The organism is Burkholderia sp. MSh2 (genome assembly GCF_000731655.1).
Classification (GTDB): Bacteria; Pseudomonadota; Gammaproteobacteria; order Burkholderiales; family Burkholderiaceae; genus Burkholderia; species Burkholderia paludis.
Map to the genome: position 1 here is coordinate 1 of NZ_JPGM01000007.1, position 221,845 is coordinate 221,845.

Below are 221,845 nucleotides of genomic sequence, written 5' to 3' on the forward strand. Positions count from 1 at the left end.
CTGCTCGGCCTGGCGCGCGTGCTCGCGAAGGAAGGCGCGAAGCACAACGTGCGCTCGCACGTCGTGTGTCCGGGGTTCGTGCGCACGCCGCTGGTGGACAAGCAGATTCCGGAGCAGGCGAAGGAGCTCGGAATCAGCGAAGAGGAAGTGGTGAAGAAGGTGATGCTGGGCAACACGGTCGACGGCGTGTTCACGACGGTGCAGGACGTCGCGCAGACGGTGCTGTTCCTGTCGGCATTCCCGAGCGCCGCGCTCACGGGCCAGTCGTTCGTCGTCAGCCACGGCTGGTTCATGCAATGAAGCCGCACGCCCGCACCGAAAGACAGGCCGTCGACGCGGCGGACCTGCATCACGAGGCCGGCGCACCGGCCGCCGCGCGCACGCTGCCGTACGAGACGATCGCGCTCGTCCTGCAGGGCGGCGGCGCGCTCGGCGCGTACCAGGCCGGCGTGTTCGAAGGGCTGCACGAGGCGGGCATTCCGCTCGACTGGATCGCGGGCATCTCGATCGGCGCGCTCAACACCGCGCTGATCGCGGGCAATGCGCCCGAGCATCGCGTCGAGCGGCTGCGCGAATTCTGGGAAACGATCTGCAAGCCGGCGTTCTTCCCGACGATTCCGGCCGCGTTCGAGTTCGCGCTGTTCAACAGCATCGACCAGGTCCGCACCTTCTTCACCGCGTCGCAGGCCGCGAGCGCGATGATGCAGGGCCAGCAAGGCTTCTTCGTGCCGCGCTTCCCGCCGCCGCTGCCGGGCGTGTCCGATCATCCGGAAAAGATCAGCTGGTACGACACGTCGCAGCTGCGCGCGACGCTGCTGAAGCTGTGCGATTTCGACCGGATCAATTCGGGCGAGACGCGCGTGTCGGTCGGCGCGGTCAACGTCGGTACCGGCAACTTCGTGTACTTCGACAACTCGCGCATCCGCCTCGCGCCCGAGCACTTCATGGCGTCGGGCGCGCTGCCGCCCGCGTTTCCGCCGGTCGAGATCGACGGCGACTACTACTGGGACGGCGGCGTCGTGTCGAACACGCCGCTGATGGAAGTGCTGCGCGCCCGGCCGCGCCGCGACACGCTCGCGTTCCAGGTCGACCTGTGGAGCGCGCGCGGGCCGCTGCCGCGCACGATGGCCGACGTCGCCGAACGCACGAAGGACGTGCAGTATTCGAGCCGCACGCGTTTCGTCACCGACACGCTGCAGCGCGAACAGCGCTACCGCAACGTGCTGCGCCACGTGCTCGACCAGGTGCCGGAAGAGCAGCGCAAGTCGGATCCGTGGTGCGTCGAAGCCGAGGCGATGTCAGGCAGCAAGAAGTACAACATCCAGCACCTGATCTACCAGCAGAAGGCGTACGAGCATCACTACAAGGACTATCAGTTCGGTCTGTCGACGATGCGCGACCACTGGTCCGCGGGTCTCGACGACATCCGCAAGACACTCGCGGTCAAGGACGGCCTCGCGCTGCCCAACAACGACGCGGGCTTCGTGACGCACGACATTCACCGCAAGCGGTAAGCCGTGCGCGACGGATCGGCGCGACGCATGCGCCGGTCCGTCCTCTTCTCCGATCCGACATGCCGATTTTCATTGCACTGTTTGCGCTCATCGCCGCGGGATGGGGCGCGGTTCACCTGTTTCACGTCATCGCCGCGCAGTTCGGCCAGCCGGTCGCGATCGCGGCCGCCGTGCTCGCCGCCGCGATCCTGCTCGCGCTGGTCGCCTGGTGGATCAAGCGCCGCCGCGACATCGCACCGAACACGAAGGAAGAAGGCTGGACCCACGTCGTGCATCGCGCCTGGGGCGAGCTGCGCGTATCCGCTACGCAGGGGCTGCTGTGGCTGTCGCACGACGGCGCGGACGGCCGTTATACGCTGTCGCAGCTCGACGGCTGCCAGGCCGCGCCGATCGGCGGCCGCTGGCATCTCGTCGTACGCGTGCGCGACGCGGCGCGCGGCGAATGGAAGCTGCCGATGACGGACAAGCGCGACGCACAGCGCTGGGCGCGCGTGCTCACGCTGGCGAAGGACAACCGGCTCTGAACCTTCGAGCGCGCGCCCGGCCTGCACGCGCACTCGCACCGCGATCCGCTAGCGTGCGCCGAGCACCCACAGCGCATCGAGCACGTGCTGCGTCGCCCGTTCGACGCAACCGGCCCGATGGGCAATCCCCAGCTCGCGCCACAACGCCGGGCGCAGCGGCCGCATGACGATGCGCGAATCCGGCAACGGGGCGCCCGCCTCGTGCGGCAGCAGCGTCGCGCCGTAACCGGCGGCGACCAGGCTCTTGATCGCATCGTTGTAGTTGAGTTCGATCCGCGGCTCGGGCCGGTGGCCACCGAGTGCGAACCATTCGGTCGTGAGCCGCGACAGGCGTGTCGTCGCATCGTTGAGGATCAGCGGACGCGCGGCCAGATACGCCGGCGTCACACGGGCCGGAAGCGGCCAGTCCGCCGGCAGGAACGCCATCACCGGATCGCGTCGCCACGGGCGGATCGCCAGCCCCGCGACCGGCGCCTGCGGCAGCGCAACCAGCCCGACATCGAGCGTGCCTTGCGCAAGGCGCGCCAGCGTGTCGTGCGACGTGAGCACCGCGATCTGGACATCGATATCCGGATGCTGCGCGCGCAACCCGGCCACCGCCTGCGGCAACAGGTGCGCGATCGCCCCGGTCGATGCGCCCAGACGCACGCGGCCGGTCAATCCCTGCACCTGCCGCTGCACGTCGTCGAGCGTGGATTCGACCTCGGCCAGCAGACGCCGCGCCCGCTCCACCAGCACTTCGCCGATCGCCGACGGCCGCACGTTGCCGCGCGTGCGGGACAGCAGCGGCGCGCCGACGCGGCTTTCCAGCTCGGCGACATGGAGACTGACGGTCGGCGGGGCGAGGTGCAGCCATTGCGCCGCCGCCACGAAGGATCCCTGGTCCGCGATCGCGACCAGCGTACGCAGGCGGTCAAGACTGATCTCGCGCATCGAACACCTCTCGTTCAGAAAAGCTGAAGCAGACAGTCAGCAAATTCAACTTTTCATATTCTAGGCGTTCGGCGGACGATACGGCTTCCCCCGACCACCGAACGCGAGGAACACGACCGCCATGAGCCTCCCCACTGTCTTCATCGACGGCGACCAGGGTACGACCGGACTGCAGATTCACGCGCGCCTGCGCGACCGCACCGACGTGCGGCTGCTCACGCTTCCGGCTGCCGAACGCAAGGACGCCGCGCGGCGCGCCGACGCACTCAACGCATGCGACATCGCGATCCTGTGCCTGCCCGATGCGGCCGCGCGCGAAGCGGTCGGCTTCATCCGGAACCCGGCGGTACGCGTGATCGATGCGAGTTCGGCCCATCGCACGCAGCCCGAATGGGTCTACGGCTTTCCCGAGATGGCCGACGGGCACGCGCAGCGCATCGCGCACGCGAAGCGCGTCACCAATCCGGGCTGCTACCCCACGGGCGCGGTCGGCCTGCTCCGCCCCCTGCTGCAGGCCGGCCTGCTGCCGCGCGACTACCCGGTGAGCATTCACGCGATCTCGGGTTACTCGGGCGGCGGACGGGCCGCCGTCGAAGCGTTCGAATCGGGCGACGCCGCCGCGCGCGCGCCATCGCTGCAGGTCTACGGCCTCGCACTCGACCACAAGCACGCCCCCGAGATCCTGCTGCATGCCGGGCTCGCACACCGCCCGTTCTTCGTGCCGGCCTACGGTGCCTATCGACAAGGCATCGTGCTCACCGTTCCGATCGAGCTGCGCCTGCTTCCGGCCGGGGTGACCGGCGAGCGGTTGCACGCGTGTCTCGCGGCGCACTACGCGATTGCGCGTCACGTCGACGTGACGCCGCTGGCGGACACCCGCGCGGCAACGCATCTCGATCCGCAAGCGCTGAACGGGTCCAACGATCTGCGGCTCGGTGTGTTCGTCAACGAGGATCGCGGTCAGGTGCTCCTGTCCGCCGTGTTCGACAATCTCGGCAAAGGGGCATCCGGCGCCGCCGTGCAGAATCTCGACCTGATGCTCGGTGCGTCAGGTGCGGCGTGAATCTTCCGTGGGCGCCGTCGCCGGCCCGCGCGGTACGTGGGCGGGCGTCGCGACCCGCGATGCGACGGTGCCTGCACAGCCCCCCCGTAAAAGCTCACCTTTAGCCGGTTTCAGGGTGCTTCGTCGCCCGCTGCGGCATTCGGCGCGGCCAGCGTCTGCGCCAGATAATCCACGCACACGCGCACCTTCGCGGACGCCGCGACGCGTTCCGGATACACGGCCCAGATGTTCGCGGGCTGGGTCGCGTCCGGCAGCACGCGACACAGCGCGCCGCGTTCGATCAGCGGCCCGGCTTCCCAGATCGAGCGCAGCACGATGCCGCGCCCGGCCAGCGCCCATTGCACGGCCACCTCGCCGTGGTTCGTCGACAGCGCGCCGCCGACCTTCACCGTGACCGTTTCGCCGCGCACGGTCAGCCGCCACACGCCGAACGGATGATCGCGCTCCTTGATCGCGAGACAGTCGTGCGACGCGAGATCCGCGAGCGAGCGCGGGGTGCCGCGTCGCGCGAGATAGTCGGGCGACGCGCACAGCACCCGGTGGTTCGCGGCGAGGCGGCGCGCGATCAGGTGATCGGCGATCTCGTCGCCGATGCGCACGTCGAGGTCGTAGCCTTCGCCCGCGACGTCGACGAGCCGGTCGAACAGATCGAGCCGCACGTTCAGTTGCGGATAGCGCGCGGTGAAATCGAGCAGCGCCGGCGCGACGACGTGCCGGCCGAAGCCGAAGCTGCTCGAGATGCGCAGCGTGCCGCGCGGCACCGTGCGCGTGGTCGACACGTCCTCGACGAGATGATCGACGTCGTCGAGGATCTTCTCGGCGCGCGCGAACACCCGCTCGCCGGCCTCCGTGACCGTCACGCGGCGCGTCGAGCGATGCAGCAGGCGCGTGCCGAGTTGCGCCTCGAGCAACGCGATGCGCTTGCTGACATACGCGGGCGACACCGCGAGCTGTTCGGCAGCCGCGCTGAAGCTCGTCAGACGGACGACCAGGCTGAACACGCGGAGGTCGTCGAGGTTCGGCGATTTGTTCACGATTCGTGGAAAGTCGATTAACCTTTCGCACGATTTTAATCCGGATGGAAATAAATAGAATGGCGTCATGATCCGCTGCGCGCCTCGCCGGCAGCGGCCCGATCCACGATGAAGGAGGAGCACCCGCATGAACGACAGGACTTACCGGATTGCCGTCATTCCCGGCGACGGCATCGGCCGCGAAGTGATGCCCGAGGGCCTGCGCGCCCTCGACGCCGTGACCGCGCGCTTCGGCCTCCGCTTCGACTTCGTCCACATCGACTGGGCAAGCTGCGACTACTACGCGCAACACGGCAAGATGATGCCGGACGACTGGAAGGCGCAGTTGTCGGGCATGGACGCGATCCTTTTCGGCGCGGTCGGCTGGCCCGCGACGGTGCCCGATCACATCTCGCTGTGGGGCTCGCTGCTGAAATTCCGCCGCGAGTTCGACCAGTACATCAACCTGCGTCCGGCACGCCTGTTCGACGGCGTGCCGTCGCCGCTCGCCGGCCGCCGCGCGGGCGACATCGATTTCATGATCGTGCGCGAGAACACGGAAGGCGAGTACTCGTCGGTCGGCGGCACGATGTTCGAAGGCACCGAGCGCGAAATCGTGATGCAGCAGTCGATCTTCACGCGCCACGGCACCGAACGCGTGCTGAAGTTCGCGTTCGAACTCGCACGGCGCCGCGCGAAGCGCCTCACCGTCGCGACCAAGAGCAACGGCATCGCGATCAGCATGCCGTGGTGGGACGCGCGCACGGCCGAGATGGCCGAACGCTATCCCGACATCGCCGTCGACAAGCAGCACATCGACATCCTGTGCGCGCGCTTCGTGCTGCAGCCGGACCGCTTCGACGTGGTGGTCGCATCGAACCTGTTCGGCGACATCCTGTCGGATCTCGGGCCGGCCTGCACGGGCACGATCGGCATCGCGCCGTCGGCGAACCTGAACCCCGACCGTACGTTTCCTTCGCTGTTCGAGCCCGTGCACGGCTCCGCGCCCGATATCGCGGGGCAGTACATCGCCAATCCGGTCGCGATGATCTGGTCGGCGGCCCTGATGCTCGACTTCCTCGGCAACGGCGCGGGCCGCGAACGCGACGCGCACGATGCGATCGTCGCCGCGATCGAGGACGTGCTGCGCACGGGGCCGCATACGCGCGACCTGGGCGGCCGCGCGGGAACCCAGGAAGTCGGCGAGGCGATCGCCGCGCGAATCGCGGGCTGACGGTCACGCCCGGCGCGATCGCACCGCCGGGCCCCCCCTGCACGAATCGGCCGGCGGTGAGCGACACGCGATGCGTTCGCGCACCCGTGCCGATTCCGCTGCGTGCAAGGTGAAGTCGAACGGTGAACCGTTTCGCACCGGAGCCCGCACGGCTCGCATCGCGCGTTGTCGAAACCGGTTCGGACACGCGATGCGTTCGCGCACCCGTGCCGATTCCGCTGCGCGCAAGGTGAAGTCGAACGGTGAACCGTTTCGCACCGGAGCCCGCACGGCTCGCATCGCGCGTTGTCGAAACCAGTTCGATCGGTGAGTTGCACATCACGTGCGCGCACACCGATCGTCGATGCACCGTCGACCTCGCCTGACTGGTGAGATACGTCACGCGATGAAGCACAGCGTGGCACGCCGGTGCGCGCGTCGGGATGCAATGCCGGCGTGAGCGGCACGCCCGCGTTGCCGCGCGCGACACCGCATCGAACGGTGCGCGGCACACGCGCCGGCACGGCATTTCACCGCGTCCCGAAAAATCTCACCTTCAGACGATCAGCTCCCGCATTTCCTCACCATTGAACCTGCGTGCAGCCTTCTGCCGATCCGTTGAACCGGCCCGCGTCTCATAGCCCGAGATCGGACAGCCCCGGATGATCGTCCGGACGACGGCCGAGCGCCCAGCGATACAGGCGGTCTTCCTCGCGAATCGGCAGGTCGTTGATACTCGCGTGACGATGCGCCATCAGGCCGTTTTCGTCGAACTCCCAGTTTTCGTTGCCGTACGAGCGGAACCAGTTGCCGGCATCGTCATGCCACTCGTATGCAAAGCGCACCGCGATGCGATTGCCGCCGAACGCCCACAGCTCCTTGATCAGCCGGTAATCGAGCTCGCGCGTCCACTTGCGCTGCAGCAGCCCGACGATCTCGTCGCGGCCGGTCACGAATTCCGCGCGGTTGCGCCATCGGCTGTGCGGCGTATAGGCGAGCGACACGCGGTGCGGGTCGCGCGTGTTCCACGCGTCCTCGGCGGCGCGCACTTTCTGGCGCGCCGTTTCGAGCGTGAAGGGCGGAACGGGCGGACGGACTTCGGGGGATGCGGACATGGGTTGCTCCTGTTCAGGTGATGGCCACGGACCGCCGCGGCCGGTTCGAATACGCTGCGTCGACTACCGCGACACGGCGTCGAGCAGCAGTTCAGCCGTGGCGCGCGCGTCGCGCGCGGCGTTGGCATCGCCGGTCACGAGCGCCACGCCGATCGCACCGTCGATCAACACGAGCCACTGGCGTGCGAGGCGCGCGAGCCCGCGGCGCTCGATGCCGGTTTCGTCGGCATACGCATCGAACCGCTCGCGCACGAATGCCAGCAGGCGCGCCTTGTGCATGCGTGCGACGACCCGCACGGGATCGTCGGCGTCGGGGATCTCGCCCGATGCGTTCAGGAATGCGCAGCCGTGAAAGTCCGGCTGCCCGAACCAGTCGCGCAGCACCTCGAACATGCCGAGCAACTGCGCGCGCGGGGCCTTGCCGCGCGCCTGCGTGGCGTCGACGAACCAGCGCATCCAGCGCGCGTCGCGACGTTCGAGCGCAGCCACGACCAGCGCCTCCTTCGATTCGAAATGCGAATAAAAACTCTTCCGTGCCGCACCCGATCGCTTGACGATCGCGTCGACGCCGGTCGCATGGATGCCGCCCGAATAGATCAGGGCTTCGGCCGCATCGAGCAGCCGGTCGCGAACGCCCGGTTCGCCGGAAAGGTCGGGAAGTGTGTTCATGGGTTTACGGTAGAACGATCGTTCTCCCTCGTCAACACCCGTGTGAAAAAGCCCTGTCGCCTGCAGGGCTGAACCGCGGCCCTGCCGCACGACGCGAGCCGCCGCGTTTACGACATTTTTTCTTGAAGCGGATACGCGACGCTCACTACACTTCGGTCACCCTGTCTGGGCGAAAGGACATCATGCAGCGACCGGAATCCGCGCGCCCCGCGCGCGCCTATGCGGCTTATGCGAAGCGGCTCGACGGCCGCGTCGTCGTGCGGCGCTTCGACCCGCGCAGCGATTCGTACGACACGTTGAACGCGCTGCTGCGTCGCGCGTTCGCGCCGCTGGGTGCATTGGGATTCAACTGCCCGTGCGTCGACCAGCCGGCGTCGGCCACGCGCGAGCACGTGCTCGCGGGCGAATGCTTCGTCGCGCTCGGCAACGCGCATCTGGTCGCGACGCTGACGATGCGTTCGCACGATCCCGATTCCCGTTGCGATCCGTACCGCAGCCGGCACGTCGCGACGCTCGGCCAGTTGGCCGTCGATCCCGTCTGGCAGGATCGCGGCATCGGCCGTTCGCTGCTCGCGTTCGCGCAGCAGCGGGCCGCCGCACGCGGCGCGACGCACCTTGCGCTCGACGCGCCGTACGCGGCCGTCCGGCTCGTCGACTTCTACCGCCGCGACGGTTTTCACCCGGTCGACGTGATGCGCTTTCCGGAGCACAACTACGACAGCGTGATCCTGTGCAAATCCGTCGGCGTCGCGGACGGTCGCCTTCCGGCCGGCAACACGCTGCAGGTCGACGTCGCGCGGCACGCGGGTGCGGCGTCATGAAGCGCGAACTTCCCGAACGCGATGACGGCGACGATCGCTCGCGGCTCGCCGTCCGGCAGGCACGCGTTCGCGCGGCACTGCGGCTGCGCGGAGTGGTGAAGCTGACGGTCGTCACGATCGCGGTCGCGCAAGCGCTGGCGTTCGCGTTCGAAAGCCTGCTGGTCGCGACCGGTTTCGCGCCGGACGCCGCGACGGTGCTGCTGTTCCGCTTCGTCACCTGCGCGCTCGTCAGCTTCTGGCTGCAGGCGGATGCATTGCGCGCGTATCAATACGCGGCGCAACACGGGTTCGTGACCGCGCATGGCGCCCCCGGCGATCCGATCGACGTCGCGCCGCAGTGCCCGAAGCGCTGGCTCGTCGTGTTGAGCCTTCAGCTCGACCCGCGCGGGCCAAATGGTGAGCGGATCAAGTAACGGGCTGCGCACCGGTCGACGTCGATCTCGACCCGCGCATGCGTGAGCCGCGACGATGCGCGCGGACTCACGGTTGACGTTCCGGTTCGTTGGGGCATCCCGTGCGGCGCGCAGCGAGCAATCGCACGGCGGGACGCGGCTGGGCAATACGTGGAGGGGGAAGGAAGGGCGTCGGACCGCGTGGCGAAGCGAAGCAAGACCGCGCTCGACAGGTGAAGCAAACGTGCTTTCGCAGGTCACCGGTGAGCAATCGCGTCACGGATTCCGCACGCAGGCACAGCTCCCGAATAATCTCACCTTGATCCCGGTTTCGCGCGTTTCGTCACGGACCACGCAACGCGGACACCGGCGAAAGCGGGGCAGGCGGCGAACGCGCCGCGCTGCCCCCGCGACGGCGCTCAGGCCGTCCAGTCGAGGATCACCTTGCCGCTTTCGCCGGACAGCATCGCGGCGAAGCCCTGCTCGTAATCGTCGGCCGCGAAGCGATGCGTGATGATCGGCGACAGGTCGAGGCCGCTCTGCAGCATCGCGACCATCTTGTACCAGGTCTCGAACATCTCGCGGCCGTAGATGCCCTTGATCTCGAGCCCCTTGAAGATCACCTGGTTCCAGTCGATCGCCGTCTGCGCGGGCGGAATGCCGAGCAGCGCGACCTTGCCGCCGTGGTTCATCGCCTCGAGCATGCTCGTGAATGCACTCGGCACGCCCGACATTTCGAGCCCGACGTCGAAGCCTTCCGTCATGTGCAGGTCGGACATCACGTCGCGCAGCGACTCGCGCGCGACGTTGACCGCACGGGTCGCGCCCATCTTGCGCGCAAGCTCGAGCCGATAGTCGTTGATGTCGGTGATGACGACGTTGCGCGCGCCGACGTGCTTCGCGATCGCGACGGCCATGATGCCGATCGGGCCGGCGCCGGTGATCAGCACGTCTTCGCCGACGAGATTGAACGACAGCGCCGTGTGCGTCGCGTTGCCGAACGGATCGAAGATCGACGCGAGATCGTCGGAGATCTCCGGCGGAATCTTGAACGCATTGAACGCCGGAATCGCCAGATACTCGGCGAACGCGCCCTCGCGGTTCACGCCGACGCCGACCGTATTGCGGCACAGATGCCGGCGCCCCGCGCGACAGTTGCGACAGAAACCGCACGTGATGTGGCCTTCGCCGGACACGCGATCGCCGATCGCGAAGCCGCGCACTTCCTGCCCCATCTCGACGATCTCGCCGACGTATTCGTGACCGACGTGCATCGGCACGGGAATCGTCTTCTGCGCCCAGTCGTCCCACTTCCAGATATGGATGTCGGTGCCGCAGATCGCCGTGCGGCGGATCTTGATCAGCACGTCGTTGTGGCCGACTTCGGGACGCTTCACGCGCGTGAGCGTCAGGCCGGGGCCGCGTTCGAGTTTTGCCAGTGCTTTCATGGTCGCGCCTCCGTCAGATGATGCCGAGCGACTTGCCGACGCGCACGAACGCGGCGACCGTCCGGTCGATCTGTTCGGGCGTATGCGCGGCGCTCATCTGCGTACGGATACGCGCGCGGCCGCGCGGCACGACGGGGAACGAGAAGCCGATCACGTACACGCCTTCGTCGAGCAGCTTGTCGGCCATGTCGGTCGCGAGCTGCGCGTCGCCGAGCATCACCGGGATGATCGGATGCGCGCCGGGCACGAGCGTGAAGCCGGCCTCGGTCATCTGCTCGCGGAACCGCGCGCCGTTCTCGCGCACGCGCTCGCGCAGCTTCGCGCCTTCGTCGCTGCCGAGCAGTTCCAGCACTTTCAGCGAAGCCGCGGCGATGCTCGGCGTGAGCGTGTTCGAGAACAGGTACGGACGCGAGCGCTGGCGCAGCAGTTCGACGACTTCGCGGCGCGCGGCGACGTAGCCGCCCGATGCGCCGCCGAGCGCCTTGCCGAGCGTGCCGGTGATGATGTCGACCCGGCCTTCGACGCCGCAGTGCTCGGGCGTGCCGCGGCCGTGCGTGCCGATGAAGCCGACCGCATGCGAATCGTCGACCATGACGATCGCGCCGTAGCGGTCGGCGAGGTCGCAGATGCCTTTCAGGTCGGCGATGATGCCGTCCATCGAGAACACGCCGTCGGTCGCGATCAGCTTGTGGCGTGCACCGGCTGCCTCGGCCTCCTTGAGCTTCGCCTCGAGGTCGGCCAGGTCGTTGTTCCGGTAGCGGAAGCGCTTCGCCTTGCACAGGCGGATGCCGTCGATGATGCTCGCATGGTTCAGCTCGTCGCTGATCACCGCGTCGTTTTCGTCGAGCAGCGTCTCGAACAACCCGCCGTTCGCGTCGAAGCAGCTTGAATACAAGATGCTGTCCTCGGTGCCGAGAAACGCGGCCAGCGCGCTTTCCAGCTGCTTGTGCACCGTCTGCGTGCCGCAGATGAAGCGCACCGATGCCATGCCGAAGCCGTCCTGGTCGAGGCCGGCCTTCGCCGCATCGACCAGGCGCGGATCGTTCGCCAGGCCCAGATAGTTGTTCGCGCAGAAATTGAGCACGCCGGCGCCGCCGGCGAGTCGCACGGCTGCCGCCTGGGGACTCGCGATCTCGCGCTCGGTCTTGTAAAAACCGTCCGCGCGGATCTGGTCGAGTGTCCCGCGCACCTGGGCGAGAAAGGCATCACGCATCGCAAAGCTCCTGACAGGGATTCGCATGCCGCGACGCACCGCTCGTGGCGGCGGCGCAGCGGCCTGCTACTGTTATAGTCGGTCGTTCGGTTGACCGCATTTATCCGATATTCCGAACTAGAATTCGAAATACCGAACAACTCTAAGCGAACGGAATCCAAATGGCAAGTTCCTCCGGCTCGCGGCGCACGCCTGCCAGCGCCGCCTCGCAACCGCCGGCCGTCACGCCGCCGCGCGTCGGCGAACAGATCCAGCGGCTGCGCAACGAACGCAAGCTGACGCTCGACGACCTGTCGCGCGCGGCCGGCGTCTCGAAATCGATGCTCTCCGAGATCGAGCGCGACAAGGCCAATCCGACGATCGCCGTCGCGTGGCGACTGACGAACGCGCTCGGCATCACGCTCGACGAGCTGTTCTCGCAGCCGAAGGCGCCCGAGACGATCCGGGTAGATGGCCCGCACGACATCCCGACGCTCGCCGGCCACGACGGCCGGTACCAGTTGCGTGTATGGGGCCCGATCGACCTCGCCGGCAAGTTCGAATGGTACGAACTGACGCTGCCGGGCGGCGGCGCGCTGATATCGAACGCGCACGAACCCGGCACGCGCGAGCACCTCACGGTGCTGCAGGGCGCGATGGAAATCGAAGCCGCGGCGGCCAGCCGGCGGCTGAAGGCCGGCGACACCGCACGCTACCCGGCCGACGAGCCGCACGCGATCCGCAATCCCGGCAAGGCCGAGGCGCGGGCGCTGCTGGTGGTGATACACCGCTGACGGCGGTGCGGATAGCCGGCCAAGGGATCGAGGGCAGGCCTGTTGCGGAAAACACTGTATGTTTGTACAGTATACGGACATTCCGCCATGCATGGGCCGGAGCCGGCGCACCGAGGCGCCCGCCCGGTCGACAGGAGCCTGCGATGACAGAAGAACAGGATTTGGCCGCGCTCGGCTTCAAGGCTGCCGCGCACGACCTCGAATTGATCGTTCGCCATATTGCCGGGCGCTACATCCGTCAGCGCGTCCCGCTGACGTGGCGCCTGCTGCACGCGATCGAAGCCGAGGCGCTTGCCGATCTCGGCTTTGCCAGCCGGCACGAGGCCGGCATGCGTCAATTGTTCGAACGCCCGTCGGACATGACGTTTCCGGAAACGGACGATCCGACCGACTTCGGGCGCTCGAATGCGCTGCCCGCCGCCTTCTCGTTCGCGGTTCTCGCGTACGAGGCGGCAGCCGCGTCTCAGAACGCGGCGCCTCCCGAGCGTGCTCACCGTCCGTCCAAGGCGTGGGGCGACTGATGTCAGCCCGGGCCGCCGTCCGTGGCGGCCCGTCCGGCCTCCTGCTGCCCGGGACATTGCGGAAAAGGCTAACATATACGCAACTAACGGAATAAATGACATGTCCCTTCCCAGCTCTCCCGACACACCGGTACGCCCGGAAGAAAAGGATCTGTTCGACCGCGGCGCGTCCGACTGGATCGCCTCGCCCGAAGCCGCTTTCGACGCGTGGCTTGCCATGCAGGACTATCGCCGCTCGTCGGCCGACGTCTATCGCGCGCAATGGGGCGCGTTTCTCACCTGGCTGCGGGCACACCAGAAAAATCTGGCGACGGTCGACACCCCGACCATCGCGAACTTCGTCGGCGAACTGCCGATCCGGAAAACCCAGCGCATGCGCTATCTGCGGCTGATCGAACGTGTGCTCGATCATATCCGGCGCACCGAGTACGCATCGACCAACCCGGCCCGGTTCATTGCTCAGGATGGCGAAGCGAACTGGCGCCAGGCACGCGACAACGAACCCACCGGTTTCCTGGCGCCGGCCGAACGCGCGACACTGCTCGCCTACCTGTTTTCGCCCATCGGCGTATCCGGCTCCGCGTACTGGAAGGAACGGCGCGACCGCGCGCTCGTCGCCGCGTTTCTCGGCGCCGGCATCAAGACCGGCGAAGCACGCGCACTTACGATTAGTTGCATCAATACGAGTGGAACGTCGTTGCAGATCCAGTCCACCCATCCGGATTTCGCGCGCGAAACCCATCTGGCCTCGTTCGCGATTGCACTGCTCGAGGCCTGGCTCACCGAACGCAAGCGTCAGGACATTCCGGGAGAACTCGTGTTCCCCGCATCGCACGCCGGGCGGCCGATGCACAAGGCCACGATGCTGCGTGCGATCGACGCGATCGTGGAGTCGGCCGGGCTCACGTCGTCGCGCACCGCGCGCGCGAGCCCGCAAACGCTGCGCAATACCTATGCGGCCGAACTGTTCGAACACGACGTGCCGCCCGAGCGGGTCGGCAAATGGCTGGGCTTCATGCGGCCGATCTCGTCGAACCGCCTGCATCGTGCCTGGAAAAACTGGCGCGACGGCCTGGCCGACGGTGATGCGTCAGGCCGCGACGAAACTCACTGATCGGAAAACGGCTGCTCGCGCAACGCGAACCGTGAGCAGCCTTGTACGGCGCAGCCTCACCGTTTCCAGGCTCCCGAAAAACCTCACCTCACGCTCCCCGGATCGTCTCACCTGTGCGGTGTCGCCGATCCTTTTGTCACGTGTGCGCGAAGCGCGCGACGGCTTCGAAGCGGGACGGCCATGCGCCCGAAGCGTGCTCGCACTCCGGGCACGCCACTTCAAAACCCGCTTCGCCATGTGACAGTTCCGGCTCGCCGTCGCAATGCGGGCACCGGGCCGGTACCGGAATTTCCGGATCGAGCGAGGTGCCGATCGCGGCAAACGCGTCCGCATCCAGTTGCCCGGTATCGGCCAGGCGCCGAATCAGCGTGGCGATTTCCGGATTCATTCCGCGGCTCGCACGCAGCGAATTCACCTCGCGCGTCGCGCGGTCCAGTTCATCGCCCTGGGTACGCAACTGTTCTTCGAGCCGGTCGGCGCGGGCCTTGGCCGAACTCAGCTGCTGCAGGAAATCGAATTCCTTGCGCTGAACGTCGCGCAAACCGCTCTGGTAGGTCGATGCCATGCTCCGCAACGAATCCAGCTCGACCAGCATCGGCTTGACCCGGCGTTCGGCTTCGGCCACCGCATCCTTGATTTGTTGCGCGTAGTGCTCGGTGCGCTGCTGCAGTTCGGCTTGCAACGCGTCGATCCGGTCGCGCAGCGCGGCGTTCTGCGCCTGTTCGGCATCCACACGGCCGGCGGCCGCGGCCAGTTCCTTCTCCAGTCGGGCGACTGTGGTGAGCAACGTCGCCTCGCTTGCCGAACCGTGCGTGGCCTGCGAAGCCAGTTGCACCTCGAGCTCGGTCACGCGAGCCTGCAATTGCTCGTTTCTCGTTTCGCCGCGCGCCAGCGCGCCTTCGAGCGTTTCCTGCCGCACGGTTGCGTCGCGCAAGCGTTGTTCAGCATCGGCGACGCCGGCGCGAACCTGCTCGCGGTCGCCGTCGAGACTGTCTCGCGCTGCTTTCAATGCTTCTTCATAGAGCGCGCCGAGCAACGCACCGGCTTTTTCCTCCACGGACTTCGGGATCGCCGCACCGTCGAGCCGGATTCTGGACGCGGAACGGATGCGCTCCCAGAAATGGTCGATGTCTTTCGGGATATCGCTGGCGCTGCCGGTCTGGGTGAGGTCGCGGACGTTGGCTGCCGACGGCCGGATGCCGAGATCGAAGAACAACCGCTTGCATGCGTGCAGCGACAGTTCCTGGCGCCGCGCACCGCTCGCGCGGAGCGATTCCAGCTCGTCCCGAATGGCTTGGCGTATTTCATCCAGTGTCATGACTGTGCTCGTAGGCATTGAAGTGTTGCAATCATAACGAAATACGTATCTCTCAATACTTATTTTGCGCCGACGTTGTGAATTTACGTCGAGCTGCACAGAAATCGGAGCTGTGAGCCGATCCGAGCGAACGTCGTCCGGCATTCCGTGAAACAAAGCGAAGAAAGTTGGCCAAGCCTTTGTTATGCCAGCGTTTTCCAGCGAGCCCCGAATTTCGGCAGTTGTTTCACATGATGGCGGATCCGGTTGCTTGTTGGTGTTCAGGGGTTGGGGTGTCTGTGGAAAACTCTTCAGCCCATGTCTTGAGAGTATTAGAAGTAAACACCCTTGAACCCTTAGTTAAAAACGTTAACGCCACGGCACAGCCTTATGTAGCAAGGCTGTGCGGCCGACAAGGTGAAGTTTTACGGGAGCCAAGGTGATCTTCTGCGGGAGCTGACGTGATGGGGTTCAGGGAGCAGCGTGAGCCGTTGCAGGAAAGGTCGTGAGCGGATTCGGGATCACAGTGAAACACGAGATTTCCCAAAGGTGAGGTTTTTCGGGGCCTCACAGCCGCGGAACCCCCGCTGTGCCTGAGTGCACAGTTTTCTGCCTGTGCAGACAGAGGTGAGCGCTTGCGGGATCTTCTTCGCGCCCCGATTCTGCCCATCTTTTAGGCAATTTTGACGAAAGGTGAGGTTTCACGGGACTTCACAGGGATTTGATGTGAGGGTTTCCGGGAAGCGGACGCCATTTTGCACAGCAAAAGCCCGGTTGGGGGCCTGTGATTCACTAAAGGTGAGGCTTTTCGGGAGGAAAATCGGGGTTTTCCTGCCCCGATCCCGTCAAGGTGAGCTTTTTCGGGGCATAAATCACAGGCTGTGATCCGGGTGACAGGTGAGCCTTTTCGGGAACGGGATTTGCTCGAAAAATGGTCAAAGGTGAGGATTTTCGGGATCTCCGAGTGGCCTAATTCGCCGAAAACCCCGCCAGGACTGGGAGAAATCTCGTTTTTGCTGTGCCACTTTTTGGCACAGGTGAGATTTTTCGGGGGCTGGCACGCGGTTGTCGTATGAAGGATTCTCACCGAAAGGTGAGGTTTTTCGGGGGCGGCTGGTGGCGCACAGCCAAATGCCTTCTGTGCATAAGTATCGGAAGGCATTGAGATTTTTGATACCGACCTGGTTACGGTGAGATTATTCGGGAGCCTTGTTCGTGCCGGGAGGCGCACAGCGTTTTTTCGCTAAGGTGAGGTTTTTCGGGAGATTGCGGTAGCCAGTCCCGCACCTGCCGGGCATTCGTCGACCTCCAAACGAATCGGCGCACTGTGCTCAAGGTGAGTATTTTCGGGACATGAGACGGTTCGTGCACTGTACAATGCGCGCCCGGCCCTGCAAAACGGGCCTGCTCGGGTCGCGCCAGCCGGTTTTGTACGTGTGTTCCGGAGGACGGGACTCGCTGACGATCTCCCGGTGAGCCGCGCCTGTACATGCATACAGGCCGATGCGAGGCGATCGGTGGGCCGCGATCCGGGCCCGCTGCCGATGCATGGCCGCGCAGTCGCAAAATTACGACAAATCGAAAGGTGAGCCGATACGGGAGCGAATTTCGCACGTGTCCCGCACAGGTGAAATTCTGTGAATCGGCGCATCCCGCGACACGTCTGGACGAGTCCGAAACGCCGTGATTACGGACCGGTGAGCCTTTTCGGGAGCGCTTGGGGTGAGTGCCGTTTTGCACGCGCGCTTCACCCGCTATGGTGAGCATGTCGTTCTGGACGCACTTCACCGCAGGCGCTATCCTTCCGGAAAACTTCTCCTCCGACCCGACGTATGGCCACGACGAAGCGCGCCAAGAAAACCGATGTGGATGTGGTGAGTGCCAGTTCAGCCGAGTTGCGCAAGGCCGTCGAGGCGATCGCGATTCAGCCGAAGAGCGGCAAGATCACGCTCCTCACTCGCAAGCTGTTCAATGTTCTGCTGGCCGTGGCGCAGCAGGCCGACGATTCGGGCGATACGTATCGCGCGCTGCTGTCGGATATCGTCGCCAACTCCGCTTTCGATTCGAACGACACCGCACTGGTGAAGGAACACCTGCGCCGCATGGTGTCGGTGCAGGTCGAATGGAGCACGGGAACCTCGAGCCAGAAGCCGGGCCGCAAGTGGGGGATCTCTACGCTGATCGCCGACGCGGAAATTCTCGAGGATCCGGCGACCCGCCGCGTGTGGGTCGAATTCTCGTTCGCGCCGAAGATCAAGAAGAAGCTGCTCGACCCGGTCCAGTATGCGCGCCTGAGCCTGCAGTTCCAGAGCCAGCTGCGCAGCAGCGCCGGTCTCGCGCTGTACGAGATCTGCGTGCGCTACCTGACGAACCCGAGCCACCTGACGATGCGCGAGCCGTGGGAATGGTGGCGGCCGATCCTGTCGGGCACGCCCGACACGGAAGCCGGGGACGAGGCGAAGCGCGAGTACAAGTACTTCAAGCGGGACTACCTGCGTCCCGCGATCGCGGAAGTCAACGCGGTCACCAACATCTTCGTCGAACTGATCGAGCACCGCGAGGGGCGCCGGGTCGCGGAGATCCAGTTCCGCGTGACCGAGCGCAAGCAGCCGATGCTCGCGCTCGACGAACATCCGAACGTGTTCGACAGTACGCTGGTCGACCGGATGGTGAAGCTCGGCATCCCGCTGAAGGAAGCGCAGACGCTCTATGCGGACAGCGAGGAAAATCGCATCCGCGCCGCACTGCAGATGACCGAGCAGCGGATGCGCAGCACGACGCTGCCGCCGGTGCGCAGCGCGCCGGCGCTGTTCAAGGATGCGCTGAAGAAGGGTTATGCGCCGCCGGTCGAGTCGGTCGACGCGCTGCCTGCCGGTACGCCGTCCGCGAAGGTCGCAGCGGCCCAGCCGGACGATCTGAAGGCTCGCCTGCTGAGCGAGTTCGCGGCGTTCCGCCGCAAGGAAGCGAAGGTGCTGTACGAGGAGCAGGGCGACGCCGAGCGCGAAGTGGCGCGCGAATCGTTCGAATCGGAAGCGCTGCCGACGATGGGCACGCATCTGCGCGACGACTGGCGCAAGCGCGGCCTCGATTCCAAACTGGCCGAGACGGCCTTTTTCGACTGGCTGGCCCAGAAGACCTGGGGCGAGCCGACGGACGGCGATCTGCTGTCGTTCACGCTGAACCAGTCGCGGGCCGCCTGAGGCCCGCTCAGGCCCGCTGACGGGCCGCCGCCGGCCCTGCCCCGTCAGCGGGCGGGCCCGGCGTCCTCACCGGGCCCGGCAGGCCGTTTCCATCACTCCGACAACAGCATCCGCTCGAGCTGCTCGAGGATCGCGTCGCGCTTGTCCTTCGGGAGGCCGCGCAGGCGCAATTCGATGCGATCTTCGCCGTACGATTTCAGGTCGCCGACCGACTTGCCGCCGAGCTTGATCTCGAGACGCTGCGCATAGCGCTGGCGGCCCGCGGCCTTCGGCGTTTCCTGCGCCGCGACGCGGCCCTTCACGATGTCCGACACCTGGCGCGTGCTGAGATCGTCCGACACGATCTTGTTGATCAGCCGCAGCGTGGCCTCGGTGCCGCGTGCATTGTGATAGCGGCCGACCTGATACGCCATGTTCGAACCGAAGCGGTCGGGACGCGCGACCATCTCCTGCATGATCGCTTCCGGCAACTTGCCGATCGAGAGCGCGACGGCCACCGTCGACTCGTCGAGGCCCAGATGCTCGGAGAGTTCCTTCTGGCTCTGGAAATGCTTGTCGTCGAGGAAGCGGCGCCACACGACCGCGTTGTCGAACACCGTCTGCGAATCGCGCTGGACGTTGAGGTCGTAGCCGAGCTTGTAGCTCTGGATGCCGATCGGCACATCGATCACGATCGCCTTGACCGATTCCTTGTTCGCTTCCTTCAGCGCCCGTACACGGCGACCACCGTCGCTGACGAAATACGTGCCCGGGTTGTCGTAATCCGGAATCACGTGGATCGCCTGCTGCTGCCCCTGCTTGGCGAGGTTGACCGCGAGTTCGGCAATCGAGGACTTCAGATAGAAGTGCCGCGGGTTGAACGGGCTATGCTTGATCGCCTTCAGCGACAACTCGATTACCTGGCCCGGCGCGTAGCGATTCTCGAGACGCCACGCGCGATATTGCGGCGATTCGTCGATCGACGGATCGATCGTGAGTTCCGGAGCCGGCGGCGGTGCGATGTCTTTCTTCGCGGACCGGGCCGGAGCCGGGGTGGGCGTGTCGGACTTGACGATGCCGTCGATCGCATTGAGCCGATCGAGCGCCGTGCGCTTTTCGCTCGTCGTGATATCCGGGCGCGCTTGGAATCCTTTTGCAAATTGGGAGGGTTTCATGTGACTCCTTTGTGCGCATAAAGTCAGGGCAGCATGGCGACGATTTCGTCGGCGCATGCGCGGATTTCGGCGGCGGCCAGCTTGCCGCCGCGATCGTTCATCTGCAGCACGGTCTGACCGAGCGCCATCGCCTGCTTGTACGCTTCCCGGGTCGGGATCTGCGTTTTCAGCAACGGGAAGCCGAGTTCCTCGAGCGCGCGCTTGAGCTCGCGGGTCAGCATGCGCTTCTCTTCGGTCTTGTTCAGCAGGAAGACGGCACGGAGGTCTTCATTCATGACCTGCGCCTGCTGGATCAGTTTGACCAGCCCGACGCTCGACCAGTAATCGGCGGGCGACGACGACGTCGGAATCACGGCGATCGACGCGGCCAGCAGGACGACGCCGGATACCTTTTCAGTGATTGACGGCGGGCAGTCCACGACGATGATGTCGTAGTCGTTGATGAACTTCTTGATCTCGCGATGGATCTGGCCATCGGCTTCGGCAAGGTTGACGACCGGAAACGGGATGCCGGTTTCGCTGTCACCGGATGCGCTCGACCAGTGAACCAGTGTGTTTTGACGGTCTGCGTCGATGACGAGGACGCGCTTCCCTTTTTCATGGAACGCGGCACCGAGGTGCATGGCAATCGTGCTTTTGCCGACGCCACCTTTTTGTTGAGTGACTGCAATGATTTCCGCGGCCAATTTTCACTCCTATTTTGGTCGTTGGAATTCTACAGGACGATATTTGGATTTCAATGAAATTGTCGTTCAGCAACTACGCATTGGCCATTCGGCTAGCGGTTTATGCGCATAAACGAACCGGTGTCGGGCGATGGCTCGATCGGAAGGCGTGGACGACGGCTGGAATGTTCGACGAGCGACGCGAAGGTTGCGTCGTCACGCGGGGCGATTTCGTCGAGCGCAGGGAATCGCTGCGGTATCGGAGCGGAGCATGCCGCCCTCTCGCAGGAGCGAATCGGCTGTCCGTGATGAGGCGGAGTTTGTGCGCATAAACTCCGCAGAGGCCGAGGCGATTCACTGCGCGGCAGTACAGCCTGCACGCTTTGGGATCGGGTTGCGAGCCGTACTTGCTGGCTGGGCATGCGCTGACTCGACGTGCGCCGTTGAACCCAAGTGCCTCGACACCAAGATGCCGGATGGGCGCCACGTTTATGCGCATAAACCAATGGGTGTCGGGCTGCGAGTGACGAAGCGGCACGCGCCAGCCTCGCCTGAATCTTGCGGCCAGCGGCGAAGCAACACGGCAGCATATTCAAGCGGCCATTGTGCCGGTGCGGTGGAGTTTCGGCACTCGCCTGGCCACGAAGCGCGCGGGACTTCCCCCAGTCGCTGCGGGCTTTATGCGCATAAACCAACCGACGTTCAACGCGACCGTCGACCTGGTCCAGACCGGGAAGGCTGTCGTGACGAGCCGGTATCCAGCGCTCCTTGTCGCCCTTGCCGAGATAGATGGCCAACGGACTTTATGCGCATAAACACATCGACTCGCTAGCGTTCATCCCGGTCGGCCCTTCCCTTTTGCGGCCCGCCACACCGCCCCCTCTCGTCCGAGACGCATCGACTCGGCGCCCGATCTCCAAAGGGCCGCCCCACCGAAACCCCCGAAGCAGACTGGCTACAATACGGGGCTCTACCCTTCAGGCCAGAACCATGATCACGATTTACCACAACCCCCGATGCTCGAAGTCGCGCGAGACGCTTGCATTGGTCGAGTCGCTGAACACCACCGGTGCGCCGTTGAACGTCATCGAGTATCTGAAGACGCCGCCGACGGTCGAGGCACTCGAAGCGCTGCACCGGCAGCTTGGCCGCCCGGTTCGCGACATGCTGCGTGACGGCGAGGAGCCGTACAAGACGCTGGATCTGGCCCGCGCGGATCTGACCGATGCGGACGCATACGCAGCGATTGTCGCTCATCCGATTCTGCTGCAGCGGCCCATCGTCGTTTATCGTGGCAAGGCTGCGATCGGCCGGCCGCCCGAATCGGTGCGGTCGCTGTTCGAATAATTCTTGTTCGCCGTATTTTTCTTGTCGCGTCAGCCCGGCGCCGCCGCCGCCACGCGAGGTCGGCAGGATCGCCGGGCACCCGGACAATAGTGGGCAGGCCGCCAGGGCCTGTTCACGCGAATAGCGGGCTTGCGCTGGCCCCGGAGGGGCCGAAGCGCAAGGAATGCGACGAAGCGAATACTCGATGTATTCGCGAGGAGCATGACGCGGCGATCGGCCCTTCCGAGGGCCAGCCCCACGAACGATTTTTTCCAGACAAGGGGAACGTGCCTTCGCGCCCGTATTGCGGCGTCGTTCGTCGTTGCAATAACGACGGCTATTGCGCCTCTTCTCTCCTTGCCCTGCCGGCGCAAAGGCACGTTCGCCAGCCCGTTGTTGGCGTGACCAGGCTCTAGACCGAGCCGGACGACTCGCCGTCGCCGCCGGGCCCCTGCCCCGCCGCCGCCTTCGCGGCCGTCCGCAGCAGGCCGATCTGCCCGCGATAGGCTCTGCAGCCGCTGCAAGTCGGCAGGTGCACGCGCACCTGCAGTCGCTCGTGCAGGGTCAGTTTCCTGTCGAGTGCATCCGACAGCAGTCGCGTCACGTCAGTACATTTCCCCGGCAGCATCTTCGGTCGTCAGTCCTTGTTCGCTCAGGCAGGTTCGCAGGCGCGTGCGCGCCCGATACAGCAGCACGCTGCAGTGATTCGTCGTCAGCGTCAATTCGCTGCAGATGTCGGCAATTTCGACGTCGAGAAATTCGCGCATCATGAATACGCGTCCGATCTGCTCCGGCAGGTGATCGAGGCAGGCCTGGAACAGCGTCCAGAACTGCTGCTGCTGCAACAGCGTTTCGGGGCGCGGCCACGGTCGCGGCTTCGCATGCGCGGCCCAGTGGCCGTTCTCCTTGAACAGTTCTCGATCGAGCACGGATTCCCCGTCGAGTTCGGCGTCGAGCGCGGACAGGCTCACCATCCGCTGCCGCGCACGCAGCACGTCGATCAGTTTGTTGCGCAGGATGCCGAACACCCACGTCTTGTGCGCCGACAGCCCCGCGAAATCATTCGCGTGCGACCACGCGGCGGCAAGCGCTTCCTGCACGGCATCTTCCGCCGCGTCGGCATCGCGGAGCTGGAGTCGCGCGAAGCGCAGCAGGTCGCGCCGCAGTTGCGCGAGGTAGGCCGGATCGTCGTAGGCGGACGGCATGTCTGGGTCGGATGTCTCGAGGCAGTCGCACGCGCGCCACCGAGCGGGCGCGTCGCGGTGCGAGCAGCTTACTGGGCGCAGTGCCGGCCTGCAATGCGTGTTCCGTCGCGAATTCACGAAGCCGGCCGGCGCGCTGCGCTATGCTTGCCGAAACCTGTGCCGCGTGCCGAAATCGGCCGCGCGGGAGGCAAGTCGGTCACGCTGGAAAGTCATGGCCGAGTTATCCACAATTTCTGTGGAAAACCTTGTGGAAAGTCGGCCGGCCGGCCCCGTGGGGCGGTTCGCGGGCTGGCTTGCCTATAAACAGACCTTTGTCGCCAGATCGGAAGCAATCGATCCGATTCCTCACTCATCGGAAGGAGAATGCCATGTCCTATCGCATTGCTGTGGTCGTCGGAAGCCTGCGGCGCGCTTCATGGAACCGCGCGCTTGCGCATGCCGTGATCTCGCTCGCCCCCGCCGATTTCTCGTTCGAGTTCGTCGAGATCGGCGAACTGCCGCTGTATTGCCAGGACCACGACGCGGATTTTCCGGAGGTCGCGAAGCGCTTCAAGCAGTCGATCGAAGCCGCCGATGCGCTGCTGTTCGTCACGCCCGAGTACAACCGCTCGATTCCGGGCGTCCTGAAGAATGCGCTCGACTGGGGCTCGCGCCCGTGGGGTTCCAATTCGTGGTCGGGCAAGCCGGGCGCGGTGCTCGGCACGTCGCCGGGCGCGACGGGCACGGCGCTCGCGCAGCAGCACCTGCGCAACGTGCTTGCGTACCTCGACGTCAAGACGCTGGGGCAGCCCGAAATGTTCATCAAGCACGATCCGGCGCGCATCGACGATCAGGGCCAGATCATCAGCGAGGACACCCGCAAGTTCCTGCAAGGCTTCGTCGATCGTTATGCGGGCTGGGTGCGCCTGCTGAAGTCGGCGTGACGATGCTGGCGTGAGCGCCGCACCCGCGCCTGCTCACGCCGGCGCAATGCCGCCCGCCGTGCGGGTCATGCGCCGGCGTGGCGTGCGTCGCGCGCTTCGCGGATGCCGAGCAGGATCTCGTCGAGCAGCGCGATGTCGAACGGCTTCGACAGTACGCGGACGTTGACGGTGCGCGTGCGGTCGAGCTCCTCCGCGTAACCCGTGACGAGAATCACGGGGAGCTTCACCGGCCGCTGCTCGACCGCTTCGGCGAGGTCGATGCCGTTCAGGCGGCCCGGCATGTGGATATCCGAAATCACGAGGTCGAACGCGTCGTTCGCGGCCGCGCCCTCGATCAGGCGCAATGCGTCGTCGGCGCTGGGGGCATAGGTCACGCGGTGCCCGAGCAGCGACAACAGCGCTTCGGTGCCGGCCGCGACCTCGCTGTTGTCCTCGACGAGCAGCACGTGCAGGCCGGCGAGCGCGCCCGCGTCGTGCGCGACGGCCTGCGGCCGCGCGACCACATCCTCGGCGCGCGCGCGCGGCAGGTAGAGGCGCACCGACGTGCCGGCGCCCACCGCGCTGTCGATCGTCGCGAGGCCGCCCGAACGCTCGCAGAACGCGAACACTTGCGGCAGGCCGAGCCCCGTACCCATCCCCTGCGCCTTGGTCGTGAACAGCGGCTCGAACGCGCGCGCGAGCACGTCGGGCGCCATGCCCGAACCCGTATCGTCGAGCGAGATCTGCACGAAGTCGCCGATCAGCGGAAAGCCGTCCTCGCGGCGCAGCGTCACGTTGCGCGCGCCGACCGTGAAGCGGCCGCCCGCCGCCATCGCGTCGCGTGCGTTGACCGCGAGGTTGATCACCGCGAGCTCGAGCTCCGCCACGTCGACGCGGATCGGCCAGACGCCGGGCTCGATCGCGACGACCAGCGACGATTTCGAGCCGAGCGACGTCTTCAGCAGTTCGCGGCACGTGCCGACCCACTGCCCGACGTCGATCGTCTCGTTGTGCAGCGGCTGCTTGCGCGCGACGCCGAGCAGCTGGCGCGTGAGCGACTGGCCGTTCTTCAGCGCGCGTTCGATCGCGCCGAGTTCCTTGTCGAGATGCTCGACCCCGCGCCGCCGCGCGATCTGCACGTTGCTCGAGATGATCATCAGCAGGTTGTTGAAGTCGTGCGCGACGCTGCCGACGAGGTTGCCGAGCGCCTGCATCTTGCGCGACTGCCGGTACGCCGATTCGATCGAGCGGCGCATCGAGGCCTCGGCCTGCCAGCGGTCCCACGCCTCCTCTTCCGCCTTCAGCCGCTTGAGCGACAGCCAGATCACGGACCACAGCGCGACCGACGGCGCGAACATCGAGATGAACAGTACGCTCAGGTGCTCGTACCACTCGTGCCAGATTGCCGACGTGCGGTACGCGCACGTCACGTAGACGGGATAGCTGCCGACCTGGCGATACGCGACGATCTCGCTGCTACTCGCGCCGTCGTGGCGCACGCGCACGACCCCGGCGCGCGGATCGTTGCGCGCATCGCCGAACGTGACCGCGCGATCGGTGTGCGCGAGCGCCGGCGGCGGCGGATACGACGCGATCACGGCGCCGTCCGAGCGCGAGAGCGCCATCGTCATCGGCGTGTTCGCGCCGCCGAGCAGGTCGCGATAGAACGCGTTGAAATACGACGACTTCAGTGCGATCGACACCATCCCGGCGAACGAACCGTCGCTATGGCGCCGCGCGACGCCGGTGTTGAACACGGGAATGTTCTCGAGCTTGAGCGGCCCCATCATCAGCCGCGAGACGTGTTCGATGACCTTGCCGTCGCGGATGCCGGCGAAGTCGTCGCGGTTCGCGATCGACGCATACGGCGCCGGATAGTAGAGGCTGTTGGCGAGCAGCATCCCGCTCGCGCCGAAGATCGACACGGCCGCCACCTGCGGATAGCCGCCGCCGATCGTGTTCAGCGCCTCGTGGATGTCGGATTCCCGGCCGCGCACGGTCGCGTCGTCCATGTCCTGCACGAGATCGACGATGCGCGCATCGAGCGTTTCGCTCAGGTCGAAGACCTTGAGCGCGTGCTCCTCGGCCACGCGCACGGTGCGCATCGTCACGTCGCTCGCGGCGGCCTCGCGCGCCTTCAGGTCGTTGTAAGCCATGACCGCCACGTAGATGCAGGGCAGCACGATCGCGGCGACGAGCAGCACGATCAGCGTCACGCGGCGCACCGCGAAATCGTGCTCGGGCGCACCGGACGCGTAGCTGCTGTCGTCCTGCCAGTCGTCGGCGGGCGTGGAGGCGGGGGCGTGGGAGTCGGCGGGCCGGTCGGACGTCATCGGGGAGGCTGGTGAGGCGGAGCTGCCTGTCATCATAAACGAGTTGCGACGGCCCGCCGCGCGGCCCCGGATGCACGCCGGATGCGCGCAATCCTGTCGATTCAGACAGGAGAAGTTTGTCAGATTGAAAACGCGACGAATCCGGCAGCGCAAACGTACACAAGGAAAAATTTTGCGTGCTTATCTCGAAAATGGTCGCGCCTGTTTTCGGAATGAACCGCGATCGGACCAAATCTGTCCGAAATGGTGAAAATGGCGAGTTGCATCGCCTCCCGTTTACTCCGAGAATCGCGCCTTGCTTTCCCTATGACAGATAGATGCGCCCGCCGGCGTTCGCCGTGCGGTGCGTCGCGCGCACCCGCGTCGCGTCGCCCGCGCGCGGTCGCAAGAGGGCTGCCCGCACCCGAACGCATGGCGCCTCAAGAAGCGCGCCGCGCGGTCGTTAACGCGAGAGAGACCATTCCGTATACCGCTTCGCTCCATGCCTTTGCCGATTGTAATTGCTGACGATTCGCTGCTCGCTCGCAAACTTCTGACAAAGGCGCTGCCGGGAGGCTGGGACGTCGATGTCGCGTATGCCGCGAACGGTCGAGAGGCCTTGGCGCTCTATCGTGACGGCAAAGCTTCCGTAATGTTTCTGGACCTGACGATGCCCGACATGAGCGGATATCAGGTCCTTGAGACACTGCGCCACGAAGATCTGAACACGTTCGTGATCGTGGTATCCGCCGATATCCAGCCGCAGGCGCAAGCACGCGTGCGCGAATTGGGCGCGATCGCATTCGTAGCCAAACCCGTGACGTCGGAGGCATTGCTGCCCATTCTCAAGGAGTATGGGTTGTATGCCTGAATCGGTGTTCACGGCGGAGCAACGCGACGCGTTGCAGGAAATCGCCAATCTCGCCATGGGCCGCGCCGCCGCGCGGCTTGCGTTGCTGCTCGGGCGCTTCATCGAGCTGTCGGTGCCGCGCGTGCGCGTCGTGAAATCGGCCGACGCGGGCGACACCTTGCGCGAGATGACGGGCATTCACGACAACGTGACCGCCGTGCGCCAGGGCTTCCGCTCCGACATCAAGGGCGAGGCGATCGTGCTGTGCCGCACCTCGGGCATCGCGCGGCTCATGTCGGTCGTCGACCGGACGTTCGGCGACGGCGTCTACGGCGGGATGGCGACGCCCGACGAAGTCGTGTTCGACGTCGCGAACGTGTTGATGGGCGCGTGCGTCGCGTCGATCCTCGACGAACTCGGCCGCAAGCCCGTGTTCTTTCCGCCGGGGCTGCTCGGCGCGAACGTGTCGTTCGACGACGTATTCCAGCCGGCCGAGCTCGCATGGAGCGTGGCATTGCTGCTCGAGGTGAACTTCGGGCTCGAGGATCATGCGTTCCGCGCCCACTTCGTGATGTTGATGGCCGAGGATTCGATCCGCCTGATGGGCGACGCGCTCGACGCGTTGCTGTCCGCGCTATGACGGCCGCCGCTCCGTCGCTGAGCGACCTCGTGATCGAGCGGGTGGGCTTCGGCCTGTTCGTGCTCGACCGTTCGATGACCGTGCTGATGTGGAATCGCTTCATGCAGGACCACAGCGGCATCGCGGCTGCCGACGTCATCGGCCGCAACCTGTTCGACTGTTTCCCGGACCTGCCGCGCGCTTGGCTCGCGCGCAAGCTCGAAAGCGTGTTCCAGCTCGGCAGCTTCGCGTTCAGCTCGTGGGAGCAGCGGCCCTACCTGTTCCGCTTCGAGCACGACCGGCCGATCACGGGCGGCGTCGACTTCATGCAGCAGGACTGCACGTTCATGCCGCTCACGCGCGGGCGCGACGTCGAGGCCGTGTGCGTGACGATCTCGGACGTCACGCATGTAAGCGTGATGCAGCGCGAGCGCGAGGAAGCGGTCGCGAAGCTGCGCGAGCACGCGAATCGCGACGGCCTGACCGGCATCGCGAACCGGCGCTTCTTCGAGGCGCGGCTCGGCGACGAGTTCTCGCGCTGGCAACGCTACGGCGGCGACCTGTCGGTGCTGCTGTTCGACCTCGACCATTTCAAGACGATCAACGACCGCCACGGCCATACGGTGGGCGACGCCGTGCTGCGGGAGACGGCGCGCCGCGTCGCGTCGATCGTGCGCGCGCAGGATACGTTCGGCCGCTTCGGCGGCGAGGAATTCGCGCTGCTGCTGCCGTGCACGAATCTCGACGAGGCGATGCGGGTGGCCGACAAGGTGCGCGATGCGATCGGCAGCGTGCCGGTCGACGCCGAGGGCGTCAGCGTGCCGGTGACGGCGAGCGTCGGCGGCACGTGCGCGAGCGAGGGCGCGTTGACCTGCGACGTGCTCGTCAACGAGGCCGACGCCGCGCTCTATCGCGCGAAACGGCTGGGCCGCGACCGCTCGGTCGCCTACGGATAGGCGGGCCTGCCCCGCATCGCGCGGAGCGGGCCCGCCCCGCGCGCGCCGTGCTCAGCTTTTCGCGATGTCGGCCAGCACGCCTGCCAGCACGGCCGGCTGCGACATGAACGGCGAATGGCTGCTGTCGAGCTGGTGGACGTGGGTCGGGTTGCCGGGAGCGAATGCATCGGCTTCGTCGATGAAGCGCTGCTGCAGCGCGGGCAGGATCACGCGATCCTGCAGGCACTTGATGTAGTGGCGGTCGATCGCGCCCCAGCGCGCGGCGGTCGTCGGGATCGCGGTCGCGAACGGCGCGGCCGGCACGTCGCAGGTCATCAGGTTCGCGACGGCTTCGAAGTCGGCCTGCGGCACGTCTTCGTACAGCGCGCGTTTCGTCATCTCGCGGTACGCGGCGTCGCCGTTGCGAGGATCGATGCGCAGCGCGCCCGCGACGCGCGGGCTTGCGAGCATCAGCGGGCCGAGCATCTCGCCCTTGTTCTCGGGCGCGCGCACGTAGTCGAGGCCCGGCACGCCGGTCGCGGGCATGAAGGCCGCCAGATAAACAATCCTGGCGATCTTCTCCGGCGCACGTTCGGCGACCGCCGTGATCGCGAGGCCGCCCATGCTGTGCCCGACGAGCACGACCTTGCCGCGGCCGAGCGCATACGCATCGTCCACGGCCTGCATCACCTGCGTGGCGTAGTCGTCGAGCGTCGTGTTCGCCACCGGCGACGGCTCGGCGCCGAATGCCTCCTTGTCGAGCGGCCGTGCGAGGTAGGACGCGGGAAAGCGGGCGTGGATGCCGTGCGCGGGCAGGTCGCGCGCGATCGACAGGTAGCCGCGCGCGGCCAGCGCCGCCGCGACGTGCGCGTAGCACCACGCGCCATGCCAGGCGCCGTGCACGAGCACGAAAACCGGATGATCGGACTGCGAGGGGGCGATTGCGTGGGTCTCCATGATGTCCGTATATTTTGAGAAAGCTGTCATCTTAGACGAACCCGACCGCATCCAGATGCGGCCGCGCGGCGCGGTCGCGGCGCCGCGCGCGTGTCGTCCCGCTTGTCTCGTGCCGGCCACATTTCGTCCGGAACCGATTTGAATTTTTCGCGAAGCGCGCTAATTTGTTGCTTTGCCTGCGATTGCGCCCCATGAACGTCGACTATCTCTTCTACCGGAAGCCGGACAAGCCCGGCCCCTACTCGCTCGACGACCTGGGCGACGTCGCGCCGCCGATCGGCCCGGGCGACCTCGTGCGCGCGGGCATCGCGCGCGTGTTCGAGCAGATCGACTGGCGCGAATCGCCCGACGTGCCGGGCGCATGGTTCGGCACCGGCGGCGCGGTGTTCCAGTTCACCGCGGAGCCCGACGGCGGCGTCACGAGCTTCATGGGCTCGCGCCTCGAACGCCGCTCGATGCTGCAGCTCACCCGCGAAATGGGGCTCATTGCGCTCGACCTGCAACGCGACATCGTGTACGGCTGACGCGCGGCCGGCGTCCGTTTCCGCGCATGCAGGGCGCGCCGGCCCGCCGACGGCGTCCGGCAGGCCGCCGGACGCGGCGCGCGCCCGCCATCGAACTTCAAAGATTGCTATACTTCCGCCCAATTCCGGCTTCCAGCCGGTAATTTGCGCCTGTCTGCGTCGATCGTTCGACTATCCCGCACGCATTTGACACCCTGGCCATCCCGGCCGGGCATGGCTTCTTCAATCGCCCCGCGTGGGTGTCTCCGTGGAGCTCGTCTTGGCCGTTTCCCATTCCGTCGTGGACGAACAAGAAACCGATGCCGCTGCCGTCACTTCGGGCAGCTCCTTCTATCTTGCGATGCGCATCCTGCCTGCGACGCAGCGCGATGCGATGTTCCAGGTCTACGCGTTCTGCCGCGCGGTGGACGATATCGCCGACAGCGACCTGCCGCGCGCCGAGCGCAATGCGGGCCTCGATCGCTGGCGCGCGGACATCGACGCGTGCTTCGCCGGCCGGCCGCCGCGCCACCTGGCGGCGCTCGACCGCGAGATCCGCGCATTCAACCTGCAGCGCGACGATTTCCACGCAATGATCGACGGTATGGCGATGGACGCGGCCGAGGACATCTGCGCGCCCGACGAGCCGACGCTCGACCTCTTCTGCGATCGCGTGGCGAGCGCGGCCGGCCGGCTGTCGGTGAGGATTTTCGGGATGCCGGAAGCCGAAGGGATCAAGCTGTCGCACCATCTCGGCCGCGCGCTGCAACTGACCAACATCCTGCGCGACATCGACGACGATGCGGCGATCAACCGTTGTTATCTGCCGCGCGAGCTGCTCGCGCGCGAGGGCATCGCGATCGCCGATCCGGCGACGATCGTGCGCGATCCGGCGCTGCCGCGCGTGTGCGCGACGCTCGTCGAGCGTGCGCTCGAGCATTTCCGCCAGGCCGACGCGGTGATGGATACCTGCGCGCGTGCACAGGTGAAGGCGCCGCGCATCATGTCGGGCGCGTATCGCTGCATTCTCGACGCCGCGGTTGCACGCGGCTTCGCCGCGCCGCGCGCGCCGCTGCGCAAGCCGAAAGCGCGCATGCTGATGATCGCCGCGCGCTACGCGCTGTTCTGAGCCGACCGAGTCGATGCCCAGGACCGTCCACGTGATCGGCGCCGGCCTTGCCGGCCTGTCGGCCGCGGTCGAGCTGCAACGCCGCGGGCGGCGCATCGTGCTGCACGACGCCCACGCGCATGCGGGCGGCCGCTGCCGCTCATGGTTCGACGGGACGCTGAACACGACGCTCGACAGCGGGCTGCACACGGTGTTCGCGGGACAGACCGCGACGCAGCGCTACCTGCGCGGGATCGGCGCGGCCGGCCAGCTCGCGGGGCCCGCGCTGCCTGAATTTCCGGTCGTCGACGTCGCGTCGCAGCAGCGCTGGACGCTGCGCTTCGGCGCCGGGCGCTGTCCGTCGTGGCTGTTCGACGCCGCATCGCGCGCGCCGGGCACGACGCCGCTCGACTACCTCGCGCTCGCCCCGCTCGCGTGTGCGCGGATGGGCCGCTCGCTCGCACAGACGATGCGATGCGACGGCGTGCTGTGGGAACGCTGGCTGCGGCCGTATTGGCTCGGCGTGCTGAATGTCGAGCCGCGCCACGCGAGCGCCGAGCTTGCACGCGCGGCGCTGTGCGGTGCATTTGCCGCGGGCGGCGCCGGTTGCCGTCCGCTCGTCGCGCGTCACGGGCTCGGCAGTGCGTTCGTCGATCCCGCGCTGCGGATGCTGCAGCACGGCGGCGCGCAGATCCGGCTGAACTCGCGGCTCGACGCGCTCGAATTCGGCGCGCACGGCAATGCGGTCGACGCGGTGGCGATCGGCGGCGAGCGCATCGATCTCGCGCCGGGCGACGCGGTCGTGCTGGCCGTGCCGCCCGAGGTTGCGCAGCCGCTCGTGCCCGAACTCACCGCGCCCGATACGTTCAGCGCGGTCGTCACCGCGTATTTCGCGCTCGAGGCGCCGGCCGGCGGCCCGCTGCAGACGGCCGTCGTCAACGGCGTGGTCGATGCGGTGCGCACCGGCGGCGGCCCGCTCGCGGCGACGATTCGCGACGCCGGCCGCTGGCTCGACACACCGCGCGATACGCTCGCGCGGCGCATCTGGGACGACGTCGCGCGCGTGACGGGCGCGAACCCGGAAACCATCCCCGCGTGGCAGCTCGTGGTCGAGCCGCGCGCGGGTTTTGCGGCGGTGCCGTCGCAGGAAATGAAACGTCCGGCCGTGCGTACGCGCTGGACCAATCTCGTGCTGGCAGGCGACTGGATTGCCACCGGCTTGCCCGCCACGATCGAGGGCGCGATCCGCTCCGGCCAACTGGCCGCGGACGTGCTCCAGACACACTAGAGGGACCGATGAACGATCTCACCGAAATGGCTACCCTGTCCGCCGGCACCGCGCCGGCCGGCGTCGACGCGGCCGTCGCGCGCGCGACCGACGCGCTCCTGGCCGCGCAGAAGGCGGATGGGCACTGGGTCTACGAACTCGAAGCCGATTCGACGATTCCCGCCGAATACGTGCTGCTTGTCCACTATCTCGGCGAAACGCCGAACCTCGAGCTCGAACGGAAGATCGGCCGGTATCTGCGCCGCATCCAGCAGGCGGACGGCGGCTGGCCGCTGTTCACCGACGGCGCGCCGAACATCAGCGCGAGCGTGAAGGCGTATTTCGCGCTGAAGGTGATCGGCGACGACGAGAACGCCGAGCACATGCAGCGCGCGCGTCGCGCGATCCACGCGATGGGCGGCGCCGAGATGTCGAACGTGTTCACGCGCATCCAGCTCGCGCTGTACGGTGCGATTCCGTGGCGCGCGGTGCCGATGATGCCGGTCGAGATCATGCTGCTGCCGCAGTGGTTCCCGTTCCATCTGTCGAAGGTGTCGTACTGGGCGCGCACCGTGATCGTGCCGCTGCTCGTGCTGAACGCGAAGCGCCCGCTCGCGAAGAATCCGCGCGGCGTGCGCATCGACGAGCTGTTCATCGACCCGCCCGTCAATGCGGGGCTGCTGCCGCGCCAGGGTCACCAGAGCGCCGGCTGGTTCGCGTTCTTCCGCGTGGTCGATCATGCGCTGCGCGCGGTCGACGGGCTGTTCCCGAGCTACACGCGCGAACGCGCGGTCCGTCAGGCCGTGGCGTTCGTCGACGAGCGCCTGAACGGCGAGGACGGCCTCGGTGCGATCTACCCGGCGATGGCCAACGCGGTGATGATGTACGACGTGCTCGGCTATGCGGAAGATCATCCGAACCGGGCGCTCGCGCGCAAGTCGGTCGAGAAGCTGCTCGTCGTGCACGAGGACGAAGCGTATTGCCAGCCGTGCCTGTCGCCGGTGTGGGACACGTCGCTCGCGGCGCACGCGCTGCTGGAAACGGGCGACGCGCGCGCGCAGGAAGCCGTGCTGCGCGGCCTCGAATGGCTGCGCCCGCTGCAGATCCTCGACGTGCGCGGCGACTGGATCTCGCGCCGGCCGCACGTGCGGCCCGGCGGCTGGGCGTTCCAGTACGCGAACGCGCACTACCCGGACGTCGACGACACGGCCGTGGTCGTGATGGCGATGGACCGTGCGCAGAAGCTCGAGCAGTCCGATACCTATCGCGAATCGATGGCGCGGGCGCGCGAATGGGTCGTCGGCATGCAGAGCAGCGACGGCGGATGGGGCGCGTTCGAACCGGAAAACACGCAGTACTACCTGAACAACATCCCGTTCTCGGATCATGGCGCGCTGCTCGATCCGCCGACGTCCGACGTGTCGGGCCGCTGCCTGTCGATGCTGTCGCAGCTCGGCGAGACGCCGCTGAACAGCGAGCCGGCGCGCCGCGCGCTCGACTACATGCTGAAGGAGCAGGAGCCGGACGGCAGCTGGTACGGCCGCTGGGGGATGAACTACGTGTACGGCACGTGGACCGCGCTGTGCTCGCTGAATGCGGCCGGCCTGACGCCGGACGATCCGCGCATGAAGCGCGGCGCGCAGTGGCTGTTGTCGGTCCAGAACAAGGACGGCGGCTGGGGCGAGGACGGCGACAGCTACAAGCTGAACTATCGCGGCTTCGAACAGGCGCCGAGCACGGCGTCGCAGACGGCCTGGGCGCTGCTCGGCCTGATGGCGGCCGGCGAGGTGAACCACCCGGCGGTGGCGCGCGGTGTCGACTACCTGATCGCCAGCCAGAACGACGAGGGCCTGTGGGACGAGACGCGCTTCACGGCGACGGGCTTCCCGCGCGTGTTCTATCTGCGCTACCACGGCTATCGCAAGTTCTTCCCGTTGTGGGCGCTCGCACGCTACCGCAACCTGAAGCGCGACAACGCGACGCGCGTCACGGTCGGGATGTAACGCGTGGCGACGCAACAGCACACCGGCGCGTTGCCCGTCATCGCCGTGACGGGGATGGCGTTCGAGGCGCGCATCGCGCGCGGCGACGGCGTCGAGGCCGTGTTCGCCGCGCGGGCCGACCGGCTCGAGCGTGCGCTGGCCGATGCGACCGCGCGCGGTTGCGCGGGCATCGTCAGCTTCGGCACGGCGGGCGGGCTCGCCCCCGATCTGGCGCCCGGCGCGCTCGTGATCGCGAACGCGATCGACGGGCCGTTCGGCCGGGTGGAGACCGACCCGGGCTGGAGCACGCGGCTCGTCGCCGCGCTGCACGACACGCCGGTCTGGGCGCGCGTCACGCGCGGCACGATCGCGGCCGTCGGTGCGCCGGTCGTCAGCGAACAGGAGAAGACGGCGCTGCACCGCGCGAAGCGCGCGCTCGCCGTCGACATGGAGTCGCACATCGCGGCGGCGTTCGCGGCGTCGCGCGGCGTGCCGTTCGCGGTGTGCCGCGCGATCGTCGATCCGGCGTGGCGCACGTTGCCGCGCGCGGCGACGGCCGGCCTGCGCGACGACGGCAGCACGGCGATCCTGCCGATCCTGCGCGAGCTGCTGAAGCAGCCGTCGCAGCTCGGGCCGCTGCTGCAGGTTGCAGGCGATGCGCGCGCGGCGCGCACGACGCTGATCCAGGCGCGGCACGCGTTCGAGCGTGCGGGCGCGATGCGGATCGTCTGAGCGGCGCGCGCCGCTTTTCCCGCCCTTCCCTTTCCTTCCCGGTTCCCCGTTTCTCGCGGACAAAAAAAGCGCGCTGCGTAATGCAGCGCGCTGTGTCTTTGCGGCGGTCGCCGTTGCGGCGCTACTGCGCGGCCGGGCTGCTCGCAGGCGTTGCCGGTGCGGCCGGTGCAGCCACCGGCGCGCTCGCCGGCGCCGCATGGTCGGCACCCGGATCGTCATACTGCGGCAATCCCGGCGCGGCCGGTGCGTTGTTCGGTTCGCCCGGATCCTCGTAGTTCGGCAGCCCCGGCGCGGCCGGCGCGGATGCGGGCGCGCCGCCCGATGCACCCGGTTCGCTGTAGTTCGGGAGTGCAGCCGACGACGACTGGCTGCGATAGGTCAGCGACTTGCGCTGCTGCAGGTACGCGTCGCGCACGAACGAATACGGATCGAGCGCGGCCTGCTTCAGCAGGTCGGTCGCGCCGAGCAGGTCGGAGCGCGCGCTGATGAACTGCGCGATGTACATCGGGTTGCGCGCGGCCGGCTCGATGTAGTTGAGCAGGTTGAAGCGCACGTCGACCGCGCGGCCCACGCCGTCGCGGAACGTGCTCGGCCCGAACACCGGCAGCACGAGGTACGGGCCCGACGGCATGCCCCAGCGCGCCATCGTCAGGCCGAAATCCTGGTGATGCTTCGGCAGCCCGGCCGGCGTCGCGATGTCGATCAGGCCGGCGACGCCGAACAGCGAGTTCATCGTGATCCGCATCAGATCCTGCGTCGCATCGGTAATGCGCAGCTGCAACAGGTTGTTCGCCATGTTGCCGAGATCGCCGAGGTTCGAGAAGAAGTTGCTGATCGCGGTGCGTACCGGTGTCGGCGTGACCTTCTGGTAACCCTTTGCGATCGGCTGGGCGATGTTCGAATCGACGGTGTCGTTGAACTTGTACATCGCCCGGTTCATCGGTTCGAGCGGGTCGTCGGGATTGCGGTTCGGTCCCGTCGCGCAGCCGGTCAGCATCGCGCTGGCGGCAACGGACGCCGCAATGATTCGCACCTTATTCATTGATTCCTTGCGATTGGTTCTTGGCGCGTTTGACGCGCGGTTTGCCCATCAGGACGGGCTGGAACACCACGGCGCCGATCAGCGTGCAGGTCAGGGCCAGCGCGAGCAGCTTGCCCATGCTCGACGTGCCCGGGTGGTGCGACAGCCACAGGCTGCCGAAAGCGGTCGCCGTCGTCGCGGCGCTGAACAGCACGGCATGCGTGAGACTGGAGTGCAGCAGCCCCGTCTGCCCCGCGCGCCATGCCATCACGAAATACACCTTGAACGCGACGCCGACGCCGAGCATCAGCGGCAGCGCGATGATGTTCGCGAAGTTGAGCGACATGCCGAGCACGACGCACATCTCGAGCGTCACGACACCCGACACGAGCAGCGGCACCAGCGTGCGCAGCACGTCGCCGAAGCGACGCAGCGTGATCCAGAGCAGGATCGTGATCGAGATGATCGACCACAGCGCCGCGTGCAGGAACGCGTTGATGATCGTGTCGGCCGAGTGCAGGATCGAGATCGGCCCGCCGATCGCGCCCGGCTCCGCGGCTTTCACGGCCTTGGCGAAACGGCGCAGCATCGTGTCGTCGTTCGGGTCGACGCCCTTCGGCACCTTCGGCGAGATCTGCACGAGCGCGTGGCCGTCCGGCGCGACCCAGTCGCGCACGAGCTGCGGCGGCAGCGATTCGCGCGCGATGTCCTGCGGCTGCAGCAGCGAGGCGAGCTGGTCGAGCGCGATGCGCAGCGTGTCGGAGAACGCACGCTCGGCGCGGTCGCGCGTCGCGGCGTCCGCGGCGGCGAGCTTCGCGAGCGACGCCGACAGATGCTGCGCGGCCGCCGCGCCCGGGCCCGGGTGATCCTCTGCCGCATAGCCCAGCAGGTCCGACACGCGCTTGAGCGCGGCGACGCGCTGCGCGTCGGTCGCGGCCGGCGCGGCCGGCTGCGTCAGCGCGGGCAGCAGATCGCTCGCGGCCGCGGCGATCGCCGCGCGCTTGGCCGGCTGGTCGGCGGGGATGAAGGTCGACAGCGTGGTCGTGCGGCCGACTTCGGGCAGCGCTTCGAGGCGCTTCGCGGCCGCGTCGGCGCCGGCGAGCGACGGGGCGAGCAGCGTGACGTCGTTGACGGCCGCTTCGGGCGAATCCTTCAGCGCGAGCAGCGTCGCCATCGATTCGCTGTTCGGGTCCTTCAGGTGCAGCGGGTTGAAGTCGAAGTGCAGGAACGCGAGCAGCGGCAGCGCGCCGATCACGACCAGGAGCGTGCCGATCAGGATCGGCTTGCGGTGGCGATCGAGGTAATCGTCGACCGGCGCGAGCCACGGGAAGCCCGGCGTCTTCGATTCGCCCGGCGGCGCGAACAGGCGCAGCAGCGCGGGCAGCAGCGTGAGCGTGGTCAGCAGGGCGACGAACATCCCGACGCCCGCGATCAGGCCGAGCTCGGACACGCCGCGATAGGCCGTGGGGATGAACGAGAAGAAGCTCGCCGCGACGGCCGCGGTGGCCAGCGCGAGCGGCATGCCCATCGAGTGCGCGGCGCCGATCAGCGCGTGATCGATGCGCGGATCGCGGAAGCGTTCCTCGCGGTACTTCACGCCGTACTGGATCGAGAAATCGACGCCGAGGCCGACGAACAGCACCATGAACGCGACCGAGATCATGTTCAGCGAGCCGACCATCGCGAGGCCGAGCGCGGCGGTCACGACGAGGCCGACGAACAGCGTGACCAGCACCGAGCCGATCATCCGCTTCGAGCGCAGCGCCAGCCACAGGATGACGAGCACGGCGACCAGCGTGAGGGCGCCGTTGAGCGCGGCGCCGTCCTCGACCGACGCGAATTCGTCATCGGCGAGCGGCTGTTCGCCGGTGAGGCGCACGGCCGCGCCGTAGCGTTTCTCGAGGTCGAGCGAACGGGCCGCGTCGCGGATCACCTGGCTGGTTTCCGCGCCGGCCTTCAGCGCACCGTAGTTGACCACGGGCTGCACGGTGACGAACGCGCGCGCGGGCTGCCGCGCCGCGTCGCTGTCGACCAGCGCGCGCCACGAGAACGCGGCCGGCTTGCCGGCCAGCACGTCGTCGACCGTCGCGGCGCTGCGCGCGAGCAGCTTCGCCATCGCGGGCAGTTTCACCTGGCCGGTCAGCAGCGGCTGGCCGAGCGTGGTGGACAGCGTCGTGGCGAGCCCGGTCAGGCTCGGGTTCTTCGCGAGTTCGTTGACGAGCGGGCGCGCGCTCGCGAGCTGCGAGGTGGTATCGGCGACTTCCTGCGGCGACAGGAACAGCAGCCCATTATGTTCGAAGAACGGCCCGCCGCCGGGCTCGGCGACCTGGCCGATGCGGCCGGCGTCGGCATCCTTCTGCAATGCAGCGGTCAGCGCGTGGGCGGCGGCGTTCGCGAATTCGGGCGCGGGCGCCTCGACGACCGCGAGGATCGTGCCGTCGCGCTGCGGGAAGGCCCGATCGACGGCCTGGCCGAGCGCGGCCCATTGCGGTTCCGCATCGACGAGCTTGCTGATGTCGGTGTTGATCTTGAAATGCTGCGCGACGTACACGCCGCTGAGCGCGGCGATGACGAGCGACAGGACGACGACCCAGACAGGGCGGCGCACCGACCACGCAACGAGTCGGACAATGAGAGAAGTCACCATGTGGCGGTGGGATGGGGCTGGCAAGGGCAAAGTAGCCAAGTATACCGGCGCGGCGTGGCGGCGGTCGTGACGTTGCGGGATTCGGGGCGGGAAGGATATTTGTTCGTGGCGGCGGAATCGGCGCGGGCGCCGATTCATTTGTATGAGGATATTGGCATAATCGGCGCGGTCCTGCTTTGCCGAGGCCGTAACGGGCCGAGTCGAAAGGTAACAGTCGGTCACGGCGCGGCGACCGGGCGTCAGGCCCGGTATACTTTGCGGCGTCGACGGGCACAAGGAGCCGGTCGTTTTTTCTTATCGAGTGCGATATCCGTATGAAACGTCATCTGTTTGCTTTCGTCGCGGCGGCCGCCGTGTCGGTTTCCGCTTTCGCGCAGAGCGCACCGGTCGATATCGTCCGCACCGCGGTCGAGGGCACCGTCACCGCGATGAAGGCCGATCCGGCCGCGCGCGGCGGTGACATGGCGAAGGTCACGCAGGTCGTCGAGCAGCGCTTCCTGCCCGCGACCAACTTCGAGCGCACGACCCGCATCGCGGTCGGCGACGCATGGAAGCAGGCCACGCCGCAACAGCAGCAGGAGCTCTACAAGCAGTTCAAGCTGTTGATGACGCGCACCTATGCCGCGTCGCTCGCGCAGCTCGGCAGCCAGGACGCGAAGTTCTCGTTCAAGGCCGGCGGCGCGTCGGGCGCCGACGCGCTCGTGCAGTCGACGGTCACGACGCCGGGCGACAGCCAGTCGGTCGGCTATCGCCTCGGCAAGGTCGGCAACGACTGGAAGATCTACGACATCGACATGTCGGGCGCGTGGCTGATCCAGGTCTACCAGGGCCAGTTCAAGAGCCAGCTCGCATCGGGCGGGATTGATGGCCTGATCGCGTATCTGCAGAAGCACAACTCGCGCACGAACTGACCGGCCGCTGCGCGGTTCGGAATCCGGATGCATGAGGGGCGCCCTCCGGGCGCCCTTGTCTGTTACCCGGGGCGGGCGCCTGGTGAGCAGCCGAACGACCGATGCGACCGCGCGCCCGGTCGCGCACGCTCAAGTCCAGGCCACCTTCGCGCACATCAAGGCTCGCTGTGCGTGGCCTACTGATACGTCATGGTGAAGGTCAGCACCGCGTTCGCGCTGCCGGGCGTCACGGTGGCGGCCGTCTGGTAGTACCTGGCCGTGAGCGGGATCGTGTAGGAGCCGCCCGTCGATTGGTTGTAGCTCGTCAGCGTGTACTGCGTGTTGTATGTCAGCGCATTGCCGTTGCCGTCCTTCAGTTGCAGTCCGATACCGGTGGCCGTCGAACCGCTCGACAGCGCCAGCACGCCGTTGGTGCTGTCGAGTACGGCATTGACCGGGATGAACTGGTACTGGATCGAGTTCAGGCCTGTCGGGCAGGCGTTGACCGCGACGTTGAACGAGACGGCCTGCTTGTTGGTCGAGCCGATGCCCGTGAATTCCGACTGCAGGGGTGAACCCATGTTGACCGTCACGTTCGGCGTGGTGCAAGCCGCCACGTTGACGATGGTCGAGGTCAGCGCATACGACACATGGTTCGAAGCGGAGACCGTAAACGGGCCGTTGATGTTTGCGCCCCCTGTCGAGGGCGCTCCCTCGAACAGCACGCCGCCCGTCACCGTGCCCGCCGTGATGGCGCCGGTCTTGACCAGCGCCACCTGAGCCTGGCCACCGTTGGTGACCAGACTGCTCGTACCGTTTTGGTTACAGGCCCACCCGGCCCAGGGGCTGGGTAGCGGCGGCCTCGGCGTGCCGAGATCGTCCCATGGCTGCCATCCACAACCGTTCGCATAGGAACGCACGCCGATCGCGACACCGACGCCCGGCACATTGGTATTCCAGACCGTATAGGCCACACCGTTCGGCCCGGCCACCGTCATGCCGGTCTTGGTCAACGACAACGCTTCGAAGGCCATACCCGAGAATGCAGAACCCGACACGGTGCAACTATAGAAGTTGGTGACGGCCGGAGTACTGGCCCAGGCAGTCAGCACCGTACCGATCGCGGCGTCGCGCGGGATCGTCACCGAAGCCGGCATCGAGATCGTCACCGTCTGCGCCGTGCCCGTGCAAACGGCGCTCTGCGCGAACGCGGCGCGCGAACCCGGACCAAGCATCAACGCTACCAGCGCGAGCAGCCAGAACACCGCGCGGCCCCAGCCGCGCGCCGATTTCGCCTGCCGGCGCGTCGCGGTCGAATATTCGTTTCGTTTCATGACCTCTCCCAGTTTCATCGCACCCGCATCGCTCATTTCGTGCATACCGCCTCCGCCTCGGTCCAGCTTTGCCGGCTCGTCTTGCTCGCCGGCGCAAGCGTGTAGGACAGCGAACAGCCCTCGGCCGCCGTGTCGCCCCACTTCACGTTCAGCGTGCCGGTATCCGTCTTCACGCCGCGCAGGACGACGCGGCCATCCTGTGCCACGGTGCCGACGTTCTGCCCCGCCGCGTCGCTCACCTCCGCGCCGAACGGAACCGGCTCGCCGTCCGTCGTGCGCGCGCGCATGATCACCGCGCGCCCGCCGCCTTCGGTCTCGAACTTCAGCCGCACCACCGCGCCCGCGGTTGGCGCGACGTGCTGCGCGCTCGACTTCAGCTCGACACTCATCGGCACGCCCTTGGGATCGATCTCGACCTCATTGGTCGAGAATGGCGTGAGGTTCGCCGCCAGCGCATGGCCGAACGGATCGATGCGCAGGCCGCTGCCGGTCGTCACGCGCGCTCCGCTCGCATCCTTGGCCTCGACGATCGCCAACGTTTCGCCCATGGTCGGCGTCAGGACCAGGCCGCCGGCGTAGCCCACCATGCCGCCCGAGATACCGCCGCCGTACTGCGTGAATCCGGTGCCCTTCGACGCATTGCCCGCGAAGGTCGCATAGGGCGACAGGTAGGACGCGCTGCCGCCCACGCTGGTGGCTGTAGCCGCGCCATTGCCGCTGGTGTGGCCGATGGTCATGCCGTAGCTGAGTGCGTTGTCGACGCCGAGCGAACCCGCCATCGACTCCTGGGCCACGGTCGCGCCGTTGCTGTCGTGCTGCAGGCTGGTCGACGCGTACACCGAGTGCGAACCGAGGTTCAACGGTATCGATACATTCAGCAGGAAGCGGTTGTCCCAGCGGTTTTGCGTCACGTCGAACTGGCGCGCGGCCGATATGCCGTAGTTGACGCGCCCGAAATTGTTGTTGTAGCCGGCCTGGAACTGCGTGTCGTTGCCGCCGCGATTCCAGTAGGTGACGGTCGAGCCCGACAGGTAGAACGATCCCCAGCCTTCCGGCAGGCGCTGGTTGAGCATCACCTGGAACTGGCCACGGAGCCTGTTGCTCGACGTCTGGCCGTTCACGCTACTCGCCGGTTGTTCACGGAACTGCATTGCATCCTGCAGGCCCAGGTAGCCGCTGCTCGAATAGCGATAGGCAGCCACCGCGATATTGGTGTCGGTCCGACTGATCAGCTTGCTGTACGAGAGCTTCACGCTCTGGCCGTGACGCGTATCCATCGCCGGCAGATCGGTGTTGGCCTGCGTGATGTCGAGGGCGAACGCGCCCAGCCCGGTATTGAGCGCGGCGCCGACCACGCTGGCCAGATAGCCGGGGGCGACCGTCACGCCGCCGTAACCCGTGATCAGGTTGGTGAAACCATGTTGCGCGGTTGCCTGAAACAGCGCCGGCTTGCCCGGCAGCAACGGATTGCGATACTCGCCGGCCGTCACGCTGAAATGCGTGATGCCGGGCCGCAGCGAATTGACGGCCGTCGCATACGGCACCTTGAAGGTATGGACGCTGCCGTCGGCCTCGGTCACGACGACGTCGAGATCGCCGCCGTAACCGGTCGGATAGAGATCGTCGATCACGAACGGGCCGGTTGCGACGTTCCCGCTGTAGATGATGTTGCCGTTCTGGCGCACCTGCACCAGCGCATTGCTGTTGGCGATGCCGTGGATGGTCGGTGCGTAGCCGCGTTGGGATTCCGGATACATGCGCTCGTCGCTGGCGATCCGCACGCCGCGAAAGCCCACGCTGTCGAACATCGTGCCGTCGGTGAACGCGTCGCCGATCACGAGTTGCGCCTTCAGGCGCGCGATCGAGCGCTGCAGGCTGGTCTGCACGCTTTGATAGTGCGAACCGCCATGCGTGTCGTACGTATAGTTGCCGTTGTGGCGGAAGCGCCAGGGGCCGGCATTCAAGCCGGCGGTCAGGCCGAGGAAGGCCTGGGTCGACGACGAGCCCGGATTGTCGGAATGGTACAGGTTGCCGCTGTACGACAGCAGCGCGGCCGGCACGCCCTCGTCCCAGTAGCGCGGGTCCACGTAGCCGCGCGCGTCTCGGCTGAGCGACGCCTGCGGGATGCTGACATCGAGCCTCTGCTCGCCATTGTCGAAGCTCGCGAAGGCGTCCGGTACCAGCATGCCGATCGTTGTGCAGGCCTGGCGATCGTCCGTCAGCATGCGCGTCGCTTCCTGCGACAGCTTCGCGATATCGACCCCGACCTGTTGCAGCAGTTCGCGATCGAAGCAGGGCTGGACGTTGTTCCGGTCGGTGCCGATCTGGCGCAGCGTGATCCCCGTGCGACCGATCCAGTTCGTGTTGACGAACAGGTCGACGCGATATGAACCCGGCTCTGCCACATTGCCCTTTTCGAAGCGGCTGACATCCACCCGCGTGCTGCCCGGGCGTTGCAGGAACTGGTCGTCGAACTGGACCTCCGCCACTTGCGTGGCGCCGGCTCCGGCGTCGACGGTTGCCGCCAGCGCGTCCACCGACGCGAACACCGACAGCGCAAGCATGAAGCACGGGCGCAGACGCCAGCGCATGGACAAAGGCAAGCTGGAAATGCGTTGAATCACGATAGTCAGCCGAGCGTGAGCAAGCCTGCACCCTGCCCGGGGCGAGCATGCTCGATCTTGCGTTTGGAGGGGCGTGGCGCGCTACCCGCGCCTTGCGCGACGGAGGGGATCGGCCGTGCGTTACGGCGCCGGCGCGGCAGCGCCGGACTGCAACGGCGCCGTGCCGTTGACCGCACCGCCGTAGTCGTTCAGCGTCGTGTAGTGCACGCTGGCGCCGGCCGCTTCGGGCACATCGCCCTTCAGCGGGAACGCGCGCGTTTCGCCGGGGCCGACCATGCCGCCGTCGTCGAAGACCGCGCTGCGCTCGCCCGCCTGGACGCTGATCATGGTCAGCGACACATGGAACGGCGTCGGGTTATTCGCCTCGATGGCCGGCTTGCCGCCGGCCCGCGTGAGGCGCCAGGTGAGCTGTGCCGGCGCGTCGGCCGACGATCCCTTGAGCTTGCCCGGGCGATAGAACAGCTTGATGCGCGAGCGGAACGCGAGCTGGATCCGGTTCAGGTCCGCGTCCTCCGCTTTCGGTTTGGGCGGCACTTCGAGCACGTTGAGCCAGAACACCGACTCGCGATCCGCCGGCATCGGTTCGCCCGTATAGACGATGCGCAGCGTCTGCGCCTTGGACGGATCGATTCGCGCGATCGGCGGCGTGACGATGAACGGCACCTTGATACCGGTCGGTGCGCCGTGCACGTCGCCTGAATCGATCCACGACTGCACGAGTGCAGGCGTCTGCCCTGCATTCGACAGCTTGAGCGTGACCTCGGATTCGCCTGCATCGTAGATCACGCGCGTGCCGCCGATGACCACCGACGCGTCGGCGGGCGTTGCGAGATAACTGAACCATGCGATGCCCGCGGCGGCGAACGCGAATCGGAGTGATTTTTTCAAATTCATGGCTGAAATGATTCAGGTACCTTGCATGAGGTGGGGAGCGAATTCACGCCGCCCCACCTGTTACTTGTATGGACAACTAATCAGTTGGTCACTGATAAATGAGCGAGTACATGACGCTCGACGTCGCCGCGCCGGCCGTTGCAGCGCCGGTCGCAACGTATTGCGCGTAGTAGTTCAGCGTTGCCGCGCCGGCGGCACTGATGGCGGCCGACTTCGAGTTCTGCGATGCGTCCGGTGCGCCGAGCTGGATTCGCGAGTAGTCGCTGTTCAGCAGGCCGATCTCGACGTTGGTCGCGCCACCCGTGGCCACGATCAGGTTGCCGGTGGCGGAGTCGACCGTCGGGCCCGGTTCGAAGTAGGTGTGGACGTTGCCCGACGCGGGCGTACAGGCCGTGAGCGCAATCGAGAAGCCCTGGCGGCCGGCATACTGGCCGGCGGTGGCCAGCGCGCTGGTCGATACCGGCAGCAGCGTGACACTGAAGTTGTTCGAGCCGCTGCCGTTGCCGTTGATCGTGCAGGTTTGTGCGGTCACGCTGCCGTTGAACGTAATCGTGCCGTCTGCCGCGGACGCGATCGAGGAAACAGTGGCAGCAGCCACGAGCAGCAGGGTGGAGATGAGCTTGGTTTGCATGGTTGTCGGTTTCGGAAATGATCTGGATGGACTGACGACGCCGAGGCGCTTTTCACTCGATAACGCCACGCGACATCCAACGGCAACCCGGTGAGGCGTTGTGCAGTCGAAAATTATGTTCTCGACTGGGTTACATTTGGACAGGGCTGGATCTTACCGACCGCGACACGCTGCTGTATGAACAATTGTGACTTGGCGATGCACAACGAATGTGCGCTGCGGTGTTCGACCGAACGGCACGGGCGCCGGCGGGCCGTTGCTCGTTGCCGCGCGTCGCCAACCGGCGTCGGCGGGACCGCGCGCCGCTCGACGACGTCACGCGCCCGACGGCGCGGTTCGCCCGGATGCCGCCTGCCGAGTGAGGCGCAAGGATCCCGCCGCCCCGGAGGGAGCGCGATCCGGCGAATATGAAACGGGACGAAGAATCGTGACCGCGGCGCAGCCGATGCGCCGGACTACCGCCGCCGATGCTCGACCGCGAACTTGATCAGCTCGGCCTGCCCTTCGATCTCCAGCTTGCGCTTCAGATTGAGCCGGTGCGTCTCGACCGTGCGCACCGACAGCGCCGTCTGCTGCGCGATCTGCTTGCTCGACAAACCCTCGGCCAGCATGTCGAGGATGTCGCGCTCGCGCGGCGTCAGCCGGTCGAGCGGCGACGTGGTGGCGCGTGCGTGGATCATCCGCGCGGCGAGCCCTTCGCTGAAGAACGTCTGGCCGGCCAGCACCGCGCCGATCGCACGGACGATCTCGCTCGCGGGCGAATCCTTCAGCAGGTAGCCGCTCGCGCCGGCGCGCACGGCCTGCGTCACGTATTCGAGGTTGTCGTGCATCGACAGCATCAGCACGCGGATGCCCGGAAAGCGCTCGTGGAACACGCCCGCGAGCGTGATGCCGTTCATCCCGTTCATGCCGACGTCCATCAGCGCGAGATCGGGTTCGAGCGACGCGGCAAGCGCGAGCGCCTCGTCGGCGTTGCCGGCCTCGCCGATCACGGACAGGTCGGCCGCTTCGAGCCGCATCCGCAAGCCGTCGCGCACGAGCGGGTGATCGTCGACGAGCAGCAGTCGGGCGGCGGGCCGGGCGGTGTCGGGGGCGCTCATGGGCAAATGGTCTCCGGTGATGGGGGCGTCAGGCGGCGCCGGGCAGCGGCACGCGCGCGGCGACGATCGTGTGGCCGACCTGCGACGTGATCGTCAGCATCCCGCCGAGCGCGTCGAGGCGCTCGCGCATGTTGCGCAGGCCGATGCCGCGGCGGACGTCGGCCTGCGAGCGCTCGGCGTCGAAGCCGCAGCCGTTGTCGGCGATCGTCAGCGTGACGGATTGCGCGCCGACGTCGAGCGTGACGGCCGCGCGCGACGCCCGCGCATGATGCACGATGTTGCTGAGCGCTTCCTGTGCGATCCGGAACAGCGCGGTATTGACCGCCGCGGGCAGCGGGCGCGCGCCGCCGTGCGCGACCTGCGTATAGCCGATGTCGACGCCGCTTTCGGCGCCGAGCTCGCGGACGAGTTGCTCGAGCGCGGCCGCGAGGCCCAGATCGTCGAGCATCGTGGGACGCAGCGCGTGCGAGATGCGCCGCACCTCGCGCAGCGTGTCGCCGAGCCGCACGACGCCGGACGCCAGCGCCTGCTCGGCCTCGGGCACGCGCGCGGCGCCGCGTTCGAAGCGCGCGAGCGCGGATTCGAGCATCAGCTTCGCGGACACCATCATCTGGCTGATCCCGTCGTGCAGTTCGCGCGACAGCCGCGCCCGCTCCTGCTCCTGCGATTCGACCACGCGCTGCGCGAGCAGCTTGAGCTTCGCGTCGGCGCTGCGCGACTCGCTGACGTTCAGCACCAGCGCGCACACGGCGATCGCCGCCGCGCCCGTGAGCGCGATCGCGGTGAGCCAGCTCATCGTGCGCTCGATGTTCGCCGACGCGCGCGCGTCGATGCGCTGGAGCGCGGTGTCGACGTCGTCGAGATAGATGCCGGTGCCGACCATCCAGCCCCAGCGCTCGAGCGCGACGACGTAGCCGAGCTTCGGCGCGATGCGGCCGGTCGACGGTCGCTGCCAGGTGTAGCGCACGTAGCCGCCGCCGTGCGCGGCCGCGCCGATCAGCTCCTGGATCGTCAGCGCGCCCTGCGGGTCGCGCATCGACCAGAAGTTGTGGCCGACGCGCTCGGGTTCGCGCGGATGCATCAGCGAGTTGCCGTGCAGGTCGTAGACGAAGAAATAGCCGTCGGGGCCGAAATCCATCTTCCGCAGCATCTCGAGCGCCTGCATGCGCAGCATCGCGTCGTCGCGCGCGTTGCGGCCGCTCGCGTCGTAGAGCGGCATGATCGCGCTCGTCGCGAGCTCCACGTAGTGCTTCAGCTCGACTTCCTTGCTCGACAGGTACGCGGCCTGGATCGTCGCGTGCTGCGTGCGCGCGAGCGACGTGGCCTGCTGGCGCACGCCGAAGCCGATGCCGGCGATCGCGAGCAGGAACGGCACGATGGCCAGAAGGAAGATCTTTGCCTTGAGTCTCATGGTGGTGCGAAGCGGCCGCGCAGCCGCGCGGGCGGCTCGTCGAGGCGACATTGTCGGCGATTTTGCCGGCGGGCGGCGACGGCGGCGCGGCGGCCGCCCTGTCGTTCCGCTCAGGCCTGCCGCGTGGCGAGACCGCCGGGCGCGACCGTCTGCACGACGATGCGGTTGCGCCCGCCTTCCTTCGCGCGATACAGCGCGTCGTCGGCGAGCTTCAGCGCGGCCTGCATGTCGTCGTCGTGCTCGGGGTAGCTTGTCGTCACGCCGATGCTGACCGTCAGGCGGCCGGACGCGCACGCGTCGTGCCGGATGCCGAGATCGAGGATGCCGGTGCGGATCGCCTCGGCGATCGACACCGCGCCGTCGGTGTCGACGTCGGGCAGCACCACGACGAACTCCTCGCCGCCGTAGCGCGCCGCATAGTCGGCCGGGCGGCGCAGGCAGCCGGCGATGCAGTGGCCGACCGCGGCAAGCGCGTCGTCGCCGGCCTGGTGCCCCTGCGTATCGTTGTAGCGCTTGAAGAAGTCGACGTCGATGAACAGCAGCGACAGCGCGAGCTGCGAGCGTGCGGCGCGGCGCCATTCGCGCGCGAGCGTGACGTCGAGCATCCGGCGGTTGTCGAGGCCGGTCAGGCCGTCGGTGCGCGCGAGCGCCTGCAGCTCGGTTTCCGCGCGGTGACGCTTGCGCAACTGGACGTCGAGCAGCAGCGACAGGCAGACGAAGCCGATCGCGAGCACGGCCATTGCGGAGCCGATCGGAATCGCACGGTCGTACCATGCGGCATAGGTATCGGCTTCCGAGCGCGCGACCATGATGATGAGCGGCAGGTGGTCGAGGTGCCGGAACACGTACAGGCGGCGCACGCCGTCGATCGACGCAGTATCGGCGAAGCTGCCCTCGCTGGCGGTCATGAAATGCCGGAACGTGCTGGCGTGGCTGATGTCGCGGCCGATGATCGCCGGATCGTACGGCTCGCGCGCGAGCATCCTGCCGTCGGTGTTGATCAGCGCGACCGAGCCGCGATCGCCGAGCGACAGGCGCGAGAACAGGTTCTGGAAATATTCGAGCCGGATCGACATCACGGCGACGCCCGCGAACGACCCGTCGGGTTTCGAGATCCGCCGGCTGAGCGCGATGCTCGGCGAGCCGGCCCGCATGCGGGAGTGGTACGGATCGCTGACGTGCAGGCCCACGTCGGGGTGGTCGCGGTGCACGACGAAATAGGACGCATTGCCGAAGTTGGCCTTGCGCGGCACGTCGCTCTTGCCGTCGACCTCGATGTCGCCCTTGGCGTCGAGCACGTAGATGCCGCCGAGGTACTTGGCCGTCGTCGCGCGGTCGAACAGCACCTGGCGGCGCAGCGACATCGGCAGCGCGGCGACCGCGGGGTCGTTCATGCCTTCGACGACGGCCTGCAGCGACAGCGAATAGATCTCGATGTTGCGCTCGATGTCCCACGATGCCATCAGCGCGAGGTTCTGCTGCGTGGCGATCGCGCGCTCGCGCGCGTCGATGCGGCCCTGATACAGCACGATCGCGCACAGCATCAGCAGCAGCAGCGCGATCAGCAGCCCGGCATGGAAGATCAGGTGCGGCAGCAGGAACCGGCGCAGATGTGCGGCGACACGGCGCATCAGGCCGGATTCGCTGGGCATTGCGTAGTCGGTTTCTGCCATGATTCGTGGATCGATGGGCATTGCCGCCGGAAGGCAGGCCGATGCAATTGTTCGTATGACGTGTCGGCGGCGATCCGGTACGCAGCCATCCCGACGCCTTCCTGCCGGTCAGCGGAGAAAATGAACGCCGATTGTCGATAATCGCGGCCGGATATACCGGTAAATCACGCGTTTATTAGCGACATCTGCGGAGATTCGGCGATCCGGCGAATCGGGCAGTGCTCATTCGACGGAGTATAGCGCGCGCGTCCGCATGCGCGGAATATGTTGCGACCCGTTGATCCCGGTCAAATTACGGTGTAATCCCGGGCTTGCGAAATGCGGTCAGGGGGTTGCGGCGTATGGTTTTGCCGCCTGAAGGGTCGTGGCGTGCGGCGTGTGGCCGCCGATTCCATCAGGTTAACGGCAGGCGGACGGAGAAAATGAAGGCAACCGAAATGCGCGGATTATCCGTTTCAACGGTGAAACGAACGCGAAAATGAAAAACGGGCGGCCGCGGCCGCCCGTTTCGTGACACCGGTTTCAAGACATCCGGCAATTCCGCCATGCGGGACGCGCCCGCATGCGCCGGCTCAGCCGCCGTGCTGCCCTGCCTTGAACGCGAGCCGGAACCGGTGCAGCAGCGGCTCGGTATAGCCGCTCGGCTGCGACGTGCCCTGCAGCGCCAGCGCGCACGCGGCCTTGAACGCGGTCGACTGGTCGTAGTCGGGCGCCATCGGGCGATAGTTCGGGTCGCCGGCGTTCTGCTGGTCGACGACGCGCGCCATGCGCCTGAACACGTCGAGCACGAACGCTTCGGTGATCACGCCGTGGCGCAGCCAGTTCGCGATGTGCTGGCTCGAAATGCGCAGCGTCGCGCGGTCTTCCATCAGGCCGACGTCGTGGATGTCGGGCACCTTCGAGCAGCCGACGCCCTGTTCGACCCAGCGCACGACGTAGCCGAGGATGCCCTGCGCGTTGTTCTCGACCTCGCTCAGGATCTCGCTCTCGCTCCATGCGGCGCGCTCGACGACCGGCACGGTCAGCAGGCCTTCGAGCAGCGTGTCGCGTTCGCTCGCGTACGGCGTCTTCTCGAGCGCCTGCTGGACGGCCTGCACGTCGACGAGATGGTAGTGCAGCGCGTGCAGCGTCGCGGCGGTCGGCGACGGCACCCATGCGGTGTTGGCGCCGGCGCGCGGATGCGCGATCTTCTGCTCGAGCATCGCGTGCATCAGGTCCGGCATCGCCCACATGCCCTTGCCGATCTGCGCGCGCCCGCGCAAGCCGGCCGACAGGCCCGCGAGCACGTTGTTGCGCTCGTACGCGGTGATCCACGCCGACGATTTCATGTCGCCCTTGCGGATCATCGGGCCCGCTTCCATCGCGGTGTGCATCTCGTCGCCGGTGCGGTCGAGGAATCCGGTGTTGATGAACGCAACGCGCGCGGCGGCCGCGGCGATGCAGGCGGCGAGGTTCACGCTGGTGCGGCGTTCCTCGTCCATGATGCCCATCTTCAGCGTGTTGCGCGGCAGGCCGTACAGATCCTCGATGCGCGCGAACAGCGTATCGGCGAACGCGACTTCGACCGGGCCGTGCATCTTCGGCTTCACGATGTAGATCGAGCCCGTGCGCGAGTTGCGCTTCGCCTTCAGGTCGTGCAGCGCGCACAGCGTCGTGACGACGCCGTCGAGGATCCCTTCCGGAATCTCGTTGCCGTCGCGGTCGAGCACCGCGCCGTTGGTCATCAGGTGGCCGACGTTGCGCACGAACAGCAGCGAACGGCCGTGCAGCGACAGCGTGCCGCCGGCGGGCGCCGTGTATTCGCGGTCGTCGTTCAGGCGGCGGGTGAAGGTCTTGCCGCCCTTCGCGACTTCCTCGACCAGCGTGCCCTGCATCAGGCCGAGCCAGTTGCGGTAGAGCTGGACCTTGTCGTCCGCGTCGACCGCCGCGACCGAATCCTCGCAGTCGATGATCGTGCTGACCGCGGCTTCGAGCACGACGTCCTTCACGTTGGCGAGATCGGCGCGGCCGATCGGCGTGGACGCGTCGACCTGGATCTCGAGGTGCAGGCCGTTGTGCTTCAGCAGGATCGCGGACGGCGCGTCGGCCGCGCCCTGGTAGCCGACGAATTGCGCCGGCTGCGCGAGGCCCACGCTGCCCTGCGCGGTTTCGACGGCGAGCTGGCCGTCCTGCACGCGGTAGCGCAGCGCGTCGCGGTGCGAGCCGCTCGCGAGCGGCGCCGCGTTGTCGAGCACGTTGCGCGCGTAGTCGATCACGCGCTGGCCGCGCGTCGGGTTGTAGGTCGCGGTACGTTCGGCGCCGCCGTCCTCGGGCAGCGCATCGGTGCCGTACAGCGCGTCGTACAGGCTGCCCCAGCGGGCGTTCGCGGCGTTCAGCGCATAGCGTGCGTTCGACAGCGGCACGACGAGCTGCGGGCCGGCCTGCGTCGCGATCTCGCTGTCGACGTTCGCGGTGGCTGCCGCGACGTTCGACGGGGCCGGCACGAGGTAGCCGATCCGTTCGAGGAACGCGCGATACGCGGCGTGGTCGCGCACGGGGCCGGGGTGCGCGCGGTGCCAGGCGTCGAGTTCCTGCTGCAGGCGGTCGCGTTCCGCGAGCAGCTCGCGGTTGCGCGGCGCGAGGTCGTGCACCAGGGCCGAGAAACCGCTCCAGAACGCGGCCTTGTCGATGCCGGTGCCCGGCAGCGCTTCGTTTTCAATGAACTGGCTCAGCGCTGGCGCGACTTGCAGTCCTGCTTGGTCGATCATCGTTAATCCTCCCGGGGAAAAAATCGCGCGCGGCTCAGGCCGAGACGCTTTGTGTGCCGGCGCGGGCAATCTGCGCGTCCTGCTCCGACTTTACGCCAGACACGCCGATCGCGCCCGCCGCCCGGCCGCCGACCATGACCGGCACGCCGCCTTCGAGCAATCCCGTCAGCGGCGCGCTGAGAAACGCGGTACGGCCACCGTTGATCATATCCTCATACGCCTTCGTCTCGCGCCGGCCGAGGGCGGCCGCGCGCGCCTTGTCCTGCGCGATGCTCGCGCTGGCCGGCGATGCGCCGTCCAGCCGCGCGAACGCGAGCAGATGGCCGCCGTCGTCCACGACGGCGATCGACACGGCCCAGCCGTGGCGTTGCGCTTCCGCGCGCGCGGCGGCCAGCATGCGGTCGGCGTCGGCGAGTTCGAGTTCGGGTTTCGTCTGCATGGCTTTCCTCCGGCATCCGGTCAGTTGACGAGGCGGTTGTCGACCAGCTCGATCCAGTGGCGCACGGGCGTGCGGCCCGCGCCGTTCAGGTGAGTCTGGCAGCCGACGTTGGCCGTGACAATCAGGTCCGGCCGCGCGGCCTCGAGCGCATCGAGCCGGTTGTCGCGCAGGGTCGTCGCGAGTTCCGGCTGGGTCAGCGAATACGTGCCGGCCGAGCCGCAGCACAGATGGCCGTCGGCGACATTCGTCAGATCGAAGCCGAGCCGCGTCAGGATGCCCTCGACCGCGCCGCCGAGCCGCTGCGCGTGCTGCAGCGTGCACGGGCAGTGGACCGCGACGCGGCGCGGCGTCGCGTCGGCCAGCGCATCGAGCGGCTCCGCCGCGATCACCTCGGCGAGATCGCGCGCCAGCGCGCTGACGCGCCGCGCCTTCTCCGCATAGGCGGGGTCGGAACGCAGCAGGTCGCCGTATTCCTTGACGAACGCGCCGCAGCCGCTCGCCGTCAGCACGATCGCCTCCGCGCCGGCCTCGATCGCGGGCCACCATGCGTCGATATTGCGGCGTGCGCGGGCGAGGCCGGCGTCCTGCGCGTTCAGGTGGTATTCGGTCGCGCCGCAGCAGCCGGCCTCGCGCGCCGGGGTCACGCCGATGCCGAGCCGGTCGAGCACGCGCGCGGCGGCCGCGTTGGTGTTCGGCGACAGCGACGGCTGCACGCAGCCCTCGAGCATCAGCACCCGCCGTGCGTGGCGGACGGCCGGACGCGGCGCGGCCGCCGGGGTGGCGGCCGGGATCTTGTCCCGCAGCGTGCCGGGCAGCAGCGGGCGCAGCGCGCGGCCGGCCTTCAGCAACGCGGCGAACGTGGCCGGGCGCGGCACGACGTGACGCAGCCCCGCGCGCAGCAGGCGTTCGCGCGCGGGCCGCCGTGCATGCTTCTCGGCTTCGGCGCGGCCGATGTCGAGCAGCGTGTGGTAGCGCACGCCGGACGGGCACGTCGTCTCGCAGTTGCGGCACGTCAGGCAGCGGTCGAGATGCTGCTGCGTGCGCTCGCTGCACGGCTCGCCTTCGAGCAGCTGCTTGATCAGGTAGATGCGGCCGCGCGGCCCGTCGAGCTCGTTGCCGAGCACCTGGTAGGTCGGGCAGGTCGCGTTGCAGAAGCCGCAGTGCACGCACGCGCGCAGGATCGCTTCCGCTTCGTCGGCCCGGGCAAGGGCCTTGCTTGCTTCGCTGAGGGTGGTTTGCATCGGCGGGTCGTTTCGAGGGTCAGAGATCGGCGTACAGGCGGCCGGGATTGAAGATCGCGTGCGGGTCGAGCCGCGCCTTGAGCTGCCGGTGCACGCGCAGCAGCGCGGGCGGCAGCGGCTGGAACGGCTCGTGCGTCGCGCCCGCCGTGAAGCAGGTCGCGTGGCCGCCCCATTGCGCGGCGAGCCGCTGCACGTCGGCCGGCGCGGCGTCGCTTTTCAGCCAGCGCTGCGCGCCGCCCCAGTCGGCGAGTTGCGCGCCGGGCAGCGCGTCGAGCGGCGCGGCGGCCGGCGCCGAGACGCGCCACAGCGGGCGCGGATCGTCGAAGAACGGCAGCGCGAGGTCGCGCAGCCGCGACCAGAATGCGTCGTCGCGGCCGTCCATGCGGTCGCCGCCGATCGTGGCGACCGCCGCCTTCACCGAGCCCTCGCCGCCCTCGATCCGCACGCGCAGCACGCCGTCGGCGTGGCACGCGCCCGCGAGCGGCAGCCCCGCGCGCCGCCAGGCGGCGACGCGCCGTACGGCGTCGCCCGCAGTGAGCGGCAGCGCGAGGTCGGCCGTCGCGCGCGGCTTCGGCAGCACCTTCAGCGATACCTCGGTCACGACGCCGAGACAGCCGAAGCTGCCCGCGAGCAGCCGCGACACGTCGTAGCCCGCGACGTTCTTCATCACCTCGCCGCCGAAGCGCAGGTGCTTCGCGCGGCCGGTGATCACGCGGCAGCCGAGCACGAAATCGCGCACCGCGCCGGCCCACGGGCGGCGCGGCCCCGACAGCGCCGCCGCGAACATGCCGCCGACCGTGGCCGCGCCGCCGAACGACGGCGGCTCGCACGGCAGCATCTGGCCGGCCGAGTCGAGCATCGCCTCGAGTTCGGCGAGCGGCGTGCCCGCGCGCGCGGTGACGACGAGTTCGGTCGGGTCGTACGACACGACGCCGCGATGCGCGCGCAGGTCGAGCGTGCGGCCTTCGACGGGGCGGCCGAGGAAGGCCTTCGTGCCGGCGCCGCGGATGTGCAGCGGCTGGCGGTCGCGGATCGCCGCGTCGACCTGCGCGACGAGCGCCGCGCCGGCATCGGTCGATTCGATTTCGCGTCGCATCAGAAGCGCTCCAGTTCGGGAAACGGCAGCTTGCCGTGATGGACGTGCATCGCGCCGAATTCGGCGCAGCGGTGCAGCGTCGGGATGTTCTTGCCGGGATTGAGCAGGCCCTGCGGATCGAACGCGGCCTTCACCGCGTGGAAGAACGCGATTTCGTCGGTGTTGAACTGCACGCACATCTGGTTGATCTTCTCGCGCCCGACGCCGTGCTCGCCGGTGATGCTGCCGCCCGCCGCGACGCACAGCTCGAGGATCCTGCCGCCGAGCGCTTCCGCGCGGTCGAGCTCGCCGGGCCGGTTCGCATCGAACAGGATCAGCGGGTGCATGTTGCCGTCGCCGGCGTGGAACACGTTCGCGACCGGCAGCCCGTATTCGGCGGACAGCGCGGCGATGCCTTCGAGCACGCGCGGCAGTTCGCGGCGCGGGATCGTGCCGTCCATGCAGTAGTAGTCGGGCGACATGCGGCCCACCGCGGGAAACGCGTTCTTGCGGCCGGCCCAGAAGCGCTGGCGCTCGGCTTCGTCGCGCGCGACGCGGATGTCGGTCGCGCCCGCGTCGCGCAGCAGCGCGGCGACGCGCTCGGCGTCCTCGTCGACGTCGGTCGGCGCGCCGTCGAGCTCGCACAGCAGGATCGCCTGCGCGTCGACCGGGTAGCCCGCATGGATGAAATCCTCGGCCGCGCGGATCGCGAGGTTGTCCATCATCTCGAGACCGCCGGGAATCACGCCCGCGCCGATGATCCGCGCGACCGCGGCGCCGGCTTCGGCGACGTCGTCGAAGCTGGCCATCAGCACCTTCACGTTCGGCGGCTTCGGCAGCAGCTTCACGGTCACTTCCGTGACGATGCCGAGCATTCCTTCGGAGCCGGTGAACAGCGCGAGCAGGTCGAAGCCCGGCGCGTCGAGCGCATCGGCGCCGAGCGTGAGCGTGTCGCCGTCGATCGTCAGGATCTCGACCTTCAGGATGTTGTGCACCGTGAGGCCGTATTTCAGGCAGTGCACGCCGCCCGCGTTTTCGGCGACGTTGCCGCCGATCGAGCATGCGATCTGCGACGACGGATCGGGCGCGTAGTACAGGCCGTACGGCGCGGCGGCCTGCGAGATCGCGAGGTTGCGCACGCCGGGCTGCACGCGCGCGGTGCCGGCGTCGGGGTCGATGTCGAGAATCCGGTTGAACTTCGCCATCACGAGCAGGAGGCCTTTTTCGAGCGGCATCGCGCCGCCCGACAGCCCCGTGCCCGCGCCGCGCGCGACCACCGGCACGCCGAGCGCGGCCGCGACGCGCAGCACCGCGCGCACCTGCTCGACCGTGTCGGGCAGCACGACCGCGAGCGGCACCGTGCGGTAGGCGGCGAGGCCGTCGCATTCGAACGGCTTGAGCGCCTCGCGTTCGTGCAGCACGTCGAGGCCGGGCGCCGCCGCGTGCAGCGCGGCGACGAGCGTGTCGCGGCCGACGGTCGCCAGCGGGCCGTCGATCCGTTCGTCGTAGATGAAACTCATCGGTCTGTCTCCACCATGCATGGCGGCCGCGCAAGGCGCGACACGCCGGATGGACGCGATTCTTGGCGGGCCGGGCGTGCATGTCCAGACGTCTTTCTTGTGGTCATACCAGTTTTTCGGACGGGGTTCCGGCAGGCGCCGTGGAATGAGCCATGAAATCCAGCACGGATAAGGCTTTGTGAGAAAATCGACGAACTCATTCCAAAGTGGTCATACCAGTATGGAAATCCAGGATCGGGAAAGGCCGGCGCGGCGCGTGGCCGACGTCGTCGCCGAACGGATCGAGCAGCTGATCGTCGACGGCGTGCTGAAGGCCGGGCAGGCGCTGCCGTCGGAACGGCGGTTGACCGAGAAGCTCGGCGTATCGCGCACGGCCGTGCGCGAAGGGATGAAGTTGCTGCACGCGCGCGGGATCATCGACACGGCGCACGGCAAGGGGTCGTTCGTCGCGAGCCTGACCCCGCAGCGCGAAATCACGCCGATGATGCACCTGCTCGGTTCGCAGCCGCGCACGCTGTACGACCTGTTCGAGGTGCGCGGGATGCTCGAGGCCGAGGCCGCGCGGCTCGCCGCGCTGCGCGGCACGCCGGCGGATTTCATCCTGATCCGGCGCCGCTACGAGGAGATGACCGCGGCCGATGCGCAGGACCTCGATCCCGCTGCGCGCGCGAAGCTCGACCACGCGTTCCATCTCGCGATCAGCGAGGCGTCGCACAACCCCGTGCTCGTCAACACGCTGCAGTCGCTGACCGACCTGCTGCTCAGTTCGGTGTTCGCATCGGTGAACAACCTCTATCACCGCGAACCGCTGAAGAAGCAGATCGACCGCCAGCATGCGCGGCTCTACAACGCGGTGACGGGGCGGCTGCCCGACCAGGCGCGCAAGGCGGCGAGCGAGCATATCCGGCAGTGCGTCGATTATTTGAGGGAGATCGAGCAGGAGGAGCAACGGCTCGTGCGGTCGACGTTGCGGCTCGAAGGGTGGGCGTGAGCCGGGCGGGGCCGCCGGCCGTGCGCCGGCGTTGACGGGTATCACGCACAGCGAACCGTCTGACGACGCGTGTCACACGGGCATGTCACACTGTGTTCCATTTTTCGTGTGGTCGCCGCCGTCCGCCCGATGCACGGGCCGGTCGCGTGCGCCGTGTCTCGCCGCCGTGCATGACGGAGTCGCGTCGGGCCCGTCGGACGGTGCGCCACCCATCCCGAAACGGAGCACATCGCATGTCGAACCGGACCCGCGACGACGGCCCCGCCCGAACGTCAGATCCCCCCGACGGCGCGCAGCGCGACGCGCTGCTCGCGTTGCTGAACGAACTGCTGGAAGCCGAGCGGGCTGGCGCGCGCATCGCGTCGGAGACGGCGGCGGCAATCGACGATGCCGAACTTCATCGTCTTGTGGTCGGTATCCGCCAGGATGACGCGCATTGGTGCACGGTGCTGGACGATGCGATCCGCTCGCTCGACGCGACGCCGACGCTTGCCACCGGCGCGTTCCATGAAACCGCGATGGCGATCGACGACGTGCGGGAACGGCTCGCATTCCTGAACCGGGGGCAGCGCTGGGTCGTGCGCAAGCTGCAGGCGATGCTGCCGACGCTCGACGTGCCCGATCTGCACCACGCGCTCACGCTGATGCTCGTGTCGCATGAGAAGAACATCGGGTCGGTCGACGCGCTGCTGCGGGTCAAGGACGGGGCCGGCGGCGCGGTGACGCCGTGACGTGAAGAACGCCCTTCGTGGGGGCGTGTCGATGTGCGATTCGCGCCGACGCCGCGGCGCGCTTCATCACTTCGGCGGTTGCTTGCGATGTACCGGCAGTCGGCCGTGCGCCCGTTCCGTGACGGTTCCGGTCACAGGCCGGCCGGCGCCGGTTGCAGGCGCCAACTAGCAGCGTTCGTCGCGCGACATGAACCGATCGATCAGCTGATAGTAGCCCGGCAACACGCGGTTCAAGCGATTGCGGCCGGCGCGCGTCAGGCTGACGAGCTTCGCCCGGCTGTCTTCGTCGCTCGCCTCGCAGGTGAGCATGCCGTCCTCGACCAGACCTTGGATCGTGCGTGTCATGACGGGGCGCGACACGTCGACACGATCGGCCAGTTCGCTCACTTTCAGGCCGTCCGGATGGTTTTCGCGATCCAGCACGACGAGAATCAGATATCGCAAGGTCGAGAGCCCGTTTTCCGCAAAGTAGGTGTCGAGCTCCCGCATCAGCGAGCTGGCACGTCGCAGCATGTGGAGTGCGGCCTGAACGTTGTCCACGTTCATGGAGGGAAAGCGCTCATGGTAGGTTTCCAGCGTTTCCCGGCTGGGTAATTCCTTCAGGAAGAACACGGGGCAAGGTCTCCTTTCAAATGACGTGCGAGCGTCGCCGTATCGATTCCGGCGCCGAAATGATGCAGCACGTGTTCGACGACATGATCGTGTTGCCCTTTCGTGAACGCGGCGCACCCGTCCGTCACGATCCAGCAGTCGAGGCCGATGTCGTGCGCTTCCCGAAGCGTGGATTCCACGCAGACATGGGTGGCGAAGCCCATCAGCACAATCGTGTCGATACGGTTGTTTCGCAGGAACGGATCCAGCGTCGAATTTCTCAGCACGCTCGCTCCGGAGCGGCCCTGCGTGACGAATTCGTTTCGCTCGGGCAGGAAAGGCGGCGAGAACGCGGCGCCTTGCCCGATCCACGTGCCGGCGCCCGGAATCGCGGAGCGCAACCCGAGGACGTCGTGGCCGCCGGCGAACAGGCGGTAGTGCGGATCGTGTCGCAGATCCAGTCCGGCATGGGCAATGGTCCAGCCTTCCTCCCGGGCAGTCGCGAGGATGTGTGCCGCGTTGGAGGCCGCCTCCCGAAACGGCGCCTCGTCGCGAACAAGACGCTTGAAGAGGATGCTGTCTTCACCGAGCCATTCATTCTGGAATTCGATGAAGACAAGCGCGGTGCGATGTTTTTCGATGGAAACCGGATTCGTCACGGGATGTGCTCCATATAATTATCATGGTAACTATATGGTCGCGAGCGAAGAAGTGCAAGTCCCGCGGAAAAGGCGCGGGCGGGGCCACGATCGAATCGCTGCTTGTCGTTGCCGGGTCGACGGCTGGGCGTGTTAAAGAAATCGCGCGGAAGGTCTCTTCGTAGCCGCCGCCGGCCTCATGCTCAACCGGCGAGAACGGGATCGATCTCGTTGTGTGTCAGGCCGAAGCTCGCCATGCGGGCGCGATGATCGGGTGAGCCCAGATACCGGCGAAGTTGCTCGTTGACGGCATCGAGCAGGTCACGGTTCGTCCTGTTGAACGAGAATGCCCCGAGCGGGCGTTCCTGCCGCTCGCCATGTGCGTCGGGCCGGTGCTCCACGGCCTGAAGCACCGCGCCGCCGATGCGATCCGCAAGGATGCGGTTTCCCAGCGCCGTGCTCGCATACGCATCGATCGCCCCCGCGCGAACCGCTTCGATCGCATCGGCCTGGTGCTCGAAGATGACTATCTGGTCGTCGCTTACGCCCGCCGTTCTCGCCGAATCGTGTTGCACTTGTCCGGCGATGATGCCCAGCCGCGCATCGTGGCGTTCGGCGAGCGACGCGTAGCTGTCCAGTGTTTTCGGATTGCCGGCCCGAACCAGGAAGCCGTCCCCGATTGCCCAGACGGGCACGCTGAACGCGACCCGCTCGGCGCGCCCGGGCGTCACGAACAGCGGGACGTTCATATCCCAGCGGCCGGCTTCGACGCCGGGCAGCAGTTCACTGAACGTCGTCAAGTGATGTTCGATCCGGGTGACCCCCATTGCGCGAAGAACCGCATCGGCCAGATCGAGGTCGGCGCCGGCGGCGGTTCGATCCGCGTTCGTCCAGCCGAACGGGGGTTCTTCGATATAAGCAATCGTTACCTTCATCGTCGTGTCTCGCGAAATGGGGGCGTCGAATCGTCGAAGCCATTGTCCGGGATCGATGAAGCGGTGTCGAATGTCCAGAAATGGCGGTTCCGATCAGACGCAGTCACCCGTATTCAACCCGAAGCCGCCGCGCGCCATGCCGGTGCCGGACGGCGGATCGCCTCGCCGTGCGGAACGGTGAAATCCACCTCGACCGGTTGAGCAAGCGCGCCGACGCTCGCGGCGTGGGCGGCGCGCAACGCAGCGTCGCTCTCAACCGCCTTCGACGAGCCGCATCACGATGCGTCTGGCCGATTCGAGATGCGCGACCGTCATCGAGCGTGCCGCACGCGCATTGCGCTCGCGGCACGCCTGCAGGATGTCCTCGTGCTCGACCTGGAACGACGGCGTATCCGCGAGCAGCGTGGCCTGCAGGCGCTCGTAGCGTTCGACCTGGCTGCGCAGTTCCGCAATCGTCTTCAATTGCCGCGCGTTGTCGCAGCACGAATACAGCAACGCGTGGAATTCGCGATTCAGCTCGCCTTGCCGGCGCGGCGCGGTTGCGTCGCCGAGCAGGCGGTGGACGAGTTCGGCGCGCGCCAGTGTTTCATCGTCGAGCCGCTTCACGCTCTGGTAGATCGCATCGCCTTCCAGCAGCACGCGCAGGTCGTAGATCTCCCGCACATCCGACGCGCCCAGCATGCGCACGACGGCGCCGCGATTCCGGAAAATATCCAGCAATCCTTCGCGTTCCAGCCGCTGGATCGCCTCGCGCATCGGAATCCGGCTGATGCCGAACCGCTCGGCCAGATCGCGCTCGACGAGCCGTTCGCCGGCCGCCAGCTCGCCGTTGATGATCATGTCGCGCAGCGATGCGGCGATCGCGTCCGCCGTGGAGTCGAGTCTGGCTTCCATGCCTGCCTGTTTCGTCAATTTGGAATAATGGTATACCAAACGACGATCCGATGCCAGAATGAAGGCTTCCGGCGGGCGTCGGTCGAACGCATGTCCGCCCCGGTCGAGGCAACCCACATTCATGGAGATCGAGATGGCATCCGGTGAGCACAAGTATCGCGTCGCGGTGGAGTGGACAGGCAATCGCGGCACCGGTACGTCGGGGTATCGCGAATACGGCCGCGAGCATGTGATCCGGGCCGGCGGCAAGCCGGACATCCCCGGGTCGGCCGACCCGGCGTTCCGCGGCGACGCGTCGCGCTGGAATCCCGAAGACCTGCTGCTCGCGTCGGCATCGGCGTGTCACAAGCTCTGGTACCTGCATCTGTGTTCGGACGCGGGCATCCGCGTGATGGCTTATGTCGACGATGCGGAAGGCACGATGCTCGACAGCGCCGAGCAGGGCCGCTTCACGGAAATCGTGCTGCGCCCGCACGTGACGATCCGGGCCGGCGACGATCGTGAGCGGGCGGAACGCCTGCATCACGATGCGCATGCGCAATGCTATGTCGCGAACTCGGTCAATTTCCCGATCCGCTGCGAACCGGTGATCGTGTTCGCGGCGGCCTGACGGCGCAGCACGTCGACGCGGAGCATCGCGGGCGCGGCAACGCATCGGCTACAGCGGGGAATCGACGAGCCGTTCGAATGCGTCGGGTGCGGGCAGGGGCGGCGGCGAGTTGCCGGACGCCGCCGCGCCGAACCTGCATGGGCGCGTTCCGGTGTCGGCCTGCGTGTGGATCGTCGGCGAGGTGCGGGGCGCGAGCGTGCCGACGTCGTACCAATATCTGATACGCGGTGGAATTCTGTTGCTCGCGGTGTTGTTCGGCCCGTATCGTCGCAACCAGCGGTGCGCGACGAGGAGCCGACCGGCCATGCGACCGCCTGCAAATGCGACAGATATCGGGAGACGCCATGCAACAGGATCATCCGGCCGCGTCGGCGACGCTGCTGGCCGACAGCCGCAACCTGCTCGGCGAAGGAGCGACGTGGTGCGACAGGACGCACGCGGTGTACTGGGTGGACATCGAGGGCGCGCAGCTGTGGCGCTGTCGCGCGGACGGTTCGGCGCCGACGTCATGGGCGATCCCCGAACGGCTCGCGTGCTTTGCGCTGACGCACGATCCGGACGTGCTGCTCGTCGGGCTGGCGACGCATCTCGCGTTTTTCGACCTGCGTAGCCGCACGTTCACGCGAATCGTCGACGTCGAACCCGGGCTGCCGACGCGGCTGAACGACGGGCGCTGCGATCCATTTGGCGCGTTCGTGTTCGGGATGAAGGACGAGGGCAGTGAGCCGCCGCAAGCGGTCGGCGGGTTCTATCGGCTCAGTGCCGACCTCACGCTGGAGCGGCTGGCGTTGCCGCCGGCGGCGATCGCGAACAGCATCGCGTTCTCGCCGGACGGGTCGAAGATGTATTTCTGCGATTCGCTGATACGCGAAATTTTCGTCTGCGATTACCGCGCGGGCGGCGACGTGGCTAACGTGCGGCCGTTCGCACGGCTGACCGATCCGGACGGCGATCCGGACGGCTCCACGATGGATTGCAACGGCGGGCTGTGGAACGCGCAGTGGGGCGGCAGGCGCGTCGTGCGCTACGGGCCGGACGGCGTCGAGACGGATCGCGTGACCGTGCCGACCGCGCAGCCGAGCTGCGTGGCGCTCGATGGCGAAGGCCGGTTGTACGTGACGAGTGCGCGGGTCGGGTTGAGCGACGATGGGTTGGCGATCGATGCTGACGCCGGCTGCGTGTTCGTCGCCCGAACACGCTACGCCGGGTTGCCGACCGCACGGTTTGCGGGGAAGCGGGCTGGATGAGCAAGCGGGGACGGCAGGTTCATATCGGCTGGCTGGCAAGAACGCGATTTGTCGGGACGATATGTATCGAACGCGCAATGGACGATTGGCCTCGCCCTTCTGGTTCATGCCTCGTCAGGATTCCGGATCGTCGCGCATCCACCATACCGGATGGTCGTGTGGCTCTCTCAACCACATCCACTGGCCTGCTACGCGCTCGGTAACTCGCCGCTGCTCGTGTTCCTCCTGAGGCGTCAAAGTGCGGACCGTGGGAAATTTTCGCCCCTTGTAGATGACCAATTCATCCGAACTGGAAATCGTGGTGAATCCCTGCCACAACCCTGTCTCGGGGCATGGCATCCCCGTGCACAGGTTCATTTCCCCGTATTTCTGGCGCTTCGCTTGCCGTTCTTCGAGGCGGCGTTGCTTGCGTTCTTCGGGTGTCAAGATTTTGTATGCGCGACGCATTTCGACCATCCATAAACTCTGTGGGTGTGATCCATCCTCCGGATTGAAATATCCAAGCTCGATATCGACTGGATACTTGCTTCCAGGAATATCTTTTGACCGGTAACGGAATGACTGTAAATTGGGAGAGTCTGGGGTGCGCCCTCTCATTTCATTTCCGTAATTGAGATTGCCGTCAGAGTCAACCCAGTAGTCCTCCAGCTGGAGAAGCGATTTAATTTCACTGTCAGGCAGATTGGCAATTCTTGAATCAAGGACGATTCTTACACCGGCTGGAACAATTTTTACCTTGTCGCGATCATCACTGTAGTCTTCGGGATCGTCGCCAGTGGAAAGCTCAATCTTCGTTCCGTGTAATGAACGATTTTTATATTTATAAAGAAACCCCTTTGCAGGTGGATGCGTCCACGTTGTGTAGTTTGTTCCAAAGGAAATATGCTCAGGATTGTATGGAGCATCATCACGTAGTATTGCCATTGCTGCTTTGAGGATGCTCCGCAGCATGGTGCGTTGCTCTTCGTCGGTCGTTTTCATTTCAAACCCCTCCTCCAATGGCGTGAAGTGAAGTGCTGTATTCTCCTGTGCATGTGCCGGGATTCCGCACGAAAGTGCGATCAGGACGGTTCCAATAGGCTTGCACCACTTCCGCACACGCATAGGCATCTTCTTCATGTAACTGACTCCGGTAGCCTTCTTCGAAACTCGCCATCTTGGCCGCCGTCTCTGACGGTACCCTCAACAGCTTGCACACCTCGGCCTGTGCAATTGGTACATCCGGCTTGACATAAGATCCGCCCGCTTGATTTTGCATATACAAAATCATCCAGTAATAGTGAAAAACCAACATGCGATGAAGTCCCGCGGCAACCCGTGCGTCATCAGGGACATTTATTTTCTTTGCGGCCAAAAAAGCCGCCTTTGAAAAGCTGGATTCGTATACTTGCGTCGCTTGTGAGAACATCGAATAGTCATTCGGGTGTTGTTGAAGCAGGGCCATCATCCAGAATGCCTGCTGGCAATGTCGTGCTTCGTGGTAAAGCATGTCCGCGAATGCCTTCAGAGTTCCATCCAGGGAGGTCGGATTATTCGATGATTTAACTATCTTCGTGATTTCCGTCTCTTGTATGGCTATTGTCCAGTACCTCCCGATAAATGATGCGCTCACATCCGATCGCATGTTGTACCTGGTTAGGCCTTCCTTTGTGTTCACAATATCTATCTTGGGGCTTGCCGCCTTTGACATCATCGGGTCGCCTGGCGCACCTTTGGATAATCCATATGGCCCCTCGGCAAGGGCTGAACTCAATATATTTTCAACTGCGAGCGCGATACTCTCTTTTAATTCTTCCGATATCGAACCGCTCAGCGTATTGAACTTGCCCCATTCAATCCCTTTGAGTGCCGTCTTGACCGCCGCCGTATAGCTCTTCGTCACCGGATACTCGACGTCGCGACGTACGGGCATGTCGAGCCTCACATCGTCTTGTTTGGCCCCGTCCAGGAAGTGATGGAAACGCAACCCGAAATTGAGCGGATCGCATGTCGCGAACGCGGCCGGTTGACTCTCGGACGTCGCCCCCTGTTCCGGGGTGCCGACCTTCTTGCCTTTGATTGTTGCGGTACGCTTGTCGGCGTTCGGTGCCTTGGCGGTGTAGGGAGTCGTGTTGTCGCGCACGACTGCGGCTCGGTTGATGGCAATCACCTTGTCCGGATCGCTCGCCGCCAACAGCTCCACCGTGCCGAACGCGATGTCATGACTCGTCACCACATCCGTTTCGCCCAGTTCATTACTCACCCCCTCGATCACGCGTCCGTTGTCGAGTGTGACCCGGTAAGGCTGGTTCGGTAGCGCAAAGCCACTGTCGTGCTCCAGCAGCACGAAGTGCGCGGCATACTGCCCCGGGTGTTCGGGCGTGACCGGCAGGCTCATCGGCCGCACCTGTGCGGCGTCTGTCTGATGACTGCCTGCATGGATCGTGTGCTCGCCGGGCGTTCGCACCACGTACCCCTGCTCGCTGATACGCACTTCGGTGCTGCCGGCATGCAGCACGATCTCCTTTGCCGCATGCAGGTGGATGCTGTCGGTCGTACTTGTGATGTCGACCGTCTTCTTCGCGGTGACGTCGATACCATTGGCTTGCGCTTCGATACGCACTTTCCCCGCCGCGGCGACGAGCGCCATGCCCGCCTTGTGCACGAACAGCGAGAACGCGTTCGACACGCTCGCGAACAGCGAACGCCCGACGGCAATCCCGACATGCCGGCCACTCGTCACCGCGACATCCTCGCCGCTCGCGATATGGGCGGTGCGCGCCGCTGCCAGACTGATCCCTGCCGATGCCGACATGGCCATGTCGCGCTCCGTCAGCTCCTGGAATTCGTCCGCCGTGCCGGTCGGGGTGCCCCGAATCGCATCGTTGCGCGCCTTGATCCCCCGAATGACGTCGCTCTGATCGGCGTCATGCTGTTGCGCCTGATGCCGCTGCGCCAGGCCCGCGAGGCTTTCCTGTAACTCACGTGCCCGCGTGAGCCGGCCGATGGCTTCCCCGGCGTCTTTCGCATGGCCGGGGCCGCCCGGTTGACCGTCCGTCGACACAAGCAAACCCTTCAACGCCCGAACCACACCCCAATCGTCGGTTCTCAGGTCAAAGCCCTTGCCGCGCGCATCGGCGCGTCCCTTCTTTCGGGTGATGCGTCGGAGATTGCCGAGACTCAATTGAGACGTGCCCGCATCGCTCGCAAGCTGTGTCTGGATTTGTTCCCGCGTATCGTCGATCGCCAGATGGCCGGATGCCGTGCCGTGGAGTTCCCTGCCGCGAATGAACGATACCGCGTGGTTGTACGGCTGATCCAGCGCAGGTTGGCGGAACGCGTTGACGGCACTGCCGATAATCACCGGCAAATCCGGGTCGCCACGGTAGTGCGACACCGCTACTTCATGGCCGATGCGCGGGATGAACGTCGCACCCATGTCGACGCCTTGCCACGGAGACAACACGCGGAGCCATATGCCCGAATGCTCGTCGTGCTTGCCCTGGCGATCCCATTCGAACTGCACCTTCACTCGACCGTATTGGTCCGTCCAGATTTCCTGTCCGGCGGGACCCACGACGACAGCTTTCTCGGGCCCGCTCATGACGGGCTTGCCGACACTGCGCTCCAACTGGAACGGCTCGTTAGTCGGCAGCAGTTCGAACTGTGCGTCGGCCCGATAGGTTGGCGCGTCGCCGGCCCGCCCTGCGATCTCCTCGATATCGAGCGCGCAGGACACGACGAGGTATTCACGATTCGCCGCCCGTTGCGGATGACCGACGAGCGTAAAGGTGCGGCCGACCGTGAGGCCGCGCAGATTCCCGCTGCCGTTTGCGCGCCGTCCCTTGCAACGCTCGGCCTCAAGCCGGACGCGCGCGAAATGATGGGCTTCGCGATCCACGTCGTTCGGGGTGCCTGCCAGCCCCTGAGCGCCCGCCAGCGGTTGACTGTAGTCCCCCCAGCCGTAAATCTCCCCGTCGGCATTGGCTGTCGGGCGCGGGTTCTCCACGGTCGCGCCCAGTCTCGCACTCGGGCGCGCGTAGTCGTAATCCGTCACGCTCACACGACCCGGCGTGAGGCGGCTCGTTACGGACAGCGTGCGAATGTGTTCTTCGTCGATGCGTTGACCGCCGGGAGGCAGATAGCGCAACGTCTCGTAGGCTTCGCCATGCGGCCGGTGACCGCCCATCGCGTCGGACAAGACCAGACGTTGGCGACCGTCATCGTGCTCGAACCACCACCAGATTCCCCATTCCTCCCACAGACGTTGCAGGAAGGCCCAATCCGTCTCGGATGCTTGCCGCTGCACGTCGCGTTTCGGATAGACACCCAGGAATGCGCCGAGGCGCTTGTCGACGGGGTACGGATATTTCGAGAGCACCGCGTCGGTGATGTCGACGACGGTCATATCCTGAAACAGGCGGCAGTCCTGCGTCAGCGTCGCGCGGTAGAGCCATGGGCGCAACTCGAGTTCGTACAGGATCGCATCGCGATCCTGACCGGCAAACCGTGCCGCCTCGACCAACCCGGTGATTTCACGCGTACCCGCGCCGACATTGCCGAGCCCGGCATTTCCCGCCAGCCCGGGAATGAAAGACCCTTTGCCTTCGAGCTGGATCGATACGGTCACTTCGGTGCCGACCATCCTGTCGAGATCGAGATCGGCCGTGCGACTGGGGGAAACCGCATAGGCGCCGTCGGTCCGCAACGTGACGAGATAGCGGCATTCGTCGAGACGGCCGATGGTTTCGGTGCCTCGCAATCGCACGGGAATGAAGACCGGCAGCGCATCCATGCCATAGGTCGGCAGCGCTGCGCCGGCGAGTGACAGCGTGCGAGCTTGAGAAGACATCGTCATTTACGTTGCCCCCGTTGTTCGCGGACCGATGACGGTCGCACCGCAACCGGTCTTGTCGCCGTGATAGCCGACGCGCTGGCCGCTTGCAAGTAACGGGGAAACGCCGCCGCATGTCGGACAACGAACACCGTGGCCTTCAAGCGCCGCGTCGATTCCGTGCTGTCTCAGGTCATTCGTGCATTCGATGACTTCGCCGCCGTGGTCGGTTGGGTCATCCAGGCGGATCATTTCAATGCCGTGCTCGTTTTTCATCGACGACTCATGCGAAGGATGAAGTCGCTCTTTTACCTCGCATCGAAACGCCGCACAATTTTCAAGATGAAGGCAGATCGCTTTTGAGAATTTATTCAGTCATTTGAACGATAAAGTCGTACAGATACGAGTCCATGTCTAACAGGATGCCCGTTGAGATTGATGTCGCGACGATGCGATTCGCCCCCCCGACCTGCTGGTAAGATGGCCCGCACCCCCATCCTGCCCGCGCCATGAGCTCCACCCCGACCAAGCCCGCGAATCCGAAAAACGCCGCGAAAAACGCCGCCCGTGCGACGGGCGACAAGCCGAAGGCCCGCATACCGCAGCGCCTGACCTACGTGATCGGCGGCCTCGACCGGCTGCTGCGCCGCCACATGACCGACGCGCTCGCGCCGCTCGGCATCACGCTCGCGCAGTACACCGCGCTGTCGGTGCTCGAGGCGCGCGGCGCATCGTCGAACGCGCAACTGGCCGAGCGCTCGTTCATCACGCCGCAATCGGCGAACGAGGTGATGAGCGTGATGGCCGCGCGCGGCTTCGTCACGCGCGAAGCCGACCCGTCGCACGGCCGCATCATCCTGTTGACGCTGACCGACGCAGGCGCGGCGATGCTGCGCGAATGCGAAGCCGTGCTGCGTCCGCTCGAGACGCAGATGCTCGGCGACTTCTCCGCCGACGACGCCGCGCACGTGCAGCGCGCGCTCGAACTGTTCGCGCGCAACCTGCGCGGCTGATCCTTCCACGATCTTCGCGACGCAGGCCCGTCGGGCCCGCGTTCGCTTTGCCGGTCACCTGACCGTTCCCTGATTCCTCGATCGTCGTCCCGCTTTCCAATCCGGGTTTACACCGGCGCTCGTGTCGCTTGCAATATCAGGTAGCCTGATATTAAATGAAGCCGTCCGCAGCAGGAATGCTGCGCACCGAATCGCACAGGAACGAACGACAGGAACCGACATGAGCAAGTACGACAACCGCTGGCAGACCGTTGAAGTGAAGGTGGAGGCCGGCATCGCGTGGGTCACGCTGAACCGCCCTGACAAGCGCAATGCGATGAGCCCGACGCTGAACCAGGAGATGCTGCAGGTCCTCGACGCGGTCGAGTTCGACGACGAGGCGAAGGTGCTCGTCCTCACGGGCGCGGGCGCCGCGTGGACGGCCGGCATGGATCTGAAGGAATACTTCCGCGAGATCGACGGCGGCGCCGACGCGCTGCAGGAAAAGGTGCGGCGCGACGCGTCGGAATGGCAGTGGCGCCGCCTGCGGATGTACAACAAGCCGACCATCGCGATGGTGAACGGCTGGTGTTTCGGCGGCGGATTCTCGCCGCTCGTCGCGTGCGACCTCGCGATCGCGGCGGACGAAGCCGTGTTCGGGCTGTCGGAGATCAACTGGGGCATCCCGCCGGGCAACCTCGTCAGCAAGGCGATGGCCGACACGGTCGGGCACCGCCGCGCGCTGCACTACATCATGACCGGCGACACGTTCACCGGCGTGGAAGCGGCGGACATGGGCCTCGTGAACAGCAGCGTGCCGCTGGCCGGCCTGCGCGATGCGACGATCGCGCTCGCCGCGCGGCTGATGGACAAGAACCCGGTCGTGCTGCGCGCGGCGAAGCACGGCTTCAAGCGCTCGCGCGAATTCACGTGGGAGCAGTGCGAAGACTACCTGTATGCGAAGCTCGACCAGGCGCAGTTGCGCGATCCGGAACACGGCCGCGAACAGGGGTTGAAGCAGTTCCTCGACGACAAGACGATCAAGCCGGGCCTGCAGGCATACAAGCGCTGATACGAGCGCCGACGCAACCGCCAACGCAACCGCAAGAGACAGGCAAGGCAGGAGACGACATGACCGACAGACGGATGCTGATCGCCGGCGAGTGGTGCACCGCCCGCGACGGGCGAACCTTCGACCGATTCAACCCCGCAACGGGCGCGCTCGCGTCGCGCGCGCCGGCGGCCGGCGTTGCCGACGCCGACGCGGCGATCGACGCCGCGCACCGCGCGTTCCCTGCATGGGCGGCGCTCGCACCGACCGAGCGCCGCCGGCTGCTGCTGAAGGCCGCTGACCTGATGGATGCGCGCATCGACGCGTTCGTTGCAGCGGGCGTGGCCGAAACCGGCGCGACACCCGGCTGGATCGGCTTCAACGTGACGCTCGCGGCGAACATGCTGCGCGAGGCCGCGTCGATGACGACGCAGATCGCCGGCGACGTGATCCCGTCCGACGTGCCCGGCAATCTCGCGCTCGCGATGCGCGTGCCGTGCGGCGTCGTGCTCGGCATCGCGCCGTGGAACGCACCCGTGATCCTCGGCACGCGTGCCCTTGCGATGCCGCTCGCGTGCGGCAACACGGTCGTGCTGAAGGCGTCCGAAGCGTGTCCGGGCGTGCACGCGCTGATCGGCGCGGTGCTGGACGAAGCGGGGCTCGGCGCGGGCGTCGTCAACGTGATCACGCACGCAGCGGCCGATGCGCCCGAACTCGTCGAGCGGCTGATCGCGCATCCGCACGTGAAGCGCATCAACTTCACCGGCTCGACGCATGTCGGGCGCATCATCGCGCGTCACGCGGCCGCGCACCTGAAACCCGTGCTGCTCGAGCTCGGCGGCAAGGCGCCCGTGCTCGTGCTGGACGATGCCGATCTCGACGCGGCCGTCGCGGCGATCGCGTTCGGCGCGTTCTTCAACCAGGGGCAGATCTGCATGTCGACCGAGCGCGTGATCGCCGAGAGGCCGATCGCCGACGCGCTCGTCGAGCGTCTCGCCGCGAAGGCCCGCACGCTGGCGGCGGGCGATCCGCTGGCCGGCCATCCGCTCGGTACGATGGTCGATGCGGCGGCTGCCGCGCGCGCGATGTCGCTCGTCGAGGATGCGCGCGCGCATGGCGCGCGTCTGCCGCTCGGCTGCCGCGTCGAAGGCGCGACGATGCAGCCGGCGATCGTCGATGGCGTCACGCGCGACATGCGGCTGTATCGCGAGGAATCGTTCGCGCCGGTCGTGGCGATCCTGCGCGCGGACAGCGACGACGAAGCGGTCGCGCTCGCGAACGACAGCGAGTTCGGGCTGTCGGCGAGCGTGTTCAGCCGCGACGTCGCACGCGCGATGGCGGTCGCGCGGCGGATCGAATCGGGGATCTGCCACATCAACGGCCCGACCGTGCACGACGAGGCGCAGATGCCGTTCGGCGGCACGAAGGCGAGCGGCTACGGCCGCTTCGGCAGCCGCACGTCGATCGCCGAATTCACCGAGCTGCGCTGGATCACCGTGCAGACCACGCCGCGTCACTATCCGATATGAGCGAGCCGACGATGAATGGTGCGACGCCCGCGAGCGGGCCGGTGAACGACACGGGCGGCGTGCGCTATCGCGCGGCGGCCGTCGCGGTCGGTGCGGTGGAGGTTCGTCGCGCGGAAAACGGCGCGTGGTACCTGCGCTCGCGCGAACCGCTCGGCGACTACCCGACGCGCCTGACCGACTGCCTCGTGCGCGGCGCGCAAGCGCATCCCGACCGCGTGCTGGCCGCGCGGCGCGGCGAAGACGGCCGCTGGATCGAGATCACCTACGCGCAGATGCTCGATCGCGCCCGCGCGCTCGGCCAGGGCCTCGTCGATCTCGGGCTGTCGGCCGAGCGTCCGCTCGCGGTGCTGTCCGGCAACGATCTCGAGCATCTGCAGTTGATGTTCGCGGCGATGCTGGCGGGCGTGCCGTACTCGCCGATCTCGCCCGCGTATTCGCTGGTGTCGACCGACTTCGGCAAGCTGCGTCACACGCTCGGCACGCTGCGGCCGGGCGCGGTGTTCGTTGCTGAACGCGGGCCGTTCACGCGCGCGCTCGACGCGACGTTGCCGGCCGATGCGGCGTTGATCGTCGCGCACGATGCCGACGTCGATGCTGGGGGGCGCGCCGTGCCGCTGTCACGCCTGCTCGCCACCGTCCCCCGCACGATCGATACGATCCACGCGGCAATCGGCCCCGACCATCTCGCGAAGATCCTGTTCACGTCCGGTTCGACGAAACAGCCGAAGGCCGTGCCGACCACGCACAGGATGCTGTGCAGCAACCAGCAGATGCTGCGCCAGACGATGCCCGAACTGACGCGCGAACCGCCGGTGCTGGTCGACTGGCTGCCGTGGAATCACACGTTCGGCGGCAGCCACAACCTCGGCATCGCGCTGTACAACGGCGGCACGCTGTACATCGACGACGGCCGCCCGGTGCCCGGCCGCTTCGACGAAACCGTGCGCAACCTGCGCGAGATCGCACCGACGATCTACTTCAACGTGCCGAAAGGCTGGGAAGAACTGGCCGCCGCGCTCGAACGCGACGCCGCGTTGCGCGATACCTTTTTCTCGCGCGTGAAGCTGTATTTCTTCGGCGGCGCGGGGCTGTCGCAGGCCGCATGGGACCGGCTCGACCGCGTGACCGACGCGCATTGCGGCGAGCGCATCCGGATCATGGCCGGGCTCGGGATGACGGAAACGTCGCCGTCGTGCCTCTTCACGACGGGGCCGCTGATGCGTGCCGGCTATATCGGCCTGCCGGCGCCCGGCTGCGACGTGAAGCTGGCGCCATGCGGCGGCAAGCTCGAACTGCGTTTCAAGGGGCCGAACGTGATGCGCGGCTACTGGCACGCGGATGTCGATCCGCGCGACGTGTTCGACGACGAAGGCTACTACCGCAGCGGCGACGCAGCCGTGTTCGCCGATCCGGAGCGGCCGGAATTCGGGCTGCTGTTCGACGGGCGGCTGACCGAGGATTTCAAGCTGAGCAGCGGCACCTTCGTCAGCGTCGGGCCGTTGCGCGCGAATGCGGTGTCGAGCGGTGCGCCGTACGTGCAGGACGTGGTCGTCACCGGGATCAATCGCGACGACATCGGCTTGCTGGTGTTTCCGCGCATCGATGCGTGCCGTGCGCTGTCGGCGCTCGCAGTCGATGCACCGGTGGCCGACGTGCTGCGCGCGCCGGCCGTGCGGGCGGTGTTCGAGGCCTGGCTCGCCGCGCTGAACCGGCATGCGAGCGGCGGGTCGACGTTCGTCGCGCGCATCCGGTTGATCGACACGCCGCCGTCGCTCGACCTCGGCGAAGTGACCGACAAGGGCTCGCTGAACCAGGCGGCCGTGCAGCAGCATCGCGCGGCGACGATCGACGCGCTGTACGACCCGGCGCGGCGCGATCCCGACGTGATTTACGCGTAAGCACCAGGCAGGGACAAGCAGCAAAACGCAGACACGACGACCGGCCGGCCACGGGATCGGCAGGCATGCTTGCGGCCAGTGAATCAGGCTGCCTGATAAAGAAGGCCCTTCAGACGACCCTTCGCGCGCCGCTTTGCCACTGGCCGGCGGCGGCGCACGGCGGCCGTCGCAGGGCCGGCCGACTACAAGACATGGGACAGGAGACAGGATGAACACTTACGTTGCCGAAAAACCCACGGTCGCGACCACGCTCGCACTGTGCTTTGCGATCGCGCTGCTCGAAGGGCTCGACCTGCAGTCGGTCGGGGTCGCCGCGCCGCGCATGGCGCGCGAATTCGGGCTGACCGTGTCGCAGATGGGCATCGCGTTCAGCGCGGGCACCTTCGGGCTGCTGCCGGGCGCCATGCTCGGCGGGCGGCTCGCCGACCGAATCGGCCGCAAGCGCGTGCTGATCGCGTCGGTCGCGCTGTTCGGGCTGCTGTCGATCGCCACCGCGCAGGTATCGAGCTTCGCGATGCTCGTCGTCGTGCGCGCGCTGACGGGCCTCGGCCTCGGCGGCGCGATGCCGAACCTGATCGCGCTGTCGTCCGAGGCGGTCGAGCCGCGTTCGCGCAGCAGCGCGGTCGCCGCGATGTATTGCGGCATTCCGTTCGGCGGCGTGATCGCATCGCTGATCGGCGTGCTGCTCGCGGGCGACACCGAGTGGCGGCACATCTTTTATGTCGGCGGCGTGGGGCCGCTGCTGCTCGTGCCGCTGCTGGCGCTGCTGCTGCCGGAATCGCGGGCGTATCTCGACATCGCCGGCACGACGGCCGCGCGCACGAGCGTCGCACGCACGCTGTTCGGGAGCGGGCGCACGGTGTCGACGCTCGCACTGTGGATCAGCTATTTCTGCACGCTGATCGTCCTGTATTTCCTGCTGAACTGGCTGCCGTCGCTGATGGCCGCACGCGGGCTCGATCGCGCGCATGTCGGGCTCGTGCAGATCGCGTTCAACATCGGCGGCGGGCTCGGCGCGCTCGGCATCGGCGCGGCGCTCGACCGGATGCGCGCGGCGCGCGTGGTCGGCGGCATGTACGTCGGGATCGTGCTGTCGCTCGCCGCGCTGGCGGCGGCGCCAGGCTTCGCGTCGCTCGCGGCGGCCGCGTTCGCGGCCGGCATGTTCGTGATCGGCGGGCAGTCGGTGCTGTACGCGCTCGCGGCGATCTACTACCCGACCGCGATGCGCGGCACGGGCGTCGGCGCGGCGGTGGCCGTCGGCCGGCTCGGTTCCGTCGTCGGGCCGCTCGCGGCCGCGACGCTGCTGGCCGCGGGCCGCAGCGCACCGGTCGTGATCGGCGCGAGCATCCCCGTCACGCTCGTCGCGGCCGTCGCCGCGCTGCTGCTGGTCCGCCGCCCGCCGGCCGGCGACTGACATTCCCCCGGTTTTTCAACGCGCGCCGTCAGAGCGCGCTCATTCAAGGTCTGGAGACGCAACGACATGAAGAAGAACACCAGGAACGGCCTGTTGGCCGCCGGCGCGTGCTGCGCGCTCGCCGCGCCGGGCGCGCATGCGCAGTCGAGCGTGACGCTGTACGGGATCATCGATACGGGCGTCGAATTCGTGTCGCACGCGAACGCGGCCGGCGACCATGTGGTGCGCATGCCCGCCGTGACGGGCGAGCTGCCGTCGCGCTGGGGGCTGCGCGGCGCGGAGGATCTCGGCGGCGGCTATCAGGCCGTGTTCACGCTGGAAAGCGGCTTCAACGTGCGCGGCGGCGATCTCGGGCAGGGCGGCAGGCTGTTCGGACGGCAGGCGTTCATCGGGCTGAAGGGCGGCTTCGGCACGCTCGCGTTCGGCCGCCAGTACACGATGACCTACCTCGCGCTGCAGGGGGCGGACATCATCGGCCCCGACATCTACGGGCTCGGCTCGCTCGACGCGTATGTGCCGAACGGCCGCGCGGACAACGCGGTGACCTACATCGGCACGTATCGCGGCGTGACGCTCGGCGCCGCGTATTCGTTCGGCCGCGACGGCGCGGGCACCGGCAACTCGCCGGGGCAGGGCACGTGCGCGGGGCAGGTGCCGGGCGACGCCGTGCAGTGCCGCGACTGGTCGGTGATGCTCAAGTACGACAGCGCGTATTTCGGCGCGGCGGCGTCGTACGAGGAGCAGCGCGGCGGCACCGGCGCGGCAGCGAATTTCTTCGACGGCGTCGAGCCGGTCGCATTCACGAGCAGCGCTGGCAAGGACGCGCGCGTGCACGTGAGCGCGTATGCGCAGGCGTCGGGCGTACGGCTCGGCGCGGGCTGGATCGGGCGGCGCGTGTCGACCGGCTCGCCGGCCGAGGCCGGCGCGCATTCCGACCTGTTCTTCGTCGGCGCGTCGTATGCGGTCAAGCCCGATTTCGTCGTCGACGGCGAAGGCTACCGGATCGTCAACAGCGCGCACGACACACGCGCGACGATGGCGACCTTGCGTGCGACCTGGCTGCTGACGAAGCGTACGTCGGTCTATGCGCAAAGCGCGTATCTGTGGAACAGCGCGCAGGCGCGCTATGCGGTCAGCGGCGGCGGAGCCGGCACGACGCCCGGCGAGGGCATGGGGCAGCTCGGCGCGATGGTCGGCATCAAGCACATGTTCTGAACCGGCCACTTCACGAACGGAAGATATCTTGAATAAAAAATCTGCAATCCTCTGTATTGCGCCGCTGTCGGCGCTCGTGCTCGCCGGTTGCGGCGGCGACGACCCGGTGAGTGCCGCGCCGACGCACCTGAGCGCCGCGACGCCGGCCGCGATGGCGCAGAGCTGCGACGCGCTCGCCGCGAAGCTCGCGTATCCGGGCACGTCGTTCACCTCGGTGACGACCGCGGCCGCCGGTGCGCTGACGGTGGCCGGCCAACCGATCGCCGAGCACTGCGTGATCGAAGGGAAGATGAACGAGCGCGTGAGCGCGGTCGACGGCAATACTTATGCGATCGGCTTCGAGATGCGCTTGCCCAAGGCCTGGAACGGCCGCTTCTTCTACCAGGCGAACGGCGGGCTCGACGGCAGCGTCGTGACCGCGACCGGGGAGATCGGCGGCGGCGGGCCGCTGAACGATGCGCTGAACATGGGTTTTGCCGTGATCAGTTCAGATTCCGGGCACAGTGCCGCGCAGAATCCGCTGTTCGGCATCGATCCGCAGGCTCGCATCGACTACGGCTACGGCGCGGTCGACGCGCTCACGCCGATGGCGAAGCAGGTGATCCGGCTCGCGTACGGCAAGGCGCCCGACCGCAGCTATTTCGACGGCTGCTCGAACGGCGGCCGCCACGCGATGGTCACGGCCGTGCGCAATGCGGCCGACTACGACGGCATCATCGCGGGCGATCCGGGCTTTCATCTGCCGAAGGCGGCGATCGGCGAGATGTATGGCGCGCAGCAGTTCGCGAAGATCGCATCGGCGACGGGCGCGAACGGGCTGCCCGATATCCGCAGCGGCTTCACCGATGCGGAGCGGCAGTTCGTCGGCGCGAAGATCCTCGAGAAGTGCGATGCGCTCGACGGCGCGGCCGACGGGATGGTGCAGGATGTCGCCGCGTGCCAGGCGCATTTCAGCGTCGATGCGGACATCCCGACCTGCGCGAACGGCACGCGCACGGGCGCTTGCCTGACGACGGCCCAGAAGACGGCGCTCGAGAACGTGTTCGCGGGGGCGCGCAACAGCGCGGGCACGGCGCTCTACGCGAGTTTTCCGTACGATCCGGGCATGGCCGGCAGCGGCTGGGCCGCGTGGAAGCAGTCGAATTCGATCACGCTCGATCCGGCCGCGATGGCGTTCACGTTCATGACGCCGCCGAAAAGCGCCGCGACGCTCGCGAACCTGCCCGGTTTCGCGCTCGGCTTCGACATGGACAACGATGCGCCGGCGATCTTCGCGACCGGCGGCGCGTACACGCAATCCGCGTGGACGTTCATGACGCCGCCCGACGAAACGAACCTGTCCGCGCTGAAGGCGCGCGGCGCGAAGCTGATCGTCTATCACGGCACGGGCGATCCGGTGTTCTCGTTCAACGACACGCGCGACTGGTACGTACGGGTCGCGCAGGCGAACGGCGGCGATGCGACGGATTTCGCGCGCTTCTATCCGGTGCCGGGGATGAACCACTGCTCGGGCGGGCCGGCGGCCGACCAGTTCGACCTGCTGACGCCGCTTGTCGCGTGGGTCGAGCAGGGGCAGGCGCCCGCGGCGATCGTGGCCGCCGCGCGCGACGCAACGAACGCGGCGCCGAATGCGGACGTGCCCGCATCGTGGGGCGCGGGACGCACGCGGCCGCTGTGCCCGTATCCGCAGGTGGCGCGCTACAACGGCTCGGGCGATGTGAATTCGGCGGCGAGCTTCAGTTGTCGTTGAGGTAGCCGTCGATGGGAAGCGGCCGGTGCGCGCCATCGCGTACCGGCCGCTTCATGTTTGCTGGCGCCCACTCACTCGCCCGGCTCGACCGGCACCTCGAGCCCCACCTTCACGCGGCTCATGCTGACCAGCGTCTTGAAGCGCTTCACGTTGTTGTTCGCGAAGAACAGCTCGCGCGTGAGCGCGGTGTACTGATCCATGTTGCGCACGGAGAGGATCAGCACGAAATCCCATTCCCCCGTCACGTAGTAGCACTGCTGGATCTGCGGGCAGCGCTCGAAGGTCCGCTTCATCGCGTCGAGCTGGTCGATCTGCTCGCTTTCGACCTCGACGTTTACGACGATCGTCAGCGGATGATCGACCTTGTCCGGCGCGACGACGGCCGTGTAGCGCTCGATCACGCCTTCTTCCGCGAGACGCTTCAGGCGCCGGTTCACGGCGGCGGTCGACAGGTTGACGCGCGCGCCGAGTTCGCTTTGCGGCGTCTGTGCGTCGCGCTGGAGTTCCGTCAGCAGCTTGCGGTCGAACGCGTCGAGTGGGGTCGTCATGATGGCGCGTGAAGCCTCGAAAGAATGAGAAATTTTTGCGTGTGAGTGGCCGATTTGGCGATTTTTTTGATCCGCATGCGCAATATTATTTTTCAGACCGGCGGCGCGCGCAACCCGTGCGCGCCCGCCCCGGAACCGACTCACGGAGTGCCGCCGTCATGCTGATCGCCAACCCTCGCGCATCGCGCGCCGTCTATCCCCATGCGCTGCGCCGCGTGATGAACATCGCGTCGGCCGACGAAAGCGGCGCGTGGCTCGCGCACTGGCCGCTCGTCGGCAACGCGCGCACGCCGTTGCGCACGTTGCCGGATCTCGCGGCGCGGCTCGGCGTCGCGCGCATCAGCGTGAAGGACGAGTCGTGCCGGTCGCCGCTCGGCAGCTTCAAGGCGCTCGGCGCGCCGATCGCGCTGGTGCGGCTCGTGAAGCGCCTGCGGCGCGCGCAGGATCTGGATCCGCAGGGGCTCGTCACCGGCCGCTACGCGGCGGAGCTGGCCGACCTGACGGTGATCAGCGCGACCGACGGCAATCACGGCCGCGCGCTGGCCGCCGCGGCGCGCGCGATCGGCTGCGGGTGCGTGATCGTGCTGCACGCGAACGTCGACGCCGAGCGCGAACACGCGATCTCCGCGTACGGCGCGCGGATCGTGCGCATCGCGGGGAACTACGACGAATCGGTCGTCTGCGCGGCGCAGCTCGCGCAGGCGAACGGCTGGTACGTCGTGTCGGATACGTCGTACGACGGCTACGAGGCGATTCCGCGCGACGTGATGCAGGGTTACGGCGTGATCGCCGCAGAAGCCGTGGCGCAGGCGGAGCAGGATGACGGGCGGCCGTTCACGCACGTGCTGCTGCAGGGCGGCGTGGGGGGCCTCGCCGCGGGCGTCGCGAGTTACCTGTGGGAGCGCGACGGCATGCAGCGGCCGCATTTCATCGTGGTCGAGCCGCGCCAGGCCGACTGCCTGTACCAGAGCGCGCTGGCCGGGCGGGCGACCAAGGCCACCGGCACCGTGGATTCGGTGATGGCCGGGCTCGCGTGCGGCGAGGCGTCGCCGCTCGCGTGGGATTTCCTCGAGCTGTGCATCGACCAGTTCATGCTGATCGACGACGAAGACGCGGTGCACGCGATGCGCGGCCTGGCGGCCGGCAGCGACCGCGACGTGCCGCTCGTCGCCGGCGAATCGGGGGCGGCCGGCATCGCGGGGCTCGCCGTGCTGATGCGCGACCCCGCGCTTGCGCGGCAGGCGGGGCTCGATGCGGGCTCGCGCGTGCTCGCGATCAATACGGAAGGCGCGACGGCGCCGTCCCTGTACCGGAGCTGTGTCGGCGAGACGGCCGACGCGGTGCTCGCGCGCCAGCGCGACTGGCTGGCCCGCGCGGCGGTGGCGGCCTGAACGACATGACGACCTGACGACCGGGGAGGCAAGCGCAATGGATGCAATCGACGAAAGCACGCTGCAGGGGCAGCTGAAGGCCTGGCGCCGGCATCTGCACCGGCATCCGGAGACGGGTTTCGAGGAAGTGAACACGTCGGACTACGTCGCCCGCATCCTGACGACGCTCGGGCTCGACGTGCACCGCGGGATCGGCGGCACGGGCCTCGTCGCGAACCTGACGGCCGGCGCGGGGAAGCGCGCGATCGGCATCCGCGCGGATATGGATGCGCTGAACATCGCCGAGCACGCGCCGGATCGCGAACATGCGTCGCGCACGCCCGGCAAGATGCATGCGTGCGGACACGACGGCCACATGTCGATGGTGCTCGGCGCCGCGCGGCTGCTGGCCGAGCGCAAGGATTTCGACGGCACGGTGCGCTTCATTTTCCAGCCGGCCGAGGAGCATGGCCGCGGCGCGAAGGCGATGATGGCCGACGGGTTGTTCGAGCGCTTCCCGGTCGACGCGATCTTCGGCGCGCACAACATGCCGGGCATGCGCGCGGGCACGTTCGCGACGCGCGCGGGCGGCATCATGGCGAGCGAGGACAATTTCGTGATCCGAATCGACGGGCGCGGCACGCATGCGGCGCGCCCGCACATGGGCGTCGATCCGATCGTGATCGGCGCGCAGATCGTGCTCGCGCTGCAGACGATCGTGTCGCGCAATCTCGATCCGGGCCAGCAGGCCGTGATCTCGTGCACGGAATTCATCACCGACGGGCTGCGCAACGTGCTGCCGTCAACCGTGACGATCAGGGGCGACACGCGCAGCTATTCGCGCGACGTCCAGGCGCTGCTGGAAACGCGCATGCGCGAGATCGCCGAAGGCATCTGCCGCACGCACGGCGCGACCTGCACGTTCGACTACACGCACGAATTCGCGCCGACGGTGAATACGCCGGAATGGGTCGGCACGGCCGTGCAGGCCGCCGCGCAGGTCGCGGGCGCCGACGCGGTGAACGCCGACGTGCAGCCGATGATGATCTCGGAGGATTTCGGCGCGTTCCTGCAGGCCGTGCCCGGCAACTTCGTGTTCATCGGCAACGGCGAGGCCGGCGCGCGCGGCGGTGTGCCGCTGCACAACGCGACGTACGACTTCAACGACGAGATCCTGCCGGTCGGCGCACGCTATTTCGCGGAAGTGGCGCGGCGCGCGTTGCGGGCGGCGTAGGGCGTGTTCACGCTGATGACGGGCCAGCCCCACGAACGATTTTTTCTAAACAGGGGAACGTGCCTTTGCGCCCACATTGCGGCGTCGTTCGTCGTTGCAAGAGCGACGGCTATTGCGCCTCCCCTCTCCTTGCCCTGCGGGCGCAAAGGCGCGTTCACAAGCCCGTTATCAGCGTGAACATGCACGGGCGCCGATGGCGGCCGGTGCGGTGCCAGCGCCCGCGCGCCCCGCACCGCCGGTTGCTCCGTCACGCCAGTTCGCCCAGGCACGCGTCGAATTGCGCGACGAGCCGGTCGACATCGTCGGCCGTCGTGTGCGGGCAGACGAGCATCATGTTGTGGAACGGCGTGATCAGCACGCCGCGATTCAGCAGGTACAGGTGCACGATGTGTTCGAGTTCGCTGTCGAGCTGTGCGCCCGCCAGCGTGCCGTTGCGCGGCGGCACGGGCGCGAACTGGAACTCGGTGCGCGCGCCGATGCGCGTCACGCACCACGGCAGCCCGCGTTGCGCGATCGCCTGCTCGAGCCCGGCGGCGAGTCGCGCGGCAAGTTCGAACATGTGCGCATAGGCGGCGTCGGTCGCGACTTCGGCGAGCGTCGCGCGCATCGCATGCATCGCGAGCATGTTCGCGGTGAGCGTCGTGCCGATCCCGGAATGGCCGGGCGGCGCGTTCAGCTTCGCCTGCTTCGCGCGCTCCGCGAATTCGGCGCTGAACCCGTATACCGCGCACGGCACGCCGCCTGCGATCGGCTTGCCGACCACCAGCATGTCCGGTTCGAGTGCGTGCGCGGCCGCGTAGCCGCCGGGGCCGCTGCTGATCGTGTGCGTCTCGTCGATCACGAGCAGTGTGCCGTAGCGTCGCGTCAGTGCGCGCGCGGCCTCCCAGAAGCCCGGATCGGGCAGCACCATCCCGATGTTCGTCATCGCGGGCTCGGCGAGCACGCAGGCGACGTCACCATCCTTCAGCGCGGCTTCGAGCGCGGCGAGGTCGTTGAATTCGACCACGCGCGTGTTGGCGAGCAGGTCGTGGGATTGCCCGAGCAGGCTGTCGCGCTGCACCGGGCGGCCGTCGACGAGATCGACGAACACGTCGTCCACCGTGCCGTGATAGCAGCCGTTGAACACGACGATCGTGTTGCGGCCGGTGGCCGCGCGCGCCCAGCGCAGCACGAAGCGGTTCGCGTCGCTCGCGCTCAGCGCGAACTGCCAGACCGGCAACCCGAAGCGGCGGGCGAGTTCGCGCGCCACCCACACGGCGTCCTCGCTCGGCAGCATCGTCGTGTAGCCGCGCGTGGCCTGTTCGACGAGCGCACGGGCGACCGGCTCGGGCGCATGGCCGAACATCGCGCCCGTATCGCCGAGGCAGAAATCGACGTAGCGATGACCATCGACGTCGGTAAAGGTCGCGCCGCGTGCCTCCTTCACGTACAGCGAGAACGGCGTCGACCAGTCCTGCATCCAGTGCAACGGCACGCCGAACAGCAGATGCTCGGATGCTTCCGCGGACAGTGCGCGCGAGACCGGCATGGCTTCGGTGAATGCACGGCGCTCGCGATCGAACAGCGCGCGGGCGCGGATGAGGTCGACTCCGTGGCGGGAAGGCAAAGGCGGCTCCTGGCTGTGAAGGTGACGGCAACGATAGCGCGGGCGGCGGGGGGCTGAACAGGGGCGGAATTACGGAGGCGGCCCGCGTTGGCGCGAGCCTGTCGGTCAGGGCCGGGGCCGGGGCGCGGGACGTTTTTTAAAAGTTTTTGCGCATAAACCGGCGAGGAACGGCCCGATTCTCGCTAATGTATGGAAAGTAAGTGTGCGCTCACATTCATTGCGCCGGATCCGGTGCGGGTGAAGGGCGGACAGGGACGCTTTCGGTCGCGTGCCCCGTTCGCCGCCGCCGTGCGTTACGCCAGCGTCTTCACCATGTGGTGTTCGTCGTAGAACCGCCCGTCGACGAACATCGAGCGCGGTTCCGTGCCGAACCGGACGAAGCCCTGCGACGCATACAGTCGCTCGGCGGTGGCATTGACTTCGTTCACGCACAGCATCAGTTGCTTGCATGCCCACGTCTGCGCCGCATGTTCGGTCGCGCTCTGGAGCAGCGCCTGCGCAATGCCCCGGCCGCGATACGCGGGATCGACGAACACGCCCCAGATCGTCGCCTTGTGCGCGATCTTCACGCGCGCATCGCGGCGCACGCCGGTGATGCCGACCAGCGTGTCGCCGTCGAATGCGCCGAACACGGCCCGCTCCTGCGTCGGCGTGATGCGCGCCGCGAATTCGTCGACGGGCACCTGCGATTCTTCGTCGAGCGTCGGCAGGAAGGAGGTGGGTGCGGTATCGACCGCACGCAGGCGGACGGTCTGGAAACGGGCGGCGTCGGCCGCGTCGAGCAGGCGGGTCGTGATCGTCATCAGGGGGATTCCGGTGGAGGGCAACAGGACGATGCGTGCCGCATCGGGCACACGGCATCACGCCTATGCTAATCGGATTCGCGCAGCCGCGTGGGCGGGTTCGACGTGTCGCGTGTGCCGGCGGCGGCGAGCGGTGAGCACGGCGCGACGGGCGACGTTGGAACGATCGAGCGTGGGGATATCGTGTCGGCCCCGCGCGTGATGCTTTGCGCGCAACCGATGCGATGGGCGACGATGGTTGCCGACGAGGAAGAAGGGCGCCCCGGAGAGAAGCACAATGCGCCCGACGCGATGCACCGGGCCCGGCAAGCGTGCCGCGAGCGCGGCACGCGCGATCAGTACCGTGACAGCTGGTTGCCGTTGATCTGCACGCGGTCGCCCGGACGCAGGCTGCCCGGCGACTGCACGTCGAACGAGCGCATCGAGCCGTCGCTGACCTGCACGTCGATCCGGTAGCTGCTCGGGCCTTGCGCGGCGCCCATCTGCTGACCGATCTGGTTGCCCGCCACCGCGCCGCCGAGCGCGCCGATCACGGTCGCCGCGTCGCGGCCGTGACCGCGTCCGACCTGGTTGCCGAGCACGCCGCCGATCAGCGCGCCGACGACGGTGCCGGCGACACCCGACGGGCCGACGGAGCCGTTGACCGGCTGGATGTTCGCGACCGTGCCGTACTGCGTGCCGTACGGGTTGGCGTACTGCTGTTGTTGCGGTTGCTGCTGCTGATTGGCGTACGGGTCATACGGCTGCGATCCGTATTGCGGCGCGTTGCCGTACGGGTCGTACGGTTGCGGCGCCTGGCTCGGATAGGCCGGTTGCTGCTGCACGTAGCCCGGCTGCGAATACGCGGGCTGCGCATAGCCGGGCGTCGCGTATTGCTGTTGCGGATAGCCCGGCTGCGCGCCGTAGTAGCCGGGCGCGACGCACGCGGTGAGCGGAAGCGCCGCCACGGCGACGAGCGAGGCGAACAGAACGGTCTTCGTGGAGGGCATGCGCATCATGGTGTTTCCTGCATCGGCAACGTGTTCGCCGACGGATTCCCGGACGGGGAGGCGAACTCGGCGTGAGTATAAGGAATGGCCGGGGGCGCGTCCGGTGCGGCCGGGTAACAACGTGTAAAGTCTGTTGCCGCGTAAATCGCCCGCCGCGCGGGGCGCTGAAGCCACGGCCGGCAAGGGCGCGAGGCGGACTCCCGGCCCCCGCCCGCGACGATGCGGACGATGCGCCGCCGCGGGCGTCTGCGCCGTTTCCGGAGCGATCGAACCCTGTCGCGGCGCCGGGCCCGGCGGGCGGGCGCACCACGTATCGCGAAATCGAATGCGCGGCATCGCGACATTTAATTGGCTTCGGGTCGCGGCGTCCGATATCGTGGCCGGATTCCCTGCCGACGGTCGCGCCGCACCGGCTGCGGTGTCTCCGTTGTCCGCGCCGGTGTCGCGCCGCGACCGCCCCACATTCCGAGCCATGACCGATCGCCTCTTCATCAACGCCGTCGACGCCGGCGGCCAGCCCATCCATTTCGTCGTCCGCGACGGCCGCTTTGCCGCGATCGGCGCCGATCGCCCCGCCGCGCCCGCTGTGGACACGATCGACCTCGGCGGCCGCGTCGTGCTGCCCGGTTTCGTCGACGGCCACATTCACCTCGACAAGAGCTTCGTCGGCGCTCGCTGGGCGCCGCACGAACCGGCCGGCACGCTGCGCGAGCGGCTCGCGGTCGAGAAGCGCCAGCTTGCGGCCGCGCCGCCGATCGTCGAGCGCGCCAACGCGCTGATCGCGCAGGCCGCCGCATTCGGCACGGTCGCGATGCGCAGCCACGTCGACGTCGATGCGACGACGGGCCTGTCGAACCTGCAGGCGGTGCTGGCCGCGCGCGAGCAATGGCGCGGAATCGTCGATATCGAACTGGTCGCGTTTCCGCAGGCCGGCGTCGTGACGTGTCCGGGTACCGCGGCAATCCTCGACGCGGCCGTGCGCGAAGGCGCGGACGTGGTCGGCGGGATCGACCCGACGACCCTCGACGGCGACGCGGACGGCCAGCTCGACATCGTGTTCGGCATCGCCGAGAAGCGCGGCGCGAAGATCGACATCCACCTGCACGAACCGGGCGAAACGGGCATCGCGCAACTGCTGCGCATCGCGGCGCGCACGCGCGCGGCGGGGCTCGGGGGGCGCGTGAACGTGAGCCATGCGTACGCGCTCGGCCAGGTCGGCGACGACGACCTGCGGCGCACCGCGGCGGCGCTGGCCGAGGCCGGCGTGTCGATCCTGACGAATGCGCCGGGCGACTGCGCGTTTCCGCCGGTGCAGGCGCTTCGCGATGCGGGCGTGCACGTGTTCGCGGGCAACGACAACATCCGCGACGCATGGTGGCCGTACGGCAACGGCGACATGCTGCAGCGCGCGATGATGGTCGGCTATCGCTCGGGCTTCTACACCGACGAGGCGCTCGGCGTCGCGCTCGACATGGCGACGCACGCCGGGGCGCGCGTCGTCGGTCGGGAGCGCTACGGCATCGCGGTCGGCTGCGATGCGACGTTCGTCGCGGTGCGCGCGCCGAACGCGGCGGCGGCCGTCGCGGGCGTGCCGGCCGAGCGCTGGGTGTTCCGCCGCGGCGCAAGCGACACGGACGCGCCGATCGCGCCCGCGCTGCACTTCACGCGCTGACCGAACCGGCGGGCAGGCGCCGCACGTGCGCCGGCCCGCCATGCACCGACCGAACCGGAACCGACATGACGACCCTGCTGATCCGAAACGTCCGCACGAGCGCCGACACCGCGCTCGATCTCCTGATCGAAGGCGATCGCATCGCCCGCGTCGGGCCGTCGCTCGACGCGCCGGCCGGCTGCGCGATCGAGGACGGCGCGGGCGCGCTCGCGCTGCCCGGCCTCGTCGAAGGCCACACGCACCTCGACAAGACGCACTGGGGAATGCCGTGGTATCGCAATCAGGTCGGGCCGCGCCTCGTCGACCGGATCGAGAACGAGCGGCACTATCGCGCGACGAGCGGCCACGACGCCGGCGCAGCGTCGCTCGGGCTCGCGCGGGCCTTCCTCGCGGCCGGCACGACGCGCATCCGCACGCATGTCGACATCGACACCGAAGCCGGGCTGCGGCACCTGCACGGCGTGCTCGCGACGCGCGAGACGCTGCGCGGGCAGGTCGAGATCCAGATCGTCGCGTTTCCGCAATCGGGCGTGCTCAAGCGGCCGGGCACCGACGCGCTGCTGTCCGACGCGCTGGCCGCGGGCGCCGACCTGCTCGGCGGGCTCGATCCGTGCGCGATCGAAGGCGATCCGGTCGAGGCGCTGGACGTGCTGTTCGCGATCGCCGGGCGACATGGCCGCGGGATCGATCTCCACCTGCACGAACGCGGGTCGATGGGCGCGTACTCGCTCGACCTGATCCTGCAGCGCACGGCGACACACGGCATGCAGGGCAAGGTGACGATCAGCCACGGCTTCTGTCTCGGCGATGTCGCCGAACGCGAGCGCGACGCGCTGCTCGCGCGGATGGCCAAGCTTCGCGTCGGGCTTGTCACGACCGCGCCGGCGGCGGTGCCCGTGCCGCCGCTGGCCGCGTGCCGCGCGGCGGGCGTGACCGTCATCGGCGGCAACGACGGCGTGCGAGACACGTGGACGCCGTACGGGTCGCCCGACATGCTGGAGCGCGCGATGCTGATCGCCATGCGCAACGACTTCCGCCGCGACGATGCGCTCGAAGACGCGCTCGACTGCGTGACGCACGGCGCGGCGCGCGGTTGCGGTTTCGCCGATTACGGGCTGCAGCCGGGCGGCCGGGCGGATGTCGTGCTCGTCGACGCGCTGACGTTCGCCGAGGCCGTGGTGGCGCGGCCGGTGCGGCGGCTCGTCGTGTCGTCGGGGAAGGTCGTCGCGCGCGACGGCGCGCTGGTCTGAGTCGGGCCCGGGCGACGCGTCGGCCGGTATGATCCGGTTTTCAGCCGGAATTCCGGGGAGATGACGATGCGATGCACGACAGCGGCACGGGCCGCACGATGGATGGCGGCGGCCCTGTTCGCCGTGACCGCCGCGCATGCGGTGGCGGCCGGCCCGACCGACGCGCGGCAGGAAGCGAACCGGCAAACGGTGCTCGCGTTCTATGAAAAAGGCCTGAACGAGAAAGACGCGGACGCCGCGCTCGCGTACGTCGGCGACCGCTACGTGCAGCACAACCCGAATGCGGCAGACGGGCGCGACGGCTTCCGCAAGTTCGTCGCGTTCCTGCGCGACAAGTACCCGCAGTCGCACAGCGAGATCAGGCGTTCGTTCGTCGACGGCGATTACGTGATCCTGCACGTGCACGCGGTGCGCGAACCCGGCACGCGCGGCAGCGCGATCATGGACATCTTCCGGCTCGAGAACGGCAAGATCGTCGAGCACTGGGACGTCAACCAGCCGGTGCCCGAGCAGGCCGCGAACGGGAACACGATGTTCTGACGCGGGTCGGGCGCGGCGGCGAGTGCGCCGCATCGACCGTGGCGCGGCATGACGCGCGGCGGCGGCGTCCGTCCGGTTGCCACGGCCGGCTCGTTACTTCCCCTCGAGTTCCAGCATGGCCGCGAGCGCGCTCGTCAGCTCGCCGACCATCGGGTCGGCCGTCGGCCGATGCAGGATCGCGATGTCCATGTGCTCGATCGGCGCGAAACCGTGCTTCTCGGTCAGCACGACGTGCTCGTCCGTCACCACGCGCGCGGGCAGCACGCTGATGCCGAGGCCGTCCGCGACGGCGGCCTGGATGCCGCTCAGGCTCGACGTCGTGAAGCTGATCCGCCAGCGCCGGCCGCGTTCCTCGATCGCCTTGATCATGTCGTCGCGATAGAGCCCGCGCGGCGGAAACACGACGATCGGCACCGGGTCGAGATCGATCGACGGATGCCTTGCGCTGTCGATCCAGCGCAGCTTCTCGGGCCAGCGCACGACGGCCTCGCGGCTGTCGCGCCGCTGCTTGATCAGCGCGAGGTCGAGGTCGCCGCGATCGTACGCCGCGCTGATGTCGCGGCTCAGCCCGCACATCACTTCGAGCTTCACCTGCGGATGCGCGCGCTTGAATGCCGCGAGCGCGTGCGTGGTGCGGCCCGCCGCGAAATCGTCGGGTACGCCGAGCCGGATCGTCAGCGCGACCGTGGCGCCCGACAGCGCCTCCAGCATCTCGTCGTTCAGCGCGAGCATGCGCCGCGCATAGCTGAGCGCCGTCACGCCGGCGTCGGTCGGCCGCACGTCGCGCGTGCCGCGATCGAGCAGGCGATGCCCGGCGATTTCCTCGAGCCGGCGCACCTTCTGGCTGACCGTCGACTGCGTCGAATGCAGGCGCGCGGACGCCGTCGTGAAGCTGCCGCAATCGGCGACCATCACCAGCGCGCGCAGCAGGTCGAGGTCGAACAGGGGTCTATTCATTTCTGCACTTCTGGGTATCCGGGCATTTCATTCTCAAATGCGAGCGACGATTTTTAACATGGCCGGACAGGGGGGGCAATCGCGGTTTCGCCGGACCCGGCGCGGCGTCGCGCGGCGGCGCGGCAGGGCTCAGCGGCGGCGTGACTGCCGTTCCGGCGTGCCGCCGGGAAGTTTCCGCAGGAAGGCGTCGGCCAGTTCGACGCAATAGTCGAACGACGGCGTGTAGCCGAGCGTCTGGATGTCGTCGAAACGCGGCTTGACGAAGGCGCGATGCTCGTTGAGCAGGCGCAAGAACGTATCGCGATGCCGAACGAGAAAGGGCCCGGCTTCCATCAGGCTCGCCGGTTCCCGCTCGATGACCAGACACAGATCGAACAGGTCCCGCGCGGCCGGGCGATCGCCGCGGTGCCACATTTTCTTCGCGATGATTTCCGCGGAAGTCTCGACCTTGACGACGCGATCCATCAGCGTCCATTCGTCGTAGCCGGGAGACGTCAGATTTCGGGAGACCACGAAGTCGATCTCGCCGTCGGGCAGCAGCAGTTTCACGAAACCGGCATGTTCTTCGTAGTCCGTCGTGATGTCGGAGGCGGCGTCGCTGATGCGGGGATTCACGTACCCGAGATACTGTGGATCGGGTACGAAGATGTCGACGTCCTGGCTGACGCGATGGCCGTGGCGCAGCATGAGCACCGTGCCGCCGCCGAACGTCCAGAACGGATTCGACGTGCCGTGCTTGCGTATCTCGTCGACCAGCGTTACCGCGTGACGAAACAGGCCCTGCCAGGGGCCGTCGGGCAACGTGGCGGGTGCGGTCATGCCCATACCTCCCGATACAGGTGAAGATCCTTCGACCATGTCGCGAGGTTTTTCCAGATGGTGCGAAGCGGGGTGCCCGACCGTTCGGCGGCTTCCTCCGCCGCTTTCACCACGACAGGTAGCGGCACCTCGTCGAGGATGACGGAGAACTGCGATTCGTATCCTTCCGGAATGTGTCCGGTGGCCAGCGCGTCGGCCAGCAAGCGTTCGGTCAGTTCGCCCTTGTAGCTGACGTTCGCGCTCACGACGGCCTTGTAGAGGCCGTTATGGGGCTGCCGCGGCATGGCCAGGAGTTCGATGCCGAGCACGCCGAGCAACGGGATCAGCTTGTTGATTCCGAGATCCCTGACCTTGCCGGCTTCGAGCTGGTTGACGGTGAACCGGGACAGCCCGGCGAGCCTGGCAAGCTGGGCCTGTGTGAGATCGAGTTCCGCCCGCCGTTTCGCAACGGCCTGGCCGATTTCATGGAGTTGCACGTTGACCTCCCGGCGCAGATTCAATGCACCTGAATGTAAAGTATATCTTACATGCCCGGGTGGCCTGCCGTCTCCGGGGAATCTCGGGTGCGGTATAGGACGCATCGCCAATGCCGCCGGAGCTGGATCGGACGACACCTGTATAGACATCGCCATTCCGCGGATATCCGGAAAAACACGCTCTGTGGCGGGCGTGCGTCTCGCAGGGTAAACACCCGAAAGCCGCGAAAATACCCGCTATTCTGGCTTGTTTCGCACGTCATTCTTTTCCTTTCGCTCCCGCCCGGCCTTGATCCGCTCATCCCGTATTCCCCCGCTTGCGCTCGAAAATTGAGCAGTCTAGACTGCACCGCAGTTTCACCGAAGTCCCAGCCGTTCGCGCACCGCCCCCCACCGGACGCTGGCGTTCGCCCGCCGCGTCGAGACTTTCAAGGACACGCCATGAACCGCACTGCAAGGCTCCTCGTTACCGCGCTGGCGTTCGCGCCGCTCGTGTCGTTCGCGCAGGATGCGTCGACGATCCGCTGGGGCATCGATCCCACGTATCCGCCGTTCGAGGCGAAGCAGCCCGACGGCTCGCTCGCCGGCTTCGACATCGACCTGCGCAATGCGATCTGCGAGCAACTGCGTGCGAAGTGCGTATGGGTCGAGCAGGGCTTCGACGGGATGATTCCGGCGCTGCGCGCGCGCAAGTTCGACGTGATCATGTCCGCGATGACGGCCACCGACGAGCGGCTCAAGCAGATCGACTTCTCGAACAAGCTGTACGCATCGCCGGCCGCGCTCGTCGCGCCGGCCGGCTCGAAGCTGCTGCCGACCGCCGCGTCGCTGGCGGGCAAGCGCATCGGGATCGACCAGGGCACGACGCAGGAGGCCTACGCGAAGGCCGAATGGGCGACCAGGGGCGTGACGATCGTCTCGTACCAGAACCAGGACCAGGTGTACCAGGATCTCGTCAACGGCCGCCTCGACGCGACCTTCCAGGACAAGACGCAGGCCGGCTACTCGTTCCTGAAGACGCCGCGCGGCAAGGGTTACGCGTTCGCCGGCCCCGACGTGACCGACGTGCGGATCACCGGCTACGGCGTCGCGATGGGCGTGCGCAAGGGCGACGACGCGATGAAGAAGCGGCTGAACGACGCGATCGCCGCGATCCGCGCGAACGGTACGTACCAGAAGATCGCCGCGAAATACTTCGACTTCGACATCTACGGTGCGAAGCAGCAGCTGACTTCGGCACCGTGACTCCGTGACTCCGTGATTCATTCAATCGACAGGCACCCCATGACGAGTATCCAGGAACGCGTCGCGCAAGCCGTGACGCCCGAACTGATCGCCGCGTTCCGCGAGGAAGGCGCGGTCTGCATCAAGGGCATCTTTTCGCCCGACGAAGTGGCCGCGCTGCGGGCCGGCATCGACGCGAATCTCGCGCAGCCGAGCGAACGCGCGAAAGTCGCGAGCCGGCCCGACGATCCGGGCTGGTTCTTCGAGGATTTCTGCAACTGGCAGCACAACGACGCGTATCGCGACTTCATCGTGCGCTCGCCTGCGCCGTCGGTGGCCGCCGCGCTGATGGGCACCGGCCACGTGCGGCTGCATCACGACCACCTGCTCGTGAAGGAGCCCGGCACGCGGCAGCGCACGCCGTGGCATCAGGACCAGCCGTACTACAACATCGAGGGCGACGACAACGTCAGCATGTGGATTCCGGTCGACCCGGTGCCGCTCGAATCGACGCTGGAATTCGTCGCGGGCTCGCATCGCGGGCCGTGGCTGATGCCGCGCACGTTCATGGACAAGGAGGCGAAGTGGTTCCCGGAAGGCAGCCTCGCGGATCTGCCGGACATCGAAGGCGACCGCGCGGCGTTTCCGATCCGCCGCTGGGCGCTCGAGCCCGGCGACATGGTGTGCTTCCGGATGCTCACGCTGCATGCGTCGGGCGGGACGCAGAACCGGCGGCGCGCGTTCTCGATCCGCTTCGTCGGCGACGATGTCCGTCACGCGCCGCGCCGCTGGAAGACGTCGCCCGAATTCCCCGGGCTCGCGGCGCAACTGCCCGACGGCGCGCCGCTCGATCATCCGCTGTTTCCGGTCGTGTGGTCGCGCGGCGCGGGGCAGGCCGGCGCGATCTGACGCGGGCCGGCAGCCGCGCGCGACGCGGCCGCCGTGTCCCGGCGCAGCGTCCGCCGCGCGCGCCGCCGCGCGGCGGACGGATCAGGTCGGGTGGCGTGCGGCGCCCGGCTTGAAACGCGAGCCGAGCCGGTAGCGGTTGCCGGGATGCAGGAAGTGCACGAACGTGACGGGCAGCCCGTTCGTCCAGGTGCGGCGCGTGAGCGTGAGGCACGGCTCGTCGGCGCGCATGTCGAGCAGCCGGGCCTGTTCGCCGCTCGGCAGCGCGGCGTCGACGACGTGCTCGATCTCCAGTTCGTCGTGCGACACGTTGTTGAACAGGTACTCGGACGGCGGCTCGACCTGGAAATCCTGGTCGATGAAACCGGGCGCGGCGGCCGGGTTCACGTAACGATCCTCGAGCTGGATCGGGCGGCCGTTTTCCTCGTGCACGCACACCACATGAAACACCGGCGTGTTGACCGGCAGGCCGAACGCGGCCGCGACGTCGAACGACGCGGGCTCGCTCGCCCGGCTCAGCACGCGGCAGCGGTATTCATGCCCGCGCGCGCGGATTTCGTCGCGGATGTGCGCGATCATCAGCAGGTTCGACTGCGGCTTGACCTCCGCGACGAAGGTCCCGACGCCCGCGATGCGCTTCAGCACGCCTTCCTCGGTCAGCTCGCGCAGCGCGCGGTTGACCGTCATGCGTGCGACGCGGAATTGCGCGGCGAGATCCAGTTCGGACGGAATGCGATCTCCGGGGCGCCAGTCGCCCGACTCGACGTTCTGGCGCACGAGCGTCTTGATCTGCTGGAACGGTGCGGTGGCCTTCGTGACCATCGGGGATCCTTGCGCGAAGAAGTGACGATGCTAGTCGTCGTGACTGACGACGACCAGGATCTCCGCCTGCGCGGCGCCGAGGCTGCGCGTGCGGTGCGGAATGAGAGCGTTGAAATAGACTGAATCGCCGGTCCTGAGTTGCACCGTCTCGTTCGGAAACTCGATTTCGACGCGCCCCTTGTGCACGAACAGGAATTCCTCGCCTTCGTGCTCGCGGAACGTCGATGCGACGAACTCGTGCGGCGGGTACACGACGAACGGCAGCATCTTCTTCGGCGCGACGCCGGCCGCGATGCTTTCGAAACGGTGCGCGTGGCTGTCGGCCGCCGCGCCCAGCGCCGTGCGCTCGCCGGCGCGCGTGACCGTGATCAGCTCACGGTTGTGACTTTCCGAAAACAACTGCTCGACGTCGACACTCAGCGCCTTCGACAGCTTCAGCGCGACCGCGATCGAGGGCACGCTCAGGCCGCGCTCCACTTTCGACAGGTAGCTCTTGGTGAGGCCGGTCTCGTCGGCCAGCACGTCGAGCGTCCAGCCCTTCTGTTTTCTGAGCAGCTTCAGGCGAATCGTCATGGGGCGCCGGGTGTCCTTCGAAAAACCGATTGTAACGCATGACACCTAGTGTCATATAATGTATCGAGTGTCACGAAGCCAGGCAGCCGGCATCCGGTTGCGGACGACGCGATGCATCCGATCCATTCTGGAGGTGAACATGGCGGAAACGCTGAATTTGACGAAGGAGGCGCTGGTCGCGCTGGCGGAGCGGCGTCTCGACACCGCAGTGGGCGACAGCGGCTGGTCGGCGCGGCAGAAGCTCGCGCTCACGTGCCGGATCCTGTTCGACGCCGGTCACGATTCGGGCCTGGCCGGCCAGATCACCTGCCGCGCCGGCGACGCCGGCACGTACTACACGCAGCGGCTCGGGCTCGGTTTCGACGAGATCTCGGCCGCGAACCTGCTGCGCGTCGACGAGGATCTCGAGGTGGTCGACGGCGAGGGCATCCCGAACCCGGCCAACCGGTTCCATACGTGGATCTACCGCGAACGCCCGGACGTGAACTGCATCATCCATACGCATCCGGCGCATGTCGCGGCGCTGTCGATGCTCGAGCAGCCGCTCGTCGTGTCGCACATGGACACCTGCCCGCTGTACGACGATTGCGCGTTCCTGAAAGACTGGCCCGGCGTGCCGGTCGGCAACGAAGAGGGCGAGATCATCTCGAAGGCGCTCGGCAGCAAGCGCGCGATCCTGCTGTCGCACCACGGCCAGCTCGTGGTCGGCAAGACGATCGAGGAAGCGTGCATCCTCGCGCTGCTGATCGAGCGGGCCGCGAAGCTGCAGCTGCTCGCGATGTCGGCCGGCGCGATCAGGCCGGTGCCGCCGGCGCTGGCGCGCGAGGCGCACGACTGGATCTCGAAGCCGAAGCGCGATGCGGTGACCTTCGAATACTACGCGCGGCGCGCATTGCGCACGCACCGGGACTGCGTCGAATGAACCGGCGGTTTTCCGCCTTTGCGTCCAACCATCATTGAGGAATCCATATCGTGTCCATCCTGCTGAAAGGCATCGTTGCCTACCCGGTCACGCCGTTTTCCGCCGACGGCGCCCCCGACCTGACGGCGCTCGATGCGCTGATCGGTCGGCTGATCGCCGACGGCGTCCACGCGATCGCGCCGCTCGGCAGCACCGGCGAAAGCGCGTATCTGTCCGATGCCGAATGGGAGGCGGTCGCCGCCGCGTCGATTCGCTCGGTGCGCCGGCGCGCGCCGACCGTCGTCGGCATTTCCGATCTCACCACGGCGGGCGCGGTGCGCCGCGCCCGCTTCGCCGAGCAGGCCGGCGCCGATGCGGTCATGGTGCTGCCCGTGTCGTACTGGAAGCTCGCCAACGACGAGATCGTCGCGCACTATCGCGCGATCGGGGCCGCCATCGGCATTCCGATCATGCTGTACAACAACCCGGCGACGAGCGGCGTCGACATGTCGCCCGAGCTGATCGCGACGATCTGCCGGGCCGTCGACAACGTGACGATGGTGAAGGAGAGCACGGGCGACATCGGGCGGATGCACCGGCTCGCGCAGTTGAGCGACGGCGCGATCCCGTTCTACAACGGCAGCAATCCGATGGCGCTCGCCGCGCTGGCCGCGGGCGCGGCCGGTTGGTGCACGGCCGCGCCAAACCTGAACGCCGCGTTGCCGCTGGCGCTGTTCGACGCGATGCGCGCGGGCGACCTGGCGCGCGCCAGGACGGTTTTTCATGCGCAGTTGCCGCTGCTGCGGTTCATCGTCGACGGCGGATTGCCGGTGACCGTAAAGGCCGGGTTGCGCCTGCGCGGCTTCGATGCCGGCGAGCCCAGAAGGCCGCTGATGCCGCTCGGCGACGCCCGCACGCGCGAACTCGAACGCCTGCTCGCGACCCTGCCGGACGGTGTCGCGGCATGAGCGACGCGGCACGACCGGCGATCGCGGTCGCCATCGGCGCGGTGCGGGTCGGCGTGTGCCGCCCGCTGGCCGGCACCGCGCACGTCAGCGCGATCGACAAGCAGCCGGCCGATACGCGCCTGTGGCTGGGCGAGTCGGGCTTTGCCGGCGACGAGCAGGCCGATGCGCGGCACCACGGCGGCCCGGACAAGGCGGTCCACCACTATGCGCACGATCACTATGCATGGTGGGCCGCGCAGGTCGGCGCGCGCGACGTGCTCGCGCGGCCGGGCGCGTTTGGCGAGAACCTGTCGACGCACGGCGTGACCGAGCACGACGTGTGTCTCGGCGACGTGTTCACGCTCGGCGGCGCGGTGCTGCAGGTGTCGCAGTCGCGGCAGCCGTGCTGGAAGCTGAACGCGCGTTTCACGCATCCGCGGATGGCCGCGCTCGTGCAGCAGAGCGGCCGGACCGGCTGGTACTACCGTGTGCTGCAGGCGGGCTGGGTGGCCGGGGGCGACGTGCTGGCGCTGCACGCGCGCCCTTATCCGCAATGGCCGCTGTCGACGGTGCTCGACGTGCTGTACCGGCGCACGCTCGACATGGCCGCGCTCGATGCGCTGCGGGACGTTCCGATACTGCCGCCCGGCTGGCGCAAGATGCTCGACCGGCGCCGGACGGAGCGGCAGGTCGAAGACTGGACGAAGCGGCTCGAAGGACGATGACGGGCCGCGTGTCCGCTTGACCTAGCGGCCCGGCAGTTCCCGCACGTCGGCAGTCGGCACCGAGCCGAACGCATCGCTCAGTGCATAGCCGATCAGCTGCCGCGCGGCGGCCTCGGGCGTCGCGAGCGCGCCGCTCGACTTCAGCTGGTCGAATTTCTCGCGCATCGGGAAATCGTCTTCGCGGGTCGAGCGGATCGTCGCCTGCATGCCCGTGTCGACCACACCCGGCGCGACGCTGCAGATCCGCAGCGCGCCGTTCGCGTCGAGCGCCACCGCGCGGGCGTGGTGATCGAGCGCGGCCTTGGTCGCGCAATAGACGCTCCAGCCCGCGTAGGCGTTGCGCGCCGCACCGCTCGACACGTGCAGGATCCGGCATTCGGTCCCGGCGGCAGCCGCCTGCACGAGTGCGGCCGACAGCATCAGCGGCGCCGCGACGTTCAGGCCGACCGCGCGCGCGACGATCGCCGGATCCTGCACGGCGAGCGGGCCGATCGGCTCGACGATGCCCGCGTTGTTGAACAGCAGCACGATCGACGCGCCGTCGACGAAACGGCGCAGCGTGTCGCCGGCCAGCCAGGCCGCGACGGCCGACGGGTCCGACAGGTCGAGTTCGGTTTCGGTGAAGCGGTCGCCGGCTTGCGAGGCGAGCGACGGATGACGGCTGCGCGATACCCCGAGCACGGCGACGCCTTCCTGCAGCAGTTGTTCGGCAAGCGACGCACCGACGCCGCGGGTGTGTCCGGTGACGATGGCGCGCACGTGCGGTGCGGAAGAGGAGGCGGTCATGGCGGTGAACGGGTCGAAAGGGTGAACGGGTGACGCGCGGCGCGCATGCATGGCGGCATGGCGTGCGGGACGGGCACTGCGCGGTGTGGCGTGCGAGGGCGCTCGCGCGGCGCCGCGGGCGTCAGGGTGACGCATATCGTAGCGCCGGCCAGCGCGACGCGCAAACGCCGCCGCGCGCGCGACGGCGGAGCCGGCGGTGCGCAGCCGCCGATGCACGGCGCCGGCCGGCCGATACACCGGACGAAAGCCGGCTGCGCCATGCGCGCGCGTGGAGGCGGCGGGCCGCGCCGTGCGTCGCGAGCTATCATATGGCTCGCCCGTGCGCGATGCCGGACGGGCCGCGACCGTTTCCCTTCACTTGCTGCACGCTGCGACGCCACTCATGAACACCACGCCGGATACGCCCACGCCACGCGCCCTTCGCGAACTCACGCCCCTCGAGGCCCGCATTCTCGGCGTGCTCGTCGAGAAACAGCACACGGTGCCGGACACCTATCCGTTGTCGCTCAACGCGCTGACCGCCGGCTGCAACCAGAAAACCGCGCGCGCGCCGGTGATGAACGTCAGCGAGGACGAAGTCACGACCGCGCTCGACGGCCTGAAGCACCTGAGCATCGTGATGGAAGGCAGCAGCAGCCGCGTGCCGCGTTTCGAGCACAACATGAACCGCGTGCTCGGCATTCCGAGCCAGGCGATCGCGTTGCTGACGATCCTGCTGCTGCGCGGCCCGCAGACGGCTGCCGAGCTGCGCCTGAACAGCGCGCGCCTGCACGGCTTCGCGGATATCTCGTCGGTCGAGGCGTTTCTCGACGAGCTCGCGACGCGTGCGCAACCGCTCGTCGTCCGGCTGCCGCGTGCGCCGGGCGCACGCGAGAACCGCTGGATGCACCTGATGTGCGGCGAAGTGAACGTGGCTGACTTCGCGGGCGCGGATGCCGGCGGGGCGGATTCCGTGCCGCCTTCGGAATTCGAGGCGCTGAAGGCCGAACAGAAGCGCCTCGCGGATGAAGTGGCGCGGCTGAATGCGCTGGTTCAGCGGATGGCCACCGAACTGGGCATCGACGTCGACGCGCAAGGCGACGCGTCCTGACAAACGCGGCTGCGGCGCGAGCGCGTCGCCCGGCCCGGTCGCCACGCAGGCGGGCCGGGGCGCGAGGCGGATACCGCCCGCACCGTCGCGTTACTTCAGCCTGACGCCCGGTACGAGATAACGCGCGCCGCCCGGCCTCAGGATCGGCGCGAGCGCCGCAAACGGCGCATCGAGTTGCGGCCCGAGACAGGCGCCCGCCGCGTGGCCGATCCCGGAAACGGCGAACGACAGCTTGCCGGGTGCGTCGAGTTCGAACGCCAGATACTCGGGGAACACATCCGCGCACGAGAGCGAAGTGTCTTTGCCGTCCGTCACGCGTTTGCCCCCCGCCGCCGTTGTGCGCAATCGGTCAATGAAACCTGCCAGCGCGGGGCTCGTTGCCGGATCCCCGTCCTTGTTCGTCGCAGCGGCGTCGATTACGCGATTCCAGTCGAGGTACGCGCCGCGCAGCAGGTCGAACGTGACCGGATCGTAGTGATTGTCCGGGTACGCGCCGCCGCAGAACAGGCTGCCCGATTCCACGATGCCCAACGCCGCGCGCGACAGCCATGTGACCGTCACTTGCTCGTCGTCGTAGCTGCCGAGCGTCCCGGCTGCCGGCCCGTCGTCGGTATAGCGCGTCGACGCGCATTCGAGCGCCGCGAGACTCATCTGCCAGTGCCGTTGTTCCAGCAGATGGTTGACCCGCGCCATCACGGCCGGATCGGGATGGCGGCTCAGCCGCGGATACGCGAACACCGTGCGCGGGTCGCTCCACATCCGGTACGCAATCGAGCCGTCGCCGATCTCGGGCCCCACCGGCCGAGCGTGCCCGGCAAGCTTCAGCGTCGCATACGGCGCGTGCTGCATGTCGATGTCCGCGCTGCGCGCGATGCCGCTGCCGACACCTCCCGCGGACACCGCGGTGATCGCTTCGACAGAGCCGGGCGCAACCGCGTCGGGATCGTATGCGGCGACGCGGCGCAGCGCGAAGGCGCGCGTGTTGCCGGAGCGCGCATCGGTCCAGCGGCCGCGATAGCCGGCCTTGTCCCGCGTGCCTTGCCAGGTGGCCGCGGCATGGTCGAAATCGGCTTGCGCGCGATAATCCGCCGCATCGCGCGCGTCCTCCGGCAACTGCGTTCGCACGAGCGGTTCGGCCAGTTGCGCGGGCGTGCCGTGCAGCGGAATATCGACGCCGTGCTGCGCATAGAAGTAGCGGCCCGAGATCGAACCGTCCGCGGCCGGGCGATCGTCGAGTTCCATGACGACGGTGCCGGCACCTTGTAGCGTGCCTTCGTAGACCGTGCGCGGCGCGGCATGCGCGAAGCCTGTGTGCAGTGCGGCCAGCATGCACGCGATCCGGATCAGCGGGCGCCTCACCAGCGGCACCCGGTCTGCTCGGATGCGTCGACATCCAGCGCGCGGCTGAACGCGGTTTGCTTGCCGGTGCGTGCGTTGGTGTAGGTCATCGAATAGACCATCGCGCCCTGGGTCATCATTTCGTAGCGGCCGTTGATCCTGCCGCCGACCATTTCGTCCCAGGTGGTCGTGTACTGGTGCGGACGGCTTTCGTCGAGCACTTCTTCCTCCTCGTGCTCGATCACCAGCGGCAGGGCCGTTTTCGATTGCGCATAGCGCACCGCGCCGCCCGACCATTTGACCGCATTGTCATAGTAGGTGCGCATCTCGAAGCGCACGGGTTTGTCGCCATCCGACCGGAAGCAGAACACTTCGGTGGACACCTTGGCGAGTGCCGGCAGCGACACGCAGAGCAGCACGGCTGCGAGGATTTTTTTCATGATGGCGTGAGAGAAATGGAGCGGCAAATCAACCGACGCTGATCCGCGAAGCGCCCGCATCGACGAGCCGGAACAGCAGATCCTCGACGGCCGCCTCGGGCGCGGAGCCGAGATCCGCATTGACGCGCCAGCCCTGTTCCGTGCGAACCGGTTCCGACAGGTAATGAACGATCCCGTGCAGGCCGTCTTCGCCCGGCAGGTTTTCGTCGTCGCCGTCGAACCACACGAAGAACCATGTCTTGAACGCTTCGACTACCGCGCTTTCGTCGAGACCGTCGGCCTCGATCGCGGCCCAGTCCCACACGAACGGGCGGATCGACACGGCCGCCGTTTCGAGGTCGAACGCGAACGGCTCGAAATCCAGCTGCGTGGCGGAATCGACCATCGCCGGCTGGCCGGCCGATTCGCCTTCGGTCGCGATGATGTCGGCCCGGCACGGCAGCGCGAGCGGCCCTTCGGTGGCGAGCGTGCCGTCGGCGCGCCGGTAGGCCGGTTCGGCGATCACGGCCGGTTGCGTGGCCGCTTTCGCGAGCAGGGCGGCATACGGTTGGCGGATGGCGCGGAGCAGTTCGGAGACGGTCATCGTGGCGGGTCGGTTGGGCAGGGAACGATCGGTCACAGGCAGACAGGCGGTGCGCCGTGCGGCCGGCGTCGTACGACGCGGCCGCTTCGGTACCCGACAGCCGTGATCGTACGGCACTTCGGTGAAACGCGGACAGTCGGCCGAACGGCCGGCGCGCCCGCGTCGCGCGGCGACGGATTTAGGCGTTTACCTTCAAACAACGGAAAACGCCCGTCGAACGCGCCGTCGTTGTGCTTCAATTCATCCGGTTTGTACTCCTACTAAAAAACGGATTCGGTACAGGCAGGATCACTCATTCACAGGAGACAGTCGATGGATCGGAAACGGTATTGAAGCGGCACGCGCAATGGTCTGCAGCACCGCCGGACTTCCTTCGATGAAAGCAGCATATTCCAGGGGCCCCACCCATGTCCTCCAGACGCTTCATGATGGCCGCGGCCGCCGTGTCGGCCGCGCTTGCCGTCGTCGCCCAGCCGGCCAGCGCCAGCGCGGCGACCGTATCCGACCCGTTCTATGCGTACACCGGCGCCACGCCGCTGGCATCGATTCCACCGGGCACGGTGCTCAAGACCCGCAACGTGGTCTATCACGTGGCAGGCATTCCGACCGCGCTGACCGCCCAGCAGTTGCTGTATCGCACCAATAATGCGCTGAATCAGCCTGTCGTCAACGTGACGTCCGTGATCCGCAGCCAGGTCAGCAACGGCCAGGCCATCTCGTACCAGTCGGCCTACGATTCGCTGAACCCGTACGACGAGCCGTCGCAGGTGATCGCCGGCGACCGCGACGTCACGAAGGTCGTCAACGTCGGCACGTTGCTCTACAGCGCGGAGTCGATTCCGCTGTCGACGCTGCTGCTGCTGGGCTACAACATCATCGTGCCCGACACCGAAGGCCAGACGGCCGACTTCGCCGCCGGCCCCGAATACGGGATGACGACGCTCGATTCGATCCGCGCGGCGCTCAATACGCCGTCGACCGGCCTGAATCCGTCGAGCAAGGTCGCGATGATCGGCTATTCGGGCGGCGCGATCGCGACGAACTGGGCCGCGCAGCTCGCGCCGAGCTATGCGCCCGAGATCAACCGGCAGCTCGTCGGCGCGGCGGAAGGCGGCGTGCTGGTCGACCCCGCGCACAACCTGCGCTATGTCGACGGCAGCATCGTGTGGGGCGGCGTGGCCGCGGCCGCGCTGGCCGGGCTGTCGCGCGGCTACGGCTTCGACCTGACGCCGTATCTCAGCGATACCGGCGTCGCCGTGTTCAACGACATCCAGAGCCAGTCGCTCGCATACATCCTGCCGAAATACACGGGGCTGCATTGGGGCACGCTGTTCAAGCCGCAATACGCGAACGACATCAACAGCATTCCGGCCTACGTGACCTATGCGAACAAGGTGAACGCCGGGCTGGCCGCATCGCCGACGATCCCGATGTTCATCGGCCAGGGCACGGCCGGCGCGCTGGACGGCACCTTCAGCAGCCAGGTGGGCGACGGCGTGATGCTGGCGTACGACGTGCGCGCGCTTGCGCAGAAGTTCTGCGCGAGCGGCACGCCGGTCACGTACAGCGAATATCCGCTCGAACACGTGGGCGCGATCGTGCCCTGGGTCGCCGGAATGCTGCCGTGGCTCTACGACCGCTTCGGCGGCAAGGCCGCGCCGAGCAATTGCTGGCTGACGTCGCTGCTGCCCAGCAATTCGCTCGCGCCCGAGACGCTGCACTAGGCGCGCCGCGCGCAACATGGCCGGGCGACCCTCCACGGGTCGCCCGTTTTTTTGCCGGGTGTTGACCTCCGTCGTCCTGCCGCGGCGGCGGCGCGCCCGTTCCCCCGCCGCAACCCTCCGCCGTCCCGCCCGGGTGCCATAATCGAGCCTGCTCACCATGACAGACGTCCCCCGGAGAATCACCATGCAGAACCTCGACAATCCTTCCCATGATCGCGAGGTAGGCAGCGCCGACGCGACGCAGGACACCACGCGCATCGACGACGTCCGCATCGGCGCCGTGCGCCCGCTGATCTCGCCGGCGCTGCTGCTGGACGAACTGCCGGTGCCGGCCGCCACGCAGACGCTCGTCGAGGACACGCGCCGCGCGATCGGCGACATCCTGCACGGCCGCGACGACCGGCTGCTGCTCGTCGTCGGCCCGTGCTCGATCCACGATCACGACCAGGCGCTCGACTACGCACGCCGCCTGAAGGCCGCCGCCGATGCGCTGCAGGACGACCTGCTGATCACGATGCGCGTGTACTTCGAGAAGCCGCGCACGACGGTCGGCTGGAAGGGCTACATCAACGATCCGCGCCTCGACGGCAGCTTCCGCATCAACGAAGGGCTGCGCGCCGCGCGGCAACTGCTGCTCGACATCAACGCGCTCGGGCTGCCCGCGTCGACCGAATTCCTCGACCTGCTGAGCCCGCAGTACATCGCCGACCTGATCGCGTGGGGCGCGATCGGCGCGCGCACGACCGAGAGCCAGAGCCATCGCCAGCTCGCGTCGGGCCTGAGCTGCCCGATCGGCTTCAAGAACGGCACCGACGGCGGCGTGCAGGTCGCGTCGGATGCGATCGTCGCCGCGGCCGCGAGCCATGCGTTCATGGGGATGACGAAGATGGGGATGGCCGCGATCTTCGAGACGCGCGGCAACGACGATGCACACGTGATCCTGCGCGGCGGCAAGAACGGCCCGAACTACGACGCCGAACATGTCGAGGCGAGCTGCGCGGTGCTGCGCAAGGCCGGCTTGCGCGAGCAGGTGATGGTCGACTGCTCGCACGCGAACTCGAACAAGTCGCACGAACGCCAGATCGACGTCGCGCAGGATCTCGCGCGGCAGTTGGGGCAGGGCGAGCACCGGATCGTCGGCGTGATGGTCGAGAGCCATCTCGAGGCCGGGCGGCAGGATCTGAAGCCCGGCGTGCCGCTCGAGTACGGCGTGTCGATCACCGACGCGTGCCTGAGCTGGGCGCAGACGGAGCCGGTGCTGGACGTGCTGGCCGAAGCGGTGCGGCATCGCCGGGTGTATTCGCGCAACGCGTGAAGTCACGGCGGCGGGTGATGCCCGCCGCCGCCACCGGCGGCGCGCCGGCGAGCACGGGCGCCGCCCGGGTCGTTTCATCCTCCCCGGTGCGCGCTGCGTCGCGCGCCCGGCCTCACTTCGCGCGCCGGCGTCCTGCCCGCGCGTCATTCCCCATCGATCGATCTCCCGGTGGCCGCCCTCGGCGGCCCGCCGCGCCGCGCCGTTCGGAAACCCGTCCGGCGTGGTCGACCGCTGCCCTGCGCCGCGTTCCGTTTCGCCATGTGGATCGCGGGCATTTGGCATCTTATGGGCGAACTAGTCCTAGTGATTGGTGCAGAAGTCTGCAAATTTAGGACAAGTCTTATATCTGGCGCCTGGTTGAATCGTCAAAATCCTAATCAAGCAATGCGTTCCGATAGCCGATGCGCCCGACGCGGCACCTGAGAGGCCGGGGCGCCGCAGGCCCCCGCCGCTGACCGAACGACCGGGCTGCCGCTTGCTGCCCGAATCGAAGAAGGGCGGCGTGCGCAGCATCGAGCCGCCGGCGGCCGAAACGACCGGCCGGGACATGTCAGGCATGGCATGCCGTCGATCGAAAGCCGGCCGGCGTTTGCATCGAGCGAAGGCCGGCTGCCGGCGAACGCGTGAAATGGATGGGAAATCGATAAGTTATGCAAATCATCATTGACAGGAAATACCGTGTTCACCGGAGGCTGCTTGCCGCAGCCGCGCTGTCGTTTGCGTCGTCGATCGCCGGCGCGAACATGCTGGTCTATCCGATGGCCGCGTCGATCGGGGCCGGCAGCGAGTCGGCCGCGGAGCTGCGCATCTATTCGAAATCCGATGCGACGCAATACGTGAAGGCGATCGCGAAGCGCGTGATCGATCCGGCGACGGATCACGAGCGTGAGGAGACCGGCATGAATTCCGGCGACGACGCGATCGTGATCTCGCCGGCCAAGTTCGCGCTGCCGGCCGGCGGCACGCGGCTCGTCCGCGTGATTCCGCTCGGCGCGCCGCAGAAGGAGGTGCTGTATCGCATCTACCTGCAGCCGGCGGCGGCGCCGTCCGACGATACCTCCGCGGCGCAGGACGACGTGTCCGGCAAGGTCGACTTCAGTCTCGTCTGGGCGCCGCTGATCCGTGTGCTGCCGAAGACGGTCGTGCCCGACTTCGACGTGGCGAACGGCACGCTGACCAATACCGGCAACGTCCGGATCGGCCTGATCGACGCGGGCGCATGCCAGTCCGAAAAGGACGAGTCGTCGTGCCGGTGGACGAAATTCGAACGCAGCGTCTATCCGGACCAGGAGTTCAGGCTGGACGGGCTGCATGCCGCACCTTATGTGCGAATCCGATATCGAGTGGGGGGAGTGGCGGATGTACAGCAGAAGGTCGTGCCCGCGCATTCCGTCGACGCGATGAACGCGCCGAGCGCGAATCACGAGACCCGGACGGGTCACACCATTGTTTCAACCAACCAGAAGGACTAACCCATGCTGAAATACGTTCCCATCGCTGCCGCCGCCCTGATGTCGATGTCGGCTCACGCCGTGCAGAAGGACATCACCGTCACCGCCAACGTCGACACCACGCTCGAAATGCTGTCGGCGGACGGCTCGGCGCTGCCGACGACCATGCAGATGCAATACCTGCCGGGTTCGGGTCTTCAGGCCGCCACGGTGAATACGAAGATCTTCACGAACGACAAGGCGAAGGATCTGCAGATCCGCCTCGCGGCCGATCCGACGCTGAAGAACCAGACGAGCCCGGGCGCGAAGGCCATTCCGCTGACGGTCACGCTCGGCAACACCGCGCTGACCACCACGGCGACGACGCTGAAGACCGCGGAACTGTTCCCCGGCGAACTGGCCCAGGGCTCGAACGTGCTGCCGCTGTCGATCGGCCAGAAGACCGTCGAAGCCGTCACGGAGTCCGGCAGCTACCAGGGTCTCGTCAGCGTGATCGTCACGCAGAGCGCGGCATCGGGTTCGGGTAGCTAAGCTTCTCCGCGTTGTCGACGGGCGCGCCTGCACGGCGCGCCCTGTTTTTTGTAGTACTCCTGCAAAATTTCCCCCCTGTTCCCGCATGATTCCATTCGATCTCAAGAAGACCGTTGTCGCATGCCTGAGCGCGCTGTGTGTGATGGACGCCGCGTCCGTCGCGCAGGCCGCTTCGGCCGTGCCGCCGGGCTTCGAGGACATCATGACGGGGCACGACGAGCGCATCAACGTCAATTTTCTCGGCAAGCCGCTCGGCTTGTTTCGCGTGTTCGTGACGCCCGACACCGTGCGTTTCGAGGATCCCGCGCGCGTGTTGCAGGCGCTCGCCTCGCAGCTCGACCCGGCGGCCGACGTCTCGGCGATCGGCGCGGCATTGTCGAAGTCGATGGCGCGCAACGGCAACCTCGCCTGCGCGGGGCAGGCGGGCCTGAACGGCTGCGGTTATGTCGACACCGACAGCGCGGCCGTGATCTACGACGAAAGCGACGGCAACATCGAATTGTTCCTGTCGCACGCCTGGCTGAGCACCGAGCAGCGCGACCGGCGCTATCGCGAGCCGTCGCCGATGACGGAAAACGCGCTGATCCATCAGCAGACGGTCAACCTGTCGGGCGGCCGGGGCTACCGGAGCCTGTCCGTGTCGGGCACGGGCGCGCTCGGCATCACGCCGCAGAGTTTCATCGGCGGGAACTGGAGCTTCACGCATTCGGGCTATTCGCGCGGCTCGGAGAGCCGCGTCCGGCTGCAGGATCTCTATTACCGCCACGACATTGGCCACGCGCATTACGCGCAGGCCGGCCGAATGGACAACCGGAACCTCGCGAGCGCGCTCGGCGGCAACTTCGGGTTCACGATGCTGCCGGTCGGCACGCTCGACGGCGTGCGCGTCGGCACGACGCTCGCCTACGTGAACCCGGAGGTCGCGGAGCAGGGCACGCCGGTCACGCTGCTGCTGCCGCGCGATTCGCGTATCGACGCGTACCGCGGGCAGGAACTGCTGGGCACGTTCTACATGAAGGCCGGCGTCAACGCGCTCGACACGTCCCGCTTTCCGGAAGGCACGTATCCGCTGACGCTGCGCGTGTTCGAGAACGGCGTGCAGGTGCGCACGCAGATGTCGCCGTTCACGAAGACGGGCGGCGGCGCCAATTCGCGCACGCGGCAATGGTTCGTGCAGGCCGGCCGCCCGTCCGACCGCGACGCGCCGGACGGCGTGGCCGCGGCAGCCGGGGTGCGGATTCCGCTGCTGCGTGAAATGGCGCTGACGAGCGGCGTCGCGAGCGTCGGCGGGAACCTCTACAACGAGACGGCGCTGGAGTGGCGTCACGCGTTTGCGCTGGGCGTGCTCTCCGCCGGCGGTTCGTTCTTCGTCGGGAACGACGGCTCGCGCGGCAACACGCAGCAGATTTCGTTCGCCGATGGCGTGTCGTGGAGCGTGTACCGCTACCAGATGCGCGGCGCGGCATGCGGCGGCGCGGCGATGTCGTATCGCGACATCGGCTGCTACGACATGCTGAACGCGACCGTGTCGTTTCCGATCGGCAACTGGTCGGCGATGCTCGGCTATACGTACAACAAAAGCGTCGGACGCTCGGAAAGCTGGCAACCCGACATGCTGGACCGTCCATGGGCAACGCCCGTTTTGCGTCAGGGAGACCAGGTGTCGCGCGCGCTGCAGGCGTCGCTGTCGCGCTCCGTCACGTGGCGCAAGGTCAGCGCGAACCTGCGCATCGGTGCCTACGCGAACCGCAGCGCCGGCGCACGCAATGAGTATGGCGGCTACGTCGGCGTGACGCTGTCGATGGCCGAACCCGCGATGCAGCCCGGGCGCGCGTCAGCTTACACGTCGGCGGGCGTCGACGTTCGCACGGACCGCAGCAGCACGACGACGAACTACACGCTCGACCGCAACTGGAACTGGCAGGGCGACAGCTACCGGGAGGTCGCGCTCGGGGTGTCGGGATACGGCACCGAGAGCCTGACGGGTACCGCGCAGGGCCGCTGGAAGGGCCGCTACGGCGACGTCGCCGGATCGGTCGCGAACAGCTACAGCCGCGACAGCGGCGGCAACAACCCGTCGGTGACGGCGAGCTACTCGTCGTCGTTCGCGCTGGCGCGGCAGGGGATGTTCCTCGGCGCGTCCGCGTCGCAATCGGATCCGCTCGCCGGGTTCGCCGTCCGGGTCGGCAGGCACGACGACGCGAGCGGCATGGCGGCCGAGGTGCGCAGCGATTCGAGCGCGAGGATCAAGGTGGGCTTCGGGCAGCGTGCGCTGCTGCCGGTATCGGCCTTCACGCCGGTGACGACCGAAGTGAGCGACGCGGGCGCGCATGCGGCCGCGGGCGCGACGAGCGTGACCGAGGGGCTCGGCAAGCGCACGCTGTTCATGGTGCCGGGGCAGCTCGCACTGCGCAACGTCGATGCGAAGGTGACCTATACCTACGTCGGCCAGGCGTTCTCGGCGCGCGGCATGCCGCTGTCCGACAGCGTGATCCTCAACGGCTCGATGCCGCCGATCGACAGCCAGGGCGGCTTCATCGCCGAACTCGACCACAAGGAAGACGAATTGTTCGTGGTCGACGGGCCGACGCTGATGCGGTGCCCGCTGCACGTCAAGCGCCAGCAGGATGTGCTGATGATGGTCGGCAAGGTGCGTTGCGAAGTGGCCGGGCCGGACGCGCTGCCGGAATCGCTGCGCAAGCAGGCCCGCGTGCGCAAGCTGCTCGAGCATCGATACGTGATGTCGATGCGGGCGCGGACGACCGGGGCGCCCGACGAGGCGCAATGACGCGCGCAGTCGCGAGGCGGGCTTCGTGCGTCGCATCTTGCGCTGACGCGAACACAAGGAAACAGTCATCCAGATGAAACAGATCAATCGAATTCGCTGCCGGGCCATCGTCATGGCGGCCGCATTGGGGGCGATCGCACTCGATGCGTGTGCGGTTTCCCAGCAGCCGGCCAACCGCAACGATACGGTGGAAGCGACACGGGATCGCGGCGCGCCGCAGGGCGACGTCTCGGTGTTCGACAGTGCGTCGGGCGGGTACGACACGGCGGACGCCTACAAGTGGGGGCGAAATTCGTGGACCTGCCAATCCAGCAGCGACACGGCGACGGGTGCATGCCCGACCGAGCCGGTATGGGTCGTGGCGGGCACCTCGACCTCCATCCGGCTTTCGTTCAAGGAGGAAAAGACCGGCGCCACGGCCGTTCTGAATCTTGCAGGGGAAAATGCGTATGGCCGTCACCGGGATTGCAACGGCAACGTCGTGGCGGGGGTGGTGTCGAACGCGCGCGTTCCGATCGAGATGGCGCAGTCCGCTTCGATTGCCGGTTGCGCCAACGAAATCATCTGGGACGAGCGCAAGCTGTTCGTCAAGATTCCTGCCGCGGAACTGAAGAAACTCCCGTCCGGCGGAACCTGGAAGGCGAACCTCAAGTTGAACCTGAGACTGTGGGGGACCGGTACGCCACCGACGATCGCCGTCTTCAGCGCGGCGATCAAGCTGAATGTCACGGACAAGAACAACATCCAGGTCTATCTGCCGGAATACACGAGCGCGACGCCCGTCGTCGACCTCAAGCTGCGGATGCTGCCGAACGGCAGCCGGATCTCGGGAACCTCGAACGTCGACATGTGCCTGTACGACGGCTACAACTCGCAGAGCACGTGGTTCGACGTGTCGGCGAGCGACGGCCTGACGATCGACCGGCGCGACAAGGGCCGGTATTCCGTCCTGCTCGACTCGGACAAGAGCGGCGCCTACGCATCGCGCATCGACTACGACGTGAGCCTGACCTATGCGGGCAAGAAGATCGCGCTGCAGAACAACGAAACGGTGCGTCTGCAGGGCGTGAACAACAGCGCGGGCCGGTCGGTATCGCTGCCGGGCATTTCGGTGCCGGTGGTCTGCACGCCGACGCCGCTGACGCTGGAGACGCCGGAGGTCCAGTCGGTGTTCAAGCGTCCGGGCAAGTACAGCAACAAGCTGACGATCACGTTTACGCCGTCGTCCGCGAGTCTCTAGCGCGTTCGGCGCCCGTGAAGCGGCGCCGCACGCCCTCATCCCAAGCGAATCGATCATGGAAGCCAGGTTATCCGTACGGCGCCCGGTGTGGCGCATGCTTCGCCTCGTGTTGACGGCGGCGCTGCTGGCCGTCCCGGTCGGCGCGGGCGCCTCGACCGCCTGCTGGAAGCCGGTCTTCACCGACGAGGAGCTTCGGTGGATCGGCGCGCATCCGGTCGTCCATATCGCGGTCGAGGCGAACTGGCACCCGATCGAATACCTGCGCAACGGCAGGCATGCGGGGCTCGTCGCGGGTTACCTGGGCGCGATCTCGAAGATGACCGGGCTCACGTTCCAGACGGTGCCCGGCACCCAGTGGGGGCAGGCATACGATGCGCTTGCGTCCGGCAAGGTCGACCTGCTGCCGGGCGTCTGGCGCGAGCTGGTGCCGGACCGCGTCGGCGCCGGCGCGCTGGTCAGCGCGCCCTATCTGGTCGGGCGGCTGACCGTCGTGACGCGCAACGACTACGCGATGATCTTCGGCCTGCAGCGGCTGAAGGGCCGGCGCATCGCGATCAAGGGGCGCGGCGCGGTCGAGTATTTCGTCCGCCATAGCGGCGTGCCGCTCGAGGTGCTGACGTTCGACACCGAGGAGCTCGCGCTGGCCGCGGTCGCCAACGGCGAAGCCGATGCCGCGCTCGGCATCGACGTCACCATCCTGCCGATCGTGCGCCGGCAATTCACCGGCCAGCTCTACATGTCCGGGATGCTGGCCGATCGCCCGGTGTCGCTCGCGATGCTCTCGCGTGCCGACCTGCCGCTCCTCGCATCGATCATCGACAAGTCGCTCGCGGCCATTCCGGTCAGCGACACGGCCGCGATCACGCGGGATTCGATCGAACTGGGCGACTACGGCAAGCCGACGATCCGCTCGATCGTGCATTACCGGGCGCCGGTGGTCCTCGCGATCGCCGCGACCTTGCTGACCTTTGCGGCGCTGGCCTGCGTGATGTGGAAATCGCGCGCGGCGGCCGTGCGCAGCAAACGCGACAAGGCGATGTTCGTTGCCTTCGTCAGTCACGAGATCCGCACGCCGATGCAGACGGTTCTTTCGTCGCTCGAATTCCTGCGGCGTTCGCGGCTTCACGCGCAGCAGGCCGGCCGAGTGGATGCGGCCGTGTCGGCTTCCGAAACGCTGCTGACGCTGCTCGACGACATTCTCGACTACTCGCGCCTCGAGTCGCGCAAGGTCACGCTGTCGCCGCAAACGGTCGAGCTCGGGGCGTGGGCGCGCCAGACGGTCGACATGGTGCGGTGGCGCGCCGAGCGCAAGGCGCTTGCGTTGACGCTGGACGTTTCCGCGCCGCCGTCGCTGCATGTCGCGATCGACTCCGTGCGCGTCCGGCAGATCGTGCTGAACCTGCTCGTCAACGCGATCAACTTCACGTCGGCCGGCGCCGTGGCGCTGCGGGTCCGCTATCTGGCGGCCCGCCACGGAAGCCACGGCACGCTGCGCATCGAGGTGCGCGACACCGGCATCGGCATCGCGCCCGAGCGTTGCGGGCAGGTCTTCGATACATTCTGGCAGGCCGAGCGCGCGCCGCAGCAGGGCGCGGGCGGCAGCGGGCTCGGGCTCGCGATCTGCCGCGAACTCGTCGAGCTGATGCGCGGCTCGATCACCGTTGAAAGCACGCCGCATGTCGAGACGGTATTCAAGGTGCACTTGCCGGTGACGGCCATCGAGGGCGTGCCGGCGGCGGCGCCGTTCGCGGTGACGCCGGCGTCGGTGCCGTCACCGGCGGACGCAGGCGGGGCGCCGTCGCAGCACGCCGCGCCGCGCATCCTGATCGTCGACGATCACGACGCGGTGCGGGCCGCGCTTCAGGATCAATGCGACGCGCTCGGCTGCATCGGCATCGCCGCCGGCACTGGCGAGGACGCGTTGCGGCAGCTCGCGCGCGGCCGCATCGACCTGGTGCTGCTAGATTGCCGCCTGCCCGACATCGACGGCTACGCGCTCGCGCGCATGATCCGTCAGGAAGAAGCCGCGCGAGAGGCCGGGCATGTTCCGATCGTCGCGATTTCGGCGGAGTCCGGCGATGCGCACCGGGCGCGGTGCCTGGAAAGCGGGATGGACGGCGTGCTGGGCAAGCCGCTGCGCCTCGAAACGCTCCGGCAGGCGATCGCGACGTGGTGTCCGGTCGAGGCGCGCGACGTGCCGGATGCGTCGGCGGCGCACTAGGCTCGCGTCGCGCGTCCCGGCGGCCGGTCGCCGGGCTTTCCTGTCCGCGTGCGGCTCATGCATCCGGGTCGCCCGTTTCGCGCTCGCGGGCGTCCGGCCCGGCGATGTCGGCGCGATGCAGGCGCAGCAGTTCTTCGCCGAGCGCATGGATGCCCGGCGGCATGCCGCCGGAGGCGAGCTGCAGCCGGCGTTCGAGTTCGGCGGCCAGTTCGCTCGTCGCGCGATGGCCGGCCACGGCCGCCGCGCCCTTGATGCGGTGCGCGGCATGACTCGCCTGCCCGGTATCGCCGTTCGACAACGCGGCGCCGAGCGTCGCCAGATCGGCATCGACGCTGTGCCGATAGATCGTCCGGAAATCGGCTTGCGCCGGGCGCGGGTCCTGCGCCGGCGACGCGGTGTCGGCCGCCTCGTCGGCCGGGCACCACAGATCGATCATCTGGCGCAGTGCATCGAGCCGCAGCGGCTTGCCCAGCACGCCGTCCATGCCGCTGTCGAAACACCGTTCGCGATGCGCGTCGCCGGTCGCCGCCGAGATCGCGACGATCGGCGTGTGCGTGCGCTGGTGCCGGCGTTCGCTGTCGCGCATGCGTTGCACCACCGTATAGCCGTCGATGTCGGGCAGGTCGCAGTCGATCAGCACCATGTCGAACGTCGTGTGCGCGAACTGCGCGAGCGCATGCTCGCCGCTGTCGGAGACGATCGAGCGGCAGGCCAGTGCGTCGAGCTGGTGCTGGATCGCATGACGAACCGCTTCATGATCGTCCACGACCAGGATCATCGGGCCGTTCGCCAGCGGTGGCTGCGTGTCGGTTTCCACCGGCGCCAGCTCGCGCGCCGGCAGCACCGGTTCGGTCGTCGCCCCGTGCGCGTCGGCCGGGCCGGGCGCAGGCGTGTGCGCGCCGCGCCGCGCCGGCAGGATCACGGTGAAGATGGTGCCCTTGTCGGGGCTGCTGCTGACGGTGATCACGCCTTTCATCAGGTCGACGAGTTCGCGGCAGATCGACAGCCCCAATCCGCTGCCGGCGACGCGCCGGCTCCCGGCTCGCTCGGCCCGCTGGTACGGCTCGAAGATGCTGCGCTGGCGTTCGGGCGGAATGCCGATGCCGGTATCGCGGACCTCGATCACGAGCGAGCCGGCGCGCTGCGGCTTGCCGTCGAGATAGTCGACGCGCAGCGCGATCGAGCCGGCCGACGTGAACTTGATCGCGTTGACGAGCAGATTCAGCACGATCTGCCGCGTGCGCACCGGGTCGATCAGCACGCGCAGCCCGGGCGGGCATGCGAGTTCGAGCGTCAGGTCCAGCTTTTTCTCGTCGATGCGCCAGCGCACCATGTCGGCGCTGCGCCGCACCCACGGTTCGACGTCCGTGGGTTCGGGCGCGAGCGTCACGTTGCGCGATTCGAGGCGCGAGTAGTCGAGGATGTCGTCGAGCAGCGTCAGCAGCGATTCCGACGCGGCCACCGCCGCGTCCGCGCGGCCGGCCTGCTTCGGCGGCAGCTTCGAGCGTTGCAGCAGTTCCAGCGACGACAGGATCGTGTGCATCGGCGTGCGGATCTCGTGGCTGATGAACGCGAAGAACATCGCCTTGTCGCGTTCGTTGCGCACCGCCGCGACGCGCGAACGCCAGGAAACGAATGCGATCGCCAGCAACGCGAGCAGGCAGGCGCCGGCCGCCGTGACTTCCCAGCGCCGGTAATAGAGGATCGAGTGCAGCGACGGCTTGCCGTAGTCGGTCGATTCGATCCACTGGCGGGAAATGGCCTCGGCGTCACGCGCCGGGATCGCCGCGAGCGACTTGTCGAGAATCGACGCAAGAACCGGCAGGTCGCGGCGCGTCCCGATCGCGAGCGCATAGGGGTTGTCCGGCAGGCCGCCTGCCACGAACAGCTTGTCGTGGTATTGCCGTTGCAGCGGCGGCAGGATCGCCATGTCGGGGCCGATCGCGACATCCGCGCGGCCGTCGGCGACGGCCTCGAGCGCGTCGCGCTCATCGGGGTAGGTCAGCAGGGTCATCGGGAGGGTGCTGTGGCGGAGCGCGACTTCCAGTGCGCCGCCGCCCTTGACCGCGACACGCCGGCCGGCGAGATTGCGGGCCTCGACGAACAGCGTCTGGTGCCCGGATGCCACGACGAAGACCGTACCGACGAAATAGGGGCGGCTGATGATGACGCGGCTGCGGAGCTTGCTCGGGTCGCCGTGCGCCGCCTCGTCGGACGCGCTGCGCCACGTCATGTCGGGAATGATGTCGATCAGGTCGGTGCGCAGTGCATCAGGCGAGTTGCGCCACGTGAGCTCGTCGACATACTCGAAGCGCAAGCCGCTGATCTTCGCGATGGCATCGAGAAATGACGGCACCACGCCGACGACCTTGCCGTTCTCGCGAAATTCGAACGGGGGCCATGTCGGATCGGCGCGGGTCCGCACGACGGGGTGCGCGGCGATCCAGGCTTTTTCTTTCGCGGTGAACGGCGGTGCGTCGGCCGCCCGTCCGGGCGCCGGCATCAGCCCGATCATCATGCCGATCAGGACGGCGCGCCCCTTCACACTCACCATGTTCACGTCCTTCCCTCGCGTTGTCGGCCGGCTTGCAATGAACCGGCATCGTTGTTCGAGCGGTTGCGGCGGCGTCGGCCCGCTTCGACGTCGCGGTTCCCGTCCGGCGTGGCACCCGGCGGCCGGATCCGCATCGGCCGCCGCGACGAGCGCGAGCACCGTCTAAAAACGGGCCAGCCATCATAGGTCGCGGACAGGGGAAGCGCAACGCCGTCTTGCTGCTGGGAGACCCGGTCGAACGAGCCTGTCCGGTTTGGCCGGCGGGGTTAAAAAACAGCCGAAAAACCGGTAATCTCATCCCAATAAACAACGGCATCGATGGCGGCCCGCGACGACGAGCGGCGTGGCGCAGCCAATCGGAGCCGAACCGGAATAAAGAAAGGGTTAGCAATGAGGCCAGAGCACCAGTCGATCCAGGTCGTGATCCTAGACGACCACGCCGTCGTCCAGCACGGGATCGCCAGTTACCTGGCGGAGAAGACCGGCATTCAGGTCGCGGCGAGTTTCGCGAAATCGCGCGACCTGATCCGCTGGCTCGAGGCGAATCACGCCGATGTCGTGCTGCTCGACTACACGCTCGGCCCCGGCGAGATCGACGGCCTCAACCTCGTCAAACTCGTCAATACGCGCTTTCCGGATAGCCGGATTCTGATGACGTCGAGCAGCGATACGCCAGCGACCGTGAACATGACGATGCGCGCGGGTGCGCTCGGCTTTTTCGGCAAGAGCGAGAATCTCAGCGAGCTCGCGCATGCGATTCGTGTCGTGGCGAGCGGCCGTTCCTATATCAGCGCCGAACTGGCGGACCGCATCATGGCGGGCTCGGCGCCCGACCCGCGCGCGGCCGAGCCGAAGCCCGCGAGCGGCGAGAGCGCACCGCCGTCCGACGCGGGCCTGTCCACCGACCTGGGGCTGAGTCCGCGCGAACACGAAGTGCTGCGCTGTTATCTCGCGGGGCTGTCCGTGTCGGACATCGCGTTGAAGTTTTCCCGCAGCCGCAAGACGATCAGCGCCCAGAAGCAATCGGCGTTTCGCAAGCTCGGCATCCGCAACGATGCCGAACTGTTCGCATCCCGCAAGCTGATCGAGGAAGGACGGACGGGCTGAGCGGTGCGTCGCGGCGTTGTTGCCCGCGACGCGCGCGCCGGTTGTGCGGACGATCGCCGCTGCGCGATCGGCGCGGCGCGGCCGGCTTGCCGCGAGCGGTTGCGCCCGCATCGTCCCGCTTCCGGAATCCACGACGAGCGGACCGAATGCCCGCATCCGCGCTTCGCTGCGGTGTCCGTAACGTCGCGATCGCGCCGGTGCGTCATCGCGTCCGATGCAGCGTTGCGCGAGGGGCGCTAACATGGGCCGGTGCAATGCATCGCGCGCCGGCCGCCGTGCCGCATGCGACGCACGCACGGCGGCGGCTCGGCCGGCCGCCCGCATCGACAACAATTCACCGGAGTACATGACAGCATGGCTTTCTACAAGACCCTCATCGCAGCAACCGTCCTCGCATCGAGCGTCAGCGCACACGCGCAGATCGCCGGTGCGCAGCCGCTCAGCGTGACCGTCGAGCAATCGCAGGCGCTGCTCGAAGGCTGGAGCGTGAAGAAGAGCGTGCTCGGCAAGGCCGTCTACAACGACCAGAACCAGAAGGTCGGCAGCGTCCGCGACCTGATCGTCGCGCCGGACGGCTCGGTGTCGGCGGCGATCGTGTCGGCCGGCGGTTTCCTGGGCGTGGCCGCGCATGACGTCGCGGTGCCGATCGCGTCGCTGGATGTGCACAACGGCAACATCTACCTGCCGGGCGCGACCAAGGAGGCGCTGAAGGCAACGCCCGCGTTCCAGTACGCGAAGGTGCCGACGCCGCCGAAGCCGAAGAAGGTCGACGACAAGCACTGATCGTCACCGCCCGGCGCGGCATGCGCCGGGCTCGCCGCCCGCGCGCCCGCGGGCGCTCAGGCCGCTGGGGCCGGCTCGTCCTGCCAGGTTCCGCCGAAGACGGGCGCGACCGGCCCGCTCAGGAATACGCTGCCGGCGCCGTCCCAGCGCACCGTCACGTCGCCGCCGTCGCATTCGACGCGCACCGACGCATCCAGCAGCCCGCGCCGGATGCCGTTCACGACCGCCCCGCACGAACACGATCCCGACCCGAGCGGTACGCCGCCGCCGCGCTCCCAGATGCGCAGGCGAATATGCGCGCGATCGATCACCTGGACGAAATGCACGTTGGTTTTCTGCGGAAACAGCGGATGCGTTTCGAGCGGCGGGCCGAGCGCCTCGACGTCGATCGTGCGCAGATCGTCGACGAAGAACGTGCAGTGCGGATTGCCCATGTTGCACGCGGCCGGTGCGCCGGGCAGCGGCAGCGCGAGGGTATCGAGCGCCTCGGCGACCGGCACGTCCCGCCAGCCGGTGAGCGGCACGCCCATCTCGACGGTGATCCGGTCGTTCGCGTCCGCCGAGCAGACGAGATATCCGCGCGCGGTGCGCAGCACGAGCGACGACAGGCCGGTTTCCCGCATCAGTTGCCACGCGACGCCGCGCGTCGCGCTGCCGCAGGTGGCGAGCGGCGAGCCGTCGGCGTTCCAGAACGCGACGCGCGCGGCCGCGTCGTCGCAGTCCGACACGACCGCGAGCTGGTTGAAGCCGATGCCGCGCCGCCGGTCGCCCATTTGCCGGGCGAGACGGCCGTCGATGGCGTGCGCGGTGCCGCGCAGGTCGACGATGGCGAAGTCGTCGCCGTTCGCGTGCATTTTCTGAAATCCGATCGGCATGGCGATTCCGGTATCGAGACAGGCGAACACTGTATGGTGCACGGCGGCCGGGATCAATGCCGCGATGCCGCGCAGGGTGGGGCGCGGGGCTGCGCCCGTGCCGGAGGGGGCGGCGCGCCGGCCGCCTGATGCGAACGTCGCGTCGACGCCGACGGTGTCCGTCATGCACGGCTTGGGGCGCCTCCCGATTCCGAATGAAATCGTAAGACATGTAATGTAAATGAAAGATCGATCCGGATCTGCCCGCCGTCGTGACTCCCGCGCTCTCGCGAGATGAATCCGACCCTCCGCCACGCGTCATTCCCGCTTTCAACGGCAACACCACATGGAACAATTCGTCGATTCGATCAACGGTGTCATCTGGAGCCCCGCGCTCATCTTTCTCTGCCTCGCCGCCGGGCTGTATTTTTCGCTGCGCACGCGCTTCGCGCAGGTCCGCCACTTCATCGAGATGCTGCGGCTGATGCGCGGCAGCAAGGCGTCGGCGGAAGGCGTGTCGTCGTTCCAGGCGCTGGCGATGTCGCTGTCGGGGCGCGTCGGCACCGGCAACATCGCGGGCGTCGCGACGGCCATCACGTTCGGCGGCCCCGGCGCGATGTTCTGGATGTGGCTCGTCGCCTTCCTCGGCGCGAGCACCGCGTTCGTCGAATCGACGCTGTCGCAGATCTACAAGGTGCGGCGTGAAGGGCAGTATCGCGGCGGCCCCGCGTATTACATCGAGAAGGGGCTCGGCATCCGCTGGTATGCGGTGGCGTTCGCAATCGCCACCGTGCTCGCCTGCGGGCTGCTGCTGCCGGGCGTGCAGGCGAACGGGATTTCCGCCGCGATCGAGAATTCATTCGGTATCGCGAAGCCCGTCACCGGCGCGGTGCTCGTGCTGCTGCTCGGCCTCATCATCTTCGGCGGTGTGAAGCGGATCGCGCGCGTCGCCGAAATCGTCGTGCCGTTCATGGCGCTCGGCTACATCCTGATCGCGTGCGTCGTGATCGCGCTCGACATCGAGCGCCTGCCGGGCGTCGTCAGGCTGGTGTTCGAGAGCGCGTTCGGCTTCGAGGCCGGCTTCGGCGCGGTGCTCGGTATGGCGATCCAGTGGGGCGTGAAGCGCGGCGTCTATTCGAACGAGGCGGGGCAGGGCACGGGCCCGCACGCGTCGGCCGCCGCCGAGGTCACGCACCCGGCGCAGCAGGGGCTCGTGCAGGCGTTCTCCGTCTATGTCGATACGCTGTTCGTCTGTTCGGCGACGGGTTTCATGATCCTCATCACCGGCGCCTACAACGTGGTCGCACCGAACGGCCGCGCGCTGTTCTCGGGCGCGGCCGGCATCGAGGCCGGCCCCGGCTATACGCAGATGGCCGTCGAATCGGTGCTGCCCGGCTTCGGAGCGGCATTCGTCGCGATGGCGCTGTTCTTCTTCGCGTTCACGACCATCCTCGCGTACTACTACATCGCGGAAACCAACGTCGCCTACCTGAGCCGCGCGCGCAGCAGCGCCGCCGGCACGTTCGCGCTGCGCGCGGTGATCCTGCTCGCGACGTTGTACGGCGCGGTGAAGAGTGCCAGTGTCGCGTGGGCGCTCGGCGACATCGGCGTCGGGTTGATGGCGTGGCTGAACCTCGTCGCGATCCTGCTGCTGCAGAAGCCGGCGCTCAAGGCATTGCGCGACTACGAGGCGCAGAAGCGCGCGGGGCGCGAGCCGTCGTTCGACCCGGCCGCGCTGGGCATTGCGAATGCGACCTTCTGGGAGAAACCGGCGGCGGCGAGCGGCGCGCGCGCGGCCGAGCCGGTCGCGGCTGTCGAGCGGCAATCGTAGCGGCAATCGTAGCGGCGCATTTCGCGGGCGCGGAGCCGGCCGCGAATGCGGCTCCGCGCGACGCGCGATGCAGCCGCTTCATCCCGCGGCCGGCACGTCCGTTGCCGGCCGTTTTGCATCGTGCCGCGCGTGGGCGCCTGGCTAGTTGTCGTCGGCTTTGGGCAGCGCATCCAGGCGGTCTTCCGTCACGAGCCAGCGGCATCGCTCGGGCTCGCCCGAGTCGCGACACTCGCTCACCTTGTGGTCGACCCAGACCCGCTCCTCGACACGCAAACTCCGGGCCCGAGCTTCATCGTTGTTCTGCGCGTAGCGCGACAGAATGCGCCGGTAGCTGTCGTTGAGCGCCTGATCGGCGCGCCGATAGAGCCAGTTGAACGGGCGTGCGGGATCGAATGACGGGAAGTCGGCGAGCGGGAAACTGTCGTCCGGGTTATCGGAGTACCAGCCGTTGGCCACGCCCGCGATCATCTTCACCGATCGCTGCGAAGCGGGAAGCACGAATATGGAATTCCACGTCAGGACCATCCAGGCATGGTCGCCCCGCGTATCCAGAATGCGCACGTTGACCAGCTTGACCGGGCTTCCGTTTTCCCGCACATGAACCGCGGCGCAAGGCCCCACCACGAACTGTTCGCTCTCCTCGAACCGCGCGACGCAACGGCCGGGCGGAGGCAGCGACGTCTTGGTGATTCGACCGAAGTTGTCCTTGCCGGCATCGTTGTCGGTCACTTTCACGAGCATGGAGACGCGTGGCGAATGCTCGTCGACATGAACGGCTTCGACGTCGAGATGAAGCGTGGATTCCGCCAGCGCATTCGCGGAGAAAAGCGCGCAGATACCGGCGAGCGTCGATACGGCGAGTCGAGTGAAGTCCATGGACGAAGTCGAGAGGTCGAAAAGAATGAAATGGCGCGTTGGCGAGCGCCTGGCGATCTTAATTCGCGCGGGCCGGACTTTCAAAGTATCGGGGCATGCGGCTCGCGCCGTTGCCCGGGCGAGCCGCCCGAATGAGCGACACACGCCGGCCGTTGCGACGGGGACGGGGGCGGACATCACGCAAGCGGCGCGAAACGCAGGCAGGCAAACCGACGCTTCCGCGCGAGCGCACGGCCGCATCTACGTAATACTACGTAGCCCCGCATACGTAGTTATCCGCTTGTAAGCCGCCCCCGTCGCGCGGAATACTACGGCCCATTGTCGCGGCCTTTGCGAGGTCGCGGCACGACGCATCGACGTCACGCGTGTGCGGCCCCGCGCCGCATGCCATCTAAAACCACATTGGAGACCAGGAGACGCCATGAATCGGGCTTCCAGTACCCTGCTCTGGATTGCGGTCGCGCTGCTCGGCGCGTTCGCGTTCGGTACGATTGCACTCGCTCACGGCGAGCGCGTCAGTGCCCTCTGGATCGTGATCGCCGCAGTCTGCGTGTATCTGATCGCGTATCGCTTCTACAGCCGTTTCATCGCCAGCAAGGTCATGCAGCTCGACGGGCTGCGGATGACGCCGGCCGTCAAGTACAACGACGGCCTCGACTACGTGCCGACCAACAAGTACGTGCTGTTCGGCCATCACTTCGCCGCGATCGCCGGCGCCGGCCCGCTCGTCGGGCCTGTGCTCGCCGCGCAGATGGGCTACACGCCCGGCATGCTGTGGATCCTGGCCGGCGTCGTGTTCGCCGGCGCGGTGCAGGACTTCATCGTGCTGTTCATCTCGACGCGCCGCGACGGCCGCTCGCTCGGCGATCTCGTCAAGATGGAGCTCGGCACGGTGCCCGGCGTGATCGCGCTGTTCGGCGCGTTCCTGATCATGGTGATCATCCTTGCGGTGCTCGCGCTGATCGTCGTGAAGGCGCTGACCAATTCGCCGTGGGGCACGTTCACCGTCGCCGCGACGATTCCGATCGCGCTGTTCATGGGCGTCTATACGCGCTACATCCGTCCGGGCCGCATCGGCGAAGTGTCGGTCATCGGCTTCATCGGGCTGATGGCGGCGATCGCGTTCGGCCAGAACGTGGCCGCATCGCCGACGTTCGCCGCGTGGTTCACGTTCACCGGCACGCAGCTCACGTGGATCCTGATCGGCTACGGCTTCGTGGCCTCGGTGCTGCCGGTGTGGCTGCTGCTCGCGCCGCGCGACTACCTGTCGACGTTCCTGAAGATCGGCACGATCCTCGGCCTCGCGATCGGCATCCTGGTCGTCGCGCCCGAACTGAAGATGCCCGCGCTGACGAAGTTCGTCGACGGCTCGGGCCCGGTGTGGTCGGGCGGCCTGTTCCCGTTCCTGTTCATCACGATCGCATGCGGCGCGGTGTCGGGCTTCCACGCGCTGATCTCGTCGGGCACGACGCCGAAGCTGATCGACAACGAAACCAACGCGCGCTTCATCGGCTACGGCGCGATGCTGATGGAATCGTTCGTCGCGATCATGGCGCTGGTGGCCGCATGCGTGATCGAGCCGGGCATCTACTTCGCGATGAACGCGCCGGCCGCCGTGCTCGGCTCGACGCCGGAAGCCGTCGCGAACACCGTCACGCAGTGGGGCTTCGTGCTGACGCCGGACATGCTCACGCAGACCGCGAAGGCCGTCGGCGAGACGACGATCATCGCGCGGGCGGGCGGCGCGCCGACGCTGGCCGTCGGCATGGCGCACATCCTGCACCAGGTGATCGGCGGCGAAGCGATGATGGCGTTCTGGTATCACTTCGCGATCCTGTTCGAGGCGCTGTTCATCCTGACGGCCGTCGACGCCGGCACGCGCGCGGGCCGTTTCATGCTGCAGGACCTGCTCGGCACGTTCCACCCGGCGCTCAAGCGCACCGAGTCGCTGCCCGCGAACCTGGTCGCCACCGGGCTGTGCGTGGCCGCGTGGGGCTACTTCCTGTACCAGGGGGTGGTCGATCCGCTCGGCGGCATCAACACGCTGTGGCCGCTGTTCGGCATCTCGAACCAGATGCTTGCCGCGATCGCGCTGGTGCTCGGCACCGTCGTGCTGTTCAAGATGAAGCGCGAGCGCTATGCGTGGGTGACGATCGTGCCGACCGCGTGGCTGCTGATCTGCACGCTGACCGCCGGCTGGCAGAAGATTTTCGACGCGAACCCGAAGGTCAGCTTCCTCGCGCACGCCGCGAAGCTGCAGGCCGCGGTGGACGAGGGCAAGGTGCTCGCACCGGCGAAGTCGATCGCGCAGATGAAGCGGATCATCTTCAACGACTACATCGATGCGGCGCTGGCCGGGCTGTTCATCTTCGTCGTCGTGAGCATCGCGGTGTACGGCGTGATCGCCGTGCTGCGCGCGCGCCGCGAGTCGAAGCCGACCGTGCGCGAGACGCCGTACGAAGCGATGCCGGCCGCGCAGGCGCTCGGCAGCGGACGTTGACGGGAGGCCGCGATGTTCAGCGATCTTGGCAGCGACCTGCGCAGCGCGGGGCGTTACCTCGGGCAGGCGTTGCGGCTGATGGTCGGCCTGCCCGACTACGACACCTACGTCGCGCACATGCGCGCCACCCATCCGGACCGCGAGCCGATGACGTACGAGGCGTTTTTCCGCGAGCGTCAGAATGCGCGGTACGGGTCGGGGGCGGGGAAGTGCTGTTGAGCGGCTGAAACGGCACGAACGAAGCAAACAGGCGTCATGGCGTGCTGCCATGGCGCCTTTTTTCATTTCGGCATGACGCCGGCAGCGGACTTCGCCGGGCTACGCCGCGGCCGGATACGGCGGGTTCATCGGCGAATCGGGTGAGTTCGGCATGGGCCGGTGCCGTCCGGAACCTCGGGTTAGCGATACGCGCTTCAGGGGGCTGACAGCAGGGACGAGATCGTTCGCGCGGCCAGAAAAGCCCGGCTCAAAGGGCTGTGGACATGCTGGTGGCCGTCGCGCAGGCAGTGCGGCACAGGAGGCGCGCCGGGATCGGCGGGGGCGCGCGATGGGAGGGATGGGAGAGATGAGAAGGAGGGAGGGACCGAAGTCGAACCTGCTGCAAACCAGTCGGTCCCCCGCGATTGAAAATGGTCGGTGTCGACGGAACCGGCAGCGGCCCGCTTCACGACCTTCGATCTACCGCTTCAATCCCTCCGAACCTGCGACGAATTCAGCTCGGCGTCAGGCCGAGAGTTCGCCGCGGACGATTGCCGCGCCCGCGCTCAGCGCATTCAGCTTGCCTCTTGCGACCTGACGGGGCAGGGGCGCCATGCCGCAGTTCGTGCACGGATAGAGCTTGTCGGCATCGACGAACCGAAGCGCCTTCCGAAGGGTGTTGGCAACTTCCTCCGGCGTTTCGATGTTTTCGGTCGCGACGTCGATGGCCCCTACCATCACTTTCTTGCCGCGGATGAGTTCGATCAGGTCGATCGGAACGTGCGAGTTGTGGCATTCCAGCGAAACGATGTCGATACTGGATTGCTGCAGCTTGGGGAAAGACTCCTCATACTGGCGCCACTCGGACCCGAGCGTCTTTTTCCAGTCGGTGTTGGCCTTGATGCCGTAGCCGTAGCAGATATGCACGGCGGTTTCGCATTTCAGCCCTTCAATCGCCCGTTCCAGGGTAGCGACGCCCCAGTCATTCACCTCGTCGAAGAAGACGTTGAATGCCGGTTCGTCGAACTGGATGATGTCGACGCCCGCGGCCTCCAGCTCCCTGGCTTCCTGATTGAGGATCTTCGCGAATTCCCACGCCAGCTTTTCGCGGCTCTTGTAGTGGTTGTCGTAGAGCGTATCGATCATCGTCATCGGACCCGGCAGCGCCCATTTGATGGGTTGCGTGGTTTGCTGACGCAGGAATTTGGCGTCTTCGACGAACACCGGCTTCTGGCGGCTCACTTCGCCCACGACGGTCGGAACGCTCGCGTCATAGCGGTCGCGGATTCTGACGGTCTCGCGCTTTTCGAAGTCGACGCCGCTGAGGTGCTCGATGAACGTGGTGACGAAGTGCTGACGGGTTTGCTCGCCGTCGCTGACGATGTCGATGCCCGCGTGCTGCTGCTCCTGCAGCGACAAACGCAGGGCGTCCTGTTTGCCCTCGATCAATTCTTCGTCCTGCAATTTCCAGGGCGACCAGAGTTTTTCAGGTTGCGCGAGCCAGGAAGGTTTGGGCAGGCTGCCGGCGGTCGAGGTGGGCAATAACTTTTTCATGACAAATGAATTCGCGTATCCTGGTTGATTAAAGAGCGTAATTGGCAGCCCATTGCTCAAGCGTAGTCTTGTACGGCTTGATGAAATGTTCTTCTGTAAATTTGCCCTGCTTGACGGCTAACTGGCTGCGCTCTTCCCGGTCATAGACAATTTGCGTCAACGAATAATCCTGGTGCTTCAGGCTCGGCTGATAGAACCGCCCTGCCGCGGAATTGGCATTGTAAATCTCGGGCCGGTAGATTTTCTGGAACGTTTCCATCGTGCTGATGGTGCCGATAAGCTCGAGATTGGTGTAGTCGCCAAGCAGGTCGCCGCGGAAATAAAAGGCCAGGGGCGCGACGCTGTTCGGCGGCATGAAATAGCGAACCTGCAGGCCCATTTTCTCGAAATACTGATCGGTCGAGGAAAACTCGTTTTGCCGATACTCGACGCCCAGCACCGGGTGCTGATTTTCAGTCCGGTGATAGGTCTTGCTGCTCGACGCGCTGATGCAGATGACCGGCGGCTTGTCGAAGCGCTCTTTGTAGGTGTCCGAGTTTATGAAATGCTTGAACAGCTTGCCGTGCAGATCGCCGAAATCGTCCGGGGTGCTGAAGGTGGACTTGTTGTTGTTGTACTCCGGCAGCAGTACGCTGAAGTCGTAATCGCGCACGTAAGAGGAGAAATTGTTCCCGACGATGCCGTCGATGCGCTCGTTGGTTTGCTTGTCAACGATATTCGTTTTCAGAATCTCGATCAACGGGAATGCGTCGTCGCTGTCCTTGGCGTCGATATTCATTTCCACGGAAATGATCTCGAGCTCGACAGAGTAGCGATCGCCCGTCGGGTTATCCCAGTGCGCCAGATTATTGAACCGATTGTCGATCATCCTCAGGGTGTTGCGCAGGTTCTCCTGGCGGCTCGTTCCCCTGGCCAGATTCGCGAAATTGGTCGTTATACGCGTACTGTCCGACGGATGATAGTTTTCATCGAAACAAATGCTCTTGATGCTGAATGAAAAATCTTTGTTCATGGTGATCTGGCGCCGTAGGTTCCGCTATAAAATCCGAATCTGTTTTTTCGATTCCGGGATTTTAAATCTGGTTAATGCTGTTCCCGCTCGGCAGTCTTTGGGGTGACTATTGCCGGGAGTATGGTTTATTTTATGTCGGACTATCGATTAAAAAAAGTGAATTAATCTCATTGATGCATTAGCTGCATTCATGTTCGGTGGCCGTGTCGATGTGTCCGCGGGCCCGTACCGAAGGCATGCCGCTGGCGTTCGCAGCTTCGACATCCATGGTGGACAGCTGCAAACCGCGGCGGATTGCATCGTGCACATCGATCGCAGCGCCCGATGCGCAGTACTCCATGACGATACGTGCCGGCCTGTGCGGCTCGACGAGCCCGCCTGGCGATCCGTGCCACAACACCCGGGCCAGACGCTTCAAGAAGACGCTCGGGGTCGAAGCCGTTTGCATTGCCAGGGACGAGACCTTTGACGCTGTCGCGGCGCGGCTGCCCGGGTCAATTGAAGGTGAATTCAGGGCCACGCGGCTGCGGGATGACTCCCGTTTCAGGCCGCGACTGCTTCATCGGCGGTGGCCGAGCTTGTATGGCGCGTCAGTTCGATCAGCGGCAGGGCCCGTTGGACCGCCAGTCTGGCGCGCTCGATCAGGGCTTCGTTCTGCAGACGATAGTCCACGAAATCCTTGTCGGTCGCGTAGACGCCCAGCGGCAACGTGCGTGCCTGGAAGAAGCTGAACAGCGGCCGCAGCTGGTGATCTATCACCAGCGCGTGGCGCTCGCTGCCGCCGGTGGCCGCCAGCAGGATCGGCTTGTCAAGCAAGGCATCCTGATCGATGAAGTCGAAGAAGTGCTTGAACAGCCCCGTGTAGGAGCCGCGGAAGACCGGCGTCGTCACCACCAGGACGTCGGCCTGCTCGACCGCGGCAAGTTCCCGCTCGACCGTGTCGGGCAGTTGGGTTCGCCAGACCGCTCCGGCAAGCTGCGGCGCGAGCTGGCCCAGTTCCACCAGGCGCTGTGTGCTCGGGACTTCGTCGGCGATCAGGTCCAGCAGGTGTTCTGCCAGGGCGGCGGACTTGGAGGGGCGTTGCAGCCCGCCGGAAACCGCGACTAAACGGAGTGGACGTGTCATTTTCGCTTCCATATGGATTGATCTGTACGGCGCCGGGCAATCCGCCCGGTCCCGCCCCGGGCCGTCTCCCGCCCACGCCCGTTGCTGCGGGCCGGGCACGCATCGCCAATCCGCCATGTGGGGATGGGCCGGGACGCCGCGGTTCAACGCCGGGACCTGCTCTGGCACCCACACGATCCGGGGTGGTGAACGATGGCCACGGCCGCTCCGAAAAATGCAAAAGAACAATGGAAACGGATGCTACCGAGGGGGGATGATGAAGTAAAATGGTTTTATTTCACGAATCCATGAATACGGATCATCTAAATGCTTGAGCGCATCCACCTCAGCATCGTTCAGCAGGTCGAGAAGCAAGGGTCGCTGACGGCCGCTGCGGGCGTGCTGAACCTGACCCAGTCGGCCTTGAGCCACAGCATGAAGAAGCTGGAGCAGCAACTGGGCACCGACATCTGGCTGCGCGAAGGTCGCAGCCTGCGCCTGACGCAGGCCGGCCAGTACCTGCTGGCGGTTGCGAACCGGGTGCTGCCGCAACTGGACCTGGCCGAAGAGCGCCTGGGCCAGTTCGCGCAGGGCGAGCGCGGTGCGCTGCGCATCGGCATGGAATGCCACCCGTGCTACCAGTGGCTGCTCAAGGTGGTGTCGCCCTATCTGGCCGCGTGGCCCGACGTGGATGTGGACGTCAAGCAGAAGTTCCAGTTCGGCGGGATCGGCGCGCTCTTCGGCTACGAGATCGACCTGCTGGTCACGCCCGATCCGCTGTTCAAGCCGGGACTGAAGTTCGAGCCGGTGTTCGACTACGAGCAGGTGCTCGTCGTGGCCAAGGGCCATGCCCTGGCTTCGGCGGCATACGTGAAGCCTCAGCAGCTGACCCAGGAGGTGCTCATCAGCTACCCGGTGGACATCGAGCGCCTGGACATCTACAACCAGTTCCTGTTGCCGGCTGGCGTCACGCCCAGGCGCCACAAGGCGATCGAAACCACCGACATCATGCTGCAGATGGTGGCCAGCGGTCGCGGGGTGGCTGCCCTGCCGCGCTGGCTGGTCGAGGAATACGCGGTCAAGATGGACGTGGTGCCGGTGCGGCTGGGCGTGCACGGCGTCGCCAAGCAGATCTTCCTGGGGGCGCGCGAGGCGGACACCGCCATCGACTACGTGCGGGCCTTCATCGAACTGTCCCGCCAGCCTGTCACTGCCGCCGCCATCGAGCAAGGAGCCCACTGATGAACACCACCGTCGAACGCAAACCGCTGCCGCTGCCCGGCGGCCACGACAAGGTGCTGCTGCATTCCTGCTGCGCGCCCTGCTCGGGCGAGGTCATGGAGGCCATGCTGGCCTCGGGCATCGACTACACCATCTTCTTCTACAACCCCAACATCCATCCGCTCAAGGAATACGAGCTGCGCAAGAACGAGAACATCCGTTTCGCCGAGCAGTTCGGCGTGCCCTTCGTCGATGCGGACTACGATCGCGACAACTGGTTCGAACGGGCCAGGGGCATGGAGCACGAGCCCGAGCGCGGCGTGCGCTGCACCATGTGCTTCGACATGCGCTTCGAGCGCACGGCGCTGTATGCGCACGAGCACGGCTTTCCGGTGATCACCAGTTCCCTCGGCATTTCGCGCTGGAAGAACATGCAGCAGATCAACGACTGCGGCGTGCGTGCGGCGGCCAGGTACCCCGGCCTGATGTACTGGGAATACAACTGGCGCAAGGGCGGCGGCTCCGCGCGCATGATCGAGATCAGCAAGCGCGAGAACTTCTATCAGCAGGAGTATTGCGGATGCGTGTACTCGCTGCGCGACACGAACCGGCACCGGGTGGAAAGCGGCCGCGAGCGCATCCAGCTGGGCGTGAAGTTCTACGGCGACGAGATGCCGGCGGAAGAATGATGCGCCGCCCGGGTGAGCGACGCCACGCCCGGGCCTCCAGAATGTGTTCAACGGCTTCCGGCCCGCGCGATCGGCGCGGCGTGCCGGAGCGCTCCCGATAGTCGGCAGGCATGGCAAGTCTCTTGATTCACCCAGAAAATCCCGGGTCGGCCGGCAACATCACCGACGCCTATTCGCTGGAAGTCACCGCGAAGGACATTCCCGCGCTGACCGCGGCGGCGCCCCGGCTATTGCCCGCGTCGACGATTTCGATTCCCTATCTGCCGGGCGAGGACAACGACGCGCGACTGGCCGCGGCGCGTGCCGTGCGCAGACTCGGCTTCGAGCCGATGCCGCATTTTTCCGCGCGCCGCATCGGGTCGCTCGCCGAGCTTGACGCGTTCGTCACGCGCGCGGTCGCCGAAGCCGGCGTCGAGCGCTGCTTCGTGATCGCCGGAGATCCGTCCACCCCGATGGGGCCGTTTTCCGACAGTTCCTCGCTGATCGAAACGGGCATTTTCGAGCGCTCGGGCATCAAGGTGGTCGGCGTGGGCGGCCATCCCGACGGCCATCCGGTCATGAGCACGGCCGATCGGTGGGATGTGCTCGAACGCAAGTGCGACAGCATCGCGCGGCGCGGCATGACACCCTTGATCGTCACGCAGTTTGCGTTCGACGCCGACATCGTGCTGACGTGGCTGCAAGCGCTGCGCGAGCGGGGCATTGAACATCCCGTGCGCGTGGGCGTGCCGGGCCCGGCGGGCATCGCGGTGCTTGCGCGCTACGCCGCATTGTGCGGCGTCAGCGCATGCGCATCGATGTGGTCCAAGTACGGTGTCTCGATCGGCAAGCTGTTCGGCACGGCCGGGCCGGATCGTTTTGTCGATCGTCTGGCCACCGGCCTGACGCCGGCGCATGGCAAGGTGAGCCTGCATTTCTTCCCGTTCGGCGGCATCGCCCAGTCGCTGAAGTGGATCGAGCAGTACCGCTCCCGCGCCGAGCCGCCGCGCGCCTGATCGCCGGCCGAAGCCGGCCCGTTTGCGGCGCGTCCTCGCATCGGCGATTGCCCCGCCTGTTCGAATGCCTGCCCGTGCGCGCGGCCGTCAGTCGTTGTCGTGACGGAGCGCGAGAACGGCCGCGGCGCCCGCGGCGAGCGCGATCGCGGTCAGGGCGACGGCGAAGCCGGTTGCGCCGGCCGTGAAGCCGACGCGATCGATCGCGTAGCCGGTCATCACGGGCATCAATCCCGCCGGCAGGTAGCCGCCGATGTTCATGACGGCGTTCGCCTCGGCGCGCCGGGCGTCCGATACGTGCAGGCCGATCCGCTGCGGCTGACGATCGTGCGCAAGCTGATGCTGGAATCCGAGGCCTACGATCATCCGTGCGGCTGGTTCGGCTTCGACCGCCCGAAATCGTCGCTCACCCATCATTTCAAGGCGCTGCGCGACGCCGGCGTGCTGCGCCAGCGTCAATACGGGCTCGAGCGGCGCAGCCGCGTGCGCACCGAAGATCTCGACCTGCGCTTTCCCGGGCTGCTGCGGCTCGTGGCCGAGTGGGCGCCGCCGGCAGGCGTCGACGATTGACGGCTGCGGCGCCGCGGGTCACGGCGCTGTTCCTCGCCCGGCCGGGCGCGCACGGCATCCGTTCGTTTGCCGGCGCGCAGCGCGGCCCCTGCATTCGGCCGGTATCATAGGGCCCATTTATCCCGTTCCGATCAACCCGCGCAGGAGGATCCCGTCGTGCATGCCGGTGAGCGTTTCAACAGCATTACCCATCTCGTCGGCGCAGTGCTGTCGGTGGCGGGACTGGCGACACTGGTGACGATGGGGGCGCTCGCGGGCGATGCGTACAAGGTGGTGAGCTTCAGCGTCTACGGCGCGATGCTCTGCGTGCTCTACGCGATCTCGACGCTTTATCACAGCGTGCGCAAGCCCCGTCTTAAAGCCATTCTGCAGAAGTGCGACCACTCGGCGATCTACCTGCTGATCGCCGGCAGCTACACGCCGTTCACGCTGGTCACGTTGCGGGGCCCGTGGGGCTGGTCGCTGTTCGGCGTGAGCTGGGGGCTGGCCGTGCTCGGCATCGTGCAGGAGCTGACGCTCGGGCGGCGCACGCGCATGCTGTCGATGATCCTCTACGTGCTGATGGGCTGGCTCGCGCTCGTCGCGGTGCGTCCGCTGCTCCATGCGCTGCCGCCGGTCGGCACCGCGTGGCTCGTGGCCGGCGGACTGATCTACAGCGCGGGGATCTACTTCTTCATCAACGACGAACGCATCCGCCACGGGCACGGTATCTGGCATCTGTTCGTGCTGGCCGGCAGCCTGTGCCAGTTCGTCAGCGTCGCGATGTATGTCGCGTGAAGCCGGCCGGGGTGTCGACCCGGTGACGGCGGGCGCGTTGGCCGGCGCGTACGTTACCGGCGCGATGCGGCGCGCAGCGGCGCGGCCGCCTCGCCGGTCGCCCGCGTCGTAAGCCACCACGTCGCCGCGGCGAGCGCCGACACGCCGGCCGCCATGCCCAGCGTTACCCGCATCGCGGCCGGAAACGGCTGCAGCGTCGCGATGCACGCCCCGAAGATCGCCACGCCGAGCGCCGATCCGCTCTGCCGCGCCGCGTTCAGCGCGGCCGCCGCCACGCCGGCGCGACGCCGGTCGACCGTCCCGAGTGCAGGCGAGGTCGCGGCCGGCGAGATGAAGCCCGATGCGAAGCCGATCGCGAGCATCGGCAGGACGGCGCGCCACGCCGGGGTCGTCGCGCCGAGGCCCGTCATGCCGAGTGCGCCGGCCGCATAGAAGGCGAACGCCGCGCACATCGTGCCGCGTGCGCCGAAGCGCGCCACGAGCCGCCCCGAGCACAGTCCGCCGAGCGCGACCATCGCGGTCATCGGCAGGAACGCGAGCCCCGTGTCGATCGGGCTCGCGCCGCGGATTTGCCGGTAGAACAGGCTGAGCACGAACAGCAGGCCGTAGAACACGAACGCCGACGCCATCGACACGCAGGTCGATCCCGCGAACAGCCGGTTGCGGAAGAACGCGAGCGGCAGCATCGGTTCGCGGCGCCGCGCCTCGATCGCAAGGAACGCGACCCACGTAGCGACGCTCGTCACCGCACCGGCGACGATCGGCGCCGAGCGCCAGCCGAGCGACGGGCCCTCGATCAGCGTGCCGATCAGCGCCGCGATCGCGACGATCGCCGTCGCCTGGCCGCCCCAGTCGAAATGCCGCGACGGATCGACGGCGGCGCGCGCGACCGTGCGGCCGAGCCAGATGCCGGCGAGCCCGAGCGGCAGGTTCACGAAGAAGAGGCTGCGCCACCCGAACAGCTGGATCAGCAGGCCGCCGATCAGCGGGCCCGACGCCATCGCGATGCCGCCGCAGCCCATCCACAGGCCGATCGCCGACGCGCGCGCGGCCGGTTCGGGGAACGCCCGGTTGATCAGCGCGAGCGAGCAGGGCACCAGCAGCGCGCTGCCGACCCCTTGCAGCGCGCGGGCCAGCGCGAGCGCGGGGAGGGTCGGCGCGACGCCGCACAGTGCGGACGCCGCGACGAAGACCGCGAGCCCCGCGACATAGACGTTCCGGTCGCCGAGCCGGTCGCCGAGCGTGCCGCCCGTCATCAGCAGGCTCGCGAACGCGAGCGTGTACGCGTTCACGATCCACTGCAGGCCGGCGACGCGGCTGCCGAACGTGTGGGCGATGTCGAGGAGCGCGACGTTGACGATGGACGCGTCGAGCAGCACGAGCGTGTAGCTCACGCAGGTCGCGGCGAGCACGCGGCGCGCCGCGGCGCGGTTCGGTGCGGCGGCCGTCATGGGCGCTCGGGCGCCGGCGCGGCGGCTCGCAGCGCGAGGAAGCCGACCCAGCCCCAGTACACGCGATGATGCGCGATCAGCCCGTCGCGCAGGTCCATCACTTCGACGAGATCGACCTGGTCGCCGTCCGGCGTGGCGCGCGGATATTCCCACGTGAGCTGGCGGCCGTTCGAGAAGAACAGCCCGGTGCGGTACCAGCGTCCGAGCCTGTTGCCGGGGTTGCGCAGGCCGGCCGCGAAGAACTCGCCGATCGCGGCCTTGCCGTGCAGCACGCCGGAGCCGTGAGCGGGCAGCGTGACGACGACCAGCGGGGTTTCGAGCACCGCATCGTCGGCGTACAGCGCCATCAGCGCGTCGAGGTCGCGCGCGACCACGGCCGCGTGCCAGCCTTCGTAAATGTGCCGGGCGTTGGCCTCGGCGTCGGCGTGTGTCATGGCGGATTCCGGGAAGTGTCGATAACGGAACCCACTGTACGGGCGCGTCGCCGCGCGACGTTTCACGTCGACCCGAAACATGGATGCCGCCCCGGCGCGGGCGGCCGCGTGCCGGCTCTTAGCCGGCCAGCACGTCGAGATTGAGCACGTACGACTTGCCGATCCACACCGCGCAATCGCGATGGTCGCGCAGTTCGTCGTTCGTGTTCGGATGCAGGAAGATGTCCAGCGCGCCGTGGTTCAGCACGAGCCACGGCACGATGTCGTCGAATCGTGCGGCGTCGAACGCGATCTGATACGACCAGGCCGGATGCGGACCGACGAGGCGTTCGTGAAACCGGCCGAGCTCGATGACGGCGCCGAACCGCGCGTCGACGACCTGGCGAAACGCCCAGGCCGCATCGCGGCTGTCGGCATCGAAATAGACGTGCGCGTGCCAACTGTCGATGGCGGTGGTGTCGAGGGCGGCCATGAAAGGACTCGATGAAAAAGGGAAGGCGGAAGGCGCCGTGCGAAACGGCCGATGGGGGATTATCGCGCGTCCGTGCCGCATGCGTCGTGCCGCCATCCGGCGCGCCGGAGCGCCGGCTTGTCCTGCATCGGAAAATCCGTTCGTTCCGGCGAGGCCTGCTGGCGGCATCCGCACGCGCGATATCACGCCGGAAGCCTTGCCGGCACGGGCGCCGGGCGCGACCGTCCCGGCAACACGTCATTTCGGAAATGGCAAAAGCGGTGCGGGCGCTGCCTCGGTGCGTCCGGAAAAACACGATCAGTGCGTTGAATGAAATGAAGAAAGTCCGTTTCGAAGGGAGGGGCGAACGATGCGGCGCGCGCGTCGAATCTCGAAGCTGAAAATATCCATTGCGGATTCGGCTATTCAAGCGGAAAGCGGCGCGACATACGATGGCTTCAACGCATCGTCAAAAGCGATCGATGCAGGGACAACCATCTGGAGGCCACTATGCGATCCCTCGTTCCCGTTGCTGTTCTTTCCTGCGCACTCGTTGCGCTGCCCACCGTCGGCTTTGCGCAATCGGCTTTCCCCGACGCGGCGCCGCATGCCGCGCCGCTGAACTGGTCCTCGGCGCGCGCCGAGACCGACGTGCAACTGATGCAGATGACGCGCGCCGGCTACCGTGCGACGTCGGCCGGCAACCAGAACTATCCGCTCGCGATGCAGCGTGCGCTCGAACGCGTCTACAACCCGGCGCCGGACCGGTCGCGCGAGGAGCGGGCCGAGATGGAAGCGCGCGTCGCGCGCGATACGCAGGGCGGCCACCCGGTCAAGGCGTTCTTCGTGAAGACCGCGTACTACCTGAAGGGCGAGAACACGTTCTGATGCAGGAGACGAGCATGGCTTGCCAGATCCGATTCGCCGGCGTCGTGCGTGCGTCCGCGCGGCGCCGGCTGCCGGTCGCGCGGGCGGCGCTGCAAAGCGACGACGGGCGCGGTGTGCGGCGTCGCGCGGCACACGACCGCGATGCGGGCCGGGGCGCCGTCGCGTGCGGCGTGGCACGGCCGGCTGTCGCGGTGAGCGAGGCGCCCGCGAGCGGGAGCCGATCGTGAAGGCCGGCCGGAAACACCGCCGCCACCCGCCGCTGACCCGCGAATGGCTGCTGCCGCTGCCGCCCGCGTATGCGCGCGACATCTCGCTGAAATGCCACATGGCGCTCGTCGCGCTGCGCGGCGAGCACGGCAACGCGGCGCAACTGATGCGGTTGCGCACGAGCGTCTACCTGGTGTTTCTCGCGCTCGACGATGCGGTGTGCGCCGATGCGGACATCGACCTGTGCGTCGACGCGGAGCGCGCGCTCGATGCGGGCGTGGCGCGCGCGGCGCAAAGCGGCGCGTGGACGCTGGACGACGACGAGTGCGCGGTGCTCGAGCCTGTCCTCGCGGCGAACGACACGTGCGTCGCGACGCTCACGCGGCGTCGGCTGGCCGAGCTGTGGGAGCACGTCTGCGCGTTCGCGTCGAGCGGCCAGCCTGCGCTCGTCGCGGGCGCGGCGGAACGGATGCGCCTGCATACGGCGCAGTCGCTCGCGGCCTGACGTCGCGCGGGTATCGCGAGGAGGATGGAGGAGACAGGGCCGGCCGCATCGGCGCGGCAGGCGCAATCGGATTGTGTCGACGATTGCGTGACGGTTGCCGCAAGACGGCGCCGAATGAAGGCGGCCCAAAACAGAAGCGCCACGGAGCGGACTCCGTGGCGCTTTGTTTTTTCCTGCAGGCGCGGGGGCTCGGCCCCCGCGGGCGACACGCGCTTAAGCGGCCGCTGCCGGCTTCGCCGGCTTCTGCAGCTTGCCCTTGCCGGCGCGCTGGATTTCGTCGAGCTTGATCTCGACGTGACGCGAGAACACGTACTCGGCCGGACGCTGCTTGTCGATCGGGATATCCGGCGCGAACGGGCCATCGGTCTTGATGCCCTTGCGGCTCACGGCGAACGCCTTCAGCGGATGCGCCATCGTGTCCATCACGGCCGTTGCCTCGAAGCCGCAGTGGACCATGCAGTCCGCGCACTTCTCGTAGTTGCCGACGCCGTAGTTGTCCCAGTTCGTGTCTTCCATCAGTTCCTTGAAGGTCTTCACGTAACCTTCGCCGACCAGATAGCACGGCTTCTGCCAGCCGAACACGGTGCGCGCCGGGTTGCCCCACGGCGTGCACTTGTAGGTCTGGTTGCCGGCCAGGAAGTCGAGGAACAGCGACGACTGGCTGAACGACCAGCGCTTGCCGCCTTCGCCGCGCTTCAGGATTTCGCGGAACAGGTTCTTCGTCTTGTCGCGGTTCAGGAAGTGCTGCTGATCCGGCGCGCGCTCGTACGCGTAGCCCGGCGACACCGTGATGCCGTCGACGCCGATCGGCTTCAGCGTGTCGAAGAACTTCGCGACGCGCTCGGGGATCGCATCGTTGAACAGCGTGCAGTTGATGTTCACGCGGAAGCCGCGGCGCTTCGCTTCCTTGATCGCCGCGACCGCCTTCTCGTACACGCCGTCCTGCGACACGGAGTGATCGTGCATGTCCTTGTCGCCGTCGAGGTGGACCGACCAGACGAAGTACGGGCTCGGCTTGTAGTCGTCCATCTTCTTTTCCATCAGCAGCGCGTTCGTGCACAGGTACACGAACTTCTTGCGCTTCATGATGCCGCGGACGATTTCAGGCATTTCCTTGTGCAGCAGCGGTTCGCCGCCCGCGATCGACACGATGGGCGCGCCGCATTCGTCGACCGCTTCCAGGCATTCCTCGATGGACAGGCGCTGGTTCAGGATGGGATCCGGGTAATCGATCTTGCCGCAGCCGTTGCACGCGAGGTTGCAGCGGAACAGCGGCTCGAGCATCAGCGCGAGCGGATAGCGTTTGTTGCCGGACAGGTGTTGGCGCGTGATGTAGGCACCGACGCGGACTTGCTGGAGCAGCGGAATAGACAAGAGATGTCCTCCTTAAACTTCGCGGGCGACAGCTTGCATGAGCTTCGCCGGCAACTTGAATTCGACTTTTTCCTCACGGCCCGCCATCGTCGTGACGTCGACGGGGCCCAGCGCGCGCAGCGCGCCGATTACATCCTCGACCATTTCCTCGGGCGCCGACGCGCCGGCGGTCAGGCCGACCGTCTGCACGCCCGCGAACCATTCGGCCTTCACCTCGGAGCCGTCGGCGACGAGGTAGCTCGGCACACCGCTTTCGGTGCCGATCTCGCGCAGGCGGTTCGAGTTGGAACTGTTCGTCGCACCGACCACGAGCAGCACGTCGACCTGCTCGCTCAGCTCGCGCACCGCCGCCTGGCGATTCTGCGTCGCATAGCAGATGTCGCGCGTATCCGGGCCGACGATGTCGGTGAACCGGCGCTGCAGCGCCTCGATGATGCCGCGCGTATCGTCGACCGACAGCGTGGTCTGCGTAATGTAGGCGACCGGCGTGTCGACGGGAAGCGTCAGCGTATCGACTTCGGCTTCGCTCTGCACGAGGATCACCTCGGCCGGAATCTGGCCGATCGTTCCCTCGACTTCCGGGTGGCCCGCATGGCCGATCAGGATCAGCCGGCGGCCCGCGCCGACATACTGGCGGCCCTGCACGTGCACCTTCGTGACGAGCGGGCAGGTGGCGTCGAGCACGTCGAGCCCGCGCGTTTCCGCGTCACGCTCGACGGTCTGGGCGACACCGTGCGCGCTGAAGATCGCGACAGCGCCGTGGGGCACCTCGTCGAGTTCCTCAACGAATCGCGCCCCTTTATTACGCAGATTTTCGACGACATGCCGGTTATGAACGATTTCATGACGCACATAGACCGGCGCGCCGTGCTGTTGCAGCGCGCGATCGACGATCTCGATCGCACGGACAACCCCCGCACAAAAGCCGCGGGGCTGGGCAAGGATGACTCGCATAAGTGAGCGAACTCCGACGACAGACGCCGGGGTTCGAGGAGCTGGCACTCGCTCGCTCGCCCCGGCTTGATGTTTTGAAGGCAGGAACGAACCGGCCAGGCCAGGCCCCGGAACCCCGAATTAATCGCGCATTTTAACTCTATCGGGCCGTCCTTGCTTCGGCGCTGTGCTTGCGTGTTGCATTTGCGGGAGAACCGCGTCGGCACTGGCGCGCGCGGAACCCAGTAAACTATATGGTTTTGCGGGCAGCCGCCCCGGCTGCCCGGCGTCGCGCTCATTTCAAGGCCATTCGATGACCGTCGATTCTTACGTGTATTGCCCGGCCGCCCGTGCGGTTTCGGGCGTTTTGTTCCTGACCCCTATTAAACTTCCGGATGCGGGCGTCCGGCAGGAGGCGCGCCGATGATGCTGGCGATCGCTTTCCTGGTATCCGGCCTGTCGCTGATCATCTGGATCGTGCTGCTCGTCGCGCGCGGCGGCTTCTGGCGCGCCGCGCCCGCGCGGCCGTTGCCGCCCGCGGCGCGCGGCGCGGCGGCCGAGGCCGGCTGGCCGGCCGTCGTCGCGGTCGTACCGGCGCGCAACGAGGTCGACGTGATTGCTCGCGCGGCGACCTCGCTGCTCGAGCAGGATTATCCCGGCGATTTTCATCTGATCATTGTCGACGACCACAGCGACGACGGCACCGCCGATGCGGCGCGTGCGGCCGCGCTCGCGATCGGCCGCGCCGACCGGCTGACGGTGCTGACCGCGAAGCCGCTGCCGGCCGGCTGGTCGGGCAAGGTCTGGGCGCAATCGCAGGGGATCGCCGCGGTGCAGGCGCTCGGCCTGCCGGCCGACTACCTGCTGCTGACGGATGCCGACATCGGCCATCCGCCGGACGCCGTCGCGCAGCTCGTCACGCGCGCGCAGGCCGAGAATCGCGATCTCGTGTCGCTGATGGTGCGGCTGCGCTGCGATTCGTTCTGGGAAAAGGCGCTGATCCCGGCGTTCGTGTTCTTCTTCGCGAAGCTGTACCCGTTCTCGTGGATCAACAACCCGCGCAACCGGACGGCCGGCGCCGCGGGCGGCTGCATGCTCGTGAAGCGCACGGCGCTCGAGGAAGCGGGCGGCATCGAGTCGATCCGCGGCGCGCTGATCGACGACTGCAGCCTCGCCGCGCAGATCAAGCACCGCGGCAGCGGCCGTCATCCGATCCGGCTCGACCTGGCCGACCGCAGCGTGTCGCTGCGCCCGTACGACAGCTGGCGCGACATCTGGAACATGATCGCGCGCACCGCGTTCACGCAGCTGCATTATTCGCCGCTGCTGCTCGCCGGCACGCTGCTCGGGATGACGATCATCTACCTCGTGCCGCCCGCCGCGGCGATCGTGTACGGCGCGCGCGCATGGCCGGCATGGCTCGCCTGGGCGTCGATGTGCGCGGCGTATGCGCCGATGCTGCGCTACTACCGGCGCTCGCCGCTGTGGGCGCCGGCGTTGCCGCTCGTCGCGCTGTTCTACGTCGGCGCGACGTTCGCGTCCGCTTGGCGCTACTGGCGCGGCAAGGGCGGCCAGTGGAAGGCCCGCGTGCAGGCGCCGGTGGATCGCTGAGCGCGCCCCGGGAGGCGCGCCTCCCGGCAGTCGGAAAACGAACAGCCCGGCCGGTGGAGCACACCGGCCGGGCTGTTTCGTTTGCGGCGGCGGCGCGCGCCGGTGCTTACCGCTGGGTCAGCATCATGTACATCTGGACCACGACGTCCGGCGAGAACGTGAACGGCACCCAGCCGTAGCCCGTGTGGCGGGCGACCAGCAGGCGGTCGCCGTTCGGCTGCTTCTGCACCGCCATCATCGGGTTCTTCGTCGTGACGAAGCGCCAGCCGGCCGGGATGCCGGGCGGCGGCTCGGGCTGCATCGACGCCCGGGCGTGCGCGAGTTCCTCGATCAGCTGGCCCAGTTGCTCGGGGTGCAGCGTGATCGATTCGCCGTTGATGGTCAGCGTGAGCTCGTTCTGCGTCGGACGCGACACCTGCAGCGTCGATTTGTCGGCCGGGGCGGCAGCCTGGACTTCGGCTTCGGCCGGCGTTTCGGCCTGCGCCGTCGCGACGATTGCCGTTTCGGCGTCGGCCGTCGCGTCGAGCGCATCGGTTGCTGCCGCCGGCGCGTTCACGGCCGGTTCCGCCACCGGCAGGTCGGCCGGTTCCGGTGCGACGGCGTCCGCTGCCACGGCCGCGGTGGCACCGGCGTTCGTTGCGGCCTCCTTGACGACGGCCTCGACCAGCGCCTCGGCGTCGGCGATCGCCTTCGCGTGATGCTGCGCGGCGGCCTCGGCCTGCGCGATCGCTTCGGCATGACGCTGCGTGACGGCCTCGGCCTGCGCGGCGGCGTCGGCGTGATGCTGCGCGGCGGCTTCGGCCTGCGCGATCGCTTCGGCATGGCGCTGCGTGACGGCTTCGGCCGCGGCGGTCGCTTCGGCGTGACGCTGCGCGGCCGCCTGCGCGTCGGCGATCGACTGCGTGTGATGCTGCGCGAGCGCTTCGGCCTCGGCGATTGCCGCCGTGTGGCGTTGCGCGGCGGCCTCGGTTTCGGCGATCGCTTCCGCGTGGCGCCGCGCGGCGGTTTCGGCCTCGGCGGTTGCCGTCGCATGCCGTTGCGCGGCGGCTTCGGCTTCGACGGTCGCTGCCGCATGGCGCTGCGCGGCCGCGTCGGCTTCGGTCGCGGCGGCGTCATGACGCTGCGCGGCGGCCTCGGCTTCGGCGATCGCGGCCGCGTGGCGTTGCGATGCGGCTTCGGCATCCGCGTGACGCTGCGCGAGCGCTTCGGTCAGCGCGGTGGCTTCCGCATGGCGCTGCACGGCGGCTTCGGCCTGTGTGGCGGCGTCCGTGTGACGCTGGGCGGCGGCGTCGGCCGCGGCGATCGCCTCGGCGTGGCGCTGCTGTGCGGCCTCGGCGTCGGCCGCGGCGGCCGTGTGGCGTTGTGCGGCGGCCTGCGCGTCGGTTTCCGCCGCGGCGTGACGCGCTGCCGCGGCCTGGGCTTCCGTTGCCGCGGCGCGCGCGAACGCTTCCGCGCTGCGTGCCGCCTGCTGCGCGGCATGGTGATCGTGGAGGAGCTGATCGACGCCCATGGTGAGCGAAGCGATCTGATCGTTCAGGTTCATGCGTGTCTTCTCTGCGTAAGACCCGCGATTTTAACCGCTGCGCCGGTGCCGGTCCGCGCGGGCCGTGTAACAAAGTGCGCAGGACGGCGCGAAACGCGCCGTCCTGTGTTATTTCAGGTAGCCCGCCGAGCCGAACCAGTCGAGCGCATCGCGCAGCCCTTCGCGGTACGGGCGTGCCCGATAGCCGAGCTCGCGCTCGGCCTTCGCGGACGTGAAATACATCTTGTTTTTCGACATCCGCAGCCCGTCCACGGTGACGAACGGCTCCTTCTTCGTGAACTTCGCGACCGCTTCGGCGCCGACCGCGAGCGGGTAGAGCGGCCAGCGCGGCAGCGCGATCGTCGGCGCCTTGCGGCCCGTCATCTGCGCGATGTCGGCGAGCATCTGCTGCAGCGGCAGGTTCTCGCCGCCGAGGATGTAGCGCTCGCCGATCCGGCCGCGCTCGAGCGCGAGGAAGTGGCCGTGCGCGACGTCGTCGACGTGCACGAGGTTCAGCCCCGTATCGACGAACGCGGGAATCTTGCCGAGCGCGGCCTCGACGATGATGCGGCCGGTCGGCGTCGGCTTCACGTCGCGCGGGCCGATCGGCGTCGACGGATTGACGATCACGGCCGGCAGCCCTTCGTCGGCGATCATCCGCTCGACCGCGCGTTCCGCGAGCACCTTGCTGCGCTTGTACACGCCGATCGCCTGCTCGGCCGTGAGCGGCCGGTTTTCGTCGGACGGATCGCCCGCGCTCGTCACCTTCAGCGTCGCGACGCTGCTCGTGTAGACGATCCGCTCGACGCCTTCCGCGCGCGCCGCGCGCATCGTCGCGACCGCGCCCTCGAGGTTCGCGCGCTCGATCTCGTCGGGATCGGGGGCCCACAGCCGGTAGTCGGCGGCCACGTGCAGCAGGTAGCGCACGCCGCGCAGCGCGGCGCGCATCGACTGCTCGTCGCGCATGTCGCCGGTGACGATCTCGGCGTCGAGATCCGCCACGTTCGTGCGCGGGCTGGTCGCGCGCACCAGCACGCGCACCGCATAGCCCTTCTGCTGCGCGATGCGCGCGACGGCCGAGCCGACGAAACCGGACGCACCGGTGACGAGAACGAGATCGCGGGAGGTATCAGTCATGCGTTTCCTTCAGGGCCGCGCGCGAACGGCGCGGCGGTTGAACGTCGGCGAGATTGTACGTGGTCGGCGCGCGCGGCGACGCCAGCGCCGGCCCGTTGCGGGCGGGAACCGGCCCGGGCCCGGGCGAAGCGGCCTACAATGCCGGGCTTGAATGCAACGGGAGGGCGACGCGATGAGCCGCAATGAACTGGACGAACGGATCGAGACTTACTACGTGCGGGTGCGCGGCGTCGTGCAGGGCGTCGGCTTCCGTCATGCGACGGTGCGCGAGGCGCATGCGCTGAAGCTGCGCGGCTGGGTCGCGAATCTCGAGGACGGCAGCGTCGAGGCGATGATCCAGGGCCCCGGCGCGCAGATCGACCGGATGCTCGCGTGGCTGCGTCACGGGCCGCCGGCCGCGCGCGTGACCGAGGTGACGTTCGAGGAACGCCAGACCGACAAGCGCTTCGAGCGATTCCAGCAGCAGTAAGGGGCGCGGAACGATCATGACGGGGTATCCGGAGGCCGGGCGCGGCCTCATGCTGTCGGTGATGGCGTCGACGCTGTTCGCGCTGATGTCGGCTTACGCGAAACTGCTCGCACCGCTCACGGGGCTCGACATCTTCGCGTGGCGCGTCGTGTGGACCGCGCCGGGCGCGCTCGCGCTGATCGCGCTGCGCGGCCGCTGGCCGGCGCTCGTCGAACTCCTGCGGCGCGGCGTGCGCGACTGGCGCCTGCTGATCGCGCTGCCGGTCAGCGCGGCGCTGCTCGGCGTGCAGCTGTGGCTGTTCCTGTGGGCGCCGCTGCACGGCCGCATGCTCGAAGTGTCGCTCGGCTATTTCCTGCTGCCGTTGACGATGGTGCTCGTCGGTCGTTTCTACTATCACGAGCGGCTCGATCCGCTGCAATGGGCGGCGGTCGCGTGCGCCGCGCTCGGCGTCGCGCACGAGGTGTGGGCGACGCGCGCGTTCGCGTGGCCGACGCTGGTCGTCGCGCTCGGCTATCCGCCGTATTTCGTGCTGCGCCGGCGGATCAACGCCGATTCGCTCGCCGCGTTCGCGGTCGAGATCCTGCTGCTGTGCCCGATCGCGCTCGCGATGGTCGCGACGAGCGCAACGCGCGTGGCCGGCCATCCGGTGCTGTGGGCCGCGCTGCTGCCGGGGCTCGGCGCGCTCAGCACGCTCGCGCTCGCGAGCTACCTGAAGGCCAGCCGGATGCTGCCGATGGCGCTGTTCGGGATTCTCGGCTACGTCGAGCCCGTGCTGCTCGTCGCGGTGTCGCTGCTGCTGCTCGGCGAAACGCTGAGCGTCGCGAAGCTCGCGACGTACGGGCCGATCTGGGTCGCCGTCGCGCTGACCGCATGGCACAGCGCGATGCTGATGCGGCGTCTGCCCGCGCGCGGATAGGCGGCGACACGCACCGCGCGGCGGCCGCGCGGCGCGTGTCGCGCATCGCGCCCGACGAGGCGCTCGCGCGGCGTCGAACGCCTCGACGCCGGCTGCCAACAGGCATCGCGCTGACACGGATCTGACGCGGACCTGGCGCGGCTGCCCGCCTCGTTTTTCCCGGCCTCGCCGCTGTAATCGAACAGAAGATTCGGTTGCACTTTGTTACTTCGGGTCTCCCCCGGCCGGCCATTAGACTGACCTGACCGATTTCACTTCGTATGCGGCTTTCCAATGAACGGTCATCCCCGCGCCTGGCCGGCCGGGTTGGCGCGATGCGGGCATACACGCATCGCGGCTGATCCCGCTCGCCGCCTCCTCTCCGATCCCTGCCCCGGCGCCTGTCGCGCCGCCTTTGCGCGGGTGCGCCCATGTCGCTGAGCCTGCCGTCTTCCGCCGCGGTCCGGCCGTTGCACGGCGGCCGCCTGATCGAAGTCGATTTCTTCCGCGGCATCGTGCTGCTGATGATCGTCGTCGATCACATCGGCGCGAGCGTACTGTCGCGCGTCACGCTGCATGCGTTCGCACTGTGCGACGCGGCCGAGGTCTTCGTCTTTCTCGGCGGCTTCGCGACCGCCAGCGCCTATGGCGCGATCGCCGAACGGCAGGGCGCGCGCGCGGCGCAACGGCGTTTCGTGCGCCGCGCGATGCAGATCTACCGCGCGTTTCTCGCGACGTCGACGCTGATGCTCGTCGTGTCGGCCGTGCTCGACCACTACGGGATCGACACGCCGAACCTCGCGCTCGACGACGTCAGCGTGATGCTCGCGTCGCCGCTCACGGGGCTCGCCGAACTGCTGACGTTCCAGCGCCAGCCGTATCTCGCGGCGGTGCTGCCGATGTACGTGCTGTTCGCGCTCGCGTCGCCGGTGCTCGTGCCGCTCGCGTGCCGCCGGCCGTGGCTGCTCGTCGCGCTCGGCGGCGCGTCGTGGCTCGCGGCGGGCTGGCTCGGCCCCGAGTTGCTGGACAGCGACACGTTCCGCTGGAGCTTCAACCCGTTCGCGTGGCAACTGATGTTCGTCGCCGGCGTGCTCGCGCGCTGCCAGCCGTTCTACCGGCGCATCGCGCTCGGGCGGTGGAGCGCCGCGGCGACGGGCGTCGCGTGCGCGGTCGTGATCGGGTGCGCGAGCTACAAGCTGTTCTCGGGGCTGCCGATGCCGGAAGGCATCCTCAAGCGCGATCTCGCGCTGCCGCGCGTGGTGAGCTTCTCGGCCATCGCCTGGCTGATGGCCGACTGCGTGCGGTTCGGCTGGATCGCGCGGATCGCGCAGGCCGTGCGCCCCGTCGTCACGGTCGGCCGGCGCGGGCTGATCTGCTTCGTCGCGGGCGCGGCGATCTCGCTCGTCATCGATGCGCTATTGCATCCGGTCGCGAGCGGTGCCGAGCCGCGGCACCTCGGCATGGGCCTCGTGGCCGACGCATGCGCGCTCGGGCTGATGATGGCCGTGGCCGGTTCGGGAACGTGGATCGCGCGGTGGCGTGGCGCGCCCGCGTGAGCGTGCGGCGCGTGCGGCGGGAGGTGCGGCGTCAGTGAGGTGAGACGATACGGGAGCGGGGCGCGGCGGTTGCGTCGCCGGATTCGGCGTCGTCGGGTTCGTCGGCCGGCGGATCGTCGTGTTCCGCGAGCACCGCGTCCGCTTCGGCCGCGGCTCGCGCGGCGCGCATCGCGGTGCAGCGCTGGGCGTGCCGGATGTCCGACAGCATCCTCATGAGCCTCGTGGTCTTGCTTTTCATGATCTTCTCCCGCCAGTGGCAGCTCGACGGATCGGCTGCGCTTCCTGCAACCAGTGTAGGACGCGTTCGCGCGCCCGGCGGGAGAATGTGGCGTGCACGCCGCACGCCGAGGGATAGTACTTACTGGGCCGCGGCGACGGCCTGCGCCTGCAGCGATTCCTCGCGGCGCTCTTCTGCACAGCGCTGGTGCTGACGCGACAGGCGGTTCATCAGCGGCAGCAGCAGCAGCGCGAGCAGCATGCCGATCGCGGCGAGCCAGCCGAGCTTCTCGAACAGCGACAGGTACAGCGGCAGCGATTCGGTGGCCGGCAATTCGTGCGACGGCATCTGCGCGAAGTTCGCGACGACGCTGCCCAGATACTGCGACACGCCCGTCGCGACGAAATACGCACCCATCATGAAGCCGCTCATGCGCGCCGGCACGTAGCGGGCGATCATCGCGAGGCCGAGGCCGCTCACCAGCAGTTCGCCGAGCGAGTAGAGGCCGTAGCCCCACACCATGAACCACGACGACACGCGGCCGTCGATCGCGTAGCGGCCGCTGATCGTGAACACCAGGTAGCCCGCGGCGACCGCGCCGAAGCCGAGCGCGTACTTCGCGGCGACCGGCAGGTCACGGCCGCCCTTCGCGACGGCGTTGTAGACCCACACCAGCACCGGGCTCAGCAGCATGATCCAGATCGGGTTCAGCGCCTGGAACTGCGCGGCGCTCCACGTGAACAGCGTCGTGCCGAACAGCATGAAGCGCGGATCGACGTTGCGCAGCGCGAACAGCGTCAGCGACGTCGACATCTGCACGTAGAAGATGAAGAACAGGATTACCTGGCCGATCAGCACGAGCGCCGCGATCAGGCCCGCGCGCTCCGAGCGCTCCGACTTCGCGATCATGTACGCGAAGATCGCGAGGATCGCGAACGCGGCCGTCCACACGCTGGCGACCGCGAGCTGCTTGTGCTGCAGCACGTACAGCGTGATCAGCGCGAGCCCGACGCCGCCCAGCGCGACTGCACCGAGGCGCTTCCAGCGCACCGGCTGGTCGTCCGGCAGCGAGCCGACGTGCGCGAGCGTGCGATGCATCAGCATGAAGTTGAGGATCGCGAGCAGCATGCCGCCGCAGCAGACCGCGAACGCGGCATGCCAGCCCCAGTGGTCCTTGATCCACGGCGTCGCGAGCATCGACACCGTCGAGCCGATGTTGACCGCCATGTAATAGATGGTGAACGCGCTGTCGATGCGCGCGTCGTCGCCTTCGTAGATGCGGCGCACGAGGTTCGCCGCGTTGGCCTTGAACAGGCCGTTGCCGACGACGATCACGCCGAGCGACGCGTACATGTACGTCAGGTGGTCGTTCGGTACCGAAAGCATCAGGTAGCCGGTGCACAGCACGGACGCGCCGATGATCATCGTACGGCGGGCGCCGAGCACCTTGTCGCCGATCCAGCCGCCGATCGACGGCGCCGCATAGACGAGTGCGGTGAACGCACCCCAGGTCAGGTTCGCATGGCTGTCGGTGAAGCCGAGCCGGTCGACCATGAACAGGACCAGGAGCGCGGCCATGCCGTAGTAGCCGAAGCGCTCCCACATTTCGATGAGGAAGACCGTCGTAAACGATCGGGTTTGTGAAACAGGTGAATGCATCATCAATCTCGGTTGAAACGGACGGCACGGATCACGCGTCGTCTTGGGGTCGAACTGGCGCCGGTGCGCAACGGGCCGGGTAGGCTTTGCGCGGGCGATGGATCAGTCGGGCGGTTAGCCCGGGCCGGGGTCTGTCGCCGCCTGGTGTGGCGGGGAGGGGCCCCGACCGGCGCGCGCATGGTAGCGGCTGCCGGTCCGGTGCGTCACGTATCCGCCACCTAGGGAAACTCCCGATGTGGCAGAAGCTTTCAGGAACATTCGTCTCATAATCTATTTGTAAACTTCGCCGCCGGATCTACGAGGATTCCCGGAGAGCCGCTTGCAGCTTGCCTGTGAAGCCGGCGAGTCTGGCAAGATAGCGCGTCATTTCGCACGCCTCGTGTCCCGTTTGGAGCACCGGGCTCGACACCGAAGACGTGTGCGAACCCGAAGACTAAGCTATATCGTTCTAACTTAGTTATTTTCCATCAAACATTTTTTGACGATCACTTTTCGGCCTGCTATGGTTCCCCCCACTGAAAACTCGCGGTCGGCAGACGCTGCCGCCGTACTCGGCAGCAAGATTCGCGCGTTGCGCCAACGACTCAAGCGCACGCTCGACGACACCGCTACCGCCGCGGGGATTTCGAAGCCGTTTCTGTCTCAAGTCGAGCGCGGGCTCGCGTCGCCGTCATTGACGTCGCTGGCCGGTATCGCGCATGCGCTCGGCGTGACGGTGCAGTACTTCGTGGATACGCCGAGCGAGGAGCGCTCGGTTTGCCGAGGCGATCAGCTGCGCTTCTTCGGGTTCGCCGATTCGGCGAACCTGTTCGCGAGGCTGACGAACGTGTCCGAAGGGCGCCAGCTGGAGGCGATCCTCGTGAGGATGCCGCCGGGGCAGAAGCGGTCGGAGGTGACGACACATGCAGGAGAGGAGTTCCTGTATGTAATTGAAGGGGAAGTGTCGCTGACGCTGGAAGGCAAGACGTTCGTCCTGCAGGCTGGCGACAGTTCGCACTATCAGTCGACGGTCCCGCACAGCTGGGTCAACACCGCGAAGGTCGAGTCGGTGGTGGTCTGGGTCGGTACGCCAAGGCTGTTCTAACGCACAGGTATTCCTTCGTTTCCCGGACGGAGTACCTGTCGAAAGAAATGTAAGGAATACTAACATGCCATACGAGAATCACGGGCCTCCTCAATCGCTGTACCCGTCAGCGTCTCACGCGTAAGCCGCGGCATCCGCCGCGCGACGCTCACCGAACAACTTTCTCAATACTGCCACGATGAAATCCTTGCATGCCATGTCGGCCGTGCTGGCCGCGCTCGCCCTGACGACGCCCGCCGCCCACGCCGTTACCGTTCCGTCGAACGTCGCGCTCGCTCCGCAACAGGACCTGACGCGCCAGGTGCCCGCCGAAGTCGAGTCGCTCGACCCCGCGCACATCGAATCGTGGACCGGCAACACGATCGGGCTCGACCTGTTCGAAGGGCTGGCCCGCATCGACGCAGCAGGGCAGGTCGTGCCGGGTGTCGCGCTGTCGTGGGAGCGCAAGACGCCGCAGACGTGGATCTTCAAGCTTCGTCACGACGCGAAGTGGAGCAACGGCCAGCCGGTGACCGCAGCCGATTTCGTCTACTCGTGGCAGCGCCTCGTCGATCCGAAGACGGGCTCGAAATACACGATCCTCGTCGAGTTCGTGAAGAACTCGAAGGACATCATCGCCGGCAAGGCCGCACCGTCGACGCTCGGCGTGCGCGCCGTCGATCCGTACACGCTCGAGGTGACGACCGACGCGCCCGTCGCGTTCTTCCCCGAGCTGACCGCGATGGCGCCGCTCGTGCCGGTCAACAAGGACGTCGTCGCGAAGTTCGGCGATGCGTGGACGCGCCCGGGCAACCTCGTCAGCAACGGCCCGTACCAGCTCGTCGACTGGCAGCCGAATAACCGCATCGTCGTGACGAAGGACGCGAAGTACTGGAACGCGTCGAAGGTCGTGATCAACAAGGTGACGTTCCTGCCGATCGAAAGCGACGAAACCGCGATGCGCATGTACCAGGCGGGCCAGATCGACTACAGCTACTCGATCCCGTCGGGCGTCTTCCAGCAGGTCAGCAAGCAGTTCGGCGGCGAGCTGCGCCCGGGCCTGCAGCTCGCGACCTACTACTACGACCTGAACAACAGCGACGCGGCGCTGAAGGACAAGCGCGTACGCCAGGCGCTGTCGATGGTGATCGATCGCGACGTGCTCACGTCGAAGCTCACGCAGGCCGGCGAGAAGCCGATGTACGGCCTGATGCCGAACGGCACGAAGGGCGTGCAGCCGTTCACGCCGGAATGGGCGTCGTGGCCGATGGCCAAGCGCGTCGAGGTCGCGAAGAACCTGCTGAAGCAGGCCGGCTACTCGGACGCCAAGCCGCTGTCGTTCACGCTGACGTACAACACCAACGACCTGCACAAGAAGGTCGCGCTGTTCAGCGCGTCGGAGTGGCGCACGAAGCTCGGCGTCAACACGAAGCTCGAGAACGTCGAGTTCAAGGTGCTGCTGAAGGAGCGGCATGACGGCAAGCTGCAGATCTCGCGCTCCGGCTGGTTCGCCGACTACAACGACGCGATGACCTTCTTCGACCTGATCCGCTGCGGCAGCTCGCAGAACACGGTCGGCTACTGCAACAAGCAGGTCGACACGTTCGTCGACGACGGCAACCAGAAGCTCGACGACAAGGCGCGCGCCGCGCTGCTGACGCAGGCGCACGACGCGGCGATGAACGACACGCCGATGGTGCCGCTGTTCCAGTACTCGGCCGACCGTCTCGTGAAGCCCTATGTGGGCGGCTACTCGCTGAAGAACGTGATCGACATGCGTGCTTCGCAGGACATGTACCTGATCAAGCACTGAGCGGAGCGATCATGCTGGCCTATGCATTGAGGCGCACGTTGTGGGCGGTGCCGACGATCCTCGCGGTCATCACCGTCTGCTACCTGCTGCTGCATTTCACGCCCGGCGGCCCGTTCGATACCGAGAAGCAGTTGTCCGCGGCGACGCTCGCGAACCTGAACGCGAAGTATCACCTCGACGAGCCGCTGTGGAAGCAGTACCTGCTGTATCTCGGTTCGCTGCTGCATGGCGATCTCGGCCCGTCGTTCCGCTACGTCGACTGGTCGGTGAACGATCTCGTGAAGAAGGCGCTGCCCGTGAGTCTCGGGGTGGGCGGCGTGTCGATCCCGATCTCGATCGTGTTCGGCGTGCTGCTCGGCACCGTCGCGGCCGTGCGCCGCGACAGCGTGATCGACCGCTTCGTGATGCTGATCGGCAACTTCGGCAACGTCATCCCGCCGTTCGTGCTCGGCCCGGTGCTCGTGTGGATCTTCGCGATCCTGCTGAAGACGTCGGCCGGCAACGGCTGGCTGCCCGCGGGCGGCTGGGGTGACGGCGGCTGGCAATACCGGCTGCTGCCGATCGTGCTGCTGACCCTCATCAACGTGTCGCTGCTGGCGCGCGTGATGCGCGGCTCGATGATCGAGACGCTGTCGAGCAACTACATCCGCACCGCGCGCGCGAAGGGCCTGCCGGGCTCGACGATCGTGCTGCGCCACGCGCTGAAGCCCGCGCTGATGCCGGTCGTGTCGCTGTTCGGCACGGTCTGCATCACGTCGATCACGGCGGCCGTCGTCACCGAATCGGTGTTCGCGCTGCCGGGCCTCGGGCAGCTCGTCGTGAACGGTGCGATCAACCGCGACTACACGCTGGTGCTCGGCCTCGTCGTGCTGACGACCGTCTGCGCGGTGCTGTTCAACCTGCTGGTCGACCTCGCGTACGCGTGGCTCGATCCGCGCATCCGTTATTGATCGAGGCACAGCGATGACTCCGACTACTCCTGTCGTCGGCCTGCCCGTGCAGACCGACTCGCCGCCGCGTTCGCGCTCGCCGCTCGCGCTTGCGATGGCGCGCTTCCTTCACAACCGCGCGGCCGTGTTCAGCCTCGTGCTGCTCGCGCTGATCACGCTCGCGTGTTTCGTCGGCCCGTGGCTGCTCGCGGCCGACCCCGCCGCGAGCGACTGGGCCGCCATCAGCCTGCCGCCGGCCTGGGCGAACCAGCATTGGTTCGGCACCGACGAGCTCGGCCGCGACCTGCTCGTGCGCACGCTGATCGGCGGCCGCGTCTCGATCGAGGTCGGCGTGCTCGGCACGCTCGTGTCGGGCCTGTTCGGCGTTGCCTGGGGCGCGACCGCGGGCTTCGCGGGCGGCCGCGTCGACTCGGTGATGATGCGCGTCGTCGACATGATGTACGCGATCCCGTACCTGCTGATCGCGATCCTGATGATGACCCTGTTCGGGCGCTCGTTCATGCTGGTCGTGCTGACCATCAGCGCGTTCTCGTGGATCGACATGGCGCGTGTCGTGCGCGGCCAGACGCTGTCGCTGCGCAATCGCGAATTCGTCGATTCGGCGCGCGCGATCGGCGTGTCGCCGGCGTCGATCGTGCTGCGCCACATCGTGCCGAACCTGCTCGGCGTGGTCGTCGTGTATGCGACGGTCTCGGTGCCGAACATCGTGCTGACCGAATCGGTGCTGTCGTTCCTGGGCCTCGGCGTGCAGGAACCGATGACGAGCTGGGGCGTGCTGATCCAGGACGGCGCGCAGAAACTGGAATCGATGCCGTGGCTGCTGCTGGCCCCGGCCGTCATGCTGTGCGTGACGCTCTACTGCGTGAACTTCGTCGGCGATGGCCTGCGTGACGCGCTCGACCCGAAGGACCGCTGAGATGAAACCACTCCTACGTTCACCGTGTTCGCACGGAGGGGCGCAGCCCCCCCGTCTCCCCCAGGCGCTTCCATCGAAGTGCGCAGCGGCTAGGCGGAGGCTGACATGACCGCACTGCTCGAAGTGGACAACCTCGGCGTGCGCTTCACGCGCAAGGACGCGCCGCCGGTCGACGCCGTGAGCGGCGTGTCGTTCTCGCTCGAGGCCGGCAAGACGCTCGGCATCGTCGGCGAGTCGGGCTCGGGCAAGAGCCAGACCGTGATGGCGCTGCTCGGCCTGCTGGCCGGCAACGGCACGACGAGCGGCGCCGCGCGCTACCGCGGCGACAACCTGCTCGCCATGGATACGCGCGCGCTGAACAAGGTGCGCGGCGACCGGATCGCGATGATCTTCCAGGACCCGATGACGTCCCTCAATCCGTTCCTGACGATCGAGCGGCAGATGACGGAGACGCTGCAGCTGCATCGCAAGCTGTCGCGCAAGGACGCGACCCGGCGCGCGATCGAGGCGCTCGAATCGGTGCGCATTCCCGATGCGGCGCGCCGCATCCGCATGTATCCGCACGAGTTCTCCGGCGGCATGCGCCAGCGCGTGATGATCGCGATGGCGCTGCTGTCCGAGCCGGAAATCCTGATCGCCGACGAACCGACCACCGCGCTCGACGTGACCGTGCAGGCGCAGATCATCGACCTGCTGCGGGAGCTGAACCGCGAGCGCGGCACCGCGATCGTGCTGATCACGCACGACATGGGCGTGGTCGCGGGCCTGGCGGACGACGTGATGGTCATGTATGCGGGCCGCACCGTCGAGTACGCGCCGGCGGACTCGATCTTCGCGGCGCCGTCGCATCCGTACACGATCGGCCTGCTCAACGCACTGCCGCGCCTGACCGACGCGGACGACGCGCCGCTCGTCGCGATTCCCGGCAATCCGCCGATGCCCGGCACCGCGCCGGCCGGCTGCGCGTTCGCCAAGCGCTGCACGTATGCGGAAGAACGCTGCGACGCCGCGCGTCCGGCGCTCGAAACCTATGGCGCCGTGGGCGCGGTGCGCGCATGCCACCGGCCCGTGGCCGATCTGACGGGAGGTCTGCGATGAGCGTCGATGAACGCCGCAATGCCGGCGCGACGGACGACACGCTGCTGTCCGTCGAGGGTCTGAAAGTGCATTTCCGCGTGCCGCTCGGCGGCTATCCGTGGTCGCCGAAGGGTACGCTGCGTGCGGTTGACGGCGTGTCGTTCGACGTGAAGCGCGGCGAGACGGTCGGGCTCGTCGGCGAATCGGGCTGCGGCAAGTCGACGCTCGCGCGTGCGCTGATCGGCCTCGTGCCGATGACGGCGGGCACGGTGAAATGGCGCGGCGACGCCGTGACGACCGATCACCTGCGCGGTACCGCGATGCGGCGCGAAGTGCAGATGATCTTCCAGGATCCGCTCGCGTCGCTCGATCCGCGCATGACGATCGAACAGGTCGTCGCCGAGCCGCTCGTCACGCACCAGGCCAGCCTCGGCCGCGCCGAAGTGCGTCGCCGCGTGGTCACGATGCTCGAACGCGTCGGCCTGAATGCGCATCACCTGCTGCGTTATCCCCACGAGTTTTCCGGCGGGCAGTGCCAGCGCGTCGGCATTGCCCGCGCGCTGATCGGCGAGCCGAAGCTGGTGATCTGCGACGAACCGGTTTCGGCGCTCGACGTGTCGATCCAGGCGCAGATCGTGAACCTGCTGCGCGACCTGCAACGCGAACTGTCGTTGTCCTATCTGTTCGTCGCGCACGATCTGGCGGTGGTCAAGGCGATCAGCCAGCGCGTGCTCGTGATGTATCTCGGCCGCGTGATGGAGTTCGGCACGCGGCATGACGTGTACGGCGTGCCGCAGCACCCGTACACGAAGGCGCTGCTCGATGCGGCGCCGACGCCGGAGCCGGCGCGCGAGCGTGCTCGCCGTCCGATGCTGCTGGCGGGCGAGATGCCCTCGCCGCTCAATCCGCCGTCGGGCTGCGCGTTCCGCACGCGTTGCCCGGTTGCGATCGACGCCTGCGCGCGCGACGTGCCGCTGCCGGAAGTTCGGCAGGGCTCGGCAGCGCGTGTCGCATGCATTCGCGCGGGCGCGGCGTGACGTGAAGTGACGCAGCAAACATAAGCAAGGCAGGTCAACAGGGGCAGGTCCGGCGCGAATGATCTTCGCGCCGCGGGTACAGGCGTGCCTTTAGCCGGGCACGCCGGGGGGCCGGGAGCGGATCGCAACCGGCGCGGACGATATCAACACAAGACGAGAATCAAGATGAAAAAGCAGAAGACGATCGGGACGGCATCGAAGATGCTGCTTGCATGGGGGCTGCCGGCGCTCGCCGGCGTGTCGCTGACGGGCGTCGCGCGCGCCGACGACGCGGCTCCCGCACCGCTGACGGTCGCGCAGGCTGCCCCTGCCGCCGGCACGGGCACGACCGTTGCGCAGGCAACGACCCCGAACGCCATTGTCAACGCCGAAGCAACCCAGGCCGTCACGCCGCCCGACGAGCCGTCGGCCCAGTCGAAGTCGAAGGGCTTCATCGCCGACAGCCACCTCGACTTCCTGTTCCGCAACTATTCGGACGTGCTCGACAGCAAGGGCGGGCCGCATCGCCACGCGTGGGTCCAGGGCGCGATGGCGAACTTCGAGTCGGGCTATACGACCGGCCTGGTCGGTATCGGTTTCGACGCATCGCTGTACGCGGCACTGAAGCTCGACGGCGGCGAAGGCGCCGGCAGCATGGTGCACATCGCGAAGGGCGGCGGCGGCGGCAACCAGCTCGCATGGGCCTACCCGGGCATCTACGACATCAAGGCGCGCATCTCGAACACGGTGTTCAAGTACGGTCTGCAGGCCGTCGACAACCCGTTCATGGAGCAGCACGACAACCGCGCGCTGCCGCCGACGTTCCTCGGCACGACGGTCGTCAGCAACGAATTCAAGAACGTGATGCTCGAGGCCGGCAGCTTCACGAAGACCGACGCACGCGGTCACACGACGCTCACCAACCTGACGACGCAGTACGGCGGCACGCGTATCAACCGGCTGACGTACGTCGGCGGTACGTGGGACTACTCGCCGAACGGCGAAGTCGCGCTGTACGCGAACCAGGCCGACGACGTGTGGCGCCAGTACTACGCGTCGGTGAAGCACAGCATCGGCAGCCCGCAGACGATCAAGTGGACGGGCTTCGGCAACGTCTACTCGACGCACGACACGGGCGATGCGCTGCAAGGCAAGATCAACAACAACGCGTACAGCCTGTCGCTGGCCGCGCAGCATGGCCCGCACGAGCTGCTGCTCGGCTTCCAGCAGGTGCTCGGCGACCAGTTCTTCGACTACCTGAACGAAACGAACGGCATCTTCCTGACCAACTCGATGGACGTCGACTACAACGCGCCGCACGAAAAGTCGCTGCAGCTGCGTTACACGTTCTACGGCAAGGAAGCCGGCCTGCCGGGCTTCAAGGCGATGTTCTGGGGCGTGACGGGCTGGGGTGCGGACGCCAGCGTGGGCGCGGCGAACGACCCGACCAAGTCGAGCATCTACTGGAGCAACGGCGCGCCGGTGCAGGGCCGTCACCACGAGTTCGGCTTCATCCCGTCGTACACGTTCCAGAGCGGCAAGCTGAAGGACACGAAGGTCACGTTCATCGCGATGTGGCACAACGGTTCGGCGCACTACTCGGACGCGACGAACCGCGAGTGCCGCCTGGTCGTGAACGTGCCGTTGCACGCGTTCTGATCGAAGGGGGCGCATGCGCCCCCGCACGGTGCGGCCGGCCTTCGATCGCGGCGATCAGGCCGGCCGGTGCAGCCCCGCGACCGGATCGTTCGCGGCCGGCATGTCTTCCACGAGCGACGTGAGCTGGCGGCCCGTATCGCGCCACGCGTCGAGGCCGCCGCGCAGCGCGAGCGCGTCGGTAAAGCCTGCGTCGAGCAGGCGCTTCGCCATCAGGGCGGCCGTCACTTCGTTCGGGCACGAACAATACACGACGAATTTCTGCGTGAGCGGATAGCGCGCGACGATGTCGCCGATCCGCCGCTCGTCGGCGAATTGCGCGCCGGGAATCGCGAACGGGTCGAGCTTGCGATGTTCGGGCGAGCGTACGTCGAGCACGACCGGCGCGGCCGAGTCGCGCAGCAGTTGGTCGAGTTCGTCGACGCCGATCCGCGCGTTGGCGAGCTGGCGGATCAGCGCGCGGCGGCGCATCCAGCGGATCGCCGCATAGACGGCCAGCAGCGCGACGATGACCAGCAGCACCGCGCGGCCGAGGCGGCTCGCGCCGGCAAACAGCCAGTCGATCTGCCGGTAGAACACGAGCCCCGCCACCAGGCCGACGATCGTCCACAGCGTGGCGCCGAGCGCGTCGTAGCCGGCGAACGTGCGATAGCGCGTGCCGAGCGCGCCGGCCATCGGCACCGACACGAGCGACAACCCGGGAATGAAGCGCGCGACCGCGAGCACGCGCACGCCGTAGCGGCCGAAGAAGCGCTCGGTCTTTCTCACGCAGGTATCGCGCGACAGCGACAGCCGGCAGATCGTCTTCAGCGTCGTGCCGCCGTAGCGCCGCCCGGCGACGTACCAGACGGTATCGCCGATCAGCGCGCCGAGCACCGACAACGCCACCACCGTCACGAGCTGCGAGCCGATCATCGCCGGGTGCATCGCCGACATCGCGCCGAACAGCACGAGCGTCGGCATCGCGGGCACCGGCAGGCCGATGGCCGCCGCGAGCACGTTGGCGAAGACGAGAAGCGGCCCGTACTGGGCAACGAGGTCACGGAGCATGACAGGCGACCGAAAGGGAAAAGCGTAGGGGGAAATGCAGATGGGCCGATTATCGGCCTTTTTCAAGACAACGGCGGGAATGTTGGAAAGCGCCTGACGGCGGCAGGGGGATGTCGGTGAGCCGGCGCGCGCTGCGCGGCTCACCGTTCGGCATCATGAAGGAGTGCGGGCGAGCGACGCGGCGCCGTGGTTTTCGCCCGGCAGCTCGGCGCCGTGCGAGCGGATCGCGGCGATCAGTTCGGCCGGCGTGATCTCGTAGCGGACTTCGCGGTGAATGCCGGGCTTGCGTTCGTCGATCTCGATCAGCAGCACGCTCTTGCCGTCGCCGGTCGCTTCGAGCCGGAGCGAGCGCAATTCGCGGCCGTCGGCCGGGTCGTGTTCGGTGAGCAGGGTCATTGCCCCGGATGAGCCGGTAGTGCGCATCGAACCTATCCTCGTGTCGTGGATGCCGTAATGGCGAAGGTGTCTTTGTTGAATACAGCTTGACGCAGTTTAACGCGAACGGGCCGCAAGACGGAGCATTTTCGTGGGGTGAAATGAGGGCTGAACCACCTATCCTTCTGATGTTTGACCCCCGCCGGGCGGGCGTCTCGGCTGGATCGGGCACAGTCGCGGCCGTGGTGGTGGTGGCCCGTTGGGCCGCGTCGGCGTCACCGTGAAGCGACCCGTACTGCCGCCGCGGTCGGGTAGCCGCCGGGGGGGGCGGTGGAGGTGGCCGCTTGGGCGCGCGGGGGCGAGGCGGACTGCCGGATGGGACGGCAGGTAGCGGCCGCGCGGCCCGGATCGCGGGCGAAGCGGCGGCGATGGCGGTTCAGGCCCGGTACTGGTGCCTGCAGGTCATATTTACCGCTGTTGTCGGCGTGCGCTGGCTCGGGGCGGATGGATGGCCGTCGGTTGCCGGTCGTCGACGGCTCGACGTGGCCGGCATGAGGTCGTGGCTTTCCATGGCGAAGTTGGTGGCCGCCTGTGCGCGTGTCGCCGGTGTTGGACGGCGGCACGTGGTCGACGAAGCCGTCGTTCCCGTCGCAGTCGAGCGGCCATGCGGTCAGCCTCGGCCTTTATTCAGGCCGGCCGTAGACATCCTTTCGGCGATCCGTGCATGGGTCGCTGTTGTTCGACGTGCTGATGCACGATTGATTGCCGGGGGGGGGGCGCACCGCCGCCGCTTTCAACGAAGCCGGGTCGCGCGCCCGGCGCTTCCTTCGGGTCGTGCCGCGGGCGACACTGTTCGGAATGTCGACGAACGCGGACGCGGTCATCTTCGATGCGGGGTTCTCCGGCAGGCGAACGGGATCGTCCCTCGTGTCGAACGCCGGCGGTTTCTTCGCGAAGTCGATACGGATGCCGATGAAGACACGGCATTGTGTGTTACCCGCGTGGTGTTGCGTACGCAACGATGCGAATGAGGGCGACGCGTGACGGAAGCGGCGGAACAACCGATCGCCATACCCGGAACCGGCAGGATTTTCCGAAGCCTGGCGACGTGGCGCGACCGCATGTCGTTGCGGGAGCAACGGCATCGCATGACGGTACGATGCCCGTGTTTCGAATGCGTGAAATCGGCTAAGCTCGACACGTTGCTGCGCATAGGCGCAGTCTGCGCCGCGGGCGCGACTTTCAGGAACCGGCCCACCCATGACCAACATCAGGATCCGGCACAGCGAGACGCACGACGTCGACGCGATCCGGCAAATCGCCGCGCATCCCGCGGTCTACATGAATACGTTGCAGCATCCGTTCCCGTCGTTCGAGAAATGGCAGAAGCGGCTCGACGGTGTGCGCGAGCACGGCACGAGTCTCGTCGCCGAAATCGACGGCACGGTGGTCGGCCATCTCGGCCTGCATTCCGAGCCGAATCCGCGCCGGCGTCACGTGGCGTGGTTCGGCATGATGGTCGACGCGGCCTGTCACGGGCGCGGCATCGGCAGCCGGCTGCTCGCGGCCGCGATCGATCTTGCCGAGAACTGGTGGGGCGTCACGCGTCTCGAGCTGAGCGTGTTCGTCGACAACCGCGCGGCGATCGCGCTCTATGAGAAGCACGGCTTCCGGATCGAAGGCGAATCGCCGGATTTCGCGTTGCGCGACGGCGTACTCGTGTCGGTGTATCACATGGCGCGGATCAAGGGGCGGCCGTGACGGCACGCGTGTTGCGACCCGAAGCGCCTGTCGCCACGGTTGCACGTCGTCGCGGCCGTCATGTCGATGCTTGCGCCGCCGCGTATGCGGCCGTGCTGCCGCGCGTCATATCGATTCGAGAATTCGTTCGTTTCCTGCCGGCCGCGCCGATCGTATCGTTAAAGGATTTGCCGGCCGCTTCGGCCGGTGTTCGCCTGGCTGTCGTGCCGAAGGCCGAGCGCAACGTGCAGCCGTCTCGCGGCCTGCGCCGCATGTCGATGCGTTGCATCGCTTCACCGCCATCCTCGTCGCTTCGCGCGCGAATCCGCAGTTGCACGATGCCCGGGGCGCGATGACCCGCCCGGCCCGGCGCGCATCGCATCTTCCCGTAACCGTCTCTCTCAACGGAACCCGCTTCGATGAAAACCGCTCTACGGAATCTGACTGCCGCCTGCCTGTTCGCCGCCGCGGGTGCGGCGTTTGCCGCTGCCACGCCGGCCGGCGCCCCGGCGGCGAGCGCATCGTCCGACGGCGCGCATCTGCCGCCCGGCATCGCGTGGCAGCACGGCGACGTCGACGCCGCCTTCGCGTTGGCGAAGCGCACCGGCAAGCCGCTGCTTCTCTACTGGGGGGCGGTGTGGTGTCCGTCGTGCAACCAGGTGAAGTCGACGATCTTCAGCCAGCAGGCATTCAAGACCCGCTCGTCGTTCTTCGTGCCCGTGTATCTCGACGGCGATACGGAAAGCGCGCAGAAGCTCGGCGAGCGTTTCAAGGTGCACGGCTATCCGACGATGATCCTGTTCCGCCCCGACGGCACCGAAGTGACCCGGCTGCCGGGCGAAGCCGATCTCGATCGCTACATGCAGGCGCTGTCGCTCGGGATGACCGCCGCGCATCCGGTGCGGCAGACGCTCGCGACGGCGCTGAAGAACGGCGCGTCGCTGACGCCGGACGAATGGCGCCTGCTGGCCGACTATTCGTGGGATACCGACGGCGCGCTGCCGGTGCCGGCCGATCGCGTCGCCGTGACGCTGCAGTCGCTCGCGCAACGCGCGCGGGCGGCCGGCGCCAGGGCCGATGCGGCGAGGTTCGCGCTGAAGTCGGCCGTGGTTGCCGCGTCCGACGATCCGGCTCAGGCCGGCGCGCTCGACAAGGCGGCGCTCGCCGATTCGCTCCGTACGGTGCTGCAGGACCCCGTGCTGTCGCGGGCCGATTCGGACGTGCTGGTCGCGGCGCCCGCACGCGTGGTCGCGTATCTCGGCGGCGACGACGCGCAGCGCGCGAAACTGCGCGGCGCATACGACACGGCGCTCGCGCGCCTGTCGACCGACGCCACGCTGTCGTCGATCGACCGGCTGATGGCGCTGCATGGCCGCGTGCTGCTCGCGGGCGGCGACGCGCGCAAGGGCGCGCCGCCGGCCGCACCGGCGCTGGCCGATACCGTGCGGAGGCAGATTGCCGCATCGGTGCAGGGGGCCGCGAATGCATACGAGCGCCAGGCGCTCGTCAGCGAGGGCGCGGACACGCTCACCGACGCCGGGCTGTACGACGAGTCGGATGCGTTGCTGAAGGCCGAGTTGCCGCGCTCGTCCACGCCGTATTACTTCATGTCCGGGCTGGCCGCGAATGCGAAGGCGCGTGGTGACAAGGCCGCGGCGCTCGAGTGGTATCGCAAGGCGTACGACTCCGCGAGCGGGCCGGCGACGAAGCTGCGCTGGGGCGCGACCTATTTTGCGAATGCGGTCGAGCTGGCACCGGACGATTCGGCGCGCATCGAAGGGATTGCGGCGAGCGTGCTGGCCCAGGCGGACAAGACCCGGGACGCGTTCTACGGTGCGAACCTGCGCGCGCTGACCAAGGTCGTCACGCAGTTGAACCGCTGGCGCAGCGCCGGCGCGCACGATGCGTCGGTCAGGTCGATCGCGAAGCAGTTCGACGGCATCTGTGGGAAACTGCCCGCCGGCGATCCGCAGGCAAGCGCCTGCGCACGCCTGATCCAGCCGGTCAAGGCATAGCATCCGGTGGCGCTGCGTGGGCTTTCGGGATGCCGGCCGGCGCTTTTCCCGATACCAACGAGGCCACCGACACCATGCCCCATCTGACGCTCGAATATTCCGCGAACCTCGACGGGTTCGACGCCGGCGCGACCCTGCGCGCACTCAATGCCGCGCTGTCCGCATCCGGCCAGTTCGACGAACTCGACATCAAGAGCCGCGCGCTGCGGTTCGACATCTTTGCGGTCGGCACGTCGCCGGCGCCGCGTGCGTTCGTTCATGCGAAGCTCGCGGTGCTGAGCGGCCGGTCGATCGACGTCAAGCGCGAACTCTCGGAGCAGGTGCTGGCGGAACTGGCACGGCACGTCGTCGCGCCGTCCGGCACCCATCTGCAACTGTGCGTGGAAATACTGGAACTGGAGCGCGGCTCCTACGCGAAAGCCAGCATCGAGCCGCGCTGAGCGGGACGATCGACGCGTGCCGCGCGAGCCGGGAACGCCACGCCGAGCGAGCGCGGCTCACACGTTCGATACCGGATTACTGGCCCGTCGAGTACGGGCCGCCGCTACCGTATCCGGCGCCCGCGGCTCGCGGCGTGCCCTGTTGCCGGGCGATCTTCGACTCGGCGGCCTGGATGCTGGCGGGGTAGAACCAGTCGCTCGGCTGGAAGCCGGCTTTCCTCAGCGCCGCCACTTCGGCATGCACTTGCGCACGCGTGAGCGGCTGGCTGGCTTGCGCCTGCGCGGCGACGGGAACGGCGAATGCGGCCGCGAGGGCGATCGTGCGGATCAGCGGGTTCATGAGCGGATACCTCCATGTTGTCGACGGCGCCGATTGCACATGGTGACCGTCGAAAGCAGTGTAGGCCTCGCCCGACGCGCGAAAAATGCCGCAGCGGCCAACGTAGTGTTTTGCTGGGGACAACAATCGGTGCGCGGGCGCATGGGGTTGAACGGCGGCCGGCGAAAAAGGGGAGGAGTCGTGCGGGATGCCGGCCGCTTCGATACGGCCGGACTGCGGGCGGGATAGTAGGCCTGACAGCGGGCCAGACAGCGGCGGCCCGGAGCCGGGCCGCCGCGGGTGTTACACGAGCCCGGTCGTGTAGTACACCGCGATCACGAAGAACACCGCAAGCGTCTTGATGATCGTGACCGCGAAGATGTCGCGGTACGACTCGCGGTGCGTGAGGCCCGTGACGGCGAGCAACGTGATGACCGCGCCGTTGTGCGGCAGCGTGTCCATGCCGCCGCTGGCCATCGCGACGACCCGGTGCAGCACGTCCAGCGGGATATTGGCAGCCTGCGCACCCTTGATGAACAGGTCGGACATCGCGGCGAGCGCGATGCTCATGCCGCCCGACGCCGAGCCCGTGATACCGGCGAGCGAGCTGACCGACACGGCCGCGTTGACGAGCGGGTTCGGAATGCTCTTCAGTGCATCGCTGACGACGAGGAAACCCGGCAGTGCGGCAATCACGCCGCCGAAGCCGTATTCCGACGCGGTGTTCATCGCGGCGAGCAGCGCACCGGCGACGGCGGCCTTCGAGCCGGCCGCGAAGCGCCCGCTGACGCGCTTGAACGCGGTGAGGATAACCAGCACGATGCCGAGCAGCAGCGCGGCCTCGACCGACCAGATCGCGACGACCGTCTTGATCGACGTCGTGACCGGCGCATGCACGCCGGGCAGCACTTCCGGCGTGACCGTGTACGACGCGGCGCCGTACCACTGCGGGATCAGCTTCGTGAACGCGAAGTTCGACACGCCGACGAGGATCAGCGGCAGGATCGCGAGTGCAGGATTCGGCAGCGACTTCGCCTCGACGCGCTCCGGCTCGTTGACGAGCGACGTGCCGTAGCCTTCGCCCTTCGCCATGGCCGAACGACGGCGCCATTCGAGATACGTGAGGCCGACGACGATGATGAACAGCGAGCCGATCGTGCCGAGCGCGGGCGCGGCCCAGGCGGTCGTCTTGAAGAACGTGGTCGGGATGATGTTCTGGATCTGCGGGGTGCCCGGCAGCGAATCCATCGTGAACGAGAACGCGCCGAGCGCGATCGCGCCGGGCATCAGACGTTTCGGGATGTTGCTTTGCCGATAGAGTTCGGCCGCGAACGGATAGACCGCGAACACCACGACGAACAGGGACACGCCGCCGTAGGTGAGCAGCGCGCACACCGCGACGATCACCGCATTCGCGCGCGAGCGGCCGATGTAGCGGATTGCCGCATGGACGATCGACTCGGAGAAGCCGGACAGTTCGATCACCTTGCCGAACACCGCGCCGAGCATGAACACCGGGAAATACAGTTTGACGAAGCCGACCATCTTCTCCATGAAGATGCCGGAGAAGACCGGGGCGACGGCGGCGGGGTCGGTCAGGAGCACCGCGCCGAGCGCGGCGATCGGCGCGAACAGGATCACGCTGTAGCCGCGATACGCGGCGAACATCAGGAACGCCAGCGCGGCGAGGACGATCACGAAAGACAAGGGAGTCTCCTAATGGCTTTGGTTGTTGTTCGATCGCGCGATGCGCCGCGGACCGGCTCAGGTTCGTGCAGGTTTCGTGCCATCGGCCGCATTGCGCCGCCGGACATGGGTCCGGCGGTGACCGGCGGGCCCGCGCCGGCCAATGTCTGACGATTCTACATAAAACGTCTCTGTCCGGAGACGATATGGCCCCCCTGCAAGCCCGTGAATGGGGGGAGGGCTTTCCCGGACAACGCATTGCGGGGTGTCTCCGGAATGAGATAATCCGTCCCGATCCGGAGACAGCCGGGCCACGATACACGGAGACGACGACACGATGATGAATGACTGGGCCCGCCTGCCGGTCAATTACGGCGATGTGCTGCGGCGCGCCGCCGAGTCGCTGTTCAGGACCTTCGAGGATTCGAGCGCGGGAACGGTGGTTGTCGATCGCGACGCGCGCGTCGTGTGGATGAACGAGCGGTATGCGGCGCGTTTCGGTTTTGCCGACCCGCAGCAGGCCGTCGGCCTCGACTGCGAGGCCGTGATTCCGAACAGCCTGATGCGCGAAGTCGTGTCGACCGGGCAGCCGATCCTGCTCGATATCATGGAGACGGGCCGCGAGCCGCTCGTCGTCACGCGCCTGCCGCTGAAGAACGAGGCCGGCGAGACGGTCGGCGCGATCGGGTTCGCGTTGTTCGACCAGTTGAAGACGCTCACGCCGATCTTCTCCCGCTACGCACAGCTCCAGCAGCAACTGATCGCGACGCAGCGTTCGCTCGCGCAGGCGCGCCGCGCGAAATACACGTTCGCGAGCTTCGTCGGCACCAGTGCCGCGAGCCTCGAAACCAAGCGCCAGGCGCGCCGCGCCGCGCAGGTCGACTCGCCGGTGCTGCTGCTCGGCGAGACGGGCACCGGCAAGGAACTGCTCGCGCATGCGATCCACGCGGCGTCGGCACGTGCACTCCAGCCGCTCGTGACCGTCAACGTCGCCGCGATTCCCGACACGCTGCTCGAAACCGAATTCTTCGGTGCGGCGCCCGGCGCATACACGGGCGCCGACCGCAAGGGGCGCGTCGGCAAGTTCGAGCTGGCCGATCGCGGCACGCTGTTTCTCGACGAGATCGGCGACATGCCGCTGCCGTTGCAGGGCAAGCTGCTGCGCGTGCTGCAGGACAAGGAATTCGAGCCGGTCGGCTCGAACCGGATCGTGCGCGCGGACGTCCGGATCATCGCCGCGACGTCGGCTGACCTGCCGGCGCTGGTGGCGGCCGGGCGATTTCGCGCGGATCTCTATTACCGGCTGAACGTGCTGACGATCCATGCGCCGCCGCTGCGCGAGCGGGCGTCCGACATCGCGGCGCTTGTCTATGCGACGCTCGAGGAATTGGCGGCCCAGCACGGACGTGCCGCGCATTGCGAGCTGACCGACGATGCGCTGCGGATGCTGTGCGCGTATCCGTGGCCGGGCAACGTGCGCGAATTGCGCAATACGCTCGAACGCGCACTGATGCTGTCGGACCGCTCGGTGATCGATGCGCGGGCGCTCGCGCCCTTCCTCGGGCCGGTGCGCGTATCGGCGGACGGGGCGTCGCCCGTGCAGCGGGCGGCTGTGGCGCCGGCCGAGCGGCGTACGGGCGAAGCATCCGGGGGGCCGGCCGTTACGTATGCCGACGCGCTGGCGGAGTGGGAGCGCCAGTACCTGACCGATGCGCTGGCGGCCTGCGGCGGCAAGGTCGTCGAAGCTGCCGCGCGCATCGGGATCGGTCGCGCGACGCTTTACAAGAAGCTGGCGGCGCTGGGAATCGACCGGTAGGCCGATCGGCAATGTGGATGCGGCCATAGCCGACGCATCGAACAGGAGTGCAGGATGAAGCGGATCGGTGTCGCGGGGTGGCTGACCATGTTGCTGGCGACCTCGGCGTTCGCGCAGTCCGGCGACGCCGACGCGCCGGAGGCGCGGCGCAACTGGTACAACGATCCGTTCATCGCGTTGTCGCAGGAGGTGGCCGAATGCCCGTTGCCGCTTGGCCCATGGATGACCCGGGCCGAGATGACCGACGACGCGCACTACCGCGCCGAGCGCGGCACCACCTGCTGGCTCGCGCACCGCTGCACGAAGCCGAACTCGTATATGTACGACGCACCGATCGCCGACGCCGCGAAGGCCCGTTTCGCCGGCTCCGACCGGCTGCGCGGCACGAGCCTGTGGATCACCGTACAGCGGCGTTTCATCTATGTGGAAGGATGCGCCGATGCCGCGTTCGATCGCCAGGCGTTGCAACGCGAGCTCGAGGCGCTGCCGGACGTCGAGCAGGTGTTCGTTCGCATCACCGACGATCCGCGCCGGAGCTTGCCCTACAAGGCGCGCGGGCAGCCCGGGCGCACGCCGAACTGACGGCGGGCTGCCCGCACATGGCATACTCGCGACATTCAAAAAACGGTTGACGGGAAGAACAATGAAACACATGCTTGCCTCGGTCTGTCGGTGGCCTCGAGCGGCCGTCATGTTGGCGCTGGTTGCGGGGCTCGGCGGGTGCGGCGGCAGCGCGCCGCTGTTCACTTCGGACGGGCGCCCGACCACGCAGGTGCAGTGCACCGGCAGCGACTGGAGCAATTGCACGGACAATGCCCGGGCGATCTGCAACGGGGATTTCGAAGTACTTCAGCAGTCGAGCGATGACGCCACACGAAATCTTCTCTTCGCGTGCAAGAAGAAAAGCGGTTATTGATCCCGTCATGACCGGCTGAGGCGCCTCGCATCGGGAAGCGTTTTTCTGTTTGCTGAAAATCCGCTGTTTTTCACGTATGACACTCACGGAGTCCCCTCGATATGGCGACCTACAGGCAACTGACCGTGCAGCTCGAACGGCTTCAGCAAAAGATCGACAAGGAACGCGAGAAGGCGATTGCCGATGCGATTGCCGATATCCGAGCGAAAATCGAGGAATACGACATTACGCCGGAAGAACTCGGTTTTCGTCCGGCAGGGGCGGCCGCCGCCGCGAAGCCGAAGCGCAACTTGCCGCCCAAATACCTGAATCCGAAGACGGGCGAAACCTGGAGTGGCCGCGGGCGATCGCCGACATGGCTCGGCAAGAATCGCGAGCGTTTCCTGATCAAGGACTGACTCCCGAAAACTCTCACCTTTCACGTGTCGACCGACGGTGCGAACGGCCATTCGGCCGCCGCACCGTTTTGTTTTTGTGAATGCGTCGCGCCATTGCTGCCGACACGTCGAAGTCATGCGCCGCGCAATCGGCGGATTCCGTTCTGCGAATTCATCGCGATTCGACGGCATATCGCGGCGAATTCCGGCAAACAGCCACGCAATTGCGCGGCACGTGCGCATTTGCATTTGCCAATCTCGCGGTGCGCGCATCGCGCGGATGTCCATCACCTTTCGCGCGGCGGCGCGTGACGTCGAGCAATTCCCGAAGATACTCACCATGGCTCCTGTAAATCCTCACCTTTGAGGAAAGGGGCGCTGAATTGCGCGATGTTGGCTGCACCGTGCGCGCCTGGCGAAGGTGCTTGGTCGGCGTGCGGCGATGTCGGGCCGCAAGCAGGTTGCAGGCCCATGGTGCGAGCGTTGACGCTCGTCGAACAGTCGTCCGTTCGGCATATAGGCAGCCGCATGCGCTTCGCCTATGCTTGGAGTTCGCTCCGATCGGCGCACGGCCTGTCCGTGCCGCATCCCGATCGGGCCGTCTTTCGTTACCGCAGGGAGCCCATGTGACCGTTCGCCATCTCGATGCGTTGTTCCAGCCCAAGTCCGTTGCGGTCGTCGGCGCGTCGTCGCGTGCGGGCAGTATCGGTGCGATGGTGTGGTCGCGCGTGCTCGACGGCGCGTTCCCGGGGCCCGTGTGGCCCGTCAACCCGAAATATCGGGATCTCCACGGGCATGCGGTCGTCGCCGATGTCGACCGGCTGCCCGCACCGCCGTCGGTTGCCGTGATCTGCACGCCGCCCGCGACCTGGGCCGGTATCGTGCGCAAGCTCGGCGAGCTCGGCACGCGCGTTGCGGTGATCGTCGGCGACGCGCGCACCGACGCCGATCGCGCCGCGCTCGACCGCACGTTGAAGGCGGCGAAGCCGTTCGTGCTGCGCATCGTCGGGCCCGGCAGCCTGGGCGTGCTGTCGCCCGCGCGGCATGCGCATTTCGGCGCGCCGGCCTATACGGCGCGCCCGGGCGGCGTCGCGTGGGTGTCGCAATCGAACGCGCTGACGAACGCGGTGCTCGGCTGGGCCGGCGCGCGCGGTCTCGGTTTTTCGCATGTCGTCGCGCTCGGCGGCGAGTCCGACGTCGATGCGGGCGACGTGCTTGACTATCTGGCGAGCGATCCCGGCACACGCGCGATCCTGCTCGAACTCGATACCGTGCGCGCCGCACGCAAGTTCATGTCGGCTGCGCGCGCGGCCGCGCGCAACAAGCCGGTGCTCGCATTGCGCACCGGTCGCGCGGATCCCGGCGACGCGCTCTATACGGCCGCATTCCAGCGCGCGGGGATGGTGCGTGTCGATGCGCTGGACGATCTGCTCGACGAGATCGAGACGCTCGGCGTCGGCCGCGTCACGGCGCGCGGCGCGGCAACGCTCGTCACGAGCGATGCGGGCGTCGCGAAGCTCGCGGTCGATGCGGTCGCCGAAGTTCGCGACGTGCTGGCCGACTGGTCGCCCGCGGTCACGTCAGCCGTATCGGCCGCGCTGCCGCACCTCGCGGCGCCCGGCAATCCGCTGACGCTCGGCGACGATGCCCGGCCCGAACACTTCGCCGCGGCGATCAAGGCGCTCGCGCCGTTTCCGCAAACGGGCACGCTGTTCGTCGTCCATTCGACTTCGCACAGCGCGCCGGCCGATGCGGTTGCGCGTACGCTGATCGAAGCGCGGCAGTACGCGCATCGCGGCATCCTCGCGTGTTTCTTCGGTTCGGTGGACGCCGCGACACGCGATGCGCTGCACGAGAACGGCATTCCCGTGCATACGACGCCGCAGCGGCTCGCGCGCGCGTATGCGCGTCTCGTCGACTACAACCTCGGGCGGCAGTTGCTGATGCAGACACCCGAGGGCACGCCGCCGCAGCCGGCCGAATGCGTGGCCTCCGCGCAGGCCGACGCGCGCCGGATGGTCGAGGCCGGCCGGCACGAGTTGACCGGCGAAGCCGCACTGCGCTGGCTGTCGCATTTCGGGTTGCAGGGCGAACCGGCCGTCGAGCCGGCCGGAACGAAAGTCGTCGATGTCACGGTCGACATGTACGACGATTCGAACTTCGGCCCGGTGTTCCGGTATGCCGTGCCGCCCGCGGACGGCGTATCGGCGCCGTTCGTCGTCTACGGCCTGCCGCCGCTGAACACCGTGCTCGCCCGCGCGGTGATGGAGCGCTCGCCATATGCGCGCAGCACGCCCGTCGAGCCGACGCTCGACGCGTTGACCGCGCTGTCGCAGGTCGTGTGCGATGTGCGCGAAGTCGTTGCGATGTCGGTCACGCTGCGCGTGCTGCCCGACCGCGCACAGGTGATGGCGCCGCGCGTCACGCTGGCCGCGGGGCGCAGCCGGCTCGCGATCATGCCGTATCCGCGGCACCTGGAACAGACACTCGAGTGGCGCGGCGAGACGGTGACGATCCGGCCGATCCGCCCGGAAGACGAGGCCGCGCACAACGAACTGCTCGGCGCGATGACGCCGGACGATCTGCGCATGCGTTTCTTCGGCGCGGTGCGCAGCTTCGATCACTCGCAGGTCGCGCGCATGACGCAGATCGACTACGACCGCGAGATGGCCTTCATCGTGTCGTTTACCGATGTGTCGGGGCGGGACCACACGCTCGCGGTGGTGCGCGCGGTGGCCGATCCCGACAACGAGACGGCGGAATTCGCAATCGCGGTGCGGCCCGATCAGAAGGGCAAGGGGCTGGGCCGGCTGCTGATGGCCCGCATCATCGACTATGCGCGCTCACGCGGAACCGCATGGATGATCGGCGAGGCGCTGCGCGAGAATTCGGCGATGATCTCGCTCGCGAAAGCATGCGGCTTTGCCGTAGCGACGACGGAGGAGCCCGGCGTCGTGGGCTTCAGGATGAAGTTGCAGCCGTAGCGTCTGCCGGATGCCGCAACATGCGGCAGACGTCGCGAACCCGCCGATGTCTCCGGCCTGCACGGCGGATGACGACCACAAACGATCAGGAATGCAGATCGTTTGGGTGTTGCACAGCGAACAAAGCGCACACCAACGTGCCGGCGCCTGTTGTACACGGAGCGAGTCGGTTTTTCGCGGTACCGGAGGAGGCGTGCAGCATGGCGCGATACACGAACTACGCGTCTGTTCGGCTCGATGCGTGCGTACACATTCGTCGCTTCGTTCCTCCCGAAAATTCACAATCGTCACAAAGGTGAGATTTTTCGGGAGCCACGTGCGAGCGCTATCCAGAGCGTTCGGTGAGCCTTCCCGGGAGCAGCCGGTGAGCACCTGCGGGAGGCGCTGGTGAGCCTTTCCGGGAAGCATGGGTGAGCGGTTGCGGGAAGCGTCGGTGAGGGCATTCGGGAGGCTTCGGTGAGTGTCTCCGGGAGCCTTTGGTGAGCTTTTTCGGGAGGTACTGGTGAGAGCCTGCGGGACGCCAAGGTGAGGCTTTTCGGGAGCATCCGGGCGGATGGCTCCCGCAGGTGCGGCGCCGGCCAGGGCCGGCATCGCACACGGGGGCGGGCACGCATGAACCGTGCCCGCGATCGCGTTCAGGCGGCGAGTTTCGACGCCGCGTCGTTCACCTGGTCGCGCGAAATCGCCAGTTCCTCAAGGTGCGGATCGGCGTAGACGGCGCCGGTTTCGCGCTCGAGGCGGGCGATCGTCAGCGCACAGCGCGCAATGTCCTTCGGCATCGCGATGAAGCGCTTGACCGATTCGCCGGACGTGAACGCGTCGAACAGCGCGCCGCGCACGTCGTCCGGAAGCGTCTTGGTCCACTGGTACGGCTTGCCGTTGAACGTGATCGACGGCGGCAGCGTGCGTTCCTTCTTGGTCGCCGTGATGAGCCCGTAGGTGCGGGCCGCGTCCCCGATCTGCTCGGGCGAGAAAAGTTCGTCGGGCGTGATGTCGAACTGCTCGATGTAGTTCTCGATCGCCTGCATCGCGGCGGCACGGTCGTCGCGCTTCTTCTGCGCGCGCGCGACGATGTCGCGCAGCTCGTCCGCCTCCTCGGGCGTGATCGTGAAGCTTGCCTGCTTCTGCTGAAGTTCGGAGAAACGCTGGAATTCTTGATCGTTCAGAAGTTTGGCCATGACATCCATCGGACACGACGGCCGCGACAACCGGCCGCCGTTGTTTTTGAGAGGGCCGCTATTCTAGCGTAGCGCCGAGCGTCGCACCGGCGTTGCACGCGACCGGGGGCGGCAAGACGGGCTCGCGTCCCCGGTGGTGCGTTTCGTCGAGCCCGTGCGTCAGCAGGTCTCGGTGCGGCACATCGACAGATGGGCGGCCGTGTCGCGCAGCTCTGCGACGACCACGTCGACGGAAGGCGCCAGGTGCGCATCGAGCCGGCGCATGTACGGGCAGGTCAGTACCGCGATCGCATGGCCGGATGGCCCGAGGATCGGTGCGGTCAGGTCGGTCACGCCGTGTGCCTGGCGGCTGTCCTGGCGCAGGTAGCCGCTCTGCCGGATGGCCTGGCATGCCGTCGCGAGCTCCTGCTCGTTGAGGGGCGCTTCGCCCTTGACCTTGCGATGTTCGGCGAGCATGTGCGCGCGCTGCTCGGGGCCCTGGAACGACAGCATCATGCGCCCCGACGCCGTGTCGGCGAGCCCGATGCGCGAGCCGAGCCGGACCGACACGCCCCACGGGCCGGGCCCGTCGACCTGCGCGATCACGAGCAGGTTGCCGCGATCGTAGACGGACAGGTGGCAGGACTGTTCGGAGGTGTCGGCGAAACGCTGCATCAGCGGCAATGCCTCCGCAATCAGCCGGCTCATCGGCGGATGCCGATGCGCGAGCGAGAACAGCTTGAGGCTGAGCGTGTAGCGGTCGCCGCCCGTCGAGCGCATCACGTAGCGGCGCGCGACGAGACGTTCGAGCATCCGGTAGATCTCGCTCGCGTTGCGGCCGAGCTCCTTCGTGATTTCGGTGCGGGTGAGGCCTTCTTTCTGCTCCGACAGGAGTTCGAGAATGTCGAGACCCTTGTCGAGCGCGGGCGCGCGATAGCGGTCGATTGCTCCCGTCGATTCCCGAGCGTCGCAGCCGGGAAGCAGGTCGTTGGTTGTTTGCATTGTCGGTGTAAGGTTGGAGGATTGCTTTCGATCAGTTGGCGACGCACGCTGACCAATTCTGCAACTCGCTTGTGTCGATCCCGTATATGGCGCGAAAGCCATCTTTTTGAGCTTAACAACAAACATTTAGTGTGCAATGCAGCGTCTTTTTACCGATCGTTACCGAACAAGAACGGATTGATTCCCTCCCGGGATGACAGGGAAGCCCCGAATACCCAGTATTCTTAACAGGTGAAGTGGTTCAGGTTTTTGAAAGCAAGTTGAACGTCCACGATGCCGTGATGCCCGCGATGCTGCGCCGCGGCGACCGGGGGGCATGCCTATAGTGGGTATCCGTCGCGTGTCATTTCACGGTGCGCGGCGGATGGTACAAAGGCTGGGTGGGCCAGCGACGGTGCGGTCCGCGCGTGAAGCCGGCCGGTATCGGCCGGATCCTGTCGCGGGTGCCGGGCCGTCGTCGCCGATGCGCAGACCGGCGGCCGCCCGTTCGACGCGCGCCGCACCTCCGTGCGGCGCCACGATCGCTGCGCCCGCGCGAGTCTCGCGCGTCGGACGGCATGCCGGAGGCGGCCCCGACGCGCGTAATCGACGATCGACTCTCAGCCCGGCGTGCGGTCGCGAAATGCCGCGCGCCGGTATCCTGTCAAATTCGACAACAGAGGTTGAGCACGATGAAACTGCTTCGCTATGGTCCGACCGGCCAGGAAAAGCCCGGAATCCTCGACGCGGACGGCCGGATTCGCGACCTGTCCGCGCATGTGCCGGATCTGTCCGGCGACGTGCTGTCCGACGCGGGCCTCGCGCGGCTGCGCGCGATCGATGCGGCCACCTTGCCGCTCGTGTCCGGCGAGCCGCGCATCGGCGCGTGTGTCGGGCAGGTCGGCAAGTTCATCGGTATCGGCCTGAACTACGCGGACCATGCGGCGGAGGCCGGCATGGCGGTGCCGAAGGAGCCGGTCGTGTTCGGCAAATGGACGAGTTCGATCTGCGGCCCGAACGACGACATCGAGATCCCGAAGGGTTCGGTCAAGACGGACTGGGAAGTCGAGCTGGGCGTCGTGATCGGCGCGACGTGCAAGGACGTCGACGAAGCGCGCGCGCTCGATTACGTGGCGGGCTACTGCGTCGTCAACGACGTATCCGAGCGCGAGTGGCAGATCGAGCGCGGCGGCCAGTGGGACAAGGGCAAGGGCTTCGACACGTTCGGCCCGGTCGGTCCGTGGCTCGTCACGCGCGACGAGGTGCCCGATCCGCAGCGTCTCGACCTGTGGCTCGAAGTCGACGGTCACCGTTATCAGAACGGCAACACGCGCACGATGGTGTTCACCGTTGCACAGCTGATCGCCTATCTGTCGCGCTGCATGACGCTGCAGCCGGGCGACGTGATCACGACCGGCACGCCGCCGGGCGTCGGCATGGGCGTCAAGCCCTCCCCGGTGTTCCTGAAGGCCGGCCAGACGGTGCGCCTCGGTGTCGAAGGGCTCGGCGAGCAACGCCAGCTCGCGCGCGCCGCACGATAACCGCACGGGCGGGACCGCCGTCGAACGACCGCTGCCGGCGGTCGTCGGAGGCCGGGCATCGACGATTCGAACGTAAAGGCCCGATTCCGCGTTGCGCGGAATCGGGCCTTTCGCATGGGTACGCGGGTGCGATCACACGATGTTGTCGAGTTCGCAGTGCGCTTCCAGCCGATATCCGTCGGGATCGACGACGAAAGCCGCGTAGTAGCCGGGGCCGTAGCGGTCGCGCTTGCCGGGCCCGCCGTTGTCCTGGCCGCCGTGCTCGAGCGCGGCGCGGTAGAACGCGTCGACCTCGACAGGCGACGCGGCCTTGAACGACAGGTGCAGCCCCGAGTCGGGATCGGCGGCGACGGGGCGCGTCGCATGCTGCAGCCACAGTTGCGGCTCCGTCCTGCCGTATCCGATGGCGCCGTCGTCGCTATACAGCCGCTTGTAGCCGAGCGCGCCGAGCGTGCTGTCGTAGAACGCGCGGCTGCGGCCGACGTGTGCCACGCCGAACGAGAGGTGATCGATCATCAGTTGGCTCCTTGAATCGAGAAGGGACTTCCGTGCAGCAAACCTGTTTTTAACCACCATGCTGGTTATGTTAGGAAGCGTCCCCGGGCTTGTCAACCAGCATGATGGTTAGATACGATCCGGACATGAGCCATATGCACCCTTCCGTCACGATGGACTGCCTGATTCCGGCGCCGCCCGAAACCCTGAGCATCGATTTCGCGAACACGCTGTACTGGCGCGGCAGCGACTCGCCGACCGAAACCCTCGGGACGATGGACGATCTGCTGGCGTGGTGCCGGGAGCAGGCCGGCGTGCCGGCCAGCCTGGCGCAAACGTGCGGCACGCGTAGCGTGGAGGAGGAGGGGGCGCCGGCGGCGCTTGCGCGCGCGCTCGCGTTGCGCGACGCGCTGTATCGGCTCTTTCATGCACAGGCCGAGCAGCGTGAGCCGCAGGCCGAGGATCTCGCGCTGCTCGGCGGCTTTCTCGCGGAAGCGGCGCCGCGCATCGCGCTGGCGCGCGTCGACGGCGGCTACGCGTGGCGGATCGCGGAGGGCCGCGCGACGCTGGCCCGGCTGCTGAGCCCGGTATTGTGGTCGGCGATCGACCTGCTGGGCGGCGCGCGGCTCGCGAAGGTCAAGCGTTGCGCGAACGATGCGTGCCAGTGGCTGTTCATCGACGACAGCAAGAACGGCAGCCGTCGCTGGTGCTCGATGTCGTCGTGCGGCAATCGCGCGAAGGCGTACCGCCACTATCACAAGGCCGACTGACGAGCGTGTTCGGGCGGGCGCGCGGCGGCGCGTCGAATCCGGGCGAGCCTATTTCGCCGACAGCTTCCGCCACAGCGTCGTCTTGCTGATGCCGAGCATCGCGCATGCGCGGTCGCGGTCGCCGCCGCACGCGTCGAGTGCCGCGCGGATCTCGTCGGCTTCCGCACGGCGGCGGCGCGCGTGCAGCGTCTGCGCGTCGTCGGCGTCGGCCGTGTCGGGCGGCGCGACGAACAGCTCGGGCGCGATCGCCCGCAGCGCGTCGGGATCGAGCGCGCCGCATGCGCCGGCGGGATCGCCTTCGTCGGCTTCCTCGGCCAGTTCCACCGCGATCCGTTCGATCACGTTCTGCAGTTCGCGCACGTTGCCGGGCCACCGGTAGCGCGCCAGCGTTGCCTGGGTCGCGCCGAGCACGCGCGCGGCGTCGCCGGCGTCGCGCAGGCGGTCGGCCAGGCGGGGTTCGCGCCGCGCGGCCTGCACGAGCAGCGTGGCCGCGAGCGCCGGGATGTCGGCCGCGCGCTCGCGCAGCGGCGGCAGGCCGACGTTCAGGATGTTGAGCCGGTAATAGAGATCCGCGCGGAACGTGCCGGCCTCGACGGCCGCGAGCAGCGGACGGTGCGTCGCGGCGACCACGCGCACGTCGATGCGGATCGGCTCGGTCGAGCCGAGACGGATCACCTCGCGCTCCTGCAGCACGCGCAACAGCCGGCTCTGCAGCGACGGCGGCATCTCGCCGATCTCGTCGAGAAACAGCGTGCCGCGGTGCGCGGCCTCGAACAGGCCGGTCTTGCCGCCGCGCCGCGCGCCGGTGAACGCGCCTTCTTCATAGCCGAACAGCTCGCTTTCGAGCAGCGCTTCCGGAAACGCGCCGCAGTTGACCGCGACGAACGGGTAGCCGCGCCGCGCGGACAGCGCGTGCAGGCTTTGCGCGATCATTTCCTTGCCGGTGCCGCTTTCGCCGAGCACCAGGACGGTCGCGTCCGATTTCGCATAGCGGCGCACGAGATCGCGCACGCGCGCCATCGGCGCGGAGGCGCCGATCACGTCGTCGAGCGCGTAGCGCGCGGCGAACTGCTGCGTGGTCGGCTGCGAACGCAATGCGCGGTCGAGCCGTTCGACCGCGCGAGATTCCTGGAACGTCAGCACGCTGCCCGACGTGACGCCGCGATCGACGAGCGGCCCGCGATGCACGACGTAGCGCACGCCGCGCACGGTCGCGAGCGCATCGCCGTCCTCGCCGCGCAGCGTGCGCAACTCCGGGCGCAGGTCGACGAGCGCGCGGCCGACGGCCGCCCCGGGTTCGACCCCGAGCGCCGACGCGAGCCGCTCGTTGATCGCCTCGACGCGGCCGCGCGCGTCGAGCGCGACCACGCCGTCGCGCAGGTGCTGCAGCAGGTTGTCGAGCCGCTGGCGGCGGAACGCCTCGGCGTGCGTCGCATAGGCGACTTCGAGCGCCGTATCGACGGCCTTGCGTACCGATGCGTGCGAATACAGGAACACCGCGCCCATGCCGGCGCTGGCCGCGAGATCGGTGACGAGGCCGGGGCCGACGATCGTCTCGATGCCGCGGTCGTGCAGGTCGTGCACGCAGGCTTCCGCTTCCTGCGCGGACTGATATGACGCAAACTGCACGTCGAGGCCGTATGCGGCGACGAAGCGGCGCACTTCGGGCGGCGTTTCCCCGGCGCTGACGAGCGCGATCCGCGATGCGTCGCGCCGCGCGCGCGCGAGCGCCTGCATCACGTCGAAGCCGGTGGGCGACACCACCACCACCGGCACTTGCGCACGCGTTTTCAGGAAGCCGCCGTTCGAGCCGGCCGCGACGATCACGTCGGGCCGCGCGGTGCCGGCCTCGGCGATCGCGCTGAGCGCATCCTCATAGGCGCGCGTGACGATGCGCACGTCGGCGCGTTCGTCGAATTCGCCGGCGATCTCGCGAAAGAGATCGCGCAGGCGGCTGATACCCATCGCCCAGATGCGCGGGCGCACCGCGCGATCGGCCGGGCCGACGGGCTTGGTCGAGGAGAGGTCCATGACGGTGGATTATGCGCGTGCGATTTCATTTTTGAAACATGAGATTGCCGATTTGAAATATCCAGGCGTGACGTCGCCCGTGCCGGTTGCTTAAGAATCAGTGGGTTAGCGGAGTTCAGCGAGCTGGCCCGGTCCTTGCTGTTATCGGGCATTCCATCAGGAGGCCGTTCATGAGCAATACGCATCTTCAGAGCGCCGGCGCGAAATTCCGCGCGGCAGTCGCGGCGGAACAGCCGCTGCAGGTGGTCGGCGCGATCACCGCGTACGCGGCCAAGATGGCGCAGGCCGTCGGCTTCAAGGCCGTGTACCTGTCGGGCGGCGGCGTCGCCGCGAACTCGCTCGGGATCCCCGATCTCGGCATCAGCACGATGGAAGACGTGCTGATCGACGCGAACCGGATCACCAACGCGACCGACCTGCCGCTGCTGGTCGACATCGATACGGGCTGGGGCGGCGCGTTCAACATCGCGCGCACGGTGCGCTCGTTCATCAAGGCCGGCGTCGCGGCCGTGCACCTGGAGGACCAGGTCGGCCAGAAGCGCTGCGGCCACCGTCCGGGCAAGGAAGTCGTGCCGACCGAGGAAATGGTCGACCGCGTGAAGGCGGCGGTCGATGCGCGTACCGACGACCAGTTCGTGATCATGGCGCGCACCGATGCCGCCGCCGCCGAAGGGATCGATTCGGCGATCGAGCGTGCGGTGGCCTATGTCGAGGCCGGCGCGGACATGATCTTCCCGGAAGCGATGAAGACGCTCGACGACTATCGCCGCTTCAAGGCGGCCGTGAAGGTGCCGATCCTCGCGAACCTGACCGAGTTCGGCTCGACGCCGCTGTTCACGCTCGACGAACTGCGCGAGGCGAACGTCGATATCGCGCTGTACTGCTGCGGCGCATATCGCGCGATGAACAAGGCCGCGCTGAATTTCTACGAAACGCTGCGCCGCGACGGCACGCAGAAGGCGGCCGTGCCGACGATGCAGACGCGCGCCGAGCTGTACGACTTCCTCGGCTATCACGAATACGAGCGCAAGCTCGACGAGCTGTTCGCGCAGGGCAAGAAGTAACGCGCCCGCGCGCCGGGACACGATTCCGGAACGCTTTGCATCGGTCGGGCCCGGCGCCGCGGCGCCGGTTGGAACGACCGCTGATACCCCCGATACACATTGGAGAACGGAAACATGAGCGAGACGAAAGACGCAGCAGCACCGGCCGCCGCAGGCGCATTCAAGCCGAAGAAGTCGGTGGCGCTGTCGGGCGTGACGGCCGGCAATACGGCGCTGTGCACGGTCGGCAAGACCGGCAACGACCTGCACTATCGCGGCTACGACATTCTCGACGTCGCCGAATCGTGCGAATTCGAGGAAATCGCGCACCTGCTCGTGCACGGCACGCTGCCGAACCTGACCGAACTGGCTGCGTACAAGACCAAGCTGCGCGCGCTGCGCGGCCTGCCGAACGCGCTGAAGGCGGCGCTCGAGCAAATCCCGGCGTCCGCGCACCCGATGGACGTGATGCGCACCGGCGTGTCGGTGCTCGGCACCGTGCTGCCGGAGAAGGACGACCACAACCTGCCGGGCGCGCGCGACATCGCCGACCGCCTGATGGCATCGCTCGGCTCGATGCTGCTGTACTGGTATCACTTCTCGCACAACGGCAAGCGCATCGAGACGGAAACCGACGACGACTCGATCGGCGGCCACTTCCTGCACCTGCTGCACGGCAAGACGCCGTCGAAGTCGTGGGTCGAGGCGATGCACACGTCGCTGATCCTGTACGCGGAGCACGAATTCAACGCGTCGACGTTCACCGGCCGCGTGATCGCGGGCACGGGCTCGGACATCTACTCGGCGATCACCGGCGCGATCGGCGCGCTGCGCGGGCCGAAGCACGGCGGTGCGAACGAAGTCGCGTATGAAATCCAGAGCCGCTACAGCTCGCCGGACGACGCCGAAGCCGATATCCGCCGTCGCGTCGAGAACAAGGAAGTCGTGATCGGCTTCGGCCACCCGGTCTACACGATCTCCGATCCGCGCAACAAGGTGATCAAGGGCGTCGCGCACAAGCTGTCGAAGGAAGCGGGCGACCTGAAGCTGTACAACATCGCCGAGCGCCTCGAATCGGTGATGTGGGAAGCGAAGAAGATGTTCCCGAACCTCGACTGGTTCAGCGCGGTGTCGTATCACATGATGGGCGTGCCGACCGCGATGTTCACGCCGCTGTTCGTGATCTCGCGCACGTCCGGCTGGAGCGCGCACATCATCGAGCAGCGCATCGACAACAAGATCATCCGCCCGAGCGCGAACTACACCGGTCCGGAAGACCTGCAGTTCGTGCCGATCGAGAAGCGCTGATCGCCAACCGTGCACGCCGGCTGCCCGCATGACGGGGGGCCGGCGTGCGCCGGACGCCATACCCGAGTTCCCCACATCATGAATACCGCCAACCGCAAACCCCTGCCCGGCACGTCGCTGGACTATTTCGACGCGCGCGCCGCGGTCGACGCGATCGCGCCCGGCGCCTACGACACGCTGCCGTACACGTCGCGCGTGCTCGCCGAAAACCTCGTGCGCCGCTGCGATCCGGCGATCCTTGCCGATTCGCTGAAGCAGATCGTCGAGCGCAAGCGCGAGCGCGATTTCCCGTGGTTCCCGGCGCGCGTCGTGTGCCACGACATCCTCGGCCAGACGGCGCTCGTCGATCTCGCGGGCCTGCGCGACGCGATCGCCGACGCCGGCGGCGACCCGGCGAAGGTGAACCCGGTCGTGCCGGTGCAGCTGATCGTCGACCACTCGCTCGCCGTCGAATGCGGCGGCTTCGATCCGGACGCGTTCGCGAAGAACCGCGCGATCGAGGATCGCCGCAACGAGGATCGCTTCCACTTCATCGAGTGGACGAAGAAGGCGTTCGAGAACGTCGACGTGATCCCGCCGGGCAACGGCATCATGCACCAGATCAACCTCGAGAAGATGTCGCCGGTGATCCAGGCGCACGACGGCGTCGCGTATCCGGACACCTGCGTCGGCACCGACAGCCACACGCCGCACGTCGACGCGCTCGGCGTGATCGCGATCGGCGTCGGCGGGCTCGAGGCGGAGAACGTGATGCTCGGCCGCGCGTCGTGGATGCGCCTGCCGGACATCGTCGGCGTCGAGCTGACCGGCAAGCGCCAGCCCGGCATCACCGCGACCGACGTCGTGCTCGCGCTGACCGAATTCCTGCGCAAGGAAAAGGTGGTCGGCGCCTATCTCGAATTCCGCGGCGCCGGCGCGGCGAGCCTCACGCTCGGCGATCGCGCGACGATCTCGAACATGGCGCCCGAATACGGCGCGACGGCCGCGATGTTCTTCATCGACGGCCAGACGACCGACTACCTGCGTCTCACCGGCCGCAGCGACGAGCAGGTGAAGCTCGTCGAGACCTACGCGAAGGCGGCGGGCCTGTGGGCCGACACGCTCGCCAATGCGCAGTACGAGCGCACGCTGACGTTCGACCTGTCGAGCGTCGTGCGCAACATGGCCGGCCCGTCGAACCCGCACAAGCGGCTGCCGACGTCCGATCTCGCCGCGCGCGGGATCGCCGGCCAGTGGGAAGAGAAGGCGGGCGAGATGCCCGACGGCGCGGTGATCATCGCCGCGATCACGAGCTGCACGAACACCAGCAACCCGCGCAACGTGATCGCCGCCGCCTTGCTCGCGCGCAACGCGAACGCGCGCGGCCTCACGCGCAAGCCGTGGGTGAAGAGTTCGCTCGCGCCCGGCTCGAAGGCGGTCGAGCTGTACCTGGAAGAAGCGAACCTGCTGCCCGAGCTCGAGAAGCTCGGCTTCGGCATCGTCGCGTTCGCGTGCACGACCTGCAACGGCATGTCGGGCGCGCTCGACCCGAAGATCCAGCAGGAGATCGTCGACCGCGACCTGTACGCGACGGCCGTGCTGTCCGGCAACCGCAACTTCGACGGCCGCATCCACCCGTATGCGAAGCAGGCGTTCCTCGCATCGCCGCCGCTGGTCGTCGCATACGCGATCGCCGGCACGATCCGCTTCGACATCGAGAAGGACGTGCTCGGCCACGACCCGGACGGCAAGCCCGTCACGCTGAAGGATATCTGGCCGACCGACGAGGAGATCGATGCGATCGTCGCGTCGAGCGTGAAGCCCGAGCAGTTCCGCAAGGTCTACGAGCCGATGTTCGCGCGCAGCGCCGACGCGGGCGAGCGCGCGGCGCCGCTGTACGACTGGCGCGCGCAGAGCACCTACATCCGCCGCCCGCCGTACTGGGAAGGCGCGCTGGCCGGCGAGCGCACGCTGCAGGGCATGCGCCCGCTCGCGGTGCTCGGCGACAACATCACGACCGACCACCTGTCGCCGTCGAACGCGATCCTGCTGGACAGCGCGGCCGGCGAGTACCTCGCGAAGATGGGCCTGCCGGAAGAAGACTTCAACTCGTACGCGACGCACCGGGGAGACCACCTGACCGCGCAGCGCGCGACCTTCGCGAACCCGACGCTGATCAACGAGATGGCGGTGGTCGACGGCGCGGTGAAGAAGGGCTCGCTCGCGCGCGTCGAGCCGGACGGCAAGGTCATGCGGATGTGGGAAGCGATCGAGACGTACATGAATCGCAAGCAGCCGCTGATCGTCGTCGCCGGCGCCGACTACGGCCAGGGCTCGTCGCGCGACTGGGCGGCGAAGGGCGTGCGGCTCGCGGGCGTCGAGGCGATCGCCGCCGAAGGGTTCGAGCGGATCCACCGCACGAACCTGATCGGGATGGGCGTGCTCCCGCTCGAGTTCAAGCCCGGCACCAACCGGACGACGCTCGGCATCGACGGCACCGAGACCTTCGACGTGATCGGCGAGCGCAGGCCGCGCGCCGACCTGACGCTCGTGATTCATCGCAGGAACGGCGAGCGCGTCGAGGTGCCGATGACGTGCCGGCTCGATACGGCCGAGGAAGTGTCGATCTACGAAGCGGGCGGCGTGCTGCAGCGTTTCGCGCAGGATTTCCTGGAATCGTCGCAGGCGGCGTGACGGGAAGGTGGTAAAGGCGGTTCGGCGCGCCGTCGGCGGTGCGCCGAACGAAGGGCCGGTTGTCGCGGCGGCGCAGGAGCGCCGGCCGCGCGGCAGGCCGGATTCGGTTTGCCGCGCATCGCTCCGGCGCGCGCGGCATCGGGCGGGAAGCCGGGTGGACGCACGGCTTCCCGCGGATCAGGGATACAACGGACATGGCTCATATTCCTCAAATCAGGGTTCCCGCGACCTACATCCGCGGCGGCACCAGCAAGGGCGTGTTCTTCCGGCTGCAGGATCTGCCCGACGCCGCGCAGGCGCCGGGCGCCGCGCGCGATGCGCTGCTGCTGCGCGTGATCGGCAGCCCCGATCCGTACGGCAAGCAGATCGACGGGATGGGCGGCGCGACGTCGTCCACCAGCAAGACGGTGATCGTGTCGAAGAGCGCGCGGCCCGGCCACGACGTCGACTACCTGTTCGGGCAGGTCGCGATCGACAAGGCGTTCGTCGACTGGACCGGCAACTGCGGGAACCTGTCGGCGGCGGTCGGCCCGTTCGCGATCAGCGGCGGCCTGGTCGATCCGGCGCGCGTGCCGCGTGACGGCGTGGCGATCGTGCGGATCTGGCAGGCGAACATCGGCAAGACGATCGTCGCGCACGTGCCGGTCACGAACGGCGCGGTGCAGGAGACGGGCGACTTCGAGCTGGACGGCGTCACGTTCCCGGCCGCCGAAGTGCAGCTCGAATTCATGGATCCGGCCGCCGAGGAAGAGGGCGCGGGCGGGTCGATGTTCCCGACCGGCAACCTCGTCGACGATCTTGCGGTGCCGGGCGTCGGCACGCTGAAGGCGACGATGATCAACGCGGGGATCCCGACGATCTTCGTCGAGGCCGAAGCGATCGGCTATACGGGCACCGAGCTGCAGGACGCGATCAACGGCGATGCGAAGGCGCTCGAGAAGTTCGAGACGATTCGCGCGCACGGCGCGCTGCGCATGGGCCTGATCGATACGCTCGACGAAATCGCGACGCGGCAGCACACGCCGAAGATCGCGTTCGTCGCGAAGCCGGCCGATTACGTCGCATCGAGCGGCAAGCGCGTGAACGCGGGCGACGTCGACCTGCTGGTGCGCGCGATGTCGATGGGCAAGCTGCATCACGCGATGATGGGCACGGCGGCGGTTGCGATCGGCACGGCCGCGGCGATCCCCGGCACGCTCGTCAACCTGGCGGCGGGCGGCGGCGAACGCAACGCGGTGCGTTTCGGGCATCCGTCGGGCACGCTGCGCGTCGGTGCGGAAGCGCGGCTCGAGAACGGCGAGTGGGTCGTCACGAAGGCGATCATGAGCCGCAGCGCGCGCGTGCTGATGGAAGGCTGGGTGCGCGTGCCGGGCGACGCGTTCTGACGCACGAACCGGGATGAGCGTTGCTCACCGCGATCCCTGCAAGGCGATTTCCGCCGCGCAGGGATTTTTTGTTTGCGGCGCGCGTGACGGACACGATCCGCGGCGCGAGGCACGGGGCCGGCGCATGCACCGAAGCGCCGGCCCGGAAAGGAGAATCGCATGCCGCTCGACACGCCGCTTGCCGGCACCCATATCGTCGAATTCGAAGGCCTCGGCCCCGGCCCGCTCGCGGGCTGGATGCTCGCCGGGATGGGCGCGCGGGTTACGCTGATCGCGCGTCCGTCCGGCCGCACCAGTGCGCCGGACGCGCTGCGGGCCCGCGACGGCGATCTGCTGCGCGAGGGTAAGGCGATCGTCGAACTCGACCTGAAATCGCCGGCCGGCCGCGAGGCCGCGCTCGACCTGATCGCACGGGCCGATGCGCTCGTCGAAGGGCTGCGGCCCGGCGTGATGGAGCGGCTCGGCCTCGGGCCCGACGACTGCGCGCGCCGTAACCCGGCGCTCGTGTACGGGCGGATGACCGGCTGGGGCCAGCACGGCCCGCTCGCGGCGGCGGCGGGGCACGACCTGAACTACGTCGCGCTGACGGGGCTGCTGTCGCTGTCCGCGCCGCGCGACGGCCGGCCGGGGTTGCCGCCCACTGTCGTCGGCGATGCGGGCGGCGCGCTCGGGTTCGCGTTCGGGATCGTCTGCGCGCTGTTCGACGTGCGCGGCGGCGGGCCGGGGCGCGTGGTCGACGGCGCGATCGTCGACATCGTGTCGATGCTCGGTTCGCTTGCATTGTGGGCGCGTGCGAACGGCCAGCTCGACGGCGCGCAGCCGAGCCTGTTCCACGACGCGCCGTTCTACGACGTGTATCGCTGCGCGGACGGCGAATGCGTGACGATCGGCGCGCTCGAACCGCCGTTCTACGCGCTGCTGGTCGAACGGCTCGGGCTGACCGACGTCGATCCGGCGTCGCAGTACGACCGCGCGCGCTGGCCCGCGCTGAAGGCGCGTTTCGCCGAGGTGTTCGCGCGGCAGCCGTCCGCGCACTGGCGTGCGTTGCTGGAGGGCACTGACGCGTGTTTCGCGCCGCTGCTGAGCGTGGCCGACGCGGTCGCGCATCCGCACAACGTCGCGCGCGGAATCTATCGAACGGACGAGAACGGGAACGTGCGGGCGCGCGTGGCGCCGCGTTTCCTGCCGTTGACGGGCGATGGGGCCGGGTAGCGCGCCGAACCCGACGGTTCGGGAGCGAACCGGGTGCTGCCCGCAGGGTATTGGCCGCCGTGGGGCGTCGCGAGCGCGATGCCGTCCGTCCATCCTGCCGCGATGAAACGCCGGCGCGGTGCGCGCAGCGGCTTCGGTTTCGGTGTTTCGCGGCCGATCCCGGCGAACCGGCCGGCGCCGCCCGTCAGGCCGTCTCTTCCGGCCCGTCCGGCATCTTGCCGTCGCCGACGCGGTTGATCGTGCCTTGCGCGATCGCGACGAGCCGCTCGTGATCGCCGTCGATGACGAACACATGACACTGGCAGGTGGCCTGGTGCCGGCCCGCGTAGACGAGCTTCGCGCGGGCGACGAGCGTACCGTTCACGGCCGGCCGCAGGTAGTTGATCTTGTATTCGGCGGTAATCACGCGCGGGCCGAGCACGAGTGCGCCGGCAAACGTCAGCGCATTGTCCGCGAGATAGCTGATGACGCCGCCGTGCACGAAGCCGTGCTGCTGCCGAAGTTCTTCGCGCACGGGCAGGCACAGCGACACCTCGTTGTCGCCGATGTGCATCAGCTCGGTGCCCAGCAGCATGCTGAACGGTTGCGCACGCAATGCGCCGCGCGCGTGGTCCGTGATGTCCGTCATCGACTTTCCTCGAAATGAGTGCCCGCTTGCGCTGAACTCTAGGAAGGGGGCTGCGGATAAGCAAGGAAATTCGTCCACGTTTCGTGTGAGTTCCGGCGCGATGCGGTGCGATTGTTGCGTCGAATGCGGGAGTTGTCGTCGTTTGCGGGCGATTCGGCGAGAATGCCGGGGCTGCGCCTCGCCGGCGGCTTCCAATCGGCCGCACCTCGCCGGCCGCACCTAAAGTCCGACGCAGAAATGCCGCTAATGCCGGGGCATTGCCACATCGTCCGCTTTCCAGGAATCTCCCCCATGTTTGGAAAAATCAAGCTCGCGTCGGGTCTGCTCGGCGTGTTGACCGTGTTCTGCCTTTTCCTGTTCGCGATCGAAGCGCTCGGCTTCCGGGCGCTCGCGTCGACGCGCAGCGGGGTCGACGATCTGTCGAATGTCGCGATCGCGCAGGTCGGGGCGGCCAGCCAGGCGACCCAGCAACTGCTCGACGCCCGCATCAACCTGTCGCGCGCCGGCACGCGGATGGTGCGCGGCGGCCCGAAGCCGGAGGACATCATCCGCCACGCCGGCGCCTCGCTCGCGGAGGCGGACAAGGCGTTCGCCGTGCTGACGGCGGCACAGCCGGTCGACGACACGAACCGCGCGCGCGTCGCGGCGCTGGCCGAACGCTACCGCGCGCTGCGCGGCGCGCTGGGCGAACTCGTGCAGTTCCTCGACGCCGACAACATCCAGGCCTTCCTCGACCAGCCGACCCAGAGCATCCAGGACGCCTATATCGCCGAGCTGCATCGCTTCACCGACTATGGCGGCGCATCGAGCCGCGCGGCGCTCGACACGATCGACGGCGGCATGTTCTGGTTCAAGTCGGTCGGCATCGTGCTGCTGGTGGCGATGCTCGTGGCGAGCGCGGCGATCTACGCGGCGGCGCGGCGCGCCGTCGTCGCGCCTCTGGAGGAAGCCGGCCTCCATTTCGAGCGGATCGCGCAGGGCCGGCTCGACGAAGTCGTGCGGCCGGGCGGCGTGTTCGAGATCGACCGGATGCTGCGCGGCCTCGCCGTGATGCAGTCGAGCGTCGCGGACACCGTGCGCACGGTGCGCCAGGCGTCCGACGCGATTCACCTCGGCGCGGGCGAGATCGCGGGCGGCAACGCCGACCTGTCGGCGCGCACGGGCACGCAGGCGGCCTCTCTCGAGGAAACGGCCGCGAGCATGGAGGAGCTGACCGCGACCGTCCGGCAGAACACCGACAGCGCGCGTGCGGCGAGCGCGCTGGCAGACGCGGCGCTCGAGGCGACGAGCCACGGCGGCGGCGTGGTCGACAGCGTGATCGACCGGATGCGCGGCATCGCGCAGAGCTCGGGGCGGATCGCGGAAATCATCTCGGTGATCGACGGCATCGCGTTCCAGACCAACATCCTCGCGCTGAACGCGGCGGTCGAGGCGGCCCGTGCGGGCGAACAGGGGCGCGGCTTCGCGGTCGTCGCGGGCGAAGTGCGCTCGCTCGCGCAGCGCAGCGCGCAATCGGCGAAGGAGATCAAGGCGCTGATCGAGGATTCGGTCTCGCAGATCAACGGCGGCGCGGAGCTGGTCGACCGCGCCGGCGAGGCGATGCGCTCGGTCTCGGTGTCGATCACGCGGGTCGTGCAGACGATGTCCGAGATCACGTCGGCGTCGGTCGAGCAAAGCGTCGGGATCGAGCAGGTGAACCAGGCCGTCACGCAGATGGATCAGCTGACCCAGCAGAACGCGGCGCTGGTCGAGGAGGTCGCGGCGGCGGCGGCCTCGCTGAACGACCAGACCGCGCACCTGATGCAGGCGGTGTCGGTGTTCGAACTGGGCGACGGCCGCGGCTGACGCGCGGCGCCGTCGCGGGCCGGGTTACGCGCCGGCCGGCAGCGCCGCGTAGGCGGTCGCGAGGTGGTAGGGCGTCGTCGACGGCATGTCGGCGCGCGACACCTGCCCGCTCGCCGTCTTGCACTCGAACCAGCCGCGCGGATGCAGGAAGCGCGCGGCGAACCGCCCGATCTGCTGCGCGAGCGGCGCGGAGGCCGGCGTGCCGCCGTGCGTCGCGAGCGCGCGCAGGTATTCGGTCTGCGCCCAGATCCGCTGCGTGCCGTCGATGCACGCGCCCTGCGCATCGAGCGCGGCGCACACGCCGCCTGTCTGCGCATCGACCCCAAATTGCTCCGCGAACGTGAACGCGCGCGACAGCGCGGCGGGGAGCCCGGTCTGCGCGAGCCGCGCGCCGGCCGCATCGACCAGATAGAACCACTCGAACTGATGGCCGGGCTCGAAACGGTTGTCGGCCGCCCCGATCGGCAGCTCGGCCACGCAGCCGGTTGCCGCGTCGACGAAGGTGCGCTCGACGGCCTGCGCGGTGCGCCCGAGCGCGTCGTCGAATGCGGCATCTCCGAATGCGTCGGCGGCCGCGAGCCACGCTTCGGTCAGGTGCATCAGCGGATTCTGCAGCGCGCCGCTGCCGGATGACGAGAAATCGGCGTGACGCGCCGCATCGAGCAGCGCGTCGCCGGGACGCGGCGCGAAGCGGTCCTGGATCAGCGCCGCGGTCTCTTCGGCTGCCGTGCGCGCGGCGGCGTCTCCCGATGCCGCATACCAGGCGGCGCATGCGAACACGATGAACGCGTGCGTATACAGATCCTTGGTCGTATCGAGCGGCGCGCCTTGCGCGTCGACGCTGTAGACCCAGCCGCCGTGGCGTGCGTCGCGAAAGCGCCGGTTCAGCGCATCGAACAGCGTGGCCGCGTGGGCCGTGTCGCCGGCCTGCGCGAACACGAACAGTTGCCGTGCGCAGGCCATGGTGCGATAACGGGTCACGGGCAGCGGCGCGTGGGTGGCCGGATCGACGGACTCGAACGGCAGTCGCAATGTCTGGTCGAACCCGGAACCCCGCCAGATCGGCAAGACGACGTGCGCGAAGTGGTGGCGCAGCTGGGCGGCCTGGGCGGAAGCGGAGTCGGAAACGGACATGACGGGGTTGAGCGCTGGGTTCGAAACGTGTCGGCGCGGCCCGGAGAATCGGCGCGGCCGGGGCCAAGGATAAAACATTCCGCGCGGCCGGCACCAGTAAAGGAGATAAATCGGATGCTGAGCAACCTGGAACTCGTGATGCGCCTTGTTCTCGCGGCGGCGCTCGGCAGCGTCATCGGCTTCGAGCGCGAGCGTCTGTCGTGGGCGGCCGGCCTGCGCACGCACATGCTCGTCTGCGTCGGCTCGACGCTGATCATGATCGTGTCGGCGTTCGGTTTCGCCGACGTGCTGGGCAGCAACGACCACATCGTGCTCGATCCGTCGCGGATCGCCGCGCAGGTCGTGTCGGGCATCGGCTTCCTCGGCGCGGGCTCGATCCTCCTGCGCGGCGAGATCGTGCGCGGGCTGACCACCGCCGCGAGCCTGTGGTCGGTCGCGGCGATCGGTCTCGCGGTGGGCGGCGGACTCTACGTCGCGTCGATTTCGGCGACGATCATCATCCTGATCATCCTGGCCGGCATCAAGCCGCTGGAGCGGCGTTACTTCACGGTGCGCCAGCGGCGCCAGCTGGCGCTGACGGTGGTGAGCGGCGCGCTGACGTTCGATTCGCTGCACGCGGCGCTCGGCCCGGACAGCGCGCGCGTGAAGCAGTTCATCGTGCAGCGGGCCGACGATACGGGCGAGCACGACGAGGTGCGCATCGCGCTCGCACGGGTGTCGGAGCTCGAATACCGGGCGATCTGCGACAAGCTGCGCGCGCTGCGGGGCGTTACGCGTTTCGAGGAGGGGCGCGGGCTGTCGGGCGACGAATAGGCTGAACCGGCTGCGGGGCGTGCGACAATGGCCGGCCAGATTCCGTTCGACATCCGGTTCCGCGTTCGCGGGCCTCGCCATCCGATTTCCATGACCGAATCCGTTTCCACGCCCCGTTCCCTCTCCCGTTCCAATCGTTCGCCGGCGCGTGCCCGCCAGCGCTCGGCCGCTGCCGCGAGCAGTTCGTCCGCAAGGGCGACGGCGCGGTCCGGCGGTGCGCCGGCCGGCGATGCGTCGCGGGACGAACGTACGTTCGACCTGTTCGGCGATCCGGTGCTGGAGCCGGGCGAGCGCGTGCCGGTGACGGCGCGCGACGAGGCGGGCGCGCCAGCCGATGCGGAAGCGGGTGTCGCGGACGATGTGGCCGCCGGGCGGCAGCCAGCGCTGGAGGGGTTAAGCGCGCGGGAGGATGCGAGCGCGGCAGAGCACACGGGCGCGGTGGGCGGCGCGGTGACGCCGGAAGTCGCAGTGGCGGCGCACGGCGTTTCGGCACCTGAAGCCCGCAATGCCGCGCAGGCCGGCAGCGCGCCGGCGGTCGATGGCGTGGCAACGAAGGGGGGCGACGTGCCTGTGACCGAGGCCGCAGCGGCGACGGTGGCCGGACTGCCGACGCCCGATGGCGAAGCCGTGAAGGGCGTTGCCGCCGCAGCGGCCGTCAAATCCCGCGAAGGGCGGTCTTCCGGCGACGCCGTGAAGGAACGCCGCGCGCCGGCGACGGGCAGCAAACGCCGGGCGGCTGCCGGCGCGGGCAACGCGACGGCGGAGCAGGTCGTGCCGGTGGCGGCGAGTGTCGATACGGCGCAGGAAACGGCCGGGACGGCGCTAAACGCGGCTTCGACGGTCGAGCAGCCGCAGACGTCCGCGGAGCCGGTCAAGCCGGAAATCGTCGCGAACACGGCGAACACGGCGAACACGGCGAACACGGCGAACACGGCGAACACGGCGAACACGGCGAACACGGCGAACACCGCGAACACCGCGAACACCGCGAACACCGCGAACACCGCGAACACCGCGAACACCGCGAACACCGCGAAAGGCCCCGACGCCGTGCCGCAGGCCGACGCCAACGTACCGCGCCTCATTCCCCGGCCGGCGGCTTCTCCTGCACCCGTCGTCACGAAGCCTTCGGCGGAACGCACGCAACCGGCGGCGCCGACCTTCGATCCGGATACGCACCTGCGTCCGCTGACCGACCGGCTCGCGGCGCTGCAGTCCGACGTGGACGGCCTGACGCACGCGGCCGATCGCGAGATGCGCCGGGTCAACCGCCTGCTGCTGGCGCTGGCTGTCGTCGTGCTGGCCGGGCTCGTCGCGCTGGTGCTGCAGACGCGGCAGATCGCGCACCTGAAACAGGACGCGGCTGCCAAGCAGCAGCGGATCGATCGCCTCACGGCCGATCTGTCGACGCAGCAGGCGACGCTGATGACGCTCGAGGAGCACCACGAAGCGCTGCTGTCGCAAGTCGACCGGCTGCAGCGCAATGCGAATCGCGAGGCCGCCGTCGTCAGGCGCACCCGACGCACGCGCTGACTGTTCCGACCCTATCCTGGAGGCGATACGGGGCAAGGATCGCGGTTTTCCAACCGTCGCGGGCGGCAGCCCGGATGCGGCAAACTGATGCGGGTCGCTGGCAGAGTTAAGGGAAAACCCTTAGAATGGAGGCTGTCCTAGGGAAAACCCTAGATTCATCTGTCAGGAGTCTCACATGAGCTTCATCCTCGCCCTGCTGCAAAAGATCGACAACCTGTTCATGTCGCCGCACCTGCCGCTCGATGCCGAATACTCGTACGCCGCCCGTCGCGCCGAAGCCGAGCGCGTGCGCCGTGCGCATCTGGTGCCGATCGTCCTGTATCGTCGCTGATTCGCTGATTCGCTGATTCGCTGATTCGCTGATTCGCTGATTCGCTGATTCGCTGATTCGGCGCGGCCTCCGCCGTACCTGTCCGTCCGCTTTCCGCCGCCGCACTTCGCATCGGCGCGACCGTCCCGCTACACTGGAAGTCCGATTCCCTTTCTGGCGACCGGACCATGCTGCAGATGCGGCCGATGACGGCCAGTGAATTCCGCGCGTACCGCACGCGAGCCATCGACGGCTACGCGAACGATCTCGTTTCATCCGGACAGAATGCCGTCGAAGACGCGACCGCACGCGCGCGCGCCTGTTTCGACACGCTGCTGCCGGACGGCCTGCTCACCGCCGGCCAGACCCTGGTCGTACTCGTCGACGGCGCCTTGGGCGACCCGGTGGGCGACCTGTGGTACGCGATCGTGCCGGAAGGACCGAACCGCACGCTGTTCATCTACGACCTCGACATCGTCCCGTCCCGGCGCCGCCAGGGCTGGGCCACGCGCGCGCTCGATGCGCTCGACGCCGAGGCGCGCCGGCATGGCATTACCGAGATCGGGCTGTCGGTGTTCAATCACAACACGGCGGCGCGCGCCCTGTATCGCGCGTGCGGCTTCGCGCCGATCACGACGACCTTGATCAGGCCGGTCATCACGAGCTGAACCTGCCTGGCGGTACCGTATCGCCGCGTGCCTCCGCGGCGCTCCGCCGAGACCGGCCTACTTCCCGATTCTTCCCGCCCGCCGCCCGCAGAACGCAGAACGCAGAACGCAGAACGCAGAACGCAGAACGGCCGTTTGGCCCCCTCCGCCCGCCGCCCGCATCAGCGCGCGCGGCCTTTCCATCTCCGCAGCAGCAGCGCGTTGGTCACGACGCTCACGCTGGAAAACGCCATCGCCGCACCCGCGATGACCGGGTTCAGCCAGCCGAGCGCCGCGAGCGGCACGCCGACCAGGTTGTAGACGAACGCCCAGAACAGGTTCTGCTGGATCTTCCGGTAGGTGCGCCGGGAGATGTCGATCGCGTCGGCGACCAGCGCCGGATCGCCGCGCATCAGCGTGATGCCGGCCGTGTGCATCGCGACGTCCGTGCCGGTCGCCATCGCGATGCCGACATCGGCCGCGGCGAGCGCGGGCGCATCGTTGATCCCGTCGCCGACCATCGCGACGATCCCGCCGTGCGTGCGTTTCAGCTCGGTGACGACACGGGCCTTGTCGTCGGGCAACACCTGCGCATGCACCTCGTCGATGCCGAGCGATGCCGCGACGGCCGCCGCGCTGCCGTGGTTGTCGCCCGTCACGAGCACGCTCGCGACGCCGCGCGCCGACAGCGCCGCGATCGCGTCGCGGGCGCCCGGTTTCACGGTGTCGCCGAAGGCGACCAGCGCGAGCAGCGCGCGCGGTGCGTCGGCGCGCATCAGCCACGAGATCGTGTTGCCCGCGCGTTCGAGCGCCGTCGCGCGCGCGTCGAGCGCGGGCGGCACCGCGATGCCGAGCTCGTCGCGCCAGCGCGTGCTGCCGAGCGCGAGCCGCTGCCCGTCGACACGCGCTTCCACGCCGCGTCCGGCCACCGCGCGCGCATCGGCCGCGACGGCAGCAGCCGACGCAGCCGTGCCGCCGTGCGCGGCCAGGTCCGCGTCGTATGCCGCGACCACGGCGCGCGCCAGCGGATGATCGCTCTGACGCTGTACCGCCGCCGCGAGCGCGAGCGCCGCGTCGCGCGGCATGCCGACCGCTTCGAATGCCGTCATCGACGGCTTGCCCTCGGTCAGCGTGCCGGTCTTGTCGAATGCGATCACGGTGGCGCGCTGCGCGAGTTCGAGCGCCTGCGCGTCCTTGATCAGCACGCCGTGCCGGGCCGCGACGCCGGTGCCGGCCATGATCGCGGCGGGCGTCGCGAGGCCCAGCGCGCACGGGCACGCGATGACGAGCACCGCGACCGCATTGAGGATCGCGGTTTCCATCCCGGCGCCGGCGATCAGCCAGCCGATCAGCGTCAGCAAGGCGATGCCGAGGATCGCCGGCACGAACACCTCGCTCACGCGATCGACGAGCCGCTGGATCGGCGCCTTCTCGGCCTGCGCGGATTCGACGAGGCGGATGATGCGCGCGAGGGTCGTTTCCGCGCCGATCGTGGTGGTGTCGACGACGAGCGCGCCTTCGCCGTTGATCGAGCCGGCCGTGACGGGGTCGCCGTCGTCCTTCGGCACCGGCAGGCTTTCGCCGGTGATCAGCGATTCGTCGATGTGCGAGCGGCCCGACACGATCCGGCCGTCGACGGGCACGCGCTCGCCGGGGCGGATGCTGACGCGGGTGCCGACGCGCACCTGCGACAGCGGCACGTCGCGCTCGACGCCGTGCTCGACGATGCGCGCACGGTCGGGACGCAACGCGTTCAGCGCGCGGATCGCGTCGGTGGTCTGGCGCTTCGCGCGCGATTCGAGCCATTTGCCGAAACGCACGAGCGTGACGATGACGGCCGACGCCTCGAAATACAGGTGGCCGGGATGCGCGGGGTCGCGCAGCAGCATCCACAGGCTCAGCCCGTACGCGGCCGACGTGCCGAGCGCGACGAGCAGGTCCATGTTGCCGGCGCGCGCTTTCACCGCATGCCAGGCCGCCCGGTAGAAACGCGCGCCGAAGCCGAACTGGACGATCGACGCGAGCACGAGCTGGAGCCAGCCGTTCAGCATCGCATCGATGCCGAACGGCGCGGCGAGCATCGGCGCGACGAGCGGCGCGCTCAGCACGGCGGCCGCGATCACGAGGTTGCGTTCGCGGGCCGCTTCGCGCCTCTTGCGCGCATCGGTGTCCTGCACGGGCGTGGCGGGTCCTGCGTCGGCGCCGGCCGACGGCGCGCCGGCGAGCGACGCGCGGTAGCCGGCCGTCGTGACCGCCGCGATCAGCGCGGCGGCGTCGAGGGCGCCGGCGCCGTGCACGGACGCGCGCTCGGTCGCGAGGTTGACCGACGCGTGTGCGACGCCCGGCACCGCGGCCAGCGCTTTTTCGACACGGCCGGCGCAGGACGCGCAGGTCATCCCGCCGATGTCGAGCTCGTAACCGGAGGACGCGGCGGTGGCTGCCGGCGCGGTGGCGCCACCGGCGACCGGCGTCGCGCCGTAGCCGGCCTGCTTTACGGCGTCCGCCAGTTGCGATGCGGAAACGCCTGCCGCGGCGTCGACGGTGGCGCGTTCCGTCGCGAGGTTGACCGACGCGCGCGTGACGCCCGGCACCTTCGCGAGCGCTTTCTCGACGCGCGATACGCAGGACGCGCAGGTCATCCCGTCGATATCGAGTTCGATGCCGGCCGGCGTGGCCGGCGGGGCGACGGCGGCCGGGATGGCCGCATCGCTTGCCGTTGGCGTCGCGCCGTAGCCGGCCTGCTTTACGGCGTCCGCCAGTTGCGATGCGGAAACGCCTGCCGCGGCGTCGACGGCGGCGCGTTCCGTCGCGAGGTTGACCGACGCGCGCGTGACGCCCGGCACCTTCGCGAGCGCTTTCTCGACGCGCGATACGCAGGACGCACACGTCATTCCATCGATGTCGAGTTCGATGGTGGTTGCTGCCGGAAGGGTTGCCGTGGGGGCGGGCGGCGTTTCGTCGAGCGCCGCGGGCGTCGCGGACGCGACGGTGTGGGCTGCCGTGTCGCGTACCGCCGCGCGATAGCCGGCTGCGTTGACGGCGTCGACGAGCTGGCCGGGTTCGACCGTGTCCTGCGCAGTCACAGTCGCTGTGTGCGCGTCCAGATCGACCGTCGCGTCGACGACGCCCGGTACGGTGGCCAGCGCGCGTTGCACGCGGCCGGTGCAGCCGCCGCAATGCATGCCGTCGACGGTCAGTTCGACCGTTTGCAGCGCAGCGGAGGCAAGGGGTTCAGTCATGTCGGATTTCCAGAAAGCGCGATTCGTGCCGCGAATGGTTCCAGTATCAACATTCCCATGATGGCAAGGTCAAGTGGCGGCGACGATGCGGATACAGACAGATTGTCACACCGCGGAAAAAGCGGTCGCCCGGCTTCCGGACGGCCCCCCCGGCCACCGGTCGCCCGCGCTTTCGTGCTCGAATGCGCGAGCGAGCGGCCGCAGCGCCCCGCGCTCGCGAGACGATTCCGGCTGACGCGTCGTTCGGCGGCCAGGATCACCCGCGCGCGGCAAACCCGCGGGGATGTGAACCCTGAATTCGTCGTCGCAGGGGCGGCCTGCGATCGGCGCGGGCGCTTTTGCTCCGTTCGCGGTGATGTCGTACACGGCACCGGCGACGAGCCGTCAAATACCGGCCGCGACGTCGTCGGACGCGCCGTCGGCCACACCGGCACGCCAAGCGAGACACCCACCGCCGCCCCGACACCCGGCCTCCCTCCCGCGATTGTTCCGACGTATACACATACCGCCCCGACATCTCCGATTTTGTTGCGAATTAATCGAACTATTTCGAATTTGTCGACAGTGCGGCTACCGTTCCGTCGGCTATTCGGCATATAGGGGGATGCCCTTAGGCGCTATGATACCGGCCTGACATCAGCGCCCGCCGTTGTGCAACATAGCGAAACGGTCATCCGGGCAGGCTGGGGAGCCTTGCTTTCACCGTTCGCGCGTCGAACAAGGCGTTGACTGAAAAGAACGATAATCGGCCAGTAATCGATGATTGAAAACCAGCAGGAATCAGTTTCTCTGCGGCGCGCATGCGCGTCGCTGGCCATTGCGGCATTGCTTGCGGGGTGTGCGTCGCAGCCGGACGCGATCCAGCGGAAGACGGGCTGGATGCGCGCCGAGGTCGCCGACTCCTATATCTATGCGTACCCGCTCGTGCTGATGGACGTCGCGAAGGAAGCGGCGACGGGCGGCGACGGGGCCCAACCGGGGCAGGCGCCCCTCAACACGCTGCGCCACGCGCAGGCGCTGCCGCCCGTTGGCGCGGTCAGTCCGCCGCTGCCGGGCGTCGACACGCTCGACTCGACCGGCTGGCTCGACGTCGCCGCCGAACCCGTGATCGTCACGCTGCCCGACACGCGCGGCCGCTACTGGGACGCGCGTGCGCTCGACATGTGGACGAACGTGCTGTGGTCGTCGTCGAGCGTTGCGGCGCGCGGTGCACGCGGTGGCGCGCGATTGCAAACGATTGCCTTCGTCGCGAAGGACTGGCAGGGCACGCTGCCGCAGGGCGCGTTGCGCGTCGACGTGCCGTCCGGCCATGCGTGGCTCGAAGTGCGGCTGCAGACGAGCGGCGGGCGCGATCTCACGAACGTGAAGAAACTGCAGCGCGCGATCCGCGTGGTGCCGCTGTCTGTTTACACGGGCGCGGCGCGCGGCGCATCGGTGGCGGTCCATGCCGGCAGCGCCCCGTCCGAAGCGCTGAGCGGCGGCACGCCGGCCGAGCAGGTGGCCGCGCTCGACCCGAAGGCGTTCTTCGCGCGCTTCGCGCAGGCGCTGCAGGACAACCCGGCGCCGGCCGACGACGCGCACGCGCAGGAACTGCTCAACGATATCGGCGTGTCCGCCGGCTACCCGGTGCTGTGGACGGGCGACCGCCTCGCGGCCGCGACCGCCGGCGTGGCCGAAGCGCGCGCGCGGCTCGCAACGCCGCCGTCGAACCTGCTCAACGCGAACGGCTGGAACTGGATCGGCGACACGGCCGGCAAGTACGGTCAGGACTACACGCTGCGCGCGTATGCGGCCTACACGCAGTTCGGCACCGCGACGCGCGACGACGAGACGCTCGCGGTCGTGCGCGTGGACAGCGACGGCCATCCGCTGAACGGCGCGAACCGCTACATGCTGCATTTCTCGCCGGGCGCGCTGCCGCCGGTGCGCGCGTTCTGGACGCTCACGCCCTACACGACGAACGGCGCGCTGCCCGACGTCGGCGCGGCGCGCCGCTCGCTCGGCGATCGCGACCGGCTGCGCCGCAACCACGACGGCTCGATCGACATCGTCGTGTCGGCATCGCCGGGCGGCGCGCATGCGGCCAACTGGCTGCCGGCGCCGCGCGCCGATTTCGCACTCGCGCTGCGCCTGTACGCACCGAAGCCGCAGGCGAGCGACGGATCGTGGATGCCTCCCGTCGTCGTCCGGAAGTGAACGGATGACCGGCGGCGCGGTCCGAACGGCGGGCGCTGCGGCGCCCGAATCCCGTACCGTCACCTCCTGAGCCTATACTTTCGGGATAGCGTGCGTGGCCGCCCGGTGTTCCGGCGCGGCCCGGCATCCATTCCCGAGGCATTCCAGCATGGCAAGCGCAGACAAAGAAACCGTATCCTCGACCCTCCATGCCCTCGGCGGCGTTGCACGCTCGCGCCGGACCCGCCGGATCGGCATCGGCATACTGATCTTCCTCGTTTTGTTCGGACTGCTCGGGTTCTTCGCGGCGCCGCCGCTGATCCGCCACGTCGCCGAACAGCAGTTGAGCCGGCAGCTCGACCGGCCGGCCACGATCCGGCGCATCGCGCTGAACCCGTACACGCTGAACCTCGAAGCCGACGGCATCCATCTCGGGGAGCGCGGCGGCCAGGGCGACTTCGTCGACATCGGCAAGCTGGTCGTGAGGCCGTCGTGGTCGTCGCTGTTCCGCGGCGCGCCGATCGTCAATGAAGTGCGTCTCGACTCGCCGCGCTTTCACATCGTCCGCTACGACGCGCAGCGCTTCAACTTCACCGACCTGATCGAGAAGTTCTCGAAGCCGTCGCCCCAGCCCGAAAGCAAGCCCACGCAGTTCTCGGTGTCCAACATCCAGGTCAATGACGGCCGGATCGACTTCGACGACCGCCTGCTGAACGAGAAGCACGTCGTCGACAACTGGACGCTCGGCATTCCGTATATCGCGACGCTGGCCTCGAAGACCGACATCTTCGTCGAGCCGAAGCTGCGCGCGCGCTTCGACGGCAGCCCGATCGCGATCGACGGCAAGACCAAGCCGTTCGCGCAGTCGCGCGAATCGGAGATCGCGCTGAAATTCGACCGCCTCGACGTGCCGAAGCTGATCTCGTACGTGCCGGCGCAGTTGCCGGTGGCGGTGACGAGCGGCCTGTTGAGCAGCGACCTCACGGTCAATTTCGTGATGAGCGGCGAGACGCCCGCGCTGCGCGTATCGGGCACCGTCGACCTGGCCGACGCGAAGGTGACGGACCGCGCGTCCGCGCCGCTGTTCGCCGCGCGCGGCGTGCACGTCGCGGCGGCCAGCCTCGAGCCGCTGCGCAATGCGATGCACTTCGACGAGATCCGCCTCGACCAGCCGGTGGTCGACTTGTCGCGCGACAAGCAGGGCGCGCTGAACGTCGAGAAGCTGGCCGCGCAGCCGGCCGCCGCGCCGAAGGCCGCCGAGGGCAGCCCGGCATCGGGCGCGGCGGCCGCTTCCGCCACGGCGGCGAGCGGCGCGCATGCCGAAGCCGGCACGCAGGAGGCGCCGCCGCTCGACCTGACGATCCGTCATTTCGCGATCGACGGCGGCACGGTCAATCTGGACGACCGCGTGCCGGCGACGCCGACCGCGCTGTCGCTCACGAAGCTTGCCGCGACGCTGGACGGCTTCTCGCTGCTGGGCAAGACGCCCGCGAAATACACGCTGTCGACGTCGCTGTCGCGCGGCGGCGACGTGACGGCCGAAGGCGCATTCAATCTCGCGGAGAAACAGGCCGACACGAAGCTGACGGTCGCCGCGCTCGCGCTGCCGGCGTTGCAGCCGTACCTCGGCGAGGCTACGCGCGCGCGCGTGCTCGACGGCGCGCTCGGCGCGACCGTCAATGCGACGGCCGACTGGGGCAAGACGCCGCTGGTCGCGCAGGTCGCCGACAGTACCGTCAGCCTGAAGTCGCTGAAGATCGCGACGCCCGACGCGAAGACGCCGGCGATCGTGCTGCCGGACGCGAGCGCGAAGATCGCGAAGGTGGACGTCGCCACGCGCATCGCAGAGATCGAGAGCGTCGACGCAAACGGGCTCGCGCTCGACGTGAAGCGCCTGAAGGACGGCGGGATCGACCTTGCAGCGCTGGCCGGACCCGCGCAGGCGTCGGTGCCGAAGCGCACGGTGGCGCGCAAGGCCGAGGCCGCCGCGCCGTCGTGGCACTACCGGATCGACGCGCTGAACGTGAAGGACGCGTCCGCGAACTTCACCGACCTGTCGACGCCGCGCCCGGTGAAGCTGGCGATCAAGCCGCTGGATCTGTCGGTGCAGAAACTGAGCGACGATCTGACGAAGCCGCTGCCGGTGCAGTTGAAGGCGACGCTGAGCCGCAAGGGTTCGCTGAACGTGACGGGCGACGTGACCGCGCAGCCGCTGAAGCTCGGGCTGAAGATCAACGGCAACCGCCTCGACGTGGCCGCGTTCGAGCCGTACTTCGGCAGCGCGCTGAACGCGACCATCGCGAGCGCGTTGCTCAACGCGCAGGGCAACCTGACGTTCGCGCAGGTGAAGGATGCGCCGCGCGCGACTTATCGCGGCGACGTCGCGCTCGTCGACGTGCGGATGCTCGACAAGGCGACCTCCGATCCGTTCGCGGGCTGGCGCTCGCTCGCGCTGACGAACCTGAAGGCCAGCTACGACGAGAAGGGCACCGACGTCGACGCCGCGCGCGTGACGTTCTCGAACTTCTACGGCCGCGTGCTGCTCGACGCGCAGGGGCGCCTGAACCTGAAGGACGTGGTCGCGAAGCAATCGGGCCCCGCGCAGTCGCTCACGCGCGACGCGAGCAAGAACGAACCGGTGCCGCTGTCGCCGCCGGCCGCGCCGGCGCCGGCCGTCGCGCAGCAGGCGTCCGCGCCGGCCGCCGCCTCGGCGACGGCGGTCGTGAAGGCCGCGGCGCCGCCGCAAAGCCCGGTGCGGATGCATTTCGGCGAACTGCTGCTGCAGAGCGGCCGCGTCACGTATACGGACAACTTCATCAAGCCTAACTACACGGCGAACCTCGTCGCGATCAAGGGCACGGTCGGCGCGTTCGGCACCGATTCGACCACGTCCGCGCCGGTCGACGTCGCCGCGAACCTCGCGGGCAACGGGCCGATCTCGATCAAGGGCTCGGTGAATCCGCTGATCGAGAAGCCGGCGCTCGACCTCACCGCGTCCGCGCACGACATCGAGCTGACCAACCTGACGCCGTACTCGGCGAAGTACGCGGGCTACCCGATCACGAAGGGCAAGCTCAACGTCGATCTGCACTACCAGCTCGACAACGACCAGCTGAAGGCGAACAACCACATTTTCATCGACCAGCTCACGTTCGGCGATCACGTCGACAACGACACGGCGACCAGGCTGCCGGTCAAGCTCGCGATCTCGCTGCTGAAGAACACGCGCGGCGAGATCGACGTGAACCTGCCGGTGTCGGGTTCGCTGTCGAACCCGGAATTCAGCGTCGGCGGGCTGATCTGGCGGGCCGTGCTGAACCTGATCGCGAAGGCCGTCACGTCGCCGTTCTCGCTGCTCGCGCATGCGTTCGGCGGCGGCGGCGAGGATCTCGGCTACGTCGAGTTCGCGCCGGGCTCGTACCAGCTCGACGACGCGCAGCAGAAGAAGCTCGACACCGTCGTGAAGATGCTGACCGAGAAGCCGTCGATCCGCCTCGACCTGATCGGCCGCGTCGACCCGACGAAGGACACGTCGGGGCTGGGCGACGCGTACGTCGAGCGGCTCGTTCGCCAGCAGAAGCTGAAGGATGTGGTCGGGCAGGGCGAAAGCGTCGACCCGATGTCGGTGAAGGTCGAGCCGGGCGAGTACGGCAAGTACCTGGCGCGTGCGTACAAGGCGGCCGACTTCAAGAAGCCGCGCAACCTGATCGGCCTGCAGAAGACGCTGCCCGACGCCGACATGAAGAAGGCGCTCGCGGAGCATGCGCAGGCCGACGACAACGCGCTGCGCACGCTCGCCCAGCAGCGCGCGCAGGCCGTGCGCCAGTACCTCGACGGGAAGATCGATTCGAGCCGCGTGTTCGTCGTCGCGCCGAAGCTCGATGCGAAGGGCATCGAGGACAAGGGCGCGACCACCCGCGTCGACTTCGGCCTGCAGTAAGCAGGCCGTCCGCCGCCGCGTCCGGTTGCAGGTCCGGACGCGGCGGCGCACCGCCTTCAGCGCGCGGCGAGCGCCGGTTCCTCGCGCTTGCCCAGTTCCTTCTTCGCGGCCAGCGGCAGACGCGCGTCGTCCCACTGCGCCAGCCATTCGACTTCCTTCGCGGTGAATACCTGGCCGTAGTTGCGCAATGCGTACTGCAACGCATCGACGACGTGGTGGCGAATGATTTCGGGGGTGCGTGCATCGTCCAGCACGAACCGGAGAGCTTCCAGGGTCGACATACTCGTGCTCCGGGTCAGGGAAAACCCCTTATCACACGCCAATAGTCGCGCGCCAAGCCGACAAAAATGGTTCTGCACGGGAAGCAGTGGAGGGGTGGGCGCGCGAGCAGGCCGTTCGCCCCGACTGGCGTACGGCCCGTGAACCGGCATGCCGCTACTTGCCCAGCGCGTTGTACCACCCGGGGCCGATCGGCGCGTAGCCGGATTTTCCGGCTGCGGCGGCGCTGGCAATCGCACCGAAATTCGGCCACGTGGGGTAGTACTGCGTCGATCTGGACATCGCCGTGCCTTCGATCTTCGCGGGCCCGACGGTTCCCGTTGCGCCGGTCGTCGCGCTGATCGTGACGATGCCGAAGTACGGTTCGTAGATATTCGTGCTGTTCGGCATCGACAACGCCATGTCCGAGTACGAGTACGCGTATACCGGACCGTACGCACCCTTGGCCTGTTGCGCGATCCATGCCATCAGCGCGCTGAATTCACGCGCCTGGTTCGCTTCCGTCAGATAGGGCGACAACTGCAAGGTCTGAAAATCGGCGCTCGCGTACTGCGTGGACGAACCGCCCAGCACGCCGGTGAAGTTCGCCGCGCCGTTCGAGCCCGTGGTGGGCGCGCCGAATTCGGTGAGGACGATCGCCTTTGCCCCGTCGCCGTTCGCACTCATCTGGTCACGCAGGCTCGTGCCGACGTAGCTTGCGAACGTGTTGCCGCTGGACGACGGCCAGCCGTACGACGGCGACGTGAACGTATGCCACATCATGTTGAATGCGTTCGAATATTGCGGGAACGTCGTATTGAGCGTCGTGCTCGGGCATTGATTGGGCGCGGCTTGCCAGTCGTCCGAATAGCAGTACGGATGATGGGCGAGCGCATCGAAATGCCCTTGCGCGCCATTCGCGTACATCGCCGCCAGCCAGTCCCGCGGGTCCCATTGCGTCGGCGCGGGGTAAGCGGAGCTGGTCGAATTGACCAGGCCCGCGATCCCGTTCGACGGCAGTGCGCCGGTGCCGTTGTTCGGTGACGTCTGGCAGTTCGCACTGCCGCCCGCATAGACGTAGGCGCCCGGGTTCGCCTGCTTGATCGCGGGATACGCGCTCTTCAGGATTTGCGTGTACAGCGCCGGATCGTGAGGAATGAAATCGCCGCCGCAGTTGGGCTCGTTCCAGATTTCCCAGGCGTCGACCTGGCCGCCGTAGCTGTCGCTGCTGTAGTGCCGGGCCGCGGCCCGCGCAAAATTGACGTAGAGCGTCGGGTTGGGCGCGCACAGCCAGAAGGCGCCGCCGTTCGCCTGCTGATAACCGGCCGGGCACTCGGTACTCACGGCCCACGGCGGTGTCAGCGTAATCAGGCCCAACACGCGCAGTCCGTTGTTTCTGGCCGCCCGAATGATCGTGTCCGTCACCCCCCAGGTCAGGCCGCTGCTCGCCCCCGGATTGGGATCGTTCGGGTTGATCGTCGTCTGGGACGGCTGGGTTTGCGCCCAGTTGATATTGACCCGCACCCAGTGCGCTTCCGTCCTGGCGAGGCCGGCCATGTAGTTGTTGATGGCCTGGGTCGGGTTGGCCGAATTCTGGTTGATGACGTCAAGGATTTCCGGCCCCAGGTTGATGGCCGGCACGGGTGTGTTGGTCGGGTTCTGGGCGTTCGCCGCCGGACATACGGTGCACAGCAGGAAGACGGTCAAACTCGTCAGGAATGCGTTCAAGATCGTGCTCATGGTTATTCTCGCGCGCGTTCGTCCCCGGCGACCCGTTGCGGATCGCGGAACGTTCGTGCATGGAAATCGTTCGACGGGTGGCACCCCCGCCGGACAATCTCGACTGTGCAACCGAATGGCCTTGCCGCGGGGCAAAGTCACGGCACCAGGAATGCAGGCGCGTAGCCGCGCATGATCCCCGGCAGCCTGGTGGACCGCCGGCGCACTTGCTGATCCCCTGTAAAAACGGCGCGACTCCGACGGCGCCGGCACTGCGTGATCGGAGTCGACGCAATCCCCCGGAACGTCTTTTTCGAGTGCGCTCGAGATCCGGCTTTCCCCCGGAAGTTGCCCGAATCTTTCCCGTCGCTCATCAAGCAGTCTATTTCGCATCCATCATATGTAAATCCGACATAAGCCCCGCGACGTCTTAAGACCGCAACCGCGCTGCGCCGGGCACGTCCGCGCACGCCGGACCGCGATGCCTGCCAGGCTCACGCGGCTGCGCATTCGTCCAGCATCCACGCCCTGAACTGCCGCAACGCCTCGCTCGTTTCGAGTCGCTCCGGCGCGTAGCACAGGTAGTGCCCCTGCGCGTCCACGTCGACGGGCGCATCGAACGGCTCGACGAGCGTACCGGACGCGAGATTGTCCGCGATCAAAAAGCGCGGCACGAGCGCGAGCCCGAGCCCCGCCTGCGCGGCCTGGATCAGTACCGAATACTGTTCGAAGCGCGGCCCGGCGAGCGCGTTCATCTGCGTCGCGCGATGGCGTTCCGCCCAGGCGGACCACGCGATTTCCGCCTGCTCGTGCACGAGGCGCGGCGCCGCCACCGTATCGGCCGGCGTGCGCAACGCATGCTGCTCGCCGAATGCGCGCGTGCAGACCGGCACGAAGGTTCGTCCGTCGAGGTAATCGCTTCGCACGCCTTCCCATGTGCCGTCGCCGTAGCGGATCGCCGCATCGAGGCCGAACGGGAAGCTGTCGCCGGGGGCGAGATGGCGGCGAAAGCTCAGCGTGACGCCCGGTGCGACGGCCAGAAAGCGCGAGAGCCGCGGTACGAGCCACTTGGTCGTGAACGTCGGCACGCTCGCGATCGTCAGCAGGTCGCTGTTCTCGCGCGCGCTCAGCAGTTCGATCGATGCGTTGCCGATCTCGCGCAGCGGGCCGGCGATCCGTGCGTGGTACACCTGCCCGGCGCGCGTGAGGACGAGGCCGCGCCCCTCGCGCACGAACAGCTTCACGCCGAACAGCGCCTCGAGATTCGCGACCTGCCGGCTGACCGCGCTGGGCGTCAGGCCCAGTTCGCGGGCCGCATAGGAGAAGTTCAGGTGCTTCGCGGAACGCGTGAAGGCGTGCAGTTCCGCGACGTTCGGATACAGGTGCTTCATCGCGACTATTCCTTCCGCGCACAGATCGATGCGGGCTTTGTACGTTTTTTTCATGACGGTGCCATGTCGAATCCGCACACTGCCGTCATCCAGCCAACGCGCGACAGTCCCGCCCGACGGGCGTCGCGCGGTGTCTTCGCCTCTTGCCCGCGAGTGTTTCCATGTCTGCATCCGCCGCTCCGGCACCGGCCGGTGGTGTTCCGATTCCGCGTAACAGGCGCGCGCGCCCGCCCGCCGGCCGCCTGTTGCTGCACGCGCTCGTCGCGGTGTTCGGGCTTTACCTGTTGCTGCCGATCGCGCTGCTGCTGATCGGCTCGGTGGGCCAGTCGTGGACGAACACGCTGCTGCCGACCGGCTTCACCTGGCACTGGTTCGCCGATCTGGCCGGGAACCGCAGCTTCACCCGCGCGTTCGGCGTGAGCCTGACGGTGGCGCTGGCGTGCTGCGCGCTCAACGCCGCGATCGGCCTGCCGCTCGCCTATGCGTTGCATCACCGCGCCCTGGCGGGGCGCGGGATGGCGACGCGCGTCGTGATGCTGATGCCGGTCGGCGTTCCCGCGCTGACGCTCGGCTTCGGCTACATCGCGATCTTCAGCGGCGACGCGCTGCCGTGGCTCGGCACGCTGCCGCTGATGATCGCGGCCCACGCGGTGCTGACGCTGCCCTACCTGCTGCAGACGCTGCTCGGCGATCTGCGCCATCTCGGCCTCGCGCGCCTCGAGGCATGCGCGGCGACGCTCGGCGCGACGCCGCTGCGCCAGTTCGTCACGATCGTGCTGCCGAACCTGCGGCACAGCCTGTTTTCCGGGCTCGTGATGGTGGCCGCGCTGTCGATCGGCGAATTCCAGATCTCGAACCTGATCGCCGGCTTTCGCTACCGCAACTATCCGATCGTGCTGCTGCAGGCGTTCTACGGTGCGTCGGGGATGGCGTGCGCGGCCACCGTCGTGCTGCTTGTCCTCGCCGTGCTCGCGACGCTGGTGTCGGTCGGCACCGTGCAACGTCTGAAGTGAGTCCGTCATGAGTCTCGAGTTCGAACACGTCAGTTTCCAGTATCCCGGCGCGCGTCACGGCGTCGACGACGTCACGCTGTCCGCCGCGCCGGGCGAGTTGCTCGCGGTGATGGGGCGCAGCGGGTCCGGCAAGTCCACGCTGCTGCGGCTTGCGGCCGGCCTGCTCGACGGCGGCAGCGGCCGCATCGCGATCGGCGGCGCCGACATGGCGGGCGTGCCGGTGTGGCGGCGCGAGGTGGGGATGGTGTTCCAGCACTACGCGCTGTTTCCGCACCTGTCGGTGGCCGACAACGTCGCGTACGGGCTGAGGATGCGCGGCGTCGCGGCCGGCCTTCGGCGGCGGCGCGCGGGCGAGATGCTCGAGCGCGTCGGCCTGTCGGCCCATGCGGAGCGCGGCATCGCGATGCTGTCCGGCGGGCAGCAGCAGCGCGTCGCGCTGGCGCGTGCGCTCGTGATCGAACCGAAGCTGCTGCTGCTCGACGAGCCGCTGGCCGCGCTCGACGCCGGCATCCGCCATCAGCTGCGTGACGAGATTCGTGCGTTGCAGCGCGCGTGCGGGGCGACGACGCTGCTCGTCACGCACGACCAGGACGAGGCGCTGAGCATGGCCGACCGCGTCGCGATCGTCGACGGCGGCCGGGTACTGCAGGTCGGCACGCCGCGCGACCTGTACGAGCGTCCCGCGTCCGCCCGGGTCGCGCGCTTCGTCGGGCATTCGACGTTGCTGCGCGGCCGCGTGATCGCGCGCGGCGCGGTCGACGTTCAATTCGCGACGCTGCACGCCGAGACCGGCGGGCACCCGCCGGGCGCCGAGGTCGAGGTGCTGGTGCGGCCCGAGCACGTACAGGCCGATCCGCCGGCCGACGGCGTGAACCGCCTCGACGGCTGTCCGGGCGACGTGCGCTACTTCGGCGCGACGCAACGCTACGACTTCATTCCCGCCGGCTCGGCCGGCCCGCTGCTGTGCGAAGGCCGCGTGCCGGCCACGCGCCGCATCGCGATCGAGCCATGCCATCTGCTCGTGCTGCCGGCGACGCCGGATGCGCGCTGACCCATTTCATTGAACGGAGATCTCCGATGCCTGCTGGTCACCCTCTTGTGAACACCTTGCGCGCCGGCGTGCTGGCGCTCTGCGCGTTCGCCGCGCTGGCCGCCGCGCCGGCGCACGCCGCGCCGCTTTATCCGGGCGAGGATGCGCTGTACGCGAAGGCCGCCGACGAGGGGCTCGTCGTGTCGTTCGACACGGGCCCCGAATGGGCGAACTGGAAGGCGCTGTTCGCCGAGTTCCGCAAGCGCTACCCGAAGGTCGAGATCACCTACAACGACATCGGCTCGGCGGCGACCGTGGTCGCGCTCGACAAGTCGCGCCGGCGCCCGCAGGCCGATACCGCGTACTACTTCGCCGCATCCGCGCTCGATGCGCAGGCCCGGGACGTCGTGGCCCCGTTCAAGCCGGTCAACTTCGACAGGCTGCCGGACGTGTTTCGCTCGGCGGACGGCCGCTGGTTCGCGGTGCATTCGCTGAACATCGCGTTCCTCGTCAACCGCAAGCTCGTGAAGAACGTGCCGCAGCGCTGGTCCGATCTGCTGAAGCCGGAATATCGCAACGCGGTGGTCTATCTCGATCCGCGTTCGACCGGGCAAGGGCAGGTCGCCGTATTCGCGGCCGCATATGCGAACGGCGGCAGCGTCGAGAATCCGAAACCCGGCGCGGAATTCTTCGGCAAGCTGAAGCGCGCGGGCAACGTGCTGCGGGTCGAGGGCACGACGCCGTACGCGAAGTTCGTGAAGGGCGAGATTCCGATCCTGATCGGCTACGAGAACGACGGCCTGAAGGCGCGGTACGTCGATGGCATGGGCGAGGCGGCCGACATCGTGATTCCGCAGGACGGCAGCGTGTCGGCGCCGTATGCGATGAGCCTCGTGAAGAACGGCCCGAACCCGTCGGCCGCGCAGCTCTGGCTCAACCTGGTGATGAGCGACGTCGGGCAGGCGCTGTTCGCGCAGGGCTTCGTGCGGCCGGCCGTGCCCGGCACGCCGGTCGCGCCCGACGTCGCGGCGAAGCTGCCGCAGGCGCCGCAGGTGCGTCCGCTCGACGTGGCGAAGGCGGCCGCGCGCAAGGCCGAGGTCGACCAGCTCTGGTCGCAGGCGACGCTCGGCCAGTAAGGGGCGCGCGATGCAGACTTCCCTGGCGGAACGCGGCGCGCTGCGCCGTTTCGGCGCGGCCCCGGCGGCGGCATTGCTGGCGGTGTGCTTCGTGCTGCCGCTCGCCGCGCTCGTCGGCTCGGCCTTCACGGACGGCGGCCGCGCGTTCGGCGCGGTGCTGCGCGATCCGCTCGTCGCCGATGCGATCGCGCGCTCGCTGGCGCTGGCGGCCGGCGCGGGCACGCTGTCGGTCGGCGTCGGCGTGCCGGTCGCGTTCGCGCTGGCGGGCCAGTCGCCCGCCCGTCGCCACTGGACGCTCGCGCTGCTCGGCGTGCCGCTCGCGTTCTCCGGGCTGGTGATCGCCTACGGCTTCATCCTCGCGTTCGGCCGCGCCGGCTTCGTCACCATGCTGGCGGCGTCGCTGGGCGCGGATCCGACCGTACTCGGCGGCGCGATCTACACGATGCCGGGGCTGGCGGTCGCGTATGCGTATTACCTGATTCCGCGGGTCGCGCTGATGATCTATCCGGCGCTCGCGAATCTCGACCGGCGGCCGCTCGAGGCGGCGCTGACGCTCGGCGCCCGGCCGTGGCGCGCGTGGCTCGACGTCGCGTGGCGCGAACTGTGGCCGTCGGTCGCGGCCGCGTGGTGCCTCGTCACGGCGATCGCGCTCGGCACCTACGGCACGGCGCTCGCGCTCGCCGGCACGCAGATCAATATCCTGCCGCTGCTGATGTATCTGAAGCTGTCGGACGGGCAAACCGATTTCTCGCAGGCGGCCGTGCTGTCGATCGTGCTGACGGCGATCTGCACCTGCGTTCTTGCACTGGGGGAAGGCCTTGTCCGGCAACGACGTCATTGAGTGGTCGGCGGCGACGCGCGGCGCGCTCGCGCAACTCGCGCAGCGGCAGCGCGGCCCGCGGCGGCATTGCATGCCGGTCGGCATCATCGGTCCGCGCGACGCGACCGGCGAGCAGATGCGGGTTGCCGAGCGCATCGCGCACGCGCTGGCGGCGGCGGGCGTCGCGCTCGTCGGCGGCGGCAAGCAGGGCGTGATGGAGGCGGCCGCGCGCGGCGCGCATGCGGCCGGCGGGTGCGCGATCGGGTTGCTGCCCGAAGAGGATGCGACGCACGCGAATCCGTACCTGAGCGTCGCGCTGCCGACCGGGCTCGGCATCACGCGCAATGCGCTGGTCGCGCGTGCGTCGCTGTGCCTGGTCGCGGTCGGCGGCGGGCTCGGCACGCTGTCCGAGATCGCGCTCGGATTGCAGTGGGGCAAGCCGGTGTTCACGATTTGCGACGCGCCGCAGGTGGCGGGCGTCGAATGCTTCGACGCCGCGGATCCGCTCGTCGCGCGGGTCGCGCGGTGGCTCGCCGATCCGGCGTAGGCGGGCGTGGCCGCGCACTGGCCGGCCGAACGTCGCGGCGCGGCACGGCTGTCCGGATGCCGGCGGCATGGTTGCATCCGCATCCGGCCGCCTCGGCTGCTTCGGCTGCTTCGGCCGCTTTCGCGCCTCCCGTCGCTCGCGGCTATCCCGTCACCGCGCCTTCCAGCGCCTCCGCCCGTGCAAACAGCCAGTCGACGAACGTGCGCAGCGACGCGTCGTCGTCATCGTCGCGATACAGGCAATGAAACGGCGGCCCTTCCAGGCGGACCTCGGGAAACAGCGTGACGAGCCGCCCTTGCTCGAGATCGTCGCGCACGACCGCGCGCGGCGCGAGGCACACGCCGAGTCCGCTCGCGGCGGCCTTGGTCATCAGGAAGAACTCGCGATAGAACGGCCCGCGCAGCGTCTCGGTGACGACCGATCCGGCCTGGTGGAACCAGTATTGCCATGCCTGCGGCAAGCCCGCGTAATGCAGCAGCGGCGCGTTGCGCAGGTCGGCCGGCGTGCGTACCTGCCCGAGCACCGGATGGTCGGGCGCGCATACCGGCACCGCGACGGTCGCGAGCAGCGGCCGCGACACGAACCCCTTGCGACGCAGCTCCGGCGTATAGCGGCGGACCACGACGTCGCAGGATTCGTCGAGCTGGTCGCGCTCGGCATCGGGCGTCGTGACGAGCTGCACGTCGATGTCCGGGTGCGCGGCCTGGAAGGCGGCCAGTTGCGTGAGCAACCAACCGTGCGCGAACGAGACGGACGTGTTGATCCGCACCGGATGGCCGCCGACGGGCTCGAACATCTGGCCGGTCGCCAGCGCGAGCCGCCCGAGGCTGCTCGCGACGTCGACGAGGTAATGCCGCGCACGCGGCGTGAGCCGCAACGAGCGCCCGTCGCGCTCGAACAGCTTCTGCCCGAAGAACGATTCGAGCACGCGGATCTGCTGCGCGACCGCGCTCTGGGTCACGTTCAGCTCCTCGGCGGCAAGGGTCAGGCTCTGCAGGCGGCCGGCAGCTTCGAAGCTGCGCAGCGCATTCAGGGGCGGCAATCGGCGCATCGTGAGATCGCGAAGAAAAGCTACACAGTGGATTAGAAAATGTCGTTTGCGGCGGCCGCGGCGGGTGCCTATCATGTCGCCGACAGGAGAACCCCCGATGACGATGATATCGCCACCCGACGCCCGGGCAACCGGAATTCGCCACCGTCTTCGCCTCCGGCGCGCCGCGCGCCGTACGGCGGCGACACCGCCCGCGCGTGGTCGCGGTGCGCTGGCGCTGGCCTGTGCCGGGCTGTTCGCGGCGCTGACCGGGTGCGCGACGAAGCCGGAGAACGAGCGCCAGATCGGCAGCGGCGGATCGCTGGTGCGCTACAGCTCGAGCCAGACCGAGGTCGACCTGACGGACACCGAGCGGCAGACGTTGCGCATGCTCAGCGATCGCCGCTACAAGGACGCGACGCAGGCGCACACGCTCGACGCGGTGGCGGGCGTGCTGCGCGCGCAAGGCTATGAGCCGGTGACGGTCGATCGCGATTCGGGGCTGGTGGAGGCGGGGCGCAGCGACACGCTGATCCCGAAGTGGCGGCAGCTGCTGCGCGGCGCCTTGAAGGCGCGCATCGGGATGCTGCCGGTGAAGCCCGATCATGAACGCGTGGCCGCGATCGTGACGGTTCGGGCGGGGCCGGACGCGCACGTCGCGATCGTGCGTGCGCGATTCGATCGCACGGTGTGGGACAGCGCCGGTGATTCGCGGACCAAGACCGTGATGGAGCCCGAGTACTACCAGACGTTCTTCACGGAAGTGGACAAGGCGATGTGCACGGTGAAGTGCGACGGCGAGCAGGGCGGGCGCTGACGCGCGGAAGCCGCGAGGGGCGCGCGCCCCGGCGGCGCGGACGAGGCGCCGCCGGCGCGGCATGCGGCACGGCGCCGGCATGCGCGCCGGCGGGCGACGCGGGCGGTGCTTACTTCACCGCGAACAGCGTCAGGTTCATGAAGATCTTGAACGCGTAGCCGAGCGTGACGGCGCCGAGCACGCCACCCGCCCATAGAACGACGAACCACATCCAGCCGCGCATCCGCGGCCGTGGCGCCGCCGCGGGGCGGCCGGTGGAATCAGTGGTGGTAGTAATGCTGGTCTTCATGGCGCACCTTGCCTCGGAATACCCAGTAACCCATCGTCGTGTAGGCGATGATGATCGGGAGGATAACCGCTGCGCCGACCAGCGTGAAGGTCTGGCTGGAACGCGGCGCCGCCGCTTCCCAGATCGTCATCGTCTGAGGAATCGCATACGGGAACAGCGTGACGAGCAGGCCGACGTAGCCGAGCAGCACGAGCGCCAGCGCGAGCACGAACGGCGTCATGTCGTGCCGGTTGCGCACCGCGCGCCGCATCCACACCGCGCACCCGACGACCAGGAACGGCACCGGCAGCAGGCGCCAGAACAGCCCCGAATCGAACCAGCGCTGCGCCACGGCCGGATCCTGCAGCGGCGTCCACAGGCTGACGACGGCGATGAAGCCGAGCAGCACGACCGTCAGCGGCCACACCACGCGGTGGAGGCGCCGCTGCAGGTCGCCTTCCGTCTTCGCGACGAGCCAGCAGCAGCCGAGCAGCGCGTAGGTCACGATCAGGCCGAGGCCGGTCAGCAGGCTGAACGGCGTGAGCCAGTCGAACGCGTCGCCCGCGAACACGCCGTCCTTCACGTTGATGCCCTGCAGGAACGCGCCGAGCGCGATCCCCTGGAACAGCGTCGCGCCGGCCGAGCCGCCGATGAACGCGAGATCCCACAGCTGCTTGGTGCGCCGCGCCTTCGCGCGGATCTCGAACGACACGCCGCGGAAGATCAGGCAGACCAGCATGAAGATCAGCGGCAGGTACAGCGCCGACAGCACGGTCGAATAGACGACCGGGAACACCGCGAACAGCCCGGCGCCGCCGAGCACGAGCCAGGTCTCGTTGCCGTCCCACACGGGCGCGACCGTGTTCATCATCAGGTCGCGTTCCTTCTCGTCCGGGAAGAACGGGAAGACGATGCCGATGCCGAGGTCGAAGCCGTCGAGCACGACGTACATGAAGAGCCCCAATGCGATGATCGCGGCCCAGATTACGGTGACGTCCATAGGTTTTCTCGTTTGCGGATGGGGTGGGCTCAGACGGTCTCGATCAGCTCGTCGACGGCCGACATCGGACGGCGCGCGGTGTGATCGGGGCGCGTGCCGGGCGTGTCGTCGTGCGGCGCGTCGGGCAGCGCGGGGCCGGCCTTCATCAGCTTCAGCATGTAGTACACGCCGGTGCCGAACACGAGGAAGTACACGACCACGAACGTCATCATCGACAGGCTGACCTGCTGTACCGACAGCGGCGACACCGCATGCGCGGTGCGCATCACGCCGTACACGACCCACGGCTGGCGGCCCGCTTCGGTCGTCACCCAGCCCGCGAGCAGCGACACGAAGCCGGTCGGGCCCATCACGAGCGCGAAGCGCTGGAACCCCTTCGATTCATACAGGCGGCCGCGGCGGCGCAGGAGCCACGCCAGCGCGGCGAGGCCGATCATCGCGATGCCGAGGCCGACCATGATCCGGAAGCTCCAGAACACGATCGTCGAATTCGGCCGGTCTTCCGGCGGGAAATCCTTCAGCCCGCGGATCTCGCCGTCCCAGCTGTGCGTGAGGATCAGGCTGCCGAGGTGCGGCACCTTGACCGCATAGCGGGTCGTTTCCGCCTTCATGTCGGGGAGGCCGAACAGGTTGAGCGGCGTGCCGCCCTTCTCGGTTTCCCACAGCCCCTCGATCGCGGCGATCTTCGCGGGCTGGTGCTTCAGCGTGTTGATGCCGTGCTGGTCGCCGATCACGGCCTGCAGCGGCGCGAGCACGAGCAGCAGCCACAGCGCCATCGAGAACATCTTCTTCACGCCCTTGTCGCGGCGGCCCTTCAGCAGGTGCCACGCGCCCGTCGCGGCCACCACCAGCGCGGCGACGATGAACGCGGCGATTGCCATGTGGAACAGGCGGTACGGGAACGACGGGTTGAAGATGATCGCGAACCAGTCGGTCGGCACGACACGGCCGTCGACGATCTCGAAGCCCTGCGGCGTCTGCATCCAGCTGTTCGACGCGAGGATCCAGAACGTCGAGATCAGCGTGCCGATCGCGACCATCAGCGTCGCGCCGAAGTGCGCGCGCGGGCTGACGCGGTTCCAGCCGAACAGCATGATGCCGAGGAAGCCGGCCTCGAGGAAGAACGCGGTCATGACCTCGTACATCAGCAGCGGCCCGGTGACCGCGCCGGCGAAGCTCGAGAAGCCCGACCAGTTGGTGCCGAACTGGTAGCTCATCACGACGCCGGAGACGACGCCCATCCCGAACGCGACCGCGAAGATCTTCGACCAGAACAGACAGAGGGATTTGTAGTACTGCTTGCCGGTCTTGAGCCAGCGATATTCGAGCACGGTGATGAAGCTGGCGAGGCCGATGCTCAGCGCCGGAAAGACGATGTGAAAGGAGACGGTGAACGCGAATTGCAGGCGGGCCAGATCGAGGGCCGAAAGAGCGGTGTCCATACCAGTTGACCGAAGCTGACGATATCCGCCGGCGGGTGCCGGCGGACCCCGGCGGACGGGCGTCGGGGTTGGCTGGAGTATGGGCTGCGATGTTGCACCGCGAAATGTGCCAACTCGTCGCAGATGTCCAGCCCGTCGCGGGCGATTTCGGGATAAATCGTTGATTCGTATCAAGAAGGCCGCGTGCGCCGCGCGCGGCCGAGGCGTGGCGGTCTGACGCACGTGCGTCAATATGGCGCGCGGCGTCATCGGAACGGTTCGATGCGGACGCAAGCGTCGCGTCGCACCGGGCGACGCCGCGCCCCGCGTCCGCGCGCGGCCGGACTGTTGCGGTGCATTAATGCGTAATGCGCACGACCGTGCCGGCGGGCCGCGGCCGTTGCGGTTTGTCACATTGGTAACGTCATGCAACATTGGCGCGTCCGGCGGTAATGGATGCCGGATCGCGCGCGGCGTAGCGTTCGGTATGTCGGGTTCGGATCGACGAACCCTCAGCCGGAGAACGTGACGTGAATGGATTGAAGCTCGCGCTGGGCGCGGCGGCCGCGATCGCGGTCGCGACGGGCGGCGTGGCGCATGCCGCCCGGGTCGGGGTCTACATCGGCCCCGGTTACCCGTATTACTACCCTGTCGTTCCTGCTCCCTATTACTACCCGCCGCCCGTCATCGCGGTGCCGGTCGACCCGGGCCCGCCGCCCGAATACGTCGAGAAGGGCCAGCCGCAGGATGAAGGCGACGCGAACGTCTGGTACTACTGCGACGCGTCGAAACATTACTACCCCTATGTGAAGACCTGCACGTCGGGCTGGCGATCGGTGCCGGCACGGCCGCAGTGACGGAGGCGCGACGATGAAATCCGTAATTCGACATCTGCGCGTGCCGGCCGCGCTGGCCCTGGCCGGCCTCCTCGGCGCATGCGCCTACATGCCGACCGGGCCGAGCGTGATGGCGCTGCCGGGCACCGGCAAATCGTTCGACCAGTTCCGCGCCGACGATGCGAACTGCCGCCAGTACGCGTTCCAGCAATCGGGCGGCGTGAGCGCCGGGCAGGCGTCGACCGCGAGCGCGATCGGCAGTGCCGCCGTCGGCACCGCGCTCGGCGCGGCCGCGGGGGCGGCGTTCAATGGCGGCACGGGCGCGGCCGTCGGCGCGGGCGCGGGGCTGCTCGCGGGCAGCGTGGTCGGCGCCGGCGCGGCGCAAGGCTCGGCCTACGACATCCAGCGCCGCTACGACTACGGCTACCTGCAATGCATGTACGCGACCGGCAACCGCGTGCCGGTGCCGGGCGGGATGAGCGGCGGCCGAGGCGGCGATGGCGGCGGTGCATACGGTGGCGGCGGCGCGCCGCGCGCGGCGCCGCCGATGCCGCCGGCGGGCATTCAGCCGCCGCCGCCGAACTATTGACGGCAGGCGCGGCGGCGGCGCGGCGTGCGGTTGCGCGCGGCGACCGCCGGCTCCCACGCGCTGCGTGAATTGCGTACACTCTGAGTCTCGTTTCGGCAGGGCCGGGCGCATCGGTTCCGGTCCGTGTTAACCCAGGACTCAGCGATGATCGATTTACGCAGCGATACCGTGACACGCCCCGGCCCGGCAATGCTGGCCGCGATGACAGCCGCCGAAGTCGGCGACGACGTCTGGGGCGACGACCCCACCGTCCTGCGCCTGCAGGCGGTGATGGCCGAGCGGGCCGGCAAGGAGGCCGGACTGTTCTTCCCGAGCGGCACGCAGAGCAACCTCGGTGCACTGATGGCCCATTGCGAGCGCGGCGACGAGTACATCGTCGGCCAGCTCGCGCACACCTACAAGTACGAAGGCGGCGGCGCCGCCGTGCTGGGCAGCATCCAGCCGCAGCCGATCGAGAACGCGCCGGACGGCTCGCTGCCCGTCGCGAAGATCGCCGCGGCGATCAAGCCGATCGACAATCACTTCGCCCGCACGCGCCTGCTCGCGCTCGAGAACACCATCGGCGGCCAGGTCCTGCCGGAATCCTATGTGCAGGAAGCCACCGCGTTCGCGCGCAGCCGCGGGCTGTCGCTGCACCTCGACGGCGCGCGGGTCTGCAATGCGGCCGTCGCATCGGGCCGTTCGATCGCCGAGCTGTGCGCGCCGTTCGACAGCGTGTCGATCTGTTTCTCGAAGGGGCTCGGCGCACCGGTCGGCTCGGTGCTGGTCGGCAGCCGCGCGCTGATCGAGCGCGCGCAGCGCTGGCGCAAGGTGCTGGGCGGCGCGATGCGCCAGTCGGGCATTCTCGCGGCGGCGTGCCTGTATGCGCTCGACCACCAGGTCGAGCGGCTCGCGGACGATCACGCGAATGCCGCGCACCTCGCCGAAGGCCTCGCGCGTATCGACGGCGTGAAAGTGCTGTCGCAGGCGACGAACATGGTGTTCGCGCAATTCCCCGAAGCCGATTGCGCGCCGCTCGAGGCGTGGCTCAAGGCGCGCGGGATCCTCACGCAGATGCTGTACGCGTCGCGCTTCGTCACCCACTGCGACGTGTCGCGCGCGGATATCGACACGTTCCTCGGTGCGGTCGGCGCGTATTTCTCGCAGCGGCGCGTGTGATGCGGCGGGCCGGTGCTTCACCGGCCCATGTCAGGCCGGCAACGGCGCGAGCAACCGGCGCGCAGCCTCGACGACCCGGCTGGACAGCGACGCCATCGTCGGCGACTGCACGGTCCATGCGTGCCAGTACAGCGTGACGTCGGTCGGATGCGCGGGCGCGAGATCGACGAGCCCTTGCGCGTCGAGCGGCGTGGCGCCGATCAGCGGTTCCGGCACCATCGCGTAGCCGAGCCCGTGGCGCACCGCCGCGAAGTGCGAATGGGTGCCCGGCACGTAGTGGCACGGGTACGCGCCCTCGGGCAATCCGAACTTCTCCTTCAGGAACGACGACTGCAGCGTGTCGCGCCGCGAATAGGCGACGACGGGCGCGCGGCGTGCGCTCGTGCGGTTCAGCCCGCGCGGAAACCAGCGCACCGCGAACGCGGCGGCCGCGAGCAGCCGGTAGCGCATCGTGCCGAGCTGCGTCGCGAGGCAGCCGCGCATCGGCTTCGGCTCGGTCGTCACGCAGCCGACCGCCATCCCGCTTTCGAGCAGCGCGAACGTATGGTCCTGATCCTCGACGATCAGCTCGAACAGGATGCGCTCGCCCGCGAGCACCGACGTCAGCGCCGGGAGAAACCATGTGCCGAGGCTGTCGGAATTGAGCGCGATCGTCACGGAGATCGGCGATGCGCGCTCGGTCGCGAGCGTGCTTTGCAGGTCGGCCTGCAGCAGCGCGACACGGCGCAGGTGCTGCAGCACGCGCTGCCCGGCCACCGTCGGGCGGCACGGCCGCGTGCGCAGCACGAGCGGCGTGCCGAGGCTCGCCTCCAGCGCGCGGACCCGCTGCGTGACGGCGGACGCGGTCACGTGCAGGCGCACGGCCGCCTGCTCGAAGCTGCCCGTGTCGGCGACGGCCAGCAGCGCGGCGGCTTGCTTCGGATCGATCGTCAGCGACATGTCGATGGCATTCCTGTGAACGTAAGACGAGAACAGCCGTTAGTGTAAGGCAGGCCGCGCGAGCGGCCGCGTGCGGAGAATCGCCGTGCCGTGCCGCCTGCGCCACCCGCATCCGCCGCGCCGCATGCCGGTGGCGCGCGCTTTTTGACCTACGCTATAGGAACGCGCGAGACCGGGCATCGGCGATGCCGGCGGTTCGCGCGCGGACGATCGCGCGCCGCGCGGTGGCCAGGCTGCGGCGCGGGCGTCGTGACGATTCCCATTTGACGGAGGCGAACATGTCGATTCGACTGGGCGAGGACGCGCCCGATTTCACCGCGGAGACCACCGAGGGAACGATCCGTTTTCATGAATGGATCGGCGATCACTGGGCGATCCTGTTTTCCCATCCGAAGGATTTCACGCCGGTATGCACGACCGAACTCGGCTACATGGCCGGGCTCAAGCCGGAATTCGACAAGCGCGACACGAAGGTCATCGGGCTGTCGATCGACCCGGTCAGCGATCACCGGAAGTGGGTGGCGGACATCGCGGAGACGCAGGGGCATGCGGTCAACTATCCGCTGATCGGCGACGACGAACTGAAGGTCGCGAAGCTGTACGACATGATCCATCCGAATGCGGGCGGCGGCCCGCGCACGGCGGTCGACAACGCGACCGTGCGCTCGGTGTTCATCATCGGGCCGGACAAGAAGGTCAAGGCGATGCTCGTCTATCCGATGAGCGCGGGGCGCAACTTCGACGAGGTGCTGCGCCTGCTCGACGCGCTGCAGCTCAATGCGCGGCATACGGTGGCGACGCCGGTCAACTGGACGCCCGGCGACGATGTCATCATCCCGACGTCGGTGTCGGACGACGCGGCGAAGCAGAAGTATCCGCAGGGCTTCCGGACGGTGAAGCCGTATCTGCGCTACGTGACGCAGCCGCGCTGACGCGGCGGCCGCGGGCCGGCCGCACCGGCCCGCGACGGAGCGGCCCGCACGATCTCGGCGTAGCGGGCCGGACAAGACGCACCAATCCGCGACGGAGCGACTTCGCGATGATCTTCCGGCAACTCTTCGACCCGCAATCGTCGACGTACACGTATCTGCTCGCCGACCGTGCGTCGCGCGAGGCGCTGCTGATCGATCCGGTGTTCGAGCAGGTGCGCCGCGACGCGGCGCTGCTCGACGAGCTCGGGCTGCGGCTCGTCGCGACCGTCGACACGCACGTGCATGCCGACCACGTGACGGGCGCATGGCTGCTGAAGCAGCGCACGGGCAGCGCGATCGCGATCTCGGCCGCGAGCGGCGCGCAGGGCGCCGACCGCTATCTGAACGACGGCGAGCGCTGCGCATTCGGCCCGCGTTACCTGACCGTGCGCGCGACGCCCGGCCATACGAGCGGCTGCATCAGCCTCGTGCTCGACGACGAATCGATGGCGTTCACCGGCGATTGCCTGCTGATCCGCGGCACGGGCCGCACCGACTTCCAGCAGGGCGACCCGCGCGCGCTGTATCGCGCGGTGCACGGCCGGCTGTTCACGCTGCCGGCCGCGTGCCTGCTGTATCCGGCGCACGACTATCGCGGGCTCACGGTGACGAGCGTCGGCGAGGAGCGGCGCTTCAATCCACGCCTCGGCGGCGATTTGAGCGAGGACGATTTCGCCGGCTACATGCGCAATCTCGGGCTCGCGCACCCGCGCCAGATCGACGTCGCGGTGCCGGCGAACCTGCAGTGCGGCGTCGCGGCGAACGCGCCCGATGCGCAGGCGGTGCCCGACTGGGCGCCGCTCGCCTATACGTTCGCCGGGTTCTGGGAAATCGATCCGCAATGGCTGGAGGATCACCTGCCGGCGGTGCAGGTCGTCGACGTGCGCGAGCCGGACGAATTCACGGGCCCGCTCGGCCATCTGCCCGGCGCGACGCCGATTCCGCTCGGCGAACTGGCCGCGCGCACCGGCGAGCTGGCGCGCGACCGGCCGGTCGTGACGGTATGCCGGGCCGGCGGGCGATCCGCGCAGGCGACCGTGATCCTGCTGAAGTCCGGCTTCGGCGCGGTCGCGAATCTCGGCGGCGGGATGCTGCGCTGGCGTGCAGAAGGGCGCGTCGTGATGGACGGCCGGTCGTAGCGGCCCGACGGCGAAAAAAAATCCCGACCGATGTCGAAACGGCCGGGCGCCGTTCGTCGTCCAGGTATCCGATCACGTGGCGCCGCATCATGCGGCGCCGAAACCCCAGAGAGAGCACGCGATGATGCCGACGCTTTACGCCCATCCCTTTTCGTCCTACTGCCAGAAGGTGCTGACGGCACTCTACGAGAACGGCACGCCGTTCACGTACCGCATGCTCGCGCACGACGATCCGGAACCGATGCGGGAACTGGCCGCGCTGTGGCCGCTGAAGCGCTTTCCGGTGCTGGTCGATGCGGGCCGCACGGTGGTCGAGGCGTCGATCATCGTCGAGTACCTCGGCCTGAATCATCCGGGCCCCGTACGGCTGCTGCCCGACGATCCGCACGCGGCGCTCGAGGTGCGGACGATGGATCGCTTCTTCGACAACTACGTGTCGACGCCGCAGCAGAAGGTCGTGTTCGACGCGCTGCGGCCGCAAGCCGAGCGCGATGCGCGCGGGGTCGCCGACGCGCGCGCGCTGCTCGACACGTCGTATGCGTGGCTGGACCGAAAGATGGCCGATCGCGAATGGGCGGCCGGCGACCGCTTCAGCCTCGCCGATTGCGGCGCGGCGCCGTTCCTGTTTTACGCGGACTGGACGCACCGGATCGATCCGTCGTTCGCGAACGTGATCGCGTACCGCACGCGCCTGCTGGCGCGGCCGTCGTTCGCGCGCGCGGTCGACGAGGCGCGGCCGTATCGCGCGTTCTTTCCGCTGGGGGCGCCCGATCGCGACTGAGCGGCGCGTGCGCCGCGCGAGGGTGCGAGCCGGCGGCGATCGTTTTCCACGCTGGCGCGCGATCGCCCGAATCCACGCGCCGCACCGGCAGCATCGTGCGCGCCGGCCGACAATCGCGAGACAGGCGGGGGAGCCTCGCGGGGCTGTCGGCCGGGTTTGTTGCGCGGCGCGGGATCAGTTGCGCCAGATCCGCACGGCCAGCGCGGCCAGCGACGTCACGACGGCCAGCGCGGTCACCGCATTCCAGCCCAGTTGCGCGAGCAACAGGCTGCCGATCGCGGCGCCGGTCGCCATCCCGATGAACATGCCGACGAACAGCACCGCGTTGAGGCGGCTGCGCGACGCGGGGTCGATCCGGTAGACGATGGCCTGGTGCGAGACCAGCGTGGCCTGCACGCCGAGGTCGAAGCCGATCGTCGCGACCGCGAGCAGCACGAGCTGGGCATGCGGCGCCATCAGCGGCGCGGCAGCCATCGACGCGAACGACAGCGCCGCGATGCCGATGCCGATGCGCGTGACGCGATCCGGGCCGTGATGGTCGGCCAGGCGCCCGGCCACGGGCGCGGCCAGTGCGCCGGCGGCGCCCGCGAGACCGAACGCGCCTGCAACCGCGCTGCCGAGGTGAAACGGCGCGCCGTGCAGCATCACGGCGAGCGTCGACCAGAACGCGCTGAACCCGATCGCCAGCAGCCCCTGTGCGAGCGCGGCGCGGCGCAGCGCCGGATGCTGGCGCCACAGTGCGCCGAGCGAACCGATCAGCGCGCGATACGGCAGGCGCGTGGTCGGTTCGAAGTGCGGCAGCCCGCGCGCGGCCACGATGCCGATCGCGGCGACGCTGGCGGCGGCGAGCGCGAACATCGCGCGCCAGCCGGCCGTCTCGGCGACGAACCCGGCCACCACGCGCGACAGCAGGATGCCCAGCAGCAGCCCCGTCATGACCGTGCCGACCATGCGGCCGCGATGCGCATCGTGCGCGAGCGTGGCGGCGGCCGGCACGACGTCCTGCGCCATCGTCGCGGCGAGGCCGATCGCGAAGCTCGCCGCGAGCATCGGCCCGAGCGACGGCGCGACGGCGGCGAGCAGCAGCGCGACGACCAGCGCGGCGGCCTTGGTCACGATCACGCGGCGGCGGTCGAAGCGGTCGCCGAGCGGCGCGAGCAGCAGGATGCCGAGCGCATAGCCGAGCTGCGTGAGCGTCGGCACGAAGCCGATCGCGCGCGCCGACGCGCCGAGATCGGGCCCGAGCGCGCCGAGCATCGGCTGCGCATAGTAGAGCGGGGCGACGCCGAGGCCGGCGGCGGCCGCGAGCAGCAGCACGAGCCGGCGATCGGGCATCGTATGGGCGGCCGCATGGGGCGCGGCGTCGAGACGGGACGGGGTGGACATGGCGTGCATCGTGGGGTGGACAAAGGGATGGACGCGAGTGTGGCGGCATGCGGCCGGCCACGGTAGTGCCGTCGCGCGCAGATTTGTTATACGCTTCACGCATGACCGAGAAAATTCCCCGATCTCCCGCTGCTGGCGGCTCTCCGCGCATTCAGGCGGTGCCGCTGGACGGCGCAGGCTACCGTTTCGAGCTGATGGAAACCTTTGTGCGCATAGTCGAGGCCGGCAGCCTCTCGGCGGCCGCCGTGCAACTGCACATGACGCAGCCGACCATCAGCCGGCGGCTGCAGGCGCTCGAACGCTCGCTCGGCATGCGGCTGTTGCAGCGGACGACGCACGCGATGCGGCTGACCGTCGACGGCGAGCGCTGCTTCAAGCGTGCAAAGGAGTTGCTGGCGAACTGGGCGGCCTTCGAGGCCGATCTGCGCGGCGCCCAGGAGGAGCCCGACGGGCTGCTGCGGGTCGCGGTGCCGCATGCGTTCGGGCAGGAGCGTTTCGTCGCGCCGCTCGCGCGGTTCCTGCGCGACTATCCGCGCGTGTCGGTCGAGTGGCTGCTGCAGGACGACGTGCGCGATTTCGTCGGCAGCGGCATCGATTGCGCGATCCAGGTGGGCGAGCCGAGCGATCCGGCGGTGGTCGCGATCCGGCTCTCGAAGGTGCCGCGCTTCGTGGTGGCCGCGCCGTCGGTGCTGAGCGGCGCCGACGTGCCGGCCGATCCCGACGCGCTGGCCGCGTTGCCGTGGCTCGCGCTGCGCACGTATTACCGCAACGAGCTGGCGCTGACGCATTCGGTCACCGGCGAGACGCGGCGCATTGCGATCCGCCCGCGCATCACGACGGCGAACCTGTATGCGCTGCGCAGCGCGGCGCTGCTGGGCGTCGGCGCGTGCGTCGGGTCGTCATGGATGCTGGCCGATCATCTGGCGCGCGGCGAACTCGTGCACCTCGCACCCGAGTGGCAGGCCGCGCCGCTGCCCGTCTACCTGACGTATCCGCACGCGCAGTTCTACCCGTCGCGGCTCGTGCGCTTCGCCGCGATGATGCGCGAAGTCGTGCCGGAGCTCGTCGAGGGGCGCGACGGCTGACGCGTGAGGCGCGTCGGGCGGTCGCGCCGTCAGCCGCGCCGGATCCCTTCGGGCAGAGTGCTGATGCGGCGTACCTCGGGTGAGTCGAGCCACGCGCGCGACGTCGCGCAGTCGGCGAACATGCCGGTCGCATCCTCGCCCCAGAACAGGTCGTCGGCGAGTTCGAAGGTCGGCACGCCGAATACGCCGTGCGCGATCGCATCGTCCGTGTTCGCGCGCAGCGCGTCCTTCACCGGCTGCGCTTCGACGGCCGTCACCCCTTCCGGGAAGTCGACGGCGTCGCACAGCGCGGCGAAGCCTTCCGGGGTCGACACGTCGTGGCCGTCGCGCCAGATATGCCGGAAGATCCGCCGGATCGCGTCGGGCGAGCTGCCCATCGCGATCGCGAGACGCAGCGGCCTGATCGGATTGAACGGATGCGCGGGCGGCATCCGGAACGGGATGCCGAGCTTGTCCGCGCGATATTGCGCATGACGATAGGTGAACACGCGTTTGGCCGCGATTTCCGCCGGCGCTTTCTGGCCCCAGTGCGCGAGCAGCGCGCCGAGCACGATCGGCTTCGGCTCGAACGCGGCGGCGGGCGGCAACTGGTCGAATTGTTCCTGTTGCAGATAGGCGAACGGCGAAACGAAGTCGAAATACCACGTGGCGGTGCGCGCGGCGTTCATGGTGGTGGCCCTCAAGCGTGTCCGGTTGGCGGTTGCGCATGCACACGCCCGCCGGTGGCGCGCGTGATGCGTGCATCGGCGGCCAGTGTCGCATGCGGCCGTTTTTTTCGCGCTGCTGCGGCGCCGGTGTGCGAAAGCCGTGGACGAGGGCCTGTATCGACGGGGCCGGTGCAGCGTGCGGCAACTTCGGGCGCTGTTCCGTGCCGCTCTCTGGTGCTCGAAAGCCGTGGACGAGGGCCTGCATCGATGGGGCCGGTACAGTGTGCGGTAACTTCGGGCGCTGTTCCGTACCGCTCGCCGGTGCTCGAAAGCCGTAGTCGAGGGCCTGTATCGACAGGGCCGGCGTAGCGTGCGGCAGCTTCGCGTGCCATTTCCCGGTCCGCAATGGCGCGGGTCCGCGCGTGAACGGCCGGATGCATTCAGGCAGCCGTTCGCGCCTGCACGGTTGGACGAGTGCGATACGCGGTTCCACGGCATGGCACTGCACTGCACGCGCTGGCCGGGTCGGCGCGACGCATGCCACGGCGGGCATTTCGTGCGACCTTACCCGGCTTCCACCAGCGCCGCGAGCCGCGCCAGCGCCATCTCCCAGCCGGTTTCGTTGTCGGCGGCCGGTACGCCGGGCGGCACGCCGTCGTGCACGGCGTCCACGCGCGTGCCGCCGGCTTCGTCGGACAGCGTGATCGTGATCGTCATCGCGCCGCGCAGCATCGGATCGTCGGTCTCGAACACGTCGATCTCGACGATCCGCTCGTCCGGCACGAGCGTGACGAAGCGGCCGTGATAGGTGTCGGTGTGCGCGGCGGTCGCGCCCGACGATACGTCGCGGCTCAGCGACACGCGCAGCGCGCCGCCTTCGCGCGCGTCGTAGGCATGCACGCGGCACGTCATGCCGTCGGGCACCTTCCATTGCTCGACCGCCTGCGGGTCGAGCAACGCACGGTAGACGCGACCGCGCGGGGCGTTCAGGTGCCGGCTGACCCGGGTCGAATGCGTGTGCGTGTGCAACATGTCGCCTCCCGCAGCGCGCACGACGGTGCGCACCGGCGGCCGGCGTGTCGTCATGCTTCCTTCAGGAATCCTAGGCG

The 221,845-nt window shown here is 67.9% G+C and carries 197 protein-coding genes and 2 pseudogenes; 111 read left to right on the top strand and 88 right to left on the bottom strand.

The window, feature by feature from the left end; genetic code table 11:
- From GQ57_RS05560 to GQ57_RS05570, 3 genes are all read left to right on the top strand, one after another.
- The coding region (locus tag GQ57_RS05560) for an SDR family oxidoreductase (RefSeq protein WP_034197338.1) at window positions 1-300 on the top strand (300 nt) is incomplete at its 5' end.
- On the top strand, window positions 297-1,514 hold the full coding sequence (locus GQ57_RS05565; protein WP_031403317.1) for a patatin-like phospholipase family protein: 1,218 nt from the start codon (window positions 297-299) through the stop codon (window positions 1,512-1,514). The genes GQ57_RS05560 and GQ57_RS05565, both read left to right, overlap by 4 nt.
- A 59-nt stretch (window positions 1,515-1,573) precedes the next feature.
- On the top strand, window positions 1,574-2,038 hold the full coding sequence (locus GQ57_RS05570) for a hypothetical protein (RefSeq protein ID WP_034197339.1): 465 nt from the start codon (window positions 1,574-1,576) through the stop codon (window positions 2,036-2,038).
- 48 nt (window positions 2,039-2,086) lie between these two features.
- On the opposite strand, the gene GQ57_RS05575 is transcribed toward GQ57_RS05570, so the two are convergent.
- Entirely contained in the window at window positions 2,087-2,971 is an 885-nt protein-coding gene (locus tag GQ57_RS05575) for a LysR family transcriptional regulator (protein ID WP_034197340.1), read from the bottom strand.
- Between the two features lie 121 nt (window positions 2,972-3,092).
- On the opposite strand from GQ57_RS05575, the gene argC reads away from it, so the two are divergent.
- Window positions 3,093-4,034 carry an N-acetyl-gamma-glutamyl-phosphate reductase gene (gene argC, locus GQ57_RS05580; RefSeq protein ID WP_034197341.1) on the top strand — a complete coding sequence of 314 codons (942 nt, stop codon included), beginning with the start codon at window positions 3,093-3,095 and terminating at the stop codon, window positions 4,032-4,034.
- Window positions 4,035-4,144: 110 nt separating this feature from the next.
- Here argC and GQ57_RS05585 read toward each other — a convergent pair whose 3' ends face one another.
- Window positions 4,145-5,068, bottom strand: a complete 924-nt coding sequence (locus GQ57_RS05585) for a LysR substrate-binding domain-containing protein (protein WP_031403321.1) — start codon at window positions 5,066-5,068, stop codon at window positions 4,145-4,147.
- Window positions 5,069-5,195: 127 nt separating this feature from the next.
- Between GQ57_RS05585 and GQ57_RS05590 the strand changes: the two genes are divergently transcribed.
- Window positions 5,196-6,281, top strand: a complete 1,086-nt coding sequence (locus GQ57_RS05590; RefSeq protein ID WP_034197342.1) for a tartrate dehydrogenase — start codon at window positions 5,196-5,198, stop codon at window positions 6,279-6,281.
- Between the two features lie 614 nt (window positions 6,282-6,895).
- Here GQ57_RS05590 and GQ57_RS05595 read toward each other — a convergent pair.
- On the bottom strand, window positions 6,896-7,375 hold the full coding sequence (locus GQ57_RS05595) for a nuclear transport factor 2 family protein (RefSeq protein WP_031403323.1): 480 nt from the start codon (window positions 7,373-7,375) through the stop codon (window positions 6,896-6,898).
- Window positions 7,376-7,438: 63 nt separating this feature from the next.
- Window positions 7,439-8,044, bottom strand: coding sequence for a TetR/AcrR family transcriptional regulator (locus tag GQ57_RS05600; RefSeq protein ID WP_031403324.1), 606 nt, complete (start codon window positions 8,042-8,044; stop codon window positions 7,439-7,441).
- A 182-nt stretch (window positions 8,045-8,226) separates the two neighbouring features.
- Between GQ57_RS05600 and GQ57_RS05605 the strand changes: the two genes are divergently transcribed.
- The gene (locus GQ57_RS05605; protein WP_031403325.1) at window positions 8,227-8,865 is read left to right on the top strand and encodes a GNAT family N-acetyltransferase; all 639 of its coding nucleotides are present in this window, start codon (window positions 8,227-8,229) and stop codon (window positions 8,863-8,865) included.
- On the top strand, window positions 8,862-9,278 hold the full coding sequence (locus GQ57_RS05610; protein ID WP_031403326.1) for a hypothetical protein: 417 nt from the start codon (window positions 8,862-8,864) through the stop codon (window positions 9,276-9,278). Before GQ57_RS05605 ends, GQ57_RS05610 begins: the two co-directional genes overlap by 4 nt.
- A gap of 398 nt (window positions 9,279-9,676) precedes the next feature.
- Here the strand turns inward: GQ57_RS05610 and tdh are convergent, their stop codons facing one another.
- Window positions 9,677-10,705, bottom strand: coding sequence for an L-threonine 3-dehydrogenase (tdh, locus tag GQ57_RS05615; protein WP_031403327.1), 1,029 nt, complete (start codon window positions 10,703-10,705; stop codon window positions 9,677-9,679).
- Window positions 10,706-10,718: 13 nt separating this feature from the next.
- Entirely contained in the window at window positions 10,719-11,918 is a 1,200-nt protein-coding gene (locus GQ57_RS05620; protein ID WP_031403328.1) for a glycine C-acetyltransferase, read from the bottom strand.
- A gap of 161 nt (window positions 11,919-12,079) precedes the next feature.
- Between GQ57_RS05620 and GQ57_RS05625 the strand changes: the two genes are divergently transcribed.
- From GQ57_RS05625 to GQ57_RS05635, 3 genes are all read left to right on the top strand, one after another.
- On the top strand, window positions 12,080-12,691 hold the full coding sequence (locus GQ57_RS05625) for a helix-turn-helix domain-containing protein (RefSeq protein WP_031403329.1): 612 nt from the start codon (window positions 12,080-12,082) through the stop codon (window positions 12,689-12,691).
- Between the two features lie 143 nt (window positions 12,692-12,834).
- Window positions 12,835-13,212 (top strand): DUF2471 family protein, encoded by a 378-nt coding sequence (locus GQ57_RS05630; RefSeq protein ID WP_031403330.1) that lies wholly within the window; start codon window positions 12,835-12,837, stop codon window positions 13,210-13,212.
- 100 nt (window positions 13,213-13,312) lie between these two features.
- Complete coding sequence (locus GQ57_RS05635) at window positions 13,313-14,326, top strand: tyrosine-type recombinase/integrase (protein WP_031403331.1); 1,014 nt, start codon at window positions 13,313-13,315, stop codon at window positions 14,324-14,326.
- 136 nt (window positions 14,327-14,462) lie between these two features.
- On the opposite strand, the gene GQ57_RS05640 is transcribed toward GQ57_RS05635, so the two are convergent.
- The gene (locus tag GQ57_RS05640; protein WP_034197343.1) at window positions 14,463-15,644 is read right to left on the bottom strand and encodes a DNA-binding protein; all 1,182 of its coding nucleotides are present in this window, start codon (window positions 15,642-15,644) and stop codon (window positions 14,463-14,465) included.
- Window positions 15,645-17,455: 1,811 nt separating this feature from the next.
- Between GQ57_RS05640 and GQ57_RS05645 the strand changes: the two genes are divergently transcribed.
- Window positions 17,456-18,823 (top strand): replication initiation protein, encoded by a 1,368-nt coding sequence (locus GQ57_RS05645; RefSeq protein WP_031403333.1) that lies wholly within the window; start codon window positions 17,456-17,458, stop codon window positions 18,821-18,823.
- A gap of 92 nt (window positions 18,824-18,915) precedes the next feature.
- Here GQ57_RS05645 and GQ57_RS05650 read toward each other — a convergent pair whose 3' ends face one another.
- Complete coding sequence (locus tag GQ57_RS05650; protein WP_034197344.1) at window positions 18,916-19,977, bottom strand: ParB/RepB/Spo0J family partition protein; 1,062 nt, start codon at window positions 19,975-19,977, stop codon at window positions 18,916-18,918.
- Between the two features lie 23 nt (window positions 19,978-20,000).
- The gene (gene parA, locus GQ57_RS05655; protein ID WP_031403335.1) at window positions 20,001-20,663 is read right to left on the bottom strand and encodes a ParA family partition ATPase; all 663 of its coding nucleotides are present in this window, start codon (window positions 20,661-20,663) and stop codon (window positions 20,001-20,003) included.
- Window positions 20,664-21,632: 969 nt separating this feature from the next.
- Here parA and arsC point away from each other — a divergent pair.
- Window positions 21,633-21,989, top strand: coding sequence for an arsenate reductase (glutaredoxin) (gene arsC, locus GQ57_RS05660; protein WP_034197345.1), 357 nt, complete (start codon window positions 21,633-21,635; stop codon window positions 21,987-21,989).
- 391 nt (window positions 21,990-22,380) lie between these two features.
- On the opposite strand, the gene GQ57_RS05665 is transcribed toward arsC, so the two are convergent.
- Window positions 22,381-22,596, bottom strand: a complete 216-nt coding sequence (locus GQ57_RS05665; protein WP_034197346.1) for a zf-HC2 domain-containing protein — start codon at window positions 22,594-22,596, stop codon at window positions 22,381-22,383.
- Window positions 22,574-23,173, bottom strand: a complete 600-nt coding sequence (locus tag GQ57_RS05670) for an RNA polymerase factor sigma-70 (RefSeq protein ID WP_031403338.1) — start codon at window positions 23,171-23,173, stop codon at window positions 22,574-22,576. The genes GQ57_RS05665 and GQ57_RS05670 overlap by 23 nt, the downstream gene beginning before the upstream one ends.
- A gap of 368 nt (window positions 23,174-23,541) precedes the next feature.
- On the opposite strand from GQ57_RS05670, the gene GQ57_RS05675 reads away from it, so the two are divergent.
- Entirely contained in the window at window positions 23,542-24,096 is a 555-nt protein-coding gene (locus GQ57_RS05675) for an NADPH-dependent FMN reductase (protein WP_031403339.1), read from the top strand.
- A gap of 65 nt (window positions 24,097-24,161) precedes the next feature.
- Here the strand turns inward: GQ57_RS05675 and GQ57_RS05680 are convergent, their stop codons facing one another.
- The gene (locus GQ57_RS05680) at window positions 24,162-26,408 is read right to left on the bottom strand and encodes a hybrid sensor histidine kinase/response regulator (RefSeq protein ID WP_034197347.1); all 2,247 of its coding nucleotides are present in this window, start codon (window positions 26,406-26,408) and stop codon (window positions 24,162-24,164) included.
- A 481-nt stretch (window positions 26,409-26,889) separates the two neighbouring features.
- Here GQ57_RS05680 and GQ57_RS05685 point away from each other — a divergent pair, with 481 nt between their 5' ends.
- The 3 genes from GQ57_RS05685 to GQ57_RS05695 are packed head-to-tail and all read left to right on the top strand — an operon-like array spanning window position 26,890 to window position 28,812.
- Entirely contained in the window at window positions 26,890-27,258 is a 369-nt protein-coding gene (locus tag GQ57_RS05685; RefSeq protein WP_021161390.1) for a response regulator, read from the top strand.
- Window positions 27,251-27,877: a chemotaxis protein CheC gene (locus GQ57_RS05690; protein ID WP_031400830.1), complete on the top strand. Its 627-nt coding sequence runs from the start codon at window positions 27,251-27,253 to the stop codon at window positions 27,875-27,877. Before GQ57_RS05685 ends, GQ57_RS05690 begins: the two co-directional genes overlap by 8 nt.
- Window positions 27,874-28,812: a GGDEF domain-containing protein gene (locus tag GQ57_RS05695; RefSeq protein ID WP_031400831.1), complete on the top strand. Its 939-nt coding sequence runs from the start codon at window positions 27,874-27,876 to the stop codon at window positions 28,810-28,812. The genes GQ57_RS05690 and GQ57_RS05695 overlap by 4 nt, the downstream gene beginning before the upstream one ends.
- Window positions 28,813-28,863: 51 nt before the next feature.
- On the opposite strand, the gene GQ57_RS05700 is transcribed toward GQ57_RS05695, so the two are convergent.
- Window positions 28,864-29,748, bottom strand: a complete 885-nt coding sequence (locus GQ57_RS05700; RefSeq protein WP_034197348.1) for an alpha/beta fold hydrolase — start codon at window positions 29,746-29,748, stop codon at window positions 28,864-28,866.
- A 191-nt stretch (window positions 29,749-29,939) separates the two neighbouring features.
- Between GQ57_RS05700 and GQ57_RS05705 the strand changes: the two genes are divergently transcribed.
- The 5 genes from GQ57_RS05705 (at window position 29,940) to GQ57_RS05725 (ending at window position 35,340) form a co-directional block, all read left to right on the top strand.
- Window positions 29,940-30,272 carry a hypothetical protein gene (locus GQ57_RS05705; RefSeq protein WP_031400833.1) on the top strand — a complete coding sequence of 111 codons (333 nt, stop codon included), beginning with the start codon at window positions 29,940-29,942 and terminating at the stop codon, window positions 30,270-30,272.
- A 259-nt stretch (window positions 30,273-30,531) separates the two neighbouring features.
- Window positions 30,532-31,380 carry a presqualene diphosphate synthase HpnD gene (hpnD, locus tag GQ57_RS05710; RefSeq protein ID WP_034197349.1) on the top strand — a complete coding sequence of 283 codons (849 nt, stop codon included), beginning with the start codon at window positions 30,532-30,534 and terminating at the stop codon, window positions 31,378-31,380.
- A gap of 13 nt (window positions 31,381-31,393) precedes the next feature.
- Window positions 31,394-32,647, top strand: a complete 1,254-nt coding sequence (gene hpnE / locus GQ57_RS05715) for a hydroxysqualene dehydroxylase HpnE (protein ID WP_031400835.1) — start codon at window positions 31,394-31,396, stop codon at window positions 32,645-32,647.
- 8 nt (window positions 32,648-32,655) lie between these two features.
- Window positions 32,656-34,629 (top strand): squalene--hopene cyclase, encoded by a 1,974-nt coding sequence (shc, locus tag GQ57_RS05720; protein WP_031400836.1) that lies wholly within the window; start codon window positions 32,656-32,658, stop codon window positions 34,627-34,629.
- Window positions 34,630-34,632: 3 nt separating this feature from the next.
- Window positions 34,633-35,340 carry a phosphorylase gene (locus GQ57_RS05725; RefSeq protein ID WP_031400837.1) on the top strand — a complete coding sequence of 236 codons (708 nt, stop codon included), beginning with the start codon at window positions 34,633-34,635 and terminating at the stop codon, window positions 35,338-35,340.
- Between the two features lie 121 nt (window positions 35,341-35,461).
- Here the strand turns inward: GQ57_RS05725 and GQ57_RS05730 are convergent, their stop codons facing one another.
- Window positions 35,462-36,382 (bottom strand): MlaA family lipoprotein, encoded by a 921-nt coding sequence (locus tag GQ57_RS05730; protein WP_034197350.1) that lies wholly within the window; start codon window positions 36,380-36,382, stop codon window positions 35,462-35,464.
- The gene (locus tag GQ57_RS05735) at window positions 36,375-39,008 is read right to left on the bottom strand and encodes an MMPL family transporter (RefSeq protein WP_034197351.1); all 2,634 of its coding nucleotides are present in this window, start codon (window positions 39,006-39,008) and stop codon (window positions 36,375-36,377) included. Before GQ57_RS05735 ends, GQ57_RS05730 begins: the two co-directional genes overlap by 8 nt.
- A 314-nt stretch (window positions 39,009-39,322) precedes the next feature.
- On the opposite strand from GQ57_RS05735, the gene GQ57_RS05740 reads away from it, so the two are divergent.
- Window positions 39,323-39,919, top strand: a complete 597-nt coding sequence (locus tag GQ57_RS05740; protein WP_031400840.1) for an MlaC/ttg2D family ABC transporter substrate-binding protein — start codon at window positions 39,323-39,325, stop codon at window positions 39,917-39,919.
- Between the two features lie 176 nt (window positions 39,920-40,095).
- Here GQ57_RS05740 and GQ57_RS05745 read toward each other — a convergent pair whose 3' ends face one another.
- The 12 genes from GQ57_RS05745 to glcD form a co-directional block, all read right to left on the bottom strand.
- On the bottom strand, window positions 40,096-41,277 hold the full coding sequence (locus GQ57_RS05745; RefSeq protein ID WP_034197352.1) for a fimbrial protein: 1,182 nt from the start codon (window positions 41,275-41,277) through the stop codon (window positions 40,096-40,098).
- Window positions 41,265-43,823, bottom strand: coding sequence for a fimbria/pilus outer membrane usher protein (locus tag GQ57_RS05750; protein WP_052001103.1), 2,559 nt, complete (start codon window positions 43,821-43,823; stop codon window positions 41,265-41,267). The genes GQ57_RS05745 and GQ57_RS05750 overlap by 13 nt, the downstream gene beginning before the upstream one ends.
- Before the next feature lie 153 nt (window positions 43,824-43,976).
- Window positions 43,977-44,750: a fimbria/pilus periplasmic chaperone gene (locus tag GQ57_RS05755; protein WP_031400843.1), complete on the bottom strand. Its 774-nt coding sequence runs from the start codon at window positions 44,748-44,750 to the stop codon at window positions 43,977-43,979.
- 88 nt (window positions 44,751-44,838) lie between these two features.
- Complete coding sequence (locus tag GQ57_RS05760; protein WP_031400844.1) at window positions 44,839-45,381, bottom strand: fimbrial protein; 543 nt, start codon at window positions 45,379-45,381, stop codon at window positions 44,839-44,841.
- A gap of 455 nt (window positions 45,382-45,836) precedes the next feature.
- Window positions 45,837-46,481 (bottom strand): response regulator, encoded by a 645-nt coding sequence (locus GQ57_RS05765; RefSeq protein ID WP_031400845.1) that lies wholly within the window; start codon window positions 46,479-46,481, stop codon window positions 45,837-45,839.
- 28 nt (window positions 46,482-46,509) lie between these two features.
- Window positions 46,510-47,892: a cache domain-containing protein gene (locus GQ57_RS05770; RefSeq protein WP_031400846.1), complete on the bottom strand. Its 1,383-nt coding sequence runs from the start codon at window positions 47,890-47,892 to the stop codon at window positions 46,510-46,512.
- A gap of 110 nt (window positions 47,893-48,002) precedes the next feature.
- Window positions 48,003-49,565, bottom strand: a complete 1,563-nt coding sequence (locus GQ57_RS05775; RefSeq protein ID WP_031400847.1) for a sensor domain-containing diguanylate cyclase — start codon at window positions 49,563-49,565, stop codon at window positions 48,003-48,005.
- Window positions 49,566-50,137: 572 nt separating this feature from the next.
- Entirely contained in the window at window positions 50,138-52,312 is a 2,175-nt protein-coding gene (locus tag GQ57_RS05780) for a malate synthase G (protein WP_034197353.1), read from the bottom strand.
- A 34-nt stretch (window positions 52,313-52,346) separates the two neighbouring features.
- A complete protein-coding gene (locus tag GQ57_RS05785) occupies window positions 52,347-52,751 on the bottom strand; it encodes a GlcG/HbpS family heme-binding protein (RefSeq protein WP_031400849.1) in 405 nt (134 codons plus the stop codon).
- A gap of 20 nt (window positions 52,752-52,771) precedes the next feature.
- Window positions 52,772-53,992 (bottom strand): glycolate oxidase subunit GlcF, encoded by a 1,221-nt coding sequence (gene glcF, locus GQ57_RS05790; RefSeq protein WP_031400850.1) that lies wholly within the window; start codon window positions 53,990-53,992, stop codon window positions 52,772-52,774.
- A gap of 19 nt (window positions 53,993-54,011) precedes the next feature.
- Window positions 54,012-55,088, bottom strand: coding sequence for a glycolate oxidase subunit GlcE (gene glcE, locus GQ57_RS05795; protein WP_031400851.1), 1,077 nt, complete (start codon window positions 55,086-55,088; stop codon window positions 54,012-54,014).
- Entirely contained in the window at window positions 55,088-56,587 is a 1,500-nt protein-coding gene (gene glcD, locus GQ57_RS05800; protein ID WP_031400852.1) for a glycolate oxidase subunit GlcD, read from the bottom strand. Before glcD ends, glcE begins: the two co-directional genes overlap by 1 nt.
- Before the next feature lie 220 nt (window positions 56,588-56,807).
- Between glcD and glcC the strand changes: the two genes are divergently transcribed.
- Window positions 56,808-57,578 (top strand): transcriptional regulator GlcC, encoded by a 771-nt coding sequence (gene glcC / locus GQ57_RS05805; protein ID WP_031400853.1) that lies wholly within the window; start codon window positions 56,808-56,810, stop codon window positions 57,576-57,578.
- A gap of 290 nt (window positions 57,579-57,868) precedes the next feature.
- Window positions 57,869-58,309, top strand: a pseudogene (locus GQ57_RS05810) (DUF6306 domain-containing protein); the annotation flags it as partial.
- Window positions 58,310-58,474: 165 nt separating this feature from the next.
- On the opposite strand, the gene GQ57_RS05815 reads toward GQ57_RS05810, so the two are convergent.
- The 4 genes from GQ57_RS05815 to GQ57_RS05830 all read right to left on the bottom strand — a co-directional run bounded on the left by GQ57_RS05815 (window position 58,475) and on the right by GQ57_RS05830 (window position 61,367).
- A complete protein-coding gene (locus tag GQ57_RS05815) occupies window positions 58,475-58,921 on the bottom strand; it encodes a MarR family winged helix-turn-helix transcriptional regulator (RefSeq protein WP_034197355.1) in 447 nt (148 codons plus the stop codon).
- Window positions 58,909-59,559, bottom strand: a complete 651-nt coding sequence (locus tag GQ57_RS05820) for a cysteine hydrolase (protein WP_052001104.1) — start codon at window positions 59,557-59,559, stop codon at window positions 58,909-58,911. Before GQ57_RS05820 ends, GQ57_RS05815 begins: the two co-directional genes overlap by 13 nt.
- Before the next feature lie 182 nt (window positions 59,560-59,741).
- Window positions 59,742-60,473: a transporter substrate-binding domain-containing protein gene (locus GQ57_RS05825; RefSeq protein ID WP_034197356.1), complete on the bottom strand. Its 732-nt coding sequence runs from the start codon at window positions 60,471-60,473 to the stop codon at window positions 59,742-59,744.
- Between the two features lie 252 nt (window positions 60,474-60,725).
- The gene (locus GQ57_RS05830; RefSeq protein ID WP_034197357.1) at window positions 60,726-61,367 is read right to left on the bottom strand and encodes a GntR family transcriptional regulator; all 642 of its coding nucleotides are present in this window, start codon (window positions 61,365-61,367) and stop codon (window positions 60,726-60,728) included.
- Between the two features lie 133 nt (window positions 61,368-61,500).
- Here GQ57_RS05830 and GQ57_RS05835 point away from each other — a divergent pair, with 133 nt between their 5' ends.
- The 3 genes and pseudogenes from GQ57_RS05835 (at window position 61,501) to GQ57_RS05845 (ending at window position 63,224) form a co-directional block, all read left to right on the top strand.
- Entirely contained in the window at window positions 61,501-61,977 is a 477-nt protein-coding gene (locus tag GQ57_RS05835; protein ID WP_031400859.1) for an OsmC family protein, read from the top strand.
- A gap of 163 nt (window positions 61,978-62,140) precedes the next feature.
- Window positions 62,141-62,269: pseudogene (araH, locus tag GQ57_RS43615) on the top strand (L-arabinose ABC transporter permease AraH); the annotation flags it as partial.
- Between the two features lie 52 nt (window positions 62,270-62,321).
- Complete coding sequence (locus GQ57_RS05845; protein ID WP_034197358.1) at window positions 62,322-63,224, top strand: SMP-30/gluconolactonase/LRE family protein; 903 nt, start codon at window positions 62,322-62,324, stop codon at window positions 63,222-63,224.
- Between the two features lie 114 nt (window positions 63,225-63,338).
- Here GQ57_RS05845 and GQ57_RS05850 read toward each other — a convergent pair whose 3' ends face one another.
- The 3 genes from GQ57_RS05850 to GQ57_RS38945 are packed head-to-tail and all read right to left on the bottom strand — an operon-like array spanning window position 63,339 to window position 68,313.
- Window positions 63,339-64,205 (bottom strand): hypothetical protein, encoded by an 867-nt coding sequence (locus tag GQ57_RS05850; RefSeq protein ID WP_034197359.1) that lies wholly within the window; start codon window positions 64,203-64,205, stop codon window positions 63,339-63,341.
- A 1-nt stretch (window position 64,206) separates the two neighbouring features.
- Window positions 64,207-68,055 carry a type VI secretion system Vgr family protein gene (locus tag GQ57_RS05855; RefSeq protein ID WP_235215028.1) on the bottom strand — a complete coding sequence of 1,283 codons (3,849 nt, stop codon included), beginning with the start codon at window positions 68,053-68,055 and terminating at the stop codon, window positions 64,207-64,209.
- Window positions 68,056-68,061: 6 nt separating this feature from the next.
- Complete coding sequence (locus tag GQ57_RS38945; RefSeq protein WP_081896598.1) at window positions 68,062-68,313, bottom strand: PAAR domain-containing protein; 252 nt, start codon at window positions 68,311-68,313, stop codon at window positions 68,062-68,064.
- A gap of 233 nt (window positions 68,314-68,546) precedes the next feature.
- Here GQ57_RS38945 and GQ57_RS05865 point away from each other — a divergent pair, with 233 nt between their 5' ends.
- The 7 genes from GQ57_RS05865 to GQ57_RS05895 all read left to right on the top strand — a co-directional run bounded on the left by GQ57_RS05865 (window position 68,547) and on the right by GQ57_RS05895 (window position 77,886).
- A complete protein-coding gene (locus tag GQ57_RS05865; RefSeq protein WP_034197362.1) occupies window positions 68,547-69,050 on the top strand; it encodes a MarR family winged helix-turn-helix transcriptional regulator in 504 nt (167 codons plus the stop codon).
- Window positions 69,051-69,270: 220 nt separating this feature from the next.
- Window positions 69,271-70,101 (top strand): p-hydroxycinnamoyl CoA hydratase/lyase, encoded by an 831-nt coding sequence (locus GQ57_RS05870; RefSeq protein WP_031400865.1) that lies wholly within the window; start codon window positions 69,271-69,273, stop codon window positions 70,099-70,101.
- Window positions 70,102-70,160: 59 nt separating this feature from the next.
- Window positions 70,161-71,609 (top strand): aldehyde dehydrogenase, encoded by a 1,449-nt coding sequence (locus GQ57_RS05875; RefSeq protein WP_034197363.1) that lies wholly within the window; start codon window positions 70,161-70,163, stop codon window positions 71,607-71,609.
- Window positions 71,606-73,507 carry a feruloyl-CoA synthase gene (locus GQ57_RS05880; RefSeq protein ID WP_034197364.1) on the top strand — a complete coding sequence of 634 codons (1,902 nt, stop codon included), beginning with the start codon at window positions 71,606-71,608 and terminating at the stop codon, window positions 73,505-73,507. Before GQ57_RS05875 ends, GQ57_RS05880 begins: the two co-directional genes overlap by 4 nt.
- A 208-nt stretch (window positions 73,508-73,715) precedes the next feature.
- Window positions 73,716-74,921, top strand: a complete 1,206-nt coding sequence (gene mhpT / locus GQ57_RS05885; protein WP_034197365.1) for a 3-(3-hydroxy-phenyl)propionate transporter MhpT — start codon at window positions 73,716-73,718, stop codon at window positions 74,919-74,921.
- Window positions 74,922-74,987: 66 nt separating this feature from the next.
- Entirely contained in the window at window positions 74,988-76,136 is a 1,149-nt protein-coding gene (locus GQ57_RS05890; RefSeq protein WP_034197366.1) for a porin, read from the top strand.
- A gap of 28 nt (window positions 76,137-76,164) precedes the next feature.
- A complete protein-coding gene (locus tag GQ57_RS05895; protein WP_034197367.1) occupies window positions 76,165-77,886 on the top strand; it encodes a tannase/feruloyl esterase family alpha/beta hydrolase in 1,722 nt (573 codons plus the stop codon).
- Window positions 77,887-77,957: 71 nt separating this feature from the next.
- Here GQ57_RS05895 and GQ57_RS05900 read toward each other — a convergent pair whose 3' ends face one another.
- Entirely contained in the window at window positions 77,958-78,434 is a 477-nt protein-coding gene (locus GQ57_RS05900) for an Lrp/AsnC family transcriptional regulator (RefSeq protein ID WP_034197368.1), read from the bottom strand.
- A gap of 158 nt (window positions 78,435-78,592) precedes the next feature.
- Here GQ57_RS05900 and GQ57_RS05905 point away from each other — a divergent pair, with 158 nt between their 5' ends.
- On the top strand, window positions 78,593-79,825 hold the full coding sequence (locus tag GQ57_RS05905; protein WP_034197369.1) for a diaminopropionate ammonia-lyase: 1,233 nt from the start codon (window positions 78,593-78,595) through the stop codon (window positions 79,823-79,825).
- A 37-nt stretch (window positions 79,826-79,862) separates the two neighbouring features.
- Window positions 79,863-81,038: a M20 aminoacylase family protein gene (locus GQ57_RS05910; protein WP_034197370.1), complete on the top strand. Its 1,176-nt coding sequence runs from the start codon at window positions 79,863-79,865 to the stop codon at window positions 81,036-81,038.
- Window positions 81,039-81,285: 247 nt separating this feature from the next.
- On the opposite strand, the gene GQ57_RS05915 is transcribed toward GQ57_RS05910, so the two are convergent.
- From GQ57_RS05915 to GQ57_RS05925, 3 genes are all read right to left on the bottom strand, one after another.
- Window positions 81,286-82,644 (bottom strand): aspartate aminotransferase family protein, encoded by a 1,359-nt coding sequence (locus GQ57_RS05915; RefSeq protein ID WP_034197371.1) that lies wholly within the window; start codon window positions 82,642-82,644, stop codon window positions 81,286-81,288.
- A 293-nt stretch (window positions 82,645-82,937) separates the two neighbouring features.
- On the bottom strand, window positions 82,938-83,447 hold the full coding sequence (locus tag GQ57_RS05920; protein ID WP_034197372.1) for a GNAT family N-acetyltransferase: 510 nt from the start codon (window positions 83,445-83,447) through the stop codon (window positions 82,938-82,940).
- 335 nt (window positions 83,448-83,782) lie between these two features.
- Window positions 83,783-84,445 carry a glycine zipper 2TM domain-containing protein gene (locus GQ57_RS05925; protein ID WP_034197373.1) on the bottom strand — a complete coding sequence of 221 codons (663 nt, stop codon included), beginning with the start codon at window positions 84,443-84,445 and terminating at the stop codon, window positions 83,783-83,785.
- 463 nt (window positions 84,446-84,908) lie between these two features.
- Between GQ57_RS05925 and GQ57_RS05930 the strand changes: the two genes are divergently transcribed.
- The 3 genes from GQ57_RS05930 (at window position 84,909) to GQ57_RS05940 (ending at window position 87,898) form a co-directional block, all read left to right on the top strand.
- A complete protein-coding gene (locus GQ57_RS05930) occupies window positions 84,909-86,108 on the top strand; it encodes an amidohydrolase family protein (RefSeq protein WP_034197374.1) in 1,200 nt (399 codons plus the stop codon).
- 65 nt (window positions 86,109-86,173) lie between these two features.
- Window positions 86,174-87,358, top strand: coding sequence for an amidohydrolase family protein (locus tag GQ57_RS05935; protein WP_034197375.1), 1,185 nt, complete (start codon window positions 86,174-86,176; stop codon window positions 87,356-87,358).
- 66 nt (window positions 87,359-87,424) lie between these two features.
- Entirely contained in the window at window positions 87,425-87,898 is a 474-nt protein-coding gene (locus GQ57_RS05940; protein ID WP_031400879.1) for a nuclear transport factor 2 family protein, read from the top strand.
- Between the two features lie 93 nt (window positions 87,899-87,991).
- Here the strand turns inward: GQ57_RS05940 and GQ57_RS05945 are convergent, their stop codons facing one another.
- The 3 genes from GQ57_RS05945 to GQ57_RS05955 form a co-directional block, all read right to left on the bottom strand.
- The gene (locus GQ57_RS05945) at window positions 87,992-88,855 is read right to left on the bottom strand and encodes a LysR family transcriptional regulator (RefSeq protein WP_031400880.1); all 864 of its coding nucleotides are present in this window, start codon (window positions 88,853-88,855) and stop codon (window positions 87,992-87,994) included.
- 129 nt (window positions 88,856-88,984) lie between these two features.
- Window positions 88,985-89,674, bottom strand: coding sequence for a nucleotidyl transferase AbiEii/AbiGii toxin family protein (locus GQ57_RS05950; protein ID WP_034197428.1), 690 nt, complete (start codon window positions 89,672-89,674; stop codon window positions 88,985-88,987).
- Entirely contained in the window at window positions 89,671-90,150 is a 480-nt protein-coding gene (locus tag GQ57_RS05955) for a helix-turn-helix domain-containing protein (RefSeq protein WP_031400882.1), read from the bottom strand. The genes GQ57_RS05950 and GQ57_RS05955 overlap by 4 nt, the downstream gene beginning before the upstream one ends.
- A 441-nt stretch (window positions 90,151-90,591) precedes the next feature.
- On the opposite strand from GQ57_RS05955, the gene GQ57_RS05960 reads away from it, so the two are divergent.
- Window positions 90,592-91,395 carry an ABC transporter substrate-binding protein gene (locus tag GQ57_RS05960; protein ID WP_031400883.1) on the top strand — a complete coding sequence of 268 codons (804 nt, stop codon included), beginning with the start codon at window positions 90,592-90,594 and terminating at the stop codon, window positions 91,393-91,395.
- A 39-nt stretch (window positions 91,396-91,434) separates the two neighbouring features.
- Window positions 91,435-92,283: a phytanoyl-CoA dioxygenase family protein gene (locus tag GQ57_RS05965; protein WP_034197376.1), complete on the top strand. Its 849-nt coding sequence runs from the start codon at window positions 91,435-91,437 to the stop codon at window positions 92,281-92,283.
- 81 nt (window positions 92,284-92,364) lie between these two features.
- Here the strand turns inward: GQ57_RS05965 and hutC are convergent, their stop codons facing one another.
- Window positions 92,365-93,102 carry a histidine utilization repressor gene (hutC, locus tag GQ57_RS05970; RefSeq protein WP_034197377.1) on the bottom strand — a complete coding sequence of 246 codons (738 nt, stop codon included), beginning with the start codon at window positions 93,100-93,102 and terminating at the stop codon, window positions 92,365-92,367.
- Window positions 93,103-93,132: 30 nt separating this feature from the next.
- Window positions 93,133-93,675 (bottom strand): helix-turn-helix domain-containing protein, encoded by a 543-nt coding sequence (locus GQ57_RS05975; RefSeq protein WP_034197378.1) that lies wholly within the window; start codon window positions 93,673-93,675, stop codon window positions 93,133-93,135.
- Window positions 93,676-93,814: 139 nt separating this feature from the next.
- On the opposite strand from GQ57_RS05975, the gene GQ57_RS05980 reads away from it, so the two are divergent.
- From GQ57_RS05980 to GQ57_RS05990, 3 genes are read left to right on the top strand one after another with little or no spacing between them, the layout of a single operon-like run.
- Window positions 93,815-94,597: an aldolase gene (locus GQ57_RS05980; RefSeq protein ID WP_031400887.1), complete on the top strand. Its 783-nt coding sequence runs from the start codon at window positions 93,815-93,817 to the stop codon at window positions 94,595-94,597.
- Window positions 94,598-94,647: 50 nt separating this feature from the next.
- Window positions 94,648-95,544 (top strand): dihydrodipicolinate synthase family protein, encoded by an 897-nt coding sequence (locus tag GQ57_RS05985; protein WP_034197379.1) that lies wholly within the window; start codon window positions 94,648-94,650, stop codon window positions 95,542-95,544.
- A complete protein-coding gene (locus GQ57_RS05990; protein ID WP_034197380.1) occupies window positions 95,541-96,248 on the top strand; it encodes an MOSC domain-containing protein in 708 nt (235 codons plus the stop codon). Before GQ57_RS05985 ends, GQ57_RS05990 begins: the two co-directional genes overlap by 4 nt.
- A 21-nt stretch (window positions 96,249-96,269) precedes the next feature.
- Here the strand turns inward: GQ57_RS05990 and GQ57_RS05995 are convergent, their stop codons facing one another.
- Complete coding sequence (locus GQ57_RS05995; RefSeq protein WP_034197381.1) at window positions 96,270-97,034, bottom strand: SDR family oxidoreductase; 765 nt, start codon at window positions 97,032-97,034, stop codon at window positions 96,270-96,272.
- Between the two features lie 382 nt (window positions 97,035-97,416).
- On the opposite strand from GQ57_RS05995, the gene GQ57_RS06000 reads away from it, so the two are divergent.
- Window positions 97,417-98,124 carry a YceH family protein gene (locus GQ57_RS06000; RefSeq protein WP_031400891.1) on the top strand — a complete coding sequence of 236 codons (708 nt, stop codon included), beginning with the start codon at window positions 97,417-97,419 and terminating at the stop codon, window positions 98,122-98,124.
- Window positions 98,125-98,214: 90 nt separating this feature from the next.
- On the opposite strand, the gene GQ57_RS06005 is transcribed toward GQ57_RS06000, so the two are convergent.
- From GQ57_RS06005 to GQ57_RS06015, 3 genes are read right to left on the bottom strand one after another with little or no spacing between them, the layout of a single operon-like run.
- Window positions 98,215-99,453, bottom strand: a complete 1,239-nt coding sequence (locus GQ57_RS06005) for a hypothetical protein (protein WP_034197429.1) — start codon at window positions 99,451-99,453, stop codon at window positions 98,215-98,217.
- 26 nt (window positions 99,454-99,479) lie between these two features.
- Window positions 99,480-99,902 carry a hypothetical protein gene (locus GQ57_RS06010; RefSeq protein ID WP_034197382.1) on the bottom strand — a complete coding sequence of 141 codons (423 nt, stop codon included), beginning with the start codon at window positions 99,900-99,902 and terminating at the stop codon, window positions 99,480-99,482.
- 28 nt (window positions 99,903-99,930) lie between these two features.
- Window positions 99,931-100,485: a hypothetical protein gene (locus GQ57_RS06015; RefSeq protein WP_034197383.1), complete on the bottom strand. Its 555-nt coding sequence runs from the start codon at window positions 100,483-100,485 to the stop codon at window positions 99,931-99,933.
- 407 nt (window positions 100,486-100,892) lie between these two features.
- Here GQ57_RS06015 and GQ57_RS06020 point away from each other — a divergent pair, with 407 nt between their 5' ends.
- The 7 genes from GQ57_RS06020 to GQ57_RS06050 all read left to right on the top strand — a co-directional run bounded on the left by GQ57_RS06020 (window position 100,893) and on the right by GQ57_RS06050 (window position 111,755).
- Window positions 100,893-102,209, top strand: coding sequence for a lipase family protein (locus GQ57_RS06020; RefSeq protein ID WP_034197384.1), 1,317 nt, complete (start codon window positions 100,893-100,895; stop codon window positions 102,207-102,209).
- 184 nt (window positions 102,210-102,393) lie between these two features.
- Window positions 102,394-103,524 (top strand): 3-deoxy-7-phosphoheptulonate synthase, encoded by a 1,131-nt coding sequence (locus tag GQ57_RS06025; protein ID WP_034197385.1) that lies wholly within the window; start codon window positions 102,394-102,396, stop codon window positions 103,522-103,524.
- Window positions 103,525-104,174: 650 nt separating this feature from the next.
- Complete coding sequence (gene cblB / locus GQ57_RS06030) at window positions 104,175-104,996, top strand: cable pilus chaperone CblB (protein ID WP_034197386.1); 822 nt, start codon at window positions 104,175-104,177, stop codon at window positions 104,994-104,996.
- 3 nt (window positions 104,997-104,999) lie between these two features.
- The gene (gene cblA, locus GQ57_RS06035) at window positions 105,000-105,506 is read left to right on the top strand and encodes a cable pilus major pilin CblA (RefSeq protein WP_031400898.1); all 507 of its coding nucleotides are present in this window, start codon (window positions 105,000-105,002) and stop codon (window positions 105,504-105,506) included.
- An 85-nt stretch (window positions 105,507-105,591) separates the two neighbouring features.
- A complete protein-coding gene (gene cblC, locus GQ57_RS06040) occupies window positions 105,592-108,294 on the top strand; it encodes a cable pilus usher protein CblC (RefSeq protein WP_034197387.1) in 2,703 nt (900 codons plus the stop codon).
- Window positions 108,295-108,367: 73 nt separating this feature from the next.
- Window positions 108,368-109,534: a CfaE/CblD family pilus tip adhesin gene (locus GQ57_RS06045; protein WP_031400900.1), complete on the top strand. Its 1,167-nt coding sequence runs from the start codon at window positions 108,368-108,370 to the stop codon at window positions 109,532-109,534.
- 94 nt (window positions 109,535-109,628) lie between these two features.
- On the top strand, window positions 109,629-111,755 hold the full coding sequence (locus tag GQ57_RS06050) for an ATP-binding protein (RefSeq protein WP_280528999.1): 2,127 nt from the start codon (window positions 109,629-109,631) through the stop codon (window positions 111,753-111,755).
- Window positions 111,756-111,810: 55 nt separating this feature from the next.
- Here the strand turns inward: GQ57_RS06050 and GQ57_RS06055 are convergent, their stop codons facing one another.
- Window positions 111,811-114,309, bottom strand: coding sequence for an ATP-binding protein (locus GQ57_RS06055; protein ID WP_034197389.1), 2,499 nt, complete (start codon window positions 114,307-114,309; stop codon window positions 111,811-111,813).
- A 390-nt stretch (window positions 114,310-114,699) separates the two neighbouring features.
- Here GQ57_RS06055 and cblR point away from each other — a divergent pair, with 390 nt between their 5' ends.
- Window positions 114,700-115,416, top strand: a complete 717-nt coding sequence (gene cblR, locus GQ57_RS06060) for a cable pilus system response regulator transcription factor CblR (RefSeq protein WP_031400903.1) — start codon at window positions 114,700-114,702, stop codon at window positions 115,414-115,416.
- A gap of 354 nt (window positions 115,417-115,770) precedes the next feature.
- Window positions 115,771-116,199: a PRC-barrel domain-containing protein gene (locus GQ57_RS06065; protein ID WP_031400904.1), complete on the top strand. Its 429-nt coding sequence runs from the start codon at window positions 115,771-115,773 to the stop codon at window positions 116,197-116,199.
- A 56-nt stretch (window positions 116,200-116,255) separates the two neighbouring features.
- Here the strand turns inward: GQ57_RS06065 and dapF are convergent, their stop codons facing one another.
- Entirely contained in the window at window positions 116,256-117,074 is an 819-nt protein-coding gene (gene dapF / locus GQ57_RS06070) for a diaminopimelate epimerase (protein ID WP_031400905.1), read from the bottom strand.
- A 325-nt stretch (window positions 117,075-117,399) separates the two neighbouring features.
- Between dapF and GQ57_RS06075 the strand changes: the two genes are divergently transcribed.
- Complete coding sequence (locus GQ57_RS06075; protein ID WP_034197390.1) at window positions 117,400-118,884, top strand: alanine/glycine:cation symporter family protein; 1,485 nt, start codon at window positions 117,400-117,402, stop codon at window positions 118,882-118,884.
- Window positions 118,885-119,025: 141 nt separating this feature from the next.
- On the opposite strand, the gene GQ57_RS06080 is transcribed toward GQ57_RS06075, so the two are convergent.
- A complete protein-coding gene (locus GQ57_RS06080) occupies window positions 119,026-119,760 on the bottom strand; it encodes a lysozyme inhibitor LprI family protein (protein ID WP_034197391.1) in 735 nt (244 codons plus the stop codon).
- A gap of 421 nt (window positions 119,761-120,181) precedes the next feature.
- On the opposite strand from GQ57_RS06080, the gene GQ57_RS06085 reads away from it, so the two are divergent.
- Window positions 120,182-122,260, top strand: coding sequence for a carbon starvation CstA family protein (locus tag GQ57_RS06085; protein ID WP_031400341.1), 2,079 nt, complete (start codon window positions 120,182-120,184; stop codon window positions 122,258-122,260).
- A 12-nt stretch (window positions 122,261-122,272) separates the two neighbouring features.
- Window positions 122,273-122,479, top strand: coding sequence for a YbdD/YjiX family protein (locus tag GQ57_RS06090; RefSeq protein ID WP_009689042.1), 207 nt, complete (start codon window positions 122,273-122,275; stop codon window positions 122,477-122,479).
- A gap of 504 nt (window positions 122,480-122,983) precedes the next feature.
- Here GQ57_RS06090 and GQ57_RS06095 read toward each other — a convergent pair.
- From GQ57_RS06095 to msuE, 4 genes are all read right to left on the bottom strand, one after another.
- Window positions 122,984-124,012, bottom strand: coding sequence for a methionine synthase (locus GQ57_RS06095; RefSeq protein ID WP_031400340.1), 1,029 nt, complete (start codon window positions 124,010-124,012; stop codon window positions 122,984-122,986).
- Window positions 124,013-124,040: 28 nt separating this feature from the next.
- Window positions 124,041-125,024 (bottom strand): DUF1852 domain-containing protein, encoded by a 984-nt coding sequence (locus tag GQ57_RS06100; protein ID WP_031400339.1) that lies wholly within the window; start codon window positions 125,022-125,024, stop codon window positions 124,041-124,043.
- Between the two features lie 178 nt (window positions 125,025-125,202).
- The gene (locus GQ57_RS41380) at window positions 125,203-125,442 is read right to left on the bottom strand and encodes a hypothetical protein (RefSeq protein ID WP_152603199.1); all 240 of its coding nucleotides are present in this window, start codon (window positions 125,440-125,442) and stop codon (window positions 125,203-125,205) included.
- 125 nt (window positions 125,443-125,567) lie between these two features.
- Complete coding sequence (gene msuE / locus GQ57_RS06105; protein WP_031400337.1) at window positions 125,568-126,149, bottom strand: FMN reductase; 582 nt, start codon at window positions 126,147-126,149, stop codon at window positions 125,568-125,570.
- 306 nt (window positions 126,150-126,455) lie between these two features.
- Here msuE and GQ57_RS06110 point away from each other — a divergent pair, with 306 nt between their 5' ends.
- From GQ57_RS06110 to GQ57_RS06120, 3 genes are all read left to right on the top strand, one after another.
- On the top strand, window positions 126,456-127,370 hold the full coding sequence (locus GQ57_RS06110; protein ID WP_031400336.1) for a LysR family transcriptional regulator: 915 nt from the start codon (window positions 126,456-126,458) through the stop codon (window positions 127,368-127,370).
- Window positions 127,370-128,038, top strand: coding sequence for an epoxyqueuosine reductase QueH (locus GQ57_RS06115; RefSeq protein ID WP_034197392.1), 669 nt, complete (start codon window positions 127,370-127,372; stop codon window positions 128,036-128,038). The genes GQ57_RS06110 and GQ57_RS06115 overlap by 1 nt, the downstream gene beginning before the upstream one ends.
- A 122-nt stretch (window positions 128,039-128,160) precedes the next feature.
- Window positions 128,161-129,033 carry a methylenetetrahydrofolate reductase gene (locus GQ57_RS06120; protein WP_235212721.1) on the top strand — a complete coding sequence of 291 codons (873 nt, stop codon included), beginning with the start codon at window positions 128,161-128,163 and terminating at the stop codon, window positions 129,031-129,033.
- 87 nt (window positions 129,034-129,120) lie between these two features.
- On the opposite strand, the gene GQ57_RS42995 is transcribed toward GQ57_RS06120, so the two are convergent.
- A complete protein-coding gene (locus tag GQ57_RS42995; protein ID WP_160257503.1) occupies window positions 129,121-129,291 on the bottom strand; it encodes a hypothetical protein in 171 nt (56 codons plus the stop codon).
- A 36-nt stretch (window positions 129,292-129,327) separates the two neighbouring features.
- Between GQ57_RS42995 and GQ57_RS06125 the strand changes: the two genes are divergently transcribed.
- A complete protein-coding gene (locus GQ57_RS06125; protein ID WP_034197393.1) occupies window positions 129,328-129,600 on the top strand; it encodes an ArsR/SmtB family transcription factor in 273 nt (90 codons plus the stop codon).
- 156 nt (window positions 129,601-129,756) lie between these two features.
- On the top strand, window positions 129,757-130,377 hold the full coding sequence (gene trhA, locus GQ57_RS06130) for a PAQR family membrane homeostasis protein TrhA (RefSeq protein ID WP_031400333.1): 621 nt from the start codon (window positions 129,757-129,759) through the stop codon (window positions 130,375-130,377).
- Between the two features lie 53 nt (window positions 130,378-130,430).
- Here the strand turns inward: trhA and GQ57_RS06135 are convergent, their stop codons facing one another.
- The 3 genes from GQ57_RS06135 to GQ57_RS06145 form a co-directional block, all read right to left on the bottom strand.
- Window positions 130,431-131,828 (bottom strand): MFS transporter, encoded by a 1,398-nt coding sequence (locus GQ57_RS06135; RefSeq protein ID WP_034197394.1) that lies wholly within the window; start codon window positions 131,826-131,828, stop codon window positions 130,431-130,433.
- Window positions 131,825-132,262, bottom strand: a complete 438-nt coding sequence (locus tag GQ57_RS06140; protein ID WP_034197395.1) for a nuclear transport factor 2 family protein — start codon at window positions 132,260-132,262, stop codon at window positions 131,825-131,827. The genes GQ57_RS06135 and GQ57_RS06140 overlap by 4 nt, the downstream gene beginning before the upstream one ends.
- A gap of 118 nt (window positions 132,263-132,380) precedes the next feature.
- Window positions 132,381-132,734 carry a DOPA 4,5-dioxygenase family protein gene (locus GQ57_RS06145; protein ID WP_031400330.1) on the bottom strand — a complete coding sequence of 118 codons (354 nt, stop codon included), beginning with the start codon at window positions 132,732-132,734 and terminating at the stop codon, window positions 132,381-132,383.
- Between GQ57_RS06145 and GQ57_RS41385 the strand changes: the two genes are divergently transcribed.
- The 3 genes from GQ57_RS41385 to GQ57_RS06160 all read left to right on the top strand — a co-directional run bounded on the left by GQ57_RS41385 (window position 132,733) and on the right by GQ57_RS06160 (window position 134,313).
- Entirely contained in the window at window positions 132,733-133,047 is a 315-nt protein-coding gene (locus GQ57_RS41385; RefSeq protein WP_152603200.1) for a hypothetical protein, read from the top strand. The genes GQ57_RS06145 and GQ57_RS41385 overlap by 2 nt on opposite strands.
- 176 nt (window positions 133,048-133,223) lie before the next feature.
- A complete protein-coding gene (locus tag GQ57_RS06150; protein WP_031400329.1) occupies window positions 133,224-133,601 on the top strand; it encodes a hypothetical protein in 378 nt (125 codons plus the stop codon).
- Between the two features lie 223 nt (window positions 133,602-133,824).
- On the top strand, window positions 133,825-134,313 hold the full coding sequence (locus GQ57_RS06160) for a hypothetical protein (RefSeq protein ID WP_031400327.1): 489 nt from the start codon (window positions 133,825-133,827) through the stop codon (window positions 134,311-134,313).
- A gap of 213 nt (window positions 134,314-134,526) precedes the next feature.
- Here the strand turns inward: GQ57_RS06160 and hpnH are convergent, their stop codons facing one another.
- Together hpnH and ispH are read right to left on the bottom strand one after the other, a co-directional pair.
- A complete protein-coding gene (gene hpnH / locus GQ57_RS06165; protein ID WP_031400326.1) occupies window positions 134,527-135,687 on the bottom strand; it encodes an adenosyl-hopene transferase HpnH in 1,161 nt (386 codons plus the stop codon).
- A gap of 12 nt (window positions 135,688-135,699) precedes the next feature.
- Window positions 135,700-136,641, bottom strand: a complete 942-nt coding sequence (ispH, locus tag GQ57_RS06170) for a 4-hydroxy-3-methylbut-2-enyl diphosphate reductase (protein ID WP_031400325.1) — start codon at window positions 136,639-136,641, stop codon at window positions 135,700-135,702.
- A gap of 402 nt (window positions 136,642-137,043) precedes the next feature.
- On the opposite strand from ispH, the gene GQ57_RS06175 reads away from it, so the two are divergent.
- A complete protein-coding gene (locus GQ57_RS06175; protein WP_031400324.1) occupies window positions 137,044-138,231 on the top strand; it encodes a glycosyltransferase in 1,188 nt (395 codons plus the stop codon).
- A 106-nt stretch (window positions 138,232-138,337) separates the two neighbouring features.
- On the opposite strand, the gene GQ57_RS06180 is transcribed toward GQ57_RS06175, so the two are convergent.
- Entirely contained in the window at window positions 138,338-139,774 is a 1,437-nt protein-coding gene (locus GQ57_RS06180; RefSeq protein ID WP_034197396.1) for a hypothetical protein, read from the bottom strand.
- A gap of 108 nt (window positions 139,775-139,882) precedes the next feature.
- Window positions 139,883-140,890, bottom strand: coding sequence for a hopanoid-associated sugar epimerase (gene hpnA / locus GQ57_RS06185; RefSeq protein ID WP_031400322.1), 1,008 nt, complete (start codon window positions 140,888-140,890; stop codon window positions 139,883-139,885).
- A 172-nt stretch (window positions 140,891-141,062) separates the two neighbouring features.
- Between hpnA and GQ57_RS06190 the strand changes: the two genes are divergently transcribed.
- From GQ57_RS06190 to GQ57_RS06200, 3 genes are all read left to right on the top strand, one after another.
- Window positions 141,063-141,359 (top strand): acylphosphatase, encoded by a 297-nt coding sequence (locus GQ57_RS06190; protein WP_031400321.1) that lies wholly within the window; start codon window positions 141,063-141,065, stop codon window positions 141,357-141,359.
- Between the two features lie 16 nt (window positions 141,360-141,375).
- Window positions 141,376-142,275 carry an EamA family transporter RarD gene (gene rarD / locus GQ57_RS06195; protein WP_031400320.1) on the top strand — a complete coding sequence of 300 codons (900 nt, stop codon included), beginning with the start codon at window positions 141,376-141,378 and terminating at the stop codon, window positions 142,273-142,275.
- A gap of 410 nt (window positions 142,276-142,685) precedes the next feature.
- Entirely contained in the window at window positions 142,686-143,810 is a 1,125-nt protein-coding gene (locus GQ57_RS06200) for an OpgC domain-containing protein (RefSeq protein ID WP_034197397.1), read from the top strand.
- Window positions 143,811-143,841: 31 nt separating this feature from the next.
- Here the strand turns inward: GQ57_RS06200 and GQ57_RS06205 are convergent, their stop codons facing one another.
- Together GQ57_RS06205 and GQ57_RS06210 are read right to left on the bottom strand one after the other, a co-directional pair.
- A complete protein-coding gene (locus GQ57_RS06205; protein ID WP_031400318.1) occupies window positions 143,842-144,048 on the bottom strand; it encodes a hypothetical protein in 207 nt (68 codons plus the stop codon).
- 120 nt (window positions 144,049-144,168) lie between these two features.
- Window positions 144,169-145,689: a peptide MFS transporter gene (locus tag GQ57_RS06210; protein WP_031400317.1), complete on the bottom strand. Its 1,521-nt coding sequence runs from the start codon at window positions 145,687-145,689 to the stop codon at window positions 144,169-144,171.
- A 499-nt stretch (window positions 145,690-146,188) separates the two neighbouring features.
- Between GQ57_RS06210 and GQ57_RS06215 the strand changes: the two genes are divergently transcribed.
- The 7 genes from GQ57_RS06215 (at window position 146,189) to GQ57_RS06245 (ending at window position 154,180) form a co-directional block, all read left to right on the top strand.
- Window positions 146,189-146,770, top strand: a complete 582-nt coding sequence (locus GQ57_RS06215) for a cupin domain-containing protein (protein ID WP_031400316.1) — start codon at window positions 146,189-146,191, stop codon at window positions 146,768-146,770.
- Between the two features lie 178 nt (window positions 146,771-146,948).
- The gene (locus GQ57_RS06220) at window positions 146,949-148,562 is read left to right on the top strand and encodes a peptide ABC transporter substrate-binding protein (RefSeq protein WP_031400315.1); all 1,614 of its coding nucleotides are present in this window, start codon (window positions 146,949-146,951) and stop codon (window positions 148,560-148,562) included.
- Between the two features lie 11 nt (window positions 148,563-148,573).
- Window positions 148,574-149,512: an ABC transporter permease subunit gene (locus GQ57_RS06225; RefSeq protein ID WP_031400314.1), complete on the top strand. Its 939-nt coding sequence runs from the start codon at window positions 148,574-148,576 to the stop codon at window positions 149,510-149,512.
- Between the two features lie 13 nt (window positions 149,513-149,525).
- Window positions 149,526-150,428, top strand: coding sequence for an ABC transporter permease (locus GQ57_RS06230; RefSeq protein WP_031400313.1), 903 nt, complete (start codon window positions 149,526-149,528; stop codon window positions 150,426-150,428).
- 105 nt (window positions 150,429-150,533) lie between these two features.
- Window positions 150,534-151,526, top strand: coding sequence for an ABC transporter ATP-binding protein (locus GQ57_RS06235; RefSeq protein ID WP_031400312.1), 993 nt, complete (start codon window positions 150,534-150,536; stop codon window positions 151,524-151,526).
- Entirely contained in the window at window positions 151,523-152,542 is a 1,020-nt protein-coding gene (locus tag GQ57_RS06240; protein WP_031400311.1) for an ABC transporter ATP-binding protein, read from the top strand. Before GQ57_RS06235 ends, GQ57_RS06240 begins: the two co-directional genes overlap by 4 nt.
- 165 nt (window positions 152,543-152,707) lie before the next feature.
- On the top strand, window positions 152,708-154,180 hold the full coding sequence (locus GQ57_RS06245; protein ID WP_031400310.1) for an OprD family outer membrane porin: 1,473 nt from the start codon (window positions 152,708-152,710) through the stop codon (window positions 154,178-154,180).
- A 54-nt stretch (window positions 154,181-154,234) separates the two neighbouring features.
- Here GQ57_RS06245 and GQ57_RS06250 read toward each other — a convergent pair whose 3' ends face one another.
- From GQ57_RS06250 to GQ57_RS41395, 3 genes are all read right to left on the bottom strand, one after another.
- On the bottom strand, window positions 154,235-155,227 hold the full coding sequence (locus tag GQ57_RS06250) for a DedA family protein/thiosulfate sulfurtransferase GlpE (RefSeq protein ID WP_034197398.1): 993 nt from the start codon (window positions 155,225-155,227) through the stop codon (window positions 154,235-154,237).
- Between the two features lie 153 nt (window positions 155,228-155,380).
- Entirely contained in the window at window positions 155,381-155,650 is a 270-nt protein-coding gene (locus tag GQ57_RS06255) for a hypothetical protein (protein WP_012493620.1), read from the bottom strand.
- Between the two features lie 635 nt (window positions 155,651-156,285).
- Window positions 156,286-156,873 carry a hypothetical protein gene (locus GQ57_RS41395; protein ID WP_152603202.1) on the bottom strand — a complete coding sequence of 196 codons (588 nt, stop codon included), beginning with the start codon at window positions 156,871-156,873 and terminating at the stop codon, window positions 156,286-156,288.
- Between GQ57_RS41395 and GQ57_RS06265 the strand changes: the two genes are divergently transcribed.
- Window positions 156,863-157,363 carry a GNAT family N-acetyltransferase gene (locus tag GQ57_RS06265; protein WP_034197400.1) on the top strand — a complete coding sequence of 167 codons (501 nt, stop codon included), beginning with the start codon at window positions 156,863-156,865 and terminating at the stop codon, window positions 157,361-157,363. The two genes, GQ57_RS41395 and GQ57_RS06265, sit on opposite strands and share 11 nt — an antisense overlap.
- 58 nt (window positions 157,364-157,421) lie before the next feature.
- Here GQ57_RS06265 and GQ57_RS41400 read toward each other — a convergent pair whose 3' ends face one another.
- The gene (locus GQ57_RS41400) at window positions 157,422-157,631 is read right to left on the bottom strand and encodes a hypothetical protein (protein ID WP_152603203.1); all 210 of its coding nucleotides are present in this window, start codon (window positions 157,629-157,631) and stop codon (window positions 157,422-157,424) included.
- A 130-nt stretch (window positions 157,632-157,761) separates the two neighbouring features.
- On the opposite strand from GQ57_RS41400, the gene GQ57_RS06270 reads away from it, so the two are divergent.
- Complete coding sequence (locus tag GQ57_RS06270) at window positions 157,762-159,357, top strand: thioredoxin family protein (protein WP_034197401.1); 1,596 nt, start codon at window positions 157,762-157,764, stop codon at window positions 159,355-159,357.
- 74 nt (window positions 159,358-159,431) lie between these two features.
- On the top strand, window positions 159,432-159,797 hold the full coding sequence (locus GQ57_RS06275) for a 5-carboxymethyl-2-hydroxymuconate Delta-isomerase (RefSeq protein ID WP_034197431.1): 366 nt from the start codon (window positions 159,432-159,434) through the stop codon (window positions 159,795-159,797).
- Between the two features lie 76 nt (window positions 159,798-159,873).
- Here the strand turns inward: GQ57_RS06275 and GQ57_RS06280 are convergent, their stop codons facing one another.
- A complete protein-coding gene (locus GQ57_RS06280) occupies window positions 159,874-160,137 on the bottom strand; it encodes a DUF4148 domain-containing protein (protein ID WP_034197402.1) in 264 nt (87 codons plus the stop codon).
- A gap of 282 nt (window positions 160,138-160,419) precedes the next feature.
- Window positions 160,420-161,823 (bottom strand): GntP family permease, encoded by a 1,404-nt coding sequence (locus tag GQ57_RS06285; protein ID WP_031400303.1) that lies wholly within the window; start codon window positions 161,821-161,823, stop codon window positions 160,420-160,422.
- A gap of 316 nt (window positions 161,824-162,139) precedes the next feature.
- Between GQ57_RS06285 and GQ57_RS06290 the strand changes: the two genes are divergently transcribed.
- The 5 genes from GQ57_RS06290 (at window position 162,140) to GQ57_RS06310 (ending at window position 167,895) form a co-directional block, all read left to right on the top strand.
- Window positions 162,140-163,618: a sigma-54 interaction domain-containing protein gene (locus GQ57_RS06290; RefSeq protein ID WP_031400302.1), complete on the top strand. Its 1,479-nt coding sequence runs from the start codon at window positions 162,140-162,142 to the stop codon at window positions 163,616-163,618.
- A gap of 54 nt (window positions 163,619-163,672) precedes the next feature.
- Window positions 163,673-164,200: a BON domain-containing protein gene (locus GQ57_RS06295; protein ID WP_031400301.1), complete on the top strand. Its 528-nt coding sequence runs from the start codon at window positions 163,673-163,675 to the stop codon at window positions 164,198-164,200.
- A 61-nt stretch (window positions 164,201-164,261) separates the two neighbouring features.
- Complete coding sequence (locus tag GQ57_RS06300; RefSeq protein ID WP_031400300.1) at window positions 164,262-164,534, top strand: hypothetical protein; 273 nt, start codon at window positions 164,262-164,264, stop codon at window positions 164,532-164,534.
- Window positions 164,535-164,635: 101 nt separating this feature from the next.
- On the top strand, window positions 164,636-164,932 hold the full coding sequence (locus GQ57_RS06305) for an H-NS histone family protein (protein WP_034197403.1): 297 nt from the start codon (window positions 164,636-164,638) through the stop codon (window positions 164,930-164,932).
- A gap of 605 nt (window positions 164,933-165,537) precedes the next feature.
- Entirely contained in the window at window positions 165,538-167,895 is a 2,358-nt protein-coding gene (locus GQ57_RS06310) for a GNAT family N-acetyltransferase (RefSeq protein WP_034197404.1), read from the top strand.
- A gap of 635 nt (window positions 167,896-168,530) precedes the next feature.
- On the opposite strand, the gene GQ57_RS06315 is transcribed toward GQ57_RS06310, so the two are convergent.
- Together GQ57_RS06315 and GQ57_RS06320 are read right to left on the bottom strand one after the other, a co-directional pair.
- Entirely contained in the window at window positions 168,531-169,082 is a 552-nt protein-coding gene (locus tag GQ57_RS06315) for a hypothetical protein (RefSeq protein WP_031400297.1), read from the bottom strand.
- Between the two features lie 150 nt (window positions 169,083-169,232).
- A complete protein-coding gene (locus GQ57_RS06320; protein WP_034197405.1) occupies window positions 169,233-170,054 on the bottom strand; it encodes an IclR family transcriptional regulator in 822 nt (273 codons plus the stop codon).
- A 671-nt stretch (window positions 170,055-170,725) separates the two neighbouring features.
- Between GQ57_RS06320 and GQ57_RS06325 the strand changes: the two genes are divergently transcribed.
- Complete coding sequence (locus GQ57_RS06325) at window positions 170,726-171,574, top strand: ureidoglycolate lyase (protein WP_034197406.1); 849 nt, start codon at window positions 170,726-170,728, stop codon at window positions 171,572-171,574.
- 132 nt (window positions 171,575-171,706) lie between these two features.
- On the opposite strand, the gene GQ57_RS06330 is transcribed toward GQ57_RS06325, so the two are convergent.
- Complete coding sequence (locus GQ57_RS06330; protein ID WP_034197407.1) at window positions 171,707-172,090, bottom strand: VOC family protein; 384 nt, start codon at window positions 172,088-172,090, stop codon at window positions 171,707-171,709.
- Window positions 172,091-172,215: 125 nt separating this feature from the next.
- Here GQ57_RS06330 and GQ57_RS06335 point away from each other — a divergent pair, with 125 nt between their 5' ends.
- Window positions 172,216-172,839 (top strand): CGNR zinc finger domain-containing protein, encoded by a 624-nt coding sequence (locus GQ57_RS06335; protein ID WP_425321994.1) that lies wholly within the window; start codon window positions 172,216-172,218, stop codon window positions 172,837-172,839.
- A 48-nt stretch (window positions 172,840-172,887) separates the two neighbouring features.
- Here GQ57_RS06335 and prpR read toward each other — a convergent pair whose 3' ends face one another.
- Complete coding sequence (prpR, locus tag GQ57_RS06340) at window positions 172,888-174,870, bottom strand: propionate catabolism operon regulatory protein PrpR (protein ID WP_034197409.1); 1,983 nt, start codon at window positions 174,868-174,870, stop codon at window positions 172,888-172,890.
- Window positions 174,871-175,040: 170 nt separating this feature from the next.
- On the opposite strand from prpR, the gene prpB reads away from it, so the two are divergent.
- The 5 genes from prpB (at window position 175,041) to GQ57_RS06365 (ending at window position 182,491) form a co-directional block, all read left to right on the top strand.
- A complete protein-coding gene (gene prpB / locus GQ57_RS06345) occupies window positions 175,041-175,934 on the top strand; it encodes a methylisocitrate lyase (RefSeq protein ID WP_031400291.1) in 894 nt (297 codons plus the stop codon).
- 114 nt (window positions 175,935-176,048) lie between these two features.
- A complete protein-coding gene (gene prpC, locus GQ57_RS06350; protein WP_031400290.1) occupies window positions 176,049-177,221 on the top strand; it encodes a bifunctional 2-methylcitrate synthase/citrate synthase in 1,173 nt (390 codons plus the stop codon).
- A 78-nt stretch (window positions 177,222-177,299) separates the two neighbouring features.
- Entirely contained in the window at window positions 177,300-179,894 is a 2,595-nt protein-coding gene (acnD, locus tag GQ57_RS06355; protein WP_031400289.1) for a Fe/S-dependent 2-methylisocitrate dehydratase AcnD, read from the top strand.
- Between the two features lie 194 nt (window positions 179,895-180,088).
- Complete coding sequence (gene prpF, locus GQ57_RS06360) at window positions 180,089-181,279, top strand: 2-methylaconitate cis-trans isomerase PrpF (RefSeq protein ID WP_031400288.1); 1,191 nt, start codon at window positions 180,089-180,091, stop codon at window positions 181,277-181,279.
- Between the two features lie 159 nt (window positions 181,280-181,438).
- On the top strand, window positions 181,439-182,491 hold the full coding sequence (locus GQ57_RS06365; RefSeq protein WP_034197410.1) for a CaiB/BaiF CoA transferase family protein: 1,053 nt from the start codon (window positions 181,439-181,441) through the stop codon (window positions 182,489-182,491).
- 184 nt (window positions 182,492-182,675) lie between these two features.
- Here the strand turns inward: GQ57_RS06365 and GQ57_RS06370 are convergent, their stop codons facing one another.
- On the bottom strand, window positions 182,676-183,119 hold the full coding sequence (locus GQ57_RS06370) for a PaaI family thioesterase (RefSeq protein ID WP_031400286.1): 444 nt from the start codon (window positions 183,117-183,119) through the stop codon (window positions 182,676-182,678).
- 291 nt (window positions 183,120-183,410) lie between these two features.
- On the opposite strand from GQ57_RS06370, the gene GQ57_RS06375 reads away from it, so the two are divergent.
- The gene (locus tag GQ57_RS06375; protein WP_031400285.1) at window positions 183,411-184,964 is read left to right on the top strand and encodes a methyl-accepting chemotaxis protein; all 1,554 of its coding nucleotides are present in this window, start codon (window positions 183,411-183,413) and stop codon (window positions 184,962-184,964) included.
- Between the two features lie 24 nt (window positions 184,965-184,988).
- On the opposite strand, the gene GQ57_RS06380 is transcribed toward GQ57_RS06375, so the two are convergent.
- Complete coding sequence (locus tag GQ57_RS06380) at window positions 184,989-186,098, bottom strand: AGE family epimerase/isomerase (RefSeq protein ID WP_034197411.1); 1,110 nt, start codon at window positions 186,096-186,098, stop codon at window positions 184,989-184,991.
- Between the two features lie 114 nt (window positions 186,099-186,212).
- On the opposite strand from GQ57_RS06380, the gene GQ57_RS06385 reads away from it, so the two are divergent.
- From GQ57_RS06385 to GQ57_RS06395, 4 genes are all read left to right on the top strand, one after another.
- Window positions 186,213-186,911: an MgtC/SapB family protein gene (locus GQ57_RS06385; protein WP_031400283.1), complete on the top strand. Its 699-nt coding sequence runs from the start codon at window positions 186,213-186,215 to the stop codon at window positions 186,909-186,911.
- A gap of 90 nt (window positions 186,912-187,001) precedes the next feature.
- Window positions 187,002-188,444, top strand: a complete 1,443-nt coding sequence (locus tag GQ57_RS06390) for a hypothetical protein (protein WP_034197412.1) — start codon at window positions 187,002-187,004, stop codon at window positions 188,442-188,444.
- Between the two features lie 175 nt (window positions 188,445-188,619).
- Window positions 188,620-188,775, top strand: coding sequence for a hypothetical protein (locus tag GQ57_RS43275; RefSeq protein ID WP_162836120.1), 156 nt, complete (start codon window positions 188,620-188,622; stop codon window positions 188,773-188,775).
- A 167-nt stretch (window positions 188,776-188,942) separates the two neighbouring features.
- Complete coding sequence (locus GQ57_RS06395) at window positions 188,943-189,422, top strand: GNAT family N-acetyltransferase (protein WP_034197413.1); 480 nt, start codon at window positions 188,943-188,945, stop codon at window positions 189,420-189,422.
- Between the two features lie 161 nt (window positions 189,423-189,583).
- Here the strand turns inward: GQ57_RS06395 and GQ57_RS06400 are convergent, their stop codons facing one another.
- Window positions 189,584-192,640, bottom strand: a complete 3,057-nt coding sequence (locus tag GQ57_RS06400; protein ID WP_081896601.1) for a heavy metal translocating P-type ATPase — start codon at window positions 192,638-192,640, stop codon at window positions 189,584-189,586.
- Between the two features lie 759 nt (window positions 192,641-193,399).
- Here GQ57_RS06400 and GQ57_RS06405 point away from each other — a divergent pair.
- Window positions 193,400-194,836, top strand: coding sequence for a DUF1254 domain-containing protein (locus tag GQ57_RS06405; RefSeq protein WP_034197414.1), 1,437 nt, complete (start codon window positions 193,400-193,402; stop codon window positions 194,834-194,836).
- Window positions 194,837-194,984: 148 nt separating this feature from the next.
- On the top strand, window positions 194,985-198,755 hold the full coding sequence (locus GQ57_RS06410) for a DUF748 domain-containing protein (RefSeq protein WP_034197415.1): 3,771 nt from the start codon (window positions 194,985-194,987) through the stop codon (window positions 198,753-198,755).
- Window positions 198,756-198,811: 56 nt separating this feature from the next.
- Here GQ57_RS06410 and GQ57_RS06415 read toward each other — a convergent pair whose 3' ends face one another.
- The 3 genes from GQ57_RS06415 to GQ57_RS06425 form a co-directional block, all read right to left on the bottom strand.
- Window positions 198,812-199,036: a hypothetical protein gene (locus GQ57_RS06415; protein WP_031402644.1), complete on the bottom strand. Its 225-nt coding sequence runs from the start codon at window positions 199,034-199,036 to the stop codon at window positions 198,812-198,814.
- Between the two features lie 154 nt (window positions 199,037-199,190).
- A complete protein-coding gene (locus GQ57_RS06420) occupies window positions 199,191-200,744 on the bottom strand; it encodes a cellulase (RefSeq protein ID WP_034197434.1) in 1,554 nt (517 codons plus the stop codon).
- 482 nt (window positions 200,745-201,226) lie between these two features.
- On the bottom strand, window positions 201,227-202,123 hold the full coding sequence (locus GQ57_RS06425; RefSeq protein ID WP_034197435.1) for a LysR substrate-binding domain-containing protein: 897 nt from the start codon (window positions 202,121-202,123) through the stop codon (window positions 201,227-201,229).
- 161 nt (window positions 202,124-202,284) lie between these two features.
- Between GQ57_RS06425 and GQ57_RS06430 the strand changes: the two genes are divergently transcribed.
- From GQ57_RS06430 to GQ57_RS06450, 5 genes are all read left to right on the top strand, one after another.
- Entirely contained in the window at window positions 202,285-203,136 is an 852-nt protein-coding gene (locus tag GQ57_RS06430) for an ABC transporter permease (protein ID WP_034197416.1), read from the top strand.
- Between the two features lie 7 nt (window positions 203,137-203,143).
- Window positions 203,144-204,187, top strand: coding sequence for an ABC transporter ATP-binding protein (locus GQ57_RS06435; RefSeq protein ID WP_034197417.1), 1,044 nt, complete (start codon window positions 203,144-203,146; stop codon window positions 204,185-204,187).
- Between the two features lie 26 nt (window positions 204,188-204,213).
- Window positions 204,214-205,302, top strand: a complete 1,089-nt coding sequence (locus tag GQ57_RS06440; protein WP_034197418.1) for an extracellular solute-binding protein — start codon at window positions 204,214-204,216, stop codon at window positions 205,300-205,302.
- Between the two features lie 10 nt (window positions 205,303-205,312).
- Window positions 205,313-206,143, top strand: a complete 831-nt coding sequence (locus GQ57_RS06445) for an ABC transporter permease (RefSeq protein WP_031402638.1) — start codon at window positions 205,313-205,315, stop codon at window positions 206,141-206,143.
- 70 nt (window positions 206,144-206,213) lie between these two features.
- Window positions 206,214-206,669 (top strand): TIGR00725 family protein, encoded by a 456-nt coding sequence (locus GQ57_RS06450; RefSeq protein ID WP_152603206.1) that lies wholly within the window; start codon window positions 206,214-206,216, stop codon window positions 206,667-206,669.
- A gap of 142 nt (window positions 206,670-206,811) precedes the next feature.
- On the opposite strand, the gene GQ57_RS06455 is transcribed toward GQ57_RS06450, so the two are convergent.
- Window positions 206,812-207,720: a LysR substrate-binding domain-containing protein gene (locus GQ57_RS06455; RefSeq protein WP_031402636.1), complete on the bottom strand. Its 909-nt coding sequence runs from the start codon at window positions 207,718-207,720 to the stop codon at window positions 206,812-206,814.
- A gap of 97 nt (window positions 207,721-207,817) precedes the next feature.
- On the opposite strand from GQ57_RS06455, the gene GQ57_RS06460 reads away from it, so the two are divergent.
- Complete coding sequence (locus GQ57_RS06460) at window positions 207,818-208,516, top strand: hypothetical protein (RefSeq protein WP_034197420.1); 699 nt, start codon at window positions 207,818-207,820, stop codon at window positions 208,514-208,516.
- A 109-nt stretch (window positions 208,517-208,625) separates the two neighbouring features.
- On the opposite strand, the gene GQ57_RS06465 is transcribed toward GQ57_RS06460, so the two are convergent.
- The 3 genes from GQ57_RS06465 to GQ57_RS06475 are packed head-to-tail and all read right to left on the bottom strand — an operon-like array spanning window position 208,626 to window position 211,226.
- The gene (locus GQ57_RS06465; protein ID WP_034197421.1) at window positions 208,626-208,805 is read right to left on the bottom strand and encodes a hypothetical protein; all 180 of its coding nucleotides are present in this window, start codon (window positions 208,803-208,805) and stop codon (window positions 208,626-208,628) included.
- Window positions 208,777-209,784: a cytochrome d ubiquinol oxidase subunit II gene (cydB, locus tag GQ57_RS06470; RefSeq protein WP_031402633.1), complete on the bottom strand. Its 1,008-nt coding sequence runs from the start codon at window positions 209,782-209,784 to the stop codon at window positions 208,777-208,779. The genes GQ57_RS06465 and cydB overlap by 29 nt, the downstream gene beginning before the upstream one ends.
- Window positions 209,785-209,813: 29 nt before the next feature.
- Entirely contained in the window at window positions 209,814-211,226 is a 1,413-nt protein-coding gene (locus GQ57_RS06475; RefSeq protein ID WP_031402632.1) for a cytochrome ubiquinol oxidase subunit I, read from the bottom strand.
- 509 nt (window positions 211,227-211,735) lie between these two features.
- Between GQ57_RS06475 and GQ57_RS06480 the strand changes: the two genes are divergently transcribed.
- The 3 genes from GQ57_RS06480 to ltaE all read left to right on the top strand — a co-directional run bounded on the left by GQ57_RS06480 (window position 211,736) and on the right by ltaE (window position 213,788).
- Window positions 211,736-212,062 (top strand): hypothetical protein, encoded by a 327-nt coding sequence (locus GQ57_RS06480; RefSeq protein ID WP_031402631.1) that lies wholly within the window; start codon window positions 211,736-211,738, stop codon window positions 212,060-212,062.
- Between the two features lie 13 nt (window positions 212,063-212,075).
- Entirely contained in the window at window positions 212,076-212,630 is a 555-nt protein-coding gene (locus GQ57_RS06485) for a glycine zipper family protein (protein WP_031402630.1), read from the top strand.
- 144 nt (window positions 212,631-212,774) lie between these two features.
- On the top strand, window positions 212,775-213,788 hold the full coding sequence (gene ltaE, locus GQ57_RS06490) for a low-specificity L-threonine aldolase (RefSeq protein WP_034197422.1): 1,014 nt from the start codon (window positions 212,775-212,777) through the stop codon (window positions 213,786-213,788).
- Between the two features lie 30 nt (window positions 213,789-213,818).
- On the opposite strand, the gene GQ57_RS06495 is transcribed toward ltaE, so the two are convergent.
- A complete protein-coding gene (locus tag GQ57_RS06495; protein ID WP_034197423.1) occupies window positions 213,819-214,727 on the bottom strand; it encodes an HTH-type transcriptional regulator ArgP in 909 nt (302 codons plus the stop codon).
- Between the two features lie 278 nt (window positions 214,728-215,005).
- Between GQ57_RS06495 and GQ57_RS06500 the strand changes: the two genes are divergently transcribed.
- From GQ57_RS06500 to GQ57_RS06510, 3 genes are all read left to right on the top strand, one after another.
- Window positions 215,006-215,659, top strand: a complete 654-nt coding sequence (locus GQ57_RS06500; RefSeq protein ID WP_031402627.1) for a peroxiredoxin — start codon at window positions 215,006-215,008, stop codon at window positions 215,657-215,659.
- Window positions 215,660-215,766: 107 nt separating this feature from the next.
- On the top strand, window positions 215,767-216,837 hold the full coding sequence (locus GQ57_RS06505) for an MBL fold metallo-hydrolase (RefSeq protein WP_031402626.1): 1,071 nt from the start codon (window positions 215,767-215,769) through the stop codon (window positions 216,835-216,837).
- 121 nt (window positions 216,838-216,958) lie between these two features.
- Entirely contained in the window at window positions 216,959-217,618 is a 660-nt protein-coding gene (locus GQ57_RS06510) for a glutathione S-transferase family protein (RefSeq protein WP_034197424.1), read from the top strand.
- Between the two features lie 174 nt (window positions 217,619-217,792).
- On the opposite strand, the gene GQ57_RS06515 is transcribed toward GQ57_RS06510, so the two are convergent.
- Entirely contained in the window at window positions 217,793-219,004 is a 1,212-nt protein-coding gene (locus GQ57_RS06515) for an MFS transporter (RefSeq protein WP_031402624.1), read from the bottom strand.
- Window positions 219,005-219,105: 101 nt separating this feature from the next.
- On the opposite strand from GQ57_RS06515, the gene GQ57_RS06520 reads away from it, so the two are divergent.
- Window positions 219,106-220,089: a LysR family transcriptional regulator gene (locus tag GQ57_RS06520; protein WP_031402623.1), complete on the top strand. Its 984-nt coding sequence runs from the start codon at window positions 219,106-219,108 to the stop codon at window positions 220,087-220,089.
- A gap of 29 nt (window positions 220,090-220,118) precedes the next feature.
- Here the strand turns inward: GQ57_RS06520 and GQ57_RS06525 are convergent, their stop codons facing one another.
- Window positions 220,119-220,757 (bottom strand): 2-hydroxychromene-2-carboxylate isomerase, encoded by a 639-nt coding sequence (locus GQ57_RS06525; protein ID WP_034197425.1) that lies wholly within the window; start codon window positions 220,755-220,757, stop codon window positions 220,119-220,121.
- Window positions 220,758-221,300: 543 nt separating this feature from the next.
- Entirely contained in the window at window positions 221,301-221,768 is a 468-nt protein-coding gene (locus GQ57_RS06530; RefSeq protein ID WP_031402621.1) for an SRPBCC family protein, read from the bottom strand.
- Window positions 221,769-221,845 lie beyond the last annotated feature (77 nt).

Coding starts and splice junctions, on each gene's coding strand:
- GQ57_RS05565 (WP_031403317.1), top strand. CDS start 297: ATGAAGCCGCACGCCCGCACCGAAAGACAGGCCGTCGACGCGGCGGAC.
- GQ57_RS05570 (WP_034197339.1), top strand. CDS start 1,574: ATGCCGATTTTCATTGCACTGTTTGCGCTCATCGCCGCGGGATGGGGC.
- GQ57_RS05575 (WP_034197340.1), bottom strand. CDS start 2,971: ATGCGCGAGATCAGTCTTGACCGCCTGCGTACGCTGGTCGCGATCGCG.
- argC (WP_034197341.1), top strand. CDS start 3,093: ATGAGCCTCCCCACTGTCTTCATCGACGGCGACCAGGGTACGACCGGA.
- GQ57_RS05590 (WP_034197342.1), top strand. CDS start 5,196: ATGAACGACAGGACTTACCGGATTGCCGTCATTCCCGGCGACGGCATC.
- GQ57_RS05595 (WP_031403323.1), bottom strand. CDS start 7,375: ATGTCCGCATCCCCCGAAGTCCGTCCGCCCGTTCCGCCCTTCACGCTC.
- GQ57_RS05600 (WP_031403324.1), bottom strand. CDS start 8,044: ATGAACACACTTCCCGACCTTTCCGGCGAACCGGGCGTTCGCGACCGG.
- GQ57_RS05605 (WP_031403325.1), top strand. CDS start 8,227: ATGCAGCGACCGGAATCCGCGCGCCCCGCGCGCGCCTATGCGGCTTAT.
- GQ57_RS05610 (WP_031403326.1), top strand. CDS start 8,862: ATGAAGCGCGAACTTCCCGAACGCGATGACGGCGACGATCGCTCGCGG.
- tdh (WP_031403327.1), bottom strand. CDS start 10,705: ATGAAAGCACTGGCAAAACTCGAACGCGGCCCCGGCCTGACGCTCACG.
- GQ57_RS05620 (WP_031403328.1), bottom strand. CDS start 11,918: ATGCGTGATGCCTTTCTCGCCCAGGTGCGCGGGACACTCGACCAGATC.
- GQ57_RS05625 (WP_031403329.1), top strand. CDS start 12,080: ATGGCAAGTTCCTCCGGCTCGCGGCGCACGCCTGCCAGCGCCGCCTCG.
- GQ57_RS05630 (WP_031403330.1), top strand. CDS start 12,835: ATGACAGAAGAACAGGATTTGGCCGCGCTCGGCTTCAAGGCTGCCGCG.
- GQ57_RS05635 (WP_031403331.1), top strand. CDS start 13,313: ATGTCCCTTCCCAGCTCTCCCGACACACCGGTACGCCCGGAAGAAAAG.
- GQ57_RS05640 (WP_034197343.1), bottom strand. CDS start 15,644: ATGACACTGGATGAAATACGCCAAGCCATTCGGGACGAGCTGGAATCG.
- GQ57_RS05645 (WP_031403333.1), top strand. CDS start 17,456: ATGGCCACGACGAAGCGCGCCAAGAAAACCGATGTGGATGTGGTGAGT.
- GQ57_RS05650 (WP_034197344.1), bottom strand. CDS start 19,977: ATGAAACCCTCCCAATTTGCAAAAGGATTCCAAGCGCGCCCGGATATC.
- arsC (WP_034197345.1), top strand. CDS start 21,633: ATGATCACGATTTACCACAACCCCCGATGCTCGAAGTCGCGCGAGACG.
- GQ57_RS05665 (WP_034197346.1), bottom strand. CDS start 22,596: ATGCTGCCGGGGAAATGTACTGACGTGACGCGACTGCTGTCGGATGCA.
- GQ57_RS05670 (WP_031403338.1), bottom strand. CDS start 23,173: ATGCCGTCCGCCTACGACGATCCGGCCTACCTCGCGCAACTGCGGCGC.
- GQ57_RS05675 (WP_031403339.1), top strand. CDS start 23,542: ATGTCCTATCGCATTGCTGTGGTCGTCGGAAGCCTGCGGCGCGCTTCA.
- GQ57_RS05680 (WP_034197347.1), bottom strand. CDS start 26,408: ATGACGTCCGACCGGCCCGCCGACTCCCACGCCCCCGCCTCCACGCCC.
- GQ57_RS05685 (WP_021161390.1), top strand. CDS start 26,890: ATGCCTTTGCCGATTGTAATTGCTGACGATTCGCTGCTCGCTCGCAAA.
- GQ57_RS05690 (WP_031400830.1), top strand. CDS start 27,251: ATGCCTGAATCGGTGTTCACGGCGGAGCAACGCGACGCGTTGCAGGAA.
- GQ57_RS05695 (WP_031400831.1), top strand. CDS start 27,874: ATGACGGCCGCCGCTCCGTCGCTGAGCGACCTCGTGATCGAGCGGGTG.
- GQ57_RS05700 (WP_034197348.1), bottom strand. CDS start 29,748: ATGGAGACCCACGCAATCGCCCCCTCGCAGTCCGATCATCCGGTTTTC.
- GQ57_RS05705 (WP_031400833.1), top strand. CDS start 29,940: ATGAACGTCGACTATCTCTTCTACCGGAAGCCGGACAAGCCCGGCCCC.
- hpnE (WP_031400835.1), top strand. CDS start 31,394: ATGCCCAGGACCGTCCACGTGATCGGCGCCGGCCTTGCCGGCCTGTCG.
- shc (WP_031400836.1), top strand. CDS start 32,656: ATGAACGATCTCACCGAAATGGCTACCCTGTCCGCCGGCACCGCGCCG.
- GQ57_RS05730 (WP_034197350.1), bottom strand. CDS start 36,382: ATGAATAAGGTGCGAATCATTGCGGCGTCCGTTGCCGCCAGCGCGATG.
- GQ57_RS05735 (WP_034197351.1), bottom strand. CDS start 39,008: ATGGTGACTTCTCTCATTGTCCGACTCGTTGCGTGGTCGGTGCGCCGC.
- GQ57_RS05740 (WP_031400840.1), top strand. CDS start 39,323: ATGAAACGTCATCTGTTTGCTTTCGTCGCGGCGGCCGCCGTGTCGGTT.
- GQ57_RS05745 (WP_034197352.1), bottom strand. CDS start 41,277: ATGCACGAAATGAGCGATGCGGGTGCGATGAAACTGGGAGAGGTCATG.
- GQ57_RS05750 (WP_052001103.1), bottom strand. CDS start 43,823: ATGCGCTGGCGTCTGCGCCCGTGCTTCATGCTTGCGCTGTCGGTGTTC.
- GQ57_RS05755 (WP_031400843.1), bottom strand. CDS start 44,750: ATGAATTTGAAAAAATCACTCCGATTCGCGTTCGCCGCCGCGGGCATC.
- GQ57_RS05760 (WP_031400844.1), bottom strand. CDS start 45,381: ATGCAAACCAAGCTCATCTCCACCCTGCTGCTCGTGGCTGCTGCCACT.
- GQ57_RS05765 (WP_031400845.1), bottom strand. CDS start 46,481: ATGAGCGCCCCCGACACCGCCCGGCCCGCCGCCCGACTGCTGCTCGTC.
- GQ57_RS05770 (WP_031400846.1), bottom strand. CDS start 47,892: ATGAGACTCAAGGCAAAGATCTTCCTTCTGGCCATCGTGCCGTTCCTG.
- GQ57_RS05775 (WP_031400847.1), bottom strand. CDS start 49,565: ATGGCAGAAACCGACTACGCAATGCCCAGCGAATCCGGCCTGATGCGC.
- GQ57_RS05780 (WP_034197353.1), bottom strand. CDS start 52,312: ATGATCGACCAAGCAGGACTGCAAGTCGCGCCAGCGCTGAGCCAGTTC.
- GQ57_RS05785 (WP_031400849.1), bottom strand. CDS start 52,751: ATGCAGACGAAACCCGAACTCGAACTCGCCGACGCCGACCGCATGCTG.
- glcF (WP_031400850.1), bottom strand. CDS start 53,992: ATGCAAACCACCCTCAGCGAAGCAAGCAAGGCCCTTGCCCGGGCCGAC.
- glcE (WP_031400851.1), bottom strand. CDS start 55,088: ATGCGACGCGAAATCGAATCGACCGATGCCGGCGCGGCGCTCGTCGCG.
- glcD (WP_031400852.1), bottom strand. CDS start 56,587: ATGAGTTTCATCTACGACGAACGGATCGACGGCCCGCTGGCGACCGTC.
- glcC (WP_031400853.1), top strand. CDS start 56,808: ATGGAAATCCAGGATCGGGAAAGGCCGGCGCGGCGCGTGGCCGACGTC.
- GQ57_RS05825 (WP_034197356.1), bottom strand. CDS start 60,473: ATGAAGGTAACGATTGCTTATATCGAAGAACCCCCGTTCGGCTGGACG.
- GQ57_RS05830 (WP_034197357.1), bottom strand. CDS start 61,367: ATGGAAGCCAGACTCGACTCCACGGCGGACGCGATCGCCGCATCGCTG.
- GQ57_RS05835 (WP_031400859.1), top strand. CDS start 61,501: ATGGCATCCGGTGAGCACAAGTATCGCGTCGCGGTGGAGTGGACAGGC.
- GQ57_RS05845 (WP_034197358.1), top strand. CDS start 62,322: ATGCAACAGGATCATCCGGCCGCGTCGGCGACGCTGCTGGCCGACAGC.
- GQ57_RS05850 (WP_034197359.1), bottom strand. CDS start 64,205: ATGAAAACGACCGACGAAGAGCAACGCACCATGCTGCGGAGCATCCTC.
- GQ57_RS05855 (WP_235215028.1), bottom strand. CDS start 68,055: ATGTCTTCTCAAGCTCGCACGCTGTCACTCGCCGGCGCAGCGCTGCCG.
- GQ57_RS38945 (WP_081896598.1), bottom strand. CDS start 68,313: ATGAAAAACGAGCACGGCATTGAAATGATCCGCCTGGATGACCCAACC.
- GQ57_RS05865 (WP_034197362.1), top strand. CDS start 68,547: ATGAGCTCCACCCCGACCAAGCCCGCGAATCCGAAAAACGCCGCGAAA.
- GQ57_RS05870 (WP_031400865.1), top strand. CDS start 69,271: ATGAGCAAGTACGACAACCGCTGGCAGACCGTTGAAGTGAAGGTGGAG.
- GQ57_RS05875 (WP_034197363.1), top strand. CDS start 70,161: ATGACCGACAGACGGATGCTGATCGCCGGCGAGTGGTGCACCGCCCGC.
- GQ57_RS05880 (WP_034197364.1), top strand. CDS start 71,606: ATGAGCGAGCCGACGATGAATGGTGCGACGCCCGCGAGCGGGCCGGTG.
- mhpT (WP_034197365.1), top strand. CDS start 73,716: ATGAACACTTACGTTGCCGAAAAACCCACGGTCGCGACCACGCTCGCA.
- GQ57_RS05890 (WP_034197366.1), top strand. CDS start 74,988: ATGAAGAAGAACACCAGGAACGGCCTGTTGGCCGCCGGCGCGTGCTGC.
- GQ57_RS05900 (WP_034197368.1), bottom strand. CDS start 78,434: ATGACGACCCCACTCGACGCGTTCGACCGCAAGCTGCTGACGGAACTC.
- GQ57_RS05905 (WP_034197369.1), top strand. CDS start 78,593: ATGCTGATCGCCAACCCTCGCGCATCGCGCGCCGTCTATCCCCATGCG.
- GQ57_RS05910 (WP_034197370.1), top strand. CDS start 79,863: ATGGATGCAATCGACGAAAGCACGCTGCAGGGGCAGCTGAAGGCCTGG.
- GQ57_RS05920 (WP_034197372.1), bottom strand. CDS start 83,447: ATGACGATCACGACCCGCCTGCTCGACGCGGCCGACGCCGCCCGTTTC.
- GQ57_RS05925 (WP_034197373.1), bottom strand. CDS start 84,445: ATGATGCGCATGCCCTCCACGAAGACCGTTCTGTTCGCCTCGCTCGTC.
- GQ57_RS05930 (WP_034197374.1), top strand. CDS start 84,909: ATGACCGATCGCCTCTTCATCAACGCCGTCGACGCCGGCGGCCAGCCC.
- GQ57_RS05935 (WP_034197375.1), top strand. CDS start 86,174: ATGACGACCCTGCTGATCCGAAACGTCCGCACGAGCGCCGACACCGCG.
- GQ57_RS05940 (WP_031400879.1), top strand. CDS start 87,425: ATGCGATGCACGACAGCGGCACGGGCCGCACGATGGATGGCGGCGGCC.
- GQ57_RS05945 (WP_031400880.1), bottom strand. CDS start 88,855: ATGAATAGACCCCTGTTCGACCTCGACCTGCTGCGCGCGCTGGTGATG.
- GQ57_RS05950 (WP_034197428.1), bottom strand. CDS start 89,674: ATGACCGCACCCGCCACGTTGCCCGACGGCCCCTGGCAGGGCCTGTTT.
- GQ57_RS05960 (WP_031400883.1), top strand. CDS start 90,592: ATGAACCGCACTGCAAGGCTCCTCGTTACCGCGCTGGCGTTCGCGCCG.
- GQ57_RS05965 (WP_034197376.1), top strand. CDS start 91,435: ATGACGAGTATCCAGGAACGCGTCGCGCAAGCCGTGACGCCCGAACTG.
- hutC (WP_034197377.1), bottom strand. CDS start 93,102: ATGGTCACGAAGGCCACCGCACCGTTCCAGCAGATCAAGACGCTCGTG.
- GQ57_RS05975 (WP_034197378.1), bottom strand. CDS start 93,675: ATGACGATTCGCCTGAAGCTGCTCAGAAAACAGAAGGGCTGGACGCTC.
- GQ57_RS05980 (WP_031400887.1), top strand. CDS start 93,815: ATGGCGGAAACGCTGAATTTGACGAAGGAGGCGCTGGTCGCGCTGGCG.
- GQ57_RS05990 (WP_034197380.1), top strand. CDS start 95,541: ATGAGCGACGCGGCACGACCGGCGATCGCGGTCGCCATCGGCGCGGTG.
- GQ57_RS05995 (WP_034197381.1), bottom strand. CDS start 97,034: ATGACCGCCTCCTCTTCCGCACCGCACGTGCGCGCCATCGTCACCGGA.
- GQ57_RS06000 (WP_031400891.1), top strand. CDS start 97,417: ATGAACACCACGCCGGATACGCCCACGCCACGCGCCCTTCGCGAACTC.
- GQ57_RS06005 (WP_034197429.1), bottom strand. CDS start 99,453: ATGCTGGCCGCACTGCACACAGGCTTCGCGCATGCCGCGCCGCGCACG.
- GQ57_RS06010 (WP_034197382.1), bottom strand. CDS start 99,902: ATGAAAAAAATCCTCGCAGCCGTGCTGCTCTGCGTGTCGCTGCCGGCA.
- GQ57_RS06015 (WP_034197383.1), bottom strand. CDS start 100,485: ATGACCGTCTCCGAACTGCTCCGCGCCATCCGCCAACCGTATGCCGCC.
- GQ57_RS06020 (WP_034197384.1), top strand. CDS start 100,893: ATGTCCTCCAGACGCTTCATGATGGCCGCGGCCGCCGTGTCGGCCGCG.
- GQ57_RS06025 (WP_034197385.1), top strand. CDS start 102,394: ATGCAGAACCTCGACAATCCTTCCCATGATCGCGAGGTAGGCAGCGCC.
- cblB (WP_034197386.1), top strand. CDS start 104,175: ATGCAAATCATCATTGACAGGAAATACCGTGTTCACCGGAGGCTGCTT.
- cblA (WP_031400898.1), top strand. CDS start 105,000: ATGCTGAAATACGTTCCCATCGCTGCCGCCGCCCTGATGTCGATGTCG.
- cblC (WP_034197387.1), top strand. CDS start 105,592: ATGATTCCATTCGATCTCAAGAAGACCGTTGTCGCATGCCTGAGCGCG.
- GQ57_RS06045 (WP_031400900.1), top strand. CDS start 108,368: ATGAAACAGATCAATCGAATTCGCTGCCGGGCCATCGTCATGGCGGCC.
- GQ57_RS06050 (WP_280528999.1), top strand. CDS start 109,629: ATGCTTCGCCTCGTGTTGACGGCGGCGCTGCTGGCCGTCCCGGTCGGC.
- GQ57_RS06055 (WP_034197389.1), bottom strand. CDS start 114,309: ATGGTGAGTGTGAAGGGGCGCGCCGTCCTGATCGGCATGATGATCGGG.
- cblR (WP_031400903.1), top strand. CDS start 114,700: ATGAGGCCAGAGCACCAGTCGATCCAGGTCGTGATCCTAGACGACCAC.
- GQ57_RS06065 (WP_031400904.1), top strand. CDS start 115,771: ATGGCTTTCTACAAGACCCTCATCGCAGCAACCGTCCTCGCATCGAGC.
- dapF (WP_031400905.1), bottom strand. CDS start 117,074: ATGCCGATCGGATTTCAGAAAATGCACGCGAACGGCGACGACTTCGCC.
- GQ57_RS06075 (WP_034197390.1), top strand. CDS start 117,400: ATGGAACAATTCGTCGATTCGATCAACGGTGTCATCTGGAGCCCCGCG.
- GQ57_RS06080 (WP_034197391.1), bottom strand. CDS start 119,760: ATGGACTTCACTCGACTCGCCGTATCGACGCTCGCCGGTATCTGCGCG.
- GQ57_RS06085 (WP_031400341.1), top strand. CDS start 120,182: ATGAATCGGGCTTCCAGTACCCTGCTCTGGATTGCGGTCGCGCTGCTC.
- GQ57_RS06090 (WP_009689042.1), top strand. CDS start 122,273: ATGTTCAGCGATCTTGGCAGCGACCTGCGCAGCGCGGGGCGTTACCTC.
- GQ57_RS06095 (WP_031400340.1), bottom strand. CDS start 124,012: ATGAAAAAGTTATTGCCCACCTCGACCGCCGGCAGCCTGCCCAAACCT.
- GQ57_RS06100 (WP_031400339.1), bottom strand. CDS start 125,024: ATGAACAAAGATTTTTCATTCAGCATCAAGAGCATTTGTTTCGATGAA.
- msuE (WP_031400337.1), bottom strand. CDS start 126,149: ATGACACGTCCACTCCGTTTAGTCGCGGTTTCCGGCGGGCTGCAACGC.
- GQ57_RS06110 (WP_031400336.1), top strand. CDS start 126,456: ATGCTTGAGCGCATCCACCTCAGCATCGTTCAGCAGGTCGAGAAGCAA.
- GQ57_RS06115 (WP_034197392.1), top strand. CDS start 127,370: ATGAACACCACCGTCGAACGCAAACCGCTGCCGCTGCCCGGCGGCCAC.
- GQ57_RS42995 (WP_160257503.1), bottom strand. CDS start 129,291: ATGAACATCGGCGGCTACCTGCCGGCGGGATTGATGCCCGTGATGACC.
- GQ57_RS06135 (WP_034197394.1), bottom strand. CDS start 131,828: ATGACGGCCGCCGCACCGAACCGCGCCGCGGCGCGCCGCGTGCTCGCC.
- GQ57_RS06140 (WP_034197395.1), bottom strand. CDS start 132,262: ATGACACACGCCGACGCCGAGGCCAACGCCCGGCACATTTACGAAGGC.
- GQ57_RS41385 (WP_152603200.1), top strand. CDS start 132,733: ATGAAAGGACTCGATGAAAAAGGGAAGGCGGAAGGCGCCGTGCGAAAC.
- GQ57_RS06145 (WP_031400330.1), bottom strand. CDS start 132,734: ATGGCCGCCCTCGACACCACCGCCATCGACAGTTGGCACGCGCACGTC.
- GQ57_RS06150 (WP_031400329.1), top strand. CDS start 133,224: ATGCGATCCCTCGTTCCCGTTGCTGTTCTTTCCTGCGCACTCGTTGCG.
- ispH (WP_031400325.1), bottom strand. CDS start 136,641: ATGCGAGTCATCCTTGCCCAGCCCCGCGGCTTTTGTGCGGGGGTTGTC.
- GQ57_RS06175 (WP_031400324.1), top strand. CDS start 137,044: ATGATGCTGGCGATCGCTTTCCTGGTATCCGGCCTGTCGCTGATCATC.
- GQ57_RS06180 (WP_034197396.1), bottom strand. CDS start 139,774: ATGAACCTGAACGATCAGATCGCTTCGCTCACCATGGGCGTCGATCAG.
- hpnA (WP_031400322.1), bottom strand. CDS start 140,890: ATGACTGATACCTCCCGCGATCTCGTTCTCGTCACCGGTGCGTCCGGT.
- GQ57_RS06190 (WP_031400321.1), top strand. CDS start 141,063: ATGAGCCGCAATGAACTGGACGAACGGATCGAGACTTACTACGTGCGG.
- rarD (WP_031400320.1), top strand. CDS start 141,376: ATGACGGGGTATCCGGAGGCCGGGCGCGGCCTCATGCTGTCGGTGATG.
- GQ57_RS06200 (WP_034197397.1), top strand. CDS start 142,686: ATGTCGCTGAGCCTGCCGTCTTCCGCCGCGGTCCGGCCGTTGCACGGC.
- GQ57_RS06205 (WP_031400318.1), bottom strand. CDS start 144,048: ATGAAAAGCAAGACCACGAGGCTCATGAGGATGCTGTCGGACATCCGG.
- GQ57_RS06210 (WP_031400317.1), bottom strand. CDS start 145,689: ATGATGCATTCACCTGTTTCACAAACCCGATCGTTTACGACGGTCTTC.
- GQ57_RS06215 (WP_031400316.1), top strand. CDS start 146,189: ATGGTTCCCCCCACTGAAAACTCGCGGTCGGCAGACGCTGCCGCCGTA.
- GQ57_RS06220 (WP_031400315.1), top strand. CDS start 146,949: ATGAAATCCTTGCATGCCATGTCGGCCGTGCTGGCCGCGCTCGCCCTG.
- GQ57_RS06225 (WP_031400314.1), top strand. CDS start 148,574: ATGCTGGCCTATGCATTGAGGCGCACGTTGTGGGCGGTGCCGACGATC.
- GQ57_RS06230 (WP_031400313.1), top strand. CDS start 149,526: ATGACTCCGACTACTCCTGTCGTCGGCCTGCCCGTGCAGACCGACTCG.
- GQ57_RS06235 (WP_031400312.1), top strand. CDS start 150,534: ATGACCGCACTGCTCGAAGTGGACAACCTCGGCGTGCGCTTCACGCGC.
- GQ57_RS06240 (WP_031400311.1), top strand. CDS start 151,523: ATGAGCGTCGATGAACGCCGCAATGCCGGCGCGACGGACGACACGCTG.
- GQ57_RS06245 (WP_031400310.1), top strand. CDS start 152,708: ATGAAAAAGCAGAAGACGATCGGGACGGCATCGAAGATGCTGCTTGCA.
- GQ57_RS06250 (WP_034197398.1), bottom strand. CDS start 155,227: ATGCTCCGTGACCTCGTTGCCCAGTACGGGCCGCTTCTCGTCTTCGCC.
- GQ57_RS06255 (WP_012493620.1), bottom strand. CDS start 155,650: ATGCGCACTACCGGCTCATCCGGGGCAATGACCCTGCTCACCGAACAC.
- GQ57_RS06265 (WP_034197400.1), top strand. CDS start 156,863: ATGACCAACATCAGGATCCGGCACAGCGAGACGCACGACGTCGACGCG.
- GQ57_RS41395 (WP_152603202.1), bottom strand. CDS start 156,873: ATGTTGGTCATGGGTGGGCCGGTTCCTGAAAGTCGCGCCCGCGGCGCA.
- GQ57_RS41400 (WP_152603203.1), bottom strand. CDS start 157,631: ATGCAACGCATCGACATGCGGCGCAGGCCGCGAGACGGCTGCACGTTG.
- GQ57_RS06270 (WP_034197401.1), top strand. CDS start 157,762: ATGAAAACCGCTCTACGGAATCTGACTGCCGCCTGCCTGTTCGCCGCC.
- GQ57_RS06275 (WP_034197431.1), top strand. CDS start 159,432: ATGCCCCATCTGACGCTCGAATATTCCGCGAACCTCGACGGGTTCGAC.
- GQ57_RS06280 (WP_034197402.1), bottom strand. CDS start 160,137: ATGAACCCGCTGATCCGCACGATCGCCCTCGCGGCCGCATTCGCCGTT.
- GQ57_RS06290 (WP_031400302.1), top strand. CDS start 162,140: ATGATGAATGACTGGGCCCGCCTGCCGGTCAATTACGGCGATGTGCTG.
- GQ57_RS06295 (WP_031400301.1), top strand. CDS start 163,673: ATGAAGCGGATCGGTGTCGCGGGGTGGCTGACCATGTTGCTGGCGACC.
- GQ57_RS06300 (WP_031400300.1), top strand. CDS start 164,262: ATGAAACACATGCTTGCCTCGGTCTGTCGGTGGCCTCGAGCGGCCGTC.
- GQ57_RS06305 (WP_034197403.1), top strand. CDS start 164,636: ATGGCGACCTACAGGCAACTGACCGTGCAGCTCGAACGGCTTCAGCAA.
- GQ57_RS06315 (WP_031400297.1), bottom strand. CDS start 169,082: ATGGATGTCATGGCCAAACTTCTGAACGATCAAGAATTCCAGCGTTTC.
- GQ57_RS06320 (WP_034197405.1), bottom strand. CDS start 170,054: ATGCAAACAACCAACGACCTGCTTCCCGGCTGCGACGCTCGGGAATCG.
- GQ57_RS06325 (WP_034197406.1), top strand. CDS start 170,726: ATGAAACTGCTTCGCTATGGTCCGACCGGCCAGGAAAAGCCCGGAATC.
- GQ57_RS06330 (WP_034197407.1), bottom strand. CDS start 172,090: ATGATCGATCACCTCTCGTTCGGCGTGGCACACGTCGGCCGCAGCCGC.
- GQ57_RS06335 (WP_425321994.1), top strand. CDS start 172,216: ATGAGCCATATGCACCCTTCCGTCACGATGGACTGCCTGATTCCGGCG.
- prpR (WP_034197409.1), bottom strand. CDS start 174,870: ATGGACCTCTCCTCGACCAAGCCCGTCGGCCCGGCCGATCGCGCGGTG.
- prpB (WP_031400291.1), top strand. CDS start 175,041: ATGAGCAATACGCATCTTCAGAGCGCCGGCGCGAAATTCCGCGCGGCA.
- prpC (WP_031400290.1), top strand. CDS start 176,049: ATGAGCGAGACGAAAGACGCAGCAGCACCGGCCGCCGCAGGCGCATTC.
- acnD (WP_031400289.1), top strand. CDS start 177,300: ATGAATACCGCCAACCGCAAACCCCTGCCCGGCACGTCGCTGGACTAT.
- prpF (WP_031400288.1), top strand. CDS start 180,089: ATGGCTCATATTCCTCAAATCAGGGTTCCCGCGACCTACATCCGCGGC.
- GQ57_RS06365 (WP_034197410.1), top strand. CDS start 181,439: ATGCCGCTCGACACGCCGCTTGCCGGCACCCATATCGTCGAATTCGAA.
- GQ57_RS06370 (WP_031400286.1), bottom strand. CDS start 183,119: ATGACGGACATCACGGACCACGCGCGCGGCGCATTGCGTGCGCAACCG.
- GQ57_RS06375 (WP_031400285.1), top strand. CDS start 183,411: ATGTTTGGAAAAATCAAGCTCGCGTCGGGTCTGCTCGGCGTGTTGACC.
- GQ57_RS06380 (WP_034197411.1), bottom strand. CDS start 186,098: ATGTCCGTTTCCGACTCCGCTTCCGCCCAGGCCGCCCAGCTGCGCCAC.
- GQ57_RS06385 (WP_031400283.1), top strand. CDS start 186,213: ATGCTGAGCAACCTGGAACTCGTGATGCGCCTTGTTCTCGCGGCGGCG.
- GQ57_RS06390 (WP_034197412.1), top strand. CDS start 187,002: ATGACCGAATCCGTTTCCACGCCCCGTTCCCTCTCCCGTTCCAATCGT.
- GQ57_RS43275 (WP_162836120.1), top strand. CDS start 188,620: ATGAGCTTCATCCTCGCCCTGCTGCAAAAGATCGACAACCTGTTCATG.
- GQ57_RS06395 (WP_034197413.1), top strand. CDS start 188,943: ATGCTGCAGATGCGGCCGATGACGGCCAGTGAATTCCGCGCGTACCGC.
- GQ57_RS06400 (WP_081896601.1), bottom strand. CDS start 192,640: ATGACTGAACCCCTTGCCTCCGCTGCGCTGCAAACGGTCGAACTGACC.
- GQ57_RS06405 (WP_034197414.1), top strand. CDS start 193,400: ATGATTGAAAACCAGCAGGAATCAGTTTCTCTGCGGCGCGCATGCGCG.
- GQ57_RS06410 (WP_034197415.1), top strand. CDS start 194,985: ATGGCAAGCGCAGACAAAGAAACCGTATCCTCGACCCTCCATGCCCTC.
- GQ57_RS06415 (WP_031402644.1), bottom strand. CDS start 199,036: ATGTCGACCCTGGAAGCTCTCCGGTTCGTGCTGGACGATGCACGCACC.
- GQ57_RS06425 (WP_034197435.1), bottom strand. CDS start 202,123: ATGAAGCACCTGTATCCGAACGTCGCGGAACTGCACGCCTTCACGCGT.
- GQ57_RS06430 (WP_034197416.1), top strand. CDS start 202,285: ATGTCTGCATCCGCCGCTCCGGCACCGGCCGGTGGTGTTCCGATTCCG.
- GQ57_RS06435 (WP_034197417.1), top strand. CDS start 203,144: ATGAGTCTCGAGTTCGAACACGTCAGTTTCCAGTATCCCGGCGCGCGT.
- GQ57_RS06440 (WP_034197418.1), top strand. CDS start 204,214: ATGCCTGCTGGTCACCCTCTTGTGAACACCTTGCGCGCCGGCGTGCTG.
- GQ57_RS06445 (WP_031402638.1), top strand. CDS start 205,313: ATGCAGACTTCCCTGGCGGAACGCGGCGCGCTGCGCCGTTTCGGCGCG.
- GQ57_RS06450 (WP_152603206.1), top strand. CDS start 206,214: ATGCCGGTCGGCATCATCGGTCCGCGCGACGCGACCGGCGAGCAGATG.
- GQ57_RS06455 (WP_031402636.1), bottom strand. CDS start 207,720: ATGCGCCGATTGCCGCCCCTGAATGCGCTGCGCAGCTTCGAAGCTGCC.
- GQ57_RS06460 (WP_034197420.1), top strand. CDS start 207,818: ATGACGATGATATCGCCACCCGACGCCCGGGCAACCGGAATTCGCCAC.
- GQ57_RS06465 (WP_034197421.1), bottom strand. CDS start 208,805: ATGAAGACCAGCATTACTACCACCACTGATTCCACCGGCCGCCCCGCG.
- cydB (WP_031402633.1), bottom strand. CDS start 209,784: ATGGACGTCACCGTAATCTGGGCCGCGATCATCGCATTGGGGCTCTTC.
- GQ57_RS06475 (WP_031402632.1), bottom strand. CDS start 211,226: ATGGACACCGCTCTTTCGGCCCTCGATCTGGCCCGCCTGCAATTCGCG.
- GQ57_RS06485 (WP_031402630.1), top strand. CDS start 212,076: ATGAAATCCGTAATTCGACATCTGCGCGTGCCGGCCGCGCTGGCCCTG.
- ltaE (WP_034197422.1), top strand. CDS start 212,775: ATGATCGATTTACGCAGCGATACCGTGACACGCCCCGGCCCGGCAATG.
- GQ57_RS06495 (WP_034197423.1), bottom strand. CDS start 214,727: ATGTCGCTGACGATCGATCCGAAGCAAGCCGCCGCGCTGCTGGCCGTC.
- GQ57_RS06500 (WP_031402627.1), top strand. CDS start 215,006: ATGTCGATTCGACTGGGCGAGGACGCGCCCGATTTCACCGCGGAGACC.
- GQ57_RS06505 (WP_031402626.1), top strand. CDS start 215,767: ATGATCTTCCGGCAACTCTTCGACCCGCAATCGTCGACGTACACGTAT.
- GQ57_RS06510 (WP_034197424.1), top strand. CDS start 216,959: ATGATGCCGACGCTTTACGCCCATCCCTTTTCGTCCTACTGCCAGAAG.
- GQ57_RS06515 (WP_031402624.1), bottom strand. CDS start 219,004: ATGTCCACCCCGTCCCGTCTCGACGCCGCGCCCCATGCGGCCGCCCAT.
- GQ57_RS06520 (WP_031402623.1), top strand. CDS start 219,106: ATGACCGAGAAAATTCCCCGATCTCCCGCTGCTGGCGGCTCTCCGCGC.
- GQ57_RS06525 (WP_034197425.1), bottom strand. CDS start 220,757: ATGAACGCCGCGCGCACCGCCACGTGGTATTTCGACTTCGTTTCGCCG.
- GQ57_RS06530 (WP_031402621.1), bottom strand. CDS start 221,768: ATGTTGCACACGCACACGCATTCGACCCGGGTCAGCCGGCACCTGAAC.